Annotated in this window: 217 protein-coding genes, 1 tRNA gene and 1 riboswitch; of the genes, 101 read left to right on the plus strand and 117 right to left on the minus strand. The window is 60.9% G+C overall.

Features of this window, described 5'->3' with window-relative positions:
- Positions 1–311: 311 nt before the first annotated feature.
- On the minus strand, positions 312–722 hold the full coding sequence (locus tag WNY80_RS16305; protein WP_342888466.1) for a DUF6220 domain-containing protein: 411 nt from the start codon (positions 720–722) through the stop codon (positions 312–314).
- Positions 719–1771 carry an NAD-dependent epimerase/dehydratase family protein gene (locus WNY80_RS16310; protein WP_342888467.1) on the minus strand — a complete coding sequence of 351 codons (1053 nt, stop codon included), beginning with the start codon at positions 1769–1771 and terminating at the stop codon, positions 719–721. Before WNY80_RS16310 ends, WNY80_RS16305 begins: the two co-directional genes overlap by 4 nt.
- A 92-nt stretch (positions 1772–1863) precedes the next feature.
- Here WNY80_RS16310 and WNY80_RS16315 point away from each other — a divergent pair, with 92 nt between their 5' ends.
- From WNY80_RS16315 to WNY80_RS16325, 3 genes are all read left to right on the plus strand, one after another.
- Positions 1864–2769: a LysR family transcriptional regulator gene (locus WNY80_RS16315; RefSeq protein WP_342888468.1), complete on the plus strand. Its 906-nt coding sequence runs from the start codon at positions 1864–1866 to the stop codon at positions 2767–2769.
- Between the two features lie 148 nt (positions 2770–2917).
- Positions 2918–3868, plus strand: a complete 951-nt coding sequence (locus WNY80_RS16320; protein ID WP_342888469.1) for a diacylglycerol kinase family protein — start codon at positions 2918–2920, stop codon at positions 3866–3868.
- Positions 3869–3964: 96 nt separating this feature from the next.
- Positions 3965–4369 (plus strand): DUF2177 family protein, encoded by a 405-nt coding sequence (locus WNY80_RS16325; protein ID WP_342888470.1) that lies wholly within the window; start codon positions 3965–3967, stop codon positions 4367–4369.
- Positions 4370–4452: 83 nt separating this feature from the next.
- Here the strand turns inward: WNY80_RS16325 and WNY80_RS16330 are convergent, their stop codons facing one another.
- The gene (locus WNY80_RS16330; protein WP_342888471.1) at positions 4453–5655 is read right to left on the minus strand and encodes a pyridoxal phosphate-dependent aminotransferase; all 1203 of its coding nucleotides are present in this window, start codon (positions 5653–5655) and stop codon (positions 4453–4455) included.
- A gap of 186 nt (positions 5656–5841) precedes the next feature.
- On the opposite strand from WNY80_RS16330, the gene WNY80_RS16335 reads away from it, so the two are divergent.
- Positions 5842–6786, plus strand: a complete 945-nt coding sequence (locus tag WNY80_RS16335; protein ID WP_342888472.1) for an EAL domain-containing protein — start codon at positions 5842–5844, stop codon at positions 6784–6786.
- Between the two features lie 113 nt (positions 6787–6899).
- Positions 6900–7154, plus strand: a complete 255-nt coding sequence (locus WNY80_RS16340; RefSeq protein ID WP_342888473.1) for a hypothetical protein — start codon at positions 6900–6902, stop codon at positions 7152–7154.
- On the opposite strand, the gene WNY80_RS16345 is transcribed toward WNY80_RS16340, so the two are convergent.
- Positions 7129–7659, minus strand: coding sequence for a hypothetical protein (locus WNY80_RS16345; protein WP_342888474.1), 531 nt, complete (start codon positions 7657–7659; stop codon positions 7129–7131). The two genes, WNY80_RS16340 and WNY80_RS16345, sit on opposite strands and share 26 nt — an antisense overlap.
- Positions 7660–7822: 163 nt before the next feature.
- Between WNY80_RS16345 and WNY80_RS16350 the strand changes: the two genes are divergently transcribed.
- Positions 7823–8977, plus strand: coding sequence for a PQQ-dependent sugar dehydrogenase (locus WNY80_RS16350; RefSeq protein WP_342888475.1), 1155 nt, complete (start codon positions 7823–7825; stop codon positions 8975–8977).
- A gap of 79 nt (positions 8978–9056) precedes the next feature.
- The gene (locus tag WNY80_RS16355) at positions 9057–9548 is read left to right on the plus strand and encodes a DUF1499 domain-containing protein (RefSeq protein ID WP_342888476.1); all 492 of its coding nucleotides are present in this window, start codon (positions 9057–9059) and stop codon (positions 9546–9548) included.
- 126 nt (positions 9549–9674) lie between these two features.
- Here the strand turns inward: WNY80_RS16355 and WNY80_RS16360 are convergent, their stop codons facing one another.
- Positions 9675–10079, minus strand: coding sequence for a thioesterase family protein (locus WNY80_RS16360; protein WP_342888477.1), 405 nt, complete (start codon positions 10077–10079; stop codon positions 9675–9677).
- A 320-nt stretch (positions 10080–10399) separates the two neighbouring features.
- On the opposite strand from WNY80_RS16360, the gene WNY80_RS16365 reads away from it, so the two are divergent.
- From WNY80_RS16365 to WNY80_RS16395, 7 genes are all read left to right on the plus strand, one after another.
- Positions 10400–11284 (plus strand): DMT family transporter, encoded by an 885-nt coding sequence (locus WNY80_RS16365; RefSeq protein ID WP_342888478.1) that lies wholly within the window; start codon positions 10400–10402, stop codon positions 11282–11284.
- A gap of 302 nt (positions 11285–11586) precedes the next feature.
- Positions 11587–11829 (plus strand): DUF1344 domain-containing protein, encoded by a 243-nt coding sequence (locus WNY80_RS16370; RefSeq protein ID WP_342888479.1) that lies wholly within the window; start codon positions 11587–11589, stop codon positions 11827–11829.
- The gene (locus tag WNY80_RS16375; RefSeq protein ID WP_342888480.1) at positions 11826–12092 is read left to right on the plus strand and encodes a hypothetical protein; all 267 of its coding nucleotides are present in this window, start codon (positions 11826–11828) and stop codon (positions 12090–12092) included. The genes WNY80_RS16370 and WNY80_RS16375 overlap by 4 nt, the downstream gene beginning before the upstream one ends.
- Positions 12089–12331 (plus strand): DUF1344 domain-containing protein, encoded by a 243-nt coding sequence (locus WNY80_RS16380; RefSeq protein ID WP_342888481.1) that lies wholly within the window; start codon positions 12089–12091, stop codon positions 12329–12331. The genes WNY80_RS16375 and WNY80_RS16380 overlap by 4 nt, the downstream gene beginning before the upstream one ends.
- Before the next feature lie 366 nt (positions 12332–12697).
- Positions 12698–12910 carry a cold-shock protein gene (locus tag WNY80_RS16385; protein WP_269388942.1) on the plus strand — a complete coding sequence of 71 codons (213 nt, stop codon included), beginning with the start codon at positions 12698–12700 and terminating at the stop codon, positions 12908–12910.
- 207 nt (positions 12911–13117) lie between these two features.
- Positions 13118–13567, plus strand: a complete 450-nt coding sequence (locus WNY80_RS16390) for a BA14K family protein (protein ID WP_342888482.1) — start codon at positions 13118–13120, stop codon at positions 13565–13567.
- Between the two features lie 416 nt (positions 13568–13983).
- Complete coding sequence (locus WNY80_RS16395) at positions 13984–15822, plus strand: methyl-accepting chemotaxis protein (RefSeq protein WP_342888483.1); 1839 nt, start codon at positions 13984–13986, stop codon at positions 15820–15822.
- Positions 15823–15912: 90 nt separating this feature from the next.
- Here the strand turns inward: WNY80_RS16395 and WNY80_RS16400 are convergent, their stop codons facing one another.
- The 3 genes from WNY80_RS16400 to WNY80_RS16410 form a co-directional block, all read right to left on the minus strand.
- Positions 15913–16560: an MBL fold metallo-hydrolase gene (locus WNY80_RS16400; protein WP_342888484.1), complete on the minus strand. Its 648-nt coding sequence runs from the start codon at positions 16558–16560 to the stop codon at positions 15913–15915.
- Positions 16561–16679: 119 nt separating this feature from the next.
- Positions 16680–17558 carry a mechanosensitive ion channel domain-containing protein gene (locus tag WNY80_RS16405; RefSeq protein ID WP_342888485.1) on the minus strand — a complete coding sequence of 293 codons (879 nt, stop codon included), beginning with the start codon at positions 17556–17558 and terminating at the stop codon, positions 16680–16682.
- Between the two features lie 158 nt (positions 17559–17716).
- Positions 17717–18175: an Lrp/AsnC family transcriptional regulator gene (locus WNY80_RS16410; RefSeq protein WP_342888486.1), complete on the minus strand. Its 459-nt coding sequence runs from the start codon at positions 18173–18175 to the stop codon at positions 17717–17719.
- A gap of 315 nt (positions 18176–18490) precedes the next feature.
- On the opposite strand from WNY80_RS16410, the gene WNY80_RS16415 reads away from it, so the two are divergent.
- A complete protein-coding gene (locus tag WNY80_RS16415; RefSeq protein WP_342888487.1) occupies positions 18491–18763 on the plus strand; it encodes a hypothetical protein in 273 nt (90 codons plus the stop codon).
- A 73-nt stretch (positions 18764–18836) separates the two neighbouring features.
- Here the strand turns inward: WNY80_RS16415 and WNY80_RS16420 are convergent, their stop codons facing one another.
- Entirely contained in the window at positions 18837–19727 is an 891-nt protein-coding gene (locus tag WNY80_RS16420; protein WP_342888488.1) for a branched-chain amino acid aminotransferase, read from the minus strand.
- A 261-nt stretch (positions 19728–19988) separates the two neighbouring features.
- Between WNY80_RS16420 and WNY80_RS16425 the strand changes: the two genes are divergently transcribed.
- From WNY80_RS16425 to WNY80_RS16445, 5 genes are all read left to right on the plus strand, one after another.
- Positions 19989–20468, plus strand: coding sequence for a MarR family transcriptional regulator (locus WNY80_RS16425; RefSeq protein WP_342888669.1), 480 nt, complete (start codon positions 19989–19991; stop codon positions 20466–20468).
- Positions 20465–21172, plus strand: coding sequence for a response regulator transcription factor (locus tag WNY80_RS16430; protein WP_342888489.1), 708 nt, complete (start codon positions 20465–20467; stop codon positions 21170–21172). The genes WNY80_RS16425 and WNY80_RS16430 overlap by 4 nt, the downstream gene beginning before the upstream one ends.
- A gap of 241 nt (positions 21173–21413) precedes the next feature.
- Positions 21414–23267: a methyl-accepting chemotaxis protein gene (locus WNY80_RS16435; RefSeq protein WP_342888490.1), complete on the plus strand. Its 1854-nt coding sequence runs from the start codon at positions 21414–21416 to the stop codon at positions 23265–23267.
- Between the two features lie 225 nt (positions 23268–23492).
- A complete protein-coding gene (locus WNY80_RS16440) occupies positions 23493–24875 on the plus strand; it encodes an ATP-binding protein (RefSeq protein ID WP_342888491.1) in 1383 nt (460 codons plus the stop codon).
- 99 nt (positions 24876–24974) lie between these two features.
- Positions 24975–25613 (plus strand): pentapeptide repeat-containing protein, encoded by a 639-nt coding sequence (locus WNY80_RS16445; RefSeq protein WP_342888492.1) that lies wholly within the window; start codon positions 24975–24977, stop codon positions 25611–25613.
- Between the two features lie 15 nt (positions 25614–25628).
- Here the strand turns inward: WNY80_RS16445 and WNY80_RS16450 are convergent, their stop codons facing one another.
- The 4 genes from WNY80_RS16450 to WNY80_RS16465 form a co-directional block, all read right to left on the minus strand.
- Positions 25629–25970 carry a tRNA-binding protein gene (locus WNY80_RS16450; protein ID WP_342888493.1) on the minus strand — a complete coding sequence of 114 codons (342 nt, stop codon included), beginning with the start codon at positions 25968–25970 and terminating at the stop codon, positions 25629–25631.
- 24 nt (positions 25971–25994) lie between these two features.
- Positions 25995–26807 (minus strand): pyrroline-5-carboxylate reductase, encoded by an 813-nt coding sequence (gene proC / locus WNY80_RS16455; RefSeq protein WP_342888494.1) that lies wholly within the window; start codon positions 26805–26807, stop codon positions 25995–25997.
- Position 26808: 1 nt separating this feature from the next.
- A complete protein-coding gene (locus WNY80_RS16460) occupies positions 26809–27309 on the minus strand; it encodes a YbjN domain-containing protein (RefSeq protein ID WP_342888495.1) in 501 nt (166 codons plus the stop codon).
- 335 nt (positions 27310–27644) lie between these two features.
- A complete protein-coding gene (locus WNY80_RS16465) occupies positions 27645–27953 on the minus strand; it encodes an accessory factor UbiK family protein (RefSeq protein ID WP_342888670.1) in 309 nt (102 codons plus the stop codon).
- 240 nt (positions 27954–28193) lie between these two features.
- On the opposite strand from WNY80_RS16465, the gene lgt reads away from it, so the two are divergent.
- From lgt to WNY80_RS16495, 6 genes are all read left to right on the plus strand, one after another.
- Positions 28194–29027, plus strand: coding sequence for a prolipoprotein diacylglyceryl transferase (gene lgt, locus WNY80_RS16470; RefSeq protein ID WP_342888496.1), 834 nt, complete (start codon positions 28194–28196; stop codon positions 29025–29027).
- A gap of 23 nt (positions 29028–29050) precedes the next feature.
- Complete coding sequence (locus WNY80_RS16475) at positions 29051–30151, plus strand: class I SAM-dependent methyltransferase (protein ID WP_342888497.1); 1101 nt, start codon at positions 29051–29053, stop codon at positions 30149–30151.
- Between the two features lie 106 nt (positions 30152–30257).
- Positions 30258–31073, plus strand: coding sequence for a peptidoglycan editing factor PgeF (gene pgeF / locus WNY80_RS16480; protein WP_342888671.1), 816 nt, complete (start codon positions 30258–30260; stop codon positions 31071–31073).
- Positions 31057–32211, plus strand: coding sequence for a Xaa-Pro peptidase family protein (locus WNY80_RS16485; RefSeq protein ID WP_342888498.1), 1155 nt, complete (start codon positions 31057–31059; stop codon positions 32209–32211). The genes pgeF and WNY80_RS16485 overlap by 17 nt, the downstream gene beginning before the upstream one ends.
- A 122-nt stretch (positions 32212–32333) precedes the next feature.
- Positions 32334–32960 (plus strand): hypothetical protein, encoded by a 627-nt coding sequence (locus WNY80_RS16490; protein ID WP_342888499.1) that lies wholly within the window; start codon positions 32334–32336, stop codon positions 32958–32960.
- Between the two features lie 196 nt (positions 32961–33156).
- The gene (locus WNY80_RS16495; RefSeq protein WP_342888500.1) at positions 33157–34089 is read left to right on the plus strand and encodes a ribose-phosphate pyrophosphokinase; all 933 of its coding nucleotides are present in this window, start codon (positions 33157–33159) and stop codon (positions 34087–34089) included.
- 6 nt (positions 34090–34095) lie between these two features.
- Here the strand turns inward: WNY80_RS16495 and chrA are convergent, their stop codons facing one another.
- Positions 34096–35400, minus strand: coding sequence for a chromate efflux transporter (gene chrA, locus WNY80_RS16500; RefSeq protein WP_342888501.1), 1305 nt, complete (start codon positions 35398–35400; stop codon positions 34096–34098).
- Complete coding sequence (locus tag WNY80_RS16505; protein WP_342888502.1) at positions 35397–35612, minus strand: hypothetical protein; 216 nt, start codon at positions 35610–35612, stop codon at positions 35397–35399. Before WNY80_RS16505 ends, chrA begins: the two co-directional genes overlap by 4 nt.
- 154 nt (positions 35613–35766) lie before the next feature.
- On the opposite strand from WNY80_RS16505, the gene WNY80_RS16510 reads away from it, so the two are divergent.
- Together WNY80_RS16510 and pth are read left to right on the plus strand one after the other, a co-directional pair.
- A complete protein-coding gene (locus WNY80_RS16510; protein WP_342888503.1) occupies positions 35767–36408 on the plus strand; it encodes a 50S ribosomal protein L25/general stress protein Ctc in 642 nt (213 codons plus the stop codon).
- Positions 36409–36441: 33 nt separating this feature from the next.
- Entirely contained in the window at positions 36442–37179 is a 738-nt protein-coding gene (gene pth / locus WNY80_RS16515; protein ID WP_342888504.1) for an aminoacyl-tRNA hydrolase, read from the plus strand.
- A gap of 18 nt (positions 37180–37197) precedes the next feature.
- Here pth and WNY80_RS16520 read toward each other — a convergent pair whose 3' ends face one another.
- Together WNY80_RS16520 and WNY80_RS16525 are read right to left on the minus strand one after the other, a co-directional pair.
- On the minus strand, positions 37198–37572 hold the full coding sequence (locus tag WNY80_RS16520; RefSeq protein ID WP_342888505.1) for a hypothetical protein: 375 nt from the start codon (positions 37570–37572) through the stop codon (positions 37198–37200).
- A gap of 131 nt (positions 37573–37703) precedes the next feature.
- The gene (locus WNY80_RS16525; RefSeq protein WP_342888506.1) at positions 37704–38462 is read right to left on the minus strand and encodes an SDR family oxidoreductase; all 759 of its coding nucleotides are present in this window, start codon (positions 38460–38462) and stop codon (positions 37704–37706) included.
- A gap of 158 nt (positions 38463–38620) precedes the next feature.
- Between WNY80_RS16525 and WNY80_RS16530 the strand changes: the two genes are divergently transcribed.
- Both WNY80_RS16530 and ychF read left to right on the plus strand, forming a co-directional pair.
- Positions 38621–39541 carry an AraC family transcriptional regulator gene (locus tag WNY80_RS16530; RefSeq protein WP_342888507.1) on the plus strand — a complete coding sequence of 307 codons (921 nt, stop codon included), beginning with the start codon at positions 38621–38623 and terminating at the stop codon, positions 39539–39541.
- 95 nt (positions 39542–39636) lie between these two features.
- Positions 39637–40740 (plus strand): redox-regulated ATPase YchF, encoded by a 1104-nt coding sequence (gene ychF / locus WNY80_RS16535; RefSeq protein ID WP_342888508.1) that lies wholly within the window; start codon positions 39637–39639, stop codon positions 40738–40740.
- A gap of 109 nt (positions 40741–40849) precedes the next feature.
- Here ychF and WNY80_RS16540 read toward each other — a convergent pair whose 3' ends face one another.
- Entirely contained in the window at positions 40850–41056 is a 207-nt protein-coding gene (locus tag WNY80_RS16540; RefSeq protein ID WP_342888509.1) for a DUF2892 domain-containing protein, read from the minus strand.
- Between the two features lie 235 nt (positions 41057–41291).
- On the opposite strand from WNY80_RS16540, the gene WNY80_RS16545 reads away from it, so the two are divergent.
- Positions 41292–41765: a MaoC family dehydratase gene (locus tag WNY80_RS16545; RefSeq protein WP_342888510.1), complete on the plus strand. Its 474-nt coding sequence runs from the start codon at positions 41292–41294 to the stop codon at positions 41763–41765.
- Entirely contained in the window at positions 41762–42253 is a 492-nt protein-coding gene (locus WNY80_RS16550) for a MaoC family dehydratase (RefSeq protein WP_342888511.1), read from the plus strand. The genes WNY80_RS16545 and WNY80_RS16550 overlap by 4 nt, the downstream gene beginning before the upstream one ends.
- Positions 42254–42319: 66 nt before the next feature.
- Here the strand turns inward: WNY80_RS16550 and WNY80_RS16555 are convergent, their stop codons facing one another.
- The 7 genes from WNY80_RS16555 to WNY80_RS16585 form a co-directional block, all read right to left on the minus strand.
- A complete protein-coding gene (locus WNY80_RS16555; RefSeq protein WP_342888512.1) occupies positions 42320–42862 on the minus strand; it encodes an adenine phosphoribosyltransferase in 543 nt (180 codons plus the stop codon).
- Between the two features lie 241 nt (positions 42863–43103).
- Complete coding sequence (locus tag WNY80_RS16560) at positions 43104–43955, minus strand: cytochrome c1 (RefSeq protein WP_342888513.1); 852 nt, start codon at positions 43953–43955, stop codon at positions 43104–43106.
- A gap of 26 nt (positions 43956–43981) precedes the next feature.
- Positions 43982–45283, minus strand: coding sequence for a cytochrome b N-terminal domain-containing protein (locus tag WNY80_RS16565; protein ID WP_342888514.1), 1302 nt, complete (start codon positions 45281–45283; stop codon positions 43982–43984).
- 14 nt (positions 45284–45297) lie between these two features.
- Positions 45298–45876, minus strand: a complete 579-nt coding sequence (petA, locus tag WNY80_RS16570) for a ubiquinol-cytochrome c reductase iron-sulfur subunit (RefSeq protein WP_342888515.1) — start codon at positions 45874–45876, stop codon at positions 45298–45300.
- A gap of 207 nt (positions 45877–46083) precedes the next feature.
- On the minus strand, positions 46084–47952 hold the full coding sequence (locus WNY80_RS16575) for an ABC transporter ATP-binding protein (protein WP_342888516.1): 1869 nt from the start codon (positions 47950–47952) through the stop codon (positions 46084–46086).
- 48 nt (positions 47953–48000) lie between these two features.
- Entirely contained in the window at positions 48001–49851 is a 1851-nt protein-coding gene (locus tag WNY80_RS16580) for an ABC transporter ATP-binding protein (RefSeq protein ID WP_342888517.1), read from the minus strand.
- 165 nt (positions 49852–50016) lie between these two features.
- The gene (locus WNY80_RS16585; RefSeq protein WP_342888518.1) at positions 50017–50208 is read right to left on the minus strand and encodes a hypothetical protein; all 192 of its coding nucleotides are present in this window, start codon (positions 50206–50208) and stop codon (positions 50017–50019) included.
- Between WNY80_RS16585 and WNY80_RS16590 the strand changes: the two genes are divergently transcribed.
- The gene (locus WNY80_RS16590; RefSeq protein ID WP_342888519.1) at positions 50207–50674 is read left to right on the plus strand and encodes a tRNA (cytidine(34)-2'-O)-methyltransferase; all 468 of its coding nucleotides are present in this window, start codon (positions 50207–50209) and stop codon (positions 50672–50674) included. The genes WNY80_RS16585 and WNY80_RS16590 overlap by 2 nt on opposite strands.
- Positions 50675–50686: 12 nt before the next feature.
- Here WNY80_RS16590 and WNY80_RS16595 read toward each other — a convergent pair whose 3' ends face one another.
- Positions 50687–51070, minus strand: a complete 384-nt coding sequence (locus tag WNY80_RS16595) for a VOC family protein (RefSeq protein ID WP_342888520.1) — start codon at positions 51068–51070, stop codon at positions 50687–50689.
- Between the two features lie 83 nt (positions 51071–51153).
- On the opposite strand from WNY80_RS16595, the gene soxR reads away from it, so the two are divergent.
- Positions 51154–51618, plus strand: coding sequence for a redox-sensitive transcriptional activator SoxR (gene soxR / locus WNY80_RS16600; RefSeq protein ID WP_342888521.1), 465 nt, complete (start codon positions 51154–51156; stop codon positions 51616–51618).
- 25 nt (positions 51619–51643) lie between these two features.
- On the opposite strand, the gene WNY80_RS16605 is transcribed toward soxR, so the two are convergent.
- Positions 51644–51913 carry a hypothetical protein gene (locus WNY80_RS16605; RefSeq protein ID WP_342888522.1) on the minus strand — a complete coding sequence of 90 codons (270 nt, stop codon included), beginning with the start codon at positions 51911–51913 and terminating at the stop codon, positions 51644–51646.
- 155 nt (positions 51914–52068) lie between these two features.
- On the opposite strand from WNY80_RS16605, the gene hemF reads away from it, so the two are divergent.
- Entirely contained in the window at positions 52069–52980 is a 912-nt protein-coding gene (gene hemF, locus WNY80_RS16610) for an oxygen-dependent coproporphyrinogen oxidase (protein ID WP_342888523.1), read from the plus strand.
- A 55-nt stretch (positions 52981–53035) separates the two neighbouring features.
- Here the strand turns inward: hemF and WNY80_RS16615 are convergent, their stop codons facing one another.
- Positions 53036–53428, minus strand: coding sequence for a hypothetical protein (locus WNY80_RS16615; protein WP_342888524.1), 393 nt, complete (start codon positions 53426–53428; stop codon positions 53036–53038).
- 493 nt (positions 53429–53921) lie between these two features.
- Between WNY80_RS16615 and WNY80_RS16620 the strand changes: the two genes are divergently transcribed.
- A complete protein-coding gene (locus tag WNY80_RS16620; RefSeq protein WP_342888525.1) occupies positions 53922–54107 on the plus strand; it encodes a DUF1059 domain-containing protein in 186 nt (61 codons plus the stop codon).
- 33 nt (positions 54108–54140) lie between these two features.
- Here WNY80_RS16620 and WNY80_RS16625 read toward each other — a convergent pair whose 3' ends face one another.
- Genes WNY80_RS16625 through WNY80_RS16635 form a run of 3 tightly spaced genes read right to left on the minus strand, consistent with a single transcriptional unit; the run spans position 54141 to position 56664 of the window.
- Positions 54141–55391: a CCA tRNA nucleotidyltransferase gene (locus tag WNY80_RS16625; RefSeq protein WP_342888526.1), complete on the minus strand. Its 1251-nt coding sequence runs from the start codon at positions 55389–55391 to the stop codon at positions 54141–54143.
- Positions 55388–56047, minus strand: a complete 660-nt coding sequence (locus WNY80_RS16630) for a CoA pyrophosphatase (protein WP_342888527.1) — start codon at positions 56045–56047, stop codon at positions 55388–55390. Before WNY80_RS16630 ends, WNY80_RS16625 begins: the two co-directional genes overlap by 4 nt.
- Positions 56044–56664, minus strand: a complete 621-nt coding sequence (locus WNY80_RS16635; RefSeq protein WP_342888528.1) for a DUF1285 domain-containing protein — start codon at positions 56662–56664, stop codon at positions 56044–56046. Before WNY80_RS16635 ends, WNY80_RS16630 begins: the two co-directional genes overlap by 4 nt.
- Before the next feature lie 220 nt (positions 56665–56884).
- Between WNY80_RS16635 and WNY80_RS16640 the strand changes: the two genes are divergently transcribed.
- Genes WNY80_RS16640 through WNY80_RS16655 form a run of 4 tightly spaced genes read left to right on the plus strand, consistent with a single transcriptional unit; the run spans position 56885 to position 63686 of the window.
- Entirely contained in the window at positions 56885–57898 is a 1014-nt protein-coding gene (locus WNY80_RS16640) for a MoxR family ATPase (protein WP_342888529.1), read from the plus strand.
- A gap of 4 nt (positions 57899–57902) precedes the next feature.
- The gene (locus WNY80_RS16645; RefSeq protein WP_342888530.1) at positions 57903–58820 is read left to right on the plus strand and encodes a DUF58 domain-containing protein; all 918 of its coding nucleotides are present in this window, start codon (positions 57903–57905) and stop codon (positions 58818–58820) included.
- Entirely contained in the window at positions 58817–61624 is a 2808-nt protein-coding gene (locus WNY80_RS16650; RefSeq protein WP_342888531.1) for a DUF4159 domain-containing protein, read from the plus strand. The genes WNY80_RS16645 and WNY80_RS16650 overlap by 4 nt, the downstream gene beginning before the upstream one ends.
- A 1-nt stretch (position 61625) precedes the next feature.
- Positions 61626–63686, plus strand: a complete 2061-nt coding sequence (locus tag WNY80_RS16655; protein WP_342888532.1) for a hypothetical protein — start codon at positions 61626–61628, stop codon at positions 63684–63686.
- Between the two features lie 38 nt (positions 63687–63724).
- Here WNY80_RS16655 and ggpS read toward each other — a convergent pair whose 3' ends face one another.
- From ggpS to WNY80_RS16675, 4 genes are all read right to left on the minus strand, one after another.
- Positions 63725–65218 (minus strand): glucosylglycerol-phosphate synthase, encoded by a 1494-nt coding sequence (gene ggpS / locus WNY80_RS16660; RefSeq protein ID WP_342888533.1) that lies wholly within the window; start codon positions 65216–65218, stop codon positions 63725–63727.
- Positions 65219–65222: 4 nt separating this feature from the next.
- Complete coding sequence (locus WNY80_RS16665) at positions 65223–66008, minus strand: HAD family hydrolase (RefSeq protein ID WP_342888534.1); 786 nt, start codon at positions 66006–66008, stop codon at positions 65223–65225.
- The gene (locus WNY80_RS16670; RefSeq protein WP_342888535.1) at positions 66005–67132 is read right to left on the minus strand and encodes an NAD(P)H-dependent glycerol-3-phosphate dehydrogenase; all 1128 of its coding nucleotides are present in this window, start codon (positions 67130–67132) and stop codon (positions 66005–66007) included. Before WNY80_RS16670 ends, WNY80_RS16665 begins: the two co-directional genes overlap by 4 nt.
- Before the next feature lie 187 nt (positions 67133–67319).
- Entirely contained in the window at positions 67320–67826 is a 507-nt protein-coding gene (locus tag WNY80_RS16675) for an N-acetyltransferase (RefSeq protein WP_342888536.1), read from the minus strand.
- Between the two features lie 232 nt (positions 67827–68058).
- Here WNY80_RS16675 and WNY80_RS16680 point away from each other — a divergent pair, with 232 nt between their 5' ends.
- Both WNY80_RS16680 and WNY80_RS16685 read left to right on the plus strand, forming a co-directional pair.
- Positions 68059–69048 (plus strand): glutathione S-transferase family protein, encoded by a 990-nt coding sequence (locus WNY80_RS16680; RefSeq protein WP_342888537.1) that lies wholly within the window; start codon positions 68059–68061, stop codon positions 69046–69048.
- 101 nt (positions 69049–69149) lie between these two features.
- Positions 69150–69539, plus strand: coding sequence for a DUF302 domain-containing protein (locus tag WNY80_RS16685; RefSeq protein ID WP_342888538.1), 390 nt, complete (start codon positions 69150–69152; stop codon positions 69537–69539).
- A gap of 48 nt (positions 69540–69587) precedes the next feature.
- Here the strand turns inward: WNY80_RS16685 and WNY80_RS16690 are convergent, their stop codons facing one another.
- The 3 genes from WNY80_RS16690 to WNY80_RS16700 form a co-directional block, all read right to left on the minus strand.
- A complete protein-coding gene (locus WNY80_RS16690) occupies positions 69588–70349 on the minus strand; it encodes an ABC transporter permease (RefSeq protein ID WP_342888539.1) in 762 nt (253 codons plus the stop codon).
- The gene (locus WNY80_RS16695; RefSeq protein WP_342888540.1) at positions 70346–71272 is read right to left on the minus strand and encodes an ABC transporter ATP-binding protein; all 927 of its coding nucleotides are present in this window, start codon (positions 71270–71272) and stop codon (positions 70346–70348) included. Before WNY80_RS16695 ends, WNY80_RS16690 begins: the two co-directional genes overlap by 4 nt.
- Positions 71273–71488: 216 nt before the next feature.
- Positions 71489–71953: an NUDIX domain-containing protein gene (locus tag WNY80_RS16700; RefSeq protein ID WP_342888672.1), complete on the minus strand. Its 465-nt coding sequence runs from the start codon at positions 71951–71953 to the stop codon at positions 71489–71491.
- A 69-nt stretch (positions 71954–72022) separates the two neighbouring features.
- On the opposite strand from WNY80_RS16700, the gene WNY80_RS16705 reads away from it, so the two are divergent.
- Entirely contained in the window at positions 72023–72934 is a 912-nt protein-coding gene (locus WNY80_RS16705; protein WP_342888541.1) for a metallophosphoesterase, read from the plus strand.
- Between the two features lie 20 nt (positions 72935–72954).
- Here WNY80_RS16705 and WNY80_RS16710 read toward each other — a convergent pair whose 3' ends face one another.
- From WNY80_RS16710 to leuA, 3 genes are all read right to left on the minus strand, one after another.
- Complete coding sequence (locus WNY80_RS16710) at positions 72955–73686, minus strand: hypothetical protein (RefSeq protein ID WP_342888542.1); 732 nt, start codon at positions 73684–73686, stop codon at positions 72955–72957.
- A gap of 145 nt (positions 73687–73831) precedes the next feature.
- Positions 73832–74608, minus strand: a complete 777-nt coding sequence (locus tag WNY80_RS16715; RefSeq protein ID WP_342888543.1) for an alpha/beta fold hydrolase — start codon at positions 74606–74608, stop codon at positions 73832–73834.
- Positions 74609–74678: 70 nt separating this feature from the next.
- The gene (gene leuA / locus WNY80_RS16720; RefSeq protein ID WP_342888544.1) at positions 74679–76388 is read right to left on the minus strand and encodes a 2-isopropylmalate synthase; all 1710 of its coding nucleotides are present in this window, start codon (positions 76386–76388) and stop codon (positions 74679–74681) included.
- Positions 76389–76816: 428 nt separating this feature from the next.
- On the opposite strand from leuA, the gene WNY80_RS16725 reads away from it, so the two are divergent.
- From WNY80_RS16725 to WNY80_RS16740, 4 genes are all read left to right on the plus strand, one after another.
- Positions 76817–77089 (plus strand): type II toxin-antitoxin system ParD family antitoxin, encoded by a 273-nt coding sequence (locus WNY80_RS16725; protein ID WP_342888545.1) that lies wholly within the window; start codon positions 76817–76819, stop codon positions 77087–77089.
- The gene (locus WNY80_RS16730) at positions 77086–77385 is read left to right on the plus strand and encodes a type II toxin-antitoxin system RelE/ParE family toxin (RefSeq protein ID WP_342888546.1); all 300 of its coding nucleotides are present in this window, start codon (positions 77086–77088) and stop codon (positions 77383–77385) included. Before WNY80_RS16725 ends, WNY80_RS16730 begins: the two co-directional genes overlap by 4 nt.
- Before the next feature lie 219 nt (positions 77386–77604).
- Positions 77605–78702: a carboxynorspermidine decarboxylase gene (locus WNY80_RS16735; RefSeq protein WP_342888547.1), complete on the plus strand. Its 1098-nt coding sequence runs from the start codon at positions 77605–77607 to the stop codon at positions 78700–78702.
- A 38-nt stretch (positions 78703–78740) separates the two neighbouring features.
- On the plus strand, positions 78741–79982 hold the full coding sequence (locus tag WNY80_RS16740; RefSeq protein WP_342888548.1) for a saccharopine dehydrogenase family protein: 1242 nt from the start codon (positions 78741–78743) through the stop codon (positions 79980–79982).
- 87 nt (positions 79983–80069) lie between these two features.
- On the opposite strand, the gene WNY80_RS16745 is transcribed toward WNY80_RS16740, so the two are convergent.
- Entirely contained in the window at positions 80070–80564 is a 495-nt protein-coding gene (locus tag WNY80_RS16745) for a GNAT family N-acetyltransferase (RefSeq protein WP_342888549.1), read from the minus strand.
- Positions 80565–80752: 188 nt separating this feature from the next.
- On the opposite strand from WNY80_RS16745, the gene rsgA reads away from it, so the two are divergent.
- Positions 80753–81826, plus strand: coding sequence for a ribosome small subunit-dependent GTPase A (rsgA, locus tag WNY80_RS16750; protein WP_342888550.1), 1074 nt, complete (start codon positions 80753–80755; stop codon positions 81824–81826).
- 65 nt (positions 81827–81891) lie between these two features.
- Here the strand turns inward: rsgA and WNY80_RS16755 are convergent, their stop codons facing one another.
- The 3 genes from WNY80_RS16755 to WNY80_RS16765 all read right to left on the minus strand — a co-directional run bounded on the left by WNY80_RS16755 (position 81892) and on the right by WNY80_RS16765 (position 85353).
- Positions 81892–82470 carry an ATP-dependent Clp protease proteolytic subunit gene (locus tag WNY80_RS16755; RefSeq protein WP_342888551.1) on the minus strand — a complete coding sequence of 193 codons (579 nt, stop codon included), beginning with the start codon at positions 82468–82470 and terminating at the stop codon, positions 81892–81894.
- Between the two features lie 183 nt (positions 82471–82653).
- A complete protein-coding gene (locus WNY80_RS16760; protein ID WP_342888552.1) occupies positions 82654–84081 on the minus strand; it encodes a DEAD/DEAH box helicase in 1428 nt (475 codons plus the stop codon).
- 309 nt (positions 84082–84390) lie between these two features.
- Entirely contained in the window at positions 84391–85353 is a 963-nt protein-coding gene (locus tag WNY80_RS16765; protein ID WP_342888553.1) for a DMT family transporter, read from the minus strand.
- A 104-nt stretch (positions 85354–85457) separates the two neighbouring features.
- Positions 85458–85668, plus strand: a riboswitch (cobalamin riboswitch).
- A 54-nt stretch (positions 85669–85722) separates the two neighbouring features.
- On the opposite strand from WNY80_RS16765, the gene WNY80_RS16770 reads away from it, so the two are divergent.
- Positions 85723–86406 carry an energy-coupling factor ABC transporter permease gene (locus tag WNY80_RS16770; RefSeq protein ID WP_342888554.1) on the plus strand — a complete coding sequence of 228 codons (684 nt, stop codon included), beginning with the start codon at positions 85723–85725 and terminating at the stop codon, positions 86404–86406.
- 173 nt (positions 86407–86579) lie between these two features.
- Positions 86580–87554 carry a threonine/serine dehydratase gene (locus WNY80_RS16775; RefSeq protein WP_342888555.1) on the plus strand — a complete coding sequence of 325 codons (975 nt, stop codon included), beginning with the start codon at positions 86580–86582 and terminating at the stop codon, positions 87552–87554.
- 53 nt (positions 87555–87607) lie between these two features.
- On the opposite strand, the gene WNY80_RS16780 is transcribed toward WNY80_RS16775, so the two are convergent.
- From WNY80_RS16780 to WNY80_RS16790, 3 genes are read right to left on the minus strand one after another with little or no spacing between them, the layout of a single operon-like run.
- Complete coding sequence (locus WNY80_RS16780) at positions 87608–88507, minus strand: cation diffusion facilitator family transporter (protein WP_342888556.1); 900 nt, start codon at positions 88505–88507, stop codon at positions 87608–87610.
- 5 nt (positions 88508–88512) lie between these two features.
- Complete coding sequence (locus tag WNY80_RS16785; RefSeq protein ID WP_342888557.1) at positions 88513–88872, minus strand: cytochrome c; 360 nt, start codon at positions 88870–88872, stop codon at positions 88513–88515.
- Entirely contained in the window at positions 88869–91058 is a 2190-nt protein-coding gene (locus WNY80_RS16790; RefSeq protein WP_342888558.1) for an anthranilate synthase, read from the minus strand. The genes WNY80_RS16785 and WNY80_RS16790 overlap by 4 nt, the downstream gene beginning before the upstream one ends.
- Positions 91059–91686: 628 nt before the next feature.
- Here WNY80_RS16790 and rnk point away from each other — a divergent pair.
- Positions 91687–92103, plus strand: a complete 417-nt coding sequence (gene rnk, locus WNY80_RS16795) for a nucleoside diphosphate kinase regulator (protein WP_342888559.1) — start codon at positions 91687–91689, stop codon at positions 92101–92103.
- Positions 92104–92256: 153 nt separating this feature from the next.
- The gene (locus tag WNY80_RS16800; protein ID WP_342888560.1) at positions 92257–92727 is read left to right on the plus strand and encodes a nucleoside-diphosphate kinase; all 471 of its coding nucleotides are present in this window, start codon (positions 92257–92259) and stop codon (positions 92725–92727) included.
- A 90-nt stretch (positions 92728–92817) separates the two neighbouring features.
- On the opposite strand, the gene WNY80_RS16805 is transcribed toward WNY80_RS16800, so the two are convergent.
- The 3 genes from WNY80_RS16805 to WNY80_RS16815 form a co-directional block, all read right to left on the minus strand.
- A complete protein-coding gene (locus WNY80_RS16805; protein ID WP_342888561.1) occupies positions 92818–93630 on the minus strand; it encodes a DUF1206 domain-containing protein in 813 nt (270 codons plus the stop codon).
- Positions 93603–94358 carry a phosphatase PAP2 family protein gene (locus tag WNY80_RS16810; RefSeq protein ID WP_342888562.1) on the minus strand — a complete coding sequence of 252 codons (756 nt, stop codon included), beginning with the start codon at positions 94356–94358 and terminating at the stop codon, positions 93603–93605. The genes WNY80_RS16805 and WNY80_RS16810 overlap by 28 nt, the downstream gene beginning before the upstream one ends.
- A gap of 76 nt (positions 94359–94434) precedes the next feature.
- The gene (locus WNY80_RS16815) at positions 94435–94833 is read right to left on the minus strand and encodes a hypothetical protein (protein WP_342888563.1); all 399 of its coding nucleotides are present in this window, start codon (positions 94831–94833) and stop codon (positions 94435–94437) included.
- Positions 94834–94938: 105 nt separating this feature from the next.
- Between WNY80_RS16815 and WNY80_RS16820 the strand changes: the two genes are divergently transcribed.
- A complete protein-coding gene (locus WNY80_RS16820; protein ID WP_342888564.1) occupies positions 94939–95145 on the plus strand; it encodes a hypothetical protein in 207 nt (68 codons plus the stop codon).
- Positions 95146–95149: 4 nt separating this feature from the next.
- Positions 95150–95884, plus strand: a complete 735-nt coding sequence (locus WNY80_RS16825; RefSeq protein ID WP_342888565.1) for an extensin family protein — start codon at positions 95150–95152, stop codon at positions 95882–95884.
- Between the two features lie 38 nt (positions 95885–95922).
- Here WNY80_RS16825 and WNY80_RS16830 read toward each other — a convergent pair whose 3' ends face one another.
- From WNY80_RS16830 to putA, 3 genes are all read right to left on the minus strand, one after another.
- Positions 95923–97602: a formate--tetrahydrofolate ligase gene (locus WNY80_RS16830; RefSeq protein WP_342888566.1), complete on the minus strand. Its 1680-nt coding sequence runs from the start codon at positions 97600–97602 to the stop codon at positions 95923–95925.
- Positions 97603–97770: 168 nt separating this feature from the next.
- Positions 97771–98784, minus strand: a complete 1014-nt coding sequence (locus tag WNY80_RS16835; protein ID WP_342888567.1) for a hypothetical protein — start codon at positions 98782–98784, stop codon at positions 97771–97773.
- A gap of 69 nt (positions 98785–98853) precedes the next feature.
- Positions 98854–101970 carry a bifunctional proline dehydrogenase/L-glutamate gamma-semialdehyde dehydrogenase PutA gene (putA, locus tag WNY80_RS16840; protein ID WP_342888568.1) on the minus strand — a complete coding sequence of 1039 codons (3117 nt, stop codon included), beginning with the start codon at positions 101968–101970 and terminating at the stop codon, positions 98854–98856.
- 113 nt (positions 101971–102083) lie between these two features.
- Between putA and WNY80_RS16845 the strand changes: the two genes are divergently transcribed.
- Together WNY80_RS16845 and WNY80_RS16850 are read left to right on the plus strand one after the other, a co-directional pair.
- Positions 102084–102545: an Lrp/AsnC ligand binding domain-containing protein gene (locus WNY80_RS16845; RefSeq protein WP_342888569.1), complete on the plus strand. Its 462-nt coding sequence runs from the start codon at positions 102084–102086 to the stop codon at positions 102543–102545.
- A 143-nt stretch (positions 102546–102688) separates the two neighbouring features.
- A complete protein-coding gene (locus tag WNY80_RS16850; protein ID WP_342888570.1) occupies positions 102689–103402 on the plus strand; it encodes a LuxR C-terminal-related transcriptional regulator in 714 nt (237 codons plus the stop codon).
- A gap of 66 nt (positions 103403–103468) precedes the next feature.
- Here WNY80_RS16850 and WNY80_RS16855 read toward each other — a convergent pair whose 3' ends face one another.
- The 7 genes from WNY80_RS16855 to WNY80_RS16885 form a co-directional block, all read right to left on the minus strand.
- Positions 103469–104563: a DUF2333 family protein gene (locus WNY80_RS16855; RefSeq protein WP_342888571.1), complete on the minus strand. Its 1095-nt coding sequence runs from the start codon at positions 104561–104563 to the stop codon at positions 103469–103471.
- On the minus strand, positions 104556–105857 hold the full coding sequence (locus tag WNY80_RS16860) for a DUF6638 family protein (protein WP_342888572.1): 1302 nt from the start codon (positions 105855–105857) through the stop codon (positions 104556–104558). Before WNY80_RS16860 ends, WNY80_RS16855 begins: the two co-directional genes overlap by 8 nt.
- Positions 105854–107770: an AAA family ATPase gene (locus WNY80_RS16865; RefSeq protein WP_342888573.1), complete on the minus strand. Its 1917-nt coding sequence runs from the start codon at positions 107768–107770 to the stop codon at positions 105854–105856. Before WNY80_RS16865 ends, WNY80_RS16860 begins: the two co-directional genes overlap by 4 nt.
- A gap of 4 nt (positions 107771–107774) precedes the next feature.
- Positions 107775–108920: a hypothetical protein gene (locus tag WNY80_RS16870; protein ID WP_342888574.1), complete on the minus strand. Its 1146-nt coding sequence runs from the start codon at positions 108918–108920 to the stop codon at positions 107775–107777.
- Between the two features lie 29 nt (positions 108921–108949).
- On the minus strand, positions 108950–110038 hold the full coding sequence (locus tag WNY80_RS16875; RefSeq protein WP_342888575.1) for a hypothetical protein: 1089 nt from the start codon (positions 110036–110038) through the stop codon (positions 108950–108952).
- A gap of 190 nt (positions 110039–110228) precedes the next feature.
- Positions 110229–110627 carry a cytochrome c family protein gene (locus WNY80_RS16880; RefSeq protein ID WP_342888576.1) on the minus strand — a complete coding sequence of 133 codons (399 nt, stop codon included), beginning with the start codon at positions 110625–110627 and terminating at the stop codon, positions 110229–110231.
- A gap of 137 nt (positions 110628–110764) precedes the next feature.
- Positions 110765–111355: a thymidine kinase gene (locus WNY80_RS16885; protein ID WP_342888577.1), complete on the minus strand. Its 591-nt coding sequence runs from the start codon at positions 111353–111355 to the stop codon at positions 110765–110767.
- Between the two features lie 241 nt (positions 111356–111596).
- Between WNY80_RS16885 and choX the strand changes: the two genes are divergently transcribed.
- From choX to WNY80_RS16925, 8 genes are all read left to right on the plus strand, one after another.
- Positions 111597–112526, plus strand: coding sequence for a choline ABC transporter substrate-binding protein (gene choX / locus WNY80_RS16890; RefSeq protein WP_342888578.1), 930 nt, complete (start codon positions 111597–111599; stop codon positions 112524–112526).
- 74 nt (positions 112527–112600) lie between these two features.
- Positions 112601–113455, plus strand: a complete 855-nt coding sequence (gene choW / locus WNY80_RS16895) for a choline ABC transporter permease subunit (RefSeq protein ID WP_342888579.1) — start codon at positions 112601–112603, stop codon at positions 113453–113455.
- Complete coding sequence (choV, locus tag WNY80_RS16900) at positions 113452–114522, plus strand: choline ABC transporter ATP-binding protein (RefSeq protein WP_342888580.1); 1071 nt, start codon at positions 113452–113454, stop codon at positions 114520–114522. The genes choW and choV overlap by 4 nt, the downstream gene beginning before the upstream one ends.
- A gap of 41 nt (positions 114523–114563) precedes the next feature.
- Complete coding sequence (locus WNY80_RS16905; protein ID WP_342888581.1) at positions 114564–115325, plus strand: SDR family NAD(P)-dependent oxidoreductase; 762 nt, start codon at positions 114564–114566, stop codon at positions 115323–115325.
- Between the two features lie 16 nt (positions 115326–115341).
- A complete protein-coding gene (locus tag WNY80_RS16910) occupies positions 115342–116109 on the plus strand; it encodes a DUF2470 domain-containing protein (protein ID WP_342888582.1) in 768 nt (255 codons plus the stop codon).
- A gap of 97 nt (positions 116110–116206) precedes the next feature.
- Positions 116207–116503 carry a metalloregulator ArsR/SmtB family transcription factor gene (locus WNY80_RS16915; protein ID WP_342888583.1) on the plus strand — a complete coding sequence of 99 codons (297 nt, stop codon included), beginning with the start codon at positions 116207–116209 and terminating at the stop codon, positions 116501–116503.
- Positions 116504–116604: 101 nt separating this feature from the next.
- Positions 116605–116817 (plus strand): heavy metal-associated domain-containing protein, encoded by a 213-nt coding sequence (locus tag WNY80_RS16920; protein ID WP_342888584.1) that lies wholly within the window; start codon positions 116605–116607, stop codon positions 116815–116817.
- Positions 116818–116827: 10 nt separating this feature from the next.
- Complete coding sequence (locus tag WNY80_RS16925; RefSeq protein ID WP_342888585.1) at positions 116828–119068, plus strand: heavy metal translocating P-type ATPase; 2241 nt, start codon at positions 116828–116830, stop codon at positions 119066–119068.
- Between the two features lie 99 nt (positions 119069–119167).
- Here the strand turns inward: WNY80_RS16925 and WNY80_RS16930 are convergent, their stop codons facing one another.
- Both WNY80_RS16930 and WNY80_RS16935 read right to left on the minus strand, forming a co-directional pair.
- On the minus strand, positions 119168–121102 hold the full coding sequence (locus WNY80_RS16930; protein ID WP_342888586.1) for a methyl-accepting chemotaxis protein: 1935 nt from the start codon (positions 121100–121102) through the stop codon (positions 119168–119170).
- Positions 121103–121180: 78 nt separating this feature from the next.
- The gene (locus tag WNY80_RS16935) at positions 121181–121789 is read right to left on the minus strand and encodes a hypothetical protein (RefSeq protein WP_342888587.1); all 609 of its coding nucleotides are present in this window, start codon (positions 121787–121789) and stop codon (positions 121181–121183) included.
- A 367-nt stretch (positions 121790–122156) separates the two neighbouring features.
- Between WNY80_RS16935 and WNY80_RS16940 the strand changes: the two genes are divergently transcribed.
- The 3 genes from WNY80_RS16940 to WNY80_RS16950 all read left to right on the plus strand — a co-directional run bounded on the left by WNY80_RS16940 (position 122157) and on the right by WNY80_RS16950 (position 125003).
- The gene (locus tag WNY80_RS16940) at positions 122157–123110 is read left to right on the plus strand and encodes a nucleoside hydrolase (protein ID WP_342888588.1); all 954 of its coding nucleotides are present in this window, start codon (positions 122157–122159) and stop codon (positions 123108–123110) included.
- A gap of 36 nt (positions 123111–123146) precedes the next feature.
- Positions 123147–123851: an SDR family NAD(P)-dependent oxidoreductase gene (locus WNY80_RS16945; RefSeq protein WP_342888589.1), complete on the plus strand. Its 705-nt coding sequence runs from the start codon at positions 123147–123149 to the stop codon at positions 123849–123851.
- Between the two features lie 93 nt (positions 123852–123944).
- On the plus strand, positions 123945–125003 hold the full coding sequence (locus WNY80_RS16950) for a Gfo/Idh/MocA family oxidoreductase (RefSeq protein ID WP_342888590.1): 1059 nt from the start codon (positions 123945–123947) through the stop codon (positions 125001–125003).
- A 28-nt stretch (positions 125004–125031) separates the two neighbouring features.
- Here the strand turns inward: WNY80_RS16950 and WNY80_RS16955 are convergent, their stop codons facing one another.
- The 3 genes from WNY80_RS16955 to WNY80_RS16965 form a co-directional block, all read right to left on the minus strand.
- Positions 125032–126171, minus strand: coding sequence for a Gfo/Idh/MocA family oxidoreductase (locus WNY80_RS16955; RefSeq protein WP_342888591.1), 1140 nt, complete (start codon positions 126169–126171; stop codon positions 125032–125034).
- An 87-nt stretch (positions 126172–126258) separates the two neighbouring features.
- Positions 126259–128529, minus strand: a complete 2271-nt coding sequence (locus tag WNY80_RS16960) for a glycoside hydrolase family 9 protein (protein ID WP_342888592.1) — start codon at positions 128527–128529, stop codon at positions 126259–126261.
- A 133-nt stretch (positions 128530–128662) separates the two neighbouring features.
- Positions 128663–129499: an alpha/beta hydrolase gene (locus WNY80_RS16965; RefSeq protein ID WP_342888593.1), complete on the minus strand. Its 837-nt coding sequence runs from the start codon at positions 129497–129499 to the stop codon at positions 128663–128665.
- Between the two features lie 204 nt (positions 129500–129703).
- On the opposite strand from WNY80_RS16965, the gene WNY80_RS16970 reads away from it, so the two are divergent.
- The 4 genes from WNY80_RS16970 to WNY80_RS16985 all read left to right on the plus strand — a co-directional run bounded on the left by WNY80_RS16970 (position 129704) and on the right by WNY80_RS16985 (position 134203).
- Positions 129704–131050, plus strand: coding sequence for an NAD(P)-dependent oxidoreductase (locus WNY80_RS16970; RefSeq protein ID WP_342888594.1), 1347 nt, complete (start codon positions 129704–129706; stop codon positions 131048–131050).
- Positions 131051–131066: 16 nt separating this feature from the next.
- The gene (preA, locus tag WNY80_RS16975; RefSeq protein WP_342888595.1) at positions 131067–132377 is read left to right on the plus strand and encodes an NAD-dependent dihydropyrimidine dehydrogenase subunit PreA; all 1311 of its coding nucleotides are present in this window, start codon (positions 131067–131069) and stop codon (positions 132375–132377) included.
- Between the two features lie 195 nt (positions 132378–132572).
- Positions 132573–133175: a DUF2799 domain-containing protein gene (locus WNY80_RS16980; protein ID WP_342888596.1), complete on the plus strand. Its 603-nt coding sequence runs from the start codon at positions 132573–132575 to the stop codon at positions 133173–133175.
- 320 nt (positions 133176–133495) lie between these two features.
- Positions 133496–134203: a YiiX/YebB-like N1pC/P60 family cysteine hydrolase gene (locus WNY80_RS16985; RefSeq protein WP_342888597.1), complete on the plus strand. Its 708-nt coding sequence runs from the start codon at positions 133496–133498 to the stop codon at positions 134201–134203.
- Here WNY80_RS16985 and WNY80_RS16990 read toward each other — a convergent pair.
- The gene (locus WNY80_RS16990) at positions 134200–134961 is read right to left on the minus strand and encodes an AraC family transcriptional regulator (RefSeq protein WP_342888598.1); all 762 of its coding nucleotides are present in this window, start codon (positions 134959–134961) and stop codon (positions 134200–134202) included. The two genes, WNY80_RS16985 and WNY80_RS16990, sit on opposite strands and share 4 nt — an antisense overlap.
- A 95-nt stretch (positions 134962–135056) precedes the next feature.
- Between WNY80_RS16990 and WNY80_RS16995 the strand changes: the two genes are divergently transcribed.
- The gene (locus WNY80_RS16995; RefSeq protein WP_342888599.1) at positions 135057–135593 is read left to right on the plus strand and encodes a peroxiredoxin-like family protein; all 537 of its coding nucleotides are present in this window, start codon (positions 135057–135059) and stop codon (positions 135591–135593) included.
- A gap of 18 nt (positions 135594–135611) precedes the next feature.
- On the opposite strand, the gene arsH is transcribed toward WNY80_RS16995, so the two are convergent.
- Together arsH and arsC are read right to left on the minus strand one after the other, a co-directional pair.
- The gene (gene arsH / locus WNY80_RS17000; RefSeq protein ID WP_342888600.1) at positions 135612–136328 is read right to left on the minus strand and encodes an arsenical resistance protein ArsH; all 717 of its coding nucleotides are present in this window, start codon (positions 136326–136328) and stop codon (positions 135612–135614) included.
- Entirely contained in the window at positions 136325–136729 is a 405-nt protein-coding gene (gene arsC, locus WNY80_RS17005; RefSeq protein ID WP_342888601.1) for an arsenate reductase (glutaredoxin), read from the minus strand. Before arsC ends, arsH begins: the two co-directional genes overlap by 4 nt.
- Before the next feature lie 247 nt (positions 136730–136976).
- Between arsC and WNY80_RS17010 the strand changes: the two genes are divergently transcribed.
- Positions 136977–137735, plus strand: a complete 759-nt coding sequence (locus WNY80_RS17010; RefSeq protein WP_342888602.1) for an SDR family oxidoreductase — start codon at positions 136977–136979, stop codon at positions 137733–137735.
- 28 nt (positions 137736–137763) lie between these two features.
- Here WNY80_RS17010 and WNY80_RS17015 read toward each other — a convergent pair whose 3' ends face one another.
- Positions 137764–138375 (minus strand): TetR family transcriptional regulator C-terminal domain-containing protein, encoded by a 612-nt coding sequence (locus WNY80_RS17015; protein ID WP_342888603.1) that lies wholly within the window; start codon positions 138373–138375, stop codon positions 137764–137766.
- 261 nt (positions 138376–138636) lie between these two features.
- Between WNY80_RS17015 and WNY80_RS17020 the strand changes: the two genes are divergently transcribed.
- The 12 genes from WNY80_RS17020 to ade all read left to right on the plus strand — a co-directional run bounded on the left by WNY80_RS17020 (position 138637) and on the right by ade (position 151545).
- Positions 138637–139965 carry an aspartate aminotransferase family protein gene (locus tag WNY80_RS17020; RefSeq protein WP_342888604.1) on the plus strand — a complete coding sequence of 443 codons (1329 nt, stop codon included), beginning with the start codon at positions 138637–138639 and terminating at the stop codon, positions 139963–139965.
- 2 nt (positions 139966–139967) lie between these two features.
- Entirely contained in the window at positions 139968–141458 is a 1491-nt protein-coding gene (locus WNY80_RS17025; RefSeq protein WP_342888605.1) for a CoA-acylating methylmalonate-semialdehyde dehydrogenase, read from the plus strand.
- An 84-nt stretch (positions 141459–141542) separates the two neighbouring features.
- Positions 141543–142793, plus strand: coding sequence for a Zn-dependent hydrolase (locus WNY80_RS17030; protein ID WP_342888606.1), 1251 nt, complete (start codon positions 141543–141545; stop codon positions 142791–142793).
- A 3-nt stretch (positions 142794–142796) separates the two neighbouring features.
- Complete coding sequence (locus WNY80_RS17035) at positions 142797–143558, plus strand: class II aldolase/adducin family protein (protein ID WP_342888607.1); 762 nt, start codon at positions 142797–142799, stop codon at positions 143556–143558.
- 77 nt (positions 143559–143635) lie between these two features.
- A complete protein-coding gene (gene hydA, locus WNY80_RS17040; protein ID WP_342888608.1) occupies positions 143636–145093 on the plus strand; it encodes a dihydropyrimidinase in 1458 nt (485 codons plus the stop codon).
- Positions 145094–145187: 94 nt separating this feature from the next.
- Complete coding sequence (locus WNY80_RS17045; RefSeq protein WP_342888609.1) at positions 145188–145970, plus strand: ABC transporter ATP-binding protein; 783 nt, start codon at positions 145188–145190, stop codon at positions 145968–145970.
- Positions 145960–146445, plus strand: a complete 486-nt coding sequence (locus tag WNY80_RS17050) for a GNAT family N-acetyltransferase (protein ID WP_342888610.1) — start codon at positions 145960–145962, stop codon at positions 146443–146445. The genes WNY80_RS17045 and WNY80_RS17050 overlap by 11 nt, the downstream gene beginning before the upstream one ends.
- Complete coding sequence (locus WNY80_RS17055; protein WP_342888611.1) at positions 146442–146777, plus strand: hypothetical protein; 336 nt, start codon at positions 146442–146444, stop codon at positions 146775–146777. Before WNY80_RS17050 ends, WNY80_RS17055 begins: the two co-directional genes overlap by 4 nt.
- The gene (locus tag WNY80_RS17060; RefSeq protein ID WP_342888612.1) at positions 146774–147661 is read left to right on the plus strand and encodes an ABC transporter permease; all 888 of its coding nucleotides are present in this window, start codon (positions 146774–146776) and stop codon (positions 147659–147661) included. The genes WNY80_RS17055 and WNY80_RS17060 overlap by 4 nt, the downstream gene beginning before the upstream one ends.
- Positions 147658–148764: an ABC transporter permease gene (locus WNY80_RS17065; RefSeq protein ID WP_342888613.1), complete on the plus strand. Its 1107-nt coding sequence runs from the start codon at positions 147658–147660 to the stop codon at positions 148762–148764. The genes WNY80_RS17060 and WNY80_RS17065 overlap by 4 nt, the downstream gene beginning before the upstream one ends.
- 32 nt (positions 148765–148796) lie before the next feature.
- On the plus strand, positions 148797–149762 hold the full coding sequence (locus tag WNY80_RS17070) for an ABC transporter substrate-binding protein (RefSeq protein WP_342888614.1): 966 nt from the start codon (positions 148797–148799) through the stop codon (positions 149760–149762).
- Positions 149763–149832: 70 nt separating this feature from the next.
- Positions 149833–151545, plus strand: a complete 1713-nt coding sequence (ade, locus tag WNY80_RS17075; RefSeq protein ID WP_342888673.1) for an adenine deaminase — start codon at positions 149833–149835, stop codon at positions 151543–151545.
- A 22-nt stretch (positions 151546–151567) separates the two neighbouring features.
- On the opposite strand, the gene WNY80_RS17080 is transcribed toward ade, so the two are convergent.
- Both WNY80_RS17080 and rirA read right to left on the minus strand, forming a co-directional pair.
- Positions 151568–153241, minus strand: coding sequence for an alpha-amylase family glycosyl hydrolase (locus tag WNY80_RS17080; protein ID WP_342888615.1), 1674 nt, complete (start codon positions 153239–153241; stop codon positions 151568–151570).
- A gap of 134 nt (positions 153242–153375) precedes the next feature.
- A complete protein-coding gene (gene rirA, locus WNY80_RS17085) occupies positions 153376–153834 on the minus strand; it encodes an iron-responsive transcriptional regulator RirA (protein ID WP_342888616.1) in 459 nt (152 codons plus the stop codon).
- 132 nt (positions 153835–153966) lie between these two features.
- Between rirA and WNY80_RS17090 the strand changes: the two genes are divergently transcribed.
- Complete coding sequence (locus tag WNY80_RS17090) at positions 153967–155148, plus strand: serine hydrolase (RefSeq protein WP_342888617.1); 1182 nt, start codon at positions 153967–153969, stop codon at positions 155146–155148.
- 6 nt (positions 155149–155154) lie between these two features.
- On the opposite strand, the gene WNY80_RS17095 is transcribed toward WNY80_RS17090, so the two are convergent.
- From WNY80_RS17095 to WNY80_RS17115, 5 genes are all read right to left on the minus strand, one after another.
- Positions 155155–156309, minus strand: a complete 1155-nt coding sequence (locus WNY80_RS17095; RefSeq protein WP_342888618.1) for an Mrp/NBP35 family ATP-binding protein — start codon at positions 156307–156309, stop codon at positions 155155–155157.
- Between the two features lie 95 nt (positions 156310–156404).
- Positions 156405–157514, minus strand: a complete 1110-nt coding sequence (locus WNY80_RS17100; RefSeq protein WP_342888619.1) for an AbrB family transcriptional regulator — start codon at positions 157512–157514, stop codon at positions 156405–156407.
- Positions 157515–157614: 100 nt separating this feature from the next.
- Positions 157615–159186 (minus strand): EAL domain-containing protein, encoded by a 1572-nt coding sequence (locus tag WNY80_RS17105; RefSeq protein WP_342888620.1) that lies wholly within the window; start codon positions 159184–159186, stop codon positions 157615–157617.
- 287 nt (positions 159187–159473) lie between these two features.
- Complete coding sequence (locus WNY80_RS17110) at positions 159474–160484, minus strand: glycosyltransferase family 1 protein (protein ID WP_342888621.1); 1011 nt, start codon at positions 160482–160484, stop codon at positions 159474–159476.
- An 89-nt stretch (positions 160485–160573) separates the two neighbouring features.
- On the minus strand, positions 160574–162913 hold the full coding sequence (locus WNY80_RS17115; RefSeq protein WP_342888622.1) for a cytochrome P450/oxidoreductase: 2340 nt from the start codon (positions 162911–162913) through the stop codon (positions 160574–160576).
- Positions 162914–163008: 95 nt separating this feature from the next.
- On the opposite strand from WNY80_RS17115, the gene WNY80_RS17120 reads away from it, so the two are divergent.
- Positions 163009–163683: a helix-turn-helix domain-containing protein gene (locus WNY80_RS17120; protein WP_342888623.1), complete on the plus strand. Its 675-nt coding sequence runs from the start codon at positions 163009–163011 to the stop codon at positions 163681–163683.
- Between the two features lie 29 nt (positions 163684–163712).
- On the opposite strand, the gene WNY80_RS17125 is transcribed toward WNY80_RS17120, so the two are convergent.
- From WNY80_RS17125 to WNY80_RS17180, 12 genes are all read right to left on the minus strand, one after another.
- Entirely contained in the window at positions 163713–164984 is a 1272-nt protein-coding gene (locus tag WNY80_RS17125; protein ID WP_342888624.1) for an ABC transporter permease, read from the minus strand.
- Between the two features lie 5 nt (positions 164985–164989).
- Entirely contained in the window at positions 164990–166126 is a 1137-nt protein-coding gene (locus WNY80_RS17130; protein ID WP_342888625.1) for an ABC transporter permease, read from the minus strand.
- The gene (locus WNY80_RS17135) at positions 166123–167634 is read right to left on the minus strand and encodes an ABC transporter ATP-binding protein (RefSeq protein WP_342888626.1); all 1512 of its coding nucleotides are present in this window, start codon (positions 167632–167634) and stop codon (positions 166123–166125) included. The genes WNY80_RS17130 and WNY80_RS17135 overlap by 4 nt, the downstream gene beginning before the upstream one ends.
- Before the next feature lie 66 nt (positions 167635–167700).
- The gene (locus tag WNY80_RS17140) at positions 167701–168732 is read right to left on the minus strand and encodes a BMP family ABC transporter substrate-binding protein (protein WP_342888627.1); all 1032 of its coding nucleotides are present in this window, start codon (positions 168730–168732) and stop codon (positions 167701–167703) included.
- Positions 168733–168896: 164 nt separating this feature from the next.
- Positions 168897–169580: a DUF374 domain-containing protein gene (locus tag WNY80_RS17145; RefSeq protein ID WP_342888628.1), complete on the minus strand. Its 684-nt coding sequence runs from the start codon at positions 169578–169580 to the stop codon at positions 168897–168899.
- Positions 169573–170868, minus strand: a complete 1296-nt coding sequence (locus WNY80_RS17150; protein WP_342888629.1) for a glycosyltransferase — start codon at positions 170866–170868, stop codon at positions 169573–169575. Before WNY80_RS17150 ends, WNY80_RS17145 begins: the two co-directional genes overlap by 8 nt.
- Before the next feature lie 113 nt (positions 170869–170981).
- A complete protein-coding gene (locus WNY80_RS17155) occupies positions 170982–172127 on the minus strand; it encodes a site-2 protease family protein (protein WP_342888630.1) in 1146 nt (381 codons plus the stop codon).
- Between the two features lie 114 nt (positions 172128–172241).
- Complete coding sequence (locus tag WNY80_RS17160) at positions 172242–173153, minus strand: NAD(P)-dependent oxidoreductase (protein ID WP_342888674.1); 912 nt, start codon at positions 173151–173153, stop codon at positions 172242–172244.
- A gap of 36 nt (positions 173154–173189) precedes the next feature.
- Complete coding sequence (locus tag WNY80_RS17165; protein ID WP_342888631.1) at positions 173190–174626, minus strand: aldehyde dehydrogenase family protein; 1437 nt, start codon at positions 174624–174626, stop codon at positions 173190–173192.
- A 10-nt stretch (positions 174627–174636) separates the two neighbouring features.
- Positions 174637–176211 (minus strand): trimethylamine methyltransferase family protein, encoded by a 1575-nt coding sequence (locus WNY80_RS17170; protein ID WP_342888632.1) that lies wholly within the window; start codon positions 176209–176211, stop codon positions 174637–174639.
- Positions 176212–176244: 33 nt separating this feature from the next.
- Positions 176245–178692 carry an FAD-dependent oxidoreductase gene (locus WNY80_RS17175; RefSeq protein ID WP_342888633.1) on the minus strand — a complete coding sequence of 816 codons (2448 nt, stop codon included), beginning with the start codon at positions 178690–178692 and terminating at the stop codon, positions 176245–176247.
- Complete coding sequence (locus WNY80_RS17180; protein WP_342888634.1) at positions 178689–181136, minus strand: FAD-dependent oxidoreductase; 2448 nt, start codon at positions 181134–181136, stop codon at positions 178689–178691. The genes WNY80_RS17175 and WNY80_RS17180 overlap by 4 nt, the downstream gene beginning before the upstream one ends.
- A gap of 134 nt (positions 181137–181270) precedes the next feature.
- On the opposite strand from WNY80_RS17180, the gene WNY80_RS17185 reads away from it, so the two are divergent.
- On the plus strand, positions 181271–182122 hold the full coding sequence (locus tag WNY80_RS17185) for a LysR family transcriptional regulator (protein WP_342888635.1): 852 nt from the start codon (positions 181271–181273) through the stop codon (positions 182120–182122).
- A gap of 139 nt (positions 182123–182261) precedes the next feature.
- On the opposite strand, the gene WNY80_RS17190 is transcribed toward WNY80_RS17185, so the two are convergent.
- Together WNY80_RS17190 and WNY80_RS17195 are read right to left on the minus strand one after the other, a co-directional pair.
- Positions 182262–183794, minus strand: a complete 1533-nt coding sequence (locus tag WNY80_RS17190; protein WP_342888675.1) for an alanine/glycine:cation symporter family protein — start codon at positions 183792–183794, stop codon at positions 182262–182264.
- Positions 183795–183825: 31 nt separating this feature from the next.
- Positions 183826–184263: a universal stress protein gene (locus WNY80_RS17195; RefSeq protein ID WP_342888636.1), complete on the minus strand. Its 438-nt coding sequence runs from the start codon at positions 184261–184263 to the stop codon at positions 183826–183828.
- A gap of 219 nt (positions 184264–184482) precedes the next feature.
- Here WNY80_RS17195 and WNY80_RS17200 point away from each other — a divergent pair, with 219 nt between their 5' ends.
- Entirely contained in the window at positions 184483–184953 is a 471-nt protein-coding gene (locus tag WNY80_RS17200) for an Lrp/AsnC ligand binding domain-containing protein (RefSeq protein ID WP_342888637.1), read from the plus strand.
- Positions 184954–185013: 60 nt separating this feature from the next.
- Here WNY80_RS17200 and uxuA read toward each other — a convergent pair whose 3' ends face one another.
- The 9 genes from uxuA to uxaC form a co-directional block, all read right to left on the minus strand.
- Positions 185014–186201: a mannonate dehydratase gene (gene uxuA, locus WNY80_RS17205; protein WP_342888638.1), complete on the minus strand. Its 1188-nt coding sequence runs from the start codon at positions 186199–186201 to the stop codon at positions 185014–185016.
- On the minus strand, positions 186198–187664 hold the full coding sequence (locus WNY80_RS17210) for a mannitol dehydrogenase family protein (RefSeq protein WP_342888639.1): 1467 nt from the start codon (positions 187662–187664) through the stop codon (positions 186198–186200). Before WNY80_RS17210 ends, uxuA begins: the two co-directional genes overlap by 4 nt.
- Positions 187636–188364 (minus strand): 2-dehydro-3-deoxy-D-gluconate 5-dehydrogenase KduD, encoded by a 729-nt coding sequence (gene kduD / locus WNY80_RS17215; RefSeq protein ID WP_342888640.1) that lies wholly within the window; start codon positions 188362–188364, stop codon positions 187636–187638. The genes WNY80_RS17210 and kduD overlap by 29 nt, the downstream gene beginning before the upstream one ends.
- On the minus strand, positions 188361–189185 hold the full coding sequence (kduI, locus tag WNY80_RS17220) for a 5-dehydro-4-deoxy-D-glucuronate isomerase (RefSeq protein ID WP_342888641.1): 825 nt from the start codon (positions 189183–189185) through the stop codon (positions 188361–188363). The genes kduD and kduI overlap by 4 nt, the downstream gene beginning before the upstream one ends.
- Positions 189186–189198: 13 nt before the next feature.
- Positions 189199–189525, minus strand: a complete 327-nt coding sequence (locus tag WNY80_RS17225; protein WP_342888642.1) for a cupin domain-containing protein — start codon at positions 189523–189525, stop codon at positions 189199–189201.
- 7 nt (positions 189526–189532) lie between these two features.
- Positions 189533–190813, minus strand: a complete 1281-nt coding sequence (locus WNY80_RS17230) for a TRAP transporter large permease (protein ID WP_342888643.1) — start codon at positions 190811–190813, stop codon at positions 189533–189535.
- Between the two features lie 4 nt (positions 190814–190817).
- Complete coding sequence (locus WNY80_RS17235) at positions 190818–191327, minus strand: TRAP transporter small permease (RefSeq protein WP_342888676.1); 510 nt, start codon at positions 191325–191327, stop codon at positions 190818–190820.
- Between the two features lie 70 nt (positions 191328–191397).
- Positions 191398–192378, minus strand: a complete 981-nt coding sequence (locus tag WNY80_RS17240; protein WP_342888644.1) for a TRAP transporter substrate-binding protein — start codon at positions 192376–192378, stop codon at positions 191398–191400.
- Positions 192379–192404: 26 nt separating this feature from the next.
- Positions 192405–193811, minus strand: a complete 1407-nt coding sequence (gene uxaC / locus WNY80_RS17245) for a glucuronate isomerase (RefSeq protein ID WP_342888645.1) — start codon at positions 193809–193811, stop codon at positions 192405–192407.
- A gap of 95 nt (positions 193812–193906) precedes the next feature.
- Here uxaC and WNY80_RS17250 point away from each other — a divergent pair, with 95 nt between their 5' ends.
- The gene (locus tag WNY80_RS17250) at positions 193907–194611 is read left to right on the plus strand and encodes a GntR family transcriptional regulator (protein WP_342888646.1); all 705 of its coding nucleotides are present in this window, start codon (positions 193907–193909) and stop codon (positions 194609–194611) included.
- Positions 194608–195513 carry a sugar kinase gene (locus WNY80_RS17255; RefSeq protein WP_342888647.1) on the plus strand — a complete coding sequence of 302 codons (906 nt, stop codon included), beginning with the start codon at positions 194608–194610 and terminating at the stop codon, positions 195511–195513. The genes WNY80_RS17250 and WNY80_RS17255 overlap by 4 nt, the downstream gene beginning before the upstream one ends.
- 57 nt (positions 195514–195570) lie before the next feature.
- Here WNY80_RS17255 and WNY80_RS17260 read toward each other — a convergent pair whose 3' ends face one another.
- Genes WNY80_RS17260 through WNY80_RS17270 form a run of 3 tightly spaced genes read right to left on the minus strand, consistent with a single transcriptional unit; the run spans position 195571 to position 198438 of the window.
- Positions 195571–196848, minus strand: a complete 1278-nt coding sequence (locus WNY80_RS17260) for a TRAP transporter large permease (RefSeq protein WP_342888648.1) — start codon at positions 196846–196848, stop codon at positions 195571–195573.
- 12 nt (positions 196849–196860) lie between these two features.
- Complete coding sequence (locus WNY80_RS17265) at positions 196861–197433, minus strand: TRAP transporter small permease (protein ID WP_342888649.1); 573 nt, start codon at positions 197431–197433, stop codon at positions 196861–196863.
- A 27-nt stretch (positions 197434–197460) separates the two neighbouring features.
- Entirely contained in the window at positions 197461–198438 is a 978-nt protein-coding gene (locus WNY80_RS17270; protein ID WP_342888650.1) for a sialic acid TRAP transporter substrate-binding protein SiaP, read from the minus strand.
- A gap of 230 nt (positions 198439–198668) precedes the next feature.
- On the opposite strand from WNY80_RS17270, the gene WNY80_RS17275 reads away from it, so the two are divergent.
- Positions 198669–199463, plus strand: a complete 795-nt coding sequence (locus WNY80_RS17275) for a GntR family transcriptional regulator (RefSeq protein WP_342888651.1) — start codon at positions 198669–198671, stop codon at positions 199461–199463.
- Positions 199464–199509: 46 nt separating this feature from the next.
- Here the strand turns inward: WNY80_RS17275 and WNY80_RS17280 are convergent, their stop codons facing one another.
- From WNY80_RS17280 to WNY80_RS17305, 6 genes are all read right to left on the minus strand, one after another.
- Positions 199510–200229, minus strand: a complete 720-nt coding sequence (locus tag WNY80_RS17280) for a FadR/GntR family transcriptional regulator (protein WP_342888652.1) — start codon at positions 200227–200229, stop codon at positions 199510–199512.
- 19 nt (positions 200230–200248) lie between these two features.
- Entirely contained in the window at positions 200249–201220 is a 972-nt protein-coding gene (gene yjfF / locus WNY80_RS17285; RefSeq protein WP_342888653.1) for a galactofuranose ABC transporter, permease protein YjfF, read from the minus strand.
- Positions 201217–202200 carry an ABC transporter permease gene (locus WNY80_RS17290; protein ID WP_342888677.1) on the minus strand — a complete coding sequence of 328 codons (984 nt, stop codon included), beginning with the start codon at positions 202198–202200 and terminating at the stop codon, positions 201217–201219. The genes yjfF and WNY80_RS17290 overlap by 4 nt, the downstream gene beginning before the upstream one ends.
- A gap of 41 nt (positions 202201–202241) precedes the next feature.
- A complete protein-coding gene (ytfR, locus tag WNY80_RS17295) occupies positions 202242–203768 on the minus strand; it encodes a galactofuranose ABC transporter, ATP-binding protein YtfR (RefSeq protein ID WP_342888654.1) in 1527 nt (508 codons plus the stop codon).
- A 113-nt stretch (positions 203769–203881) separates the two neighbouring features.
- Positions 203882–204844, minus strand: a complete 963-nt coding sequence (ytfQ, locus tag WNY80_RS17300; RefSeq protein WP_342888655.1) for a galactofuranose ABC transporter, galactofuranose-binding protein YtfQ — start codon at positions 204842–204844, stop codon at positions 203882–203884.
- A 369-nt stretch (positions 204845–205213) separates the two neighbouring features.
- Positions 205214–205290: transfer RNA gene (locus tag WNY80_RS17305), tRNA-Met, on the minus strand.
- A 514-nt stretch (positions 205291–205804) separates the two neighbouring features.
- Between WNY80_RS17305 and WNY80_RS17310 the strand changes: the two genes are divergently transcribed.
- Positions 205805–206770, plus strand: coding sequence for a Gfo/Idh/MocA family oxidoreductase (locus tag WNY80_RS17310; protein ID WP_342888656.1), 966 nt, complete (start codon positions 205805–205807; stop codon positions 206768–206770).
- Positions 206771–206810: 40 nt separating this feature from the next.
- Here the strand turns inward: WNY80_RS17310 and mnmA are convergent, their stop codons facing one another.
- Entirely contained in the window at positions 206811–208004 is a 1194-nt protein-coding gene (gene mnmA, locus WNY80_RS17315) for a tRNA 2-thiouridine(34) synthase MnmA (RefSeq protein WP_342888657.1), read from the minus strand.
- 252 nt (positions 208005–208256) lie between these two features.
- Between mnmA and WNY80_RS17320 the strand changes: the two genes are divergently transcribed.
- Positions 208257–208532 carry a DUF1153 domain-containing protein gene (locus WNY80_RS17320; protein WP_269389244.1) on the plus strand — a complete coding sequence of 92 codons (276 nt, stop codon included), beginning with the start codon at positions 208257–208259 and terminating at the stop codon, positions 208530–208532.
- 201 nt (positions 208533–208733) lie between these two features.
- Here the strand turns inward: WNY80_RS17320 and WNY80_RS17325 are convergent, their stop codons facing one another.
- The gene (locus WNY80_RS17325; protein ID WP_342888658.1) at positions 208734–209192 is read right to left on the minus strand and encodes a paraquat-inducible protein A; all 459 of its coding nucleotides are present in this window, start codon (positions 209190–209192) and stop codon (positions 208734–208736) included.
- Positions 209193–209328: 136 nt separating this feature from the next.
- On the opposite strand from WNY80_RS17325, the gene WNY80_RS17330 reads away from it, so the two are divergent.
- Positions 209329–209607 carry a GNAT family N-acetyltransferase gene (locus tag WNY80_RS17330; protein ID WP_342888659.1) on the plus strand — a complete coding sequence of 93 codons (279 nt, stop codon included), beginning with the start codon at positions 209329–209331 and terminating at the stop codon, positions 209605–209607.
- A gap of 171 nt (positions 209608–209778) precedes the next feature.
- Here the strand turns inward: WNY80_RS17330 and WNY80_RS17335 are convergent, their stop codons facing one another.
- Positions 209779–210135 (minus strand): flagellar export protein FliJ, encoded by a 357-nt coding sequence (locus WNY80_RS17335; RefSeq protein ID WP_342888660.1) that lies wholly within the window; start codon positions 210133–210135, stop codon positions 209779–209781.
- Positions 210136–210573: 438 nt separating this feature from the next.
- Between WNY80_RS17335 and ctrA the strand changes: the two genes are divergently transcribed.
- Positions 210574–211275, plus strand: coding sequence for a cell cycle two-component system response regulator CtrA (gene ctrA / locus WNY80_RS17340; protein WP_007198768.1), 702 nt, complete (start codon positions 210574–210576; stop codon positions 211273–211275).
- A 132-nt stretch (positions 211276–211407) separates the two neighbouring features.
- On the opposite strand, the gene WNY80_RS17345 is transcribed toward ctrA, so the two are convergent.
- Complete coding sequence (locus WNY80_RS17345; protein ID WP_342888661.1) at positions 211408–211770, minus strand: response regulator; 363 nt, start codon at positions 211768–211770, stop codon at positions 211408–211410.
- A gap of 137 nt (positions 211771–211907) precedes the next feature.
- Entirely contained in the window at positions 211908–212558 is a 651-nt protein-coding gene (locus WNY80_RS17350; RefSeq protein ID WP_342888662.1) for a histidine phosphotransferase family protein, read from the minus strand.
- A gap of 289 nt (positions 212559–212847) precedes the next feature.
- On the opposite strand from WNY80_RS17350, the gene WNY80_RS17355 reads away from it, so the two are divergent.
- Together WNY80_RS17355 and WNY80_RS17360 are read left to right on the plus strand one after the other, a co-directional pair.
- A complete protein-coding gene (locus WNY80_RS17355) occupies positions 212848–213384 on the plus strand; it encodes an EipA family protein (protein WP_342888678.1) in 537 nt (178 codons plus the stop codon).
- A 193-nt stretch (positions 213385–213577) separates the two neighbouring features.
- The gene (locus WNY80_RS17360; RefSeq protein WP_342888663.1) at positions 213578–214948 is read left to right on the plus strand and encodes a hypothetical protein; all 1371 of its coding nucleotides are present in this window, start codon (positions 213578–213580) and stop codon (positions 214946–214948) included.
- A 52-nt stretch (positions 214949–215000) separates the two neighbouring features.
- Here WNY80_RS17360 and WNY80_RS17365 read toward each other — a convergent pair whose 3' ends face one another.
- Both WNY80_RS17365 and WNY80_RS17370 read right to left on the minus strand, forming a co-directional pair.
- Positions 215001–215846 carry an RNA methyltransferase gene (locus WNY80_RS17365; RefSeq protein ID WP_342888664.1) on the minus strand — a complete coding sequence of 282 codons (846 nt, stop codon included), beginning with the start codon at positions 215844–215846 and terminating at the stop codon, positions 215001–215003.
- Between the two features lie 2 nt (positions 215847–215848).
- Entirely contained in the window at positions 215849–216244 is a 396-nt protein-coding gene (locus WNY80_RS17370; RefSeq protein WP_342888665.1) for a hypothetical protein, read from the minus strand.
- A 113-nt stretch (positions 216245–216357) separates the two neighbouring features.
- Between WNY80_RS17370 and WNY80_RS17375 the strand changes: the two genes are divergently transcribed.
- Both WNY80_RS17375 and rpoH read left to right on the plus strand, forming a co-directional pair.
- A complete protein-coding gene (locus WNY80_RS17375; protein ID WP_342888679.1) occupies positions 216358–217341 on the plus strand; it encodes an RluA family pseudouridine synthase in 984 nt (327 codons plus the stop codon).
- Between the two features lie 164 nt (positions 217342–217505).
- Positions 217506–218408 (plus strand): RNA polymerase sigma factor RpoH, encoded by a 903-nt coding sequence (rpoH, locus tag WNY80_RS17380; RefSeq protein ID WP_342888666.1) that lies wholly within the window; start codon positions 217506–217508, stop codon positions 218406–218408.
- A gap of 1091 nt (positions 218409–219499) precedes the next feature.
- Here the strand turns inward: rpoH and WNY80_RS17385 are convergent.
- Entirely contained in the window at positions 219500–219919 is a 420-nt protein-coding gene (locus WNY80_RS17385) for a DUF4112 domain-containing protein (RefSeq protein WP_342888667.1), read from the minus strand.
- Between the two features lie 795 nt (positions 219920–220714).
- Here WNY80_RS17385 and WNY80_RS17390 point away from each other — a divergent pair.
- Positions 220715–222430, plus strand: coding sequence for a 2-keto-3-deoxygluconate permease (locus WNY80_RS17390; protein WP_342888668.1), 1716 nt, complete (start codon positions 220715–220717; stop codon positions 222428–222430).
- Positions 222431–222443: the final 13 nt, after the last annotated feature.

The following is a 222443-nucleotide window of genomic DNA, read 5'->3' on the forward strand; positions in this document are numbered from 1 at the left end:
CATGAGCTGTTCCCCTCTGGAGGTTTTTGACCTTCATACCTATTGGGCCCGAGAGCAATCTCGAGGCCCATTTTTTTGTCCGGATTCCGGGCTGCGGCTGCCTGGTTTTCAGGCCATGCAATCTTCGCATGGCTGACATGCGCATCATTCCCTTGCACAGTGCTCAATTAAGCACCATATCGGCTGCAGCTGATGCAGTTATGGCGGCCCACTCCTCCCAGTGCCGCCGCATGAGCTGTTCCCCTCTGGAGGTTTTTGACCTTCATACCTATTGGGCCCGAGAGCAATCTCGAGGCCCATTTTTTTTGGCTTCAACCGGCTTGCGGCGACACTGTCCTGCTTGACTGGGCGCGAGGGGCCCTGCGCACAACGTCCAGCGCGGTAATCAGCATAACCAGGGCATTGGCCGGGTGAAACGCGGCGATCCACCCCATTCCTGTTTCCATGCCAATGCCGACCAGCACAAGCTGCAGCAGGTAAAGCAGCAACAATAGCGATGCCGGACGGCGGTAGACCTTGCCGTCAGCCCCGAACCAGCCGTAGCAGGCGAGTGCAATGACCGGGATGGCGAGCGAGCCGCCAAACATGCCGTGCACTGCCCAGCCATCCGGCGAGCCGAACACGGCCAGTCCCGCCAGGTAGACCTGCATGACCAGGCCGCCTGCAATGAGAACTCCCATTGCAGGCGCCGGGCGCATCCAGTTGATCTGGCCGGTCTTCACGCGGAAAGCCCTTCGCCAGCGGAAACGGCAAAGTCCTTCTCCGCACCGGCCATGGCCCGCGCATCCAGGCAACCGAGACTGCCCAGGGTTTCCCGCACGGCCTGGTCGATGGGCGTGTGAGGCTCGGCGCCAAGGAAAGCCACCAGTCTGTCATTCCGCATATGCAACTCTTTCTGCCATAGATAGCGCATTTCCAGGATCTCACGGAATACGGGAACGAAGGGTTTTGCCAGGCGCAGCATCCACCAGGGGAACCGCTTGATCGGCAACTCGCTCCTTCCGGTGACACGGCGGATGGCTTTGCCCAGCTGCCGGCCGTCATGGTCCCAGAACCCCTCCATGTGGAAGCGTGCGAAGGACGGCAGCTCATCCGCCCGGGCCAGCAGCCGCACCATTGTCTCGGCGACATCAGGCAGATAGGCCCATTGGTGGCCGACGCCCGGATCGGACGGATTGACAACGGCCTTCACCGGCTTGCCGGGCTTGATCACCGCCTGGGCGAACCAGTTGTTGCCTGCGCCGGGACCGAAGAAATCCCCTGCCCTGACAAGGATCACCTGGGTGCCGCGTGCGGCCGCAGCCTCGAGCCGTTCTTCAAGCATGACGCGGATCTTGCCCTTGACCGTTTCCGGCTGCTGCGGGCTGTCCTCGGTGATGTTGCCGAACGTGTCCGGGCCGAAATTGTAGACCGTGCCGGGCATCAGGATACGGGCGCCGACGGCCTCTGCCGCAGCAATCGTGTTTTCGATCATCGGCAACACCAGCGTCCCCCAGTTACGGTATCCGGCAGGGTTGACCGCGTGAACGATCACATCTGCACCGGAAGCCGCGCGGATGACATCTTCGCGGTTCATCGCGTCACCATTGACCCAGTCATATTCCGGCGCCTTGACGGCATGTGCCGCCGCATTCCGGTGCATCGTCCGCACCGCGTAGCCATTGGCCAGCAGCTTCCTGGCAACCGCGTTGCCAATCCCGCCGGTGATTCCGAGGATCAGCGCCAGCGGCTTGTGTTCAACCTTTTCTGCATTCTGCTTCATGTCAGTCATCTTTCTCTCCATCAGTTTCGATGAAGACACTATGACGAAGTAGCCACTTAAACGGAATTGCGGTATTTTCTGGATCTGCTATACATTTTTGTATGACCAAGTTTACTCTCGATTGGGACCACTACCGGACCTTTCTCGCGATCCTTGAGGAGGGATCGCAGTCGGGCGCCGCCCGTGCACTGGGGCTGACCCAACCCACCGTCGGACGGCATCTGGACGCATTGGAACTCGCAGCCGGCAAGCCGCTTTTCCTGCGCTCCCATCAAGGCCTGCTGCCCACCGAGACGGCGCTGAGCATGCGCACCTATGCCGAAACCATGGCAGCCAGTGCCGCGGCCCTGGCACGGACAGCATCCGCCGACACCGGAAGCCCCGAAGGCACCGTGCGCATCAGCGTCAGCGAGGTCATCGGGCTGGAAGTGCTGCCGCCGATCCTGACCGAACTGCAGGAGCGCTATCCGCGGCTGGCAATCGAGCTCTCGCTCTCCGATTCCGTCGAGGATCTTCTCAAGCAACAGGCCGACATCGCCGTCCGCATGGTCGAACCGACCCAGGCAGCCCTGGTAAGCCGCAGGATCGGTGGCATTCCGGTCGGCGTTTTCGCCCATCGCAGCTATCTCGAGCGGCATGGCACGCCGGCAACCATCGAAGACCTCTCCGAGCACCGGCTGATCGGCTTCGACCGCCAGTTCGCCTATGTCCGCGAGATGCTCAAGGCTTACCCGGCCATGGCGGAAGTGCGCTTCCATTTCCGCACCGACAGCAATGTCGCACAACTGGCCATGATCCGGGCCGGAGGTGGCATCGGCATGTGCCAGGTCGGGCTCGGGGCCCGCGACCCGGATCTGGTGCAACTGTTTGCCGGACAGATCGACCTGCAACTGAAAACCTTCCTGGTCATGCACGAAAACCTCCGGCGGGTTCCGCGCTGCCGCGTTGCCTTCGATGCGCTGGCCGAAGGGCTTCTGGCCTATCGCGGATCAACGACGGCAGCCTGACCGGAACGCCATGGCATTTGCCCCGCCCGGCTGCTGAAGTGATCCACCCGCGCCCTGCCCCCGTACACTTTGCAAGTTGGCAGGTGCGATGGAACTTTGGCGCTGCAGGTTTGTTGTCCTGTGTCGTTGCACGCTCACGGGGTTTGAAATGCGCATCACCATGATACTCAACCAGGACGGCGGCACCATTCGCGGAATGGACGCGCGGGAATTCGGCGACACGGCGTGCTCCATCCTGTCTGCACGTGGGCCCGAGTGTGTCCTGCGCCTTGTCTCGGGCAAGGACCTTGTAAAAACCCTCGACGAGGTCGCCGCTGACACGGGCACAGGCACCATCGTGGCAGGCGGCGGAGATGGCACGATTTCCGCAGCCGCCGGCGCCTGTTTCCGCTCAGGAAAGACCCTCGGCGTCATTCCGCTTGGAACCATGAACCTGTTCGCCCGCAGCCTCGGCCTTCCCCTCGACCCGGCGGAAGCGCTTGAAGCGCTTGTGGCGGCGGAGGAACGCCCGCTCGATATCGCCACCGCCAACGGCCGTCCCTATGTCCACCAGTTCTCCGTCGGCCTGCATGCCCGCCTTGTACAGCAGCGCTCGAAGCTCGACACCTCGACGCGGCTGCGCAAGATCGCCTCGACAGTGCAAACGCTCGGCCGGGTTATTCTCGACCCGCCCCGTTTCGGCGTCGAGATCGATACCGGCTCCGGCCGCACGCGCCAGGTCGTTTCCGCCGTCTCGGTTTCCAACAACCTGTTTGGGGAAACCCCGTTGTCCTATGCCAGCGTGCTCGACGAGGGCGTGCTGGGGGTCTACCGCTCCCGCGCGCTCGAATCGGGCAAGGTGCTCCGCATGACCTTGCATGCAGCCTTCGGCAAATTGCAGCAGGATCCGGACATGAGCGTCGAGGCGGCAAACAGGGTCACATTGAATTTCCCCAACGCGCGCGGCGGATCGAAAGCCGCCATCGACGGCGAAATCATTCCACTCGAGCGCGAGATTGAATGCATCTGCCATCCCGGCGCATTGCGAACGCTTGTTCCCCAATCCTATGCAGCCAATGCCAGAGCTGCTGCTTCGTCGCAGAAGCTCGCATCGGCATAGGCACGGACATCATCCAGAAAGGTTTCCCATGATCCGTCACGCCCCGAATCTGCCTGTCCCCACCGGCGACACCCGCCACGCAATAGAGGCGCGGCCATGATCCCGGCGGGCTTTGTAAAGGCCTGGGCGGGAACCGCGGTCTTCATCCTGATCATCGATGCTGTCTGGCTCGGCCTCGTCGCCAAGGGGTTCTATGCCCGCCAGCTCGGTGACCTGATGCTCGACTCGCCGAAACTGTCGATCGCGGCGGTGTTCTACGTGATGTATTCGGGTGTCGTCGTGCTGCTTGCCTCTGCGCCGGCTTTCCGCTCGGGCTCGTTGCAGGACGCTCTCCTTCTTGGCGCCATCCTCGGTTTCGCCGCCTACGGCACCTATGACATCACCAACATGGCCACGCTGAAGAACTGGCCACTGGTGATGAGCCTGGTTGACATGGCGTGGGGAACCGCGCTGACGGCGGCAGCCTCGGCAGCGGGCTACTGGCTGTTGCGCTGGGTCTGAAACGAAAACGACCGCCCCGGAGAGGGCGGTCGAAACAATCTGGGCCGGGCATTCGATGGCCCGGCAATGCAAATGCCGTAAGATCAGCGCAGGGCTGCGCAGAACCGCTGGATCCGGTTGCAGGCTTCTTCCAGCAGTGCTTCCGAGGTGGCGTAGGAAATGCGGAAGTTGGGGCCCTGGCCAAAGGCCGAACCGTGCACCACCGCGACGCCTTCGGTTTCGAGCAGCTCGGTGACGAAATCCTCATCGGACTCGATCACCTTGCCCGACGGCGCCGTCTTGCCGATCAGCTCGGCACAGGAGGGATAGACGTAGAACGCGCCTTCGGGAACCGGGCACTGGATGCCCTTGGCCTGGTTGAGCATCGAAACAACCAGGTCGCGGCGGCCGCGGAAAATTTCCTGGTTCTTCGGAATGAAGTCCTGCGTGCCATTGAGCGCTTCGACAGCAGCCCACTGCGCGATCGAGCAGGCGCCGGACGTCTGCTGGCCCTGGATCATGTCCATCGCCTTGATCAGTTCCATCGGACCGGCCGCATAGCCGATGCGCCAGCCGGTCATCGCATAGGCCTTCGACACGCCGTTCATGGTCAGCGTGCGCTCTTTCAGAGCCGGCTCAACCTGGGCAGGCGTGGTGAAAACGAATTCGCCATAGGTCAGGTGCTCGTACATGTCGTCGGACAGGATCCAGACATGCGGATGGCGCATCAGCACCTCCGTCAGCGCCTTGAGTTCGGCTTCGGTGTAGGCCGCACCCGAGGGGTTGGAGGGCGAGTTGAACATCAGCCACTTGGTCTTCGGCGTGATTGCGGCTTCCAGGTCGGCGGCAGCCAGCTTGAAGCCGTTCTCGATCGTGGTCGGAACAAACACCGAGGTGCCGCCGCAGATCGCCACCATTTCCGGATAGCTGACCCAGTAGGGCGCAGGAATGACAACTTCGTCGCCGGGGTTCAGCGTCGCCATGAAGGCATTGAACAGGATCTGCTTGCCGCCGGTGCCGACGATGGTCTGCTGCCAGTCATAGTCGAGATTGTTCTCGCGCTTGAACTTGGCCGCAATCGCCTTGCGCAGTTCGGGAATGCCCGAAACCGGGGTGTATTTTGTCTCGCCGCGATTGATCGCGTCGATCGCAGCCGCCTTGATGTTGTCGGGAGTATCGAAATCCGGCTCGCCGGCGCCAAGCCCGATGACATCGCGGCCCTTGGCTTTGAGCTCCCGCGCTTTCTGGCTAACGGCAATGGTTGCGGACGGTTTGACCCGGGAAAGGGCGTTGGCGAGAAAGGCCATGGAATGCGCTCCGGTGCTGGGACGTGATGCTAGGGGACGCGGCGCCCGCGCCCGTTGCCTTCTATGTCGTAACCGGCCCTGCGATGCAAGCCGCCAGGTAAGCTTGTAACGGTTGATTTAACCTTGGCGAAAGATTTGGCGTCTAGTGTCTAAGATCGACACTAAACGGAAATCGGAGTCCAGGACATGATGGCCGGACGTCACGAACCGCATTTTCTGCAAGACGACCGGGGGTTCTACACGACCTCCTACGGCCCCTTTGTCTTGCGCTCGGCCTTCCAGCCGATCTTCAGCCAGAATGATCAGGGTCACCTGACAATCGAGGCGTTTGAAGCGCTCATCCGCGCCCAGCAGGATGGCAAGCCGGTCTCCCCCGGCCATTTCTTTTCGATGGTTGAAAAAGCCGACGCGGTCACGGTCGATACGCTGTGCCGGGAATTGCACATTCTCAACATGGGCAAACTCGGCCGCCGCAAGGCGAAGCTGTTCATCAACTTCAATCCCGGCCTGTTCGACGCCATCGTCAACATCGATGTCGAAGTCGACCGCATGGTCGACGTGACCTTGCGCGCCGGCCTGAGGCCGGGCCGGATTGTCTGCGAGATCACCGAACAGGGCAGCGGCAACGAAGAGGTTCTCAATCGGCTAGTCGGCGGATTGCGCTCGCGGCTGTTCAAGATCGCCGTCGATGATTTCGGTGCCGACGATTCCGATTCCCAGCGGGTAAACGATCTCAGGCCCGACGTACTCAAGTTCGACGCAGCCTGGGTGCGCCGGTTCACCGAGACCTCCGCCGGCATGGGCCTGCTCAAGCTGATGGTCGAACAGTTCATCGAACGCGGAATCACCGTCCTGTTCGAGGGGCTGGAGGAGGATCACCAGGTCGACTTCTGCCAGCAAATCGGCGTTCAACTGATGCAGGGATACTCGCTGGCGCGGCCGGAAACCGTGCCCAGGACATTTGACGACCGCTTCCCCGAGCCTGAGCTCTCCCAGGTCGGCGACCTTGTCCACCCGGCCTACAATTCAGCCACGCGCAACGATGTCGCCGCGGCAACTCCAGCCAGTGAATTCACCCCGCGAGCGGTCGCTCCGCGGCGCGCTGCAGCCTTCGGCAAACGCACGCGTTAACCCGAAACACAATCTTGACACCACAAAACTCCGGCACGGCCACAATCCGGTCCGAATGGCGACGCGATCCGCCCGTTAGATGATCCCCGAACTGCAAAGAACGGGGAAAGACCATGATTCCGGAAGATGACTTCCTGCTTATCAAGCCCGCCCGCCGGGAATCTGTCACGGCGTTAAGAATAGCGCTGATGGCGGCAATGGGCTGCCTGCTGCTTTTGTCGGCGCTCGTGATCCAGGCCCGGGCCGAACCCGATGCCATGCTGAACCGGCAAATCAACGCCGGTCACCAGATCAAACAGCAGCAGACCTCCGTCAACAAGCCCGCCGGTCAAACCATCTGCTCTAGACCGCAACATCCTGCTTGTTGAAGGCTTCGCACCGCGCCGAAAGATCGGCCAGCGCCGCATCCGGACTGGTCAGCCCTGAAACAACGACCGGCACGCCATGCTCCCGTTCGATCACCAGCGACCCGGCACCGGTGATCCAGCCGGAAAGACCGTGGCGCAACGATAGCCCGGTCACCGCAGGATAGCTGACAATCACCGGGTCACGCGCGGGAAAACCGGGATGAACCTCCAGATGCGCCCCACGCAGCGTAAGCCGCGTCGTCGACAACCGCAGCCCGGCATAGGCAAACAGCAACGGAACGATGATCACCACCACCATCAGGCAGACCCGGGCCAAGGCGCCCTCTCCCCGGTCATTGAGGTAGAGCGAGATCCACAATGCGCCGTACCCCGCGGCCACCACCAGCCCGGGAAGAAACAGCGCCAGGGCGCTGGCCCCCCACACCGCACGGCGCCGGGGTTCAGCGGAAGCAGGATGGCCCGAGGCAGGGTGCAAGGGCTTGATGTGCGAATCAGCGCTGTCCATGACCGGCGAGTTTAACCGGAATTCCGCCACCGTCACCGGCACGGTTTCAGCTTGCAGGGGTTTTCCTGCGCCTTTGAAGCACCATATCTCCTTAACTGTGCAAACATTGACCGCAAACGAGGCAACAATGGCTGACAACCGGATCCCGACACGGCATCGAGCTGTGAAAACACTTCTTGGCCTGTCGGCAGCGCTTTGGCTGGCCTCGGCCGGAAGCCTGCCTGCGGGCGAAATCATCCCGACGAACGAAGTCAGCATCGAAGTCGATGTACTGGCCACCGGACTTGATCATCCATGGGGTGTCGAGCCGCTGCCCGACGGCACACTTCTTGTCACCGAACGCAGCGGCGCCCTGCGCCTGGTGCGCGACGGTGCGGTCTCGGCGCCGATTGCCGGCCTGCCGCAAATTGCAGCCGTCGGCCAGGGCGGGCTCCTCGATGTTGCGCTCGCTGCCGATTTTGAAGAAAGCCGGATCATATTCCTCAGCTACTCCACCCGCAGCACCGACGGGCTGGGAACAGCCATTGCCAGGGCCCGCCTGCCGGAAGACGCGACCGCACTCACCGACGTAACCGAGATCTTCCGCATGAACAGGTTTACAGGCGTTGGAAGACACTTCGGATCGCGCATTGCCGTTGCACCGGACGGAACGCTGTTTTTCACCATCGGGGACCGTGGCGAAAGCGAGCGGGCCCAGGATTTCAGCGATCATGCCGGTGCCGTGCTGCGAATTAACGCCGATGGCACGATCCCGTCCGACAATCCGTTTGCGCCCGGAAACCCCGATGCCGGCAGCGGCAAGGCCGCAGAACTCTGGTCCAAGGGCCACCGCAACCCGCAAGGCCTCGACATCGATCCCAGGACCGGCGTGCTCTATTCGGTCGAGCATGGCGCCCGCGGTGGCGATGAAGTCAACCGACCGCAACCGGGGCTCAATTATGGCTGGCCCGAGATCTCCTACGGGCGCCATTACTCGGGGGCGGAGATCGGCGTGGGAACCAACGCCGAAGGGTTCGAGCAGCCGCTGCATTACTGGGATCCATCCATCGCCCCGGGCGGCATGGCCGTGTACCGCGGAGACATGTTTCCCGAATGGGATGGCGATTTGCTGGTCGCGGCGCTGAAGTTCCAGTTGCTGGTCCGGCTTGACCTCGACGACGAAACCGGCGAAGTGCTGTCCGAAGAACGATTGCTCAAAGGCACCTACGGACGCATTCGCGATGTCCGCGTTGCCCCCGATGGCGCGGTGCTGATGGTAACCGACGAAGACAACGGCTCGATCCTGCGATTGTCGCGCGCACCTGAAACCGGCGATTAGAGTTGTGAGCTGACAGGCCTGCGCATGGCCCTGCCCCTGATGCCGAAATGGCCGTCACGTAAAAGAATCGAGTGAGACGATGCTGAAGACAATCATACTGGGCCTGATCATACTCGTTGGTGCAGGGATCGCGGCGTTCATCCTGATCGGCCGGGAGCGCAGCTGGGAACTGGTCGCCGGTCCACCCGATCGCGGCCAGCGCGATTTCAGCCTCAATAAGCGCAGCACCACACCGAACGATGCGCTCGCCTGCAGCCCCGGTCTCTGCGAAAAGCCTGATTTCGAGATTCCACCCGTCGATGATGCACCGGCCATCGCCATCGAGCGGTTGTCGCAACGGCTCTTCACCTCCGACCCGCTGGCCCGCAGGATCGATGACCGCAAGGATCCGGCCAAGGCGCGCTTTGTCACCTACTCGCCGCTGATGCGGTTTCCCGACGTGATCCATCTCGAAGCCCGGCCGATGCCTGATGGCCGCACCGGAATCATGGCCTATGCCGCAGCGCAAATTGGAAAAAGCGATCTCGGCAAGAACCGTGCCCGGCTCGAGGCTCTGCTGAACATCCGCTGAAACCGGGCTGGGACCTGCATCGGCATTGTCTCAATCGTCCGAAAACAGGCCTTCGTCGCATTTCCGTGGAGAAGTGTTCGATCAGTCGAATTCCGTGCCATCAATGACGGAACCGACGAAACAATTTCAGCTTGGCAGAAACCGCCGGGCGATGTCGTGAGTGATCCTGCGCGGCCGTCGGGTAACCGCGTCGATGCAACACCATGAACTCCGCACTTCGGTGGCAATATCTTCACCACGCCTGAAGTTTGTTGAAAACGACGCCCGGGAGCCACGCGTTCCCGTCGCCGTGACCAGGGCATCAACTTTGTCATCCAGAAATAGCGGCACGCGATAGGTGATCTCATGCTTGAGAGCCACCCAGAGGAGCTCTTCCTGTGCGTCAACCGGCGAGATGTGTTGCCAGTAATCGACGACCGTTTCCTGCACCCAGCGAAGATACACCGCATTGTTGACATGCCCCATGTCGTCAATATCGCTTGGTGTGATCGATATTGGATGCTCGAATGTTGGTGCCGCTGATGTGATCATGCTTCTGAAATGGGGCCGCTGACAGCACGATGCAATGCGCAGTCGTATCGCTGGAGCAATCGCCTGACAAAACCGGTGTCTGAAATGGAGCGACGCACTAACTGGCAATCAGGCCAGATTCGAGGCTGCGGGTTCAAAATGCTGTTCGAGATGCAAAATCGACCACGAACGGCGAGCAAGCAAAGCCGGAAAACGCTCATGTCTACCATTTCCCGACGGCAGATGAATGAACCTGCCCTCGCCCCGGTCCGCAGCCCCCTTGCTCCGGAGAAACGCACCTGCTAGCCGTCCGGGATCGTTCATCCTGTCCGGACAGTGCCATGCCGCGTCATCTCGCCAATCTGCTGCTGCTTTCAGCCGGTGCCATCTGGGGCGCGGGCTTTGTCGCGCAATCGACCGCGATGGACAATATCGGCCCCTTCCTGTTCATCGGCCTGCGTTTTCTCGTTGCTTCGATCGTTCTGGCACCTTTTGCCTGGATCGAAGCCCGCAAGGCCGATCATCCGGTGTCACCCGTCCATCTGCGCGGCTTCGCTCTCGTCGGGCTGGTATTGTTCCTTGGCATGGCGCTGCAGCAGGTGGGGCTGACCATCACCACCGTTACCAATTCGGGCTTTCTCACCGGCCTCTACGTGGTGTTTGTTCCCTTCATTACATTGCTGGTGCTGCGTCAGCCGCCACATCCGGTGATCTGGCCAGCCGTCATGATGACATTTGTCGGCATCTGGATGCTGGCAGGCGGCAGCCTGAGCGATCTCAACACCGGTGACCTGCTGACCATCGCCTGCGCCGTGATGTGGGCCTTGCAGGTCATTCTGGTTGGCCGCTTTGTCGGGCCAAGCGGACGCCCGCTGACCCTGTCCTTCATCCAGTTCTCGCTGGCTGGCCTGCTCGGCCTCGGCATCGGGCTTGTAACGGAAGGTTTCGACATGGCCGCGGTGATCGCCACCCTGCCCGAGATCCTGTTTGCCGGTGTCGTTGCAACCGGGCTTGCCTTCACGCTGCAGGTCATCGGCCAGCGCTACACCACGGCCCCGCAAGCCGCGATCTTCCTGTCGACGGAATCGCTTTTCGCGGCCCTGTTTGGCGCAATTATCCTCGGAGAACAGATCCCGGCGCTCGGCTATGCCGGCGGCATTCTGCTCTTTCTGGCCATCCTTCTGGCCGAACTTGGCCCGATGCTCAGACCCAGAGCGGCTTCCTGACCGCTTTTGCACCCTCGATGAACCACGGTTCGTGATCGCACCACCGTACGACCGGTCGCCAGCCCGCCATAATCCTGACCGAAACAAGGCACCGCAAATGCCTTGAGCGCGCGCTGCTGTGAAGCAATGCGGCCCATAACTCGCCAAATTTCCGCCGCTGCAGACGCGCAATATGGCGAGATTATGTCATTGTTTTTGTTGATTTTATTTACGCCAAGTGATTTGCATATTGGCGCCGTCGCCCTCAATTTCCGTCCTGCAGGCATCAATACCGGTGCAGGCAAAACAAGGGAGACATCACCATGAAGAAGATCCTTATCACCGCTGTTTCAGTGCTCGGTCTGGCCGGAGCCGCCCACGCGGCTGAAATTGAAGGCGTGGTCACCAACTATGACCCTGCCACCAAGATGATCGTCCTGGAAAGCGGTGAGGCGTTCCACCTCGCCGATGGTGTCCAGCTCGACAATCTGCAGCCCGGCGGCAAGGTGGTCATCACCTACGATGACGGCACCACCGATGCCACCGCGGTCAGCGTGGTGGAATGAATTTCCCCAAGCCCTGGCCAGACACAAACTGGCTGGCCAGGGTGACCGGATTCAGGGCCGGAAAGTGGACAAAAAGCCAAATCGATCTGATCGGATCATGGCAAAATTATGCCGCTTTCGGCCTTGAAAAATATATCTTTTTGCCGCTTGCGCGGCGCAATCTTCCGGCGCATATCAGCGCCGCCCCGCTGCAACCGACACCAGTCTGGCACATCTGCCAGCCGGTTGCGGATCGGGTAACAACCTATGGAAAACACCAATGAAAAAGATCGTTGCAATCGCTTTCGCATCCGCAGCCATGCTCTCGACCGCCTTCGCCGGCGAAATCGAGGGTGTCGTCAAGACATTCGACCAGACCGCAAGCACCGTGGAACTGGAATCCGGTGAAGTCTACACCATTGCCGAAGGTGTCGAGGTCGAAGGTATCGAAGCCGGCAAGACCGTGATGATCATGTTCGACGACGGCACCACCGAAGCCAACGAAATCGCGATCGTCGAGTAATCGCGCCTGTCTGGCCGGACCGCACCCGATGGTCCGGCCAGATACAGCAACCTGGGCTGGCAAGTGTCACCAAAGTTTTGCTTGCCAATTTCCAACAAAACAATCATCTTTGTTGCGTTCGGGCAATTTGCGAACACGGGAAGACCAGAAACATGCGCGCCGAAGCCGCACAAAAAACTTCGGACGACTTCAACAAGAGCCCACACGCCATAGCGCGTGAAGGGGAGAAGTCGTTAAAACCAGGACCTTTCCAAACACTTCAAGAACTGCCTGCCATAACCCTCGCGCAAATGCGGGATATGACATGATGCTCGCCAACCGGAAAAACCGAGTGGAGACCGGAAGGCAACCAAAGGACCTGACAGCATGGGCGAAACTGGTACCGTAAAATTTTTCAACGTCGACAAGGGCTTCGGCTTCATCAAGCCTGACAATGGCGGTGCGGACATCTTTGTTCACATCTCCGCAGTGCAGGCTTCGGGAATGACCGGCCTCGAGGAAAACCAGAAAGTATCCTTCGACACCGAGCCCGATCGCCGCGGCAAGGGACCGAAGGCCGTTAATCTGCGCCTCGCCTGATTGACATCGACACCACAGCGATACGAAAGCCCGGTGCCGCAATCACCGGGCTTTTTTGTTACAAAGCAATCGACGCTTTTAAGAGTTTGGCCGGACTGTAAAGTTTAAGATTTCGTTCAGCTGCCGTTCAGCTTGCTCTGGATAGGGTTCATTCAAGCCGGAACAACCGGTCACCGCAAAGAGACGCCAACCGGGAAGGATTTTCTGATGAACATGTTTGCCAAGAAATTCGGCATCGCCCTGCTCACTGCCGCGACGGCCTTCACACCGCTCACAACCGGCATAGCCAACGCCGGCGAAGCAGAGTTCCGGGATCCGAACCAGCCGCATCTGTACCGGCCCCACGCACAACGCTGGGACAGGTCAAACCGGGGTCACCGCAGCCACCGCCGCAATCATGACAACAATGATGCGATTGCACTTGGCATCCTCGGTCTCGGCGCTGCCGCCATCATTGGCGGGGCCATCGCCAACAGCAACAATCCGCGCGTGATCTATCGCCAGCCGACAAATCCGCGCGCTGTCAGCGGCGGCGACTACGAGCCCTGGAGCCGCTCCTGGTACCGCTACTGCGCCAACAAGTACCGCTCCTTCAATGCCTCGACAGGCACCTATCGCGGATATGACGGGCGCGACCATTTCTGCGTAGTCAGGTAATCCGGCCCGCAACCAGACACTTATGCAAGGAAGGCCGGCGCCGCCCAGCGAGCGCCGGCTTTTTGTTGATGGGACAAAGCGCCTGCAGCCTGCCAGACCAAGTTGCTGCCTAGCTTGTTAGGGTGCCCCTCGGTCCTGGGCTCAGGAATCAGCAGCAAGCCCGCTCCCAGGGCCGCCAGCCCCCATGCCATCCCCGTCCAACCAGCCCCGGCATGCCGCGAACAACATCAGGCAGGGCCCCATGCTGCAACTGCGAAAAAGTTGCGTATATTAGAATTTGTTGAGTTGCTTGATTCACAAGAGATTAAGTATTTTCATGGATATCTGGCGAAAGCGGGAAATACCGCAGCGCAACATGAGCAGTTGCAGGCACCCGCCAAACCAGCTTCCTCCTTTCGTTCCCAAGAGTAGCGCCTATGAAAAACCTCAGGATATCACACCAACTGTTCCTTCTGATCGGCGCCCTCATGGTGGCGTTCTCGGTAGCGACCTATTTCCAGATCAAGTCAGCTTCCCAATCCATCTACGCCGAGCGGCATGACATGCTGCGTACCCAGGTTGAAGCAGCGATTTCAACCATCAAGGCAATTGATGCCCGGGTCGCATCCGGAGAACTCACCACCGAAGCCGCGCAGGCCGAAGCCTTCGCGATACTCACCAATGTCTCCTATGAGCCGAACGGTTACCTGTTTGGCATCAACTATGACATCACCACGGTGTTTCACCCCTCCGCCAAGCAGGTCGGCAAGAACAGCGCTGGCAAACCTGACAAACGGGGCAACATGTTCCGGGAGGAGATGCTGGAAAAAGCCAGGAATGGTGGCGGCATCACCCACTATTTCTGGGACAAGCCAGGCACCAACGATGGCATCGTATACGAGAAGGCAGCCTACAGCCTGGCATACGAGCCATGGAACATGTACGTCGCAACCGGCGTCTATATCGATGACCTGCAGGCCAAGATCAACGCGATGATCTGGGAAGCCACCCTGATCGGCGTGCTCGTCGCTGCCGCCGGCCTGGCGGCCGCCTTTGCGGTCATCCGCGGCATTACCAAGCCGCTGAACTCCATTCATGACGCATTGCGCGCTGTCGCCGACGAAAATGTCTCGATCGAGATTCCCCATACCGATTTGGGCAATGAAGTTGGCATGATGGCCAAGGCCACCAAGGAATTGCAGGAAAAGGTGCGCGATCGCCAGACAATGGCAAAGCGTCAGGAAGAACAGCAGCAGCTGCTGGATGCCGAGCGTCAGCAGAACGCCGAACTGCAACACAACGAAACCGAACAGCAGGCACATGTCGTCTTGACCATCGGCGCAGCTCTCGAGCATCTCGCTGAGGGTGACCTGACAGTTCGCTGCGGTGATCTTGGCAGCAAGTACACCGCCCTTCGCGACAATTTCAATGAAGCCCTGTCGCACCTTGAGGCAGCCATGGCCAAGGTCAACGCCAAGGGGTCGGACATCAGCGTTTCGAAAGAAGAAATCCGCCGTGCTTCCAATGAATTGTCCCAGCGCACCGAGCGTCAGGCTTCAAACCTTGAAGAGACTTCCGCAGCCCTTGACGAGTTGACGGTTGCAGTTCGTCAGACTGCGGAAGGCGCCCATGAAGCCGCCAAGCGTGTCACCTCCATCGCCGGTGAAGCGACCAAGTCGGACACAATCGTGGCGGAAGCGATTGGCGCAATGAGCGGCATTGAGCAGTCCTCAGCCGAAATCAGCAAGATCATCGGCGTGATCGACGAAATCGCCTTCCAGACCAACCTGCTGGCGCTCAATGCCGGTGTCGAGGCGGCACGCGCCGGAGAGGCCGGAAAGGGCTTTGCAGTCGTCGCCCAGGAAGTCCGCGAACTTGCTCAACGCTCGGCCGCGGCTGCCAAGGAAATCAAGGGCCAGATCTCCAATTCTTCCGGGCAGGTCCAGAACGGCGTGCAACTGGTCGGTGAGGCGGGCGAGGCGCTGAAACGGATCTCGGATCAGATCAAGGCCGCAAACAAGATTGTCACGGACATCGCCCATTCCGCCACGGAACAGGACACGACCTTGCGTGGCATCTCATCGTCCATGAACCAGCTGGATCAGGTGACACAGCAGAATGCCGCCATGGCCGAAGAGACAACGGCTTCGGCCGAGGTGCTGGCCAATGACACCGAAGATCTGCTGGAACTGATCCGCAGCTTCAAGGTCTCAAACGCCGCCTCATCCAGCCACGACCTCAACCGGATGGCCCAGACCATGCGCCGCGCCAGCTGATCTGCCGCCTCCAAACACACAAAGGCCGCTGCGAGAGATCGCGGCGGCCTTTTGCGTTGTGCGTCCGGCGATTATGACGGCAAGGACCGCTTACAGCCCCTTGAGAAACGGGTTGGTGCGGCGTTCGTCGCCAATCTTGCCGCCGGGACCATGGCCGCAGATAAAGCCGGTCTCGTCACCCAGCGGAAACACCTTGTCGCGGATCGAGTTCAGCAATGTCTGGTGATCGCCGCCCGGCAGGTCGGTGCGCCCGATCGAACCGGCAAACAGCACATCGCCCAGATGCGCAAAACCCTCTGCCCGGTTGTAATAGATCACATGCCCCGGAGCATGGCCGGGCGTGTGAAACACCTCGAATTCATGCGGACCGAACGACACCTTGTCGCCGTCATTCAGCCACTGGTCGGGCGTCACATTGCGCACCTCCATGTCGAGGCCGAACATCCTGGCCTGATCCTCCAGCCCCGACAGCAACGGCAGGTCTGCCTTGTGCGGGCCGATGATCTTGACGCCAAGCTTCTCGCGCAATTCGTCGGCACCGCCGGCATGGTCGATATGCCCGTGCGTCAGCCAGATCGCTTCGATGGTCAGGCCGTTCTCGGTGATCGTCTGAAGGATCACATCGACGTCGCCGCCCGGATCAACCACAACACCCGACTTGGTATCTTGGTCGAACAGCACCGTGCAATTCTGCTGGAAGGGAGTGACGGGGATGATCCCCGCTTGCAAATTGCCCATTGTCAACGTTCCTGTTGTTCGACTCACTGGTCGCAAAATGAACGCACAGGCAGCGGATGTCACCCACCAATGCCTGCGCTTTGGTTACTCGTCCCCGCCAGAGACTTGAGAGGTGCCCCTCAGGCGCTTTCGCCTTCACGGTCCAGCGACAGCGAACCGGAATAGGTCACCTGCGGGTACGGGATCGAAATACCGTTCTTGTCAAAAGCCAGCTTGGCGGCCTTGGTCATCTCGCGGCTGGTGGTCCACCAGTCTTCCGATTTGGTCCAGTAGCGCAAGGTTACGGCAACCGCGCTGTCGCCAAGTTCCGACACATAGGCCCAGGGTTCGGGATCTGACAGAACCCGGTCATCCGCCTTTGCCAGTTCCAGCATCACCGATTGCGCCTTGTCGATATCGTCCTCGTAGCCGATGCCGATGACAAGGTCATGCCGCCGCTCCGGCAGACGCGAATAATTGGTCACCGGGACATTCCACAATTGCGAATTCGGCGCCATCCGGTAGAGGCCGTCCAGTGTCTTCAATTCGGTTGCGAAAAGACCGATCTGCTGGATCGTGCCGGAGATACCGTCAGCATCGATATATTCGCCGACCCGGAACGGCCGCAGCACCAGCAGCATGATGCCCGCGGCGATGTTTTGCAGCGTGCCCTGCAACGCCAGGCCAATGGCCAGACCTGCAGCACCCAGCGCGGTGATGATCGAGGCGGTCTGCACCCCGAACTGGCCGAGCACCATGATGACGACAACCACCAGAACCGCATAGCGGACAAAGACGGAAAAGAACCCGACCACGGTCGGATCGACCCGGTGGGTTCGGGTCAACAGAGTGCGTACCCAGCGTCCCATCAGCCTGGAAATGGTCCAGCCGATAACGAGAATGAGGATCGCGCCGATCACCGAGAAAGCGTAGGTGACAATGAGAACCTGGAGACCGTCGAACGCCTCGCCCCAACTACCCAGAAGTTTTCCCAACTCGGATTCGGATGCACTTGCCATCAGTTCTTCCATTCTGCTTAAAACACCTTTGTACATATAAATTGCGCGCATCAGGCCGATGCCGGAGTCATCGTAACGCTTTCACCAGCCCTGGGGTTCCATCCGGCAGCGAAAAAATGCGCGCGGGGATGAAATCCACGCCATCAGGCTCGCCGCATTCAAACCGGAAGCCCTCCGCCCTCTTTCAACGTGTCGAGCACGATCGCTGTTTTGACATGCTGGACAGATTCATGCGGCAGCAGCACATCGCTGACGAAAGCTGAAAGGCTGCGCAGGTCCGGCGTCACGACCTTGATGATGTAGTCCATCTCTCCGGTCAGCGAATAGGCTTCCAGAACTTCCGGAAGCCCTCCGATCAGGCGCGCGAACCGTTGCGCATTGTCCCGGTTGTGCGTCGCCAGCGTCACCGTGATCAGATTGACGATGCCGATGCCAAGCTTCTCGCCATCGAGATCCGCCCGGTAGCCGCGGATATAGCCCTCCTGCTCAAGCCGGGTACGCCGCCGTGAACATTGCGAGGCAGACAGGTTGATCTCCTGCGACAGCTCATTGTTGGTCAGCCGCCCATCTTCCTGCAACAGCCGCAGCAGCTTGCGGTCGAATTCATCCAGATGCACGACACTCACCCATTTCCATCATCTTGCGCACGAGCTGTGCGGACAACTTCCCTATACCGCGCTTGATCCATACGTCTTGCGACGAATATGCAGCATCGTCAGTGACAGTCAACCAGCGCAGACGCTTACAATCTGTGTGAACAAACGAGAAGAAACAGGATGGCCTGTCCCGCCAGGCGCTGTCGTGTCACCAGCGGCGCGGCACAACAATCGCCAGATCTATCAACAGGCTGCAATTGACTTTGGATCTATTCCACCGTCAATCTTGAGTTGCTGTTTTGGAAAGACAGCAATCAACAAGAGGGATTGTGTCAAATGGAAGCTCTTCTTCCCATTATTATACAACTTGTCGGCGGTGCAATCGGCGGCAATGCTGTCGGCGCTGCATTGAAACAGGCAGCGCTGAGCCCTGTTGGCCGCTCCATAATCGGCGCCATCGGCGGCGTCGGTGGCGGTGTTCTGCTCCGCGTTCTTGGCGGTGACATGGGCGCCCTGTCAGGTGTGCTCGGAGATGCAGTCGGCGGCGTGGCCGGTGGCGGCGTGCTGGCCGGCATTGTCGGCATGGTGATGAGCAGCATGAAGAAGTAGCCCTTGAATTTCACAAACGGCAAAAGGCGGCCTTCCCTCGGGAACGCCGCCTTTTTTGTCCGTCAGAAGCTGCTTACTCGGCAGCGGCCTTCTTCGGCTGAACTTCGGCCATGTAATCATTGACCAGGTTCTGCGCGATCTCGCCGACTGAAAAGCTGTACGGCCCGATCTCGGAGACCGGGGTCACCTCGGCCGCGGTGCCGGTCAGGAAGCATTGCTCGAAACCTTCGAGTTCGTCGGGCATGATCGCCCGTTCGATCACCTCGTAACCACGCCTTTTTGCAAGATCGATGACGGTGCGGCGGGTGATGCCGTCGAGGAAGCAATCCGGTGTCGGCGTGTGGATCTTGCCGTCCTTGACGAAGAACACGTTTGCGCCGGTGGCTTCCGCCACCTGATCGCGCCAGTCGAGCATCAGCGCATCCGCATAGCCGCGCTCCTCGGCCCGGTGCTTGGACAGCGTGCAGATCATGTAAAGGCCCGCAGCCTTGGAACGGGACGGCGCAGTGCGCGGATCCGGCCGGCGGTATTCGGCGATGTCGAGGCGGATGCCCTTCATCCGCTCTTCCGGCTTGAAGTAGCTCGGCCATTGCCAGATGGCGATCGCCAGGTTGATCTTGTTGGCCTGGGCGGAAACGCCCATCATTTCCGATCCGCGCCAGGCAATCGGCCGGACATAGGCGTCCTCGAACCCCTGCCGTGCCAGCAGCTCGACACAGGCCTGATCGATCTCGGCAACGCTGTAGGGGATCTTGAAGCCGAGGATCTCGCCGGATGTGTGCAGCCGCTCGGTGTGTTCTGTCAGCTTGAAGATCTCGCCGCCATAGGCGCGTTCGCCTTCGAACACGGCACTGGCATAATGCAGCCCGTGGGTCAGGACATGAACTTTCGCATCTTTCCACGGCACGAACTCGCCGTTGAACCAGATTTCGCCTTCGAGCTGGTCAAAAGGTACGGACGCCATCAGGTTTCCTCCAGGCGATATGCCGCCGTGATAATGGTTTGTCTGAAGCCGGTGTCGGTGACCGTGGCGCAAGCGCCTGATCGGGGCGCAGGAAACGGGCATTGGCAAGCCGGCGGGCAAGGCCAGTTTGCCTCGCGCGCAAATCGACGCTAGCAATTGCGCCAATTTATGTCAACATAGCTGACATATTCGAAAGGAAAAGTCGCCATGAGCCGTGACGACGCAATCAAGCCCGAATCCGACCATATCCTCGACCGTCCGATGGGAGAAACCGACGGTATTGATTTCGAGATCATAGAACTGTTGTTCTTCGCCTATCGCGATTTCATTTCCGACCCCGACGCGATCCTCGACAAGTCGGGCTTCGGCCGGGCGCATCACCGTGTCGTCCACTTCGTCAACCGCGAACCGGGCCTGACCGTTGCCGCATTGCTCGACACGTTGAAAATCACCAAGCAATCGCTGGCCCGGGTGCTCAAGCAATTGATCGATTCCGGCTATATTGCCCAGGTTGCAGGCCCCGAGGACCGCAGGCAACGCCGCCTCTTCCCCACCGAGCGGGGACGCGAACTTGCCCTGGCGCTGGCAAGGCCACAGTCTTGCCGTATCGACCATGCAATGGAAGGCTTGGGGGAAAGCGGACGTGCGGCGGTCAAGACGTTCCTTTCCGGCATGATCAACCCGGTCACCCGTGGAGCGGCGGATGATCAGGACGACACCATTGAGGGAAAAGAGCGATGACAAACCCGTTGCCCGATGATGACGCGGCCCATTTGCTGGTCGTTGATGACGACACCCGCATCCGTGATCTGCTCTCGCGCTATCTCACCGAGCAGGGGTTTCGGGTCACCACGGCCGCCGACGCCGGCGAAGCCCGCCGCAAGCTCGAAGGCATCGATTTCGACCTTCTCATCATCGACGTGATGATGCCCGGTGAAAGCGGCCTGTCGCTGACCCGCTCGCTGCGCGAGATCAAGACCGTGCCGATCCTGATGCTGACCGCACTTGCCGAAGGCGAAGCCCGCATCGACGGACTCGAGGCCGGCGCCGACGATTACCTGGCAAAGCCCTTCAACCCGCGCGAGCTGGTGCTCAGGATCAACAACATCCTCAAGCGCGGCGGCCAGCCGGCAACACCCAAGGTCGAACAGGTGGTATTCGGCCCCTACACCTTCGTCATTGCCCGCCGCGAGCTGAAGAAGTCCGGCGAACCGGTCCGCCTCACCGACCGGGAACGCGAGATCATGGTCACCTTCGCCGAGAATGCCGGCGACACCGTTCCCCGCCATGAACTGGTGGGCGCTGATATCGAAGTCGGTGAACGCACCATCGACGTGCAGATCAACCGTCTGCGCCGCAAGATCGAGGACGATCCTGCCAATCCGGTCTGGCTGCAGACCGTGCGCGGGATTGGCTATCGGCTAAGCGTCGAGACCAAGGTGTAAGGTTCTGTTGGCTGCACCTGCAACGTGCGGCAGGCTCACCAAGCAACGGATTCGGATACAGAAATATTGAAGCCGCATTGCTTGCAGAAAAGCCCTTCATTTCTCTTGCGCTGGTCAAGATCAATTCCGGCGAGCGCGACCGAATACACAAATAGTAAATATGCTATGTATATAGCTGTGCCAATGTGGGAATTTCTTAACCATTCCCGGGTGACTATCCCCCAAATTTATGGGGAACAACATGTCAATATTTTCACGTTTCGGAGTGGTCAAAACCGTTACGGTTATGACCGTTACTATTCTTCTCATTGCACTCGGTGTGGTCGAACTGGCGGTCTCCGCCAATATCAGCGGCCGCATCCAGGCCCAGGCGATCGACAGCCAGAACGCCAGCCTCCGCACTGCCGCGACCATCGTGGCACGCGACCTTCCCGGCACCACCATAACCTGGGCCAAGGACGGCAACGTCCAGCGCATCGAAATGGAATCGATCCCGACCGGCTTTGAAAGCCATGAGATGATCGACACCATCGGCCGCATGACCGGCCAGACGGTGACGATCTTTGCCTGGGATGCCGAGACCAAGGATTTCTGGCGCAAGACCACCAACATCATCAAGCCTGACGGCAAGCGTGCGGTTGGTACGCAGCTTGGCCAGAAAGGTGCGGTTTATCCGGTTCTGACCAGCGGCAAGACGTTTCGCGGCGAAGCTGTGATCCTGGGAACGCCCTATTACACCATCTATGAACCGATCTATTCGCCCGCCGGCGATACAATCGGCATCCTCTACGCCGGTGTCCGCTCGGCCGAGATCGATGCGATGGCCAGCGAACTGGCATGGACCATCGGCATTGTCGCCATCCTGGTACTGCTGGCTGCGACCGCCATCGCAACCTTTGTCACCAGGCAGGTTCTCGGCGGCATCCCGCGGCTGACCTCCGTCGCCCACGCACTGGCCGAGGGCAAACTCGATATCGAAGTGCCCGGCCAGGAGCAGCGCAATGAAATCGGCTCTCTCGCCCGGTCACTGACCGTTCTGCGCGATGGCGCAGTCGAAAAACTGGCGCTGGAATCGGATTCCGTGCGCAGCCGCGAACAGACCGAAGCCGAACGCCAGCGCCGCGAGGACGAGAAAGCCGCCCGCGACCAGCAAACCGAAGCTGCGGTCAGGGAACTCGGCTCGGGCTTGAGCGAACTCAGCAACGGCAACCTGCAGGTCCGCCTCGACCATCCGTTCTCGGGTGAATTCGAAAAACTGCGCACCGATTTCAACCACGCAGCCGACCGGTTGAGCCAGACTATGGCGGAACTGCGCGGCGAGACCCACGAGATCAACGCCGGCGCATCGGAAATGCAGGCAGCGACCGACGACCTGTCACGCCGCACCGAGCAGCAGGCCGCCTCGCTCGAGGAAACATCGGCTGCCCTTGACGAAATCACTGCAACCGTCCGCAGCGCCGCCACCCGCGCCGAGGAAGCCAGGGACATGGCGGAGAAGGCCCAGAGCAGCACTGTCAATTCCCGCGGCGTCGTCTCCAATGCGGTTGATGCCATGTCGCGCATTGAATCGGCATCGGGCGAGATCTCCAAGATCATCAGCGTGATCGACGAGATTGCTTTCCAGACCAACCTGCTGGCGCTCAACGCCGGCGTCGAAGCCGCCCGTGCAGGCGAAGCCGGAAAGGGCTTTGCCGTGGTCGCCCAGGAAGTCCGCGAACTGGCACAGCGCTCGGCAAGTGCAGCCAAGGACATCAAGGGGCTGATCACCAAATCCGGCGAGGAAGTCGCAAGCGGTGTGCATCTGGTCAATGAAACCGGCGAAGCGCTCGGCACCATCTCCGAGCAGGTTGCCGCGATCAACGAGCATATTGCCTCCATCGCCACCGCCGCCCGCGAACAGACCACCGGTCTCGGCGAGATCAACAGTGCGGTCAATCAGATGGACCAGGTCACGCAGCAGAACGCCGCCATGGTCGAGGAAGCCACCGCTGTCATGCACAAGCTCGCCGGCAGCGCCCAGAAGCTGACCAGCATGGTCGATCAGTTCGATATTGGAACCGGCCAGGCAGCACCGCGGACCGCCCGCGCCGCCTGACAAAAACACCGATGCGGCACTTCACCTGCCGCATCACGATATGAGGCCCCGCAACTCCGCTTGCGGGGCCTTTTCTTGTTCCGTCGCAGCCAGACCGGAAATTGCCCGGAACCATGGCATCAATTTCGCCGACCCCTGTAGCTCTTTGCCCATCCACTTGGCTATAAAGGCTCAAGGCGCGCGCCGTGACAGGCACCGCCCGACGAGGCAACCGGGCAGACCGACATGACCAGCATGGATTCCATCCGCAGGGAATATGAGCGCTATCCGCCAAACGGCCTGCGCCGCTTCACGCGCTGGTTCACCAAGCGCATCCCGACCCGGCTGTATGCCCGGGCCCTGCTGATCATCATAATCCCGATGGTCTTGCTGCAATCGGTCATCGCCTTCGTGTTCATGGAGCGCCACTGGCAGACGGTGACCCAGCGGCTGTCCATGGCCGTTACCCGTGACATTGCCGCCATCATCGATGTGCTCGCCACCTTCCCGCAGGACGCAAGCTATGACCAGATCACCCGCATCGCCCGCGAACGGCTGGAACTGAACATTGCCATCGAGCCATTAGGCGATCTGCCTGCCCCGCGGCCAAAACCGTTTTTCTCGATCCTCGACCAGATCCTGTCGGAAGAGATCACCCGCCAGATCCGGTTGCCGTTCTGGATCGACACCGTCGGCAATTCCAACATCGTCGAGATCCGCATCAAGCTCGAGGACAAGATCCTCAGGGTCTTTGCCAAGCGCAGCCAGGCCTATGCCTCCAACACCCACATCTTCCTGTTGTGGATGGTCGGAACCTCGCTGGTGCTGCTGGTCATCGCCATCCTGTTCCTGCGCGGCCAGATCCGGCCGATCCTGAAACTCACCCAGGCGGCGGAGAGTTTCGGCAAGGGCCAGCGCATGCCCGATGATTTTCGTCCCCGTGGCGCCGACGAGGTGCGCCGCGCCGGTATTGCCTTCATCAAGATGCGCGAACGCATCGAACGCCAGCTCGAGCAGCGCACCGCCATGCTCTCGGGCGTCAGCCATGACCTGCGCACCATCCTCACCCGGTTCCGCCTGCAACTGGCGCTGGTTGGAGACGGTCCGGAGCTTGACGGCCTGAACAAGGACATCGACGACATGCAGTCGATGCTCGACAGCTACCTGTCCTTCGCACGCGGCGAAGCCGAGGAGGACGTCGGCACGGTCAGTCTCAACACCGTGATCGAAAAGGTTGCCGCTGATGGACGCCTGCGTGGGGCCACGGTGAAGGTGTCGGTGCAGGGCGACGATGAAATCAATGTCCGGCCGAACGCCTTTGACCGGCTGCTGACCAACCTGGTTTCCAACGCCTGCCGCCATGCCGATGAGGTCTCGATCGAAGCGGTAAACCGCGGCAAATGGCTGACCATCGCCATCGACGATGACGGCCCCGGAATTCCCGTCGATGCGCGCGAGGATGTGTTCAGGCCGTTCTACCGTCTTGACGCGGCACGCAATCAGGATGAAACCGGCACCGGCCTCGGGCTTGCCATCGTGCGCGATATCGCCCGCAGCCACGGCGGCGATGTCATGCTGTCGGACAGCGCCATGGGAGGCTTGCGCGCCACCGTGCGTCTGCCCGCTTGACGGGACCCGCCCAGCCAGGACGATATCAATTCCACGTTGTTTGCGGCCATGCGCGGCCGCGACCGACAAGACGCTTCAATCTGAAAGGTTCATTTCCGCTTGACCGATACGTGTGTTGAACTTGCCGCAGATCCGGCTGTGCTTGCCACCAGGGATGACATCGAGGCCGCCCTGCGGTTCCATGGCGAACCAGTTCGTTTTGTCGGCTGGAACCTCGCCGAAGCCATGCTGAAGGGGATCGACTTCAACAGTTGCGAGTTTGTTCGCTGCCGCGCTGCACGCGCGGATTTCTCCTCCTGCGATCTCACCGACGCCCGGTTCGTCTCCTGCGATCTCAACAATACGGACTGGACCCGGGCGATCCTGTCGGCCGCGCTGTTTCAGGATTGCAGGCTGACCGGCATGCAGCTCATTGCCGCGCGCACGCTTGGCCTCAGCTTCGAGCGCTGCCTGCTGGTCAGCGCCCAGCTTCGCGGAGTGTCGTTCCGCCGGGCCGAACTGGAAGAGCTAGATTTCGAAGGCGCTGACCTGACCGAGGCGGACTTCCGCGAAGCAATCCTTACACGCTGCAGCCTGCGCGATGCGAACGTGATCCACGCCCGCTTCGAAGGTGCCGATCTGCGCAGTTGCGATCTCGGCAACCTCAGCCTTGCCGATGCCGCCCGGTTCAAGGGCGCCATCATTTCAAAGCACCAGGCCGCCGGGTTGCTTTCGGGTCTCGGTCTCAAGGTTATCTAGAGGGCCGGCAAAGGCTCACATCAGCCGCGAACCGTTGGCGACGGTCTTGTCGACCGATGCCAGCACCACAGCGCCCTCATCATCAAGGAATCCAAGCGTCAGCACTTCCGACATGAACGGGCCGATCTGGCGTGGCGGAAAATTCACCACCGCCATCACCTGCCGCCCGATCAGATCATCGGGGGTGTAGTGCTCGGTGATCTGTGCCGAGGATTTCTTCTCGCCAATCTCGGGACCGAAATCGATCCGCATCTTGATTGCCGGTTTGCGCGCTTCGGGAAAAGGCTCGGCGGCAATGATTGTTCCGGTACGAATATCGACCTTCTCGAAATCGTTCCAGCTGATCGTCTCTGTCATGGGAAATCTCTTCGTCAGCTTTGCTCAGCCAGCCAGCTCGCGCGACCTGTCGGCCGCAGCCTTGAGCGCTTTGTCAAACACCGGCTGGATCCCGTCTTCCGCCATCAGCACCGCCAGCGCCGCAGCGGTGGTGCCATTGGGCGAGGTGACGTTCTGTCTCAGCGTAGCTGCGCCGTCAGGGGACCGGTGCATCAGTTCACCGGCCCCCGTGACGGTCGCACGCGCGAGCCGCATGGCGAGGTCCGCCGGCAGGCCGCATTTGCGTCCCGCCTCCGCCATGCACTCGACGAGATAGAAAACATAGGCCGGGCCACTGCCCGAGACCGCCGTGATGGCGTCGATCAGGGCTTCGTCCTCGACCCATTCGACCGGACCGCAAACCGACAGCAACCGGTCGATTTCGTCCCTGGCTTCGGCACTGACCGCCGCATTGGCAACCGCACCGGTAATGCCGCGGCCGACCATGGCCGGCGTGTTCGGGATAGAGCGGACAATTGCACCGCCGAGACGTTCCTCGAAATAGGCAATGGTCTTGCCCGCGGCGATCGACAGGCTCACGGTCCGCGGACCGACCAGCCCGGTCAATCCTTCGAGTACGGCGTCCATGATCTGCGGCTTCACCGCCAGCATCAGGATGCCTGCCGTCAGGCCTTCGGGTACGGAGCTTTCGCACCGGACCCCGGCGGCTGTGAGCCGGGCCGCCATCGCCTCTGACGGCTTCGGATCGATCACCACGATCGAAGCGGGATCAGTTCCCGCATCCAGCCAGCCATTGAGCATCGCGCCGCCCATGTTCCCGGCGCCGACAAGAACCAGAGGATTGGCGGAAGAAATCATTTCAAGCCTCGCCGCGGGTTTCGAACATCACCGCCGTGATCGCCGACTTGGCGTCCATCCCCGACCAGACGACAAACTGGAACGCCTGGAAATAGGCTTCGCAGGAATCGAGCGCATTCGACAGCAGCACCTCGACCTGGCGGTTGGTCGGCTCGGCCCCGCCGGCCAGCAGCAGCGACTGGCGGAAGATGATCACATGCTCCTGCTGCCACAGGTCGAAATGCCCCATCAGCACCTGGCCGTTGACATGCGACAGAAGCCGCATCACCTCGGTGACGCGAACGTCGGGAACCTTGATGTCGAAGGCGCTGGCGATGTGCAGCGCCTCGCAGTCTTCCATCCAGGAAAACGACACGTGATAATCCGTCCAGTGCCCCTCGACCGTCATGGCGATTTCGTGCTCGCCGGACCGCTCGAACGTCCAGTCGTTAGACGCCGCCACGAACTCGATCATGTCTACCGGATTGGAGTGCCGTTCGAATTCGATATTACTGAGATTCATGCCCCACCTAGCTTTATTTCAAGCGCCTGGAGAACCGCTCTCACGGCAACCAGACAACCACCTCATCCACGCATGATTCACCCACGTCCCGGGGCGTCCGCACTTGCGACTCCTGCCGGGGCTTTTTGCCGCCCGTTCCGAATCATCATTTAGAATCAGTGTATAAATGCAGAGTCCGAGCGCCAGTCCCCCAGCAGCATTTTGTCAGCTGCAGCCTGTGGACCAACCTGCCAAACTGATTCCGCCGTGACTCATAACTGACTCACGCAAAAGGCTTTTTGAGCCTCACGGTCCAGTGGATAACCTGTGCAAAAAAAATTGGGTACAATCGCCGTTCAGGCGTCCTTGGACCGGGCCTTCTTGGCTGCGGACGATTTTCCGGCTTCCGCACCGTCCGTCGCAGGCTTTTTCTCGAGCGCATCGAGCCGTGCCGAAAGCGCATCATTCTCTTCGCGCGCCTTGATCGCCATGTCGCGAACCGCTTCGAATTCCTCGCGCTTGACCAGGTCCATCGAATTGAGAAGCCGTTCGAGCTGACTGCGCATCGCGGTTTCCATTTCCCGCCGGACTCCCTGCGCCGCACCCGCCGCATCGGTCATCAGCTTGGCAAGTTCGTCGAGAAGTCTGTTCGATCCGCTGTTCATCATCGTCATCCCTGTTTCGGGTTCATCCGGGCGGTTGGGCCTTGGCAGTCAACAGGTCTGAGGTAAGCATTCCGGCGGCGACTTGCAAGCCAAACCATGCGGCGCAAGGCTTGCACAAAGCCTGCATGGCATGCCACAGGATCAATTATGTACGGAAAACGGGTAGAATAACTGCCCTGTAACCATGGCGACGCTGATCGGAAAGCATATATACCCCGGCCAGACAGGAAGGAAATCGCATTGGAGCATACCGCAACGCTGTTGTCGCTGATGGCCTTCCCGGACATTGATCCGGTGATTTTTGCCATCGGTCCCGTGCAGGTGCGCTGGTATGGGCTTGCCTACGTGATGGGCATCCTGCTGGGCTGGCGCTACGCCCGCCAGCTTGTCGAGAACACCAGGCTGTGGCCGGCCGACGGGCCGCGCATGACAGCGCTCGACATCGATGATTTCCTGCTCTGGGCAACGGTCGGCATCGTTGCCGGCGGACGCATCGGCTATATACTCTTCTACGATTTCGCCGCTGTTTCGGCCAATCCCGTCCGCGCCCTGGAAATCTGGAATGGCGGGATGTCGTTCCATGGCGGCCTGCTCGGAACCCTGGTCGCCATGATCCTGTTTGCCCGCAAACGCAGCATCCCGATCTTCAACCTGTTCGATGTGGTCTGTGCGGTTGTGCCCGTGGGCCTGTTCTTCGGCCGGCTGGCCAACTTCATCAACTCCGAGCTCTGGGGCAAGCTGACCGACATGCCCTGGGCCTTCGTCTTCCCCACCGGCGGCCCCTTCCCGCGTCACCCTACACAACTCTATGAAGCAGGGCTCGAAGGCCTGCTGCTGCTGGCCATGCTGGCCTGGCTGATCTATCGCCGCCAGGCCCTGAAACGGCCCGGCACGGTCGCCGGCTTTTTCGTCATTGGTTATGCCCTGTCGCGGATATTTGTCGAGTTCTTCAGGGAGCCGGACGTTCAGATCGGTTATCTCGCCGGCGGCTGGCTGACCATGGGCATGGTGCTGTCCCTGCCGATGCTCGCCATTGGCATCTGGGCCGTCGCCACCGCCAGATCGCGCGCTTGAGCCAGCCCGGAAAGGTTCCCGCCATGACGCCGCTCGCCAGGAAAATTGCCAATCTGATCCAGCAGACAGGTCCGCTCAAGATATCGGATTACTTCTCCCTTTGCCTGGCCGATCCGGATCATGGCTATTACCAGAGCCGTGATCCCTTCGGCCAGTCCGGTGACTTCATCACCGCCCCGGAAATCTCGCAGCTGTTCGGCGAGATGGTCGGCGTTTTTCTGGTGCAGGCATGGCGTGCGCAAGGGGCTCCGGAAAAGGTCCGGATCGTCGAAATCGGCCCAGGCCGCGGAACCCTGATGTCGGATGCCTTGCGGGTTATCGCCCGCCTTGCGCCCGAACTCTATGAAGGCGCCACCATCCACATGGTCGAGACCAGCGAGCGGTTGCGCAACGTGCAGCGCCAGACCCTGGTCCGGATCAAGAAGCGGATAAGCTGGCACGATGCCTTTGAGGAGATCCCGGCCGGTTTCACCCTGATGGTCGCCAATGAATTGTTTGACGCCATTCCCATTCGCCAGTTCGTCAAGACCCCGCAAGGCTTTTGCGAACGCATGGTCGGGCTCGACGACAACGGAAAACTGGCATTCGGCCTCGGCCCCGGCGGGCTCGACACAACACTGCTGCCAATCGCAGAGGCTGCGGTGCCCGAAGGCGCGATATTCGAAATCTCGCCGGCCAGATCAGCCGTCATGCAGTCCGTGGCGGCAAAGATCGTGCGCGATGGCGGCACCGCGCTCACCATCGATTACGGCCACACGATCACCGGTTTCGGCGACACCTTGCAAGCCGTTCACCGGCATGAGTTCGATCCGCCGCTGGCGCGCCCGGGCGAGGCTGACCTGACAAGCCATGTCGATTTCCAGGTACTGGCCGAGGCCGCCATGGCAGTTGGCGCCCATGTGCACCGGACCATGAACCAGGGCGATTTTCTCCTCGGTCTGGGGATCGTCGAACGTGCCGGCGCGCTCGGGTCGGGGCGTGACAGCTTGACCCAGGCCACCATCAGCGACGCCGTCAACCGGCTCGCCGGAGAGGGCGAAGGCCGCATGGGGGCGCTGTTCAAGGTGCTCGCCATCAGTGGCAGTCCGGTCAGGCTCGCCCCCTTTGATCCCCAGACCGCTTGAGCTGATGAATTGACAGGAGCAGCCCGGATGGCCACCATCTGCACGCAGTCGAGCAAAGTCTGCGGATTCGGCTCGCCCTCTGGGCCAACGGGAGGAGCAAATCATGATGGTTGACCGCAGCTCCCCGCGCCCCGTGCGGAGCGCACTTCTCGATGACATATCCACAGATGGCCGGATTTCCCACGGTTTCTTCAACCGCACTGGCGGTGTTTCCAAGGGACTCTACCGCGGATTGAACGTCGGACTGGGCTCACGCGATGACCGGGGCGACGTGCTCGAGAACCGGAATCGGGTCAGCCGCTGGTTCGACCTTGATAGCGACCGGCTGGTCACGGTGCATCAGGTCCATTCGCCGCGCGTCCAGATCGCGACGCCGGAAAACCGCAACGAACGCCCCGAGGCCGATGCACTGGTGACAAACACGCCCGGCCTGGTGCTTGGCGTGCTCACCGCCGATTGCGGCCCGGTGCTGTTTGCCGATGCGCAAGCCGGCGTTATCGGCGCGGCCCACGCCGGCTGGCGCGGCGCTTTTGACGGCGTGCTCGAAAGCACGATTGAAGCCATGCTGGGCCTCGGCGCCGACACCGGGCGCATCGTTGCCGTTCTTGGCCCTTCCATCAGCCAGGAAAACTACGAGGTCGGGCCCGAGTTCGTTGATCGTTTCCTGCAACAGGGTGCCCGCAACGATACTTATTTCAAGGCTTCGGCCAAACCGGGGCACGCCCTGTTCGACCTGAAACAATATACCGTCGACCGGCTGCGCAAGGCCGGGCTGACAGCCGACATGCTTTCTGACTGCACCTATGCCGATGAGGAGGCCTGGTATTCCTACCGGCGGTCCACCCATCGAAACGAACCGGATTACGGACGACAAATCTCCGCCATCGCCATCAAGGAGGACGCCCATGGCCCTGCATTTTGAACGCGAGGAATACGCCGCCCGTCTGGAGAAACTGACGGCCAGCATGCGTCAGGAGAAACTCGACGCCATGCTGCTGTTCGCCCAGGAGAGCATGTACTGGCTCACCGGCTACGACACCTTCGGCTTCTGCTTCTTCCAGTGCCTGGTGGTCAAGGCCGACGGATCTATGACCCTGCTGACCCGTTCGGCGGACCTTCGCCAGGCCCGCCAGACCTCGAACATCGAGCAGATTGTCGTCTGGACCGACCGGACCAATGCCGATCCGGCGCTGGATCTGAAGAACCTGCTGTCCGACCTCGATCTGCTTGGCGAGCGCATTGGCGTCGAATACGACACCCACGGACTGACCGGCGCCAATTGCCGCAAGCTTGACAACCAGCTGCAGAGCTTCGCCGAACTGGTTGACGCCTCCTATCTCGTCAGCCGCTTGCGGCTGTTCAAGAGCCCCCAGGAAATCGCCTACGCCAGGCGCGCCGCCGAATTGTCCGACGCTGCCCTTGATGCCGCCCTGCCGCTGGTCAGGCCTGGAGCCAGTGAAGCCGACATTCTGGCCGCCATGCAGGGCGCGGTGTTTTCCGGTGGCGGCGACTACCCGGCCAATGAATTCATCATCGGTTCCGGCGAAGACGCGCTTTTGTGCCGCTACAAGGCAGGCCGCCGGCAACTGACGGCGACAGACCAGCTGACACTCGAGTGGGCCGGTGTTTTCGCCCACTACCATGCGCCAATGATGCGCACCGTCATCATCGGCGAACCCACACCCCGCCATGTCGAGCTTTACGAGGCCTGCAGGCTGTCACTGGACGCCATCACCGCGATCCTCAGACCCGGCACCACGTTTGGCGAGGTCTTCGATGCCCATGCCGACGTGATGGACGAGCGCGGGCTGACCCGGCACCGGCTCAACGCCTGCGGCTATTCGGTGGGCGCGCGATTTACCCCGAGCTGGATGGAGCACCAGATGTTCCACACCGGAAACCCGCTCGAGATTGCCCCGGACATGACGCTTTTCGTCCACATGATCATCATGGATTCCGAATCCGGCACCGCCATGACACTGGGACAGACCTATCTGACCACGGAAGATGCACCGGAGTCCCTGTCGGCGAAATCTCTTGATCTGATCATCGCCTCCTAGGGTCCTCCACCTCGGCAGTGACTTGTCTCTTGACCAGTCGCCACATGCGCCGGACCCGTCAACGATTGACAGGTCTGCCTCCGGGATTTCATAACAAGCACGGGAAACGGGCGGGAAACATGATGCAACGCATCAAAATTGTCGGCATTGCAGGGGCGTTGGCCGTCATGATCGCGGGCTGCAACAGCACCGAGACGCTTCAGCCGATTCCCGGCGATCAGCAGCCAGCGACAGACACGATGACGCCTGGTGAGGTTGACCCGTTTGCGGGCAACGCCAATCCGGCGGCGCCCGGTACCCAGCTGCCCGGCACCCAGGCACCGGGAGCCCAGGCTCCGGGAACTCAGCCCAATGCCAGCCAGACACAGGCGGCCCTGCCCGCAGGCCAGGTGCGGGGCCAGATTCGCTTCATGCCGGTCATCGGCGCTCCGGTGAACGCCGTCACGCCATTGTCGCGCCGGTTGGCGGTGGAAGCGCGCAATCGCGGACTGGCGATCTTGAGCGCCTCCGATCCGGGTGGCGATCATGTGCTCAAGGGCTATTTCTCCGCCGACAATTTCGATGGCCAGACAACCGTGTTCTACGTCTGGGACATACTGGACCCGGCCGGCAACAGATTGAGCCGGATTCAGGGACAGGAAATCTTCCCCGGCGGCAGCGGCGATCCGTGGGCATCCGTGCCCGCAGATGTGATGGAGCGAATCGCCAGCCGCACATTGGCCGACTATGCGGCATGGCGCGGTCTCTGACGGTCGCCAAGCCGGCTTAGCTGTGCTTTGACGGCGTCACTTTTCAAGAAGTTTAACAAAAAAATTACGCCGCGCGGCGATGCACGCTTGCAATCATCGAAACGCCCGCTAAAACGCGGGCCAACGGGTTGGCGCCCCGTCCCCTTGCGTGATCCTGCGCATGGAGCGACGCGGCCGAAAAAACAGGCGGTCCCAAATGAAGGTTTTCGCAGGAAACTCGAACCGGCGTTTGGCGGAGTCCATTTGCAATTATCTCAACGTGCCCCTGGGCAAGGCAAGCGTCCGCCGCTTCGCCGACCAGGAGATATTCGTCGAGATCCAGGAGAATGTGCGCGGCGAGGATGTCTTCATCCTTCAGTCCACCTCCTATCCGACAAATGACCACCTGATGGAACTTCTGATCATGATCGACGCCTTCCGTCGCTCATCTGCCAGACGCATCACCGCGGTCCTTCCCTATTTCGGTTACGCCCGGCAGGATCGCCGCGCATCCGGACGGACACCGATCTCGGCAAAGCTGGTGGCCAACCTGATCACCGAGGCAGGCGCCGACCGCGTTCTCACGCTCGACCTGCATGCCGGCCAGATCCAGGGTTTCTTTGATATTCCGACCGACAACCTGTTCGCCATCCCGGTGATCGCCCGCGACATCAAGGCCAAGTATCAGCTGGAAAATGTCATGGTTGTCTCGCCCGATGTCGGCGGCGTGGTTCGCGCCCGCGCACTGGGCAAACGCCTTGGCTCGCTGCTCGCCATCGTCGACAAGCGCCGCGACCGCCCCGGCGAATCCGAAGTCATGAACATCATCGGTGAAGTTGACGGCAAGGACTGCATCCTGATCGACGATATCGTCGATTCCGGCGGCACCCTGTGCAACGCCGCCGAGGCGCTGCTCAACAACGGCGCAAATTCGGTAACCGCCTACATCACCCACGGCGTGCTCTCGGGCGGTGCGGTGGCACGCGTTTCGTCTTCCAAGCTCAAAGAACTTGTGATCACCGACTCGATCCAGCCGACGCAGGAAATCCAGTCGGCACCCAACATCCGCGTGATCTCAACGGATGCCCTGATCGGCGAGGCCATCAACCGCACCGCCGCCGAACAATCCGTCTCCAGCCTGTTCGACTGATACCGCTCAGGCCAGCAATGTGACCGCGACGCCTGCCAGTGTCGCGGCCCCGAGAACCACAAACAGATTGATGTGCAGCCGCAGCAGCGCCACGCCCGCACCCAGTGCGATGGCGAGCGCGGCAATGTCCAGGCTCGCAAGATCGGGCACCGGCAGGGTAAAGGGCCAGAACTGCGCCTCCCCCACACGGCCGAACAGCACGTGCAGCGCAAACCATACCGCCAGATTTGAGATCACCCCGACCACGGCCGCGGTGATCGCCGACAATCCCGCCGTCAGCCATTTGACCGAGCGCAGCCGCTCGATATGCGGCGCACCGGCAAAAATCCACAGGAAGCACGGCGCAAAGGTGAAGAACAGCGCCAGCGTGCCGCCCAACAGCCCTCCCGTGAACGGATCCAGCCCCGCTTCGCGCGCCCCGCCGAGAAAACCGACGAGCACCAGCACCAGGATCAGCGGTCCCGGTGTGGTCTCCGCCAGACCGAGGCCGGCCAGCATGTCGCCCGGCATCAGCCAGCCGTACACTTCCACCGCCTGCTGGCCGACATAGGCCAGCACCGCATAGGCGCCGCCGAAGGTGACAATAGCCGCCTTGGAAAAGAACACCGCCATGGCCGCAAAAGTATCGGGAACACCGGGCAGCAGGAGCAGCATGGCCAGCGGCACAAGCCAGATCATGCCCCAGACCAGCACGGTCTTGAGTGTCGTCCCGGTCAATCCGGGCAAGTCGGCGGCAGGTTCCTCCGTTTGGGCAACATCGGCAGAAACCTCGGCTCGAGAAGCAAGAATGCCGATCACCCCTGCCCCCAGCACGATCAGCGGAAACGGCAGCTTCAGGAAGGCGATGGCGACAAACGCCGCAATCGCCAGCACCCAGGCAAGCCGGGACTTGAGCGCCCGTTTGGAAACCTTGATCAGCGCCTCCAGCACGATCGCCAGCACTGCGGCCTTCAATCCGAACAAAACCCCGGCCACCAGCGGCAGATCGCCATAATGGAAATAGGTCGCTGACAACCCCATGATGATCGCAAAACCCGGCAGGATAAACAGCAGTCCGGCCAGCAGCCCTCCGGCAACGCCACGCAATAGCCAGCCTGCATAGGCGGCCAATTGCATCGCCTCGGGACCGGGCAGCAGCATGCAGAAATTCAGCGCATGCAGAAACCGTGGCTCATCCAGCCATTCGCGCTCGTCGACCAGCTCCCGGTGCATCAGCGCAATCTGGCCCGCAGGACCGCCGAAGGACAACAACCCGATGCGCCCGAAGACGCGCAACATCTCGGACCATGAGGGAAACGATATGGAACTCATGATGCAATTTCCCCCGGCGTCCAGGTGTGAGTCTCGTGGCTGGCATCGCGGCACCCGGCAAACAGTGCGTTGAAAATCATCAGGCCGTTTCCCAGCAATGCCAGATCATCATCTTCCATTGATGACAATTCCGCAGAAAAGCCCAGCCGTTGGGGCGAAAACCGGTGTCCGCCAAGCCCGGCATGCGCACACAGCCGCCCGATCTCTTGCATTCGGCCGGTTGCTCCGCTATAGCACGCCCGTCCGTGCAGACACCCTTGGAGGCAACGCGGATGAGGCGCCGGAAACGGCGCTTGATGTTTTTTGGGACCGGTGCAAGCCGGCGACCGGAAAGCAGCCCCATATAGAACCTCGAAAGGTTATGCCATGAGCAATGCTGCATATGAGCTGAAGGCCGAGGCGCGCGCACAGGTTGGTAAGGGGTCCGCCCGTGAACTTCGCCGCAACGGTTTGATTCCTGCTGTCATCTACGGTGACAACAAAGACCCTGTTTCCATCGCGCTCTCGCGCAAGGATGTGACCAAGAAGATTCACGATGGCGGTTTCCTGACCACCCTCGTCACCATTGATGTCGACGGCAAGAAGCACTCCGTGCTGCCCAAGGACTATCAGCTGGATCCGGTCCGTGACTTCCTGATGCATGTCGATTTCCTGCGCGTGTCGAAGAACACCCAGGTGACCGTGGAAGTTCCGGTTCACTTCGAAAACGAAGAGAAGTCCCCCGGCCTCAAGCGCGGCGGCGTTCTCAACGTCGTGCGTCACACGGTCGAGTGCAACTGCCCGGCCAACGCCATTCCGGATTCGATCACGGTCGACCTTACCGGTCTGGAAATCGGCGACGGCATCCACATCTCGCACGTCAATCTGCCTGAGGGCGTTGAGCCGACGATCACCGATCGCGACTTCACCATCGCCACCATCGCAGCACCTGCCGGCCTGAAGAGCGACGACAACGCCGCTGGCGCTGACGATGCCGAAGAGGCTGCAGAAGGCGAAACCGAAGAATAAGCCATCTTGGCAGGGTTTTGAGGGTCAGGCTCCATGTTGCTCATCGCAGGACTTGGAAATCCCGGCCCTCAATACGCCAGGAATCGGCACAATGTCGGCTTTATGGCGGCGGACGCAATTGCCCGCCGCCATTCGTTTTCCGGATTTTCGAAAAAATTCCGCAGTGAAATCGCCGAAGGCACGCTTGCCGGCGAAAAAGTCCTGCTCATCAAGCCCATGACCTTCATGAACCTGTCAGGTGACAGCGTCGGCGAAGCCATGCGGTTCTACAAGCTCAAGCCTGCCGACATCATCGTCATTCACGACGAACTCGACCTTGCCCCCGGCAAGATCAAGCTCAAGGTCGGCGGCGGCAATGGTGGCCACAACGGCCTCAAGTCGATCGACGCACATTGCGGCAAGGACTACAAGCGCTTGCGGATCGGCATCGGTCATCCCGGCCACAAGGACCGGGTCAACCCGCACGTGCTGGGCGACTTTGCCAAGGCGGATCAGGAGTGGCTCGAGCCATTGCTTGATGCCATTGCGGACAATGCGGAGTTGATCGCAAAAGGCGACGACGCAGGCTTTCTCAACAAAATCGCACTCGCCACCGGCACGGCAGCGCCAAAGCCAGCCAAGCCCGAGAAAACACCTGCTGCCGGCGGAAAAACGGCGCCGGCAGGAAAATCCCATATCCGTCAGGCCCGCAATTCGGCCCAGCCCAAAACGCTGCCGACATCCGGCCCGATGGCCGACATGCTCAAGAAGCTCTTTGGCAACAAGGACTGAGCTGCCGAACGGCCCCGCTTAAAGTTCCGCGATGCGCTGCCAGAACAGGTCGACAAAGCCGCCGATACCGGCTTCGATCAGGGTAGCAATGCCAAGCCCGGCGCCATCGATCAGCACCATCGCGGCAAGACCACCGAAGACCGAGAATGTCACCGACAGCCTGAGATTCTTCAGACTGTCGAGACGGTAATAGCCGGCATCGTCATATTCGGTGCCCCAGAGATAATCGGCCCAGCCATAACCGCCCGACACCAGTATGTTGACCGCGGGCGTGTCCGACAGCTTGTCCGGAAACACGTTGAACACCGCCCGTATGACATGGAAAATCACGCCGAAAAGCGCAAAGAAGATCCCCGCAACGACGAAATGCCAAGTGGCGAGCTCGGTCTCCATATTGGTCTCTCCCGGGTCGGACAGCCTGCAGGATTGCACAAATGTCTTTCCATCAGGTTGACCGGACCTGATGCTGACGGGGCTGATGCCTGGCACCACCCCCGCCACACCTCTGGTTCCGGCGGTCACGCCTAGAGATACATGCCGCCAGACACTTCGATCCGCTGCGCGGTCATCCACTGGTTGTCGCCAAGCAGGATGCTGGCGATCGCACCGCCGATGTCGTCGGGCAGTCCGGCCCGCCCCATCGCGGTCACACTGGCCACGAAGGCATTCGCATCCGGATTGTCCCGCACCGCGCCTCCACCGAAATCGGTCTCGATTGCACCCGGGGCAATGACATTGACCGAAATGCCACGCGATCCCAGTTCCTTGGCCTGGTACCGGGTCAGGACCTCGATCGCTCCCTTCATGGTGGCGTAGGCGGCGTATCCCGGCAAGCTGAACCGGGCGAGGCCGGAAGACACATTGAGGATGCGCCCGCCATCGGCAATCAGCGGCAACAGGTGCTGGGTGAGAAAGAACACGCCCTTGACGTGAACATTCATCAACCGGTCGAACTGTTCCTCCGTGGTGTCGGCAAAGGCCACGTTGATGCCCATGCCGGCATTGTTGACCAGAAAGTCGAATGTGCGTCGGCCCCAGAGGCTCTGTAGCGTGTCCGGCAGCTGACCGGCAAATGCCGCAAATTGCGCCGTACTTCCGGTATCGAGTTGCAGCGCCGCCGCCGTGCCGCCCAACGCCTCTATTTCCGCGACGACGGCTGCGGCTTCCTCCGCCCGCGACAGGTAGGTGATGATGACGCCGGTGTCCTGACGCGCGAGATGCAGCGCGGCGTTGCGGCCCAGGCCGCGGCTGCCACCGGTGATGAGTGCGATTGATTGGCTCATGAAATGCTCCATGGTTTGAGGTGACCCCAATCTAGCCGCCACATCGCCATCCAGCCTGCCGGATTCTCCGCAACTTCTGCCCGATCCTCCAGAATTTCGATTCAGAGCGTGACGTATTTATCCCAAAGGCGTATCCCTGTCTGGCGAAAGGAAGCCTCATGACACTGCAGGACTTGGCCAGGAGCGTGGATGAGTTCATCGGCGATGATGCCGGTAGCGTTAAAGGTCGCGAGACCGCGCTCGAGGGCCTGTTTGTCCACCGGCAGACGAAACCGAGTGCTTTCGAGGCAACGGTCTACCACCCGGTGATCTGCCTGAACCTGCAAGGCCGCAAGCAAGTGAGCATCGGCGACAGGTCGGTTGTCTTTGGTGCGGGGCAGTCGCTGATCGTCAGTCACGACGTTCCGGTCATGGCGCGCGTCACCGAGGCCAGCCCTCAATCGCCGTATCTGGCAATCATCGTCGCGTTGGACATCGCAATCATCCGCAGCCTTTGCGATGAAGTCGGAAAGCCGGCGCTGGACGACCGGAAGCCAAGCACGCTGACCGCCAACGTCACCGACAGCAGGCTTGTCGATGCACTTGCGCGGTATCTTGCCCTCACCCGTGATCCTGTCGAGGCAAAGGTGATGGGTCCGCTGATCCTCAGGGAAATCCATTTCCGCCTGCTGACCGCCAGCCACGGCGGCATGCTTCGCCAGCTGATGCAGCGTGACAGCCATGCCAGCCGGATATCCCGCGCTATTGGCCGCATCAGGACCGATTTCCGCGTGCCCCTGGCCGTCGCCAGCCTGGCCGAAGAAGCAAGCATGAGCCCCTCCTCCTTTCATGAGCATTTCAGGCAGCTCACTGGAACCACCCCGCTGCAATTCCAGAAGGATCTGCGGCTGATGGAGGCGCGTAGGCTTCTGACCGCCGATGGCGCATCGGTCTCTTCCGCCGCCTACGAGGTGGGCTACGAGAGCGCCACGCAATTCAGCCGCGAGTATTCGCGAAAATTCGGCACGCCTCCCCGCAATGATGTCCGCCGTCCGGACATCGCCTCGGGGCAGCGTTCTGACCGCGTTGCAACGCTTTAAGGCTGGTGTTCGCCGTTTACGCCTGTCAGCCCCTTGACGCGGCACGTCACATCCATACAAAGCCCGCAAGTATCTACTTGAAGGACACCAATTCCATGGGTTTCAAATGCGGCATCGTCGGGCTGCCCAATGTCGGCAAGTCCACACTGTTCAACGCACTGACGCGGACCGCCGCCGCGCAGGCTGCCAACTATCCGTTCTGCACCATTGAGCCCAACACCGGTGAAGTCGCCGTGCCCGATCCGCGCATGCAGAAGCTTGCGTCGGTTGCCGGCTCCAAGGAAATCATCCCGACCCGGATCTCGTTCGTCGATATCGCGGGCCTGGTGCGCGGCGCCTCCAAGGGCGAAGGCCTCGGAAACAAGTTCTTGGCCAATATCCGCGAAGTTGACGCCATCGTTCACGTGCTGCGTTGTTTTGAAGACGACGACATCACCCATGTCGAGGGTCGCATCAACCCGGTTGGCGACGCGGAGACCATCGAGACCGAACTGATGATCGCCGACCTCGAAAGCCTCGAGCGCCGCACCGACCAGACCCGCAAGCGCGCCGCCGCCAAGGACAAGGAGTCCATGACGGTTCTGCCGATGATGGAAGCCGCACTGAAGCTGCTGCAGGACGGCAAGCCTGTGCGCACCATGCTCAAGTCGCTGTCTGCCGAGGATCTCGCAATCCTCAAGGGCCTCAACCTGCTGACCTCGCACCCCGTACTCTATGTCTGCAACGTCTCCGAGGAAGATGCCGCAACCGGCAACGCCCACACCGAGGCTGTTGCCAGGATGGCAGCCGAACAGGGGGCCGAAAGCATCGTCGTCTCCGCGGCCATCGAATCCGAAGTCGCGCAATTGCCTGACGATGAAGCCAAGGAGTTTCTCTCGGCCCTCGGCCTTGACGAGGCAGGCCTCGACCAGCTGATCCGCGCCGGCTACCAGCTTCTCGACCTGATCACCTATTTCACCGTCGGCCCCAAGGAAACCCGCGCCTGGACGATCGAGCGCGGCACCAAGGCACCTGCCGCCGCCGGCGTCATCCACACCGATTTCGAACGCGGCTTCATCCGCGCCTTCACCATCGCCTACGACGACTATGTCACCCTTGGCGGCGAAGTCCCTGCCAAGGAGGCAGGCAAGGCGCGTGACGAAGGCAAGGAATACGTGGTCCAGGATGGCGACGTGATCCACTTCCGCTTCAACACCTAGAGCGCCTGTCAACGCAGCAAGTACCGGACAGTCAAAACCAGTCCCGCGGGCACCAACCCGCGGAACTGGTTTCAAGGCTGTATCCGGCTGCTCGATGAAAGCAGGCTTGTCAGCTTTTCTTGTGCGGGCAGGTCGACATCCCGAAAATCGAGTAGATCGGGCAGGTGCCGAACAGACCGGTAAACAGCGGAATGATGCCGATCAGCGTGAAGTAGCGCCACGAGGCGTCCGGGTAGATGAAAAACAGCCCCAGCAACACCAGACCGGCGATAACGCGAAGCGTGCGATCAACAGCGCCTACATTGTTCTTGAACATTTCCGTAACTCCAGTTCCGTGACCGGACGCGATGCCGGAATACATATTGATTATCAAATAAATCGCCGCGTGCTTTGACAAGGATCAATCACCGCGATTTGCGTCATGCCGGAAGCGTTCATCCCCTCTTCCGCAGGCAGCGGCAATTTGACCGCCAAGCCACTGAAAACCTTTCACACCTAAATGAAATCGACTAGGTTGCGCGGCATCCAACATTGAAGAAGCGGTCCATTCCATGCCAGACGATAACCTTCTCCATTTTGAGGACATGCCGCCGGGAACCGTGTTTCCGCTCGGACCCAAGCATGTCACGGCAGACGAAATCATCGCATTCGCCATGGAATATGATGCCCAGCCGATGCATCTGGATGCCGAGGCCGGAAGGCAATCCATCCTGGGTGGCCTGGCCGCGTCCGGCTGGCACAGCTGCGCCATGATGATGCGGATGATGACGGACTCCTACCTGCTGCGCTCCGCCGCGGAAGGCGCGCCCGGGATCGACTATGTCAAATGGAAGAAGCCGGTGCTCGCCGGTGATGTCCTGTCGGGTGAAACCCGCGTGCTCGACAGCCGGCAATCGCAGTCCCGGCCCGGAATTGGCATTGTCAGCCTCAGGCACGAACTGCGAAACCAGAAGGGCGACACCGTGCTGGAATCGGAGAACCCGGTGATGATCCGCCTGCGCAATCCGGAGAGCCCCAGCTCATGACAAACGATCCCTATTTCGTACCCGGCGACCGCCAGGAACTGGGCAGCTATGTCTTCACCGAGGAATCCATCATTGCCTTTGCCCGGCAATTCGATCCGCAGCGCTTTCACGTTGATGCGGAAGCCGCAAAGCACAGCGTGTTCGGCAGCCTGTGCGCATCGGGCTGGCAAACCGCAGCAACCTGGATGAAGCTCAACATCGCCGCAGGCGCCCGCGAGGCACAAAAGGCCAAGGCAGAAGGCCGTGTGCTGCCTGAATTCGGCCCCTCGCCCGGCATCCGCAATCTCAGATGGTTCAAACCTGTCTATGCCGGCGATGAAATCTTCTATTCACGTACGGTCAGGGGCACGCGCCCGCTCAATTCGAGGCCGGGCTGGTCAGTCCTCGAACTGACCTCCGAAGCCCGAAACGAATCCGGCGAGCTGGTGATGAGTTTCGATTCAGCCGCATTGGTCCGACTTCCCGAGGCTGAACAGGCCGATATCTAGCCCTTTGATACGGGTTAATTGCTTGGCGCTACACACTGCGGGCGCCAAGCATAGGCGTAGACGCTCTCAGTGGCCTTCGTAGGACACCAGAGTACGCACCTGTACGCCAAGATCCTCGAGTTTCTTGCGCCCGCCCAGATCCGGCAGGTCGATCACGAAACAGGCGGCGACGATGTTGGCGCCCATCTGGCGCAACAACTTGACGGCACCTTCAGCAGTTCCGCCCGTGGCGATCAGGTCATCAACCAGGATGACGCTTTCACCCTCTGCAACCGCATCGGTATGCATCTCCATCTCGTCGACACCATACTCCAGGCTGTAGGCCACCCGAACGGTGTCATGCGGCAGCTTGCCCTTCTTGCGGATCGGAACGAAACCGGCTGACAACTGGTGCGCCATCGCTCCGCCAAGGATGAAACCGCGCGCCTCGATGCCGGCGATCTTCGACACCCTCAGTCCCGCATAGGGATGCACCAGCTCATCGACCGCCCGCCGGAAGGAGCGCGGTGCACCAAGCAACGTGGTGATGTCGCGAAACAGGATACCCGGTTTCGGATAGTCCTTGATGGTGCGGATGGAGGCGCGAAGTTCGTTTTCAAGTTCAGACATGTTGGCTCCCGGATGGATGTCTCAATGTGCGTCGGGCCCGGCCCCTGTGCAAGCCGCTATTGTGCAGGCCGCTTTCATGCCGCCCCGGCATTGCCGGCAAGGCCAACCGGCCTCACAGCAACACTTTGTGTGAGCGCACAGGGCCTCCCCCGGACTGCCCATGTCACGGGAAGCAAGCACTGGACATGAAAACGCCGCCCGCAGGCGGCGCATTCGAACTTGGCCCGGACAAGGGCGGCTATCAGTGTTCCTTGTTGGAGAACACGGCCTTCTTGGTCAGGTACATCAGCGACGAGAAGATCGCCAGGAACAGGATGACCATGAAGCCGGTGCGCTTGCGGTCTTCCATGTGCGGCTCTGCCGCCCACATCATGAACGCAGCCACGTCCTGTGCATACTGGTCCAGCGTCTCGGGTGCGCCATCATCATAGGTGACGGCACCGTCATCGATCGGCTTAGCCATCGCCAGCGATGCTGCACTGATGAAGTACGGGTTGTAATGCGTTCCCTCGGCGATATCGACGCCTGCAGGTGCCTCTTCGTAACCGGTCAGCAGCGAATAGATATAATTCGGACCGCTTTCATTGTAGCCGGTGAAGATATCGAAGATGAACTGCGGGAAGCCGCGCTCGACATAGCGGGCCTTGGCCAGCAGCGAGAAGTCAGGCGGAACCGCACCATTGTTGGCGTAGGCCGCTGCCTGCTCGTTGGGGAACGGCGACGGGAAATAGTCTGCCGGGATAGCCGCCCGGGTAAACATTTCACCTTCGTCGTTCGGACCATCTTCAACTTCGTAGTTGGCCGCAAAGGATTTGATCTGGTCTTCGGAATATCCCAGATGCTCGAGCGTCCGGAAGGCAACCAGGTTCATCGAGTGACAGGCTGCACAAACCTCGGTGTAAACCTTGAGGCCGCGCTGCAGCTGTCCCTTGTCATAGGTGCCGAACGGACCCGCGAAAGACCAGGACAGCTCTTTCAGGTGATGAATCGGGTAGTGGGGTGTCCCACCTTCCTCTTCCGAGGCGACTGCCGGGCTCATGCCAATGATGGCGACCAGAGCGAACGGAACGATGCTTGCAAGAAGCTTTTTCATATCTCAGATCCTTTCCGTCTCGCCGCTCAGCCGCGGGTTTCTGGTGAAGCAGCCGCAGATGCCGCAGCCCCGCCATTGCCGCCCTTTTTGGCGAGCACGGCTTCGGTGATGGAGTTTGGCAGACGCTTGGGCGTTTCAATCAGTCCCAGCACCGGCAGGATGACCAGGAAGAACGCGAAGTAGTAGAGCGTCGAAATCTGGGCCATTGTCGTGTAGGCGCCTTCCGCCGGCTTGGCGCCAAGCCAGCCGAGGAAAATCGCGTTGGCGACGAAAATCCAGAAGAACAGCTTGTACCACGGACGGTAGACCGCCGAGCGGACCTTCGAGGTATCGAGCCAGGGCAGAACGAACAGCACTGCGATGGAACCGAACATGGCAAGCACGCCGCCAAGCTTCGAATCGATCGGCCCGATGTTGAAGGTGATGGCGCGAAGGATCGCGTAGAATGGCAGGAAGTACCATTCCGGAACGATGTGCGCCGGTGTCTTCAGCGGGTTTGCCGGGATGTAGTTGTCTGCATGACCGAGGAAGTTCGGCATGAAGAAGATGAAGTAGGCGAACACCATCAGGAAGATGCTCATCGCCAGTCCGTCCTTGACGGTCGCATAAGGCGTGAACGGCACGGTGTCCGTCTTCGACTTAACTTCAACGCCGGTCGGGTTGGTCTGACCGGTTACGTGCAGTGCCCAGACGTGCAGGATCACAACACCGGCGATCATGAACGGCAACAGGTAATGCAGCGAAAAGAAGCGGTTGAGCGTCGGGTTGTCGACCGCGAAGCCGCCGAGCAGCAACTGCTGGATCGGCTCGCCGATCCCCGGGAACGCCGTGAAGAAGCCGGTGATCACCGTTGCCCCCCAGAACGACATCTGACCCCAGGGCAGAACATAGCCCATGAACGCGGTTGCCATCATCAGAAGCAGGATAACGACACCAAGGATCCACAGCACTTCGCGCGGCGCCTTGTAGGAGCCGTAATACATACCGCGGGCAATATGGATGTAGACGGCGACGAAGAAGAACGAGGCGCCGTTGGCGTGCATGTAACGCAACAGCCAGCCTGAATTCACGTCGCGCATGATTTTTTCGACCGACTGGAAGGCGATCCCGGTGTCAGCCGCGTAGTGCATGGCCAGCACGATGCCGGTCAGAAGCTGCACCACCAGCATCACCATCAGGATGCCGCCGAAGGTGTAGGCGTAATTGAGGTTCCGCGGCACCGGGTAGGAGACGAAACTGTCGTGCACCAGCCGCATCAGCGGAAGGCGTGAGTCCATCCACTTTCCGAATCCGGTAGCGGGCTGATAAGTCGAATGATCGCTGCTCATGGTCTAAAGCCCCCTTAACCGATTTTGATAACGCTGTCAGACACGAAGGAAAACACCGGTACCGGCAGGTTTTCCGGTGCCGGACCTTTGCGGATGCGGCCTGCAGTGTCGTAATGCGAACCATGGCAAGGGCAGAACCAGCCGCCGAAATCGCCGGCCTGGCCAAGCGGGATGCAGCCCAGATGGGTGCAGACGCCGATCATCACCAGCCAGTTTTCCTTGCCTTCGCCAGCCGAGCGGTCGATGTCGGTTGCCGCGGCCGTACCGGGAATGTTTGCGTTGCGCGCGACCGGATCCTTGAGATCGGCAAGCGCGACAGCCCTTGCTTCCTCGATTTCGGCTTCGGTGCGGTTGCGGATGAAGACCGGCTTGCCGCGCCATTTGACTGTCAGCGACATCCCGGGCTCAAGGCTCTCGACGTTGACCTCGACGGAGGACACCGCAAGTGTCGAAGCATCCGGGCGCATCTGGTCGATAAACGGCCAGGCGAAACTGCCTGCGCCGACCACGCCAGCCATCCCGGTGGCGATGTAAAGAAAATCGCGGCGGGTTGGTTCGCCCGCGCCTTCGCTTTGTGTCATTGGCTCACTCACGGCTCAACGTCCTCTTCAAGCTGCGTCTGGATCAGCATTCCGCTCCACTGTCCCAGCCGAATATGGGTTATCCGCTATAAGCAGATTCGGCCAGTTCCGACAATGCGGCGGAATTCTGTCAATCGCGCGGTTTCTATGCGGGATGGAAACTAAAGTCCAGTCCGGACGAAGGTAGAAGGGCACAATGTCGCGGAGAATTTCGGCCAGCTATTCCGCAGCTTCCTCGACACCGATGAATCCACCCGACTGCCGCGCCCACAAATCGGCGTAAAGCCCTCCGCGCGCAATCAATTCGGCATGCGTCCCGGTTTCGAGAATACGGCCGTTGTCCATCACCACAAGCCGGTCCATCCGGGCAATGGTGGAAAGCCTGTGAGCAATGGCGATCACGGTTTTTCCTTCCATCAGCTCATCCAGATTCTCCTGGATCGCCGCTTCGACTTCGGAATCGAGCGCCGAAGTTGCCTCGTCGAGCACCAGGATAGGCGCATTTTTCAGCATCACCCGGGCAATGGCGATTCGCTGGCGCTGGCCGCCCGACAGCTTGACCCCGCGGTCGCCGACATGAGCATCGAGCCCCTTGCGGCCACGCTGGTCATAAAGATCCTTGATGAAATCCAGCGCCTCGGCCCGGCGCGCGGCCTCCAGAATCTCCGCATCATCCGCGTCGGGACGCCCGAACACGATGTTCTCGCGAATCGACCGGTGCAGCAGCGACGTGTCCTGCGTCACCATGCCGATCGAATGGCGCAGCGATTCCTGTTTCACACCGGCGATATCCTGACCATCGATCTCGATGCGCCCGGAATTCAGATCGTAAAACCTGAGCAGCAGATTGACGAAGGTCGACTTGCCCGCACCGGACCGGCCGACAAGCCCTAGTTTTTCGCCCGGCTCGATGGTCAGCGACAGATCGTCGATCACCGGCCGGTCGGAATTGTAGCCGAAGCTCGCCCGCTCAAACCGGATGCCCGCCTTGTCGACGACAAGTTCGCTGGCATCCTCCCGGTCTGGCAGGCCGATCGGCCGTGCCACCATCTCAGCCGAGTTCTGCAGGGTGCCGAGATTGCGCATCAGCCCGTTGAGCTGGGTCATCATCCGGCCCAGCAGCATGTTGAGCCTGAGCACCAGCGACAGCGTGAACGCCACGGCACCCACCGAGATCGCGCCTGCGAGCCACAGATCGATTGCGAAAGCGGCGATCGCGGCAATCATCACCCCGGAAAGCGCTGCCAGCGACGCACGAACCCCGGTCAGATGCCGGGTAAACGGCAGGATCGTGGCGATGAACTGGTCGAACCCCTCGCGGATGTAGCGGTCATTGTCCGCATCCCGCGCATAGAGTTTCAGCGTCTGGATATTGGAATAGCTGTCGGTGATGCGTCCGGTCAGCAGCGCGGAGGCTTCCGCGCTTGCCCTCGCATGGCGGCGGATCCGCGGCACGAAGAACCGCGCCAGCAAGCCGAAGACCACGACCCAGACCAGCACCAGTGCCGACAACCGCCAGTCAAGCTGGGCTACCAGCGCCATCGTGGTGACGGTGTAGATCATGATGAACCAGACCACCTGCAACAGCGACACCATGAAATCGCCGGTGGCCTGCCCCGCCGACCAGACCTTGGTCACGATGCGGCCGGCAAAATCATTCTGGAAGAAGGCCAGGTTCTGCCGCGACACATGCGAATAGGCCTGCCAGCGCACCAGGTTGAAGAACCCCGGCACCACCGCCTGCTCCTCGACCAGCGCCGCCACGGTCACCACGGCAAACCGCGCCACCACCACCACGAACAGCATGAAGGCCAGCTCCGGGCCATGCGCCGCGATCAGCCCGTCCCAGCCAGCAGCGGGCTCGGAAGCATCGAGAACATCGACAAGCTGGCCGACGAAATAGAACAGCGCCGCCTCCAGCAGCGCCACCAGGCCCCCAAGCGCCAGCATCGCCGCAAACGCACCTTTCGCCTGACCGACATAGTGCCACAGGAATTTGCGTGTCGAACTTGGCGGCCGGTAGCTCGAACGCCGGACAAACGGATCAATCCAGCCTTCGAAGAGGTCAAGCAGGGGTCTGAAAATCATGGCCGACAGAATAGAGCGGGAGGTTGGTTTGGCAATATGACCATGCCGCTATTCCGCCGCCGTCGTGCCGGCATCCACATCGATGAACCCGCCCGACTGCCGTGACCACAGATCGGCATAGATGCCGCCGGACTTGATCAGCTCGTCATGCGTGCCGGTTTCGACGATCTCGCCATGGTCGAGAACCACCAGCCGGTCCATCTCGGCAATGGTCGACAGACGGTGCGCGATGGCAATCACCGTCTTGTTTTCCATCAGCGCGAACAGATTCTCCTGGATCGCAGCCTCGACTTCGGAATCAAGCGCGGAGGTGGCCTCATCCAGCACCAGGATCGGCGCATCCTTGAGAAACACACGTGCAATGGCGATCCGCTGGCGCTGGCCACCGGAGAGCTTAACGCCGCGTTCGCCGACATGGGCGTCGAGCCCGGTGCGGCCGGCAAGATCTTCCAGCCCGTCAATGAACTCCAGTGCATTGGCCTTGCGCACCGCCTCGAGGATATCGGCTTCAGTCGCATGGGGCTTTCCATAGGCGATGTTGTCACGCACCGAGCGGTGCAGCAGCGATGTATCCTGGCTGACCATGCCCACCTGCCCGCGCAAACTGTCCTGGCTGACCTGCGAGATGTCATGGCCATCGATCAGCACCCGCCCGGATTCCAGATTGTAAAACCTGAGCAGCAGGTTGACGAGCGTCGTTTTGCCCGCACCCGAGCGGCCGACAAGCCCGATCTTTTCACCCGGCTCGATCTTCAGCGACAGATCCTCGATCACGCCGCTCTGCTTGCCATAGTGGAAGCGGACATTTTCAAACTCGATGCCGCCTTTCCTGGCCACGATCTCGCTCGCGCCCGGCCGGTCCACCACCTCGTGCGGCTTGATCATCATGCCCATGCCGTCCTGAACCACGCCGATGTTTTCGAAGAACCCGGAAACTTCCCACATGATCCACTGCGACATGCCGTTGATCCTGAGAGAAAGCCCGATGACGATGGCAATCGAGCCGACCGAGACAATGCCGGTCAGCCAGAAGCCGATCGCCATCGCCGAGACGACGAACACCAGGACCGAGTTGTTGAAATAGATCAGCGACTGGAACAGCGTCACCTGGCGCATCTGCCGGTGAACGGTCTGCAGGAACATGTCCATGCTTTCCTGCGCGTAGGCCTCCTCGCGGCCTGCGTGGGAAAACAGCTTGACGGTGGAGATATTGGTGTAGCTGTCGACCACCCGGCCGGTCATGGCCGAGCGCGCGTCAGCCTGATCGGCGGAGATCCTTTTCAGCTTCGGCACGAAATGCGCAATCAGCCCGATATAGATGGCAAGCCACACCAGCATCGGCAGCACCAGCCGCCACTCGGCCGCCGCCACCATGCCGATCATGGCAATGAAATAGACAGAGACATAGACGAACACGTCCAGCAGCTTCATCACCGATTCGCGGATCGCCAGCGATGTCTGCATCACCTTGGTGGCAACCCGGCCGGCGAACTCGTTGGAAAAGAAGTTCAGGCTCTGGCGCAGCAGGTAACGGTGCATCTGCCAGCGCGCGATCATCGGATAATTGCCCAGAAGCGTCTGGTGGATGATCAGCGAATGCAGCAGCACGGTGACCGGCAGGCCGATCAGCACGATCGCGCCCATCAGCATCAGCCGGCCGGACTCGCGCTCGAGAAAGCCCTGCGGATCGGAAGTGGCGAGCCAGTCGACAATCGAGCCCAAGAATCCGAACAGCATCACCTCGCCGATCGAGATCAGCGCCGTCAGGATTGCCATGGCGAACAGCCACGGCGCCGCATCGCGCGAGTAGTGCCAGCAAAACGCCACCAGCCCTTCAGGCGGCGCGGAAGGCTGTGCTTCCGGATAGGGGTTCAATCGACGTTCGAACCATCCAAACATGGAGGTCTCCTTGAATAGCGCCGCAAGCAGCGCGTGTGCAAAGCACCTACAAACCGAGATCCGGCAAAACCGGAATGAAGGCCAGGATCACGCGCTAACGCAGTTGTCCGTCAGACTGGACACAAAAGCTGAAAATGAAACTGGAACCGCGAGAAACCTGTCTGGTCAGTGGCCCATGGCCGCCGACAGAAAGCTGCGATAGATGATGTGCATGACAGCCTCCGTCAGGTTCGCGTTGAAGATGGCCTGTTCTAGGCCAGATTCGGCTGTTGCGCCAGATTGCCGCAACCGGTTTGTCGGCCATGAACCCGTCCCCGCTTGAAATTGTGATAAAATGACCACAGAAACCATCGCCATGACCAAGCCTCTTATCGCACTCTACCAACCCGACATTCCCGGCAACACCGGCTCCATCCTGCGGCTCGGGGCCTGCCTTGGCCTCGGCATCCACATCATAGGGCCCGCCGGCTTCGACATGACCGACCGCTCGCTCAAGCGCGCCGGTATGGACTACATCGAAATGGCCAACCTCACGCGCCACGATGGCTGGGAAGAATTTGAAATCTGGCGGCAGGCCGAAAACCGGCGGCTGGTGCTGATGACCACCCAGTCCGCTACGCCCTATATCGACGGCGGTGACCAGACCATCACCCCCCAGGACGTGGTGTTGTTCGGGCGTGAAAGCGCCGGCGTTCCGCCCAAGGTCCATGACGCGGCCGCCGCACGACTGACCATCCCGATGGTGGATGGCCGCCGCAGCCTGAACCTCGCCATGAGCGTCGCCATCATCGCAGGCGAGATCAACCGCCGGTTTGGGCTGTAGCCCAGCACCAGATCAGTCATAGCTGACCACTTCGAACTCGATGCCGTTCTCGTCATCGAAATAGAACCGCCGTCCCGGTTCATAATCTGCGTGGCTGTGGGTCGCATAGCCCAGCACCTTGACCCTGGCTTCCACAGCATCGAGATCGTCAACCACGATGCCGACATGGTTGAGGCTGCCAACCCGGCCTTTCTCGATCTCGTGGCGCGGGCGAGCCACCTTGGGCGTATAGATCGCCAGGTACGCGTCATCGTTTCCCACGTGAATGGACAGACCGTCATTGAGTGTCGGGCCCTGCCAGCGGATCTTCCAGCCGAAGACATCGCACAGCCATCTGGCTGTGCCCGGCGCATCGGCAACGGTGAAATTGACATGTTCGAGTTTGGCCTTGGTCATGGGACCCCCTGATGTTGATTGCCTGAGTGTCAGACCATGCTACTTTCTCAAGCTCACTTGAGATCAAGAGGTTTTTTCACGCAATGCCTGTTTCACCCAGCAAGGGCCTGCTTTCTATCGGCGAAGTCGCAAGCCGCACCGGCCTCGCCGTCTCCGCGATCCGCTATTACGATGATGAGGGCCTGGTCTCGGCCCGGCGCACGCCCGGCGGCAGGCGGATGTTCATCCGCTCCGACATCAGGCGGCTGTCCTTCATCCTGATCGCGCAGCAAATGGGGTTTTCGCTCGAGGAGATCCGCAACCAGCTCAGGCAATTGCCGCTGGAACGAACGCCCAACAAGCGTGACTGGGAAAAGATCAGCCGCGGCTTCCGTGCCCGGCTCGATGCCCGCATCGGCATGCTGGAACGGCTGCGCGACCGGCTCGACGGCTGCATCGGCTGCGGCTGCCTGTCGCTCGACGCCTGCAAGCTCTACAATCCGGATGACAAGGCAAGCCGAACCGGCACCGGGCCGCGTCTTGTGATGGAAAAATCCATCGACCCTTGACCGGGCGGCGTTGAGACCGGGACACTCAGTCAGCGGTTGGCAGCCGGCGCATGGTGAACTCGATCGTGTCGCCATCGCCTGGTAGCGCCCGCCAGCTTTCGACTTCGGTCCAGTAGGCGGCTTTGGGCCAGGCCGAGAACCATTCCCGCGCCTTCTCGCGCGCCTGTCCGCGGCTCAGGCGATAGGTTTCGCGCACGAAACTGCCCGATGACTGACCATTGGATTTTTCCTTGCGCGCACGGGCGATCTCGCGGCGCAGCCCCTCAAGCGGCGGGCGTTGCTGATACCGTTTCATGGTCCTTCCTTTGCCCTCATGGCTTTTCAACATTAGCCCAAAACCGTCTGTTCGGCGAGTCCGGCAAGACCTGCTGCAATCGGGATATAATGCCACGGTTACAACCGGCCGGATCTGCTGCTATGACGGACCCCAAGCCAGATCAAGGAGCCCAAATGCAACGCCCAAGCCTGCCAGTCGGCCTGCCCGATGACATCGAGGAAAAGAAGACCAAAGCGCGTGAGTGGTTCGAGCAGCTGCGCGACCAGATCTGCCTGAGCTTCGAGGCGCTTGAGGACGAAGTCGACAACCCGCAAACGGCCGGCGAGCCCGGACGCTTCGAGCGCACGCCATGGCAGCGCAACGAAGGTGCCGGCGGCGGCGGAACCATGTCGATCATGAAGGGCCGGCTGTTTGAAAAGGTCGGCGTCCACACGTCGACCGTTTACGGCGAATTTTCACCCGAGTTCCGCGCCCAGATCCCCGGCGCAGAGGAAGATCCGCGGTTCTGGGCCTCCGGCATCTCGCTGATCGCCCACCCCACCAACCCGCATGTTCCGACCGTGCACATGAACACCCGTATGGTTGTCACCACCAGCCGCTGGTTTGGCGGTGGCGCCGACCTCACGCCGGTGCTCGACAACCGTCGCACCCAGACCGATCCGGACGCGCAGCTGTTCCACCGCGCCATGGAAATCGCCTGCAACCGTCACGCCGTCGCCGACTATCCCAGATACAAGGCATGGTGCGACGAGTACTTCTTCCTGCCGCACCGCAATGAAGCCCGTGGCATCGGCGGCATTTTCTATGACTGGCTGCACAGCGATGAAGAAAACGGCGGCTGGGACGCGGATTTCGCCTTCACCCAGGATGTGGGTCGTGCCTTCAACGTGGTCTACCCGAAGATCGTCCGCTCCAATTTTTCAAAGCCCTGGAGCGATGCGGAACGCACCGAACAGCTGATCCGCCGTGGCCGCTACGTCGAGTTCAACCTGCTCTATGACCGCGGCACCATCTTCGGCCTGAAGACCGGCGGCAATGTCGCCTCGATCCTGTCTTCGCTGCCGCCCGTGGTGATGTATCCGTAAGGAGAGCCGGGAATCGAAAACAACTGAACGCGTCCCGGTATTTCCGGAGCGCGGTTCAGTGCCGTTGTAGCCTGATCTTCCGCAGCGCGTCGTCGACCAGATGGTTGGCGAGCATCATCCGTGTCGTGGCCGCATCCCGCCATTCCGCCGGCGCGCGGTCGGGGTGGTTTATGCGCGCAAAGTTCCGCCGCTTCCTTTGCAGCTCGGCGCGTGTGTCCGAAACCAGCAGATTGATGTCCTTTGCAATCTCTTCCCGGCTGAGCCGCTTGAACATCGAAACGTCAATCGTTGCAGGCTCTGGCGGCGGCGCGGGCTTTGGTGGGAGAGCTGCAGGCTTTTCTGGCGGAGCAACAACATCGCTGATGTAGTCGTAATAGGCCGCATGCAGCTGTTCGCCGTCCAGCCGCTGTTCCGGTTTGGAATTTGTCCCAACGAAGCCGGCGTTCAAACCGCGTATCCGGGTCCAGAATGCAGAACCGGGCAAGGGCTCATCCGCACGCTCGTGCCCCACACGCTCCAGAACATCTTCAAACGTACCCCGACCCGGATTCATCGGCCAACCCTGTTTTACTCAGCGGCACAGGTCCGGATGTTTGTGCCAAGTCACAAAAACGGGAAATGCAAGAACTCAACAGGACAGAGCGTCCCTTCGCGCACCCGAATGGATGGGCGCTCCAGACACGCACCCACGTCCATAGCGGTAACAAGACAAGGTTAACAATTTTCTTGGCAGTGCCCTCCGGCGCAGGCCGCGCACTGTCGCCATACGGCCCACGCGTCAGGTCAAGGATGGCACAAAGACCGATCGCGTTGATCTGCGTCAGTGCGCACTGATCGCAGTGCTGCAAAAAATGTCAGAACATGCTATCATTCTGCTCCGCCGGCCGGTGCGCCGGCTCAGGCGGACTCTTGGTTTTCGACATCGAAAAGAGGAGACAACCATGAAAACCTTCCACTGCGGATCACTTGTTCCCGGGTGCGAATGGCACACGCGGGCCGATAGCGAAGCGGAGATCGTATCCCGCGCCATCGACCATCTGCGCGAGACCCACGGCGAGACAATCATCCGTCCGTCGATCGTCGAACAGATCAAGGAACGCATGCTCGACGAGACCGACGCAGCCTGACCAGGGCCGGCTGCCGCGCCTTGGCGACGTGGGTCAATCGCTGCCGTCGAGCAGCGCCGCCTTGTCGAGGGTAAAATTGCTCTCGATCCATCGCTCTTCGAGCGCGGCGAGCTGTGCCCCCATCTCCGGACCGGGATTTACCCCCCGGGCGATAAGGTCTGCTCCGGCAACCGGAAATACAGGCCGCTCCCACTCAAGCGCCCGCGCCAGATGACGGCTGTGGCCCGCCGCTTCGGTGAGCGCGGATGCATCGGTTTCGGTGCGGCTGCGCGCCGAAACCAGTGACAGCCTGATCCGGTCAACCAGCGGAACCGCGCCATGGCGGTACAGCAACCGGTCAAGCGCCGTGATCGCAAGTGTCGGCGCAATCACCGGCGCCGCGGCCCAGTTGGCAAGCCGGTCAGCCTCGGCCCGCGACATCTTCAGCCGTGAGGAGAGCCCGCGCATTCGCTCCGAATCCGGAGGCACCATCGCCATCAGCCGCAGCATCGGATCCGGCTCCCAGTCAAGCACGGCTTCGGTGGCGATCAGCGCTCCGATGCTGTCTATGCCCCATTTTTCGCTCTCCGGCAGCACCGCCGACAACACACCGGACTGGCGCATCCACAACAGCGCCCGCCCCGGATCCCGTGCCTTGAGCAAGGTCTTGAGTTCCTTCCAGACCCGCTCCGAGGACAGCTTTCCGAGCTTGTCGCGGGCCCTGGCGCAGGCTTTCAGCGCGGCAGCATCAGGCCGGCCGGTGCCGTAATGGGCAAAGAAGCGGAAATAGCGCAGCACCCGCAGATAATCCTCGGCAATGCGGGCATCGGCATCGCCGATAAACCGCACCGTGCGGGTATCTATGTCTTCAAGCCCACCGACAAGATCGATGATCGCACCGGCCTGGTCGGCATAAAGCGCATTGATGGTGAAATCCCGCCGTTCGGCGTCGGTCTGCCAGTCGCGGCCGAAGGTCACCTTGGCCCGCCGTCCGTCAGTCTCCGCATCATGGCGCAACGTGGTGATCTCGAAACCGCGGCCCTCGATGACCAGTGTCACCGTGCCATGCTCGATGCCCGTCGGCACCGCGCGAATGCCGGCATCTTTTGCCCGCGCCACCACCTGTTCGGGCATCCAGGTCGTGGCCAGGTCCGTATCGGTGACCGGCAGGCCCATCAGCGAATTGCGCACCGCACCGCCGACCACCCTGACCTCTTCGCCATCCTGATTCAGCAACGCAAAAATCCGGCCGAGCGCCGCATCCTGAAACCAGCCTTCGTCGGCAACACTCGCCGCAGTGCTCATGCATAGAGCCTTTCATACATTGTCCGGATGATCCCGGCGGTGACGCCCCAGATGTGGTGTTCGCCATAGGGCATCACGTAATAGTGCCGTTCGATGCCCTCCCAGACCCGGCTTTCGCGCCGGTGATTGGCCGGGTTCATCAGGAATGACAGCGGTGTTGCGAACACTTCGTCAACCTCGTCCGGGTTGGCTATCAGGTTGTAGCCCGGCTTGACCACGGCAAGCACCGGCGTGATCCGGAACCCGGTGCTGGTCATGTAGACCGGCAGACGGCCGACCGGCTCGACAAACCGGCGGTCGAGACCGATTTCCTCTTCCGCCTCCCGCATGGCGGCAGTTTCCTCGCTGTCGTCTTCGGGATCGACCGAGCCGCCCGGAAATGCCACCTGGCCGGAATGCTTGCGCATGGCGGTCGCCCGGCGCGTCAGGATGACATGCGCGTCCGGCCCGTCATCTGTCACCGGCACCAGCACGGCCGCTTCCCGCAGCTTGGCATCAGCCAGCCCCGAAACCAGGTCCGGATTGAGAACATGATCGCCATGCCCAAGATGCGCGGGCTCTGGCCCGAACGCATGCTCGGGATCGTGGCGTTGCGCCCGCAGGCGAAAGCTCTGGGCATCAAAACCCGGCGGCATCTGGAAAACCGTATCAGTCAAACGCTGGCCTCCAGCCTGGCCATCGGCATCACCGGAAACACCGAACCACCAGAGCGGATCGCATATATCGGTTCGCCATCGATTTCGATTTCCTCGCCCAGCGCCAGGAGATCATAGGTCACCGCACGGTTGACCAGCGCTTCCAGCCGGCCGCGCACCATCAGATAGGGCTTGAGCTGATCGGTCTCGCCGGTGACGACGAATCGCAGCGGATTGTCCGGTCCCGCGCGCACCACATCACCGACATTGGTGCGGAAAGTCAGCACCTGTTCGCCCTCATCTTCGCTCACGGTCATCTCGACAGCAAGGAATGGCGCGTCGGCGACACGGATGCCGATCTTTTCCACAGGTGTGACGAGATAGGTCTTTCCGTCCTCGTCCTGGCGCAAAACGGTGGAGAAAAGCCGCACCAGCGCCGGGCGCCCGATAGGTGTTCCCATGTAGAACCAGGTGCCGTCTGCGCGGATTTCCATGTCGATATCGCCGCAATAGGGCGGATTCCAGCGCTCGACCGGCGGTAAACCATCCTTGCCGGCATTACGGTCGGCCTGGGCGCGCGAAATCAGCGCGGCCAGATCTGCCGCATCTGTTTTCGTTTCGGTCCTTGTTTTTGCCATTGTCCTGTCCAGCTATGATTACAGGTAACCAGATAGTCATCTGAACTGCTCTTGTCAGCCTTTCAGCGTAGAATAAGCTGTTTGCGAGCCTGATGCATGTCGCGTTCAAATGGTTTGATTTGAACGATAACGCACATGCATCATTTCAAAGTGCTACAGCGACCTTTGCGCATCCCATTGGATGCGCGGCGCTGTAGAACCAGAACGCGCGGAGACACCCATGGGACGCATCGACACTGGCGCAACACCGATTGACGAAAAGGCAGTCATCGCTGCTGCGGAACAGGCCCTGGCCGATATATCCGCCATTAAGCAGGCCGTCTCGGACGTCATTTTCGGACAGGAAAGCGTGGTCGAGCAGACCCTGCTCGCAGTCCTGTCCGGCGGGCACGCGCTGCTTGTCGGTGTGCCCGGCCTTGCCAAGACCAAGCTGGTCACCACGCTCGGCACAGTTCTTGGCCTCAATTCCAACCGCATCCAGTTCACGCCGGACCTGATGCCGTCCGATATTCTCGGCTCGGAAGTCATGGACCAGGACGAAAGCGGGCGCCGCTCGTTCCGTTTCGTCCCCGGCCCGGTGTTCACGCAATTGCTGATGGCCGACGAAATCAACCGCGCCTCGCCACGCACCCAATCGGCGCTGCTGCAGGCGATGCAGGAATACCACGTCACCGTGGCCGGTGCGCCGCACGACCTGCCGCGTCCTTTCCACGTTCTGGCGACACAGAACCCGCTTGAGCAGGAAGGCACCTATCCGCTTCCCGAAGCCCAGCTCGACCGCTTCCTGATGCAGGTTGACGTGCCCTACCCGGAAATGGCGGCGGAACGCCGGATCCTGCTCGAAACCACCGGCGCGCAGGAGGCAACCGCACGGCCCGCGATCACGGTGGAGCGGCTGATCGCCATTCAGGCGTTGATCCGGCAGATGCCGGTGCCCGAATCGGTTGTCGACGCCATTCTCGAACTGGTCCGCGCTGCCCGCCCCGGCCATGGCAACGCAAAGGTCGACGAAACCGTGTCCTGGGGCCCCGGACCGCGCGCCGGCCAGGCCATGATGCTTTGTGCCCGCGCCCGCGCGCTCTATGACGGCAGGCTCGCCCCCTCGATCGACGATGTGCGTGCCCTGGCCGAACCGATCCTGCAGCACCGCATGGCGCTGACCTTCTCGGCCCGCGCCGAAGGCATCGGCATCCGTGATGTCATCGCAGGCCTCGTCACCCCGAAAGCCGGGTGAGCCCATGGCCCCGATCGGCCAGCTGACCCAACCGACAGCACGGATTGATGCGCTCGCCCGCGCGCGCCAGCGTGCAGCGCTGCTGCCCGATTGCCTGGCCGAGGCCCGGCGCGTTGCCAACACCGTGATTGCCGGCTGGCACGGCCGCCGCAAGCGCGGCATCGGCGAGACCTTTTGGCAGTTCCGGCCCTATGTGGATGGTGAATCCCTGTCCAGCATTGATTGGCGGCGATCCGCACGCGACGACAATCTTTATGTGCGTGACCGGGAATGGGAAGCGGCTCACACGATCTGGCTATGGGCCGATCAGTCGCCATCCATGCTCTACAAGTCCGATGTCGCCCATGTGAGCAAGGAAAGCCGGGCGCTGGTGCTGATGCTGGCTCTGGCCGAGATCCTGTCGCGCTCCGGTGAACGCGTCGGCTGCCCCGGCATCATGGAACCGGTCGCTTCGAGAAACGCCGCCGAACGGCTGGCGCTGGCCCTGGCGCACGCACCGGACCAGACCACCCTGCCCGATCTCGGCAGGATCGGCCGCATGAGCGATATCGTGATGATCGGCGATTTCCTCGACGCGGACGAAACCCTCGACAACTGCATCGGGCCCGCTGCCCGGCGCGGTGTTCGCGGCCATGTCATCGAGGTTGCAGATCCCGCCGAAGAGACGTTTCCCTACTCCGGACGGACTGAATTCCGCGATCCGGAAACCGGCGAGAAACTGGTCGCCGGACGCGCCGAGACAATTGCCGCCGATTACCGGCAGGCCTGGCTCGCCCGCCGCGAGGCCCTGGCGCAGGGCGTGCGGCGCATGGGCTGGAGCTTTCTCGCCCATCGCACCGACCGGCTCGCCTCCGAGGCGCTTGCCGCAGCCCATGGCCACCTGTCCGGCATTCCCGCAGCCAGGAAGGCGGCATTGGCATGATTGCTGGCCTGCCCTTCGCCTTCGGTGCACCGGCGATCCTGTTCGGGTTGCTGGCCTTGCCGGTGATCTGGTGGCTGCTGCGGCTGACGCCGCCGCGCCCGCAGGCTGAACCCTTTGCGCCGCTGGCCATTCTTGCCCGGGTTCTCAAGCGCGAGGAAACCCCGGCCCGCAGCCCCTGGTGGCTGACGGCGCTGCGCTTGCTGATTGCAGCGCTGGTGATCCTGGCTCTGGCTGAACCCGTCCTCAATCCCCGCGACCGGGCCTTGTCCTCAGGCGGTCCGCTGGCGCTGATCATCGACAATGGCTGGGCCAGCGCTCCCGATTGGCAAGCACGGACCCTGGCGGCTGAAACACTGATTGAAGAAGCCGGCAACCTGGATATTCCTGTGTCGGTCGTTTTCACCGCAAACCGCCGTCATGAAGCAACGCCGACCACCTTCGAGCGCGCCCGGGACCAACTGCATGCTGCCAAACCGCAACCGCTGCGGCCCGAGCGCAGCGCGGCTGTCACCGCATTGACCGCGACGCTTGGCCAGACCCGTCCCGGAACCGTCGCCTATATCACCGATGGCATCGAAACAGCCGACGCAGCCGATGCGCTCAACCGCCTGTCGGCGCTCGAAGCCGCCGCCATCAGGATCATTGGTGCCGACGAGGCCAATGCGCTTGCCCTGACCGGTGCCGACAACGGCACGGAAGCACTCAGCCTCACTGCAAGCCGGCTGGATACCGCGGCGGCACAAAATTTCGGGCTAACCGCAAGCGACAGCAAGGGCCGCGAAATCGCCGCCGGAGAAATCCGCTTCGAAGCCGGTGAACCCGAAGCCACGGGAACAATCTCGGCTCCCTTCGAAATCCGCAACGATATCGCCCGCCTCGATGTCACCGGGGTCGATACCGCGGCATCGGTGCGGTTGCTCGACGAAAGTTTCCGCCGCCGCAGGGTGGCGCTGATATCGGGTGAAGCCGCGGATATTGCCCAGCCGCTGCTCTCGCCGCTCTACTATATCAAGCGCGCGCTTTCTCCCTATGCCGACCTGATCGAAGCCGGCAATGAAGAAATGTCGGCATCGATCCCGAAACTGCTGGCCCAGTCCCCTGCCGTGATCGTGATGTCCGATATCGGCACCCTGCCTGAGGATATCAGCAAGTCGCTTGATGAGTGGATTGACCGCGGCGGAACGCTGGTCCGCTTCGCCGGCCCCCGGCTGGCGGCGGCTCCATCCGGCAGCCAGCTCTTGCCCGTGCTGCTGCGCAAGGGCGAGCGCGAACTCGGCGGCGCCCTGTCGTGGATCGAACCCCAACCGCTGGCCGATTACCCGGCGACCGGCCCGTTTGCCGGTCTGCCGACACCGCGCGACATCACCGTGCGCCGTCAGGTTCTGGCGGAACCCTCGTCCGATCTTGCCGCGCGCACCTGGGCCAGCCTGGCCGACGGCACCCCGCTGGTCACCGCAACCGACCGCGGCGCCGGCCGGATCGTGCTGTTCCATGTCACTGCCGAGGCAAGCTGGTCCAATCTGCCCATCTCCGGCCATTTCGTCGACATGCTGCGCCGCGTGGTGCAGCTCTCCCGCGCTGTCGCAGGCGGTGGCGAAGCCGGATCAGGCATCCTGCCGCCCTGGCGCCTGCTTGATGCCGACGGCGCGCTGTTGCCGGCAAGCGGTGACGCCCGGCCACTCGATCTGACCGCAGGCAAAGCGGTTCAGGCAGGCCCCGACAATCCGCCGGGTCTTTATGGCGGTGAAGACGGCTTCGTTGCTCTCAATCTCTTCAGCCCCGGCGAAGCCCTGACACCGATCAACATTCCGGAGTTCGAAGTGCCCGTCACCCGTTCCGCCATCACCGGCGACAATGCGATCGATTTCAGGCCCTGGCTGTTTGCTGCCGCCTTGGTCGCCTTGCTGGCGGACACGCTGATCGTGCTGATCCTCAACGGGGCTTTCCGCCGCCGCGGCCTGAAACCTGCATCCGCCGCCGCGATGGTGATCATCGCCGGGTTTTCGCTTTCCGTGTTTGCCGCGCCGGGAACGGGCTATGCCCAGGATGCCCGGCCCGGCGATATCGATCTGCTCGAAAGCCTTGATCGCACCCGGCTGGCCTATGTCATCACCGGCGATGATGACACCGACACGATCAGCAAGCTCGGGCTCGACAGCCTGTCGCGTTATCTCTCCAGCCGGACCGCGCTAGAGCCCGGCCCGTCGATTGGCGTCGACATCGAGACCGCCCCGCTGGCGCTCTATCCGCTGATCTACTGGCCGATGAGCGAGGACGCCGACATTCCCTCTCCCGGCGCCATCAGCCGGATTGACGCCTACATGAAAAGCGGCGGCACGGTCTTGTTCGACACCCGCGACCGGATCGTCGATCTGGGCAGCGGATCGAGCGCATTGACGATGAGATTGCAGCAGATCCTGGCCAATCTCGACATACCGCCGCTTGAGCCGGTGCCCGCCGACCACGTCCTGACCAAGTCGTTCTTCCTGCTCGACACATTCCCGGGCCGGTATTCCGACGGTCCGCTCTGGGTGGAAGCCCTGCCCGACACGGACAACCCGGCAGAACGCCCGGCGCGCACCGGTGACGGCGTTTCCTCGATCCTGATCACCGGCAACGACATGGCCGCCGCCTGGGCCGTTGACGACCAGGGCTTTCCGATGTTCGCCACCATTCCGGCCGATCCCTGGCAGCGCGAATATGCGTTCCGCGCCGGGGTCAACATCGTCATGTACATGCTGACCGGCAACTACAAGGCTGACCAGGTGCATATCCCGGCGCTGCTCGAACGGTTGGGGCAATAAGATGAGCCTGGCTTTTGATCCCTTCCTGCCGCTGCCGCTCATTCTGGCAATCGCCCTTGTAGCCCTGCTTCTGGTCGGCTGGGCCATCGCCAAGCGGATGCGCGGCGCGGCGCTCCGTGCTCTCGCCTTGGCCGCTCTCGTGCTGGCGCTGGCCAACCCGGTCGCCAATTTCGAGGATCGCGAGCCGGTCACCAGCGTCGTCGCCATCGTTGTCGACCGCAGCCCGAGCCAGATGAGCGCGGATCGCACCGCCCGCACCGATGCAGCCCTGAAGGCGCTGACCGAACGTCTTGCCCGCTATCCCGCCTTTGAAGCCCGGGTGATCGAGGCCGTGACTGACCCCGACGCACAATCCCCGTCCACCAGGCTGTTCGAAGCCCTGGCCTCCGGCATTCGCGATGTCCCGAGTTCACGGCTGGCAGGCGCGGTGATGATCACCGACGGACAGATCCATGACGTGCCGGGCTCGCTCTCGGCACTCGGACTGGACGCGCCGCTGCATGGATTGATTGTCGGGGACGAGAACGAGATCGACCGCCGGGTCGACGTCGTGCGCAGCCCGCGCTTCGGCATTGTCGGCGAAGACCAGGAAATCGTCTACCGGGTCAACGAGGATGGCGCAGCCGCTTCCGGCCCCGTGGACGTGACCGTGCGGATCAATGGCGAGAGAACCCTGACCGAAACCGTGACAACCGGCGAGGAAGCCTCGTTCTATCTCAAGCTGCCGCGCGGCGGCGAGAACATCATCGAGTTCTCCGTCGGCGAACTTGATGGTGAAGTCACCACCGCCAACAACCACACCGTCACGCTGATCGAGGGTATCCGCGAGAACCTGCGCGTGCTGCTGGTGTCCGGTGCCCCGCATGCAGGCGAACGCGCCTGGCGCAACCTGCTCAAGTCCGATGCATCGGTGGATCTGGTGCATTTCACCATCCTGCGTCCACCGGAAAAGCAGGACGGAACACCGATATCCGAACTCTCCCTGATCGCCTTCCCGACGCGGGAACTGTTTGTCGAGAAAGTCGACGAGTTCGACCTGATCATTTTCGACCGCTACCAGAACCGCGGCGTGCTGCCGGTGCTCTATTACGATTACATCGCCCGTTATGTTGAAGACGGCGGCGCGTTGCTGGTTGCCGCAGGTCCCGAGTTTTCGGGCATCCAGTCGCTTGCCGAAACCCCCTTGGCGCCGGCGCTTCCCGCAGCCCCGACCGGTGCGGTAACCGATGCAGGCTACTATCCGCGATTGTCCGACAATGGCAGGCGTCACCCCGTCACCCGGTCATTGCCCGGCGGATCAAGTGAACCGCCCGAATGGGGCCGCTGGTTCCGCACTGTCGGCGTCGGAAACACCACCGGTGACGTGGTCATGCGGGGCGCCGATGAGCAGCCGCTGCTGATCCTCAACCGTTATGGCGAGGGCCGGGTGGCGATGCTCTTGTCCGATCACGGCTGGCTCTGGGCGCGCGGCTTTGAAGGCGGCGGACCGCATGTGGCGCTCTACCGCCGCATTGCCCACTGGCTGATGAAGGAACCGTCACTGGAGGAAGAGGCGCTGCGCGCAACCGCCAACGGCAGAACGCTGGTGGTCGAGCGGCAGACCATGAGCGATACCACAGACCCAGTCAGCGTCACGCTGCCTTCGGGCGAAACCCGCGAGATCACCCTGTCACCGGCCGGCGAAGGATTGTTCCGGTCCGAGCTCGTGCTTGATCAGCCCGGCCTGGTGGAAGTTACCTCCGGTGATCTGCGCGCGCTCGCCCATGTTGGCGCCGTCGACGCGCCCGAATTCCGCGCAACCGTCTCCACCACCGACGTGATCAACCCGATCTCCACAGAGAGTGGCGGTCTGACGGTCCGGGTCAATGCAGACGCCAGCAACCTGCCGCAGATCCTGCCGACCCGCTCGGCGCGCATTGACGCGGGCGAGCGCATAGGACTGCGCGCCAGCAATGAGAGTGTTCTCAAGGGTGTCCGGTCAGTGCCGCTGTTCGGCGGCTTCCTCGGGCTCGCACTGATGATCCTGGCGCTCGGCGCCACCTGGTTCCGCGAGGGACGTTGACCCTCGCGGCAATTGATCAATCAGACGATACTCCAAGATCAGCTTGCCCTGGAAAGGGCTTCCACGCCGGCAAAATAGCTCATCTGGTCTTCTGCCCAGGCCTTGATGCCGTAGCGCTTCACGGTGTTGCGCAACATCGACATACGCTTGCGGCGCTCCTCCTCCGGCATCGCAAGCGCCTGCTCGATAGCCGTGTCCATTGACCGGTGCGAAAACGGATTGGTGATCACAGCCGAAGACAGCTCGACCGAAGCGCCGGCGAACTCGGACAGCACCAGCACTCCGTCACCATCGACGCGCGCCGCCGCATATTCCTTGCAGACCAGATTCATGCCATCGGCCAGCGGCGTGATCCAGCAGACATCGGCCAGCTGGTAATAGGCGATCAGGTCCTTGAACGGGATTGCCGTCGAGATCAGCGCCACCGGCTGCCATTCGAACGATCCGAACGTGCCGTTGATCCGGCCCGCCACCTGTTCGATCTCGCCCTGGATTTCCTCGTATGCCGCCATGCTGCGGTTGGCGCCGACAGACACGTGCATCAACCGCACATTGCCGTGCAGTTCCGGATGCGCCTGCAGCAGCCGCTCATAGCTTTCAAGCTGCTGGACTCCGCCCTTGGTGTAGTCGGTACGGCCGACCGACAGGATCAGCTTGCAATCGCCCAGTTCAGACCGGATCGCAACGGCAGCCTCGCGGGTTTCCTCGCAGACGGCGCGTTCCTGGATATAGTCCCAGTCGATGCCCACAGGCGCGCTCGAAATCCTGATCGTGCGTCCCTGGTACTGCACCGATTCCGGCACCCGCCGGTCGGACAGCGCCGTGCCTTCCCAGATGAAATCCGGGTTCACATCCTTGCGGACAACCGAGCCGACTTCCAGCAGGCTCTGCGCCACATGGACAAAGTTCACCGCGTAGCGCGGAACGTGGAAGCCGACGACATCACAGGCCAGAAGGCTGTCGACGATTTCCCGCCGCCAAGGCAGCACGTTGAACATGTCGGCAGCAGGGAACGGCGTGTGATGGAAGAACGAGATCTTCACATCCGGGCGCAGCTTGCGCAAATACCCCGGAACCAGCCACAAATTGTAGTCGTGCACCCAGACCACGGCGCCGGGGGCAGCTTCAGCGGCTGCAGCCTCGGCAAAGGCCCAGTTCACTTCCCGGAATGTCGGCCAGTCGACCGGGTCGTAATTGTAGCGTTCCTTGAACGAATGCAGGATCGGCCAGAACGCTTCCTTCGAGGTGATGTGATAGAAACTCGACACCTGGTCAGGCGTCAGCGGCAGTCGTGTGACCGAGTACTTTCCGTAGCTGTCCTCGATCTCGATGACCCGTTCGAAGTCCGGATTGGCGGCGTCGTCAGCCAGCTTCCAGGCAATCCAGGCGCCCTTGTCGACTCGCCCGAAAAACCCTTTCAGGGTCGGCACGATTCCGTTCGGGCTCTTGTTTTCCTTGAAAACGATCTTCCCGTTTTCTTCGACTTCCTCGTAGGGCTGACGGTGATAAACGATGACAAGATCGCTGGCCATATATTCAATATCCTTTAGGTAGATCGTGCATGTCGAATGCACGAATAGCCTCCAGTATGCCCGCCGCGCCATGCGCCTGCGCCATATGAAGGTGCTCAAGATGAGCAACGCGCTCAACCAGAGAAGGTTCCGAATTCCCCACCGCGACCGCGGGCAGCCCGCATTCGAGCATGGAGAGATCATTCAGCGTGTCGCCAGCGCACAGGACCCGGCCCGGCTCGATCGACAGGTATTCGACCAGCCTGCGCAGCGACGGCCCCTTGCTCACCCCATCGGGCAACACATCGAAAAAGCGGTTGTCGGAGATCAGCCACTGATGCCCCATCTCCTCGACGATCGAACAGGCGGATGCATCGAAGGTCTCGTGGTCGAGATCGTAGCTGACGCGGTAGCGGAAATCGGTCGGCTGCAGTGACAGGCCCGGGTGGCCGTCCAGCCTGGCGCGGACCGTTTCACCGGCATCGCCCCAACGTGCGGCAATTTCCTCTTCCAGATGAACAATCGGCGCAACCCCGGTCTCGGGCGACACCGTGGCAATGGTCGTTCCCACATCGCCAACTGCATAGTCCGGCCAGGGCACCCCGTTTTCGGAGCAGAGGTCGCCGATGAATTTCGGATCGCGGCCTGTCACGAAGATCAGGCCGACGGTTTCGCGGTTGGCCTCGATGAAGTCATACAGACGCTTGCGGTCTTCTTCGCTGCCGCCAAGAAAGGTTCCGTCGAGATCCGTGGCCAGTATGAACTTCCGGGTGTTCAGTGCGCTGCTGGTGGTGGTGCGTGTCGAAGTCATTCGGCTGCCTCCGCTGCCATGGCAATTGGATGGTCGATGGAGATGGAAAGGCCCCGGCGTTCGCCTTCGATCGGGCGTGACCAGAGCTCCGTGAACGTGTCGCGCACATCGGCGCCCTGATGCAGGATCCGGTAGACGCTTTCACAGATCGGCATGCGAATGTTCATTCGGCGCGCGAGGTCCATGACCGAGACCGAGTTGACCTCGCCCTCCACCACGACCGGCTTGCCGTCAAAGCATTGCTGCCGCGGAATGCCCTTGCCGAGCTGAACCCCGAGCGACATGTTGCGCGATGTCTGCGATGAGCAGGTCAGCGTCAGGTCGCCCGCGCCGGCAAGGCCGCTGACCGTTTCACGGCGCCCACCGAACACGTCGGCCAGCGTTTTCATTTCGTCCATGCCGCGCACGATCAGCGCCGCGCGGGTGTTCTCGGCATAACCGGCGCCGGTCATCATCCCGCAGGCAATGGCAATGACGTTCTTGACCGCCCCACTTACTTCGACCCCGACCAGATCGTCGGAAATGTAGGGCCGGAAAAAGTCAGACCCCAGCGACAGCGCCAGCCGCGCCGCCGGGCTGGAACCGGTATCGAGCCGGTCGGCATAGGAAAACCGGAATGCAATCGTTGCCGCCGTCAGATGGCCCAGAGCGGTCTCGGTCGCGAAGGTCGGTCCCGACAGGGCCCCGATCTGGTGCCCGGGCAGCATCTCCGACGCCACTTCGCTGAGCAGGTACCCGGTCCCCGCCTCGATCCCCTTGGCACAAAGGGCAATCGGTACCCCCTGCCCCAGATGCGGACGCATCAGTGTACAGATATCGCGCAAGGTCCGTGACGGAGTGACCAGCAGAACGGCTTCAGCACCTTCAAGCGCCTCACCCATGTTGGTGGTCGCAACTATCCCCTCCGGCAAATCGATACCGGGAAGGTACCGGGGATTTTCATTGCGGTCGTTGATTGCCTCGACTGTAGTCCGGTCTCTTCCCCATATGGCCGTTTCACGGCCGGCGCGGCGCGCCACGGAGGCCAGTGCGGTCCCCCAGGCTCCTGCACCGATAACGCAGATTTTCGCGTAGGGAAGTGCGGGAGAAGACAGGTCGTCGGCTTTTTCGCCTAGATAAGTCATATGCCCCTACTTAGGGCGGTTCGTGCTGCAGCGCAACCTTCAGGCTACCGCAATGCAGCGTACACCGGCCCGAAACCGGTTGCCAAACCGCTTGAAATCAGGCCCCCAGGCAGGGTTTTCAGGCCTTGCCGCCCGGCAGAAAGCCGCTTCGAACATGCTGTGGTAAACTGCCAGTCCTGGTCGCCGGTCAGTCCCGGTTGAGGTGGCGGATTTCGCCTTCCAGCGCCATGGCATCGACATCGCCATAGCAGACCGCCAGCAACCGGCGAGGATCGAACGGACCGGGCATGTCAAGCGCACCGGGCTTCGTCGGCCTGAATCCGAGCGGCGCGTAATAGGGCGGATCTCCAACCAGCAACACCGCATGGCTGCCGGTCTTCTCGGCTGCCGCAAGCGCGATGCGCACCAGTTCACGGCCGATGCCGAGGCTCTTGTGCGAGGGCCGGACCGCAAGCGGCCCAAGCAGGTGGCCGTTCACGTTGCCCGCAAGGATCGGCGTCATCCGCACCGAGGCGATGATCTCGCCCTGGTCGCTGCCGACAAAGGAAAGCCGCCGGTCATGCGGACCCTGCTCGCGCACCCGTTCGGCAGCGCGCACGAACCGGCCGGGACCGAAGGCTTCTTCGTTGATCAGATCGATGGCCGCGTCATGGGACGCGTCCTCAGTGAGAAAGACAATATTCTGGATGGGCATTATGATGGTCCGGAAAGTAACGACAAGACGTGATGAACCGCCCGCTTCGTGCGTGCGGGGGAAGTCTGTTCAGCGTCGTCGCAAGGCCGTGGCAGGCATCCGGTTTTCCTCGTTGCCTTTCGCCCATAGCAAAGCAAATCGTTGTCGTCCAATGCAAAACGCACCGTTCACCCCTCGAGGCTTCGCTTTTATATGCCGGCAGCCTATGTCTGGGGTCAAAGGAGAACAAGATATGGGTATGCTGGTAGATGGCGTCTGGAAAGACGTGTGGTACGACACGAAAGCAACGGGCGGTCATTTCAAGCGCTCGGAATCGGCGTTTCGAAACTGGGTCACTGCCGATGGTTCGCCCGGTCCCTCGGGTGTTGGTGGCTTTGCCGCCGAAGCCGGCCGCTACCATCTCTATGTCTCGCTGGCCTGCCCCTGGGCGCACCGGACGCTGATTTTCCGCAAGCTCAAGGGACTGGAAGACGCGATCTCCGTATCGATCGTCGACCCCTACATGGGCAAGAACGGCTGGGAATTTCATGACCGCGACGGCGGCACCCGCGATCACCTCGGCGGCGCGGATTTTCTCTGGCAGGTCTATGTCGCCGCCAAGCCGGATTACTCAGGCCGGGTAACGGTGCCGGTGTTGTGGGACAAGAAAAACGGCACCATCGTCTCCAATGAATCCGCCGAGATCATCCGGATGCTCAACTCCGCCTTCGATGCCATCGCCAGACCTTCACCGGACTACTACCCCGAAGCGCTGCGCGCCCGGATCGATGAGATCAACGAGACCGTCTATCACAAGGTCAACAATGGCGTTTACAAGGCCGGCTTCGCCACCACCCAAGCCGCCTATCAGGAGCATGTCACCGAATTGTTTGACACGCTCGACATGCTCGACGAGCGGCTTCAGCGCAACCGTTACCTGGCCGGCGAGACGCTGACCGAGGCCGATTGGCGGCTTTTCACGACGCTTGTGCGGTTTGACCCGGTCTATGTCGGTCACTTCAAGTGCAACATCCGCCGCATCGCCGATTATCCGGCGCTGTCGGGTTACCTGCGCGAGCTCTACCAGATGCCCGGCATCGCTTCGACCGTGAACATGGATCACATCAAGAACCATTACTACGGCAGTCATGCGACCATCAATCCGACCGGCATCGTGCCCGTCGGCCCGGCGCTTGACCTCGACAAGCCGCACGGCCGAGAGGCAGTAGCAAAGGCGGCCTGACCCGCTCCTGTTGCCGTCCGTCAGGGGTGAACGTTGATATCTCGCATATGAATTCCCATATGTATTGAAACCCTGACGGCAGGCATCACAGGAGAAGCATCATGGCCTACACAATCGACCGGACATTCAGCGCCACCTCGTTCGAAGACGTCACCGAGCGGACCCGAAAGGCTCTTGCCGATCATGGTTTCGGCGTTCTGACGGAAATCGATGTCGCCGCAACGATGAAGAAAAAGCTCGACAAGGACATGCCCGCCTACCTCATCCTGGGTGCCTGCAATCCGTCGATGGCCTATCAGGCCATCGGCATCGAGCCGTGCATCGGCGCCATGCTGCCGTGCAACGTCATCATCCGCGACACCGGCAAAAGTGAAGTGACCGTCAGCGCGGTTGATCCGGTGGCTTCCATGCAGGCGGTCGGCAATGACAAGCTGACAGCCGTCGCAGGCGAAGTGCGCACCATGCTCGAGAACACCGTCCGCGACATCTGATCCGCTCCGGGTACTTGTCCCGGCGGCTCTACGTGTCCCGCCGGGGCTTCAGGTCTTGATCTTGTAGCCGGTCTTGAAGGTCCAGCCGATGATGGCGAGACAGATGAGCATGAACACCGCGATCATCATCAGGCTGATCCCGATATTGATATCGGCTGTGCCGTAGAAGGCCCAGCGGAAGCCCGAGATCAGGTAGACCACCGGGTTGAACAGCGTCACCGTCTGCCAGAATGGCGGCAGCATCGAAATCGAGTAGAAGCTGCCGCCCAGAAACACCAGTGGCGTGATCACCAAAAGCGGCACCATCTGCAGCTGTTCGAAATTCCGCGACCAGATGCCGATGATGAAGCCGAACAGGCTGAACGAGATGCAGGTCAGCGCCAGGAACGCCAGCATCGCACCCCAGTGCAGGATCTCGAAATCGACGAAGAATTCAGCCGTCGCCAGGATGACCAGCCCGATCAGCGCCGATTTGCTGGCCGCAGCACCGACATAACCCAGCACAATCTCGATGAACGAGACCGGTGCGGTGTGCAGCTCATAGATCGAGCCGGTAAATTTCGGAAAATAGATCCCGAATGACGCGTTGGAAATGCTCTGCGTCAACACCGACAGCATGATCAGCCCCGGCACGATGAAGGCGCCGTAACTGACCCCGTCGATCTCCTGGATGCGCGAACCGATGGCCGCGCCGAAGACGATGAAATACAGCGACGTCGACAGCACCGGCGAAATCAGGCTCTGCGACAGGGTGCGGAAAAACCGTGCCATTTCGAACGAATAGATCGATCTGACGGCCTGGAAATTCATGACTTGTCCTCCACCAGACCGACGAAAATATCTTCGAGCGAGCTTTGCCTTGTTTCGACATCACGCAAAATCAGCCCGGCCTTGCTGAGATCCGCAAACAGCGATGCGATGCCGGTGCGCTCGCCATTGGCCTCGTAGCTGTAGACCAGTGTCTGGGTCTCGGCGTCATAATCGAGGTCGTAACGGCTGAGCGCCTCAGGGATAGCGTCCAGCGGCTGCATCAGCTCGACCCGCATCTGCCGCTTGCCCATGCGCTGCATCAGCGTCGCCTTCTTTTCCACCAGCAGCAATTCGCCCTTGCTGATGACCCCGACGCGGTCGGCAATCGCTTCGGCTTCCTCAATGTAGTGCGTGGTCAATATGATGGTGACACCATCGGCCTTGAGCTGTCGCACGACGTCCCACATCTCCTTGCGCAACTCGACATCCACGCCAGCCGTGGGCTCATCGAGAAACAGCACCCGCGGCTCGTGGCACAGCGCCTTGGCAATCAGCACCCGGCGCTTCATGCCGCCCGACAGTTCCATCGTCTTGGCGTCTTTCTTGTCCCACAGCGACAGCTTTTCCAGAATCGACTGAAGCAACGCCGGATCATTGCGCTTGCCGAACAGGCCGCGGGTAAAGCGCAGCGCATCGATCACCGTCTGGAACGGCTCCAGCGCAATTTCCTGCGGCACAAGCCCGATCAGCGACCGCGCCTGCCGGTAGTCGCCGACAACATCGAAACCACCCACTTTGGCAGTTCCTGAACTGGCATTGACCAGCCCGCAGATGATCGAGATCAGCGTCGTCTTGCCCGCCCCGTTGGGTCCGAGCAAGGCAAGAATCTCGCCCTCGTCAATCTCGAGATCGACATTCTTCAGCGCCTGAAAGCCGCCGTCATACTGTTTGGAAAGGTTCTGCACCGAAAGAATGGCTGCCATGATCTTCTTTTCAAAAATGCGAGGAAACAACAGGCCACAGCGGAACAGGCCGCATTGGCGAAACCAGTATACGAAAGTCGCAGTGGCACAGAGTTAAGCGCTAACAGCCCGCGTTCAAGTACATAGGGCAAAAACCGCGTCAGTTCCTGTCAGCAGCTTTTCCCACGCAAGCACATCTCCGGACAGTGATCAGGGGCTGCCCGTCAGCAGCCCGTTTCACCAGGTCTCGCTGACCGCCCGGCGCCCTGCCAGTTCCTCGAGCCGCCGCCGTGTCGCAGCCGTTACCCCTTCGGGCAGCGCATCGGGAGCGAAGAAACCGCTTTCGACAATTTCCCGGTCCGCCCGCTTCGGCGCGGTTTGGGTGACCGTGCAGTGATAGAGAGCAACATGATCGCGGCGGCTGGTGCCGCTGTTGAAGTAGACCGCGAACAATTCGGCCTGCCCGGAAATCTCGAGATTGCCCTCCTCGCGCAATTCCTTGATCAGCGCCTGGTGGAAGGTTTCGCCGCGCTCGACGCCGCCACCCGGCATGTGCCAGCCGGGCACATAGGAATGCCGCACCAGGAACACCTGGCCATCGGCATCAAACGCCGCGGCACGCACGCCCAGCGTCATGCCGCGCGAGAGCGCAAACCATGTGTGCAGCACCCGCGTGACCAGCCTCTCCCGCCAGTTGCGCATTTCCGGCGGACGCGCTTCCGCATCAGCCACGGCTTGCGGCGCTCTGGCAGGATGGGTATTGCTCACATCATGTTCCGGCTTGCTCATATTTCCGATATCCATCTCGGCCCGTTGCCAAGGGTGACACTGGCCGAACTCGCGTCCAAGCGGATCACCGGTTATGTGAACTGGCATCGCAATCGCCGCAAGCATCTTTTTGGCAACACGCTGGAGAATGTGCTGGCCGGAATGCGCGAGGCAGCGCCCGACCATGTCGCGATCACCGGCGATCTGGTCAACTTGGCGACACGTACCGAGATCGAGGTCGCCCGCCTCTGGCTGGAGACCCATTTCGATCCGCTCAAGACCACCCTGGTGCCCGGCAATCATGATGCCTATGTGCCCGGCGCACTGGCGCGGGCAAAGGCCGAATGGCGGCCATGGCTGTTGTCCGACGCGGCTGCCGCGGACCAGCCGCTGTTTCCGAGCTACCGCCGCCGTGGCCCGGTTGCGCTGATCGGACTGTCGACCGCCAACGCCACGCTGCCTTTCATGGCAACTGGCGATTTCGGCCGCAAGCAGGCCCGCGCGGCGGGTCAATTGCTCGAGCAGGCACGCCAGGACGGGCTCTACCGGGTCGTGCTGATCCATCATCCGCCGGTTCGCGGTGCGGCTCCGCTGCACAAGCGGATGCGCGGCATTGGCCGCTTTGCCAGGATGCTCAAACAGCACGGTGCCGAACTGGTGCTGCACGGCCATACCCATCTCGACACGCTGCATTATCTCAAGGGCCGCGACGGTGAGGTTCCGGTGGTGGGCATTGCCTCGGCAAGCCAGGGGCCGGGCGGCCGCAAACCGCTCGCCGGCTTCAACCTGTTCGAGATCGACGGCGGGCCGGGCGATTGGCAAACCATCCATCGCCGCATGCAACTGGGCGCAGAAGGTCCAGGCATGGTGGAAAATCAGGCAGGCGTGATCGCCCTGGAAGAGCGTCTTGGCTGATCAAGCGCGGCTGACCGGCTCTAGCCGATCATAGCCGACAGCCGGTCCCAGAAGGCCAGCACCAGCGCCGCGGCACCGGCCACGCAGCCAAGAATGAACCACGACGTGCCAAGCACCAGTCCCGCACCGCCGGTCCGCGCCGGCGCGGAGGCCTCGGCAGTCTGCACCTCGGCCGCATTGGCCGTTTGCCCCACCGGCTCGCTGGTCTGCGCTTCCGGTTTGGTCTCGGCTGCAACCGCGAGCGCATCTTCCGTCCGCGGCATGGAAGGCTGTTTTGTGCCGGCTTCATCCGCCACCGGTGCCACCGGCTTTGCCGCTGCGCTGGCCTTCAGCACTTCGAAATCACCGGCCATGATCCGTTCCCGCTCGATCACCCGTTCGGCGATGTAGCGGCTGACCGCATCGGCGGTCGCGGTCATGTCGCTGGTATCGGACAGGATTTCCCGGCCAAGCCGCGTGTCCCGGACAAAGCGAAACACCCTGCGGTCATGGCCCATGTGCACATGCGCCACCGCATCGATCCACAGCCGTGGCTGCAGCCCCTTGGAAAGACCGAAGTCGAAGCGGTCGTCCGCCGGATCAATATCGGCAAGCACCGGCCGGATTTCCTCGGCCAGAAGCTCCAGCCGGGCACGGTCGGCGTCGCGCATGTCGACCACCACATCGGTCCTGTCAGCGGCAGCAATCTTGACGTCGCGCACGATGTCCGACAGGCGGCGGTCATTGGCAGGCGTCTTGGGTCGGTCGGTCATGGTATTGTTCCAGCAAGGATTTGGTTAACAACTCCTTACCACAGACCGTCATTGATGGCGACAATGCGGCAGCAGCCGATTGCCGACGTGGTAAAGAGCCAAAATCCGCCTGATCTGCTGCTCTGACGCGGGTTTGAACCCAGGCTCAGGCGTCAGACCCGACCGCTTCAACCAGCACGCGGACAACCGCATCCGGCGCTTCCTCCGGCAGCATGTGGCCAAGCCCGGGCAACACGTTGAAAACGAAGGAAGCCGGCAGGGCGGGAGGTTTCGGGCACGGCAGCACCGTGTCATCCGTTCCCCAGATCACCGCCACCGGCATTTTGAGCGCCGCCAGCGCATCGGCCGGCAGGACACCCTGCCCTTCTTCCGGCCCGTTCGGGAACATCGCCCGGTAGGTCTCGTCAAGCGCCACGATCTGGCCGGGCCGGGCGCGGGCTGCGACAAAATGCTCGACCACCGCTTGCGGCGTATCGAAACTTGCCGCCGACATCTCGTTGAGACATTTCCGGATCTCGGCCTCCGATGTCGCCTTGGCATAGCGCTGCAACAGATCCGCATTGATTGCGCTGGCCATGCCGCCCGGCGCCACCAGTGTGAGCGACTTGACCCGGTCCGGTGCGCGCATGGCAATCAGCGCCGACACCGCGCCCCCCATCGAGTGCCCGGCCAGGTGAAACGCCGTCACCCCGGCGGCATCGAGCCCTGTCAGGATGGCTTTCGCCATCCGCCCAGCGCCTCCGCGTCCGTCAGCATCGAGCGAACCGCCATGGCCGGGCAGATCAACCGTGATCACCCGCAGGCTTTTGGGCAGCTCCACCCTGACCGCGTCCCAGGCCGAACCGTCACCACCAAACCCGTGCAGCAACACCAGCGGCGTGCCGTCGGCAGCGCCTGAAAAATCCATATGAAGTCCGCTCACGGCGCTCTCCTCCCCCGCATCTCAATAGCAAACCGCCGCGCTGGTGGCGCGGCGGTCAATTCATCTGATCTCAGTCTTTCGACACTGCCAGCACCCGGTTGGCCGCCGACACCACCGCTTCAAGCGATGCCGCCACGATGTTGGTGTTGACGCCCGCGCCATAGAGTTTGCCCACCGGCGTTTCCATCTGCATGTAGCAGATCGCAGCCGCGTTGGAGCCGTGCTGCATCGAGTGCTCGGAATAGTTCGCCACCGTCAGCTCGATGCCGAGATAGCTGCAAAGCGCGTTGACAAACCCGTCGATCGGCCCGGTGCCGCGGCCCTCGATATGCTTGGTCTCGCCATTGTCGGTGATCTCGGCCGAAACGATGCGGATGCCCTTGTTGTCGGGATCGGTATGGGTGTGGTGATCGACAAACCCCAGCCGTGCACCGGGCTGGTTGACGTAGAGCTGCATGAAGCTCTCGTAGATCCGCTTCGGCGGCAGCTCCACGCCCTCTTCATCGGTAATGCGCTGGATTTCCTCGCGGAATTCCACCTGCAGGTTGCGCGGCAGGTCGAGCCCGTAATCCTCCTTCAGGATATAGGCGATGCCGCCCTTGCCCGATTGCGAGTTGATCCGGATGATCGCCTCGTAGGAACGCCCCACATCGGCCGGATCGATCGGCAGGTAAGGCACTTCCCATTCCGGCTTGTTGGCCTTGCGGATCGCCTTGATGCCCTTGTTGATCGCATCCTGGTGCGAGCCGGAAAACGCCGTGTAGACCAGTTCGCCGACGTAAGGATGCCTTTCGGGGATCTTCATCTCGTTGGAATATTCGAACACCGCCTTGATCCGCTCGATGTCCGAGCAATCGAGCTCGGGGTCGACCCCTTGGGTGAACATGTTCAGCGCCAGCGCCACCACATCGACATTGCCGGTGCGCTCGCCATTGCCGAACAGCGTGCCCTCGACCCGGTCGGCGCCCGCCATCAGCCCCAGTTCGGTGGCGGCAATGCCGGTGCCGCGGTCATTGTGCGGATGCAGCGACACCAGCACGTTCTCGCGGTTGTCGATGTTCCGGCACATCCACTCGATCTGGTCAGCATAGATGTTCGGCGTCGCCATTTCCACGGTCGACGGCAGGTTGAGGATCAGCTTGTTGTCGGGCGTCGGCGCGATGATGTCGATCACCGCATTGGAGATTTCCAGCGCCACTTCCAGCTCGGTGCCGGTAAAGCTTTCCGGCGAATACTCGAAGCGGAACCCGCCGCCGGCCTTCTCCGCCATCTCCTTGATCATCTTCGCCGCATCGACGGCAATCTGCTTGATTCCGGCCACATCCTTGTCAAACACCACCCGGCGCTGCAGCTCGGATGTCGAATTGTAAAAATGGATGATCGGCCGATTGGCGCCCTTGAGCGCCTCGAACGTGCGGGTGATCAGCTCCGGCCGGCACTGCACCAGCACCTGCAGCGACACATCATCGGGCACGCCGCCCTCTTCCACGCACCAGCGGGCAAAATCGAAGTCGGTCTGCGAGGCCGAGGGAAACCCGATCTCGATTTCCTTGAACCCCATGTCGAGCAGCAACTGGAACATCCGCGCCTTGCGGTCATGTCCCATCGGGTTGATCAGCGACTGGTTGCCGTCGCGCAAATCCACCGAGCACCAGATCGGCGCTTTCTCGATACGCTTGGACGGCCAGGTCCGGTCAGCAAGATCGATCAACGGATAGGGGTGATATTTCTGCGATGCCGTCGGCATGCCCTTGTGTCCGGATGAAGCGTGTGCGGTCATGATTGTCTCTCGTCTCCTGGCCCTGTCGCCCGGCGTCGCGTCAATTGCGGCGTCAACAGGCGCTATAGGCCGTCATGTTGCATTCAGGAAAAAATGTAAAGTCGCGAGAGGAGCGAGGGTCGCGTCAGCGGCATATCGACCGCCGGACGCTCCTCAACGAGCCCGACGGTCGCCGCTAAGTGCGAGAAGTAGGCCACCAAGACGCGCACACGAAACCGCCGCCGCTGCAAAGCGGGCGAAAAAGGTCTCGGAGGGGCGTGTGGTCGAGGTCATGAGGAAAAGATAGCGAGAGCAGGGTGGGATGGCAAGGGGGGATAATGTTGACACAGTCTCACGCACTGGGGTTGCTGTTTGTACATTCAACAACTTTTTAGAATCTGGTATGAATTAGTCATACTTTGCCATACCCTAGTGAAAAAGGATCAATCATGGACAAGCGAACCGTCAGCCTTCCCGATGAGCATGCGAACTATATCGATCAAAAAGTCAGCTCCGGAGATTACGCTTCGGCAAGTGAAGTCATTCGGGCCGGGCTTCGCGCCCTGCAGGAGCGAGACCGCGCCGTGGAAGACTGGCTGCGCAACCAGGTTGCGCCAACCTATGATGCAATGCTTGCCGACCCCTCGCGCGGGATTCCGGCAAGTTCCGTCTTTGATGATATTCGCGCGCTGCACGCTCAAAAGACAAATGGCTCCGCGTGAAACCGCGCGACATCATCTTCGCGCCGGAAGCGCGTGCGGATGTGTTGGCGCTCTATGAATGGATCAGCGCCAAAGCCAGTCCCGAAGTCGCGATGGCCTATATCTCCCGAATCGAACGCTATTGCAGCGGCTTCGATCTGGCGTCACAGCGCGGTCATTCCCGTGATGATATTCGAACAGGCCTGCGCGTCATCGGCTTTGAAAGGCGCGTCACCATCGCATTCGTGGTCTCAGATCAAGCCGTCACCATTCTCCGCCTGTTTTACGGCGGACAGAATTGGGAAGATAATTTGTGATGTAGCGCTTTAGAAAATGGTGTGAGGCTTCAACCGGTATCGGCGAAGGTCTCCCCTTTTTCACCCGAATCCCGCATCAGCCCTTGCCTATGACAGCCGATTTCCCTAATTCCCCCTGACGCATGATCCCCGGCAGCGCCGGGCCGGCGCCTTGACCCCTTGTCCGAACCCGTTGCCTCGTGTGCACCCCCTCCCCCCATGACCAGGATGGATGAGACCGTGATCCAGACTCCCTATTATCTGATCGACAAGTCAAAGCTCTTGATCAACATGGAAAAGATCGCGCATCTGCGCGAGGCATCCGGCGCCAAGGCGCTCTTGGCGCTCAAGTGCTTTGCCACCTGGGGCGTGTTTGATTTCATGGCCGACTACATGGACGGCACCACCTCGTCCTCGCTCAACGAGGTGCGGCTTGGCCGCGAGCGCTTCGGCAAGGAAACCCACGCCTACTCAGTCGCCTATGCCGATCACGAGATCGACGAAGTCGTCTCCCACGCCGACAAGATCATCTTCAATTCCATCGGCCAGCTCACCCGCTTTGCAGGCCATGCCGACGGCATCACCCGCGGGCTGCGGCTCAATCCCGGCGTCTCGTCCTCGTCGTTCGATCTGGCCGATCCGGCGCGGCCCTATTCGCGGCTGGGGGAATGGGATCTCAAGCAGGTCGAGCCGGTGATGGAGATGATCTCCGGCTTCATGATTCACAACAATTGCGAAAACGGCGATTTCGCGCTGTTTGACCAGATGCTCGGCAATATCGAGCAGAAATTCGGCCCGCTGTTGAAGAAGGCCGAATGGGTCAGCCTCGGCGGCGGCATCCATTTCACCGGCGAGGACTATCCGCTCGACACTTTCGCCGAACGGCTCAAGCGCTTTTCCGGCGAGTACGGCGTGCAGGTCTATCTCGAACCCGGCGAAGCCTCGATTACCAAATCGACAACGCTGGAAGTCACCGTGCTCGACACGCTGTTCAACGGCAAGAACCTCGCCATTGTCGACAGCTCCATCGAGGCCCATATGCTGGATCTCTTGATCTACCGCGAAAACGCCAAGATCGAACCCAATAGCGGCGATCATCGTTACATGATCTGCGGCAAGTCCTGCCTCGCCGGCGATATCTTCGGCGAGTTCAATTTCCCGGCCAAACTGGCGATCGGCGACCGGATTTCGGTCCAGGACGCCGCCGGCTATACAATGGTCAAGAAAAACTGGTTTAACGGCGTGCAAATGCCGTCAATCGCCATCCGCGAGCTGGATGGCAGCATCAGAACGGTCCGTGAGTTTGATTACGCGGATTTCGAGCACAGCCTTTCGTAAGGCCTCTGACGATTGGACATAGGAGTTAGTCCCCCATCATGAAGAAGAACGTTCTCATCATCGGCGCCGGCGGCGTCGCCCAGGTCGTCGCCCACAAATGCGCCCAGAACAATGACGTGCTCGGCGACATCAACATCGCCTCGCGCACCAAGGCCAAGTGCGACGCCATCATCGCCTCCATCGGCGAGAAGAACGCCATGAAGCAGCCCGGCGTTCTTGCCGGCCATGCGCTCGACGCCATGGACGTCGAGGCCACCAAGGCGCTGATCAAGGCGACCAACTCGCAGATCGTCATCAATGTCGGAACCGCCTTCCTCAACATGTCGGTGATGCGCGCCTGCATCGACACCGGTGCCGCCTATATCGACACCGCCATCCATGAGGAGCCGGGCAAGATCTGCGAAACCCCGCCCTGGTACGGCAACTACGAATGGAAGCGCGCCGACGAGTGCGCTGAGAAGGGCGTCACCGTCATCCTCGGCGCCGGCTTCGATCCGGGCGTCGTCAACGCCTATGCGGCGCTTGCAAAGAACGACTATTTCGACAAAGTCACCGATGTCGACATCGTCGACATCAATGCCGGCAGCCACGGCAAGTACTTCGCCACCAATTTCGACCCGGAAATCAACTTCCGCGAATTCACCGGCGTGGTCTATTCCTGGCAGGGCGGCGAGTGGAAGACCAACGAGATGTTCGAGATCGGCAAGACCTACGACCTGCCCGTCGTAGGTCCCTCGAAGGCCTATCTCTGCGGCCATGACGAGGTCCATTCGCTGGCCAAGAACATGGATGGCGCCGACGTCCGCTTCTGGATGGGCTTTGGCGATCACTACATCAATGTCTTCACCGTGCTCAAGAACATCGGCCTGCTGTCCGAACAGCCGGTCAAGCTCGCCGACGGCACCGAAGTCGTGCCGCTCAAGGTGGTCAAGGCCTGCCTGCCCGACCCGGCATCGCTGGCGCCCGAATACACCGGCAAGACCTGCATCGGCGATTTCGTCAAGGGTCAGAAGGACGGCAAGGAACGCGAGGTCTTCATCTACAACGTTGCCGACCACAAGGACGCCTACAACGAAGTCGGCAGCCAGGGCATTTCCTACACCGCGGGCGTTCCCCCGGTCGCAGCCGCCATGCTGGTCGCCACCGGCGAGTGGGATGTCAAGAGAATGGCCAATGTCGAGGAACTCGACCCGAAACCGTTCCTCAACATCCTCAACCACAACGGCCTGCCGACCCGCATCAAGGACGAGAACGGCGACCGCGCACTGGACTTTTCCTGATCCGGCAAACACCGTGAACCGGTAACGCAAGACGTGAAAAAGCCCCCGCAGGTTGAGACCGGCGGGGGCTTTTTCGTGAGGCGCGCTTCAGGCCTTGTGCCGGTAGACCAGAACCTCCGGCCCCGGACGGTCCGGATCGAGTTCCAGTTCGGCGCCCAGCCGCTCGGCCAGTTTGCGCGAGCGGTGGTTTTCCGGATCGATGTGACTGACCAGTGTCTTGAGCCCGCGTTCGCCGTAAGCCCAGTCGCGCAGGGCGCTGGCCGCCTCGAAGGCATAGCCCTTGCCCTCGGCGCCGGGATAGACCATCCAGCCGAGTTCATGCTCGGGAAACAGCGGCCCGTGATTGATGCCGACCTGTCCCAGGCACTCGCCGGTTTCGCGGTCATCGAACATCAGTCCACCGCATCCCAGCAGCGGCCATTGTGCCAGATCGTGGCAGAACAAGCCCCAGGCTTCCGCCATCGTATGCGGACCTTCCATGAAAGCGGCCCGTTCGGACATCATCAGCCGCGCATAGGCCGGCCAGTCATCCATGGTCTGCATTCTCAGCCGCAGCCGTTCGGTCTCTAGTGTCGGTATCAAGGGATACGCCTCGCTGTTGGCTCCGGTTTTCCCGGCATTTCGGAATCATTTCCGCATCGTTAGCATGGAATGCTACAGTGAAAGCCTGTAGTGAGCGCCGAATGCCATATTACAGGGCAGTTGAAGCTCTACAGATGATGATATCCGCATGTCAGTTTCGGGACCCATGAGCATGAAAGCCATTCTTGATGACGCGTGACTATTCTGCGTTTGCACCTGCCGCCGAGGGCGGCGGCCCGAAGCCGCAGGTCACGCGTCTTGAAAGCCTCGGCTGGCAGAATTTCTTTGCCCGGCAGATCAGCGTTGACGAATTGACCGGCACCCCGCCGGTGCGGGTCACCGAAGTTCATCGCAGCGGATTGCGCGTGCTCGGGGACGGCATCGACATGATGGTCCCTCCCCGCGCCGATGCCACCGTCGGCGACTGGCTGTTGCTCAACCACGAACTGCCAAGCGCCAGCCGGTTGCTCGAGCGCAAGAGCCTGATCAAGCGCCGCGCCGCCGGCCATGACCGCTCCGTCCAGCTGATCGCCGCCAACATCGACACCGCCTTCATCGTCACTTCCTGCAATCTCGATTTCAACGTCGCAAGGCTGGAGCGCTACGTCGCACTCGCCTTCGATGCCGGCGTGACGCCGGTGATCCTGCTGACCAAGCCGGACCTGTGCGATGATCCGGCCCCCTATGTCGCCGACGCAGAGGCAATCTCCGCCGATGTCGCGGTGCTGACGCTCAATGCCAAGAGCGACGAACCGGCATCGAAACTGGCACCCTGGTGCAAACCCGGCCAGACCATCGCCTTTCTCGGCTCCTCCGGCGTAGGTAAGTCAACGCTGACCAATGCGCTTTCGGTCAGCGAAGTCGCCGCCACGCAGGAGATCCGCGAGGATGACGCCAAGGGCCGCCACACCACATCGCACCGCCAGCTTCACATCCTGCCCAATGGCTGCGCCGTGCTCGACACGCCGGGCGTGCGCGAGCTGCAGCTGACCGACGCGGAAGAAGGTGTGGCGGAAGTGTTCTCCGATCTCGACGCATTGTCGCTGGAATGCCGCTTCAACGATTGCAAGCACACCGGCGAGCCCGGCTGCGCAGTGCAGGCTGCGCTCAAGCGTGGTGACATTGACGAGGCCCGGCTGTCGCGCTGGCGCAAGCTTGTCGCCGAAGACCAGCACAACACCGCAAGCCTTGCCCAGCGCCGGTCCAAGGACAAGGCTTTCGGCAAGATGGTCAAGCAGGCCAAGAAGCACAAATCGAAGTAACCCAAACGAAAAACCCCGCCGGTTTGCACCAGCGGGGTCATAGTCAGTCCAAACCTGAATCCGGTTCAGATTTCGCTTTCGCTGGTGATGATCTTGCCGACCAGGCCATAGTCCTTGGCTTCTTCAGCCGAGAGCCAGTAGTCACGATCCGTATCGGCAGCGATCTTTTCCACCTTCTGGCCGGTGGCCTTGGCGAAAATGGCGTTGAGCCGCTCGTTCATCTTGATGATCTCGCGCGCCTGGATCTCGATATCGGAGACCATGCCGCGGGTGCCGCCCGACGGCTGATGCAGCAGGAAGCGGGTGTTGGGCAGGCAAAGACGCTGCTCTTTCGGCACCGAGACGTAAATCAATGCGCCGGCGGAAGCCACCCAGCCGGTTCCGATGATCCAGACCTTGGGCTTGATGAAGCCGATCATGTCATGGATCGAATCGCCCGATTCGACATGGCCGCCCGGTGAATTGACGAAGATACGGATATCGTCATCGCTGGCCGCGGCAAGCGCTGCGAGCTGAGCGCAGACCTTGTGCGCCAATTCCTGGGTAATGCCGCCATAAATGAAGATCGAACGCGATTTGAACAGGTTTGCTTCCGCTTCCTTGCCCAGCGGCAGTTCTGTCGTCTTTTCGTCTTCGTCGCTCATAAGCCAGTCTCCGTGTGTTTGCATGTCACGCAGATAGTACGATCCGGCCCGCGAAACAATGGTGCTGAGGCGAATGGGTTTCCAACATGCAAACGGCGCAACGAAAAATCGCTGCGCCGTCTGCTTGTCAATTGGTGCGTCCGGACCTGAAATCAGGCCTGGCAGCGATCACGCCAGTGCGTGTCAGCCGCGGGCGGCAGCCTTGTCGCCGGCCTGCTCAGGCCGCGGACGGCGGTCGCTGCGGCGGCGGCGCGACTTCGCAGCCGGCTGGTCGCCATTCTGGTTGGCGGCGGCTGCCGGTTGATGCCGGTTGCCGCCGGGCTTGCCTGCCTGCTGGCCATTGGCGGGCTTGCGGCCCTGGCCTTGCGGCTTTCCACCCTGGCCCGGCTTGCGGCCCTGGCCCTGCGGCTTGGCACCCTGGCGCGGACGCGAATTGCGGTTGAGCGGAGCGAAATCACCATCCGGATCAGCCAGTGCGTCGACATAGGTGCCTTCAGGCGCCTTTTCGACCGGGATCTCTGTCTTCAGCATCTTTTCGATGTCGCGAAGCAGCGAGCGTTCGTCCGGAGCGCAGAACGTCACGGCAGTGCCCTCGGCGCCGGCACGCGCGGTGCGGCCGATACGGTGGACGTAGACTTCCGGGACATTCGGCAGTTCATAATTGACCACCAGGCTGACGCCCGGCACGTCGATGCCGCGGGCGGCAATATCGGTGGCGATCAGCACAGGCACGGTGCCTGCACGGAAGCCCGCCAATGCGCGTTCGCGCTGGCCCTGTGACTTGTTGCCGTGAATGGCGGCGGCGTTGATGCCGTCGGTTTCAAGCCGCTTGACGGCCTTGTCGGCACCGCGCTTGGTACGGGTAAAGACGATGACGCGCTCACCCTTGCGTTCACGGATGAGGCCGGCCAGCGCGCCCATCTTGGCAGGCGTCTGCATGTGCATGACCGAATGCTCAACGCGGTCGGCAGTCTTCTTGGCAGGAATCACCGACACTTCGATCGGGTCCTTGAGATGACGATCGGACAGCTGGCGGATTTCCTTCGGCATGGTCGCCGAGAACAGCAGTGTCTGGCGATTTTGCGGTGTCATGGCCAGCAGGCGCTTGATTGCCGGCATGAAGCCGATGTCGAGCATCTGGTCGGCCTCGTCGAGCACGACCACTTCGATCTCGTTGAGCGAGACGGCGCGTTGTTCGATCAGGTCCATCAGACGGCCCGGGGTGGCGATGAGAATATCAATGCCGCCGGCCAGCGCCTTGATCTGCGGACGGATCGACACGCCGCCAACCACGACGGTCGAGGTCAGGTGCAGCCTGCGGCCGTAATCCTTGACGCTGCGGGCGATCTGGGCGGAAAGTTCGCGGGTCGGCGACAGAATCAATGCGCGCACCTTCTTCGGTGCGGCTTTCTTGCCGGGCGCCAGGCGATGCAGGATCGGCAGCGAGAAGGCTGCGGTCTTGCCGGTGCCGGTCTGGGCCAGGCCGATCACGTCACGGCCTTCAAGCACGGGCGGAATCGCCTGAACCTGGATCGGTGTCGGTGTCGTCAAGTTCAGGCCGTCAAGCGTGTCGAGAAGGGCCTTGGACAGACCGAGTTCTGAAAAATTCATGGAATAGCTTTCGAAGTTTTGGGCATACGTCGGGGCGTACGCTTCAGCGTCGCCAGTCGCGGACCATGCCCGATCACAAAGGGTCCACCGGCTACGGTAAAACCGCAATCGGAGGAGTTCGGGTTGGGCGCATCGCCGCTGGCCGACGCGAAAATTCAAGGGTGGACGTAAGGGGAAGTCAGAACACGCTAGTCAACGAAGATGCGTGCAGCGGCCGATAGGCCCCTATCCAGTTGCCCTCTTAGGCCTGACAAATGCGGCCATGTCAAGGCGCGACGGTCAGATTTCGCTGCATTGCAGCAAACACGCTTAACGTCTTGAGCGCTTCCCGCCTTGCATTGCAAGGTTGGCAGCAACACTGTGAACCGGCTTGCCGGGTGTTAAAGCTATCGCGGAAATCACGATGGCACAGGCAGCCCATTGAGCCGCCCCGACTGGTTCGGCAAAGGCAAACCAGCCCACCAGGAACATCGTCGGCAGTTCAAAGCTTCCGGCAATCGCTGTCCGGGCGGTTCCGATTACAGGAGCAGCCACCGTATAGAGCAATTGCGGAACCAGTGCCGAGCCGAAGGCAATGCCTGCCACCAGCCACCAGCCCGAAGCCGTCACCGGAAACAGAGCCGCCAGCTCCGTCGTCGCCATCAGTGGCAACAGCCCAAGCACGGAACCGAGACTGGCGCAGGCAATCCGCAGCACCGGGCTGAGAACATGGAGTTTGTGGACCAGCACATTGATGCCGAAGGCAAAGCCCAACGGCGCCGCCAGCGACAGCACCAGCGCCGGTACCTGCTCCGCGGAAATCACATCCGGCGATGTCGCAAGCATCGCTGCCGCGACAATCATCAGTGATGCCAGGATGGCACGTCGCCGCGGAACATCGCCGAACATCAGCCAGGCGATCACCAGGGTAAAAACCGGATAGGTCATGTAGAGAACGCCTGCGGTGGAGACCGGCGCAACTTCAACCGCGCGGACATAACCGACCCAGCCAACCCCCATGGCTATCCCCGCGGCAAAGCCCCAGGACAACGGAACCCATTGAGCACGGGCCCGCCAGACAAATGGCAACAGCACGATCGCGGCGAAGGCATAGCGGTAGAATGCAATGGCGTGCGGCGCCATGCCCTCGGCAGTCAGCGTGCGTGCGAAATAGGGGACAAGACCAAAGTCCACAGAAGCGGCAACAACGGCCAGCGTTGCCAGCCCGGTGCCAAGGAAATGTTGATTATCAGTGCTTTCGCCGCTCATGGCCGTTGAGTAACAGGCAGCCATGCGATGGGCAATCCGGCGCAGCAACGAGTCCTGCGGAATGAGGCCAGCAACTTGGGTACGTCGCAAAACGTCGTATTTCAGATTGCCATCTGACAGGTCCCGAAATATCCTTTGCCTGTTCGGGTTCCATGAAGGCCAAGCCTTCGGGATTAAAGGGGAACACGGTAGGGACGACCCGCAAAGGGGCCCGATCCGTGGCTGCCCTCGCAACTGTGAGCGTGAGCCGCATCCACGATGCCACTGGGAGATCCCGGGAAGGCGGATGCCGGCAATGAAGCGCGAGCCAGGAGACCTGCCCGGATTTCGGGGAAGCCGTCAAACGCTTCCGAATTCAACCTCTCGCACGAAGGGTGCGGAAAGGATTACAACATGCATATTGAACCTGGCGTCGTCGACGGCGCAAAACTTGCCCTGAGTTACGCAACCGCAGCCGCGGCCGGCGGCCTGCTGTTGAAAATGTCGTGGGACACGATTCGCAACGATGGCGGCCTCGCAGCCCTCGGCATGCGCTCGGTGGTCACCACGCTGCTGGTGTTTTCATTCTTCGAAGTCTTCCCGCACCACGCAATCGGCGTTTCGGAAGTTCACTTCATTCTTGGATCGACGCTCTACCTGATGTTCGGCGCCGGACCCGCGGCCATCGGCCTGGCGCTGGGCCTGCTGGTGCAGGGCGTCTTCTTTGCTCCGTTCGACCTGCCGCAATACGGCATGAACGTCACCACCCTGCTGGTCCCGCTCTACGCCATGTCGCTGATTGCCAAGCGTATCATTCCGGCTGGCACCGCCTACAAGGGCGTGTCCTACAAGCAGGCCCTGGCACTCTCGACCAGCTATCAGGGCGGCATCGTCATGTGGGTCGGTTTCTGGGCGCTGTATGGCCACGGCTTCGGCGCTGAAAACCTCTCGCAGATCGCAGCCTTCGGAGCGGCCTACATGCTGGTCATCATCATCGAGCCGATTGCCGATCTCGGCGTTCTGGCACTTGCCAAGACGCTCGATGGCCTCAAGGGCAATCCGATGTTCAACAGCCGCCTGTACAGCCACGCGGCATAGAGCTTCACCTGTTTCTCACTGACAAACGCCGCGTGGCCCGGGTCACGCGGCGGTTTCCGTTTGGCGGCAGATATTGATTGCCAAACCGGAGCATGCCAAAGCCGCAAAGGGCTTGGTAAGCCGGCCACGGTGCGGATAGCATCCCGACAGACAATTCACTTGAGGACTTCCGGATGAACATAGAGATGATCCGCGCCGCGCAAGCCCGGCTTGATGGCCATGTCCGGCGCACGCCCTTGCTCGGTTCTCCGTTTCTTGACGAGATCGCCGGCCGGCGGGTCTGGGTCAAGCCGGAGTGCCTGCAACACACCGGCAGCTTCAAGTTCCGCGGCGGCTGGTCAGCGGTATCGGGACTGGACCCCGACGCCAGATCGCGCGGCGTCATTGCTTTTTCCAGCGGCAATCACGCGCAAGGCGTGGCGATGGCAGCGAGCCGGCATGGCGTGCGTTCGATCATCGTCATGCCATCCGATGCGCCCCAGACGAAAATCGACAACACCCGCGCTCTGGGCGCTGAAGTGGTTCTTTTTGACCGCGCGAAAGACGACAGAAATGCGATTTGCGCCAAACTGTCCGAAGAGCACGGCCTGACGCTGATCGTGCCCTATGACAACGCCCTGGTGATTGCAGGCCAGGGAACCTGCGGACTGGAAATCGCCGAACAGGCCGCAGCGGAGGGAATCACGCATGCCGATGTGCTGGTGTGCTGCGGCGGCGGTGGTTTTACCTCAGGAATGGCGCTGGCGTTCGAGGCTGATGCACTGGGCCTGCGGGCACGGCCGGTCGAGCCCGAGGGCTTTGACGACATGGCCCGCAGCCTGGTGACAGGCCACATCGAGCGAAACAGCCGCCTGTCCGGCTCGCTCTGCGATGCCATCATCACGCCCCAACCCGGAAACATGACCTTTCCAATCGTGGCGCGGCTTGCGGGCCCGGGGCTGGTGGTTAGCGAGGACGAAGCGCTTCACGCCATGGCGATTGCCTTTTCCCGGCTCAAGCTTGTCGCCGAACCCGGCGGGGCCGTCGCATTGGCGGCAGCCCTGTTTCATCCGGACGAGATTGAGGGCGAGGACGTGATCGTCACGATTTCCGGCGGCAATGTCGATGCGGACGTGTTTCGCATGGCGCTCGACAGGTTTGGTGGCTGACGGGCTTCATTGCCGCTGGCTTCAAACTACAAGCTGAGCATGGAACCGGAGTTTCAGGTCAGCCGGACCCCCTCGTCCTTGGCCTTGTGTCCGGGCTCGACATGGATGATCACCTGCACGCCTTCCACGGCCTGCTTGAGCGCGGTCTCGAGCCGGTCGCATATACTGTGCGATTGCTCCACGCTCATGTTACCATCAACCACCAGGTGGAATTCGACAAAGGACACACGTCCTGCCATCCGGGTCCGGATGTCATGCGCCTCGATGGCACCATCGGCTTCAGCCTTGATGATCTGCTGGATGCGCAATTCGTCGGCCGGATCGATCGCCCGGTCCATCAACCCGCCGACCGAGGACGCAATCACCTTCCAGCCCTGCCAAAGCACGTTGAAGGCAACAATCAGCGCCAGCAACGGATCCAGCCGCGGCTGGTCAAAGGCAAGCGCCAGAGCCAACCCGGCAATCACCCCAACCGATGTGACGACATCCGAGAGGATATGATGGCCGTCTGCCTGAAGTGCGGGCGACCGGTGCCGGCGGCCAATCCGCAGCAACACCGCAGCCCAGATCCCGTTGATCACGGCAGCGCTCGCATTGACCGCCAGACCAAGGGCCGGCGCCTCGATGCGTTTGGGTGCCATCAGCCCGCCAACGGCCTCGTTCACGATTAGAAGCGCCGCAACGACGATCAGAACGCCTTCGAGAACGGCAGAGAAATACTCCGCCTTGTGATGGCCGTAGGGATGCCCGGTGTCGGCAGGTTTCTGCGCGTAGCCAATGGCGATGAAAGCCGCCAGGGCGGCAATCACGTTGACGATGGATTCAAGCGCATCGGAATATAGCGCGATCGATCCGGTCAGGTACCAGGCAACGAACTTGAGGCCCATTACCGCGAACGCCAGCGGAATCGACCAGAAAGCCAGCCGGCGAATGGTTTTCGAGGCCTGGGGCACGCCGGCTAGCCTTGCAGCGATGCAATATAGGCGATGATGGCATCCACCTGTTCGGGCGTCGCGATGAACTCCGGCATGTCCGGATGGCCCGAGTAGATCCGCCCGTCGGAGAATGCTTCCTCCAGCGCATCCATCGGGAAGCTGTCAGACAGTTTGCGGAATGCCGGCGCATCGTGGTGCGGGCTGGCATCGGCCTCGCCCACCGCATGGCACTTGCCGCAATTGATCTGCACCAGGTCGCGGCCCTGCTCGATCTCGTCACCGGACTGCGCCCTGGCAGGAGTGGCTCCCGCCAACAGGCAAAGCGCCGAAACGCCAAACGCCATCGCCACCACCAGCGAAGTTACACCAGATTTTCTGATCATGCCGCCTCAACCTTCTTCCGCCGCGCCAGATGCGCAACCACATTCTCGATGATCCGCATGCCGGCGTCCTGCCCCAATGTCATGATCGATTCAGGGTGAAACTGCACGGCTGCGATCGGCAGGCTCTCATGCTCGATCGCCATGATCACCCCGTCATCGGTTTCTGCCGTAACACGGAATTCCTTTGGCAATGTGGCATAATCGGCAAAAATCGAATGATAGCGGCCGACCGTCACTTCCTTTGCGAGGCCTGAAAAAACAATCCCGCCCGAAGGAACCCGTATCCTTGATGGCTTGCCATGAACCGGGATGGCGAGTTCCCGCAAGCTCCCGCCAAAGCTCTCGACCAGCGCCTGCAACCCCAGGCACACGCCGAACACCGGCAGCCCACGTGCGCGGATCTGCTCGATGGTGGCGGCGCAATCGAAGTCCTTTGGGCTGCCAGGTCCCGGCGACAGAACCACCAGATCGGGCGCGACCCGGTCAAACATTTCCTCGGCAACCGGCGCACGCACGGTGGTCACCTTCGCTCCCGTCTGCCGGAAATAATTGGCCAGCGTATGAACGAACGAATCCTCATGGTCGACCAGCAGGATCGAGGTGCCCTCGCCCACCTTGGCTGTCTCCCGGCCCGCGGTGCCGGCATTGCCGAGCCGGGCGTCACGGATCGCCGACAGCATCGCCGAGGCTTTCAGTTCGGTCTCGGCTTCTTCTTCCTCGGGATTGGAATCAAACAGCAGCGTCGCCCCGGCCCGCACCTCGGCAATGCCGTCCTTGATCCGGATGGTTCTCAGCGTCAGGCCGGTGTTCATGTCGCCGTTGAAGCTGACCATGCCGACAGCACCGCCATACCAGGCGCGCGGGCTTTTCTCGTTGTTTTCGAGAAACCGCATCGCCCACAGTTTCGGCGCGCCTGTCACCGTCACCGCCCAGGCGTGGCTCAGGAAGCCGTCAAACGCATCCATGCCGTCCCGCAACCGGCCTTCGATGTGATCGACCGTATGGATAAGCCGCGAATACATCTCGATCTGGCGCCGGCCGATGACCTTCACCGATCCCGGCTCGCACACCCGGCTCTTGTCGTTGCGGTCGACATCCGAACACATGGTAAGTTCGGACTCGTCCTTCTTCGAATTGAGCAGCTTGAGGATCTGTTCGGAATCCGAGATCGCGTCCTCGCCGCGCTTGATCGTGCCGGAAATCGGGCAGGTCTCGATCCGCCGGCCGTTGACCCGCACGAACATCTCCGGAGATGCACCGACCAGGTATTCCTGGTTGCCCAGGTTGATGAAGAACGAATAGGGCGACGGGTTGATCGCCTTCAGCCGCCGGCTGATTTCCGACGGACGGGCTTCGCAACGCTCGAAAAAGGTCTGGCCGGGAACGACCTCGAACAGGTCGCCGCGCCGGAACTTGTCCTTGGCGCGCTTGACCAGCTCCGCATATTCGCCCGGCGTATGGTCCCCGCGCGGCGGAACCCGGTCGGAAGCCTTGAACGGCTCGGCTGCGATCTCCGCATCGCGGCCTTCGGTGGTCACACCGTCGAGGCTGAAATCATAGCGGTCGATCCAGGCCTTGGCCGCATGGTGGTCGACCACCAGAATTTCATCCGGCAGGAACAACAGCAAATCCCGCTGGTCCTCGGGCCGGATCAGTTTCGCCGGAACCGGATCGAACTGAAACGCCAGATCATAACCGAACGCACCGTAAAACCCGATATTGCCGTCTTCCGCCGAATGGAACAGGTCGACAATTACCCGCAGCACCGAAAACACCGTCGGCGCGCGCGAGCGTTCTTCCTCCGAGAACACCCGGTCGGGCTGCGCAATCTCGATCTCGATCTTCCGTGCCTCTTTGCCGGAGATGGCAAATTCCGCATGGCCGGCGAGCCGGTCGCCAAGGATCGAAACCAGCGCTTCGCCACGGCCGTTGTAAGCCTCGATTGTCAGCTTGCGCTCTCTCGAGGAGATGCCGAGCGGTGGATCGACAATCGCCGTGTCCCACCGGGTATACCGGCCCGGATATTCGTAGTTCGAGGAAAACACCGCACCACGCCGGCTGTCGAGCGCATCGATATATCCCGAGATCGCATCGGCATAAGGGGTTTCGCGGCGCCTGCGCGTCACCATGACCCCGCCGCGCGTCACATATTGCGCCGCGCCGTCTGAAAGTACCGTCGTGCCCATATTCAAACTCCGTTTGAACCCGTCCGGTGATCCAGATCCGGAGGCCCAAACAAAAAAGCCGCCGGACCTTGAGGTCCCGGGCGGCTTGTTGATCTCTAACGCACACGCGTGGTCAAGGCCGCCTAAAAGCGAACCCACCACCAATTGTTCTGTGCCACGTGCATCGTCATGCCCTAGCTCTTAGCGCAGCCCGGGAGTTGCTTCAAGTGGGGAACAGGCTTCAAGCATCTTTGCAGATCAGGCGCAGACTGCGGCCAAACACTCCCTTGCAGCTACCCGGAGCCGATTGCGCCTTGTTCACGCTGCGAAATTTCCGGAAATGCCAATTTCCCGTCCCGTTTTCAGGCGACCGCGGCCTCCTTGACATCGCAGCAGGCTTATCCCACATTTGATCCATGAAATTGCACCGCACCCACATTACTCGTTTTTTCAGGGCCTTTCCTATCGCAGGAATCTGACCCCCGGTTCGGTGACCAGCGCCCCCGAACCGCGGGGTCGCAAAGCGGATATCCGCTCCTGTCTTTGACAGTTCGAATATTCCGCACACAACGGCGCAAGAACAAAATCTCCAGATCAACATGCTCCCGCGTCGCAGGCGACCGGGGCAACCGAATGCTTGGACAAGTCAATGCAGCAGTCCCCCCGGCGCAAGCCAAGAATCACGATTTGCCAGAGTGATTATGATCGGCTCAGCAATCTGGTCGCCGCCTATGAGCAGCGAAACCCGGAGATCGCGGAAAACCTTGCTGCGGAAATCGATCGCGCACGCATCGTCAGCGACAAGGCCATCGCCGCTTCCGTCGTGCGCATGGGATCGACCGTGACCTACATGGTCGACGGCGCACAGAGCAAAACCGTCGCCCTGGTCTATCCCGCCGACGCCAACATCGAAGAAGGACGGGTATCGATCACCACGCCGGTCGGAACAGCCCTGATTGGCCTGAAGGCCGGCCAATCGATCAGCTATGCAACACGCAGCGGCCAAATCCACGATCTGACCGTGATGGAGGTCAGTCAGAGCAGAGAGGACGCGCTGGCTGAATGAGTATGGTGCAGATTGGCTTCTCGAATCCACTCGGGGTTTTTCTACTGACCGGATCAAATCCCCTGTACCGGACCCGGTCCGGTGCAGGGGAGACGATAGTCCCTGACCTGTCATTCGCGCCAGCACAAGACCCGGCGCGACCGGAGCTTCGCCATGTGGAAAAATCAGACATGTACCCTGACCAGTAAAGACATCACCATTCTGCAGACCATGTATGACCGCCGCCATACGCTGGCGGATCCTGTCCGGGACATACTCAAGCACAAGCTTGACAATGCGATCGTGGTGTTCAGTGAGGACATCGACACCGACATCGTGACACTGAACACGAGGGTTCGCTACCGCATCGGTGACAGGCAACCGCAAACAGCCATCATCACCCAGGGCCAGATGGACGGTATGGTCGGCCAGTGCCTTTCCCTGGGCACGGTGCGCGGGCTGGCTTTGCTGGGACTGGCTGAGGCAACGGAGTTTTCACTGCCCCGACAGGGCAACACCACGCCCGACCGCCTGGTCGTCGAAGCTGTGCTGTTCCAGCCCGAAGCTGCCCGGCGGGAACGCCTGAAGCAGGAACTCACCACCCACTCGCTCCGACTGGTGCATGATGCTTCGCTCAACACGTGACGGCTGCGCAACGCGGTCTCGAAGAGTTGCAGTTCTCGGACCTCAATTCCCCCTAAACCGTCCTGAACCATGAGGTTCGGGGCGGAGCGCTCAGGCGTCTTCGACATTGATGCGCCGCCAGACAGCTTCGGCAAGGGAATAGAGGGCAAACAGAAAGAACCCCGCTCCGGTCGCTCCCAGCAGCCAGACACCGAACGGCAGCCCGGCAATGAAGTCCAGCGCATCGGCAAGCCCCGTTCGCCCCTCTTCGCCGCTCAGGCCGTGCTGGAACAGCAGGAAGGCAATCACCAGGAAGATCACACCACGTGCGCACAACCCGCCAATGGCTGCCGGATCGATCCACCGGCTGACCATCGGGGAGGCCTTGATATGATCGCGGTATTTCCGGCTGGCGGCCTTCCAGATATGGGCGCCGCCAACGATGGCGAAGATCAGGCTCAGGCCAAGCGAAACCGGCCCGGCTCCAATGAAACCGGCAGCCGTGCGGGCAAAGCCGTCTCCGGAACCGCTTCCGGATGAAATGGTACCGCCCCACCAGAGCGAGAAAGTGTAAAGCATCAAAAAGCCATAGGATGCGGCAGACCCGAGCAACCCGGCCCGCACCGCCAGCCCCGCCGGATCGATGCCGTGATCATCGGTATCGAACACCGCCTGCACGACGCGCCAGAGGCAGTAACCGGCCAGGCTGACGATCAGCAGTGGCGTCAGAACCGCGCTTGCGGTCGATTGCGTGATGAAGCGGACGGCATCCTTTGCATCGCCACCACTTCCCGTGGTCAGCGCGGCGCTGACAATGAAGAAGGCCAGCACCAGGTAAACCACTCCTCGCGCGCCATAGCCCAGTCGCGCAAATGGCTTGAACCAGTCATGCCAGCTCAATTCTGCGGGGATTGATCCAGCCATCGGGCGGGCCTCCCGTTGTGCCTTTGCAGCATGTGGACAACCAGCCACGAGAAGCTCGCCCAGGCGGCACCCAGCGCCCAACCCGCCGCGACATCGCTCGGCCAGTGAACACCCAAGTAAACCCGGCTGACGCCAACCATCACCGCAACGAGCACCGCCACGGTGATCACATACGCCCGCGCCCTCCTGGTTTCGAGATAGCTGATCACGATGGCTGCAAGCGTCAGATATGCCACCGTCGTCACCATCGCGTGGCCACTGGGAAAACTGGCGGTGTGAACCGTATCGAGATGATCCACCAGGTCCGGCCTTGGCCGCGCATAAAACTTCTTGAGCGTATAGCTCAGCAGCGCACCGGAGCCGACCGAAAGCACCACATAAAGGGCCGCGCCATAGCGCTTCGTCACGATGAAAAAGCCCGAAACCGCCGCAAGCGTCAGCATGATCAGCGGATAGCCTCCGACCGCGGTCACTTCAAGCGCCGTTTCCTGCAGCCACTCCGGCCCGATGGACCGCGACGGGTCTCCCGGCACCCTCATCATCAGAAACAGGGTTTCATCAAGATTGCGGATTTCACCTTCGGCCATCTCGTCGGCAATCTGGATGAAGGCATAGACACCAAGCGTGATGATGCCGAGCAGCAGCACCGGCATCCTGTTGGCGTTTCCGTTTTTGAGCCCCAGAACGAGCCACTCGCGTATTCTCTGTGAAACCGGCTTTTCAGTCACGCTGTCCCTGCCCCAAATTCTTCGTCTCCGTCCTCGATAATCCGCAGGACGCCGTTTCGTTCCACAAAATGCGCCGTCAGGCTTCCTGATCCTGCCGAGGCGGATATTTTCGGCCATCGAGCGGAAGCTCTACGGCGCCATTTTCGGCAGGCCCGGATTGATAAGGCCCACAAAAAACGGGCACATAATGGCCCGAACATGATTCTATCTTGTTATCACCACCGTCACCATTGCCGGAATTGCCGCAAGCGCTCTCACTGCACACTTCAGGTACGGCCACGATCTCGATTGCCAGAAATTGCAACAAGGCCGGCATGATTTCCATCGGTCGAGCCAGCAACGATTTCGGCAGGCCCCAAACCCGAACGGCAATTCCCGATTGCTTCATCGTCGTCAAAACGCAGACCGGACTCAAGGTATGGTTCAATAACGGCAGAAACGGCAAAGGCGCGTCGAAGAGGTGAAACATTTTCAAGGCCTCTGCTTGCCCGATGCATCTTTCTGGCGTCTGCTGCGTTGTCTCCCTGTTGGGCGCATTTGTCGATCGCGCCGATACAGCCGTAACCGGGAACACCACACGATGGACACCATCCAGATCACTCTCGCAATCGCTGCCGCTACATTTGCCGCCGCAGTGACATTCGCCAAGGCCAATGCCGACGTCGTGGATCAAGGCTCCACCAACCCCGCACGCCTTGCAGCCGAAGCATCACCGCAGGGCAGCTCCCTCTTCTCAGATCGTTCAATCGTCGCCGGCCGGGGCGTCTCGATCATCTTTGCGGACTGAACCGGTGCACCGCCTGCTGGCTCTTCCGTTGCTGATCGCCGTCTCCATGGGAGCAAAACTTCCAGAAGACGTTCCCATACCCAAGGAAGCCCCGCGCCATACGCAAACGCTCGGGGACAACATACCGGCATCGGGCACCAGGCCGGCCCCGGCATTACCCGGCATCACCGCTTCGAAAGCCAACGAAACGGCTCTCGCCCATTGCGAAGCGGAGCTGCGAAAGCTTGGCAGCGTCTTCGAGCGGGAGGATCCGGTGCGTGGGGAGGACGGTTGCGGTATCGACGCCCCCTACAGGGTCGATCAGATCGTTCCTGGCGTTTCCCTGTTTCCCGCCTCGCAACTGCGTTGCGCGACAGCGCTGGCGCTGGCCCGCTGGACCGGCACTGTCGTGGTTCCGCTCGCCGAGGCGTTGCCGGGTGATGTCACCCTGACACGGATCAATCACGGCTCGACCTACATCTGCCGCCGCCGCAACAATGCAGCGTCCGGCAAGATGTCAGAGCACGCAATCGGCAATGCAATCGACATAACCGACTTCGAGTTCAGCGGGCGCGATCCGATTGCGGTTTCGCCGCGCTCAGGCGACGGCACCGTCGAGGAAGCTTTCCAGCGCGCCGTGCGGGGCGCGGCGTGTCTGCATTTCACCACCGTGATCGGCCCCGGCACCAATGCCAGCCACGCCAACCACCTTCATCTCGACATCATCAAGCGCAAACGCGATTACCGGCTGTGTGAGTGAGTGTCACCGCCCGGCAGTGCGCTTGGCTCTTCACCGGATCAGAACAGGCCTTCGATCTGGCCCTTGTCGTTGAGGCAGATTTTCTCCGATGACGGCGTTCTGGGCAGGCCCGGCATGGTCATGATCTCGCCGGTAATGACGACAATGAAGCCAGCACCGGCCGACAGCCGTACCTCGCGTATAGGCACGGTATGGTCGGTCGGCGCCCCGCGCAGGTTCGGATCGGTCGAGAAGGAATACTGCGTCTTGGCCATGCAGATCGGCAGTTTGCCATAGCCCTGCGCTTCCCATTGCCTGAGCTGCTCGCGCACCGACTTTTCGGCAATCACCTCGCCTGCATGATAGATCGACTTGGCAATCGTCTCGATCTTGTCGAACAGCGGCATATCGTCGGCATAAAGCGGTGCGAACTGCGCCTGGCCGGATTCGGCAAGCTCGACCACCTTGTTGGCAAGATCCTCGATACCGGCCGATCCCTTTGCCCAGTGCTTGCACAGGATCGCCTCGGCTCCGAGCGTCGCCACATAATCCTTCACCGCCTGCACCTCGGCGTCCGTATCGGTCACAAAATGGTTGATCGCCACCACCACCGGCACCCCGAACTTTTTCACGTTCTGGACATGGCGGCCAAGGTTGGCGCAGCCGTTCTCGACAGCTGCGACATTCTCCGACCCGAGATCGTCCTTCTTCACGCCACCATTCATCTTCATGGCGCGAACGGTAGCGACGATCACGGCTGCGTCAGGCTTGAGCCCGGCCTTGCGGCACTTGATGTCGAAGAATTTCTCCGCCCCCAGATCCGCCCCGAACCCGGCTTCGGTGACCACGTAATCAGCCAGTTTCAGCGCCGTCGTGGTGGCCACCACCGAGTTGCAGCCATGCGCGATATTGGCGAACGGACCGCCATGCACGAAGGCCGGATTGTTTTCCAGCGTCTGCACCAGGTTGGGCTGCATCGCGTCCTTGAGCAGCACCGTCATCGCGCCATCGGCCTTGATGTCGCGGCAATAGATCGGCGTCTTGTCGCGGCGATAGGCGACAACAATCGACCCGAGCCGCTCTTGCAGATCCTTGAGATCCTTGGCCAGGCACAGGATTGCCATCACTTCCGAGGCCACCGTGATATCGAACCCGGTCTGGCGCGGGAAACCATTGGCGACGCCGCCAAGATTGACCACGATGTCGCGCAACGCCCGGTCATTCATGTCCATCACCCGGCGCCAGACAACCCGGCGCGCATCGATCTCCAGCTCGTTGCCCCAGTAGATGTGGTTGTCGATCATTGCCGAGAGCAGATTGTGGGCGCTGGTGATGGCGTGGAAATCGCCTGTGAAATGCAGGTTCATTTCCTCCATCGGCACCACTTGCGCCATGCCGCCACCGGCAGCGCCTCCCTTCATGCCGAAATTCGGCCCCAGCGAGGCTTCGCGGATGCAGATCATCGCCTTCTTGCCGATGCGGTTGAGCCCGTCGCCCAGCCCTACCGTCGTGGTGGTCTTGCCCTCGCCCGCCGGTGTCGGGTTGATCGCGGTGACCAGGATCAGCTTGCCGTCTTTCTTGTCTTTCTGCCGGGCAATGAAATCGGCGGACACCTTGGCCTTGTCGTGGCCGTAGGGAACCAGATCCTCAAGCGGTATGCCAAGCTTTTCGCCGATCTGCTGGATCGGTTTCTTGTTCGCCGCACGGGCGATCTCGATATCGGATTTGTACTCAGCCATGGTGTCGTATCCCTCTTCCCGACAGGGCCGCATCTCCCGTGCGGCCTTTGCCGTTGAATAGAAACCGAAAGCACGGCCAATGCTTGCATGAAACGGGACGCCCAATGCGCCAATTGCGACACCACGTCGAATGGCATCAACCGCCTAGACTACAGTTCATCTCGCTTGCTATCGACGCACGGTGCAATTGTCCGGCCGCTTTCGGCCTTTGCAAATCAGATATCCGACGAGCCCCTCGATCTCGCTGATCTCGGTCACCACGCCAAAGCTCTTCAACTCCTCCATGCTCAGATATCTGATATCCTCCGGGGGAGTGGACACCATGAAATCGACCAGCTCGGGATTCACATCCATGCTGAGAAGATAATCCGTCAATTCCCGGCGCATTGAATTTGAGAGGTCTGCAGATTTCACTGTTTCAACAAGTTCGCGCTCCACAAACTTCTTTTCCGTAACGACTTTTCCATCACTCAGGATTTTGCTGAGGATCTTGTACCTGTCCCTGTATTTGTACCGGGTCGTAACAATCTGATGCACGCCGATGCGGGAAAACGGGCCGGCAATCCGGCGCACACCGCTGGCCAGCAACAAGGGGCAGGCCGAATTGCAGACGCCGAAGGTCAAGTTGGCATAACCGTAATAGGTGCCATCCTTGAAGTCAGGCCTGCAATCCGCATCCCACGGTTTGCAGCGCAGATAGTCCGTCCGCGCGACTTCGACGGTCATTCCGCGTTCGCGGATCAACCGTCCCATCGCCATGGCAACATCGACCCTGCCGCCAAAGGAATTGATCAGCAACGGGAGATTCCGGTCTCCGGCCTTATCGAGAATGGCCTTGAATGCCTTTGCGGTCTTGTCGGCGATATATCCGTCAGCCGCGATCCACTCCGGACATTCCGGCTCACAGACGGGATTGTTCGTACGGACAATGGAAAATGTCATGTCCCGGGACGGCTTTTTCTCTGCTGCTCCGGCTGAAAAGGCCGGTAAAAGCAAGGCGATCCCGAATCCGGCAATGGCAATGGCAATGGCAATGGCAATGGCAATGGCGCGACCGCAGGTCACGAGAGTTTGTGATGCACGGGAAAAATCAGCGCTCGCCCCTGTTGCCATGCTCACGGATTCCGTGGCTGAAACGCGATTGTCTGGCATGGGATTCGGTTCATGCAGCCAGGCTACCAACCAGGAACAGCCGTTACAAGGCAGCTCACATAGCCGCCCGGCACTCCCGCATTGCTGCGATTGCCGACCTCACCCGTCCCCCATCGCGATCAGCCCGGCATTGCCGCCCGCAGCCGCGGTGTTGACCGAGACGGCCTGCTCGACCGCGAACCGCATCAGGTAGTGCGGACCGCCGGCCTTGAAGCCGGTGCCCGACAGGCCCGAGCCGCCGAACGGCTGGGTGCCGACCACGGCACCGATCATGTTGCGGTTGATGTAGACATTGCCGGTATCAAGCCGGTCGATCACCTTGCGCACAGTGGCTTCGATGCGCGAATGCACGCCCAGGGTCAGGCCGAAGCCCGTGGCATCGATGGCGTCGAGAACCGCATCGAGCTTCTTCGCCTTGTAGCGCACCACATGCAGCACCGGCCCGAAGATTTCGCGATCAAGCGCACCGGCATCCTTCAGCTCGACAATATGCGGGGCAAAGAACAGCCCCTGATCCGGAACATCGCCCGCATAGACAAGCTTCTGGGTCTTGGAGATGGTCGCGATATGCGCTGCCAGCATCTGGCGCTGCGCTTCATCGATCACCGGACCGACATCCGTCGACGGTTTTGACGGATTGCCCAGTTTCAGCTCACGCGCGGCCCCCTCGATCATCTCGAGCATCTGGTCGGCGACATCCTCCTGCACGAACAGCAGCCGGAGGGCGGAGCAGCGTTGTCCAGCCGAGCGGAACGCCGACATCACCACATCGTCGGCCACCTGTTCGGCAAGTGCCGTGGCGTCGACGATCATGGCGTTGAGCCCGCCGGTTTCGGCGATGAACGGCACGATCGGCCCGTCCTTGGCCGCCAGCGTCCGGTTGATGGCGCGCGCCGTCTCGGTCGAACCGGTAAAGGCCACACCGCCAATCTTCGGATGCGAGGTCAGCGCAGCACCGACATCCCCTTCGCCCGGCAGGCACAGCAGCACATCTTTCGGCACCCCGGCCTCATGCAAAAGCCGGATCGCTTCATGCGCAACCAGCGGCGTCTGTTCTGCCGGCTTGGCGATCACCGCGTTGCCTGCAGCCAGGCCCGCAGAAACCTGGCCGAGGAAAATGGCCAACGGAAAGTTCCACGGCGAAATGCAGACGAACACACCGCGACTGCGCCAGCCAAGCCGGTTTTCCTCACCGGTCGGCCCTGGCATTGGCTTCATTTCCGAGAACATGTCGCGCGAACGCGCCGCGTAATAGCGCAGGAAATCCACCGCTTCGCGGATCTCGGCAATCCCGTCGTCCAGGGTCTTGCCCGCTTCCGCCGACAGCAGCGCCATGAAACGGTCGCGGCGCTCCTCGATCAGGTCCGCCGCCCGGTCAAGCGCCGCCGCGCGGATACCGGGATCGGTCCGCGACCAGCTCTTGAACCCCTGCATGGCGGCAGACACGGCTTTGTCGACATCCTTGGGATCGGTAAACCGCACCGTGCCGACGACATTGGAAAGATCGGAAGGCGATCTGATTTCGCGTGCCGGCCCGCCCGCTGCAAGCCCCGGTGCCAGCGGCCCCGCCTCGACCATTTCCGTCGAGCGCGCCATGCCTTCCACCAGCGAAGCCAGTTGGAACCGGTCGCCGAATTCCACGCCGCGGGAATTGGGTCGGTCCGGGTAGATCGCCAATGGCAGCGGGATCTGGCTGTTGCGGGCCGATTGCCCCCGGGCAAGCCCCAGCTTTGCGTCAGGCCGTTCAAGCAGCGAAGCCACCGGAATGGTCTTGTCTCCCGCCACCGCCACAAACGACGAGTTGGCACCGTTCTCCAGAAGCCGGCGCACCAGATAGGCCAGCAGATCGCGGTAACCGCCAACCGGGGCATAGATCCGGCAGGGAACGCGGTCATTGCTCTTTGCCAGACTGTCGTAAACGACCTCGCCCATGCCGTGCAGGCGCTGGAACTCGAAGCCGCTGCGATCTTCCGCCATCTCGACAATGGTCGCCACGGTCAGCGCATTGTGGGTGGCAAATTGCGGATAGATGACATCGCGCAACTCAAGCAACTGCCGTGAGCAGGCGAGATAGGACAGGTCTGTCGCAGCCTTGCGGGTGTAGACAGCATAGCCTTCCAGTCCGCGCTCCTGCGCCCGCTTGATTTCGGTGTCCCAGTAGGCGCCCTTGACCAGCCGCACCATCATCCGGCGATCATGCTTGCGGCACAGCCCGGCAATGTGGTCGATGACCTGGGGCGCGCGCTTCTGGTAGGCCTGAATGGCAAGGCCGAAGCCATCCCAGCCTGCAAGCGACGGATCGGCGAAAGCCCGGTCAATCACATCAAGCGACAATTCCAGCCGGTCGACCTCTTCGGCATCGACGGTGAAATTGAGATCATGTGCCTTGGCCATTTGCGCGAGCTTGACCAGGTCCGGCACCAGCTCCTCAAGCACCTGTTCGCGGTGGGTGGGGATATACCGCGGATGCAGCGCCGAAAGCTTGACCGAAATGCCGGGACGGTCCGGCAGCTTGCGCCCGGCCGACACCTTGTTGGCAGACTTCCCGATGGCCGCGATGGCATCCGCATAGGACTTGAAATAGCGCTTTGCATCGGCGCGGGTGCGGGCGCCTTCGCCCAGCATGTCATAGGAATGGCGATAGCCACGCGCCTCGTTCTTGGCGGCGCGGCCAAGCGCGTCCTCGATGGTTTCGCCGAGCACGAAATGATGGCCGAGAAACCGCATCGCCTGCCGTGTTGCGGTTCTCACCGTCGGCATGCCCATCCGCTTGACCAGCCCGCGCATTACGCCTTCCGGCGTTTCGCCCGGCTTGATCACCCGCGCCGACATACCAAGCGCCCAGGCCGAAGCCGAGACAAACCAGGTGTCGCCATGGCTTTCGTGATCGCTCCAGCCACCTTCCTTGAGCTTGTCTTCGATCAGGCGGTCCTGGGTCAGCGCATCAGGCACCCGGAGCAGTGCCTCTGCCAGCACCATCAATGCCAGGCCTTCCCGCGTCGACAGTCCATATTCACGCAGGAAATCCTCGACCCCGCCCATCTGCCCGGAATCGGAACGGATCGCCTGGATGAGCTTGGTGGCACGCACATCGATTGCCCGCTCCTGGGCACTCGTGAACGCGAGCCGTTCGCTGAAATCCCGGATCAGACGGTCATCGTCCGGCGCATGTGAGGCATGAAAGGCAGTCAGAACTGGTGCGGTTGTAGCGGTCATGGCAAATCCCCCGTGAATGCTGCAGCATAGCTCTTGATGCGTAGAGATTCTCGCTATATTTTGACTTCGGAATTAGACAATTCTCTAGCAAAATAAGAAATATGGGGGAAAATATGAAGGAAATTGACCGCATCGATCGAAAGATCCTTCGCGCCGTCCAGGACAATGGCCGTTTGACCAATCTCGAACTGGCCGACAAGATCAGCCTGTCCCCCACAGCAACCGCTGAACGCCTCAAACGCCTCAACCGTGACGGCTACATCCAGGGCTATACCGCCAAGCTGTCTCCCGAGAAGCTCGACCGGGGAATGCTCGTCTTTGTCGAGGTCAAGCTCGATCGAACCACACCGGATGTATTTGACGCATTTTCCCAGGCCGTTCGCAAGTCGGATGACGTGATGGAATGCCACATGGTTGCCGGTGGCTTTGATTATCTCGTCAAGGCCCGCGTCAAGGGCATGGAAGCTTACCGCGCCTTTCTGTCAGACATCATCCTGTCCTTGCCCGGAGTCCGCGAAACCCACACATATCCGGTCATGGAGGAAGTGAAAAATACTGGGAAACTGCCGGTTTAACTGATTGATTACTTCGTAAGACATCGTATTATCCGAATGGCTGCATCCACATTACACATGCCGCCAAGGACCGGAAATCTCGGCAAAAAGGAGCACCGCATCACCGATGGCTCGAAACAGATTCCCGCGAAGGGGCGCCGCTGATGTCAGATCAGAGCGGCCTGTTTTGTGCGCTTCAGGCGATACGGACGGAATTCGATCTGGTCGATTTTTTGCGGAAGCTTTCCAGGCATTTCGATTTCTCCGGCTTCCTTCTCTTCAGCATTCCGGCGCAGACCGATGACAGGCTGCAGCCAAGGGTCGAGTTGTCGGATTTGCCTGCCGGCATGATCGAACGCTACGACGAACTTGGCCTGTTGAAGAATTCTCAACTCTTTGAAACGTTGCGCCGCTCGACCGTCCCGATCACGATGGAGACCCTTGCCTGGCACGACACGCGCCCGTCCGAAGAGGGGCAGGCAGCCATCCGTTTCTTTACAAGTTACAACATGACGACGGCGGCGTTTTTCCCCGTCCATGGGTCCGGAGGCGGTCGTGCCGTGTTCGGATTCCTCGGCGACCGCGATCAGCTGACCCATGCCGAAACCGGCGAGATGGGCGTCCTCACCGCACATGCATACAGTGTCTATTCCAACCTGAAGAACGCGTCCCGGGACGATGGCTGCGGACTGACACCGCGCGAAATCGAAGCAGTGCACTGGGTGGCAAACGGCAAGACATCCAGCGAAATCGCATCAATCCTTTCGCTGTCCGAGCACACCGTCAACACCTATATCAACAATGCGGTTCGCAAGCTCGATTGCGTCAACAGGACACAGCTTGTCGCCAAGGCGCTCCGGCTGCACCTGATCTGCTAGAACACGCCTGAACGATTTGCGCCGCGGCCGGCCAGAACGGAGACAGTCCGTCTGGCCGCTGCCATGTCAGCGGTCGAGAGTTCCGCGGATTTCCACCAGGTTCGACCGGAACCTGAGGACATAAAAGCCCATGGTTGCCAGGTGGGTCGGCATGATCCAACCGCTCTCATTGCCATTGGAAATGATCAAGGGCTGGATCTTCAGCGCTGCGGACAATTGCGCGTCCATGTCATCCCAAAGCTGAGCCAGGTTGCGCTGGGCGATCACATCGCGGAAGTCCTCGCGGGTGGCCTTCAGGATGCCGTAATAGCCGTAGAGCTGGCCATAGGAAAACCAGAAGCGGTCATCCGCACGGGTGTCGAACCAGCCGCCATTGTAGTTTTCCGAGCGGTCCCGGAGGATGGCCGAGGTCGACCCGACGTCCGAAGCAATCCGGTCGAGAAACTGGACCAGGTTGTCGGTGCGCGCGTCATAAATTGCCTCACACCTGCCGAGACGGTCATTGAACGACTGAAGATCATCGATCGCCGTGCGATAGAAGGACGGCGTCGGCGTTTTCGGCAGGAACGGCCAGCTCAGATACCAGGTGTACTCATCAAACTGCATGGCGCCACGCGCATCCTGCAGGTCACCGTCAACCTGGCTGGTGCCGCGCACGCGGCCAAGCGTATCGACAAACTCGACCGTCGTGCGGCGGATCGCCTGGTTCACGCCCCGCTGGAACGCCGCCTTGTTGTCAAAGAACGGCGTATGGCTCCAGTCCACGCCGAACAGGCCGGCCTTGTAGAGCAGCATCGAGGAGATCCAGGCATTCTCGTTGACGTTGAAATCGATCAGGTCTGCCGTCATCGCCACCATCGCCGAGGGTGCGCAGGTGCCATCGGCACCCTTGGTTCCAGGCGTCGAGGCGATGGCTTCATACTTGCTCGGATAATCGGGATCAAAACCGGTCCAGACCTGGGTCTGCCAGAAAAAATATCCATACAGCCCGACAAAGACGAACACGATACCGCCGACGATGACCTTGAGCATGAATCCGCGCTGCCGGTACCAGGCTGCCACGGTCACGAAGGGCCACAGAATGAGCGAAATCAGCATGCCGACACCACGGCCGATGGCGTGGAAGATCCGTTCAAAAAACTCAATCACCGGGTCAAGCATCCTCTTGGTGTCCTTCCAGTCCGAAAAGCCGCGACCTGAGCGCCGCCTTGTTGTTCAGATAGGTTGTTCCGAGCACATCCACAACATGGGTGCGGTAGCTTTCGGAATAACCTTCATAAGCGGTGTAAAAGCCCTGCTTGTCAAAGATGAAGCGGCTGACGAAGTCAAACGGCGCCAAACGCGCCAGCAGCCGGTTGACCAGCCACTGGTCCGGATGCGCCGGCGCCGCCCGGCACAGCATGAGCCGCCGGTCGGTCCGCACTTCGCGCATCTTCACCTGTCCGGTGGACGCCACCTCGCGGATAGCTTCCTGCAGGAACGGATAGATCCCCTCCTCGGCGATCAGCGCGGAGTTCCTGTGCATCCAGGTCTGCAGCCAGATCCGGTCGGTCCCGGCAAGATCGACAGCCGGGTCGGCCCGGCGGATGAGGTCGTACACCGCCATTTCCGCCCTGTGGGCGAAGAAACCCGACGGTTCGACCCAGGAAGCACGCGGCAATTGCAGCCTTTCGGATTTCGACAGATACTCGAAAACCCGCGCATGGTCGGCAATATCGATATAGCTGACTTCCCACGGACGCGACCGCCGGAACCCCGGCGCATGGCTGTCACAGATCACCGTGGTGGTCCGGCCATCGCGGAAGATGAATACACCACCGAAATGATTGGCCCAGTATGACGTGTGGGGAAACACGAGCTTGTCCGGTACGAGCGCGTTCTGGCGGATGTCTCCGGTTTCCCGCGCCAGCTCGACCATCCGGTTGAGCATGGCGTCATCCCGCCAGCCGTCCTTGGAGGACTTGAGCCGGTCGACCAGTGCGCGCAGTTCGGTCGCCTTGCCCAGCATATTTTCGGCCGACATCACCCGGAACCGGACCTCCTCGATCGACAGCAGGTCCTCGACCCCCGTGACCTCGTCGACCGGTTCCTCGATCTCGCCGAACAGGGCATCCTTGATCGTCACCGCATGAACGGCACGGCGATTGCCGTCAAAGAACTCGTGCATCAGCCCGGCGGTGTTGGAAAACTGGGTGTGGACCACCGGCAGGTTCTCCTGCTCCGGCGTGAGCACGACAAACCTGCGATTGACGCCGTTGGGATCGAGATACTGCACGTCACCGAGTTCTTCGGCGATTTCCGGCGAGAAACCGGTCATGTCGATCCGGAACCGGCTCAGCTTTGTCTCCGGCAGCCCGAAAGCCCTGAGTGCCTTGTTGTAGCGCTCGACGAGATGTGGTTCCTCGACGGGAAGCAGCCGACCATAGATCAGTTCGTTTTCAACCAGCAGCTTCATTGTTGCCAGCGCCCGTCCCGTTTCATCGCTTCGATCTCCCGGATCGCCCGTTCGCGCTGACGTTCGCGCCGGATGATGTCATCAACGGCAGTCGCATCGGAACGGTCGGTGTAGCGGAACTCGGAATCGGCGTAACGGTTGATTTCCTGCAGCACCATCTCGATCGTGAACGGCTTGCGCAGCTCCGAGATCATCGCGATCTTGTCGTCGTAAGCCTTGTGCATGAAGGCTTCGGGTGTCTCGAACCACTCGTCGGGAAGATCGATGTCCATCGCCCGCATCTTGATCGCATCGGTGATGTTCTTGATCGCCCGGCCGGTGAAACGCGGCTCGGCCAGCTTGATCTGGTGGAGGTAGGCGCCGATGTCGGCGATGGTTTTGACCTTGCCGTGCTCTTTCTCGAACCGCTCCCAGACAGAAAGCAGCCCCTCTTCCTGCGGCCGGTCGTGACCATCATAGGATCGTGCGACCGCCTGCTTGATTTCCTGGCTGACGAACAGCTCATGAGAGCCAAGCGGGATCGAATGGTTCTTGCCCGCCAGCAGCGCGAAAATATCGATGTAATCATCAAGTGATTGCGGTCCATCGACCAGCCAGCGCGCGCCGGCCCGCTGCCTCAGTGCATCGTCGACATTCTCGGGATAGTTGGAGAACATGCCAAAGCTGCAATTGCCGCGCACCACGGTTGAGGCGCCTGCGAAGGCCTCCATCAGAACGGCGGTGACTTCTTGCTGGCCAGCGGATGCCCGGTCATCCGAGCGTTTGGCCGCGACCTGGTCGATATCGTCGATGGTGCCGAAACCGATCGCCCGCGGGTCGAGCACATTGTCGACAAAGGCCTTGCAGTTCTGTCCCGACTTGCCCTGGTAGGACGAAATCTGGTCGACCCCAAAATTCTCGTAGTGGAACGGATAGCCGGCGACCTCGCAGTAGTCATTGATCAGGCCTGCCAGCATCTGGATCAGGATGGTTTTGCCGGTGCCCGGCGCACCGTCGCCGATGAAGGTGAACAGGAAACCGCCGAGCTCCACGAACGGATTGAGCTGACGGTCGAAATCATAGGCCATGACCATCCGCGCCAGCCGCATCGCCTGGTGCTTGGCGAGATGATTGCCGATGATTTCGTTGGGCTTCTTGAAGTTCATCACCAGCGGCTTGCGGCGTTGCCCCGGCGCCACGTCGAAACCATCGAGCGTGAAGTTGTCGCTCTCCAGCCGCAGGTGCGATTGCGCGAAATTGCCCAGCGCATCAAACCGGGCACGGCGGCTGATCAGGCCTTCAATGGCAACCCGCGCCAGCGCGCGGGCTCTGGATGTCATGGCGATCTCGTCCGGTGCCCCGGAGATCGCGGCATCCAGTGCCGCGACAATCGATTTCAGCGCATCCTGCGGAGTATCGAACTGGAAATCTGGCTCTTCGGTGTCGTTGGCCGGTTCGCTCTCGCCATCGACGGTCTGCAGGATGTAGGCCGCAAGCGTGAACGCAGCCACGTAGGCCGAAGCCGACAGCAACCGCTTGAAACGCTCCGCTTCCTCGCCCTGCAAGGGGGCACCGGCATTGCGTGACTGCAGGCTTTCGAGATCTGTCTGCTGGGAGAACAGCTCCGCCACGGCAAGCGCCACGGCAATTCCCCGGCGGGTACGGAACAAGAGCGTGTGTTGCTTGATCGACAGCATCGGATCATTGGCACGGATGGCCTGAATGGTCTTGCCGAATTCGATTTCCCGGGTCCGCCGCAGGCCGCGGGTCGACACGGTTGAGACAAACCGCCTGTTGGTGCCCGCCAGCGGTGTCGAAGACCCGCCATCCTGCGCAACCATCACCACGACGCGGGTCACCATCGACTGCGCCACCAATTGATGACGGGCGATATCTTCCTCGGAAATCGTGGTCAGCCCTGCTGTCTGGCTCATGGCCTCATACCTCGCTTATGACCTGGTTGCCCGACACCACATGCACGGTAAAGCCGGAAAAAATGCTCTCGGCTTCACCCGAGGCATAAAGCGCCTGGTAGGCTTCATGCGGAACCAGTGCGTGCTTCTGGTAGGCGCTCACCCCCTGCCGCGTCGCTTCCAGATCATCGGTTTCGATGTGGTAGACATCCTGCGCCGGCGCCGAACTCCACAGCCCGCGCTTGGCCGGACGTTCGGCCTTGGAAAACACTTCCTGCATGGTCCATGTCAGAAGCCAGGCGTTCTCGTCCTTGCGCACTTTCGACAGGATGGTCGAGATCCGGTCGCTGTTCTCGGTCACGCCCGCCGAATAGAACGGCCCGAGCACGAAACGCCGCAACTGCTTGGGATGCAGATGCTCGAAATCGGCATCGAGGTTTTGCGTGATCGTTACCGGTGACAGCGAATAGGCCCCGTTCTTTTCCGCCGAGGCATCAAAGGCGCGGGCAAACTCCGGATTGAGCAACCCGCCAACGGGAAGCGGAATATCGACATCCGGATTGAGCTTGCCATCCTTGGTTACAAGCGTCCTGGCAATCGTCTCACTCGAGTCCTCGATGGTCGCCATGTAGACCATCGGCAGGGTCTGGCTGCCGTCGAACACACCCCAGTGAACCACATAATAGGGCCGTCCGTTTTTCGGATTGACCGAAACCCGGATCGTCTCGGGCAGGATGAACGGCGCGAACACCGCGTCCTTGCCGATTTCTTCCAGATAGAGCCGCTCGGCGATCTGCTCCTGCAGCGCGCCGGGAAATTCCTTGTGACGAAGGATGAAGTCGGCCATCTCCGTCTTCAGGGTATCGACGTCAGGGATCGTCGCCAACCGCTCATCGGCCGTCGCGCGGTCATTCTCCAGCGTCAGCACGTTCTGGAACACCGGGAAGCCGCTGTCGGCCCGGCTGATGCGGAAACGCTCGATAAAGCCGACCCGGTTTTCCCAGGCCGAGAACGTAGCCTCCAGCCGGTCGACATAGGGGATGATCACCTGGCCGACCAAGCCATGCGCATAGAGCGGCGAATTGTCGTCGGCAAGATAGACCCGCAGACCCTTCAATGCCGCACGCATCGATCTGAAATAGGCTCCGGCTGCGCCGGTGTCAGCACGCATGGCCGGCCTCCGGTTTCATCACGGCGCGCTTAGGACTTCACGTAATTGGCTGAATTGTGCTTTTCCAGAACCTCGGAAAAGCGCCGGGCGAACGCATCGTCGGCGAGCTTCTTGCGCCGCTGGATATCCTGGGTCGACAGCATGTTCTTCTCATGCATTTCCAGAAGATCGCCGATATGCGCCTGCGCGGCGGCGCCAATCCCCGCCATGGTCTCTTCCGCGGCGGTATCGACCCGGCTGCCAAGCGTGTTGATCTTGTGCGCCACATCCTGCTGCGCCGCTGTCTTCAAGGAATCCTCCAGCGCCTTGTAAAGCACGATGCGCTGTTCGGTATCGATGGTCAGCTTGTTGATCAGCGTGTTCTGCGCCGCGATCTGGTTGTTGAGCGAATCGACGAAGGTCTGGAACATCGAGGTGTAGCGTTCCAGCGTCTGGCTTTCCGCCAGCAGCTCCTGCTCCTTGGCCTGCCGCTCGTTGTACTCGGTGGCGAGTTTCGACCGCTCGCTTTCAAGATCCGTGCGGGTTTTCTGATCCGTCGATGCAGCGATCCTGTTTTCGATGTCCATCAGCAGCGGGTTGAGCTCCTCGATCCGCTGCTGCGTGGTCTCGAGATTGGCCATTGTCACCTTGCGGCGCTCGATCACCTTGATCAGGCTCGCTTCGGATGTCTTGTAGCGGCTGTCGAGAATGTCCTTCTGGTCCTTCAGGATGCCGGTGATGGTGTCCGATTTTTTCAGAAGCTCCTGCAGATTGCCCGACAGCGACATGTTGCGCACCCGGTCCGAGCGCATCCGCTGCGCCCGCGACTTGGAGAAGATCGCCACGAAACTTTCCAGGCCGGAAAAGCCCTTCATGCTTTCGAATTCGGCACCGAACACATTGGTGGCGTCTTCAAGTCCGATAATCAGGTCGGCGATGTTGGTTTCCATCATCCGCTGCTGGCGCAGGACATCCTGGATGCGGGCATTCTCGATATCGAACTGCGGATCGCCCAGCTCTGCATCGGCTTCAGAAAGCTTCTCCAGCACTACGCCCGACGCCTCGATCTTCGAGCGCATGTCATTGACGACGGAGCGTGTCTTTTCGATTTCTGCATCAAGCGCCTTGATATCGGCCATGTCCAATTCCCCTGTTTTTCCTGCATCACCTGAAAATGACACGCATACAACCCGGTCCAGAAGCGCCGGACACCAAAATCCTACCTAGCACTGGTTCAGTGCTGCGGAAAGCAAACGTAGGTACGAACAAGGCGAAAAAAAAGACCGCTCCCGAAGGAACGGCCTCTGGTCTCGGTGTTGCCGAACCGTTTTACTTGGCTGCGGCAGGATCTTTCAGATAGGCGATAATATCTTCGATATCCTTGTCCTTCTTCAGACCGGCAAAGGCCATCTTGGTGCCCTTCACCACGGCCTTCGGCTTGTGCAGGTACGCGCCCAGCGCCTCGACGGTCCACGTCGGAACCTCGGTTGCATGTTCGGTCATGGCCGGAGAATACTTGTAGTCTTCAACCGAAGCGATCGGACGATCGATGATGTCGACCAGGTGCGGCCCGACCTTGTTCTTCGCTTCAGTCGCCGTGTGGCAGGCGGCGCACTTTTTGAAAATCTTGGCGCCCTTGGCAGCGTCACCATCGGCAAAGGCTGCGGTCGGAACCGAAACAGCAGCCGCGATGACGGCACCGAACAACATGGAATAGGAAATGCGCATAAACTGACTCCGTTCGCTTCTTCAGAGCGCCATCATATAGCCCAGACACCGGCAAGAGCAATGAGCACTTGGTACGCCTGCAGATCTCGGGCTTGGCGAAAACCGATTGGTTGCGGCAGTGAAGTCCGGCGAAATCGCTATTTTGCCGCGTCCGGGTTCATCAAGTCGTCCCAGTGACGGCGACAATACGACACATATTTCTCATTGCCCCCGACCTCGATTTGGGCCCCTTCGCGGATCACCCTGCCCTGATCGTCCATTCGCACGACCATGGTCGCCTTGCGTCCGCATTCACAGATCGTGCGCACTTCCCTCAATTCATCGGCAAGCGCCAGCAGGGCCTCCGAGCCAGGAAACAGCTGGCCGCGGAAATCGGTGCGCAACCCGTAGGTCATCACCGGGATCGACAGCCGGTCAGCCACGCGTGCGAGTTGCCACACCTGCTCCTCGGTGAGGAACTGCGCCTCATCGACAAAAGCGCAGGCAATCGGGCCTTCGGCCTTCAGCGCCTTGAGCGCTTCATACAGATCGTCTTCCGGGCGGAAGGGAATGGCATCGCAGTCAAGCCCGATGCGCGAGGCAATGCGTCCAACGCCGGCACGGTCATCGAAGGCGGCGATGAAGAGCACGGTCCGCATGCCGCGTTCGCGGTAATTGTAGGAGGCTTGCAACAGAAGCGTCGACTTGCCCGCATTCATTGTCGAGTAGCTGAAATAGAGCTTGGCCAAGGCGGATCCCTGCGTTTCACCCGGTTTGCATGATTGTCCGGCCGCGGACCCCGGAACTGCAGCGGCATGATCCCGCTCGCGACGGGATATCTAATGCCTCTGCGCTCCATCGAATTCCACCCCTCTGCCACCGCTTTCAACAGCCGTTTTCGCTTTCCCGGCACTTTTCGGCGGCTTTCCGGGTTGAGTTTGGGCCTCAGAGGTGGTTGTTTCTGCGCTCGGAACACGGGAGATACCGACCATGACAAAAAAACTGACAATTGCCTTCGCAGCCCTCATGCTCGCAGGCGCAGCCACCGCGCAGGCGGCTGATCCGGAAACCTGCAAAACAGTTCGCTTCGCCGATGTCGGCTGGACCGACATCCAGGCCACCACAGCCGTCGCCGGCGTTGTTCTCGACGCGCTCGGCTATGAGCAGGACGTTCAGGTGCTGAGCGTGCCGGTGACCTACCAGTCGCTCAAGAACAAGGACATGGATGTTTTCCTCGGCAACTGGATGCCCTCCATGGCCGCAGACGTTCAGCCATTCCTCGACGATGGTTCGGTTGAAACCATTGCCAAGAACCTCGACGGCGCCGGCTACGGCCTCGTTGTCCCGACCTATGCAGCCGAAGCCGGCGTCAAGAGCCTGACCGATATCGGCAAGTTCAAGGACAAGTTCGACGGCAAGATCTACGGCATCGAGCCGGGCAATGACGGCAACCGCATCGTGCTGGAAATGATCGAAGATCCGGCCAATGGCCTTGACGGTTTCGAACTGGTCGAAAGCTCGGAAGCCGGCATGCTCTCGCAGGCCGAAAAGGCACTCCGGAACGAAGAATGGATCGCATTCCTCGGCTGGACCCCGCATCCGATCATGGGTGAAATGCCGATTGCCTATCTCGACGGCATGGGCGATTCCGGCTTTGGCGCCGCCACCGTGCACACCAATGTGCGCGCCGGTTACACCACCGAATGCCCGAACGTCGGAAAGCTGGTCAAGAACCTGTCGTTCTCGCTGTCGATGGAAAACAAGATCATGGATGACATCCTCAAGGGTGAAGATGCCAATGATGCCGGTCTTGCATGGCTGAAGGCGAACCCGGACGCGGTCACACCCTGGCTTGAAGGCGTGACAACCTTCGACGGTGGCGATGCCGTTGCCGCTGTCAAAGCCAAGCTCGGCATGTAATACTTGTTGACTGAAATCGGATCCGGGGCTGCATAATGCGGCCCCGGATCATGACGTATGCCGGGGGACAAGACATGGATGGAATGGCGGATTTTATCACCGCGTGGAAAATTCCGGTCGGAAAATGGGGCAAGAGCTTCTTCAATTTCCTGACCGACAATTTCGAGTTCGTCTTTGACGCCATCGCAGACACCCTCAAGTTCCTGCTCGACTCTATGATCGACGGGTTGTTGTGGCTGCCGCCCCTGCTCCTGGTTCTTGCCATTGCACTGATCGGCTGGCGCATCCAGAAATCCTGGAAGCTGGCGCTCGGCATCGTTCTCGGCCTGGTCTTCATCATCAACCAGGGCCTCTGGAAGGAAACCGTCGAGACCCTCGTCCTGGTGATTTCCGCGGCCTTCATGTCCATGCTCATCGGCGTGCCGATCGGCATCTGGCTGGCGCACAGGCCAAGGCTTTACACCTATTTGCAGCCGGTCCTCGATCTGATGCAGACGATGCCGACCTTCGTCTACCTGATCCCGGTGCTCATCCTTTTCGGCCTCGGCCTCGCGCCCGGCCTGCTGGTCACCATCATCTTTGCATCCCCTGCCCCGATCCGGCTCACCTATCTCGGCATCACCTCGGTACCCAAACCGATGGTCGAAGCCGGCATGGCATTTGGCGCCTCGCCGCAGCAGTTGCTGAGAAAAGTCGAGCTGCCCGCAGCCCTGCCGACCATCATGGCGGGCCTCACCCAGTGCATCATGCTGTCGCTGTCGATGGTGGTGATCGCGGCACTGATCGGCGCCAACGGCCTCGGCAAGCCCGTGGTTCGCGCGCTCAACACCGTCAACATCCCGCTCGGGCTTGAAGCCGGTATCGCCATCGTCATTCTCGCCATCATTCTCGACCGCATCTGCCGGGTACGCATTGGAGCCACGTCATGAGCCTGGGTGCTGATCGCGGCTCGGTCCGCATTGACAACGTCTCCATCATCTTCGGAGACAACACCGAAGAGAGCCTGGCGCTGGCCGATGCGCGCAAGTCCCGCACCGAGATCCAGGAGATCACCGGCGACGTTCTCGGCGTGCACGATTGCACCGTCGACATCAACGAGGGTGAAATTCTCGTCCTTATGGGACTGTCGGGCTCCGGCAAATCCACGCTTCTGCGCGCCATCAACCGGCTCAATCCGATCAGCCGCGGCACGCTGATCGTCGAATGCGGCGACGAGACATTCGATGTAGGCGCTTGCGACGACAAGCTGCTCAAGCAGTTACGCATGGACACCGTCTCGATGGTGTTTCAGCAATTCGGCTTGCTGCCCTGGCGGTCGGTTGCCGACAATGTCGGCTTCGGCCTGGAAATTTCCGGCGTGCCCAAGAAGGAACGCGATCAGCGCGTCGCCGAACAGCTCGAACTCGTCGGCCTTTCCGACTGGTCCGAGCGGATGGTGGCGGAACTCTCCGGCGGCATGCAGCAGCGTGTCGGCCTCGCCCGCGCCTTCGCCACCGGTGCGCCGATCCTGCTGATGGACGAGCCGTTTTCCGCGCTCGATCCGCTGATCCGGACAAGGCTGCAGGATGAACTGCTCGAGCTTCAATCACGGCTCGGCAAGACCATCGTCTTCGTCAGCCATGACCTCGACGAGGCCATGAAACTCGGCAACCGCATCGCCATCATGGAAGGCGGGCGCATCATCCAGTGCGGCACCCCGCGCGAAATCGTCAATTCGCCGACAAATGAATACGTCGCCGATTTCGTCGCCAACATGAACCCGATTGCCATGCTCACCGCGCGCGACGTGATGAGCCCGGGCAAGCCGGATGCGTCGCGCGGCCAATCGCCGCTGTCGGCCTCTGTCAAACCCGATACGCCGCTCGAAGAGGTCATGGAGGCCCTTGCCCGCCGCAACGGGACAATCGGCGTTATTGACAAAGGCGCGGTGACAGGTTCCATCACAGCCGACGATATCATTCGTGGTCTGACGCGGCACCGCCGCACAGATGTATGAGTTAGAGACAAACATATTAGTGCATTCAGGGAGATCGGAATATGGACGTTAAGGGCAAAGCCGCCATTGTGACAGGTGGAGGCTCAGGCCTCGGTGCGGCGACCGCACGGGCATTGGCAAAGGCCGGCGCGAAGGTTTCGCTGCTTGATGTAAACTTGGAGCAGGCCCAGAAAGTGGCTGCCGAAATCGGCGGCAAGGCCATTGCCTGCGACGTCTCCAATGCGGCAGCCGCCGAGGCCGCGCTGGCTGAAGCCGCCGAAGCCAATGGCGAAGCCCGGATCCTGATCAACTGCGCCGGCATTGCACCCGCCGTCCGCGTTGTCGGCCGCGAAGGCCCGCATGATCTCGAGGTCTTCCGCAAGGTCATCGAGGTCAACCTGATCGGCAGCTTCAACATGCTGCGGCTTTTTGCCGACCGCGCTTCCAAGCTCGAGCCGCTGGCTGACGGCGAACGCGGCGTGGTGATCTCGACCGCCTCCGTTGCAGCCTTTGACGGCCAGATCGGCCAGGCCGCCTATTCCGCCTCCAAGGGCGGTGTCCACGCCATGGCACTGCCGATTGCCCGTGAAATCGCACGCTTCGGCATCCGGGTGATGACCATCGCGCCGGGCATCTTCGCAACACCGATGCTGCTCGGCATGCCGCAGGAAGTCCAGGACAGCCTTGGCGCCTCGGTGCCGTTCCCGTCCCGCTTGGGGCAGCCGGAAGAATACGCAAGCCTGGCCATGCACATCATCGACAATGTGATGCTCAACGGCGAGACGATCCGCCTCGATGGCGCAATCCGGATGGCTCCGAAGTAAGGAGCGGCCGATTTCGATGAAGGAACCGGTCAAGACCATTCGTGACACGGATGAGGAGGCGCGGCGTCTTGCGCGCCGCCTTGTCCGTGGCGCACGTTTTGGTGCCATCGCCGTGCTTGAACCTGGCACAGGCTTTCCTTTTGCCAGCCGGGTTCTGACCGGAACAGATATCGATGGCACGCCCTTGATCCTGGTCTCGGCTCTCTCCGTTCACACCGGCGCGCTGACCGCTGATCCGCGGGCATCACTGCTGTTCGGAGAACCGGCCAAGGGCGACCCGCTTGCCCATCCGCGGATTACGGTGCGCACCCGGGCGGAACGCGTTGCGCGCGACGACCCGGCCCATGCCCGCCTGCGTACCCGCTTCATAGCCCGGCATCCCAAAGCCGCGCTTTATGCTGACTTTCCAGATTTTGCGTTTTTCCGCATGGTCCCCGAATCAGCAAGCCTGAATGGCGGTTTCGGCAAGGCCTTCGTGCTCGACGCGTCTGATCTGCTGATCCAGTCGCCAGCCATCGCCGAAGTCGCGGAAATCGAGCCCGGCGCCATTGAGCATATGAACGCCGATCACCCCGATTCCGTCGATAGCTACGCCAGAATTCACGGAAAATCGAAGCGAACGGGTTGGAAAGTCTGCGGAATTGACTGCGCGGGCCTCGACCTGGCCAATGGCGATGAAATCCTGCGCATCGAATTCGACACCCCGTTGCAACAGGCGTCGGGGCTGCGTGCAAAGTTTTCCGAACTCTCGCGTACGCTATTAGAAAATAGGGGTGTACATTGACCGTTTTATAGTTGAAATATGTGGGGAGACATTTTTTTGAGTATTTGGATTAATTTATTGAAGACCGCCATGGGCGGGGGGGCTATGGAAGATAACAATGATTGACACGCACCGTCTGGAAACACACTCCGAGGAAGCCGCAGACCTTTTGGCAGCCATGGGCAATCAGAAGCGGATGATGATTCTCTGCAACCTTGCCAACGGAGAAATGCAGGTTGGTACACTCGCGGAGAAGGTTGATTTGAGCCAGTCCGCCCTGTCCCAGCACTTGGCCAAACTGAGAACGCGGCAACTGGTCAAGACCCGCCGCGAGGCACAGGCGGTGTACTATTCGATCAACTCGGATTCCGTTCTGCAGATGCTGCGGACTTTGACCAGCATCTATTCCAACTAAAGCCTCATAGCTGATCCGGAAATCGGGGTGCCAAACATCAGGTGCGGCGCTTGACGATGCCACTGGCCCGTCCCCATATGGGGGCGGAAAGGATCATGCTCATGACTATTTCAATACAGATTGACGGCATGCATTGCGATGGATGCGTGCGCTCCGTCGAGAAGGCCGCAAGCTCGGTCGAAGGCGTTTCAAACCTCTCGGTCAACCTCGAGAACGGCAAGCTGACTGCCGACATCGCCAGGCCGGAACTCATCGATAAGCTCAAGGGTGTTATCGAGGATTGCGGTTTCGACGTGACCGGCGTCACGGCCTGATGCTGATCAAATGACCGCCAAACCTGACCATGTGACTTTTGATATTTCGGGCATGACCTGCGCCAGCTGTTCGGCACGCGTGGAGAAGGTGCTTTCACGTCAACCGGGCGTGGCCCAGGCACACGTCAATCTGGCGCTCGAGCGCGCGGACATCGAGGGCGACGGTCTCGATCCGTCCGAACTGGCCGAGGCCATCGGGCGTGCCGGTTTCGGCGCCGTATTGCGCCGCGACGATTTTGCAGCCCACCGCGACGCCGATGAAGCCCAGGCGGCAACCCGGCGCGCCGACGAGCGGCAGACATTGCTGCGCCTGGTGATCTCAGCCCTGCTGACCCTGCCTATCGTCATCGGCATGTTGCCAATGATGACCGGGCTTGGCGAAGCGTGGATTTCACCGGTCTGGCAGGCGCTGCTGGCCACCGGTGTGATGGCCGTCTCGGGCAGCCGCTTCTGGCGTGAGGCCTTCGGCGCCCTGCGCGGCGGATCGGCCAACATGGCCGTGCTGGTCAGCCTTGGCACCGGGGTCGCCTACTTCTGGTCCCTGTGGGTCATGATCCGCGGCTGGGGCGACCCCCACGCCGGTCACGGACAGTCGATGGCCTCGCATCTCCACTTTGAAGCCGCTGCCGTTGTGCTGACGCTGATCATGCTGGGCAAATATCTTGAAGCCCGCGCCAAATCCGGTGCCGCCGGCGCATTGCGCGCCCTCGGCCGGCTGCAGCCCGACACGGCCGAGCTGAAGACATTGAGCGGATCGGTCCGCACTGTCCCGGTCGAACGCCTCGCGGTCGGCGACGTCATCATCATCCGGCCGGGCATGCGGGTTGCCGCCGACGGCGTGATCCTGACCGGAAGCTCCTCGCTCGACGAAGCCATGGTCACCGGCGAAAGCATGCCGGTTTCGCGCGGACCTGGCGATCCGGTCATCACCGGCACCACCAACACGGACGGCGTGCTGGAAGTCGAGGTGACCGCCGCAGGCGCTGACACCAGGCTTGCCCGCATGACCCGGCTGGTCGAGGAGGCCCAGACAGGCCATGCGCCGGTGCAGAAGCTCGTCGACCGAATTTCCGCGGTCTTCGTTCCCCTTATCCTGGTCATTGCCGTGGTGACGTTTGCAGGCTGGATGCTGACAGGCGCCGACTTTGAAACCGCCATGGTCGCCGCCGTCGCCGTTCTGGTCATCGCCTGCCCCTGCGCCCTCGGCCTTGCCACTCCGACCGCCCTCGTCGCCGGGACGGGTGCCGCCGCAAAGGCAGGCATTCTGATCCGCGATATCGAGACGCTCGAACGCGCCACCGACATAAGGCTCGTGGCCTTCGACAAGACCGGGACCCTGACCATGGGAACGCCGGAAGTTGCCGGCCTCTATCCTGTCGCAGGCACAAGCCCGAACGAACTGCTCCGTCTTGCCGGCTCGGTCGAAACCGGAAGCGAACACCCGCTTGGCCGCGCCATCCTTGCCCATGCCGATGAGGCAGGCATCCCGATTACACCTGCATCCGGCATCCGCGCCGTCCCCGGCCGCGGGCTGGAAGGAATGAATGGCGCACTCAAGATACGGGTCGGGTCCGAGCGTTTTCTCATGGAAGCCGGCATCGATACCAGCGCTGCAGATGCAACCGGCGTCCGCGATGAAACCGGAACATTGGCTTGGGTTGCGGAAGCCGACCGGCTGATCGGCGTCATCCGCCTGGCCGACAAGCTCCGCCCGCAAACCCGCCAGGCGCTTGCCGATCTGGCTGCCAGGGGTCTGACCACTGTGATGCTGACCGGCGACAACGAGGCCACGGCCAGGTCGATTGCCGCCGAAGCCGGCGTGTCCGATGTCCGCGCCGGATTGCTGCCCGGCGAAAAGCTCGACGTCATCCGTGAACTGGCAAAAAGCACCGGCGGTCATGTCGCCTTTGTCGGCGACGGCCTGAATGATGCGCCAGCGCTCGCCGCAGCCAATCTCGGCATTGCAATGGCCGGCGGAGCCGACGCAGCCCGTGAAGCGGCCGCCATCACGCTGATGCGGCCCGATCTTCGGCTGGTGTCTGCGGCTCTGGATGTCGCAGCGAAAACCCGGCGAACCATACGGCAAAACCTTGGTTGGGCCTTCATCTACAATCTGATCGGCATTCCGCTGGCCGCTTTCGGCATCCTGCCACCTGTCTTTGCAGGTGCCGCGATGGCGTTTTCCTCGGTCAGCGTCGTGACCAATTCCGCCCTGATGGCACGATGGAAACCACGCTTTTCAAAGGGCTGATCCGTGTTTTCGTTGATGTTTGAAAAGAAAAAGCCCGCCTCCTGAGAGACGGGCTTTTCTGGTTTTACCTGATCCAGTGATCCGGTCGCGTTGGTCCGCTCAGAACTCTTCCCAGCTGTCCTGCGCCACAGCCGCATTTCCCTGGCTGCGCATTTGTGGCCGGGCGGCAGGCTGACGGCTCTCGGACTGGACCGCCTTCGCCATCGTCCGGGCTGTCTGCTGCAGCACAGCCGATTGCGCGGTGGCCGAGCCGTCGATGGTGAACTGCGAGATCAGCTCACGCAATTTGCCCGCTTCAGCGGCCAGTTCGGCGGAGGCCGCGTTGGATTGTTCCACCATCGCTGCGTTCTGCTGGGTGGTCTGGTCCATCGAGTTGACCGCCTGGTTGACTTCGGACAGGCCGGTGGACTGTTCCTTGGCCGAAACCGCGATCGCATCCATGTGGGTGTTGATGTCGGTGATGAAGCCACCGATGGTACGAAGCGCCTCGCTTGCCCTGCGGACGAGATCCACGCCGCTGGAAACTTCCGTCGAGGAGTTCTCGATGAGCTCCTTGATTTCCTTGGCCGCATTGGCCGAACGCTGGGCCAGCTCACGCACTTCCTGGGCGACAACCGCAAATCCCTTGCCGGCTTCACCGGCGCGCGCGGCCTCGACGCCTGCATTCAGCGCCAGCAGGTTTGTCTGGAAGGCAATCTCGTCGATCACGCCAATGATGTTCGAGATCTGCTTCGAGCTTTCTTCAATCCGCCGCATCGCCTCTTCGGCCTGGCCGACGACTTCGGAAGACTGGCTGGCCGACGAATTGGCCTGCGAGGCCACGCCGCGCGCTTCTTCCGTGCGCTGGGTGGAATTGACCACGTTGGAGGTAATCTCCTCGACGGCGGCTGCCGTTTCTTCCAGTGCAGCAGCCTGGCGCTCCGTGCGCTTTGCCAGGTCATCCGTGCCGTTGGCGATTTCACGGGTCCCGGTTTCCATCATCGAGACACTTTCGGTGATCGCACCCATCGTCGAGCTCAACTGCCGGACCGACTGGTTGAAGTCATGCCGCAAGGCTTCGAAGTCAGGCGCAAAGGGCTCATCGAGCTGGAAGGAAAGGTCGCCGGCAGCAAGTCTCTGCAGGCCTGCGGCGAGACCGGACGTGGCGACTTTCAGGCGGGCTGCGGCATCTGCCTCTGCCTTTTCCTGCGCCGCAATACGGTCCGCTTCGGCCTGTTTCCTGTTTTCTTCTGCTTCGGCCTGCAGTCGCTGGTTGGCAATGCCTGCTTCGCGGAACACCTGCATGGCTTCAGCCATCTTGCCGATCTCGTCCTTGCCGCCCTTGTCGATGCTCACATCGAGTTCGCCATTGGCGAGACGTGTGGTCACATCGGCCAGGCGGCCGAGCGGACGGGAGACAAGCTGGAAGTTCAACAGGCCCATCCCGGCAGCCACCAGCGCAACAATGATCGATGCAGCCATGGCGATGAATTCAACAGTGGAAAGTGCATCCATCTGATCCGAAGACGCAGCCTGGGACTCAGCCCGGATATCGTCCGTTACGGTTCCGATTTTCGCATCAAAATCACTCAGCAGCTTTGCGCCTTCGCCGGTCAGTTCCAGCACCCGTGCCAGTTCCACGGTCATCGGGTCACGCATGAGCGTGATTTGCCGTTCGACCACAGATGTGCGCCAGTCGCCGATGATGGCCGCGGCTTCTGTCAGCTTCGGGACATTGTTGGCGGAATGGTCGGAATAGACCGTGCCGAGGTCAGCAACAAGCGTGTCGATATCCGCGCTGATCGACTTGTATTTCGTCACGAAATCCCGGTTGCCTGTCAGCAGGAAGTTTTTCAGGGCAAGATTGGCCTGATTGACATTGTCAGTCAGTTTGGAGGTCTGGTTCAGCAGCTCGCCCATTGTGTGGCTATGCTCGACAAGATGGGTTGCGGTAACCACCCGGGAATAGATGAAGCCGGAGGCCGAAATCGCGATCAGGGCCAGGATAGCGAACGCTGCAAACCCCTTTGTGCTGACAGATATGTTCTTGAGCATTTTAAACGTCCTGTTGTGTCTTGGGTGTCGTTGCCTGGGATTCGCAGGGTTTCACGACGCGGTTGTCACCGGGAATTGTTATGCGCCTGCGGCTACGCGGCGCTCGAGTTCCGTCAGATTGACTTCCATGGTGACGGCACCGATGGATTTTCCGGAATCGGTCAATGTGAAACTGACCTGGCCGCGCCAGATCTTGTTTTCATCATCCCATTCAGGCTCGTCGATGAACAACGCATCACCGGACACATCGTAGGTTTTCTGGAACTTGGCTTCGTCACCCTGCCAGAAATCGCCGGTGATGGAGCTCTGGCCGACATTGAGACCATTGTGGTCCATCACGAAGATCTCGGCATAAAGACCAAGCGACTTGCCCTGCAGCCGGGTCAGATAGACCGAAAGAGGGTTGGACAGCGTCGCCGCAATCAACGGCTTGTCATCGCTTTCGCGTTCTGCGCGCCACTGAGTGTCCAGCGCGTCGATCTGGTCCTGGGGAAGCTTCTGGAGACGTTCATTCTGCGCGCCGACCGAGATTCGCACGATATCCGTATCGATCCAGTGACGCATTTCCTCCACCACTGACGGGGTGATAAGGCTTTGAATGTCGGGTTTGGCTGGTTCCGCCCATGCAGGCGAAATCATCACGCTGCTGACAGCTGCGACGGTGAGTATGCTTCGTATAGTGGCCATTGTTGTCTCCTCCTAAGCAACAATTGGACCTACTTTTTTAAAAGATGGTTAAATATAAATTCTTTTCTATTAGCGTTGAATAAAAAACGCATGTGCAATCACGACAACCTGGCTGCCAGGACAGCAATTATCCTGCAGAGCTTCAAAGGGACAATCGGGGCAAACATCGTGAGGCAATCAAGGCAGACGGGCGTCATCCGGCGAAGACAACGCCCGTCAAGCGACGGCAGGGGATCCCCCTGCCTTGCCGCCGGTCGATGGCGAAAATGACCACCTAATCTTGCACCGGCCTTGCGTCACAAAACCGCTCCCTTGTGGCAGCGTCCCTGTCGTGCCATTGGAAGGCGAAAACGAGAAGGAGCAGGCCATGAAGCACAAGATCATTATCGACACCGATCCCGGCATCGACGACGCCATGGCCATTGCCTATGCCGTCGCCCATCCCGACATCGAGCTTTTGGCCCTGACCACCATTTTCGGCAATGTCCAGACCCATGAGGCAACCCGCAACGCTTTGGCCCTGCTCGAGCACTGGGGTGTTGCGGCCGACGTGGCAGAAGGCGAGTCCGCGCCGTTGTCCATGCCGGCCAATGAACCAAGCTACCTGGTTCACGGCAGCAACGGCTTCGGCGAAGTCGATATTCCTGCTTCCACCCGCACCAAGCACGCTCTCGATGCGGCCGACTACATCATTGAGGCCAGCAAACGCTATCCCGGCGAGATCACTGTTTGCGCGGTCGGACCGTTGACCAATCTCGCCAGATTGCTTGAGCGCGATCCGGACGTGGTCTCGCGCCTCAAAGCCGTCATCGTCATGGGTGGTGCCGTGCATCGCAAGGGCAATGTCACCCCGGTCGCCGAGGCCAATTTCTGGAATGACCCTGACGCCGCTGATGCCGTCCTGGCGGCCAGGTGGCCACTGGTGCTCGCACCGCTTGATTGCACCATGCCGGTGGTGTTCACGCCTGACTTCATGCAGTCGGTGGCAAAGGAAAACCCGGCCTTGGGAACGCCACTGGCGGCCATGGCCGAATTCTATGCCCGGTTTTACCGGTCGCATCTGGGCATCGGAGGCTGCGTGCCGCATGACGTGATGCCCCTGTCCTGGCTGACGGTTCCGGGCGCCTTCCGCCTGCAAAAGGGTGCGCTGGCCGTTGTCACCGACGGCCCGGCAATAGGCCAGACCCTGTTTCAGCCCGGCGGCACCCAGAGCCGCGCCCGTTGCTTTGACGGAAGACCGGACCATATGGTGATGGTCGACACGGATCCCGACATGTTCCTGGCCGACTACATGATGGTCATGACGCGCCACGCCGGGTGAACCATCTCCCTGTTGGCCCGGTCAACGGAGGAGTGCATGGACAGTTTGAAAAAGGGCGGCCTGGCAGTCGTCATCGGCGGCACCGGCGGGATAGGCGCGGCGATGCTCGAGGCGCTGAACCAGTCAGGTGCATTTTCGGAAACGATTGGGCATTCCCGCACCTCCGAACCGGCGATTGACCTGCTTGATGAGCAGTCCATCATCCGCGCCGCAGACGCCATCAGCAGCAGGCAAGCACAACTTCGCCTGGTGTTTGACGCGACCGGCTTTCTGCATGGAGGCGGCTTCAATCCGGAAAAATCGCTCAATGCCGTCACGCCCGCGCATATGGCCCATGCCTTTGCGGTCAATGCGATGGGACCGGCGTTGTTGATGAAACATTTCCTGCCGCTGCTGGCCCCTGACGGGAAATCCGTCTTTGCCACCCTGTCCGCCAAGGTAGGCTCGATCGCCGATAACCAGCTTGGCGGCTGGTACAGCTATCGCGCGTCCAAGGCAGCGCTCAACCAGTTCGTCCATACCGCGGCGATAGAGCTGGCCCGCCGGAAGCCTGAAGCCGTCTGCGTGGCGTTGCACCCGGGCACCGTTGACACGGGGCTGTCGTCAGCTTTCGCCAAGACCGGCCTCAAGGTGCGCCAACCGGCAGAAGCAGCCGCCTTGCTGATCGCGGCGATGGACCGGCTCGCGCCAGCCCAATCCGGTGGTTTCTTTGATTATCACGGCAAACGGCTGCCCTGGTGACCCAGCCGGTCTTGACTTGCAAAGGCCGGCAATTGCGCCAACAGCAAACCGCCCTTTACCCGGTTTTCATCAGCCCTCCCCTATAAGCGTGTCATGACACAGACCAGAACCATCCGCTGGGGCATTGCCGGCACCGGGGGCATCGCCCGGCGCTTTGCTTCCGACATCGACTTCGCAAAAGGCGCAACCCTGTCGGCGGTCTGCTCCCGCGATTTGTCGAGGGCGCAGGAATTTGCCGCCCGCCATTCAGGCGTCGCCGCCTTTGGCTCGCTGACATCCATGATCGGTTCAGAAGCCGTCGATGCAGTCTACATCGCCACGCCGAACATGGTCCATTACGCGCAAACACTCGAATGCATTGAAGCAGACATCCCGGTACTCATCGAAAAACCGATGACCTCCAGTCTGGATGAAGCTCTGGCAATTCAGCAGGCGGCCGGTGACAAATCCAGCTTCGTCATGGAGGCAATGTGGAGCCGATACCTTCCGGCCATACAGGCTCTGCGTACCGCGCTTCTCGGCGGCTTGATCGGCACTGTCCGCAAGCTCGAGGCGGACATCGCCTGGAAGCGCAATTTCGATCCCAACAGCCGCTTTTTCGATCAGGCCCAGGGCGGCGGCGTGCTTTTGGACCTCGGCATCTACCCGGTTTCCCTGGCGCGCCAGTTTCTCGGTGATCCGGTCAGCGTCGATGGCTCATGGCGCGCAGCACCATCGGGGGTCGATATGGCGGCAACCCTGCACATGCGGTTTCCCGATGCGCAGGCCGAGATCCATTGCGGCTTTGATCGCGAGGGATCAAACCGGTTGGTCATTGAAGGCGACAACGGCGTCGTGGTGATCGCCCCGCCCTTCATAAACGCGGCAGGCTTCTCGGTTTACCCGTCCCGCCGTCTTGCCGATCTGGCTGAGCCGGGTGGCAATACGGTCTCCGCGAGACTCCGCCGCAAACTGTTCGCCCGCCTGCCCTTGCCCGGCAGAAAGCGGCACGACTGCAGTTTTGAGGGCACCGGATTGCAATTCGAGATCGAGGCCGCATCCAACGCCATCCGCCAGGGCCTGACGCAAGAACCTGGCAACACCCTCGATGACACGATTGCCGCCTTGCGCATCATTGAAGCCGTGCGCGAGAAACCACCCGTCACCCGGTAAACCCGGCCTTGGTTCTGGATATCCGGTTCTAGAATCCGGAGCGCGGCTTGAACGGCCCGACACCCTGGCTCATCGCCAGTGCCAGTTCCGTGAGATGCAGCGCTCGCTTGCCGGAAAAGAACGGCGTCTGCCCAGCCGCCAAAGCTTCCGCCATCACGGCAATTCCGCGAGCGAAATCGATCTGCGACGGGAACGCGGGGAGCTTTCCGGCTTTTGCCGGCGCCGGATAGGCGACCGGCCTGCCATGCAGCAGCCTTAGCGGCAGCACCTGCCCGCGACTGCGTTCAAACCGCCCCGCCAGGCGCTGCAACAAAGGCCGCTTGCCATCGAACCGGCTCAGATGCACAGGCGAACGGTCATCCCAGAGATCCCGCACCACGATTGTACCCTCGTCTCCCACAATCGTCAGCGACCGGTCGCGCGGCGCGGCAAGGCCGCAGGTCAGACGCGCGGTCACGCCGGAGCGGAAGGACAGGCACCCGACAGCGAAATCCGGCGCCATGTCAATGCCGGCAGTCCCTGCCCCCTTGTCGGGAAAGGTCAATGCAGAGAATGCCTGGCCTTCTTCGACAGCGCCAAACAGCGACACCAGCCAAGACAGGCCGTAGCCTGCATGCTCCAGCGTGCAGCCGACTTCAAACTCGTGCAGACCCGGCCATTTCGCCCCCGAACGCGAAGCCCATTCCGCCCAGTTGTCCTTGAACACCGGCCCGTCTTCCATCTCGGCATAGGCAAGCCGCGGCTTGCCGATCCGCCCATCCGCGATCAGGCCGGCAACCAGTTTCTGCGCATCCGAAAGACCGTTGGCCGGCGCGCCGCACACCGTCAGCCCCTTGGCCTCGGCCAGCTCGACGACCTCGCGCGCCTCCTCGAACGTCATCCCGAGCGGCTTTTCGCAATAGACGTGCTTGCTCGCATTCAGGGCTGCACAATTGAGCTCGAAATGGCTTTCCGGCGTGGTCAGGTTGACGATGATTGCCGTTTCCGCCTCGCCCAGGCACTCCTCGAGCGATCCATAGGCCGGGACATTGTGAAAGCGGCAGAACTGCGCGAGGCGGTGCGCATCGTGATCCCATACCCCGGCAACCGTGAGCCCGGGATAGTTGGCAAGCGTGGTCATGTAGTAGTCGGCAACGAAACCGGTGCCGACGAATGCGATCTTGGTCATGGGTCTTGGATCCCGGCCTGCTGTCGACTTCAGGCTAGCAGTGCGGTGTTAAGATGGGGTTGCCTTTGGATTCCGCCGGGCCCGGCCTCAAGGCGCGTCGGCCAGGAACGACGCGATCCAGGTCAGCGGCGCATTCCAGTTGATGGCAATTTCGTTGGTTGAGTAGGACCGCGCATCGTCGACGTAGCATGCCTGCGGCGCGCAGCCCTTCAGCTTGCGGATGGCGTAGTCGTCGGCGAGTCCGCTGTTCGGTCCGCCCGCAAGCGCGCCTTTCGGCACCGCCGGATAGGATGGATCGGTCGAGGCCGCGAACATGTTGGAATATTGCCGCTGTGCATAGGTCGTGCCGTAGCCCGTGACATAGGAAATCCCCAGGGCATTGCGCCCGAGAATGTAATCCATGCTTTCGCGCACCGCCTGCAGATAGCGCTTGTCGCCGGTTATGTCATAGGCAGTCGCGACGACGATCATGTTCTGGATCAGCGACTGGTTCGATCCCCAGCCGAATTTTTCGGGACGGTACATGAAGCCAAATGCTTCTTTCCGCTGGTCCTTCAGGTAGCTTTCAGCCGCATCCCTGACCGACACCTGCACCGCCTTCAGATCGCGCTTTGGCAGTTTGGATGGAACCGAGGCGAGCTGCAGCCGGCCGAGCGCGGCAACCGAACGCCAGCTGAAACCGTCTCGCTGAAACACCGGACCGGACCAGTGCGGAGAGGCCTTTGCACGCTCAAGCCAAGCCACGTCGCCGGTACTGAGATACAGTTCGGCCGCCGCCCAGTAGAATTCGTCGCTGACATCGTCGTCCTGATAGTCACCGCCGCCGAAACTTCCATCGGTGTAAGGCGCATAAAGCGCCGGATTGGCCTCTGCCGCCTGGTAGGCGCGGACCGCGGCCGCAAGCAGTTTCTCGGAATAGGGTTTGTCATAACGGGCAAACAGCCGCGCTCCCTGTGCCGCCGCCGCCGCCAGGTTGAGTGTCGCCGCAGTTGAAGGCCGGTGCAGAACCCTGAGTTCACGGTCGCGGTGCGGCAGGATTGGTCCCACGGTCCAGCGGTTGCCGTGCACCTTGTGGTGCGCCATGCCGGCATGGGGTTCGCCGTCGGGCACCGTCATCGACATCAGGAAATCGAGCTCCCAGCGCGCCTCGTCGAGAATGTCCGGAATGCCGTTCCCGGCTTCGGGAATACGAACCAGCCCGTCGGCAAACGCCGGTGACGCGCCTCCGCTGTAGTGAAGCGCCCGTTCGTAAACGCCAAGCAACTGGGCTGCCGCGATACCGCCATTGACGACATATTTGCCGAAATCGCCAGCATCGTACCAGCCGCCCGCGACATTGAGCCGGTAGCCACAGCTCCAGGCTTCGCCGTAAACCTTGCGCGCGGTACGGGTGTCGACGCAGCCGACCGAGGTATCGCCCCGGTTGGGCGCCTTGCCCAGATGCCCTGCCGGCCGGCCATAGCCCTTTCCGGCCAAATCTTCCCGGATCTCGATACCGCTGCGAACCTTGTAGAAATAGCCAAGCGCATCGGCACGCAAGGCGTCATAGGCCGTCGCCGAAATCGAGAACGGCGGACTTGTGTCGTCTCCGACAACAAGCCGGTAGCCCTCGCCCGGTTTCCGGACCCCGCTGAAATCGATGATGTGGACGTCAAGTCCCGAGGATGCATTGCGTCCTTGCGACTTGCTCCACCCGGATGCAACCTGGGCGCTAGAGGCCGAGAGCAGTCGCCACTCGACCCGTCCCTTGTCCTTGCGCACCAGGGTGGCGTGCTTGGGCCCCTTGGGAAAATAGGCATACTGATTGACCCGGATCGCCGATGGCGCATCCGAGGCGGTCTCCGCCGCGGGCTCCTGGCCCGTCTGCAGGGAGGCCGAATGCAGGCAGAAACGCCAGGGGGCGTCCGCGCCGCCAAGCTGGAAGACCAGTTGGGCTTTGGCGTGGGTTTCAGCCGCGGTAAAATCCTCGTTCAGTGTCTGCTTGCCCGCACTCACGGCGCGCGCAATCTCGCCTTCCGCGGTCCATGGCTCCGCCGCCTTCTGCGCCAGCGCGCGCATGGGCCCGCCCGGATCACCCGAAACCGTGACCGACAGCCGGTAACGCTCGCCCTTTTTCAGCACAAGCCCGTTGAACCCGAGGATCGCATCCCATGGCTGGGCCGTGCCACCGGCCACCATGCCGCAAAGCGCGCCGGGCTTATACTCGAACTTGATGTTGGGTGTCGCCCACCATTCACCGGCAAGCGTCGGCTGGCCAAAGCCCGGATCCGGCAACATTTCACTGAATGCGGCGCTCGAGGACATGGCGCTGGCCGCCAGCAAAGCAAGGAGGCCCGTCATGGCCCTGAGGTGCGTCATGGCTGTTTCCGGATTCTGTGATCGGGAAGTGTGACGGCCCTGATGGCCGCAATGCATAAGCTGTTGCAACAAAATTAGGGCGTCGCCATGAACAAAGGCTTAATTGCTCCGGCCTCCATGCCTGTGCCCGGCCTCAGCCCTCCAACCCGACAAACGCCCGGCAAAGCGGGTGATCAGAGTCCGAAAGCCCGTCAATCACATCGAAATGGTGCTTGCCGGCATCTTCATGCATTTTCATCGGGGTCGCAAATCCCCGCCACATCTCGTAGAGCGCCCGGTTCTGGCGCACGAATTCCGGCCGCTCGCTGGCGCCGACCCAGGCCGTGACAGGGATTGGCGCAAGCGGCGTCAGCAGGACCGGGCTTTCAGATTGCGCCTCGGCCGCATCAATCTCCAATGCGTCATTCATCTCCGTTTGCATCAGTGGCCTGAGATCATGAACACCGGAGATGGAAACAACGCCTGCGACACGGCCCAGAACTTCGTCAGACAACAACGGCGCACCGCTGATCAGGCGGGTGACCAGCTGGCCGCCTGCAGAATGACCGGTGAGCCGGATCGGGCCGGGAACCTCCTTCCCCACGAAACTGACAGCCGCGGCAATTTCCCGGGCGATCCCGGTAATGCTGCTGTCCGGACAGAGTGTGTAACTCGGCATTGCAACGGCATATCCGTGCGCCAGCGGACCGGCTGCCAGGTGCGACCAGGTCGACTTGTCGAATGCCTTCCAATAACCGCCATGAACAAAAACCGCGAGGCCCTTGGCCGTGCCTTCCGGCACGAACAGGTCGAGGCGGTTGCGCGGTTCCGGCCCGTAAGCCAGGTCGACACGCGCTCTCCCCGCCTTGTTCAATTGTTCGCGAAAGGCCTCCGCCCTTGCCGCCCAACGCGGCGGAAAATCGGCAGCTCCGGCAATATGGGCGCCGTTCGCATAGGCATCGTCGTAATCGGTGATCGGATAATCTGTCACTGCAAGCTCCTTGGTTGGCGGCATATTTACCGGCCTTTCGCCGAAGCGCAATGTTGAGGCAAAAAGTCAATTTTTGATCATTTGATAAAAAATTTGACCTTTTGATAAAACCGTTTCATTCTTTCCCCACTGCGGCAACGGAGGCGCTGAGGAGTTGCCCCGAAAAAGACCGCAGACGAGGTTCTCGCAACGAGAGGGGTTCTGATGACTGTGTCCGAGACGAGCGATGTGAAGGCAAACCGTCTTTCCAGCGCCGAATATGTCGATAATTTTTCCGACATCCACCCGCCACTGACGCCGCATGAAGCGCTGGTTGAAGCGGACCGCTGCTATTTCTGCTACGACGCGCCGTGCATGACTGCATGCCCGACGTCGATCGATATTCCGATGTTCATCCGCAAGATCCAGGCGGCGAACCCGGTCGGTTCGGCCAAGACCATCTTCGAGCAGAACATCATGGGCGGCATGTGCGCCCGGGTCTGCCCGACAGAAACGCTCTGCGAAGAAGTCTGCGTGCGCGAAACCGCCGAAGGCAAACCGGTCAAGATCGGACTGCTGCAGCGCTATGCGACCGACACCTTCATGGAACGCGAACAGCCCCATCCCTTTACCCGTGCGGCCCCCACCGGCAAGAAGATCGCAGTCATCGGCGCCGGCCCCGCAGGCCTCTCCTGCGCCCACCGGCTTGCCACCCATGGCCACGACGTCACCGTCTACGAAGCCCGTGAAAAGGCCGGCGGCCTCAACGAGTACGGCATTGCCTCCTACAAGACGACCAATGATTTCGCCCAGGATGAGGTCGAATTCATCCTTCAGGTCGGCGGCATCACCATCGAGAACAACAAGGCACTGGGCCGCGATGTCACGCTGGAGCAGCTGACCGCCGATTTCGACGCCGTTTTCCTCGGCCTCGGACTGCCCGGCGTCAATGCGCTGGGTCTCGAGGGAGAGGATGCAGCAGGCGTCATCGACGCTGTCGACTTCATCGGCGTGCTGCGGCAGGCCGGCGATCCGTCACAGATCGAGATTGGCCGCCGTATTGTCGTTATCGGCGGCGGCATGACGGCAATCGATGCCGCCATGCAGTCGAAGCTCTTGGGTGCCGAGGAAGTCACCATCGCCTATCGCCGCGGCCAGGAGCACATGAACGCCTCGCTCTACGAGCAGGAACTGGCCCAGACCCACGGCATTACCATTCGTCATTGGGTGATGCCCAACAGCCTCCATGTCGAAAATGGCGCGGTCACAGCGATCACCCTGGAAAAGACCGCACTGGACGCCGGCGGCAAACTTGCCGGCACCGGGGAGATGGTGACCATCGAAGCCGACCAAGTGTTCAAGGCCATCGGCCAGACACCGGATGCCGCACCGCTGGCCGGTTCGGTCGAACTGGAAAAGGGCCGCATTCGCGTCGATGACCAGCGCCGCACCTCGCACAGCAAGATCTGGGCGGGCGGCGACTGCATTGCCGGTGGCGAAGACCTTACCGTGGTCTCCGTCGAAGACGGCAAGATCGCCGCTGAAAGCATTCACAAAGCCCTGATGGCTTGACGGAGGAGGAAACATAATGGCTGACCTATCCACCAATTTCCTCGGCATCAAATCGCCCAATCCCTTCTGGCTCGCCTCGGCGCCGCCAACGGACAAGGCCTACAATGTCGAACGCGCATTCGAAGCCGGCTGGGGCGGCGTTGTCTGGAAGACCCTTGGCGAAGCCGGTCCTCCGGTCGTCAACGTCAACGGCCCGCGCTACGGCGCGATCTGGGGTCCCGACCGCAGGCTGCTGGGGCTCAACAATATCGAGCTGATCACCGACCGCGATCTCGAGGTCAATCTCAAGGAAATGACCGAGGTCAAGAAGCGCTGGCCGGACCGGGCACTGATCGCCTCGATCATGGTGCCTTGCGAGGAGCAGAGCTGGAAGGCGATCCTGCCGCGTGTCGAGGACACCGGTGCCGACGGCATCGAGCTCAATTTCGGCTGCCCGCACGGCATGAGCGAACGCGGCATGGGCGCAGCCGTTGGCCAGGTGCCAGAATACATCCAGATGGTCGCTGAATGGTGCAAGCAATATTCGAATATGCCTGTCATCGTGAAGCTGACGCCGAACATCACCGACATCCGCTATCCGGCGCGCGCGGCCAAGGCCGGCGGGGCGGACGCCGTGTCGCTGATCAACACCATCTCGTCGATCGTCTCGGTCGATCTCGACAACTTCGCACCGATGCCGACGATTGACGGCAAGGGCTCGCATGGCGGTTATTGCGGCCCGGCGGTCAAGCCGATTGCACTCAACATGGTGGCCGAGATCGCCCGCGATCCGGAAACCCGCGGACTTCCGATCTCCGGAATCGGCGGCGTGCAGACCTGGCGCGATGCAGCCGAATTCATCGCCCTTGGCTGCGGCACGGTGCAGGTCTGCACCGCGGCCATGACCTACGGCTTCAAGATCGTCGAGGAAATGGCGCAGGGCCTGTCCGACTGGATGGACGAGAAGGGTTACGAAACCATCGCTGACTTCCAGGGCCGTGCGGTCCCCAATGTCACCGACTGGCAGTACCTCAACCTCAACTACATCACCAAGGCCAAGATCGATCAGGATCTCTGCATCAAGTGCGGCCGCTGCCACATTGCCTGCGAGGATACCTCGCACCAGGCCATCACATCGATGGTCGACGGCGTGCGGCATTTCGAAGTGATGGATGACGAGTGCGTCGGCTGCAATCTCTGCGTCAATGTCTGCCCGGTCGATGATTGCATCACCATGGTCGAGATGACCGAGGGATCCGACCCGCGCACCGGCCGGCCGATTGATCCGGACTATGCCAACTGGACGACGCATCCAAACAATCCGATGGCCAAACAGGCTGCCGAATAAGCTTTCGCTGTTCGTCTTCCCCATCAGACCGGCCGTGAACAACGGCCGGTCTTTTTGCGTCTATACTGCAAGCTTCTTGCCTCTACAGCTGCTCTCCAACAGCAATGCCCTGTCGAATTAATCTCCGGATTGGTTGTCTCCGGGCTTTCCGGTTGCTATCAAAGTTGCGGGAATGACTGCGCCCGGGGGGAAATCATGAAACTGTATTCTGCACTGGTTCTTCTTGCCTGCCTTGTACTGACGTCCTGTCAGACCTTGTCCAAGGAGGAGTGCGCCGTTGCTGACTGGCGCGTCATTGGTGAACAGGACGGCGCTGCCGGCTATAATCCGCAAGACCGTTTCGCACGGCACGTCAAGGCCTGCACCAAGGCAGGCGTCGCCGCCGACCAGACCGCCTGGTACCAGGGCTATCAGCAGGGCCTGCCCCGCTACTGCACGCCACTCAACGGTCTCAGCGTCGGAAGCCAGGGCAAGAACTACGCCAATGTTTGCCCCGTCAACCTGGAAACCGGATTCCGCGAAGGCTACGATCTGGGCCGGACCCACTACCACAAGAAGCGTGAGATCAATGCTCTGGAAACGCGCGTTCGCAGTCTTGAACAGTCCATCCGCGATGATGAAAGGCTGCTGACGACCGGCGCGGATGACCCGCGCGGTGTGCAACGGAGGATTGACGACAACCGCCGCAACATCCGCGACATGGATCGTGATATCGGTCGGCTCGAATCCGAACTGCGCCGGATCGAAGATGACATGGAAGACTTCCGGTATCGCGCGGTGCCGCAATCGCAGGGCTAGCACCAGCGGCGATTCCGCCGTTATCCGCGACAGACATGGCTTTCGCCTTGACCCGACACCCCCGCCGGGCCAATGAAACCCGACAATTGCTGGCACGTCGTCCCGACACCGCCAGAAACATCGGGTCGTAAGTTCTGCAGATGATTTTTGCTGTTTTGTTATCTACTCGCCGGCTGGGCCTGGTCCTTCTTCTCGCCCTCACGGCGCTGGTTCACGGCTGCAGCCAATTCGGCGGCATTGAGGCGAACATCAAGCCGGCCCAGGCAAGCCTTCACGCCTGTTGTACCAACATCGAGGAATATCCACTCTGGTATGTGGACATGGCACGTACGTTTGCCCCGACGCTGGGCACGGTCCTGAGCCATGTGTCCTGGCGCAGCGGTCATCTCAAGTCAAAGCAGGCTGCACAGGACGCCATCATGGATGGTCTGCAGCCGCTCGACATCGTTCTGGTCAGTTCCAAGGGACGGCGATCGGGCCATATCATCCCCGGCCTGTTCGGCCATGCCGCGGTCTATCTGGGCACGGAGCAGGAGCTGAAACAGCTGGGAATCTGGCAGGCATCCCAGGTGCAACAACGCACCAGGAGAATTCGAAACCGGCACGTCTTCATCGAAGCCGACGCCGCGGGCGTACATCTCTCGAAGCCCGCCAGGGTGCTCAACACCGATGCGGTGGCAATTCTGCGGCCACGATTCTCCGGCACGAAGCAACGGCGCAAGACCGCGCTCGGTTTCTTCGACGCTCTGGGCATGAAGTTCGATTTCCTGTTCGATGTGGATTCGACCGATTGCACATTCTGCACCGAACTGATCCACCGGGTCATGCCGCACCTCGATCTGCCAATCATGGAAATCTACGGCGTGCGGACGATCATGCCAGACAGCGTTGCCGTGTCTGCTATCCGCAAGGAAGGCGGTCTGGCCCTTGTCGGTTACATCAAGGCTGATCGCAAGGGCTGGCGGCAGGCCTCGATGAGCGACCTGGTAACCGACATCGGTCACAACTGGGCCAGGCGTCAGCGTTAGACCGGGACGCTTGCGCCGACCGCCCCTGTTCGCCGGGTGCCACGCATGGCCAGCGGTTTCTGTCCGTAATGCTGCCGGAACGCTCTCGCGAAACCTTCCGGCGACTGGTAGCCATAACGCCGCGCCACGGCCTCGACCCGGTCCCCTTTCTGCAGATCCTGACGCGCCAGCAAAAGCCGCCACCGGCGCAGGTAGGCCGCCGGTGTTTCGCCGACGACAGCGACAAACGTCTCCGCAAAGCGGCTCAGGGAAAGCCCGGCAATCCCCGCGAGGTCGTCATTGCGCCAGTTGCGGCCCGGATTGCCATGAATGGCGACAATCGCCCGGTTGAGCCTCGCATCAGAAAGTCCCGCTAACAGCCCCGGCTCGGTCGAGCCCGCTTCGATTTGCGCCCGCAGCAGGCGCACGACCATCACTTCGCCAAGCCGGTTGATCACCGACGCCGATCCGCAGCGTGCGGCAGCGAGTTCCGAGAGCATCAGGTTGACCAGGCTTGCCGCCTCCTGGTCCCGGGACAGGTCAAAACAGATCCGGTCAGGCAAGGCAGCCAGCAGCGGATTGGAACTCCCGCCCCAATCGACTTCGGCTGAAAAACGCACGGTTTCAGCCGGCAAGTCCGACCCGACACCGGGCCGCCCGAACCAGACATGGCCCGATCCGCCATCCTTGCCCGTTGTCACCACCAGGGTGGCAGTCCTCAACGTCGCGGGCTTCACCTCCAGGGTGAACCGCTCCATCAGCGTTGTCAGTCTGTCCATATGGCTCATATCGGTGTTTTCGTCGGTTAAATCGGATTTTCCAAACTGTAATTCCGATATTATGTTTTCACAATCCCCTCTTGAAAGGCTTTTCCATGCTCCTGCCCCGTCAGAAAACTCCCGACCTGAAACTGCCGACACTTGACCACGGCATGTTTGATCTCACCACCGATGCCTCGGAGCGCGGAACCGTCATCTGTTTCTACCGCGGCCTGCATTGCCCGATCTGCGCAAATTACCTCACCGAACTTCAAAAGCGCGTCGCCGATTTCGCCGAACGCGGCGTGGCAACCATTGCCATCAGCTCGGACGGAGAAGAGCGCACCCGCCAGATGGCCGAGAAGATCGGCGCTGACAGCCTGCGTTTCGGTTATGATTTGCCGCTGGCCAAGGCGCGCGAATGGGGCCTCTACATCTCCACATCGCGCGGCAAGACCTCGATCGGCATCGAAGAGCCTGCACTGTTCTCCGAGCCCGGCCTGTTCATGGTGACCCCGCAGCAGACGCTCTATTACGGTTCGGTCCAGACCATGCCGTTCGTCCGCCCGCATTTCTCCGAACTGGTCAGCGCACTCGATTTCGCAATCAAGAACGACTATCCGGCGCGCGGCGAATACACCGGCGCTGTGTAATCCGGAACCGCGACAGCGCTAGATCGAACGCTGATTGACCCGCAAGGAAAGCGCTTCGGCGCTTTCCACCCGCTCGGAGTAGCGATCAACCAGATACTCTGCCCGCCCGCGGGTCAGCAGCGTGAACTTCATCAGCTCTTCCATCACATCGACCATGCGGTTGTAATAGGGAGACGGCCGCATCCGGCCCTCATCGTCAAACTCCGCAAAGGCCTTGGGAACCGATGACTGGTTGGGGATGGTGATCATCCGCATCCAGCGGCCCAGGACGCGCATCTGGTTGAGCGTGTTGAAGCTCTGCGATCCGCCACTGACCTGCATCAGCGCCAGGGTCCGCCCCTGGGTTGGCCGCACGCCACCGATCGGCGCCAGCGGCAACCAGTCGATCTGTGTTTTCATCACCCCCGTCATGGCGCCATGGCGCTCCGGCGAGCACCAGACTTGGGCTTCCGACCAGAGCGACAATTCCCGCAATTCCTGAACCTTCGGATGCTCTTCCGCTTCATCCGAGACCAGAGGCAGTCCTGCTGGGTCATAGATCCTGACCTCGGCGCCAAGCGCTTCCAGCACCCGCCTTGCCTCGTGGGTGAGAAACCGCGAATAGGACCGCGCCCGCAGCGATCCATAGAGCATCAAAACCTTGGGCGGATGGTCTGGCTCGCCTGGCAGGCAGAGCGTATCGTTCTCGGGACGATGGAAGCTGTCCGCCTCGATATTTGGCAGGTCCTTGGTCATGGTGCGGTGATCACCTCACCGTCTTCCTTGGTGTAGGTAGCGCCCGGAGCAACATCCAGAAGCGCAAAAACCGCCTCCGACGGACGGCACAGCGCCACGCCTTTTGCGGTGCAGACAATCGGCCGGTTGACCAGAACCGGATGCTCAAGCATCGCGTCCAGTATGGCGTCGTCACTGACGCCGGGATCTGTGAGGCCCAGCTCCTCGGCGGGAGACTTGGAAACCCTCAATGCCTCGCGGGGCGTCAGCCCGGCAGCCGCGAACAGCGCCTGCAACTGCCCGCGGGTCCAGCCTGTTTTCAGATATTCGACAATGACAGGTTCGCCGGCAAAGGCCCTGATGATTTCAAGAACATTGCGGGAGGTTCCGCAACCGGGATTGTGATGAATGACAATGCTCATGATCGTCTCCTCGACCTTTGGCTTCGATAGAAGCCCCGATTAACCCAAGCCGACGCGCAACGCCAGAAATATATCAAGATTTCTTGATTGATTAAGTCGACACCTGCCCGAAAGACGGAACTCGGGCCCCGGCACGGGCTACCCCGCCGCTCTCGGGCACGCGAAAATTGTTTACCCCATTCACCCCTGCCATCTTGATTGCACGCTCTATCGGTTCCAAAAGGTTATCAGCACAAAGGAGCCGAGTATGAGCATTGATCTGACCAGCAAGACTGCATTGATCACCGGCGCCAGCCGCGGCATCGGCGAGGCAGCAGCCCGCATTCTCGCCGGATACGGTGCAAATGTCGTCCTTGCAGCGCGATCGGCGACCGACATCGAACGCATTGCAGCCGAAATCGGCGACAAGGCGCTGGCTGTCACCTGCGATGTGGCGCAATACAGCGACGTCGAAAACGCGGTCAAAAAAGCAGTCGATCACTTCGGCAGCCTCGACATTCTGGTCAACAATGCCGGCATGATCGATCCCATCGCCCGGCTTGAGGATTCCGACCCCGAAGCCTGGGGCCAGGTCGTCGATATCAATCTCAAGGGCGTCTATTACGGCCTGCGCACCGCCATCCCCATCATGAAACGGCAGGGCGGCGGCGTGATCATCAACATATCTTCGGGTGCAGCCGTCGCCGCACTGGAGGGCTGGAGCCACTATTGCGCCACCAAGGCTGCGGTACTGTCGTTGACCCGCCTGGTTCACAGGGAGAGCATTGACGACAATATCCGCGTTGTCGGTCTTTCGCCCGGGACCGTGGCAACCGACATGCAGCGCTCGATCAAGGATTCCGGCATCAACCCGGTCAGCCAGCTCAACTGGGCAAATCATATTTCAGCCGATTGGGTGGGAGAGGCCGTTGCCTGGCTGGCCACCGATGCCGGCAGACCCCATGACGGCGGCGATTTTTCTCTCAAGACCGAGGAAGCCCGACGGGCTGTCGGGCTGATCGCCTGATAGCCGCTGAAAATCACTGATCCCGCGTCTATGCCTGTTCTTCCGCATTGCCCTGCGGCCGCAATCCGTCGAGAAACAGCGTTTCGAGATATCGCGCCGCATCCTCGAAACGGCCGGCCGCACCGCTATCGGGGCCGAGTATGACCTGAACCTGGACATCGAAGTCGGCATAGTGCTGCGTGGTCGACCAGATCGAGAAAATCAGGTGCCGGGGATCGACCGGATTGATCTTCCCCTGCTTCATCCAGCCGCGCAGGACTTCGGCTTTTTCCTCGACCAGCGGCTTGAGTTCACTTTCGAGCAGCCGTTTGATCCGCGGCGCACCCTGCAGTATCTCGTTGGCAAACAGCCGGCTTTCGCGCGGAAAGTCCCGCGCCATCTCGAGTTTGCGGCGAATGTAGGATTGCAGTTCCGGCAGCGGATCACCAACGGCATCAAGCTCTTGCAGCGGCTCTAGCCACTTGTCGAGCAGGCGCGCGATCAACGCTTCGTAGATATCCTGCTTGCGCCGGAAATAGTAAAGCAGGTTGGGCTTGGACATGCCGGCATGCTCGGCGATCCGGTCGATTGTAGCCCCGCGAAACCCGTGCACTGAAAACTCTTCGAGAGCAGCATCAAGGATGCGTTCCTCATTCTCCATCTGAATGCGAGTCTTGCGTTGGGTTTCTGTGGCCCTTGCCTTCAAGTCATGCGCTCCATTTCATTCCCACGACTGGCAACAAACCATAACACCCAAGCTCTTGCGCACAACGCGGAATTTGCCTTGACCGGGTGATTGACCCTGATAGAGTTTTATCAAACAGTCAATATTTCGCAACACAGTCTGTCAGCGGATACAAGTCACTCAAGTGACGCTTGACGGAAAGATCGGGAACTCAATGCGTCAGGAGGCGCGCCAGCCATGTCAAACCGGCTCAACACATCACCCAACGACCTACGTGCCTTCTGGATGCCGTTTACCGCCAACCGGCAGTTCAAGCAGAACCCGCGCATGCTGGTTGCTGCAAAGGACATGCACTTCACCGCGTCCGATGGCCGCCAGATTCTCGACGGCACCGCAGGCCTGTGGTGCGTCAACGCCGGTCATTGCCGCCCGAAGATTACCGAGGCGATCGCACAGCAGGCCGGTGAGCTGGATTATGCACCGGCCTTCCAGATGGGCCATCCGAAGGCCTTTGAACTTGCCAATCGCCTGGTCGATATTGCACCCGATGGCATGAGCCATGTGCTGTTCACCAACTCCGGTTCCGAGTCGGTCGAGACCGCGCTGAAGGTGGCGCTGGCCTATCACCGGGTTAAGGGCGACGGCTCCCGCACCCGCCTCATCGGCCGCGAGCGCGGCTATCACGGCGTCAACTTCGGCGGCATTTCCGTCGGCGGCATTGTCTCCAACCGCAAGATGTTCGGCACGTTGCTGACCGGCGTCGACCATATGCCGCACACTCATTTGCCCGCGCAGAATGCCTTTACCAAGGGCCAGCCAGAGCATGGTGGCGACCTTGCCAGCGAACTCGAGCGCATCGTCACCCTGCATGATGCCTCCACCATCGCCGCTGTCATCGTCGAACCTGTTGCCGGCTCCACCGGCGTGCTGATCCCGCCGAAGGGCTACCTCAAGAAACTGCGCGAGATCTGCACCAAGCACGGCATCCTGCTTATTTTCGATGAAGTCATTACCGGCTTCGGCCGCCTCGGCTCGCCTTTTGCCGCCCAGCACTACGATGTCATGCCCGACATGATCACATCCGCCAAGGGCCTGACCAACGGCGTCATCCCGATGGGCGCGGTGTTTGTCACCTCCGAGATCCATGACGCCTTCATGCAGGGCCCCGAGCACATGATCGAGTTCTTCCACGGCTACACCTATTCAGGCAACCCGATTGCCTCGGCCGCGGCACTCGCAACCCTCGACACCTACAAGGAAGAGGGCCTGCTCACCCGCGCCGCCGAACTGTCCCCGTACTGGGAAGAACAGCTGCATTCGCTGAAGGATTGCCCGCATGTCATCGACATCCGCAACACCGGCCTGATCGGCGCCATCGAGCTCGATCCGATTGCCGGCGAGCCGACAAAGCGCGCCTTCTCAGCCTTCCTCAAGGCCTATGACGACGGGCTGCTGATCCGCACCACCGGCGACATCATTGCGCTCTCCCCGCCGCTGATCATCTCCAAGGACCAGATCGACGAATTGTTTGAAAAACTGCGCATAGTGCTCAAAGGAATAGCGTAACCATGCAGATCATTGAAAACGCCATTGGCGGCAAGCTGACGATTTCCGGCTCCGATCGCCGGTCCAAGGTCTTCAATCCGGCTACCGGCGAGCAGATTGCGGAATTGCCCCTGTCGACTGTCGAGGAAATCAACGCCGCCGTGGCAAACGCCAAGGCTGCCCAGCCGGCCTGGGGCGCCATGCCGCCGCTCAAGCGCGCCCGCTACATGTTCAAGTTCAAGGAACTGCTCGACCGTCACGCCGCCGACATCGCCCGCGAAATCTCGCGCGAGCACGGCAAGACCCATGACGATGCGCTGGGCGAAGTCACCCGCGGCATCGAGGTCGTGGAATTCGCCTGCGGCATCCCCAACCTGCTCAAGGGTGATTTCTCCCGCAATGTCGGCCCCGGGATCGATTCAATCGCCGACCGCCAGCCATTGGGCGTTGTTGCCGGCATCACCCCGTTCAACTTCCCGGCCATGGTGCCGATGTGGATGTACCCGATCGCAATCGCCTGCGGAAACACCTTCGTGCTCAAGCCATCCGAGCGCGATCCGTCAGCGCCAATGCTGGCCTGGAAGCTGTTCCAGGAAGCCGGGTTCCCGGACGGCGTTCTCAACATCGTTCATGGCGACAAGCTTGCAGTCGATACGCTGCTTGATCACCCCGACGTCAAGGCTGTGAGCTTTGTCGGCTCCACCCCGATCGCCGAATATGTCTATTCGCGCGGCACCGCCAACGGCAAGCGCGTGCAGGCTTTGGGCGGCGCCAAGAACCACATGGTGATCATGCCCGACGCCGACATGGACCAGGCAGCCGACGCGCTGATGGGCGCAGGCTACGGCTCCGCCGGCGAACGCTGCATGGCTATCTCGGTCGCCGTGCCGGTGGGCGAGAAAACCGCCGACGCGCTTGTGGCCAAGCTCAAGCCGCGGGTCGAGGCCCTGAAGATCGGCCCGGCCACAGACGACACGGCCGAAATGGGCCCGGTGGTCACAAAGCAGCATCAGGAAAAGGTGCTCGGCTACATCGACCAGGGCGTCAAGGAAGGCGCTGAACTGGTGGTCGACGGCCGTGGTTTCTCGCTGCAGGGCTACGAGAACGGCTACTTTGTCGGCGGCACGCTGTTTGACCGCGTCACCACCGACATGAGCATCTACAAGGAAGAAATCTTCGGCCCCGTGCTCTCCGTGGTCCGCGCCGGTACCTTCGATGATGCCGTGCAGATGATCAACGACCATGAATACGGCAATGGCACCGCGATCTTCACCCGCGACGGTGATGCCGCCCGCGCCTTCTCCGATTCCATCGAGGTCGGCATGGTCGGCGTCAACGTACCGATCCCGGTGCCGGTCGCCTATCACTCCTTCGGTGGATGGAAGCGCTCGCTGTTCGGCGATCACTCGATCTACGGTCCGGAAGGCGTCCGCTTCTACACCCGTCTGAAAACCATCACCACGCGCTGGCCCAACGGCATCAAGTCAGGCGCAGTCTTTACCTTCCCGAGCTGAGCGGGAGTTGCAGATCACCGTCCCGGATCTGTTCCGGGACGGCTTTACAAGAAGATAAAACCGACCAGACCAGAGGAACCGATCATGTCCGCACCCGCAGCAAATCTTCGTATCAACGCCGACCGGCTTTGGGATTCGCTCATGGAAATGGCCAAGATCGGGCCTGGCGTCGCCGGCGGCAACAACCGCCAGACCCTGACCGACGAGGACGGCGAAGGCCGCAAGCTGTTCCAGCGCTGGTGTGAGGACGCCGGCATGACAATGGGCGTCGACACCATGGGCAACATGTTCATGACCCGGCCCGGAACCGATCCAGACGCCCTGCCGGTCTATGTCGGCAGCCACCTCGACACCCAGCCCACCGGCGGCAAATATGACGGCGTTCTTGGCGTCCTTGCAGGGCTTGAACTGGTCCGCACGCTCAATGATCTCGACATCAAGACAAAGCACCCCATCGTGGTGGTCAACTGGACCAACGAGGAAGGCACCCGCTTCGCCCCGGCAATGCTGGCTTCCGGCGTCTTCGCCGGCATTCACGAGCAGGACTGGGCCTATGACCGGGTCGATGCCAAGGGCAAGCGCTTTGGCGACGAGCTGGTCCGCATCGGCTGGAAGGGTGACGAAGAAGTCGGCGCCCGCAAGATGCATGCGCTGTTTGAGCTGCACATCGAGCAGGGCCCTATCCTCGAAGCCGAGGCCAAGGACATCGGTGTCGTCACCCACGGCCAGGGTCTGCGCTGGATCCAGTGCACCGTCACCGGCAAGGAAAGCCACACCGGCTCGACCCCGATGCCGATGCGCAAGAATGCCGGCCGTGGTCTGGCCCAGATCACCGAACTGGTGCACACAATAGCCATGGACAATGCCCCCAACGCGGTGGGCGCCATCGGCCATATCGACGTTTACCCGAATTCGCGCAACATCATCCCCGGCAAGGTGGTCTTCACCATCGACTTCCGCAGCCATGAGCTCGACCGGATGAACGGAATGGTAGACCGGTTGATGGCCGAGGCGCCGAAACTCTGCGAAGCGCTGGGTGTCAGCTTCGAGGCCGAAATCGTCGGCCAGTTCGACCCGCCGGAATTCGACCACGGCTGCGTCAAGGCCGTCCGCGATGCCGCCGAACGGCTGGGCTACTCGCACATGGACATCATCTCCGGCGCCGGTCACGATGCCTGCTGGATCAACCGCGTGGCGCCGACCGCCATGGTCATGTGCCCCTGCGTCGACGGACTGTCGCACAACGAGGCGGAAGAAATTTCCAAGGAATGGGCCACCGCAGGCGCCGACGTGCTGATGCATGCAGTGGTCGAAACTGCAGGAGTTGTGGAGTAAGATATGATCTCATCAGCCAAAGTCCTGCCGCTTGAGGCAAGTGACGAGAGCCAACTTCGCATAGACCTTGCAGCCGCATTGCGATTGGCGGCCTATTACGACTGGCACGAGGGCGTCGCCAATCACTTCTCTGCCGCCGTCTCGCCCGACGGCAGGAAATTCCTGATCAATCCGCGCTGGAAGCATTTTTCCCGCGCCAAGGCCAGTGAACTGCTTCTCATCGACGCCGATGATCCCGACACGATGAACCGCCCAGATGCGCCCGACCCCTCGGCCTGGTCGATCCACGGCGCCATCCACCGCCGCGTCCCGCATGCCCGCGTGGCGCTGCATCTTCACCCGCCCCACGCCACGGCACTCGCAGGCCTGAAGGATCCGTCGATCAAGCCGATCGACCAGACCACGGCACGGTTCTTCAACCGCCTGGCGATGGACATGGATTTCGGCGGCATCGCCAATGACGAGGCCGAGGGCGAGCGCATCGCGGCCTCCATCGGCAACTATTCCAACGTCATGATGGCCAACCACGGCGTCACCACGGTGGCCCGCACGGTGGCTGAAGCCTTCGACGCCATGTACCATCTCGAGCGCGCTGCGCGGACCATGGTGCTGGCCTATTCGACCGGCCAGCCGCTCAACGTGATGAACGACGAGCTGGCTGAATCCGTGGCGCGCGAATGGGACGTCTACAAGGACGCGGAATTCTCGCACTTCGAGGAAATGAAACAGGTGCTTGACCGGGAAAACCCCGGCTACGCCGACTAGACCAGCAGTATCTTTGAAAAGGCCGCACCAAGACGGCTGATCAGAACAAGATTTGGAACAGCAAGAGGATGTGCATCATGAGCACCACCGTCATCAAGAACGGAACCATCGTCACCGCCGACCTGACCTACAAGGCGGACGTGCTGATCGAGGGCGGCGTTATCACCGCCATTGGCCCCAACCTGGTCGGCGAAAAGTCGCTCGACGCCACCGGCTGTTACGTCATGCCAGGCGGCATTGATCCGCACACCCATCTCGAAATGCCGTTCATGGGCACCTATTCGACAGACGATTTCGAAAGCGGCACCCGCGCGGCACTGGCCGGCGGAACCACCATGGTGATCGACTTCGCCCTGCCCTCGCCGGGTCAGTCACTGCTCGAAGCAATCACCATGTGGGACAACAAGTCGACCCGCGCCCATTGCGACTACTCGTTCCATATGGCGATCACCTGGTGGGGCGAGCAGGTGTTCAACGAGATGGAAACGGTCGTCAAGGACAAGGGCATCACCACCTTCAAGCACTTCATGGCCTACAAGGGCGCCTTGATGGTTGATGATGACGAGATGTATTCCTCGTTCTCCCGTGTCGGCGAACTCGGCGGCATCGCCATGGTCCACGCCGAAAACGGCGATGTGGTGGCGCAACTGCAGCAGAAGCTGCTGGCCGAGGGCAACAATGGTCCCGAAGCCCACGCCTATTCCCGTCCGGCCGAAGTCGAAGGCGAAGCCACCAACCGCGCCATCATGATCGCCGACATGGCAGGCACGCCGCTCTATGTGGTGCACACATCTTGCGAGCAGAGCCACGAGGCCATCCGCCGCGCCCGCCAGAAAGGCATGCGCGTCTGGGGTGAGCCGCTGATCCAGCATCTGACATTGGACGAGAGCGAATACGCCAATCCCGATTGGGACCATGCCGCACGCCGGGTGATGAGCCCGCCATTCCGCAACAAGATGCATCAGGATTCGCTCTGGGCAGGCCTGTCGGCAGGCTCGCTGCAGGTGGTCGCAACCGACCATTGCGCCTTCTCCACCGAACAGAAGCGTTTCGGTGTCGGCGATTTCACCAAGATCCCGAACGGCACCGGCGGCCTCGAAGACCGCATGCCGATGCTCTGGACCTATGGCGTCGCCACCGGCCGTCTGACCATGAACGAGTTCGTCGCCGTCACCTCGACCAACATTGCCAAGATCCTCAACTGCTATCCGAAGAAGGGTGCGGTGCTGGTTGGCGCCGATGCCGACCTGGTGGTCTGGGATCCGGAAAAGTCCAAGACCATTTCCGCCAAGTCGCAGCAGTCGGCGATCGATTACAACGTCTTCGAAGGCAAGCAGGTCAAGGGTCTGCCGCGCTACACGCTGACCCGCGGCCGGGTTGCCATCGACGACGGCGAGGTCAAGCCGCAGGAAGGCCACGGCCAGTTCGTTGCACGCGAACCGGTCACGCCGACCAACAAGGCGCTGTCGACCTGGAAGGAAGTCTCTTCTCCGCGCAAGGTTGAGCGCACAGGCATTCCCGCAACCGGGGTATAATGGCATGGTACTTGCCAGTACCAGTTCGGGTACTGGCAAGGGCTGACAAAACGGAATTCCCGGGGGAACACAATGAAACAAAAAGCAGCAACTCATGCCTGAAATTGTCATCTCTGCCCAAAATCTGGACCTCACCTTCGAGACCAATGACGGCCCGGTTCATGCGCTGAAAGACATCACGCTTGATATTGCCGAGGGCGAATTCGTTTCGCTGATCGGCCCATCCGGCTGCGGCAAGACCACTCTTCTTCGGGTGATCGCCGACCTTGAAAAACCCACCGGCGGCACAGTGTCGATCAACGGCATGACACCGGAGCAGGCACGCCTCGCCCGCGCCTATGGCTACGTGTTCCAGCAGGCAGCACTGCTGCCCTGGCGTACCATCGAGGACAACATCTCCCTGCCGCTCGAGGTCATGGGGCTCGACAAGGCGACGCGTACGGGCCGGATCAAGAGCAATCTGGAGCTGGTCAATCTGGCCGGTTTCGAGAAGAAGTTCCCCTGGCAGCTTTCCGGCGGCATGCAGCAGCGTGCCTCCATCGCCCGGGCGCTCGCGGTCGAGCCGGCAATGCTGCTGATGGACGAGCCGTTCGGTGCGCTTGACGAGATTGTCCGCGACCACTTGAACGAGCAGCTTCTCAAGCTCTGGGCCAAGACCAAAAAGACTGTGGTCTTCGTCACCCACTCGATCCCGGAGGCGGTGTTCCTGTCGACCAAGATCGTGGTGATGAGCCCGCGTCCCGGCCGCATTCACGAAATCATCGATTGTGACCTGGGATCCGACCGGCCGCTCGACATCCGCGAAACGCCGGAATTCCTCAAGATCGCCCATCAGGTCCGTGAAGGCCTGAAAGCCGGACACAGCTATGATGAATAGCGCGCTCCGCACACAAGACAGCGCGCCGGCGCTGCGCTTTGCCACCGCATCTGATCTGCCCGTGTGCGCGGCGATCATCAATGAATACATCGACGCCACGGAATGGCTACCGCGGACCATCGACCGCGAAGCTGTTGACGCGCTGTTCGTCCCGTCGCTGCTCGAAAGCCGCACCATGTTTGTGGTCGAGGAGCACGGCGAAATCCTCGGCTACCTGTCGATGTGTGACGACGGCTTTGTTCCCGCGCTCTATCTGCGGCCCGCCGCGCGCGGCAAGGGCGTCGGAAAGATGCTGCTCGACGCGGCCAAGGCAGCCCACCCCGACGGTCTTGAACTCACCGTGTTCGAACGCAACGTCGACGCCCTGCGCTTTTACGAGCGCGAGGGCTTTCAGGAAGACCCTGGCCGTCGCGACACCACCACCGATGAGGGCATCCCGACACTGTGGATGTGCTGGCAGGGAGGCGCCCGATGAGCCCTTCGCTGATGCTCTGGCTGGCCGGAATCATGGCAATCTTCATGGCCGCCGCAAGCAGCCTCCGGGTTTACGTCGACCGGCCGTCTGTCTGGCTGCTGGTGTTCGCCATCACGCTTTACACTGCGGGCAATCTGATGATGGTCCGGGTGATGCGCGAAAGCGGGCTGGCCGTCGCCATGTCATTGTCCGCCGTGCTGCAACTGGTGCTGATCAACATGATCGGATTGCTGATTTTCGGCGAGCGCCCGTCAACCATGCAGATCGGCGGCATTGTCCTCGGGATCGTCGCCGTCAGCATGATCATCTGGCCTCAAGGGAGGCAGGGATGAACGAGAAAAGCTTCATAAAGGATCGCCTGATCCCCGTCGGCTCGATCCTCCTGGTGATCATCATCGCCTGGTACTTCGCAGCCTTTACGATGAATGCACCGTTCCAGCGTGATTTCGACCGCCGTGCAGGCGAGACCCGCACCGCCACCGAATTCCTGATGAAGACCATGAGCCAGCCGAAGCCGACCATGCCGGCGCCGCATCAGGTTGCCGCCAACCTGTGGAAGAACACGTTTACGGTCAAGCCCTGGTCAAAGCGCAGCCTGGTCTATCATTCCTGGGTCACACTTTCGGCAACATTGCTCGGTTTTGCCATGGGCACCGCGCTCGGCGTGGTCATCGCCATCGGCATCGTCCATATCCCGGCCCTCGACCGCTCGTTCCTGCCCTGGATCATCGCCTCGCAGACAATCCCCATCCTTGCGATTGCGCCGATGATCATCGTGCTGCTGTCGGCCATCGGCATTACCGGGCTGCTGCCCAAGGCGCTGATTTCGACCTACCTATCGTTCTTCCCGGTCGCCGTCGGCATGGTCAAGGGTCTGCGTTCGCCCGACGTGCTGCATCTCGACCTGATGCGGACCTACTCGGCCAACAAGCTGCAGACGCTGTGGAAGCTGCGCATCCCGGCTTCGGTCCCCTTCTTCTTCACCTCGATGAAGGTGGCGATCGCCGCAAGCCTGATCGGCGCCATTGTCGGTGAATTGCCGACTGGTGCCGTTGCCGGCATCGGCTCGAAACTGCTGGCCGGTTCCTACTACAGCCAGACTGTCGACATTTTCGCCGCCCTCATCGCCGGCTCGGTTGTCGCCATCCTGCTTGTCACCGCCGTTGATGTGGTCGGGCGGTTCGTCAACACCCGCATGGGAGCCAAGGCACAATGAGCGTGTTCCGTCCCAACTGGCAGGCGCTTCTGGCGCTGCTTGCAACCCTCTACAGCCTCACCGGGCTGCCATTCACCTCAAGCATGAGCCAGGCCTCGTCGCTGATGGTGGTGGCAATTCTGGTTGCTGGCGCCCTGCTGTCGATGCTGCGCCTTGGCTACGCCATTCAAACCATGGTTCTTGCGCTGTCGAGCTTCGGCGCAGCAGCAATGCTGATTGCCGGTCTCGCGGATGCCTTCGGCAACGCAACGCAGGGCTATTTCGCTGCACTGGCCACGGCCTGGCTTCTGGGCTGGCGTCTGGTCACCGTGCTCTCGGGTGACGGCAGCCGCGGCAGCGAAGGTGGCGGCTCCGCCATCATCGTCCCGGCCCTGTTCGGCATCTGGGTGCTGATCCTGTGGGAGTGCATTATCCGCGGTGCCGGCGTTCCTTTCGTGCTGTTGCCACCGCCCTCCGCCATCGGGCTGAGGATCACCACCTCGACCTCGATCCTGCTGGCCGACTTCAAGCAGACCGTGCTCAAGGCGGTGCTGTTCGGCTACGTTGTCGGTTCTCTGACCGGCTTTCTGGTTGCCATTCTTGCCGACCGCTTCCGTTTCTTCGCCAACGGCCTGCTGCCGATCGGCAACATGGTCTCGGCGCTGCCGATGATCGGGATCGCACCGGTGATGGTGATCTGGTTCGGTTTCGACTGGCAGTCGAAGGCAGCCGTGGTCATCGTCATGACCTTCTTCCCGATGCTGGTGAACACGCTTGCAGGCCTTGCTGCCACCGGCGACATGGAACGCGACCTGATGCGCACCTATGGCGCAACCCACTGGCAGGTGCTTTTGAAGCTCAGGCTGCAGGCAGCAATGCCTTTCATCTTCAATGCCCTCAAGATCAACTCCACCCTGGCGCTGATCGGCGCCATCGTTGCGGAGTTCTTCGGCACGCCGATCGTCGGCATGGGCTTCCGCATTTCGACCGAAGTGGGTCGGATGAATCTCGACATGGTCTGGGCGGAAATCGCCATGGCAGCTATTGTCGGGTCACTGTTTTACGGGGCGCTTGCACTTCTTGAGCGCACCGTCACTTTTTGGCATCCGAGCTATCGCCGATGATAGACCGGGGCCTTAACCAGAGGAGAACGTCAATGAAAAAAACAATTGGAATGACACTGGCACTCACGATGACTTTGATGGCAGGCGCCGCAAGCGCTGCCGACAAGGTCACCTTGCAGCTCAAGTGGGTCGCCCAGGCCCAGTTTGCAGGCTACTTCGTCGCCAAGGACAAGGGCTTTTATGAAGAAGCCGGTCTCGACGTCGAAATCAAGCCGGGCGGTCCCGACATCGCTCCGGAACAGGTGATCGCCGGCGGTGGCGCTGACGTCATCGTCGACTGGATGGGCGGCGCACTCGCAGCCCGCGAAAAGGGCGTTGGCCTGGTCAACATCGCCCAGCCTTACAAGAAGGCCGGCATGCAGCTGGTCTGCCCGGCTGACGGCCCGGTCCAGACCGTCGAGGATTTCAAGGGTCACACCCTTGGCGTCTGGTTCTACGGCAACGAATACCCGTTCTTCGCCTGGATGAACAAGCTTGGCCTGTCCACAGAAGGCGGACCTGATGGCGTTACCGTGCTCAAGCAGAGCTTTGACGTTCAGCCGCTGATCCAGAAGCAGGCAGACTGCATCTCGGTCATGACCTACAACGAGTACTGGCAGCTGATGGACGCAGGCTACAAGCCGGAAGACCTGATCGTCTTCAACTACTCGGCCATGGGCAACGACCTGCTCGAGGACGGCCTGTATACGCTTGAGGAAAAGCTCAAGGATCCGGCCTATGTCGAGAAAATGGTCAAGTTCGTCCAGGCTTCGATGAAGGGCTGGGAATATGCCATTGCCAATCCGGAAGAAGCAGCCGGCATCGTCATGGACAATGGTGGCCAGGACGAAAACCACCAGGTCCGGATGATGGGCGAAGTCGCCAAGCTGATCGACAAGCCGGATGCCAAGCTGATCGAAGCAGCTTACGAGCGTACCGCCAAGGCGCTGCTCGATCAGGGCATCATCACCAAGCAGCCGGAAGGCGCATGGACATCGGTCGTCACCGACAAGATGTAATCATCCTTTTGGGTTAAACTTGACCGGCCGGCTGAAAAGCCGGCCGGTTTTCGATTCGAATAGACAACAGCTGGGGCCAGCCATGACAAACAGACTTGGTGAGATGATCGATCAGGGCGCGGGCAAACAGCCTGCCGACATTGTCCTGAAGGGCGGCAAGCTGTTTGACCTGACCACGGGCGAATTGCGCGAGGGCGACATCGCCATTTGCGGCGACCGCATAGTCGGCACTCAGGAAACCTATCAGGGCGTCGAGACCATCGACATCTCCGGCAGGATCGTCGTTCCCGGTTTCATCGACACCCATCTGCACATTGAAAGCTCGCTGGTCACACCGCACGAGTTCGACCGCTGCGTCCTGCCGCGCGGCATCACCACCGCGATCTGCGATCCGCATGAAATCGCCAATGTCATCGGCGCCACCGGCATCCGCTATTTCCTCGATTGCGCGGAACAGACCATCATGGACATTCGCGTGCAGCTGTCGAGCTGCGTGCCCGCCACCCATCTCGAAACCGCCGGCGCCCGTCTCGATATCGAGGACCTGCTGCCGTTCCGCGATCATCCCCAGGTCATCGGACTGGCCGAGTTCATGAACTTCCCCGGCGTTCTGGCCAGGGATCCCGCCTGCATGGCCAAGCTGGAAGCATTTCAGGGCGGCCATATCGACGGCCACGCCCCCTTGCTGCGCGGACTCGACCTAAACGGCTACCTCGCCGCCGGCATCCGCACCGAGCACGAATCCACCACCGCCGATGAAGCGCTGGAGAAAATGTCGAAAGGCATGCATGTGCTGGTGCGCGAGGGCTCCGTGTCGCGTGACCTCGATGCGCTGATCCCGATCATCACCGAACGCAATTCGCCGTTCCTCGCACTGTGCACCGACGACCGCAATCCGCTCGACATCGCCGAGCACGGCCATCTCGACTACATGATCCGCCACGCCATTGCCAATGGTGTCGAGCCGCTGGCAATCTACCGTGCCGCCTCGATTTCGGCCGCCCGCGCCTTCGGGCTGAAAGATCGCGGACTGGTCGCACCGGGCTGGCGCGCCGACCTGGTGGTGCTCGACAGCCTCGAAGACTGCAACGCCCAGATGGTGTTCTCCGCCGGCCGCCGCGTCACCGACGAGCTGTTTGCATCCCGCGGCAGGACCGAACTCGTCGGCACCGACAGTGTCCGTGCGCCGAAGGTCGAGGCCGCATCTTTCACCGTGCGCAAGAACCGCAGCCAGACCCCGGTGATCGGCATTGTTCCGGGCAAGATCATCACCGAACGCCGCGACCTCGATCTCGCCATCGACAATGGCGAGAAGCAGATCGATCTGGGCCGCGACATTCTCAAGATCGCGGTGATCGAACGGCACGGCAAGAATGGCAACATCGCCACCGGCTTTGTCCAGGGCTTCGGTCTCAAGCGCGGGGCCATTGCCTCGACCGTCGGTCATGACAGCCACAACATCTGCGTCGTTGGTGCCTCGGAGACGGACATGGCTGTGGCGGCCAACCGGCTGAGCGAGATTCGCGGTGGTTTCGTTGTCGCCGAAGATGGCAAGGTTGTCGCCGAAATCGCATTACCGGTAGCGGGCCTGATGAGCGACCAGCCCTACGAGTATGTGCGCGAAACGCTGATCCCGCTGCGCAAGGCCGCAAAGGCGCTCGGCGGCACGCTCGACGAACCGTTCCTGCAACTGGCCTTTCTGCCGCTGCCGGTGATCCCGCATCTCAAGATCTCGGATCGAGGCATGATCGACGTCGATGCCTTCGAGATCATCGATCCGTAATCAGCACTGGGCTCAGCCCTGGTTAGGCCAGCCGGGCGCAGAAGGCATCCAGTCCTGTCAGCATGACCGTGTTGCCCTCGTGGCCCGGCGCGAAGCCGGGCAGCCTCACCGCCTCGGCAATCACAAGGTCCGACGGTGGCGTCCATTGGGTCGGCTCTCGGTCGAGGTTGAAAACGAACAGGAACCGGTCCCTCCCCTCGCCCCGGATGAAGGCAAGCAGATCGCCATTGGTATCGAGGAACGTCATCGGCCCATCGACGAGGCTGGCATGAGACTTCCGGAAAGCCAGCGTCTGCCTGTAATGGTTGAGCAGCGAGCCGCTGAGATGATCTTGCTGGTCCACCGCATGACGCAGATGGCTCTCAGGAACCGGAAGCCAGGTATGTGGCGCATCCGAGAACCCGGCATGGATGGTGTCCTTCTCCCAGACCATAGGTGTCCGGCAGCCGTCCCGTCCCTTGTAGGCGGGCCAGAAACGGATGCCGTAGGGATCAACCAGATCCTCGAACGCAATCTCGGCCTCTTCCAGCCCCAGCTCCTCGCCCTGGTACAGGCAGATCGAGCCGCGGAACGATGCCAGCATGGTGATCGCAAAACGCGCCAGATGCTCGGGATCATCCCCCTCCTGCATCCAGCGCGAGACATGGCGCTCGACATCATGGTTGGAGAAGGCCCAGCAGACCCATCCGTCCTTCACCTCGGACTGGAAACTGGCAATGCTGCGGCGGAAATGCCCGGTTGAAAACTCTGCGCTGAGCATGTCGAAGGTGTAGCACATATGCAGCTTGTCGCCGCCATTGGTGTAGGCAGCGACTGTCTTCAGTGACCGGCGCCCGTCGCCCACCTCGCCGACGGTGGTGCGTCCATCATACTCGTTGAGCAAAGCCCGCAACCGCTGCAGGAACACGATATTCTCTGGCTGTGACTTGTCGTAGAGGTGGTCCTGAAACCCGTACGGATTGGTATCGGGCGCATCAACACCCATGAAATTTTCACCCTCCGCCGATAGAGACATCGGCGGGTTGTCGCGCAGTTCCTTGTCGTGAACGTAGAAGTTGACCGTATCCAGCCGGAACCCGTCAACGCCGCGATCAAGCCAGAACCGGACCGTGTCCAGAATGGCTTTTTGCACATCGGGATTATGGAAGTTCAGATCCGGTTGCGAAGCCAGGAAATTGTGCATGTAGTACTGGCGGCGCGTGCTGTCCCATTCCCACGCCGGCCCGCCGAAGATCGACAGCCAGTTGTTGGGCGCGGTGCCATCGGGCTTGGGGTCGGCCCAGACATACCAGTCCGCTTTCGGGTTATCCCGGCTCGACCGGCTTTCCTTGAACCAGTGATGCTGGTCCGACGAATGCGAGATCACCTGGTCGATGATGATCTTCAGCCCCTTGGCATGGGCCAGTTCCACCAGTTCATCGAAATCCGACAACGTGCCGAACATCGGATCGACATCGCAGTAATCAGACACGTCATAGCCGAAATCGGCCATCGGCGATTTGAAGAAGGGCGACAGCCAGATCGCATCGACACCCAGCGAAGCGATATGGTCGAGCCGCCTGATGATGCCGCGAATGTCGCCGACGCCGTCGCCGGAGGTATCCTGATAGGACCGCGGATAGACCTGGTAGATCACGCAACCGCGCCACCAGTCCGGTGATGTTGTCTCACTCACGGCTTGCTCCACTTCCGACATGAGGCTCACCCTGCAGATGATCGCTCTTCTAATCGTTTAGATCAGGCTGTTTGAGCTTACAAGCCAGCGAAAAGCAGATATCCGGACGCAACAGCATCGCCTTGAGCATACAGGCTGGATTGGGAGAGAGCGTCTTAGGCGGCCGGCGCTGCCGACTGCTCTTCGAGGCCGAGCAGGAAATTGATCGACGGCCGCGACTTGACCAGATCCTCGATCGAATAACCGGCCAGCACCTCGAAAAAGGCGCCCAGCGCCTTTCTCAGCGCGGTATTCAATCCGCAGGAATCAACCAGCGGGCATTCGCTCGCATCATTCTCGAAACACTCGGCCATGGCGAAATTGTCTTCCGTCACCTTGACCACATCAAGCAGTGAAATCTTGTCGGCCGTACGCCCGAGCCGGATACCGCCATTGCGTCCGCGCACGGATTCGACCAGACCCGATTTGGTCAACGGCTGCAGGATCTTGAACAGGAACAGCTCGGAAACCGAATAGGCCTTAGCAATATCGCCGATACGGCTCAGCGGCGCATCATTGGCTGCGCAGTACATCAGTATCCGCACCGCGTAGTTGGTTTGGCGTGTCAGACGCATTTTCCGGCTCCAGTCTTCAGGCTCGTCTTCCAATCGGAAGAGTTACCAGTTTAGAATGCTTCCAGAAAAAGGAAACCCTTTCATTCAAGTTTTTATCCCAGACTGATAAATCCGGCTAAATCGAGGAAAAACATGGCGAACGCCTCAAAATTCGAAACATTGAACGGTTTCCCGCGTGAAGCGATCACCCTGGCCAACTGGCGCACGCGTCCCTACAGCTTCTGGTCCTTTCGAAATGTGGCGGAAATGGTTCGCTCCGCCCGCATCAAGACCGCCAGCTCGGCATCTCTGCCACAGGCGGCGGAAAACCCCGAACTGCTCGCGCGCCCGGCCGCTCCAGGCGAAAGCCGCTCGATTTCCGATCTGCTGAGCCAGAGCGAAGCCGACAGCTTCATCCTCTCCAGGAACGGCAAGCTGGTTTGCGAATGGCACGCGGAAGGCGTTGATCGCAGCGATCCGCATCTGGTTTTCTCGATTTCCAAATCCATCACCGCGCTGGTGGCAGGAATCCTTCAGGACCGGGGCGTTCTCGATCCGGCCACGCTTGTTGGCGATCTGGTTCCCGAGGCCAAAAACAGCGCCTACGCCGATGCAACCGTGCAGCATTTGCTGGACATGCGGGTCAGCCTGGATTTCGATGAATCCTACCTGTCCCAGGAAGCCTATGCGCGTTACCGGCGCGCCATGTCCTGGAACCCGCCCTCGGAAACGGGAAACGACGAGGCCGTGCTGTCTTTCCTGTGCAGCCTGCAAAAGGCCAACGGTCCGCATGGCACCGACCATGACTATCTCTCGCCGAATTCCGACATGCTCGGCATCGTGCTTGAACGGGCATCGGGCGAACGCTTTCCGGACCTGTGCGCCCGGCTTCTCTGGCAGCCGCTCGGGGCTTCGGCCGATGCCTTCATTACCGTTGACCCCGAAGGCGCGCCGCGCACCGCGGGCGGTGTCTCCTGCCGACCGCATGACCTGCTGGCGCTCGGACAGATGCTGATCAATGGCGGCGCAGCAAAGGGCAAGCAGATCGTCTCCCCGCGCTGGATCGAGGACATGCAGAAAAACGGTGACGAGGGCGTCTGGGCGCGTGGTTCCCAGGCAAGCTTTCTCAAGACCGGCCGGTACCGCAACAACTGGTACCAGGTTGGCGGGAAATCCAACGCATTCCTGGCCGCAGGCATCCACGGCCAGTTTCTTTATTGCGATCCGGACACCGGCACGGTCATCGCCTGCACCTCGTCCCAGAGCGAGCCGCAGAACGACGCTCTCGATCAGGCGATGCTCGCGCTGTTTGCAAGGTTGAGCACCGAAGCCTGATCCGGCCTATTCGAACACGATATCCGGCATTGCCCGTCCGCCGTCGCCCGCAAGCTCTTCCAGGCGGGCGCGGACCTTGCCCGCGATCTCCAGATAGACCTTGGCGTGAGGTCCGTCAGCGGCTGTCGCCACCACCGGGCGGCCCGCATCGGATGTCTCCCGGATCGGCATCGCCAGCGGCACTTCACCAAGGAACGGCACGCCGATCCGGCTGGCTTCGTCGCGTGCGCCGCCATGACCAAAGATGTCGTGCCGGCCGCCGCAATCGGGGCAGATGAAATAGCTCATGTTCTCGACAATGCCCAACACCGGTACATTGACCTTGTTGAACATGTTCATCCCCTTGCGGGCGTCGATCAATGCCAGATCCTGCGGCGTCGAAACGATCACCGCTCCGGCCAGCGGCACGTTCTGCGCCATTGTCAGCTGTGCATCGCCGGTGCCTGGCGGCATGTCGACAACCAGCACGTCGAGCTCTCCCCAGGCGACTTCGCGCAGCATTTGGTTCAGCGCCGAGATGACCATCGGGCCACGCCAGATCATCGGCGTGTCTTCTTCCACCAGGAAGCCCATCGACATGACCTTCAGGCCATAATTCTCCATCGGCTTCAGCAGCCGGCCTTCAAGCTGTTCGGGACGGCCGGATATGCCCAGCAGCCGCGGCATCGAAGGGCCGTAGATATCGGCGTCCAGCACGCCAACCTTGAGGCCCGTCGCCTGAAGGCCGAGCGCCAGGTTGACCGCGGTGGTCGACTTGCCGACGCCGCCCTTGCCCGAGGCAACGGCGATGATCGTTGCGATTCCCGGGACATCGGCCTTGGGCTTGCCCTGCGGCTGGCCCGGTTGTGCCGGAGCATGCGCGTGCGCCGGGCGCTTGGGCGCCGGAGGTGGCGTCGCCGGGCCGGAACCGGGCTCGCGGCTGGCGGTTAGCGCCACCATCGCGCCCTTGACGCCTGGAACGGTCTTGGTGGCGCGCTCTGCGGCTTCCCGCAACGGTTCGAGCTCCTGGGCGCGCGCAGCCGGAACGGTGAGCGAGAAATAGACCTTTTCATCTGCGATGAAAATCTCCGACACCAGCCCGAGATCCACAATATTGCCCTCAAGATCCGGCCCTTTGACCGATCTCAGCTTCGCCAGAACCTCTTCTTTGGTCACGCTCACGTTGCACCCCACGGTTTGCCGTTAAAGACCATCTCCACATAATGCAGCTGGCCCCGCAATAAAATGGCACGGAGGCGAAAAAGCAGGATTGAACCCTAGTTCCGCCGTCCGCGCAGCACAAAGAAGGGGACAATTGCCGTCAGCATCAGCAATCGCGCCACATGATGGCTGGCCACGAAGGTCGGATCGATCCCCAGGATCACCGACATAGCCGCCATGGTTTCAAGCCCGCCCGGCGCGAAGGCAATCAGGATGGCGATCAGCTCCATGCCTGTAATCCAGTGGGTGATGACCGCGAAGACCGCCGCGAGAGCCACACTCAGCACCGTGACCAGAACACCGGCACCCAGCGCCCTGCGCAACTGTGGCCAGGTCACGCCCGAAAACCGGGAGCCGATCAGGCCGCCCAAAGAAACAAAGGCCACCGCCGCCAACCAATAGGACATCACTCCGCTGACCAGTCCCGTCACATGCGCAACCACCGACACCAGCATGCCACCGATCAGGTAGGCCGCAGGCAGCCGGAGCCGTGCCAGCAGGTAACCTGCACATGCGGCGGCGACAATCATGACCGCAAGCGGTACCGGTGCGGTTTCGGCCGGAATCTCCAGCACCTGCTGCGGCACCTGCCCGGTCAGGGTAACAGCCACCGGAACCAGCAGGGTCAGGGCCAGAACCCGGATCGATTGAACGATGCTGACCGTCCTGAGATCCGCCTTGACGCCTTCGCTCAGCCCCAGAACGTAACTCAAATGCCCCGGCGACGACGACAGGAAAGCCGTGGTGGCATCCATCGACCAGAACCGGACCAGAATGGCCGGGGTGATCCAGATGATGGCAAAAAGGCTGGCCGCCAGCGCCGCAAGGGTCACCGGCCAGGTTCGCATCGCCTCAAACACCTCGGGCGTGACGCCCTGCCCGATGGTCAACCCGAGAATGATGAACACCGCGTCGCGGGCCCGTTGGGGCGGCGCGGCAGTCTTTACCCCGGCAAGGCCCGCAAGCGTGACGGCGATGGCCGGACCGGTGAGGAACGGCGCCGGGAACGACAGCGCGAAGGTCAGCACCGCCCCCAATGCCGCAATCGCGAAGGTGATCAGTGGGCCCCGCCAGGTTTCCGTCGCCATCCAGTTCCACTCCTGTCCTGTCTGCAAGGACGCAATGGCCCCGTCATAACCGGCAACAATGCCAGCGTCATCAATCACGCACCGTGTCCACCGCTCCGCCCTTCGGCAAGCGGTTACTCCCCCGTGGTCCCGATCAGGATCTGTTCCGGCTCAAGGAAAGCCCAAAGTTCCGAACCGCTCAGCCAACGCCATGGATCGCAGCCTGCTCAACAGGCTCGCAGCTGTAATCCAGGCGGTCACCGGCGATTTCCTCGAGGAACACCGGCTTGCCGAAATAGTAGCCTTGAAAACGATCGCAGCCGGCAGCGCTGGCACGCAACAAGTCGTCCTCGGTTTCAATGCCTTCGGCAACAACATACTTTCCGCACCGCCGGGCGATATCCACCACCGCACTCACGAAAACATCGGTCACATGGTCGCTGCCAAGAGCGCAGATGTAGCTCTTGTCGATCTTGATCACATCATAGGGAAGCGCGCGCAACTGGTTGAACTCGGAATAGCCCATGCCGAAATCATCAAGCGCGATCCGGAAGCCGACATCCTGCAGCGCCGAGATCTGGCCGGCAATGCACTCGTTGACAGCCAGCGATGCGCTTTCAGTGATCTCAAGCACGATCCGCCGCGGATCTGTCGCCGTTTCCGCCAGGATATCAAGCATGTTTTCCTTCAGGTCGGGCATCGCGATCTGGGTGGCCGAGAGGTTGACGTTGACACTCACCTCCGGCAGGTCCGCAATATCTTCACCGACCTGGCGAAGCACGTAATAGCCGATTTCTCCGATCATCAACGCCCGTTCCGCCACCGGGATGAACACGTCCGGCGGAATGACTCCCCTGAGCGGATGCCGCCAGCGCAACAATGCCTCGAACGCGATCAACTGCCCGTCGGCGTCGACAATCGGCTGATATGCCACCCGCAAATGCCTGAGCAGCATCGCCGCCCGCAACTCACGCACCAGCGCCTTCTCGTTGCGGATGTCGGTCAGCATGTCTTCCTGAAACAGCGTCGAGCAGGCCCGGCCATTTTTCTTCGAGGCATACAGCGCCATGTCGGCATTGATCACCAGCGAACTCCAGGTCTTGCCATGATCCGGCGCAAGTGCGATCCCGACCGATGCTGAAACCGCCAGCCGTTGTGCGCCGATATTGACCTTGCCGGCCAGGCCGGCTGCGAATTCGGCGCACAGTTCGTTCGCCCATTTGCCCGTCATCGGATCGGAGTGTTCGATCAGCACCGCAAACTCGTCGCCGCCCAGACGGCCCACGCGCGCATCGGGAAAATGCGCCTGCAGCTTCTCGGCGACGAAAACCAGGACCCGGTCTCCCGCCGGATGACCGTGCGTGTCATTGACCTGTTTGAAGTGGTCAACATCAATCAGGAAGAGTGCGAAAAACCTGTTCTTTGCACGCGCCTCAAGCGCCTGCTTCGCCTGGGAAACGAATGTCTCGCGATTAAGTACGCCGGTGAGAACATCGCGCTCCGACTGGGCGAGAAGATTGTTGTAGCTCTTGCCAAGGGCGCGGAGCTTTCCCTTCAGGTCCACATGCGCAATGGCAAAATACAGCAGGGCAACACAAAGTGCGCCGATGATTGCCGTATCGGCAAAATTGACCATCAAACCGGTCGTGTAGCCTGCATTCCAGAATAAGTAGTCCAACGCCAGAACGAGCACGACAAGCCCGAACAGAATTGCAGAAAAACTGAACTCCGCACTCCAGTCAAAGACCTTTTTTTGTAATCGTTTGGACATATATACAGCTCCGCTGCCGAATAAACGCCGGACGAAAAATGTCCAGCAGCCTGAAATCAATTAACCGGGAACCTTGGCGCGAAAATTCGGGCGGCAGATACGCACCGAATTTCTCAACGGAAGGACTTACCCCCAAATCCATAGGTCGCATCATGCGCAGCGCCAGATTAGCCGCAGCATGTTAACGGTGAACAAACAAACACTTGCATTTGTTGGAAAATTTTAAATTTGGCGCTTCGGAACAAAGGCCCGGTTTTCCCGGCTGGCAGAAGCTTTGCAGCCCCGCCCTAACGCATGAGACCGTAGCTTTCATAGGTGGCATCAAGAAATTGCCTGGCGCAGGCCCGCCAGGAAAACTTGAGCGCACGCGCCCGGGCATTGTCGGAAGAAAGATCAAGGCAGGCGATTGCGGCCTTGCACAGATCGGTATCGACCACCCCCGCACCGCTGTCGCCGATAATGTCTTTCGGGCCGGTCACCGGGTAGGCGGCAACCGGCACGCCTGATGCCAGCGCTTCAAGCACCACCAGGCCAAACGTGTCGGTCAGCGATGGAAACACGAAAACGTCTCCCATCGCGTAAAGCGCTGCCAGTTCCGCCCCGGATTTCGCACCGGTGAAGGTGACCCCGGGATAACGCGTCCTGAAATCCTCAAGCATCGGACCGTCTCCCACCACCAGCTTGCTGCCGGGAAGCTCCATGGCAAGAAACGCCTCGACGTTCTTTTCAACCGCCATCCGCCCGACATGCACGAACACCGGACCGGGCAAATCCAGCGGCGCCGGATAACCGGGGTGGAACAGATCGGTGTCCACTCCACGCGACCAGATATGAAGGTTGGTAAATCCCTTGGCCTGAAGTTCCTCGCGCAAGCTTGGCGTCGCGACCATGCAGCCGCGCCCGGCGTTGTGAAACCAGCGCATGAAAGCATAGAGCCAGCTTTCCGGGATAGGATACCGGGCCGAGACGTATTCGGGAAAGCGGGTGTGGTAGCTCGAGGTGAAGCCGTTGCGTTTCAGCGCTGCTCGCCGGGCCATGAGACCCAGCGGACCTTCGGTTGCGATCTGGATGAAATCCGGATCGGAATCGGCAATCCGGCGTGACACCCGCCCGGGCGTGGTCAGTGCAAGCCGTATCTCGGGATAGCCCGGCAGGGGAGCCGTGGCAAACTCCGCCGGCGACAGGATATCGACCTCGATGTCAAACTGCTCGAGTTCCCGCACCAGGTTCTCGATCGACCGCACCACTCCGTTGATCTGCGGGCGCCAGGCGTCGGTGACAATCAGCAGTTTGGGCATCACCGTTTTCCGCCAGAGCGAGTGGACATTATGAAGCGTTCATCTCCTGATAGGCCTGCCGCACCCGGCGAGCAACATCGCCGCAAAAATCAGAGTGCCAGCCGCAGCTTTTTGCCAGAAGCGCGCGAACAGCAGGCCATCATCCGGCTTCCCTCGGAGCGTTCGGAAGCGGACAACACCCGGTCCCGGTGATCCACACCGCCTTCAAGCACCCGCACCTCGCAACTGCCGCACAGCCCTTCTTCGCAGTCACTCGGCACATCGATCCCTGCTGCGCGGACCACCTCGAGCAAGGTCTGTCCCGCTGGCACGGTCAGGTTCAGGTCCGAATCCTCGAGCTCGATCTCGAACGCCACATCCCCGTCCTGCATCGCTCCGGACGCATCGGTGACAAACAATTCACTCCGCAGCGTGCCCTCGGGCAGATCAGCGCACAGCCCGGTCAGGGCATCGAGCAGTCGGGCCGGGCCACAGGCGTGAATGCGCGCGCCAGTCCCGGCGCAGTCAGCCACAATCGAAGCGAGATCGGCCCGGCTTCCCTCGTCCGACACATGCAACACCGCCCGGTCGCCATGCTCCTTGAGCAACCTTTCCGCAAAAGCCATCGCACCCCGCGACCGGCCACAATAGTGGACCCTATAGTCGCGCCCGAGTTGCTTGAGCCGGTCAGCCATGGCGATGATCGGCGTAATGCCGATGCCGCCCGCGATCAGCACGTGGTTTTCTGCATCTTCCTCAAGCCGGAAATAATTCTTCGGGCCGCGTAGCCGCAGCGTCATGCCCTTTGTCACCTGATCATGGATGAAACGCGACCCGCCTCGCCCGTTGTCCTCCCGCAGTACCGCGACCGTATAGTCGGGATCAGACGGGTTGCCACAAAGCGAATACTTGCGGGAAAAATCCCCCGCGACCAGGTCGACATGCGCCCCCGGGCTCCAGGCCGGCAAGGCAAGTCCGTCCGGATCTTCCAGATGCAGGATCCTTACCCCCTCCGCCGCCATCGTGATATCGGCCACGCGAACGGTGCGTGCAATTTCCTTGCTCGATGGCGCACCGATCGGAAACGAAACGCGGCGACCGAGGACTGCCGGATCGGTCCGCTCAGGATTGAGTGCCGGATCCCATTCGACAACAAGTTTTTGCGGCCCCCGGAACGCAAGATTGGGCAGGTAGGTGAACTGCTGGTCCTCCACGAGCCGCATATGCGGCAGCCGGCGGGTTAGTTCCTCGATGAAGATCCGCATTTCCAGCCGGGCGAAATTCTTGCCCATGCATTGGTGGCTGCCATAGCCAAAGGTCAGATGCTCCACGGCGCTGTCACGGTAGATATCGAGAAAGTCCCCGTTCTCGAAATGCCGCGGATCGTGGTTGGCCGAGGCGCTGACAATCAGCAGTTTGGCTTCCGCCGGAATGGCGACACCGGCAATCTCTGTATCCCGCGTCGCCCGCCGGCGCCAGGCAACCACCGAGCCCTCGAGCCTGAGACATTCCTCGATCGCATTGGGGATAAGCTCGGGATCCTTGCAGATCCGCTCCCAGACAAGCCGGTCGGACAGCAACAGCTTGAGCGCGTTCGCGCTCGCCAGCGATGTCGTTTCATGCCCCGCCACGATGATCGCCATCATCATCGAATGCAGGTAGGAGTCGGTCACCACTTCCGGAATTTCTCCGTTCATGCGGATGGCGTGATGCATCCAGCCGGTGCCGTCGGGTTCCTTGCGCATCTTGTCGAGCACCTGACCGGCATATTGCCAGAACCGCCCGACCGCATCGGCCACCTTCAACTGCTGTTCCGGTGTCGGCTTGCCCCAGGTGTTGACGGTGTGCGCGACCGAAAACTCCTTGAGCGCATCCATGTCTTCCTTCGGCACGCCGAGAAAATGCAGCGCCACCGTCAGCGGGATCTCCCACAGCATCGCCTCGACAAGGTCGACCCGGCCGCTGTCGACGAACGCATCGACTTTCTCCCGGGTCAGCCGGCGGATCATCTCTTCCTTGGCAGCAAGATTTTCCGGCAGGAAATGGTCCATCAGCGCCCGGCGGCGCTCCATGTGTGCCGGCTCGTCCTCGTTCACCAGCGTCCGGTTCATCTGGTAATTGTAACGCTTGAGCGTCGCCATCGCCTCTTCGCTCGGCGGCACCACCCGTTCCAGCGCAATCGAGGGCGAGAAGGTGATGTTGTCGCGAAACACCGCCTTGACGTCCTCATAGCGGCTGACCACCCAGTAGCCCAGTTGCGGACTGTAGAACACCGGTTCCTGGTCACGTGACCATTTCAGCGCCTCGGCCGGATTGGCCAGATATTCGGGTGCGAACGGATCGAAGGCCTGCGCCTGAGCCGAAACCGGGCACTGGCCTTGCGCTGCATGAACCGGACAGCCGGCCGTGGGGTTCGGGCTACTCTCTGTTCCAGCCTGCCGGTCCGTCATGTTTCGCTCCATTTACTAATAGTGCACATTATGTTCTATATTTGTAACGCGCCAATGGCCCCGTGGTCAATAAAGCCGCAGCTGACGGAGATCGAATGAGCACGTTGCAAACCCTGTCTCGCGGAATCCAGGTTCTGGAAATCGTCTCCCGCTCGACGTCGGGCCTGTCGATTGCCGAGATCGCGGATACGCTTGGCGTGCACCGAGCAATCGCCTATCGCCTGGTCGCGACCCTCGAGGAACACCTGCTGGTGGTCCGCGATGCCGAGGGCCGCATCGGCATCGGCGGCGGTGTTGTTGCGCTCGGTGAACGCTATCAGCCGCAACTGCGCGCAGCCGCACAGCCGGTCCTGCGCGCGCTGGCCGAAGAAAGCGGTGCAACGGCCTTTCTCTGCATCGCCCAGGGCGACGAATGTGTCGCCATCGAGGTTGCCGAACCGCAAACGCCCCTGCTGAAAGTCTCCTACCGGGTCGGCAGCAGGCATCCGGTCACCAGGGGCGCGGCGGGGCTGGCGATAGCCATGCAGAGGCCGCCGCGGCACGATGATCCGAAAGAGCTTCAGGCTGTGCGCGAGAATGGCTTCGCCCTGACCCGCGGAGAGTTGCAGCAAGGCGCCATCGGCGTGGCGGCTCCACTGGCCCGCGCCGGGCGCTCCGGCCTGAGCGCGGAAGCCTGCATCGGCGTTGTCGCCATGCACTCGCTTGACACGGACCCGGCGACCACCGCCGTTCTAAGACACCGGGACAGGCTCCTCGCCGCTATCGGCTGAGTGCCATTTCCCGGCAGTTGGCTTGCTGGCTATTCCTTGATGTAGGGCTGTCCATCCGCTGCCGGCGCCCGCGCCCGTCCGACAAAGCCTGCAACGACGATGATTGTCGCGATATAGGGTGACATCGCGAGAAACTCCGACGGGATTGGCGTTTGCAGCAAGGCCAGTTTCTGCTGCATGGAGTCGGCAAACCCGAACACCAGTGCAGCCATCAGCGCACCCACCGGGTGCCAGCGGCCGAAGATCATCGCCGCAAGCCCGATATAGCCACGACCACCGGTCATGTTCTCGTCAAACCGGCCAACCGAACCGAGCGTGAACCAGGCCCCACCAAAGCCAGCCACCATGCCGCCGAGCGTGACATGGATGAACCGGGTCCTGTAGACATCGATGCCCAGCGTATCGGCGGCGCGCGGGTGTTCACCTACCGCACGAGCCCTCAGCCCGCTGCGGGTGTAGAACAGGTAATAAGTTGCCACCGCAACCATGACCAGCGCCCCGTAGACGAAGATGTTCTGGTAAAACAGCATCGGACCGATAACCGGGATATCGCCGAGAAGCGGGATCTTGATCGCCCGGAATACCGGCGCATTGTTGAGAGACCGGTATTCCTGGAACACCTGGCTGCTGACATAGGATGTCAATCCAAGCACAAACAGGTTGATCACGACCCCGGCAATGATCTGGTCCATCCGGTAGGTCACCACCAACGCCGCGAGAATGAAACCGAACAATCCGCCAACCACGACGGCTGCCGCCACCCCGGCGATCCCGCCGAAGATCGATCCCAGCAGCGCGCCCGTGAACGCGCCGGCCAGCAGCATGCCCTCGATCGCGATATTGACCACCGCAACCCGTTCGCACAGCACGCCGGCAAGCCCCCCGAGCGCAATCGGCACCGCCCGCACCATCGTCGCCTGCAGCATGCCGGTGAGCGAGAACGCCTTGCCAGACGTCGCCCAGACCAGGAAAGTCACGACGACCAGCGCCAGACCGATGCCGAGCGACAGCGACGACCAGCGCACGCCACCACGAAGGAACTGGCGCGCACCCAGGAACGCCAGCAGACCGGCAATGATGTAGTTGAACTGCATCGCCGGCACGCTCAGATCGGGAAGCACAAGCGCATCGGTTGGCCGTGACAGCCGGAACACCGCGTCGCCGTCGCTGCCCGCGCCGAACACCAGCGCCACCAGCACAGCCAGTGCAATCAGCACGGTGCCGACAAGTCTGGCATGTTTCTGCTTGCCGATGTCGAGAGCAGACGGAGAGGTGGAAGCCGTTTCAGTGGTCATCGCCATGAGTGTTATTTACCCTGTTCCGTTGCGGGCTTTCGAAAGCCCCAGGGGAATATTGCGCGCACCAGCATGGGCGCTGCGATGAAGACAATGATCAGCGCCTGGATGATGCTGATCAGATCAATGCTGACCCCGGCGTCGACCTGCATTTGCCGACCGCCGGCCTCGAGCCCGCCAAACAGCAGACCCGCAAGAAGCACGCCGAAGGGATGCGACCGGCCCAGCAGCGCGACCGCGATGGCATTGAAACCGATACCCGCCGAAAATCCCGGAGTTACCCGGTCAAGCAAACCAAGCACCTGCACCGAACCGGCAAGCCCCGCCAATGCGCCCGCCGATGCCATCGCCAGAACGATGATCAGCCCCGATCGCATGCCGGCGAAACGGGCTGCATCCGGGCTCGCGCCGCTTGCGCGGAATTCAAAGCCGGTCTTGGTTCTGAACAGCAGCCAGTAGACAAAATACACCGCCGCAAGCGCCAGGAAGATCCCGGCATGGACCCGAAGGTTGGGGTCGATCCATTCCAGCAATCTCGGCAGCTCCGCGTGGTCGGGAACAGACTTGGAAATGGGATCATTGCGTCCTGAACGCTGCACGAACGGCAGCCGCAGCATGTAGTCGATCAAGCGGTAGGCAATCAGGTTGAGCATGATCGTGGAAATGACCTCATGAGCACCGGTGGCGGCGCGAAGCCAGCCCGCGATCCCCGCGTAAAACGCTCCCGCCAATGCTCCGCTTAGCAGGCAAAGCGGCAGAAGCACGTAAACCGGAAGTCCGGGAAAGCTGAACCCGGTGACCACTGCCGCCATTCCTCCCATCAGGATCTGGCCTTCCGCACCGATATTGAACAGCCCTGCACGAAACCCGAGCGCCAGACCGAGCCCGGCAAGGATCAGCGGCGTTGCCGCGGTCAGCGTTTCCGATATCGCGTTGATCGATCCAACCGAGCCTTGCAACAACGCCAGATAGGACCTGGCGATTGTCGCCGGTTCCACACCGGTCGCCAGCATGGTCAAGGCGCCAAGCACCAGCGCCGCAATGATTGCAAACAGCGGCACGATCACCAGATCTTCAAATTCGTGCCGTCCGGGCGCAGCCCGTTTCAACAGGGTCTGGATGGCAATGTCGGTTTTGCTGTCGCTCATGCCGTTGCTCCCGCCATCGCCAATCCGACGGCATTCTTGTCAACATCGCCCTTGCTCGCGTCAAACTCGGCAACCACCTTGCCCTTGAACATCACCAGAATGCGGTCCGACAAGGCCAGGATCTCGTCCAGCTCGGACGAAACGATCAACACACCGTCCCCCTCGTCCCGGGCATCGATCAGCCGCTGGTGGATATACTCGATCGATCCGACATCGAGGCCGCGGGTCGGCTGTGCAGCGATCATGAACTTTGTATCGCGTGACATCTCCCGGGCAACGACAAGCTTTTGCTGATTGCCGCCCGATAGGTTGCCGGCTTCGGCGAACACGGATGGTGTCCGGACATCGAAATCCACTGAATTCCGGGCGGCATTCTCCTCGACCTTGTCCCAGAGGATCTGCATGCCGGAAGAAAACCTCTCGTCATAATACGTGTCGAGCACCATGTTCTCGGCGACCGTGAAGCTCGGAATGATCCCGGTCCGCTGGCGGTCTTCCGGAATGTGGGCAATGCCCATCTTGTGGCGCGCCCGCGGCGAAGCATGGGTAATGTCCTCGCCGGCAAACCGGATCGAACCGCCAACAACGTCCCTTACACCAGCAAGAGCCTCGATCAGCGCGGTCTGGCCGTTGCCCTGCACCCCGGCAATGCCGACGACCTCACCGCTTCTGACCGAAAAATCCAAATGATCGACAGAGATCGAGCCATTCTCGTTGAGCACCACCAGGTCATCGACCTCCATCAGCACCGGACCCGGCTGAAAAGGCTGCTTGACCACGTCGAAGCTGACGGGACGGCCGACCATCATCTCGGCCAGATCGGTGGTTGTCGCCGTCGCCGGGTCACCCTCGCCAACGATCTCGCCGCCGCGCAGCACACTGATCCGGTCGGCAATATCGAGAATTTCATTGAGCTTGTGGGTGATGAACACCAGTGCCTTGCCTGCATCGCGCAGGGATTTGACGATTTCGAAGAATTCCTCGACTTCCTGCGGCGTCAGCACCGCCGTCGGCTCGTCGAGGATCAGCACCTCTGCCGACCGGAACAGCACCTTGATGATTTCCACCCGCTGCTGAACACCGACCGGCAGGTTTTCAATCAGGGCATCGGGGTCAACGGCGAGGCCGTATTTCTCGCGGATGTCAAGCACTTGCGCACGCGCCTTGTCGAGATCCAGATAGTCGAGCCTGCCGGTAGGCTCAACGCCCAGCACCACGTTTTCAGCCACCGTGAAAACCGGCACCAGCATGAAATGCTGATGCACCATTCCGATGCCTGCCGCGATTGCTTCGCCGGGCCCGTCGAAATTCACCGGCTTGCCGTCGATCAGGATCTCGCCCTCGTCGGGACGGTAAAGACCGCACAGCACGTTCATGAGTGTCGATTTACCAGCGCCGTTCTCACCCAGGAGCCCGAGCACTTCACCGCTGCGGATTGTCAGGTTGACGCCTGAATTGGCCACCACCGGCCCGAAGCGCTTGGTGATCCCGCGTAGTTCAACATCCATGTCCCACTCCCTGGCACCATGCGATGCAGGGACGTGCCCTGCACCTCGGTCTTCAAGCGAAGCAGATTACTCCGCACCGACCTTGATCGAGCCGTCGATAATGCCGGCGCGAATGGTCTCCAGTTCCTGCTTCAACTCCGCAGGCACAGCCTCTTCCATGTCGTGGAACGGCGCCAGGTCGACACCGCCATTTTCAAGCGACCCGAGCAGGATGCCACCTTCGAACTTGCCGTCCATGGTCTGCTTGATCACGTCGAACACGGTTGCGTCCATCCGCTTGGTGATCGATGTAAGGTAGACTTCCTTGTGCTCCGGGTCGGTGTAATAGAGATCGGCATCGACGCCGATGATCTTGAGCCTGTCCGGACCAAGTTCCGATGCCAGCGTGGCAGAGCCAAGTCCCACCGGGCCTGCGACGGGAACAATGATGTCAGCGCCCTCATCATAAAGGTTCTGGGCAAAGGCCCGGCCATCGTCGAGCGAATCGAAATTGTTGGTGAACAACCCTTCACGGGTTTTCGGATCCCAACCGAGAACGCTGACCGAAGTTCCCTTCTGTTCATTGTAATAGGCAGCCCCGGCATGGAAGCCATCCATGAAAATTGTCACTGGCGGAATGTTGATGCCGCCAAAGACTCCCAGCACGCCGGTCTTGCTCATGCCTGCGGCAAGATAACCGGCAAGAAACGCAGCCTCGTCCGTGGCATATACCTGACCCAGAACATTGGGAATCGGCGGATCATAGGAAAAATCGACGATCGAGAACGGCTGTTCCGGATTGGCTTCCGCCGCCGTCTTGGTTGCATCGCCAAGCAGGAACCCGACAGTGATGATCAGGTCGCAGTCACCGCCGAGCAGTGAATTGATGTTGGCCTCGTAATCCGTCTCGGCCTGGGACTCGAGAAAACGTCCCTCGATACCCAGCTGCTCCTTGGCGTCCTCCACGCCCTTCCATGCCGTCTGGTTGAAGCTGTTGTCGTCAATGCCGCCAGTATCGGTGACCTGACACGCGGTGAATGCCGATGCCGCCGTGGCCGAGGCGAGGAAAAACGCCAGTGCGGCAGCGATCCGTCCCGACTTTGTCCGAACAATGCTCATGATGACCTCCATGTTTGGTTGACTTGGTAAAGGCATGACCGGCCGATTGAATAAACATCTGGCCGGCAGGCATTTTTGCAGACGTCGAGAGATCAGATTAGCGACCAGTTTCCCAGTCCCATTGACATACATCAATTGGTCACGAAATTTCCGCGATCAGGGCGTCACTGTTTCATTCCGCCGAGGATAATGCTGGCCTCGCGCTCGACCGCCTCCATTCCTCGGCGGACAATATTTTCCAAGTGCGCGGTTCCACCCTCGGCCCCGGTCTGCGAAAGATCGATCATGTCCCCGACAGCGACGACAACACGCGAAAACGGTAACGGCGCTTCCTGCTTGTCCCAACGCGACCCCATCACGATCTTGTGCGAGCTTGCCACGCCAATGGGCGCCAGCACCACGCCATGCAACGCACTGAGCTTGAGCGCGCCCGATCGGATGCGGTGATAAGGGCCGGTGGGGCCGTCCAGAGCCAGCGCGATCAGGCTGGCCTTCTGCTTGACCTGCCTTACCAGTTCGGGAAACCCGTGCGCGTGCGCCTCGGTTGGAAGCAGCACCGGCCGGTAGCCGAAACGTTTGCAGATTTCTGCGATCACCCTGCCGCGAAACGAGTTCACGGTAATGACAATCGCGTTCCTGCCTTTCGCCAACGGAAACAGCGGCACATATTTCCCGTGCCAGAAGACCGCCAGCACTTGATGCCCCTCGGCGACGTAGCTGTCCAGCTTGTCGAGCTGGTCTGTATTCTTGCGGAGAGAGGCGCTCCACAGCCGCAGAATGGCGACAAAAGCGCCGGCAACAAGACCGACACCAATCGAGGTGGCTGCCTTCCGGATCAGCTCAACCATCCCTGTCCGGCTTTCCACCGTCATCCGGCAAAATGGCATCGGCTGCGGCATAGGCAAAATTCCCGAGAATTTCCATTTCCCGCGCAAGCGACCGCCGGGCCCGCACCCACAACCCGTTGGTTTCCGCGCCCTGGCTTCGGTCGCCCGAGAGCATCCGCTGATAATAGTCCCGGGTCCGCGCAACGGTCTTGTCGATCGCATAATCGGCCGCGGTCTCCAGCGCGGCACGGCGCATTGCCTGTCGGGAACCTTCCCCGGCCGTGGCAAGCTCTTCAAGGACCGCGGCAAAGCCTCCCGCATCCGTACCGGCATCAAGCAGGCGGCCATTGAGTTGATCCGTCACCACATCGCGCGCGCCAGGCGCATCGAGTGCAACCACGGGGCTTCCGGCCGTCATCGCCTCCACCAGCACCAGCCCCTGGGTTTCGGAGAATGAGGAAAATGCAAAAGCATCCATGGCCGCATAGGCATCTGCTAGTGCAGCCCCTCTGAGCACCCCGGCAAAATGCGCCCGATTGCCCATGCCTTCTCTTTCAAGCGTCTGTTGCATCATCAGCCGCGATGGCCCGTCTCCGACGACAAGCACATGTGCGTCCGGGTTCTGCTTCAGAAACAGCGAGAACGCCTCGGTCAGAAAGCCGAGATTTTTCTCCGGCGCCAGCCGTCCCACATGCCCGACCAGAAACACGTCCTCGGGAATAGACAGGGCGGACCGGCCACGCGCGCCCACACCACCTGCAAAGCAGGACACATCAACCCCTGTCGGCACCACGGTGACCGGTGTGCGCACACCGTGATCAGCGAGAAAATCCGCGATGCTCCGGCTCGGTGCGATCACCCCGTCGCAAAGGTCGCAATAGCCGAGCGACAGGCTCAACGCGAGACGCTTCAGCAACTCTGAATCCTGCGCCACATAATGCCCGTACAACTCGTAGCGGGTGTGGTGGGTGAAGACGACAGGAACGTCGAGGAAACTGGCGGTCCGCAACGCCGTATCACCCAGCAGGAACGGATGATGGCTGTGTATGATGTCGGGATCGAAGGCTTCCGTCGCATCGGCAAGACCGGGTGAAAGCGGCAACGGCACGGAAAAATCGCTCCCGGCGAAATTCTGCACCGCCGATATCCGGTGGACCCCGGCTTCCTCGGTCGTCATGTTTGCAAACTCGGGTGCCACCACCAGCACCTCGTCCCCCGCTCGCCGCAAGCCTGCCGCCAGTTCGCTGACACTGCGCGCCACGCCACCGACATGCGGCGTATAGGTATTGGTAAACATCAGTATCTTCATCAATTACCCTGCTTTGAGCTTCTATGAGGCCAGCACGCCTTTTACCGGTCAGGATAGTGGCTTCCCCGTGGTCAGGATCAGGCCTCATTCCCTAAGCCGCCCGACAGGGCACTTCAGCCGTCGGCCCGCAGCTTCGTGCCGATCTCCTGTTGCAATGCCAGATGATGCATCAGATCCGAAAGCGAGATCACGCCAACAAGACGCCTGCCCTCGACAACCATCAGCTTGCGCCGCGAGTTTTCGGCCATGCGCTTGAACACTTCGTTGAGCGGAGTATCCGTTGCAACCGTGTTGCTGGCTTCCACCGGCACCATGATCGCCGACACAGGCAGGGAGGCCCAGTCTTCTCTCGCAACCGTACGCGCACCGGCCGTGTCGGCATATCCCATCAGCGTCTCGCCCGAGAGTACCGGCACGAAGCTGACGCCGTGGCGCAGCATCACATTGTCGACCAGTTCCAGGATGGATGCCGTACGATCGATCGTGTGAACCTGTTCACTCATCAGGCTTGCGGCTGTCTTTCCACGCAGCGCTGCCTTGACCAGCAGGTTCTGGTAACTGCCGTTCGAAGCGTTGAGGATGAAAAATCCGATCAGGATCTGCCAGAAACCGCCAATGCCGCCTCCGGCAAAGACGGCGAAGGCACCGGTCAGCATCAGGAAGACGCCAAAGGCGGTACCGATGCGGCTGGAAATCCGGGTGGCGCGCAGAAGGTCGTGGGTTACCCCCCAGATCACCGCGCGCAGCACCCGCCCGCCATCCAGCGGAAATGCAGGAACCAGATTGAAGAGCGCGAGAACGAGGTTGATCAGCGTCAGATAACCGAACAATGCCCCCGCAAGGCTGGCCTCGACCCCGCCGCCGGTCACGCTTGACGCAAGGGAAAACAGACCGGCCAGAAACAGGCTCATCAGTGGCCCGGCAATGGCAATCAGGAATTCCGATTTCGGGTCGTGCGGCTCTTCCTCGAGCTCGGCCACGCCGCCGAAGATGAACAGCGTGATGCCGCCGACCTTCAGACCGTAGGACCGCGCCACCAGCGAGTGCGACAACTCGTGCAGGATCAGCGATGCGAACATGCCGAGCATCGCAACAATCCCGAGCATTGTGTAGACCGTGGCTGTCAGGCCCGGCAGCGCATCGGGAAAATAGGATGTCGAGAGGCTCCAGACGATCAGCGCCGCGATCAGCAGCCAGCTCGGATCAACCCTGAGCTTGAAGCCGAATATCTCGAAAAGTTGGACAGCATTCTTGAACATGACATCTCCAGACGACTGAAACAGCTCCCGCATGATGCCCCACGTGACGACCAGCAGTATTGATCGACATCATATCGGCATCACGTCGCCAGAAGATGGGAACCGGGGCTTTGTCTATTCAAGCCGTGATGGAAAGCCCGGCGCGCGCAGGTCAGTCCCCAGCGCATCCTCCAGCAGCTTGACGATCTGCGTCGATTGCGCCTCCCCGCCATAGGCGGCCTTGCCGCGCACGAAGGTCTGGTTGGTCAGCCCGGCCAGGTCCATCGGCACCCCGAATTCACGGCCGAAATTCATCGCAAAGCCGAGGTCCTTGAGCGCCAGGTCCATGTTGAAGGCGACATCATAGCTGCCGTTGAGGATCAGCTGGCCTTCCGTCTCGTGCACGAAGCTCGAGCCGGAACTGGCGGCAATGGCTTCCCACGCGGTCTTCAGGTCCAGCCCACCGCGCTTGGCCAGCATCAGCGCCTCGCCATCAGCGACCAGATGGATAAAGGCCAGCATGTTGGTGATCACCTTGATGATCGAGGCGGAGCCGAGAGGTCCCATGTGGAAGATCTTGTCGCCCATGGCTTCAAACGCCTTGCGGTGCTTGTCGAACAGATGCGCCTCGCCGCCGGCAAGCACCGTGATCTTGCCCTGCGCCGCCAGATGCACCCCGCCGGTCACCGGAGCCTCCATCGTCTCCACGCCCTTGGCCGAGGCGACGGTGGCGAGCCTGAGAATGTCATCGCGGCCCAGCGTCGACATCTCGATCCAGGTGGTGCCCGGCTTCGCGGTGGCCAGCATTTCGCCGAGTACCTTTTCCGACACCGCAGGTGACGGCAGACAGGTGATGATCGCGTCACACTCCCGCGCCAGTTCCGCCGGCGTGTCGGCCCAGACGCAGCCCATGCCCATGTCGAGATGGCGTTTGCCAAGTGCCGGATCGATATCCGTGACCGTGACGTCAAAGCCTTCGCGCAGCAGGCTCGCGGCCATATGCCCGCCGAGATTGCCCAAGCCGATGAAACCATAGCGCATGGTGATGCTCCAAATTATGCAGGATGAGGTGTGAGCGCAGGCCTAGCCGTGGCCGATCAGCGCCTTTGTTTCGAGATAGTCGCGCATGCCCCAGTCGGCATATTCGCGGCCATTGCCGGACTGCTTGTAACCGCCAAACGGCGCGAACAGGTCCCAGTCGGGATAATTGATATGCACCTGCCCGGCGCGCATCTGCCGCGCGATCCTGCGGGCATGCTCCAGGTCACCGGACTGGACATAGGCCGCCAGCCCGTAGACCGTGTCATTGGCGATTTCGACAGCCTGTTCTTCGGTCTCGTAAGGCATGATTGCCAGCACCGGCCCGAAAATCTCTTCGCGCGCGATTCGCATGTCCCGCGTCACGCCGCCAAACACGGTCGGCTTGACGTAATAGCCACGGCTCAACCCTTCAGGCCTGTCGCGCCCGCCGGTCACCAGCGTTGCGCCATCCTGAATGCCCGACGCGATCAGGGCTTGGATCTTGTCATACTGGACCTGGCTGATCACAGGTCCGAGACTGGTATTCGGATCCCGCGGATCGCCCGTCACCAGTTTCTCCGCTGCCTGCCTGGCGATCGCCATGGCTTCCTCATGACGATCACGCGGAACCAGCATCCGCGTCGGTGCATCGCAGGACTGGCCGCTGTTGCCAAAACAGCCCTCGACACCGGTGGCCACCGCGGACGCCAGATCGGCATCCGCCAGGATGAGATTGGGCGATTTGCCGCCAAGTTCCTGCGCCACCCGCTTGACCGTATCGGCAGCAGATTTGGCCACCAGAATGCCCGCGCGGGTCGATCCCGTGAACGAGACGATATCCACATCCGGATGGCTGGAAAGTACCTGCCCGACGCCGGGACCGTCGCCATTGACCAAGTTGAACACCCCCTTGGGCACACCGGCCTCATGCAGGATCTCGGCAAACAGGATGCCGCTCAGGGGTGCGATCTCGCTCGGTTTGAGCACCACCGTGCATCCGGCAGCCAATGCCGGCGCTACCTTGCAGGCGATCTGGTTCATCGGCCAGTTCCACGGCGTGATCAGGCCGGCAACGCCGATGGCCTCATGCACGATCAGCGTCGAGCCACGCTTCTCCTCGAAGACAAAATCCTTGAGTGCTGTCATCGTTGCTTCGATGTGGCCCAGTCCCGACCATGCCTGATCGGATTTCGCCATGGCGACCGGAGCGCCCATTTCCGTGGAGATCGCATCCGCGATATCATCGAGCCGTGCTTCGTAGATGTCGCGAATTCGCGTCAGAAGCGCGAGCCTTTCCGAAGCACTCCACGCACTGAAGCTCGGGAATGCAGCCCGCGCGGCGGCGATGGCTTTCTTCGCATCCTCGCGCGTGCCCAAAGGCACCCTGGCGACACTTTCTTCCGTGGCCGGATTGATCACGTCAAGCTCAGACGCCCCGGCGGCAGGGGCGACCCATTCGCCATTGATGTAAAACCGCCCGAGATTGCCATAACCAGCCATCAACTCACCCTTACACATAGATATTGAAGGCCGCCCGTATCGCCGCATCGGTGGCAGGATCGAACAGGGGCCCGGTCGACTGCGAAAGAATGCGATTCTTCCGCTCGATGGCCTTTTGTACCAGATCCGGCTTGCCGATTTCAGCCCATTCCTTCGGGCTGGTCCGGTCGGCGACCGCCGGGTAGACATATTCGGTCTGCATCACGCTCAGTGTTTGCGAGTGCCCGAGATAGTGCCCGGGACCTTCAAGGCAGACCTCGCGCATCGCTTCGAGGCTGACACTGTCTTCGGTCACATCGATGCCGCGCACGCAGCGCAGCACCTGGCCGAGAAGATCGTCGCCGAGCACCAGAGATTCCATGCAGAAGCCCAGAAGCGAGGCATGCATGCCGACCGATTCATAGACCATGTTGAGGCCGCTGAGCCCCGCCATGGTGTTGGAGATCGCCTGCTCCCAACCGGCCTGCATGTCAGGCAGCTTGGAATCCGCGATCCCCGCCGCGGCCCCGCCGGGCAGACCGTAAAACCGGTGCATCTGCGCGCAGCCTGCCGTCAACAGCGCCTGTTCCCCGGACCCGCCCGACATCGCGCCCGAGCGCAGGTCGGAAACGAAGGGCCAGGTGCCGAACACCGCCGGATGGCCCGGTGCCATGGCATTGACATAGACCACCCCGGCCAGGCATTCGGCCACCGCCTGAACGATGGCTGTCGCCAGCGGCGCCGGGGCGGTGGCACCCGCCTGCCCGGCCGAGAGCAGCAGCACAGGCATGCCGGCGCGGATGCATTTCTCCATGGTGATGCAGCTCTCCTCCGCAAACTTCATCGGAGGCACCACGAAGCAGTTGGAGTTGGAAACGAACGGCCGCGCACGCCAGGCGGCTTCCCCGCCGGCGATCATGTGGAGGAGATCGAGACATCCCTCGAAATGCGACGGATCGGAAAAACTGGTGCCGACATGCTTGGTCGTTCCCGCGCAGCACGCATACAGCGTGTTGATGTCCATCTCGAAATTGTCGACCACGTCGCGGCAGACCATGGCGCGCTGGAAGAAATGCACATTGTCGAGCGCATTGGTCAGCCGGGCCGCGTCATAGAGATCCTGCGCGGTGGATTCGCGGTAATTGCGGCCTTCGACATCGACCACATGGACGGCCGCGCCAGCTGTGCCGAAATGCACCCGGGTTCCCGACAGATCGAGATCATGCTTGGGATCGCGGCCAAACAGGACGAGATCCTTGTTTGCCAGCGCCAGCATGTCCTCGACCAGCGCGCGCGGAAACCGGATCCGGCCATCATCCCCGAGGATGGCCCCGGCGCCGGTGAGAATCTCGACGCCCGATGGCGGCGCCTGCGACAGACCGATGGTTTCCAGCGCGTCCAGTGCCGCTTCGTGAATACGCAGCACATTGGCCTCGGACAACGGCGAATACTGTCCGCCGCTCATGCCTGCCCGGATCGGCCTCAGATTATCGGCCAGCGGTGCGGTCCGCACGGCCACACGACCGGCCCGTCCACCTGAACGGCGGCCCTGCCTTCCGGTGACTGGAGGTTCGATTGCGGTGTTGGTTTCAGCTGCGATTTCCATCCGAGTCTCCATAAATCCGAAGAAGATTTCAAGTCACATCCGGACGCGGAGCGAGCCGGGGTCGTAGAGCGGTTTGAGGGACGCAATCGCCTGATGGCGTTCCCCGGCAATCTCGATTTCATAAGTGGAAGCAAGCACGTCTTCAGCGCTTTCACCGGCGCAGGGCACATAGCCCAGACCGATGGCACCGCCGAGATGGTGGCCGTAATTGCCCGAGGTGATGATCGAAACGATCTCGCCGTCGCGCACGATTACCTCGTTGTGAAAGAGAAGCGGCTCGGGATCCTTGAGCTGGAACTGCACCAGCCGCCGGGACAGCCCCTCTTCACGTTTTGCAAGCACCGCATCGCGGCCGATGAAGTCGCCCTTCTTGGTTTTCACCGCGAAGCCGAGACCGGCTTCAAGCACATGATCCTCATCGGTGATGTCGTGGCCAAAGTGACGGAAACCCTTCTCGATCCGGCAGGAATCGAGCGTATGCAGTCCGCAAAGTTTCAGCCCGTGATCAGCGCCAGCCTCAACAAGCGCCTCGAACACATGCGCTGTCTGGTCGGAAGAGACATAGAGCTCCCAGCCCAGTTCGCCGACATAGGTGACACGGTGGGCACGGGCGAGACCCATGCCGATCTCGATTTCGCGGGCCATGCCGAACGGGTGCGCTTCGTTGGAAAAATCATTCGGACTGACGGCCTGCAGCAGCGACCGGGCATTCGGTCCCATGACGCACAGCACCGATTCACCCGCCGTCACATCTGTGATGACGACAAACTCGCCACCCAGATGCCGCTTGAGCCAGGCCAGGTCGCGTTGCAGCGTGAAACCCGGAACAATCAGCAGGAACGCCGTCTCCGAGAGTCGCGTCACGGTCAGATCGCACTCGATGCCACCCCGCGTGTTGAGCATCTGGGTGTAGACAATCCGCCCCGGCTCGACATTCATCTCATTGGCGCAGAGCCGTTGCATGAACGCCAATGCATCCCGCCCCTCGACCCGGATCTTGCCGAACGAGGTCATGTCGAACAGTCCGACCGCCTCGCGCACAGCCGTGTGCTCGCGGTGCTGGTTGCCAAACCAGTTCTGCCGCTTCCAGGAATACTTGTATTCGCGGGCCTCACCTTCATCGGCAAACCAGTTGGCCCGCTCCCAGCCGGCCATTTCGCCAAACACCGCGCCGCGCGCTTTGAGCTGTTCATGGATCGGCGAGCGGCGGATACCGCGCGCGGTTGCCATCTGCCGGTAGGGGAAGTGGTCAGCATAGAGCAGGCCCAGCGTTTCGGTCACCCGCTCGCGCAAATAATGCCGGTTCTTCTGGAACGGCTGCGCCCGGCGGATGTCGACTTCCCACAGATCGAAAGGCGGCTCGCCGTCGTTCATCCATTGCGCCAGCGCAAAACCTGCTCCGCCTGACGAGACGATGCCGATGGAATTGTAACCGGCGGCGACCCAGTAGCCTTTGATCTCCGGTGCTTCGCCGAGATAGTAGCGGTCGTCGGGGGTGAAACTCTCGGGGCCGTTGAAGAAGGTGTGAATGCCTGCCGTGGCAAGCAGCGGCAGCCGGTTGACCGCCTGTTCGAGGATCGGCTCGAAATGATCGAAATCCTCCGGCAACTGGTCAAAACAGAAATCCTCGGAAATGCCGCCCATGCCCCAGGGCTTGGCGACCGGCTCGAAGGCGCCAAGCAGCATCTTGCCGGCGTCTTCCTTGTAGTAGGCGCATTCATCAGGAACCCTGAGCACCGGCAGCCGTGGCAAGCCTTCGATCGCCTCGGTGACGATGTAGAAATGCTCGCAGGCATGCAGCGGCAGCGTCACGCCGGACTGGGCAGCGAGATCGCGGCCCCACATGCCGCCGCAATTGACCACCATGTCAGCGGCAATCGATCCGGTCTCCTCGCCCTGCTGCCAATCGACACCCGTTACGCACCCGTCGGCACTGGTGATCGCGGTCACCTTGACGCCCTCGATGATCCGCGCGCCGTTCATCCGCGCACCCTTGGCCAGCGCCATGGCAATGTTGGCCGGATCGCATTGACCGTCGAGCGGCAGGTGCACCGCCGCCTTGACGTCGGAAATGTTGAGATGCGGATACATCTTCAACACGTCGTCGGGCCCGACTTCCTGAACATCGATGTCGAATGCCCGCGCCAGCGACGCCTGCCGGTAGATTTCTTCCTTGCGCGCCTCGGTCAGCGCCACGGTGATCGACCCGCATTGCCGCATGCCGGTGGCGACACCGGTCTCTTCCTCGAGCTTGACGTAAAGATCGGCCGAATATTTGGCCAGCCGGGTCATGTTGAGCGAGGCCCGCAATTGCCCGATCAGGCCTGCGGCATGCCAGGTGGTGCCGCAGGTCAGTTGCTTGCGTTCCAGAAGCACGATGTCGCGCCAGCCGAGCTTGGCCAGGTGATAGGCCACAGAACAGCCGGACACACCGCCGCCAACGATGACCACGCGGGCCTTGTCGGGGACAGCCGTGCTCATGCCCGAAGTCTTTCGTTCTTGGGGTCCCACAGCGGTTCATCAGGCTCCACCGTGGCGGCAAACCGTTCGCCGAAGATCTCGACTTCGAGCACGGTGCCGGGCTCGGCCAGATCGGCGCGCAGCATACCGAGCGCAATGGATTTTCCGATCCGGTGCCCCCAGCCGCCGGAGGTGGTTTCGCCCACAACCTTGCCGTCATGCCAGAGTGTCGACATGTAGGGTGCATCGCAATCGCCGGCATCGACGGTGAGCGTCACGAAGCGCTTGCTCACGCCGCGCCGTTTCTCGGCTTCAATTGCCGCCTTGCCCAGGAAGTCGGGCTTGTCCCATTTGACGAAACGCCCCAGGCCGCCCTGCAGGATTGTGTAATCGGTCGAAAGATCGCCCTTCCAGGCCCGGTAGCCTTTCTCGAGCCGCAGCGAATTGAGCGCGAACATCCCGAACGGCTTGAGCCCGAGCGGCGCGCCGGCTTTCATCACCGCATCATATATCTGCGCGGTGTCCTCGATCTTCGAATGGATTTCCCAGCCCAGCTCTCCGGCGAAGGACACCCGAACCAGCTGGCACCATGTCCCCGCCACCTGTGCTGACTGGTGCGTTAGCCATGACTTACTCAAATCGGCATCGGTGATCCCGGACAGGATCTCGCGTGATTTGGGTCCGGTCAGGATCTGGCAGGAGAATGCTTCGGTGACATCCTCGATCGCAATCTTGGACCCCGCGGGCAGATACTTCATCAGCCATTCGAAATCATGCCATTGCGCGGTCGCGGCAGTGATCAGGAAGAAGAAATCCTCGTCCAGCGCCATCAGCGACATCTCGGTGACGATACGCCCCTTGGCGTCAGAGAAATAACCAAGCCCGATCCGACCCGGCTTCGGCGCCATGCCGGTGATCAGCGAGTTGAGCCAGTCGCGCGCACCCGGCCCCTGAACCTTGAACCGCGAAAAGCCCGGCAGATCGAGAATGCCGGCAGCATCGCGCACCGCCAGGCACTCTTCGCGCACCGCCCCGAACCAGGAGCCCTCGCGCGCCCAGGTCTGTGTTGCTTCCTCACTTGTGTCGTCACCGGGCCGGGCATACCAGTTGGCCCGCTCCCAGCCATTGTAGGCGCCGAATTGCGCACCAAGGGCAGCAACCCTGTCATGCACCGGCGAGAGTTTCTTGTTGCGTCCGGCCGGCCAGGCGTGATGCGGAAAGTGCATCGCATACTCATGGCCATAGACTTCCTTGCCCTTGGCCACACTGTAGTCCTGATCGCAAAACGCGGTGAAACGGCGCGGATCGCAGGACCACATGTCCCACTCGGTCTCGCCATGCATCACCCATTCGGCCAGCACCTTGCCGGCACCGCCGCCCTGGCAGATGCCGAAGGTGAACACGCAAGCCTCGAATGCGTTTGGCACGCCGGGCATCGGCCCGATCAGCGGGTTCCCGTCCGGTGTGTAGGGAATGGGACCGTTGATGGTCTTGGTCAGACCTGCAGTACCCAACAGTGGCACCCGCTCGACAGCATCATTGATGTACCATTCCAGCCGCTCGAGATCGTCCGGATAAAGCTGGAACGAGAAATCTTCGGGCATCGGATCATCGGGCGTGACCCAATGGGCCTTGCAGTTGCGCTCATAGGGGCCGAGATTGAAGCCGTTCTTTTCCTGACGCAGATAGTAGGAACTGTCGACATCGCGCACCAGCGGCAGCTTCTTGCCGTTCTCCTTGCTCCAGGCCTCGACCTCCGGCACTTCGTCAAACAGCATGTATTGGTGGCTCATCACCATCATCGGCATGTCGCGGCCGAACATCTTGCCGACTTCGCGGGCATAATAGCCTGCGGCGTTGACCACATATTCGCAGCGGATATCGCCCTTCTCCGTCGAGATCACCCACTCGTCATTGTCCCGGCGAACAGCGGTGGCGGGACAGAACCGGTAGATCTTTGCCCCGAGGTCGCGCGCGCCCTTGGCCAGCGCCTGGGTCAACTGCGCCGGATCGATGTCCCCGTCGTAAGGGTCATAAAGCGCCCCGGTCAGATCATGGGTCTCGGCAAACGGGTAGCGTGACTTGATCTCGTCCGGCGCCAGAATATCGAGATCCATGCCCTGGTAGCGGCCCATTCCGACAACGCGCTGGAACTCGCGCAACCGCTCTTTCGAGTGACCAAGCCGGATCGACCCGGTGACATGGTAGTTCATCGGATAATCGACTTCTTCGGCCAGCCCCCGGTAGAGCTCGGTCGAATAGCGCTGCATGTTCATGATTGACCAAGACGACGAAAATGTCGGCACATTGCCGGCAGCATGCCATGTTGAGCCCGCAGTCAGTTCGTTCTTCTCAAGAAGCACGCAATCGGTCCAGCCGGCCTTGGCCAGATGATAAAGCGCCGAGACGCCGACAACGCCGCCTCCGATTATGACAACTCGCGCATGCCCTGCAATCTCACCCACACCACTCTCCTGCAATCAGATGATTTCAGGGAGTATCTGACCGGTTCAGCCAATCCGCAATTCCGCCGAAATGGCTTTATTAATCGGAAAATCCGATTAGGGTGCAAAGCAGCAATTTTTCGCGGGGACCCGTTGTGCAGATCGAGCATCTTGAAACTTTCCTCGACCTGATGGAAACGAAAAGCTTCAACCGGACAGCGGAGCGCCTGAACCTGACCCAGTCCACGGTCTCGGGCCGGATAACCGCGCTTGAGGCAACACTTGGGCGCAAATTGTTCACCCGCAGCCGGGCCGGAACCGAACCGACACCGGCCGGCCACCGCCTGCTTGATCATGCGCGCACCCTGCGCCACCAATGGACCGAAGCCCGCCGCTCGGTGCAGAACACAGGCAATTTTTCGGAATCGATGCGCATCGGCATGCAGCACGATCTGGCATCCAGCCATATCGCCGACTGGGTTGCCGGTTTCCGCAAGGTCCTGCCTGACGCCGCATTCTATATCGAACTGGATTTTTCCAACCAGATGAGCATCGACCTGCTTGCCGGCGAGATCGACCTGTCGATCATGTTCACACCGAAGAACCTGCCCGATCTGCACCACGAGCTCATCGGCGAACTGGCCTACCGGATGATCAGCTCGAAGGTGAAGCGCATCACCGACATCGAGCCGCAAAGCTACATCTTCACCAACTACTCGCCTGCATTCGACAAGGTTCACCGGCAAGTGGTGGCCAGGCTCGCCGAAGCGCCATTGTCGAGCGGTCAGAACATCACCGTGTGCGGCCTGCTGTCCGCGCTTGGCGGCACGGCTTATGTGCTCGAGGATTCGGCCGAGGAAATGGTTGCCACCGGTCAGTTCGGCTACATCGAGGATGCCCCGAGCATTCCCCAGTCCGTGTATGTGGCAATGCACCTTCGCAACCGGCACTCCCACATTCACCGCCGCCTGCTCGACAGCGTCCGCAAGCAATTGTCGGGGAAGTAGCGGGACCATCTGTCTGCGGAGACCACAGCCGGCTCCACAATGCACACCGCCAGAATGAAAACGGCGCCAGACGCTTTCGCGCTGACGCCGCATTTCAGGTGGGCGCGCTAAGGCCGCCCACCCTGTTTTGCAATCAAGCCTAGTGCTTGAACTTGCGGATCTCGCCTGCCTTGAGCCGCGAACCATAGGAAATCAGCTCCTTCTTCACCAGTCCCATCAGGAAGTAGAGGCAGAAGATGTTGACCACGGCCATGGCAAAGATCGCGGCATCGGAGAAGTCGATGACCGGACCGAGGCTGGCCGCCGCACCGATGACGATGAACACGCAGAAGATGATCTTGAAAGTCAGCTCCGAGTTCTTGCCTTCACCGAACAGGTAGGTCCAGCTCTTCAGCCCGTAATAGGACCAGGAGATCATGGTCGAGAAGGCAAACAGCACCACCGCGATCGCCAGCACGTAGGGGAACCAGCCGATTGCCGATCCGAATGCTGCCGAGGTCAGGGCCACACCGCTGACATCACCGACAGTCGCAATAGACGAACCTGCTTCATTGAGCACGTAGAGCCCGGTTGCCGGGTCAACGATCAACTGCTGCGAAATGGTAATGACCAGGGCGGTCATCGTGCAGATCACGACAGTGTCGATGAGGGGTTCGAGCAGCGAGACAAAGCCTTCGGTGATCGGTTCCTTGGTTCTCACGGCCGAGTGGGCAATCGCCGCCGAGCCAACGCCGGCTTCGTTGGAAAACGCTGCCCGCTTGAAGCCCTGGATCAGGGCGCCGACAAAGCCGCCTGCAACACCGAGGCCGGTAAAGGCGCCGCCGAAGATCTGGCCAAAGGCCCAGCCGATCTTGTCGTAGTTGACCAGCAGGATGATCAGCGCCGCACCGACATAAAGAATGCCCATGAACGGAACGATCTTTTCAGTGACGTTGGCGATCGACTTGATGCCGCCGACGATGACCGAGAACACAACGGCTGCAAACACGATACCCGTGATCCAGCCCGGATAGTCACCGACAATGCCGGAAATCTGGGCATGGGCCTGGTTGGCCTGGAACATGTTGCCGCCGCCCAGAGCGCCAAGGATACAGAAGATCGAGAACATCACCGCGAGGAACTTGCCGCCGGGAAGACCCAACTCCTTGAACCCCTTGGAGATGTAGTACATCGGACCGCCCGAAACCGTGCCGTCCTCATACTCGTTCCGGTACTTCACCCCGAGCGTACACTCGGTGAATTTCGACGCCATGCCGAGCAAGCCGGCAAGGATCATCCAGAACGTCGCGCCCGGTCCGCCGATGCCGACGGCGACCGCAACACCCGCGATATTGCCGAGACCGACGGTACCCGACAGTGCGGTTGCCAATGCCTGGAAATGGCTGACTTCACCGGCATCATTGGGATCCGAATAATCCCCTTTCACCAGCCCGATGGCATGACCGAAAAACCGGAACTGCACGAAGCCGAAATAGATCGTGAAGATCGAGGCCGCGATTACCAGCCACATCACGATCCAGGGAAAGCTGGTGCCCGGAATCGGCGCGAAGATAAGGCTGACAAAAGGCCCGGTGACTGCGGCGAAGACCTCGTTGACCTTCTGGTCGAGCGTCATGGCTTCCTGCGCGCTTGCGGCACTGCTCAGCCCTGTCGTCGCAATTGCCGATAGCATCATAGTTCGAAACAAAGTCATGATAGTATCCTCAATTGACAACGGTGACGGGCACAGATGCGTGCATCACCAGGTTGGAGGTCGCACTGCCGAAGAAACGTTTGGCAAAACCGCCTTCCGAAGACCGGCTGACGATGATCTGCTCGGCCTTTTCTTCCTCCGCAACGGCCATCAGGATCGACGCGACATCGCCATGCCGCACCTTGCCCGTGGCCTTGAGCCCGGCTGCCTTTATCTTGGCGACGGCCGGATCCACGATCCGCTGCGTTGCTGTTGAGATTTCCTCTTCGCGGCGCTTGTGGCGCTGCGCGTTTTCTTCGGCCGTCTGGAAGGAATAGGGCGACCATTCCACCACGTAGACGATCATCAGCTCGCAATCCCCGATGAGCTTGGCCAGCCGCTCGGCATAGGCCAGGGCGCGTTCGCCCGATCCGTGGCCATCAAGGCCAACAACCAGTTTTGTTGTCATTTAAAGTCCCTCTCTTATTGTTTTCATAACCGCGCCCGTTACCGGAAATACAACTCGATACCGCCAATCAAAAAACTTGAAACCGACGCAGAAACACGAATGCAATACGGGCAACCCCGCCCAACAACTTTAGTCGAAAAGACTAGTCTATGTGCCTTTTATTGGTCTACATTCGAAACAATCGGCCAAATAACAGGAAATGCAAGGAAAAAAGACCACGTGAAAAGGAATTTAGACCCTATTGACCGCCGGATTCTCAATGAACTTCAGGCCCACGGCCGGATGTCGATCGTTGATCTTGCCGAGCGCGTGCACCTGACCAAGACCCCGTGTTCCGAACGGGTCAAACGGCTCGAACGTGACGGGGTCATTTCCGGCTACAGCGCCACACTTGACCCGGCCGAAGTGGAAATGGGCCATGTCATGATCGTGCATGTGAACCTGTCAAAGACCAGCGACAGCTCGCTCGAGGACTTCAACCGCGCCGTCCGCTTGATCCCGGAAGTTCAGAGTTGCCTGATGATTGCCGGCCCGTTTGACTACATGCTGAAAGTCCGCACCCGCGACATCACCCAGTTCAGGGAGTTGCTGGGCGAACGCATCAGCCAGCTGCCATCGGTAATGCAGACCCATTCCTTTGCGGTCATGGAATCGGTCAAGGAAACAAGCATGATCGAGTTGCGCAGCTGACAGCCCTCCTCCCGGGCGGTCTGCCCGGGCCGGGAGCGCCTTCTGCCCGCAAGCAGGATTTCAGTTGGCTGTCTTGCCGCTGTGGGACAGGCCGGCGATGACGCCGCGCAATTCCGCAAGCCCGCGCATCCGGCCGATCAGCGGATAGCCCGGATGCGTGTTCCTGCCGGCATCATCGAGAAGCTCGTGACCGTGATCAGGGCGGAACGGGATTTCCCATTCCGTCTCTCCGGCATCGCGGCGGCGCTGCTCTTCCACGAGAAGGGCCGCAACGAGATCGACCATATCGGTGTCGCCGGAGAGGTGCGCGGCTTCCTCGAACGATCCATCCGCGTCCTTGCGGACATTGCGCAAATGGGCGAAGTGGATCCGGCTGGCAAACCGTCGGGCGATCTCCGGCACATCGTTCTCCGGGTTGGCACCCAGTGACCCGGCGCACAGCGTCAGCCCGTTTGCAGGGCTGTCGACCGCGCCCAGCAACCAGTCGATATCTTCGGCATTGGAGACGATCCGGGGCAGCCCCAGAATGTCGCGCGGCGGATCGTCGGGATGCACGCAAAACCGCATGCCGAGTTCCTCCGCAGTCGGGATGATTTCCTCGAGGAAGCGCTTGTAATGGTTTTGCAGGACCGGACGGTCGATCCCTTCATAAAGCTTCAGCGCCGCCTTCAGACCCTCTGCATCATAGCGGTCATAAGCCCCCGGCAGCCCCGCCATCACTGCATGCATCAGTTCCGCACGATCATCATCGGAGGAGCTTTGAAACCATTTCTCCGCCTGCGCCACGGCCTCCGGCAGATAATCCTGCCGCGCCTCGCCACGACCGAGCATGAATATCTCGAGTGCCGCCATCTTCGGCGCCGAGAACCTCAGGCACCGCCCGCCCCGCTCGACCAGCGCAGCAAGGTCCGTGCGCGTCCAGTCCAGCAACGGCATGAAATTGTAGCAGATGGTGTGGATGCCTTCCGCCGCCAGGTTGGCCATCGACTGCCGGTAATTGGCAAACAGCGCCGACAGGTCTCCCTCGCCGCGCTTGATCCGTTCGTGGATCGGCAGGCTCTCCACCACCACCCACTCAAATCCGGCAGCCAACACATCGGCTTTCCGCCTGGCGATCGTTTCGCGATCCCATACTTCCCCGTAGGGAACCTCATGCAGAGCCGTGACGATGCCGCTTGCACCGGTTTGCGCAACTTCACTGAGCGATATCTTGTCGAGAGGGCCGTACCAGCGCCAGCTTTCCTTCACCGGATGTCTCCAACTGCCTTGCGCGCACCATGCGCAGCCAAAAGATCGTAGGCGCGGCTCACCGGCGAAGCCAGTTCGTCCGCCAGCCGGGAGCTGAAGATATCGCGCACCGAAAGCAGGGCAGCGACCTTCCGGTCCGTGGTATCCGCGGAATCCGACAGCTCGCGCAGCTGTGCCGCCAGCGGGTCCTTGACCTCGATCGGCTGGCCCTTCTCGTCAATTCCGCCGACGTAGCGCATCCAGCCGGCGACGGCCAGCATCAGCCCGGGGCATGCCCGCCCCGCATCGAGATTGTCGGTGATGGTTCCGAGAATGCGCTGCGGCAGCTTCTGGCTGCCGTCCATGGCGATCTGCCAGGTCCGGTGCCGGATCGATGGATTTGAGTAGCGCTCGAAGAGGGCGTCCGCATAGGCGTCCAGCTCAACCCCTTCCGGGGGCGTGAAGGAAGGCATGATCTCTTCGCGCCAGAGCCGTTTGACGAACCCGGCGAAAACCGGATCAGCCACGGTCTCGGCGATGGTTTCATGGCCCGCCAGATATCCCAGGTATGCAAGCGACGAATGCGTGCCATTGAGCATCCTGAGCTTCATGTTCTCGTAAGGCGTGACATCCGGCACCAGCTCGACGCCGGCTGCGGCAAGATCCGGGCGAACATCGGCGCCATGGGCCGGGACGAAATCATCCTCCACCACCCATTGCCGGAATGGTTCACACATCACCGGTGCCTCATCCCGGTAACCGACCTTCTGCGCCAGCCGTTCGATGTCCTCGGGCTTGGTCGCAGGCGTGATGCGGTCGACCATCGTCGAGGGGAACCGGCCCTCCGCCGAAATCCAGTCGGCGAGAGACGGATCGACCTTGCCGGCAAGATCCAGGACAGCGCGGCGAACCAGCTTGCCGTTCTCCGGAAGATTATCGCAGGTCAGCACGGTAAAGGGCGCGAGCCCCGCATCACGGCGCCGCTGCAACGCCCGGACCAGAAATCCCGGGGCTGATTTGGGAAGCGTATTTTCCAGGTCATGCACGATGTCGGGATGATCAAGGTTCAGCTGTCCCGTCGCCGGATCATGGCAATAGCCCTTTTCCGTCACCGTCAGCGTGACGATGCGGATCGCCGGGTCGGACATCCAGGCCAGCACCGCCTCCGGATTTTCAGGAGCAACGAGAACATCCTGAACAATCTCGACCTTGCGGAAGGTTTCGCCTCCATCGGCATTCTGGGTCACGACCGTGTAGACAAAATCCTGCGGCGCAAGCCTGTCCCGCGTTGCCGGGCTTTGCAGGCTGACGCCGATAATGCCCCAGTCGCCGCCCGAAACCCTGACCGCGTCGTCGACATAGATTGCGCCGAAAGCCCGGAAGAAGGCTCCCAGCCCGAGGTGAACGATCCCCGGTCCGGGTCTTGCGGCTCCCGATCGGCCAAGTCTTTTCTCGTCAGCGGGCAAGCCAGCCTCCATCGACATTGAGGACAGCTCCATGGATGTATTTTGCCGCCGGCGAAGCCAGGAAAACCGCCGCCTCGCCGATGTCTTCGGGTTCTCCCCACCGTTCGGCGGGAATGCGCTCCAGGATCGCCTTGTTGCGTGCTTCATCCTTGATAAGCGCCGCGGTGTTGTTGGTGGCAATGTAGCCCGGCGCGATGGCATTCACATTGATGCCCTTTGCCGCCCACTCGTTGGCCAGCAGCTTGGTGATGCCCGCAACACCGTGTTTCGACGCCGTGTAGGAGGCAACCCGTATCCCGCCCTGCAGCGCGAGCAGCGAGGCGACATTGACAATGCTGCCGGTCCCGTTGCGCTCAAACACGGCACGCCCGAACGCCTGGCAGGTAAAGAACACCGCCTTCAGGTTTACATCGAGCACATCGTCCCAGTCGCTTTCGCTGAAATCGACGGCATCATTGCGCCGGATGATTCCGGCATTGTTGACCAGGATATCAATCCGGTCCTTCGCAAACACATCGGCCGCAGCCATCGGATTGGCGAAATCCAGAAGCATCTCGCGGGCGTCAGCTATCTGGCTGACCGTTTCCGCGCAGGATTGCCGCCCGGCGCAAACGACGCTCGCCCCGGCACGGCCCATCGCCAGGGCTATGGCCTGACCGATGCCCGTGTTGGCACCGGTCACCAACGCTGTTTTACCAGCGAGCGAAAATGGGTTCACCGAAGATCTCCCATGGCAACCATATCCATGTCGGTGAAATCGACATTGTCACCGGCCATCGCCCAGCAGAACGTGTAGGCACCGGTGCCCGCGCCGCAATGGATCGACCAGGGCGGCGAGATGACCGCTTCCTCGTTTGCCATCACGATATGACGGGTTTCGTCGGGCTGGCCCATGATATGGAAAACGCGCTGTTCCGGCCCGAGTTCGAAATAGAGATAGGCTTCCATGCGCCGGTCATGCAGATGGGCCGGCATGGTGTTCCAGACAGAGCCCGGAGCAAACTGGGTGTAGCCCATCAGCAACTGGCAGCTGTCGGCGACCTCGGGATGCAGGAACTGAAGGATGACGCGTTCGTTGGAGGTTTCCGCGGAGCCCATCTCCACCCGCCGCGCATCCTCGATGCGGATCAGCTTGCTCGGGCACTTGCGGTGGGCCGGCGCAGACAGGATGTAGAACCGGCCTTTTCCGGAAAACGTCACCGGCCCCGATCCCATGCCGAGATAGAGCACATCCCCCTTGTTGACCGTGTAATCGGTGCCCCCGGCGGAAACAGTGCCGGTGTCGCCGATGTTCAAGATCCCCATCTCCCGCCGGTCGAGAATCGAGGCGGTGCCGCACTCCTTGACCTGGTCCAGGGTCAGCTTGCCTGCGCCCGGCACGGCGCCGCCCAGGATCAACCGGTCGTAGTGCGTGTAGACAAGCCTGATTTCGCCATCGGCGAAGATCCCGTCGGCATGGAAATGCGAACGCAGTCCCGCGGTATCGAGGCCTTTGGCTGTGGCCGGGTCAATTGCGTGCCGGGTTTCAACGGTCAGCATGGAAAGTCTCCCTTCAAGGGTTTGGCGTCAGAAAATCATCGCGCCGCGGCGCAAAGGTGTCGATCAGGGTTCCGGGCTCAAGGCACACGCAGCCATGCACCGCATTCGAGGGAATGACGAAACTCTCGCCGGCCGTGACTTCGAAGCTTTCGCCGTCCACGGTGAACGAGAACCGTCCGGATTCGACATAGGTCGATTGCACGTGCGGATGGCTGTGCAGCTTGCCTTCGGCGCCCTCGGCCTGAAACCGGAATGCAACAACCATCAGCTCGGGACTGTCGCTCAGGACCTGCCGTTTCACGCCGGCATCGGCCTGAACCTCGGGAAAATGTTTGATCATGACAACCTCAATGGAATTGGGCGGGGAGCCACAGGGAAAGCTGCGGGATGTAGGTCACCAGCATCAGCGTGGCGAAGGCTGCGCCATAGAATGGCCAGATGGTCCGCATCGCCTGCGAGATCGGGATCTTGCCCACCGCACAGCCGACAAACAGCACCGCACCGACAGGCGGCGTGCACAGTCCGATCCCCAGGTTGAGGATCAGGATGACGCCGAAATGAACCGGGTCCACCCCGAAAGCCACTGCCACCGGCAGGAAGATCGGTGTCGTGATCACGATCAATGGCGACATGTCCATGAAGGTACCGAGGACAAGCAGCACGACATTCATCAGCAGCAGGATGATGATCGGGTTGTCCGAGATCCCCTTGAGCAGCATCACCATCTGCGCCGGCACTCGTGTATAGGCCAGCAGCCAGCCAAAGGCGCCTGCGCAACCGATCACCATCAGCACCATGGCTGTCGTCCGAACCGCTGCGAAGGTTGCCGCAACGAAATCGTTCCAGCTCAGCGACCGGTAGACGAAGAAGGTCACGAACATCGCGTAGACAACGGCGATGTTGGAAGACTCCGATGCCGTGAAGATGCCGGAGCGGACACCGCCGAAAATGATGGCGACCAGAATGAGGCCGGGCATCGCATTGGCAAACAGATTGATCAGCGCCCTGACCCCGGGAAACGCCTCGGTGGGATATCCGCGGCTTCTCGCCACGAACCAGGCCGCCACCATCAGCGACACCGCCAGCAGGAAGCCGGGAACGATACCGGCGGTAAAAAGGTCGGCGATCGAGATCCGTCCGCCAGCCGAGATCGAATAGATGATCATGTTGTGCGAGGGCGGGATCATCAGCGCGATGATCGATCCGACCACCGTGATGTTGACCGCGTAATCAACATCGTAGCCGCGTTCTTTCATCTGCGGCACCATCAGGCCGCCGACCGCGCTGGCATCCGCCGCGGCCGAGCCCGACACGCCACCGAACATGATGGAAGCAAAGATGTTGACCTGCCCCAGCCCGCCACGCAGGTGACCGACCATGGCCCCGGCCAGCGCCACCAGCCTGCGGGCAATGTCGCCGCGAACCATCAGGTCACCGGCAAAGATGAAAAACGGGATCGCCATCAGCGCGAACACCGAAACGCCGGAGTTCATGCGCTGGAACACCACCACCGGCGGCAGTCCCATATAGGCGATTGTCGCGAAGCTCGACACGCCGAGGCAGAAAGCCACCGGTGTGCCGATCAGCAGGAGCACGACAAAGGAACCGAAAAGCACCCAAAGTTCCATTGCTCTAGTCCTCCAAAGCTGTTTCGCCGAAAAGCGCGGTCGGCAGTCCCGCCAGGCGTCGTGCGATCCGTTCAAGCGAGAACAGAACAATCAGCACACCGCCTGCGACAATCGGAAGAAAATCGAATGCCCCGGATATCCCGAGGCTCGGGAGCACGTTGGGAGCCGCGTTGACCGCCAGCTGCGTGCCATAGACCACCATGCCGCCGCCAAAGGCGATCACCACGAGGTCGGAAACTGTCTGCATTCCCCGCTTGGTCTGCTCGGAGACCAGGTGCTGCAGGATATCGAAGGACAGATGGTAGCCCTCGCGGATACCGACGGCGGCACCCAGAAAAATGAACCAGCCCATGATCATCACTGACGCGGGTTCGGTCCAGGAAATACTGTCATTGAGCACATAGCGCCAGAACACCTGGCAGGCGATCAGGGCCGTCATCAGCACCAATCCGGTGCCGGAAACCCAAAGCGCCGCCCGCGCCAGAACGCTGGTTCCCCGCGCCACACTCTTCATCCGACTTTGCACGTTGCCCACTCCATTGGAAAACGGCCCGCGGGAATGCTCCCGCGGGCCGGATTTAAGACTATTCGGTTGCCTGAATGCGGGCGACCATGTCCTTGAGCTTGTCGGACTTGACGTACTTCTCATAGACCGGCTTCATCGCTTCGATGAATGGGGCCTTGTCGATCTCGGTGATGATTTCACTGCCCGCGGCGCGGACCTTTTCTTCGGACTTCTTTTCCTGCGCGACCCAGAGATCACGCATCACCGGCACGGAAGCCTTGGCGGCGGCACGAACGGCAGCCTGGTCTTCCGCGCTGAGCTTGTCCCAGCTCTTCTTCGACATCACCAGCACTTCCGGCACGATCAGGTGCTGGTCGAGGGTGTAGTACTTTGCCACTTCGAAATGACCCGAAGTGTCATAGGACGGCCAGTTGTTTTCGGCACCGTCGATAACGCCGGTCTGGATCGACGAATAGACTTCGCCGTAAGGCAGCGGCGTGGCGTTGGCGCCCAGCGCGCTGACCATGTCGACAAACATGTCCGACTGCATGACGCGGAACTTCATGCCCTTCAGGTCTTCCATCGACTTGATCGGCTTTTCCTTGTTGTAGAAGCTGCGCGAGCCGCCATCGTAGAAGCCGAGACCGATCAGGTCATGGTCCGCAAATGCGTCCAGGATTTCCTGGCCGATCGGGCCGTCCATCACGGTGTGCATGTGCTCGACCGAACGGAAGATATACGGCAGCGACGGGATCTGGGTCTCTTCAATGATGTTGTTGAAGGGTCCGAGGCTCACGCGGTTCAGGTCGATGGCACCGAACTGGGTCTGCTCGATGGTGTCCTTTTCTTCGCCCAGCTGAGCCGAAGCATAGATTTCGATGCAAAGACGGCCATCGGTCGTCTCTTCAAGCATCTTGCCCATGGCCTTGACGGCTTCAACGGTCGGGTAGCCGTCCGGATGCGTGTCGGAAGACTTGAGCGTGGTTTCACACGCACTGGCAGTCATCGCCATCGCGGCGGTGGCCAGCAGCATGCCGGTCAGTGTTTTCATAAGTTTCATGTTCATTTTCCTCCCAGAAATGGCTCTCAGAGCCGATAAGCTTGCTTGGCAAGCCGATATGCGAGGTCATTGGCGACCTCATATGCATCCCCCTCGGAAAGCCGCCCGGTGGCGACCAACGTAGCGAGAAAGCCACAATCCACCCGCCGGGCCACATCGTGGCGCGCCGGGATGGAACAGAATGCGCGGGTGTCGTCGTTGAAGCCCACGGTGTTGTAGAATCCTGCGGTTTCCGTTGTCATTTCGCGGAAACGGCGCATGCCTTCGGGGCTGTCGTAGAACCACCAGGCCGGCCCCAGTTTCAGCGCCGGATAGGCGCCCGCAAGCGGCGCCAGTTCGCGCGCATAGCTGGTCTCGTCCAGCGTGAAGACGATGATCGTCAGATCCTTCTCCAGCCCGACCGCGTCGAGCAGCGGTTTGAGTGCACGCACGTAATCCGTCCGGGTCGGGATATCGAAGCCCTTGTCGCGCCCGAAGGCACCCATGATCGGATCGGAATGATTGCGGTAGCTGCCCGGATGAATTTGCAGCACCAGGCCATCTTCGAGGCTCATCCGCGCCATTTCAGTCAGCATATGCCCGCGGAAGGCATCGGCTTCGTCTGCCGTGCAGGTGCCCTTGATCGCCTTGGCAAACAGCGCCGCAGCATCCGGCGCCGGAAGGTTTTCCGTGCGGGCGGTGGGATGACCATGATCGGAAGACGTCGCCCCGAATTCCTTGAAATAGGTCCGCCGCACGCGGTGGGCCTGCAGGTAGCCCTCCCAGGTCGAGGTGTCTTCGCCGGTCAATGCACCAAGCTGCTCGACATTGGCGGCAAAACCCGCGAATTCCGGGTCGACAACCGCGTCGGGACGATAGGCCGTGACCACGCGCCCCTTCCAGCCGCTGTCGCGGATCATCCGGTGCCAGCGCAGATCGTCAATCGGGCTTTCGGTCGTGGCGATCGCCTCGATATTGAACCGTTCGAACAGCGCGCGCGGCAGGAATTCCGGTTTTGTCAGGCAATCGGCAATGTGATCATAGGTCTGGTCCGCAGTCGCTTTCGACACCGGGGTGGTCATGCCGAACACGTCTTCAAACGCCTGATCCAGCCACAGCCGCGATGGCGTGCCGCGAAACAGATAGTAGTTTTCGGCAAACAACCGCCAGATCTTGCGGCCATCGGTTTCGGTCGGACCGCCATCAACCCGCGGCACGCCGAGGCTTTCAAGGCTGATGCCCTGGGAAAACAGCATGCGGAAGACGTAGTGATCCGGGGTGATGAACAATTGCGCCGGGTCGGAAAACGGCTTGTTTTCGGCATACCAGCGCGGATCGGTATGACCGTGCGGGCTGATGATCGGCTTGCCGGCAACTGTCTGATAAAGTTCGCGAGCGATTCCGCGCGTCTGCGGATCCACCGGAAACAATCTGTCAGGGCCCAACAATGTCACCCTAATCCTCCCAACAGGCCACTTATCGACGGGCCTTTCAATCAATCTGGTAATGTAATATGCTAGTATGCACAGCGAGTCAACGGAGTGAACGCATGTCTGTATCTTCCACCTTGCGGAATCTGGAGCCGCTCAATCGTCCTTCGGTCGCCGATACCGTTTTCGACGAACTGCACAGCCAGATTCTGCTTCTGGAGTTGCCGCCGGGGACCAAGATGTCCGAAGTCGAGGTGGCCAAGGCGCTCGGCGTATCGCGCCAACCGGTCCGGGATGCATTCTACCGTCTTTCCAAGCTCGGCTTTCTCTCCATCCGGCCGCAGCGGGCAACGCTGGTCTCGCAGATCTCGTCTGCCGGCGTGCTGCAGGCCCGCTTCGTGCGCAACGCGCTGGAAGCCGAAACCGTGCGCACCGCCTGCAGGGTCCTGACCAGCGAGGATCACCAAGCGCTTGACGAGATCATCGAAAATCAGCGCAAGGCGGTGGACGCCAACGATCCGGTCAGCTTTCACGGCCTCGATGACCAGTTTCACAAGGAAATCTGCGAACGCTCCGGTCTTGCATTTGCCTGGGACATCATTCGCGAGAACAAGGCGCACATGGACCGCGTCCGGTTTCTCTCGCTGTCCTTCGCCTCTCAGGATGCGTTCGGCGACCACGTCGAAGTGATGGACGCCATCCGCGCCCGGGACGAGGAGCGCGCCATGCATCACATGCGCATCCACCTCTCGCGCATCAAGGAACAGATCGTCCGCATTAGGGCTGACCACAGCCGTTACTTTGACAACGAGACCGAGACATGAAGAAGACATTCCTGTCGATCGGCGAATGCATGGTCGAAATGGCGCCCACCGCATCGGGCGATTACCACCTCGGATTTGCGGGGGACACGTTCAACACAGCCTGGTATGCCCGCCAGCTCTTTGATCAGGACTGGGATATCGCCTATCTGACTGCAGTCGGCGAAGACCTGATATCCGATCAGATGGTCAGCTTCATCGGCAGTGCCGGCATCAACACCGGTTTTATCCAGCGCCAGCCTGGTTGTACTGTTGGCCTTTACCTGATCCAGCTCGACAACGGCGAACGCAGTTTTGCCTATTGGCGATCGGATTCCGCGGCACGCAGACTGGCCAACGACCCTGCCCGGCTGGAAGCGGCCTTCGCCTCTGCAGGCCTGATCTATTTTTCCGGCATCAGCCTTGCGATCCTGTCTCCGTGCAGCCGCTCGACGCTGTTCGATGCCATTGCAGCCGCGCGGCAAAACGGCGCCACCGTGGTGTTCGATCCCAACCTGCGACCTCGACTGTGGGACAGCCACAACACCATGCGGCAAACCATCATGACGGCAGCTGGGGTCAGCGACATCGTGCTTCCGTCTTACGAAGACGAGGCAACGTTTTTCGGTGACGAGTCGCCCGATGACACCGCACGGCGCTACGCCGGTGCCGGCGTTGAAACCGTTGTCGTCAAGAACGGCGCCGGAGAAATCGTCGCCCTGGACAAAGGCAGGATCACGCGCGTCACACCGAACCCGATCACCAGCATCGTTGACACCACGGCGGCAGGCGACAGCTTCAATGCAGCATTCCTGGCAAGCTATCTCAAGTCCGCCGATCTGATGCCGGCACTCGCTGCGGGCGCGGATCTGGCCGCAAAGGTCATCACCCAGCGCGGCGCACTGATCGACCTGGGAACCCCGTAACTGCCGCGAAATCTCTTCGTGGCAGCAGCGGTCTCCCCTGCCTCTCGATCACTGGTGTCACCGGTAGAGCAGCGTCGGCAACCACATCGACAATTCCGGAATGAAGGTAAGCATCATCAGCACCACAATGAGCGGCACCAGGAACGGCGCGGTCGCCATCACGCATCGCTCGAACGAGACATGCGCGACCTTTGACAACACGTAGAGCACCATTCCCACCGGCGGCGTCAGCAAACCGATCATCAAATTGAGGATCATGACGATGCCGAAATGCACCGGGTCCATCCCCAGCCCGACCGCCACCGGCAACAGCACCGGCGTGAGAATGGTGATCGCCGCGATTGTCTCCATGAACAGGCCGACCACCAGCACGATCAGGGTGATGATCAGCAGAAGTGCTACCTTGTTGTCGGTCACCGACAGCATCAGTTGCGAGAAATGCTCGGCCACCTGGTTGGCGGTCAGGATCCAGGCAAAAATGGTCGAGGACGCAACAATCAGCATCACCGCCGCCGTTGTCTCGACCGTATCCATCGAGATGCGCAGGATCTTCTTCCAGTCGAGCGTGCGGTAGACGAAAATGCCAAGCACCATCGAATAGGCCACCGCCGCAATCGCGGCTTCCGTCGGGGTGAAAATTCCGAACATGATGCCGCCGATAATGATGAAAGGCGTCATCAACGGTAGCAGCGCATGCACCAGCGTCGTGCCGAAACGGTTGATGGAGAACCGCTGGTCCCGCGGATAACCTCGCCGCCGGGCATACCAGGCCACCATCACCATCAGCGAAATCGCCATCAGGAGCCCGGGGACAATGCCCGCGGTAAACAGTTGTCCGATCGAGGTGTCGGCAATCACACCATAGATAACCAGCGGCAATGAGGGCGGGATGATGGGACCGATTGTCGAGGATGCTGCCGTTATGCCGACAGCGAAATCCGTGTCATATCCGGCATCGCGCATGGCCTTGATCTCGATGTTTCCAAGACCGCCGGCATCTGCCACCGCCGCACCTGACATCCCGGCGAATATCACGCTGGCGCCGACATTGACGTGGCCCAGCCCGCCATGCATCCAGCCGACGGTTGCCCGCGCGAAAGCAAAGATGCGGGTTGTGATGCCCGCAGAGTTCATCAGGCTGCCGGCCAGAATGAAGAACGGCACCGCGATCAGCGGAAACGAGTTGATGCCGTTGACCATGTTGGCGAGCACAATCATCGGCGGCATGCCATTGGTCGCGACAAAGGCCAGCGAAGCCAGCCCCAGGGCCACCGCCACCGGTACACCGATCAGCATCAGCGCGAACAGCATCAGGATCATAATCAGAATGGACATGGTATGGAGGCCTCAGTCAGTACCGAGTGACGTATCAAGCGATTGGACAATCTCTTCGGGCGTCTGTTGCCAGCGCCGCCACAACCAGATCGCCGAGTAGATGGTCATGATGCCAAGCGACAGGACGCAGATCGTGTAGATCCATGCCTTGGGTATCGGCAGCGACACCATTTGCTGTCGGGTTTTCTGGGTCAGGCCGATCCCGATCCAGGTCAGCGCACCAAAAAAGCCGAAGGTGATGAGCTGCGACACCACCGCCATTGCCTTGCCGAGCTTCGGCGGCGCTGTGCGGATGAAGAACTCGAGCGTGATGTGCGAACCTCGCCTGACCGCGCTGATCGACCCGACGAAGCAGGCCAGGATCAGCAGGTAACGCGCTGCCTCCTCGGTCCAGATCAGGGAATCGTTGAGCACATAGCGTGTGTAGAATTGCAAGAACACGACGATGGCCAGCACCCAGAAGACCAGGATCCCCGGCGCATCGATCCACTTGATGTCGGAGATGTCGGTCTCGGCTTCGTCGAATTCGATCGTATCGGGCGCGCCATCGGCGCGCCCCTGGTTTGAATTGCCCTGTTGGGTCATCGTGTCTTCCCCCGATGGCCTGTTGGGCTATTTGGCCAGTGCCTGCATGCGGTTGTACATGTCGATCGTGTAGGGGACTTTCGATTCATCCGTCACGATGGGCGCGACAGCGGCCTGGAACGCGGCCTTGTCGACCTCGTTGACCTGGATGCCCTTGTCGCGGAACCACTGCACCAGGTCCACTTCGGACTGGGCAATTTCATCTGACGACTGCGCAAGCGCATCCTTGATGACACTGTCGACAATCGCCGCATCGTCACCCAGCTGGTCCATCGCCGTGCTGGCCACCACGACGATCAGCGAATTGCCGATATGCCCGGTCAGGTTGATGTTGGACTGAACTTCGTAGAACTTCTTGAACTGGATGGTCGGTAGCGGATTTTCCTGCGCGTCCACCACGCCCTGCTGAAGTGCCAGATAGACTTCCGAAAACGCGATCGGGGTCGGGTTGGCGCCAACGGCGTTGGGGAACATCACCATCACCGGTGAATCCGGCACGCGGATCTTCAGCCCCTTCATGTCTTCCGGTTTTGTGATCGGAAAATTCGAGGTCACGTGGCGATAGCCGTACCAGGTGATGCCCATCACCGTGTGGCCGGTGGCATTCTTGTAGCCTTCCGACAAATCCTTGAACAGGTCGCTGTCGCGGTAGGCCTTCCAGTGATCGAAATCCTTGAGCATGAACGGGTAGTCGGAAATCGCGATCGGACCGTAGTCGCGCTCGGCAAAATTCGGACCGGTGTAGATCATGTCGACCGAACCGATGGTCAGGCCTTCATTGATTTCGGATTCCTTGCCCAGCGACGAGGCAGGGAACACGGTGATGTTCACCCGGCCGTCTGTCTTTTCCTTGATCTGCTCGGCGGCCCAGTTCGCCCACTTGTGGTAGGTCGAGCCCTCTTCATAAACATGCGCCCACTTGAGGTCCGCGGCGAATGCGCCGCCAACCAGAGTGCAGCTCATCGCGGCAGCCATCAAAGCTGACCTAAAGGTTTTGCCAATCATGTCTTCCTCCCTTGTGCCAACCGGAACGCATGACACGTGCCGACTGTCCTCCTCCAAATAACTAGTATACAAGATATATTTGTTATACTAGGAACGGGAACCTCGCAAGAGGCGAATGGCCGGCGCACCGGACCGGTGTCAGCCATCGGCGAAAAAACTGGGGAGAGAGCCGTTCCCGCTATCCGGAGGGATTCGGATGGGGCAAAAGAGGGCGAGCATCTGGAAGACACATGACCCAATCATCGACACCTGCCGCTTCGGCCAGGGAAAAGGCGCGCAAGCCCCGTGCCCACAACGCGCCTCCAGGCATCGACATCCATGCACGTGCGCCACAGCCCGCCAAGAATTCCGAAGTCGTCTATCGCGATTTGCGCCGTGCCATCATCGCCATGGAACTCGCGCCCGGAACACCAATTGTCGAGAAGGAAATCACCGACAAGTATCGCATCAGCCGTACCCCTGTGCGTGAGGCCGTGCTCAAACTGGCGGAAGACCGTCTTGTCGATGTTGTCCCCAAATCCGGCACCTTCGTTGCCCGCATTCCGCTCACCATCCTGCGCGAAGCCCTCGTCGCCCGCCGTGCGCTTGAGGAAGTCACGGTGCGCGCTGCCACCGCCCGCGCCAGCGAAAGCCAGATCATGCATCTGCGCGCCATCATCCAGCGTCAGCAGGAAATGGCCGACACCGGCGACGAGAAGGCGTTTCACCGCGCTGACGAGGATTTTCATGCCGAGATTGCAGCCGTCGGCCGGTTTCCCGGCATATGGGACATGATCCAGCAGATCCGCATTCAGATCGAACGCTACCGCCGCCTCACCCTGCCGCAAAAGGGCCGCATGCAACTGGTCGTCAATGAACACAAGGCGGTGCTTGAAGCCATCGCCGGCCGCGATGCCGACCAGGCAGCCTCGCGCATGCACGACCATCTCAACAAGTTGCAGCTCGATATCGCCGTTTTCCGCGACCTGTGGCCGGAATATTTCATCTACGACCCTGCCCTCGACGACGACCTGCTGATGGATTGACGCTCAGGCGGTCAACGCATGCAACACGGATACGTCCCGCCCGGCGTCAGAGAAGTTTCTTGGAAATGCGCGCAAGGCCGTCCTTGATGACCTGCTCCATCGCAACCGACGCCGCGTCACCATCCTTGCGCTCGATCGCCTCGACGATAAGCCGGTGCTTGTTGGCGGTTGCGACATGCCTGCCGGATTCGCCGTAGGGCGAGCTCATCTTGAAGCTCGTCACCAGCGCCGCTTCGATCAGGTTGCCGACCGAAAGCATGAACGGGTTGCCCGATGCGGCATGCAGCGCCAGGTGAAATTTCAGGTCGGCATGGGCAAAGCTCTCGTCGGAATCGGCCTTGCTCATCTCCTCCGCATGTTTGTAGAGAACCTCTATCTCGTCCTTGCCTGCACGTTGCGCGGCCAGCCGGGCCGCAAACGGCTCGATCGCATAGCGCATGTCGGTCAGGTGCTTGAGAAAGGTCACATCGACGCCGGTCTCGATATGCCAGACCAGAACATCCGCATCGAACAGGTTCCAGTTCGAGCGCTCGGTGATGCGGGTCCCGATCCGGGCCTTGGGCACGATCATGCCCTTCGCGGTCAGCGTTTTCATCGCCTCGCGAAGCACGGTCCGCGAAACGTCGAACTTTTCCACCAGGTCCGCATCGCCCGGCAGCAGGGTTCCGCTCGGATAGAGGCCGCTCACGATCTCCTTGCCGAGTTCGTTGACCACGAAGGAATGCTGGCTGCGATTTGCGCGTTCGGAAAAGCTGGTGTTGAGCAAATACTGTCTCCCTGGCCGATTATCCCTCGGCGGCCCGTCGCTTGCCTGTCGTCCAGACCAGTCCCTTCTGTAGCACGATGAACGCGAACAGAAGCATTCCGATCAGGATCTTGGTCCACCAGCTCGACAGCGTGCCGTCGAAAATGATGTAGGTTTGAATAAGCCCCATTATCAGAACGCCGATCAACGTTCCTGCGACAAATCCGCTGCCACCGGTCAGCAATGTGCCGCCTATCACCACAGCGGCTATCGCATCAAGCTCCACCCCCACTGTTGCCAGCGAATACCCTGCCGACGTGTAGATCGAAAACACGATCCCGGCCAGTCCCGCCAGAAAGCCCGAAAGCGCATAGATACCGATCGTCGTGCGCCCGATCGGAACGCCCATCAGTCCCGCGGCCTGGATACCACCGCCAACGGCATACACATTGGTGCCGAAGCGGGTCCGGTGCGCCAGCATTATCCCGGCGATGAACACCAAAAGCATCATGCCGCCGATCAGCGTAAGCCTGCCCTTGCCCGGCATCAGCCAGTAGCTTCGCTGCAGGAATTCATAGAAATCATGGGTGATCGGCACAGCGTCGATCGACAGCACATAGGCCATCCCCCGCGCCAGGAACATGCCCGCAAGCGTGACAATGAACGGCGGCATTTGCAGGAAATGGATGACCCCGCCCATCGCCGCGCCAAACAGCGTTGTGAGCAGCAGCAAAAGCCCAAACACCACAACCGGATGCAGGCCTGTATCGCGCAGCATCACCGCAATGAAAACACCTGAAAAGGCAATCACGGACCCGACCGAAAGATCGATGCCACCGGAGATAATGACAAACGTCATGCCCACGGCAACAATGCCCAGAAATGCATTGTCGGTCAGCAGGTTGCCGATGACCCGCGTCGACAGCATCGCCGGATACTGGGCGTAACAGATCGCATAGGCCACAAGAAAGATCACGAGCGTTGCCAGCAGTGGTAGAAAACGAGCGTTCATGAGCTTGCCGCCTGTTTTTCAGTGTCGGATGTGCTGGCCGGTTTCGTGGACAGGAAAATCAGAACGGTCCGCAGTCTCGGCGATTGCAGCACCAGGATGACCAGGATGATCACCGCCTTGATGATCAGGTTGAACTCTGGCGGGAACCCCGACAGCAGGATGCCGGTGTTGACCGCCTGGATGATCAGCGCGCCGATCAGCGACGCGATCAGCGAAAACCGCCCTCCCAACAGCGATGTGCCACCGATCACCACTGCCAGGATTGCATCAAGCTCAAGCCAGAGCCCGGCATTGTTGGCGTCCGCTCCTCGGATATCAGCCGCTGCAATGACACCGGCAAGCGCCGCGCAAAACCCCGATGCCATGTAGACGGCAATCAGCAGCACGCGGGTATTGACGCCGGACAGCGTGCTGGCCCGCAGATTGATGCCGATCGCCTCGATCAACATGCCAAGCGCAGAGCGGCGGACGATCAGCGTCACCAGCGCACCGGTCACTATCGCGATGATGATCGGCGTGGGGATCGTGAACAGGGACCCGGAACCGAAGAAAATCAGGCCTTCATGATTAAACGTCAGGATCGCGCCTTCGGTGATCAACTGCGCAATGCCGCGTCCCGCCACCATCAGGATCAGCGTCGCCACGATCGGCTGGATGCCGAGCACTGCCACCAGCACCCCGTTCCACAATCCGCAGGCAAGGCCCGCGGCCAGCGCCATCATCAACGTCAGGCCGAGACCATAGCCCTCGGTGATGCCCCATGCGGCCATCGCGCCGCAGATCGCCATCACCGCGCCGACGGAAAGATCGATCCCACCCGTGGCGATGACCAGCGTCATGCCGATTGCCAGCAAGGCCACCGGCGCACCGCGGTTGAGGATATCGATCGGGCTGCCATAGAGCCGCCCGTTGGCAATCGATATGTCGAAGAAACCCGGGAACATGATCGAGATCAGCCCGACGACCACCGCCAGCGTCATCAGCTGCGGCAGGATCCTGCGCGAAAACAGTTTGAGCCCGGTCAATTGACGGCCTCCCTTTCCGGCGCCGCGATGGCGCGAACCATGTTGTCTGTTGTGATCTCTTCACCAATCAGCTCGGCCACGTGCCGTCTGTCACGCACGACGACGACCCTGTGGCTGTAGGCCACGAGTTCATCGAGCTCGGATGAGATCACCAGCAGCGACATGCCCTCTGCGCACAGCTCTTCGATCAGCCGGATGATCTCGGCATGGGCGCCAACATCGATGCCGCGTGTCGGTTCATCGAGTATGAGAAACGACGGATTGGTCGCAAGCCAGCGCGCCAGCATGACCTTCTGCTGGTTGCCGCCCGACAGCAGACCCACCGGCTTCTCCGCGTCCGGCGTGCGGATATCCAGCTTGCGAATGTAGTCATTGGCCATCGCCTTCTGCTCGCGGTCGGGAATGCGCCGCATCCAGCCGATCCGCGCCTGCAGCGCCAGTGCGATATTCTCGCGCACGCTCAGGTCGGCGATCACCCCGTCGGTCTTGCGGTCTTCGGGACAAAAGCCAAACCCCGCCTTGATTGCCTGGCGCGGAGAGGTCAGCGAGACAATTTCCCCGTCTTTCCTCGCCTCGCCGCTGTCATGGTGAGCAACACCGAACAGCACTTCCGCGGTCTCGGTTCGCCCGGATCCCAGAAGCCCCGCGACACCGACCACCTCACCGGCATGGATCGACAGATCAAACGGCTCGATGCTGCCCTTGCGGCCAAAGCCGCTGAAGCTCACCCGCGGCTCACCGGCAGCCGCATGATGCTTGCCGTGCGAGCGCACCTCCTGCTCGAGTTCACGCCCCAGCATCATGTTGATCAACCGCACCCGGTCTATCTCGCCGGTCACTTCCGTGCCCACCAGCTGCCCGTTGCGCAACACGGTCAGCCGGTCGGAAATTTCAAATATCTGGTCGAGGAAATGCGAGATGAACACGATGCCAAGCCCGCGGTCCTTAAGCGAGCGCACCACGTCAAACAGCATCTTCACCTCGTGCGAATCGAGGCTTGCGGTCGGTTCGTCGAGAATGAGAACCTTGCCCGACAGCATCACCGCACGGGCGATCGCAATCACCTGCTGCACCGCGACCGAATAGCTGTCGAGGTTGCGCGTCACATCGATATCGAGACCATATTGCCCGAGCACTTCGCGGGCGCGGATGTTCATGCCGCGCACCGAGATCATGCCGAACCGCGTTGGCTGATGGCCCAGCGACAGGTTTTCCGCAACGCTCAGATTGGGCAGGAGATTGACTTCCTGGTAGACTGTGCCGATGCCGTAGGCCTGCGCGTCGAGCGTCCCCTTCGGGTCAATGCTCTTGCCCTCGAGCAGGATGTCGCCGCCGTCACGCCGGTAGGCCCCGGTCAGGCACTTGATCAGAGTTGATTTCCCAGCCCCGTTCTCGCCCAGCAGCGCGTGCACCTCGCCTGCCTCGAGCGAGAAATCCACCCCGTCAAGGGCAATCGTGCCCGGAAAAATCTTGCGCACACCCCGCGCGCGAAGAAGCGGTTGCCTGGCATCGCTCTGCGGCATCTGGGCCTCCCGAATTTCTTGACGTCCTCATCCCCTGTGCGCAGTCTATGCCACATCAGGTCCCCGGCCAAAAAGGCGGCCGGAGATTGTCCCCGGCCGCCATGAGGCAGGTCTCAGTATCCGAGATCTTTCTTCTGCTCGTAAACGGCCTGCGGATCGTCCGCCTTGGTGTAGAGCTTGGACTCGGTCTGGATGAACTTCGGCGGCATGGTGCCGTCCTTCATGTAGGCGGCCAGCGCATCAAACGCCGGGCCGGCCATGTTCGGGGTCAGTTCAACCGTTGCATTTGCTTCACCAGCCGCCATTGCCTGGAAGATGTCCGGCACGGCATCGATAGAGACCACGAGGATGTCTTCGCCCGGCTTCAGACCGGCTTCCTTGATCGCCTGGATCGCGCCGACGGCCATGTCGTCATTGTGGGCGTAGAGCGCGCAGATGTTCTTGCCGCTGTCCTCGGCCTTGAGGAAGCTTTCCATCACTTCCTTGCCCTTGGTGCGGGTGAAATCACCGGTCTGGCTGCGGATCAGCTTGATATTGGCATGGCCGCTGATCGCCTGCTCGAAGCCGTTCTTGCGGTCGATCGCAGGCGATGAACCGGTGGTGCCCTGCAACTCGACCACGTTGCAGTCCTTGCCTGCAAGTTCGTCAACCAGCCACTGGCCGGCAACGCTGCCTTCATGCACGAGGTCCGAACCGACGGCAGTCAGATACAGATCATCCGACGAATCCACCATGCGGTCGAGCAGGATCACCGGGATTTCGGCTTCCTTGGCTTCCTCGAGCACCGAATCCCAGCCGGTGGCGACCACCGGTGCGATCAGGATCGCATCAACGCCCTGCGCGATGAACGAGCGCAGCGCCTTGATCTGGTTTTCCTGCTTCTGCTGCGCATCGGCAAATTTCAGGTCAATGCCGCGTTCCTTGGCCTGCTGCAGCGTCAGCGTGGTTTCCGCCGCACGCCAGCCGGATTCAGATCCGATCTGCGAAAAGCCGACCGTCTGCGCCAGAGCGCTGGACGACATCATAAGCATGGACGCGAGTACACCCGCTCCAACGAGAGCTTTCTTCGAAATCATGTTTTCCTCCCAAAATCAGGGCTCCTGCCCGATCTCTAAAAAATCATACTATATTATTTTTGTAAACAGCGATTCTGGCAACCGAGCTGAATGCCCCTGTTGCAGCCACGTCCGGCTTCATCCAGGGCCAGATCATTGGGCTGGCTCCGGGATTGATGACAGCGGCGCGACACGGGCCAGATGATGAGAGGACAGTGACGAACCAACAATGCAGAGTGATGAACGGGCTCGCCAGCCGGGCCGAGACAATGAAGCTCACATCGCGGTCAGGTCAGGCTTGGAAAGCAGCCTTGAAACCCAAGATGACGCGACGCGCCAGTTGGCCCGCGGGATGCGAAACCTAACCACCTGCAATAATTTGGAGAATTTTGGTAGCGGGAGAGGGACTTGAACCCCCGACACGCGGATTATGATTCCGCTGCTCTAACCAGCTGAGCTACCCCGCCGCCAGCCGCCGATTGTTATCGGGCCAGACGGGCGGCATATAAGGTGCGGTCTGCTCTGGTGTCAAGCGCAGTTCGGGCTTTTCTTGCCGGTTCCAGCGTCTCTTGTGATGTGACGCTGCACCAGCCGCCCGCAACGCCGGTTTCCGCGGTCCCGGTCGCAGCATCAAACCCTCGTTTTGCCGCGGGGCAACGGTGGCTCGGGCTGCACCAGCTGCGAAACAACGCTCCGGCATTTTCCGCAAGAGCAGGGATTCGGCATCCGCATGAAGAGATTCGTGCATGGCAGCGGATGGCACCCGCATCCGGACTGTCGTGGCAGCCTGCAGGCTTCGTCCTGCACCGGGCCGCAATCGCGGCAGCGTGCTGCATTCCGGCGAGGGAAACGCAAACAAGACGCCATGCCGCACCCCTTGCTGGCCTCCCGTTCTCCGCCTTGCCTTGCCTTGACCTGTTATCGGGTCTAATCCCGTCAGCAAAACATCAGGACAACAAGAACACAGGACCACCACCTGCCATGCAAAGCGCCCTCCCCCCGAAAATCGTCGTCGTTGGATGTGGCTATTGGGGATCGAACCACGCCCGCACCTTTGCGGAGCTCAGCGCGCTCTACGCGGTGTCCGACCGCCATCAGGACCGTGCCGACCAGCTGGCCGCCATGCATGGCGTCAAGGCCATGACCATCGAGGAGGTTCTTGCCGATCCCGCGGTCGACGGTGTGGTTCTGGCGTTGCCGCCGCAATATCACGCCGACCAGGCAATCGCAGCGCTTGAAGCGGGCAAGCATGTGCTGGTGGAAAAGCCCATTGCCTTGTCCGTGGCCGATGCCCGGCGCGTGGTCGAGGCGGCCGAGAAAACCGGCCTTGTCGCCATGACCGGCCATGTGCTGCGCTTCCATCCCGCCTTCGAGGCGCTCGAGGCAATGATCGCAGCCGGCGACCTCGGCGCGGTGCGCTACATCCATTCCCACCGCGTCGGACTTGGCAAGTTCCACGCCGAGAACGATGCCCTGTGGGATATCGCGCCGCATGACCTGTCGCTGATCCTCGCGCTCACCGGGGAAAAACCCACCAGCGTCCGCGGCGTCGGGTCGGCCATGCTCAACCGGTTGTCGGATTTCGCCCATCTGCACCTGCAGTTCGCCAGCGGCGTGCGCAGCCACGTGTTTGCGTCCCGGCTCAACCCCTACCGCGAACGCCGCCTCACGGTCATCGGCTCGAAGGCCATGGCGGTGTTTGACGATGTTGCGCCCTGGGAGCAGAAGCTCGCCATCTACCATCACAAGCTGTGGGAAGATGACAATGGCTGGCAGTCCGAGATGGTCGATCCCGACTATATCGACATCCCCGACGGCATGCCGCTGACGCGCGAATGCGCCCATTTCCTTGACTGCATCCGCACCGGCACGCCTCCGCGCACGCCGGTGTCCGATGGCCTTGCGGTGATCGAGATCCTGTCGGAAGGCACCGTCCGGCACGATTAGCGCCGGATCGGTACTCCGCTCAAGCAGCTTGCAGCAGGCCTCAGGCGGCTGGCTGCAAAAGATTTGAAAGCATTGCCTCGGCAGCGGGCGAGCGCTCGGACCGGTCGATAAAACCACCGCCGAAAACACGCGCCTCGTCGCCTGGTGCCGAATAGAGCACACAGGCCTGTCCCGGCGCCACGCCGGCCTCACCCTCGACAAGCTCGACCGAGATCTCGCCATCTTCGGCGACGCGGACAATCGCAGGCCGCGGCGGCCGCGTCGAACGCACCTTGGCAAAGCACTCCAGTCCCTCCGGAGCAATATCCGAAAGTGGCATGTCGCCAAGCCAGTTCACATCGCGCAGGATCAGCCGCCTTGTATCAAGCGCTTCGCGCGGGCCCACGATCACCCGCCGAGACCGTGCGTCCAGATGCACCACATACAACGGATCTCCCGTCGCCACGCCGATGCCCCGGCGCTGGCCGATGGTGTAATGAACAATGCCCTGATGTTCGCCCAGCACCCGGCCATCGATATGGACAATGTCCCCGGCCAGTGCGGCGTTGGGCTTCAGTTTGGTGATGACATTGGCGTATTTGCCCTGCGGCACGAAGCAGATGTCCTGGCTGTCGGCCTTGTCGGCGACGCTCAGCCCCATTTCCTCGGCCAGCTCGCGCGTCCGGATCTTCGGCAGTTCGCCGAGCGGAAAGCGCACGTAATCGAGCTGCTCCTGTGTTGTCGCAAACAGGAAATAGCTCTGGTCACGGTCAGAATCGATCGGGCGGTAGAGCGCCCGCCGCCCCGGATTGCCAGGCGTCGGGTTGGCGCGCGAGCGGATATAGTGTCCGGTCGCCAGCGCGTCGGCGCCCAGGTCGCGCGCGGTCGCCAGCAGATCGGCGAACTTGACCGTCTGGTTGCAGGCCACGCACGGGATCGGCGTTTCACCGGCAACATAGCTTTCCATGAACGGGTTGATCACCGCCTCGCGAAACCGCTTCTCATAATCGAGAACGTAATGCGGAATGCCCAGCGTTTCGCACACGCGCCGGGCATCATCGATGTCCTGGCCGGCACAGCAGGAGCCGGCGCGGTGCACGGTCGCGCCATGGTCGTATAGCTGCAGCGTCACGCCCAGCACATCATAGCCCTCGCGTGCGAGAAGACCCGCAACGACCGAGCTGTCGACGCCGCCAGACATGGCGACCACCACCCGCGTATCGCGCGGGTCCTTATCAAAATCGAGACTGTTCACTGTCTTCCCCGGCATTCAACAGCGTTCAAGGCGCTGATCAAGCGGTTGCAAAAATGTCCTTGCGGACCCTGCCTTTATAGGGTGTGCAACGCCCTGCAACAAGATGCCTTGCAGTCCTGTGCTCCACTTCATCGCACCCCGGCAACCAACCCTGTGCCAAAACTTACCAATTCCTTGCCGGGCCCTTAGCCAATTTTTAAACCCCCGCCTGTAGTCTCTGCTCGATAGGTCTTGAGTGTGTAAGAGAGTACAATGACCGAAATGGTACGACCCCGCGTCAAATATGTCATCGGCCCCGATGGGAGTCCGCTGACAATTGCCGATCTGCCTCCCGCCAACACCCGTCGATGGGTGATCCGGCGAAAAGCTGAAGTGGTGGCCGCAGTTCGCGGTGGCCTTCTCAGCCTCGAGGAGGCTTGCGATCGTTATACACTGACAGTTGAGGAATTTCTCTCCTGGCAGTCCTCAATCAGCGACCATGGCCTTGCCGGGTTGCGCACAACGCGCATCCAGCAATACCGGCATTGATCCAGGGCCTGTGAAGCCGCCCGGGCTTCACCGCAAGGCCAACCTGCATCATCAGACAACAAGCAGCACCTGCGACGGCGGAAAACCCCGCCCCCGCCGGTGCTGCCGGTTTCTGACGGAACGCGTCGAAACTGTGCTGTCATGGCCCTGCCTGCCCTTGGGCATGCCTGGCCGGGCATTTGCTTAGTCATGGCGACCGGGTCAGGCGTCGCGGGATGCCCCGATACGGCCGGCAAGCCCATGCGCAACAGCTGCCGTCAGCGCGGAACCTGCATAAAACCAGAGGCCTGGCTGGGAAAACGCCTGGGCAATTCCGCCGGTCTTGGCCGCAACAATCACCAGCGCCACCAGGACCACGTCCATCAGTGACCAGCGGCTCAGATGCGGCAGCAGCCGCATTGCAAACCCCGAACCACGCACTGCACCGACGGCTTCGGCTGCAATCGCCACCAGCTTGACCACCGGAAATACCACCGAAACAAGCCCCACCACCAGCGCCAGCACCGGATCATCACCGGTCCACAATGTTGCAATCACGCCCAGAAGCGACGGTGACTGGTCGAAAAAATACAACGTTTCAAACCGCATCAGCGGCAACACGATGCCCAGTCCGAAAAACAGCGGCGCCAGCACCAGCGCCAGGGCGATCGTCAAACGCATAAGTCTGCTCCCAAATTCAAATCCGGCCGGCCCGGTCTCAAACCGGATTTTGTTTCACCACGACATAGGCTAGTTCTATCCTGCGCACGCGTCTGCATATCCGAGTGCGGCAGACATTGGCAATCAGGAGCCCATCATGCAGATCATCGAGGAAAACGGCCCGACCGGTGGGCGCTACATCGCAACCCTTGACGGCGCGGAAGCCGAGATGACCTTTTCGCGCACCTCGCCCCAGCTTGTCATCATCGATCACACCGGTGTCCCCGACAGCCTTCGCGGCAAGGGTGTTGGTCAGGCGCTGGCGCTACATGCGGTTGAAGCCGCACGCGCGGGCGGATGGAAAATCATCCCGCTTTGCCCCTTTTTCAAGGCGCAGGCGCAACGGCATCAGGACTGGCGGGATGTGGTTTCGTGATCCGCTGGCTGACCGGAGCCGGAACCGGGCCCAGGTTTCCAGATTGATGATTCGGGACTGCGAGGCGCAGTATGGCGCCTGAATTGCTCTCCACCACGCATTGAGGGCGCGGGCAACCACCCGCGCCTGGCCTCAAGGCCATTTTCAATGTGTCACAAGCCGGGCGTTAACTCAGACTGCCCGGCTTGACCTGTGTCCGGCATCCCGCACTTCGAGTGCAGCCGCCTTCTCGTATTCGGCTTGCGCCTCTTCCAGCGCCAACTCGGCCGCATCAAGCTGCACCTTCAATTCCTTGATCGAAGTCTGCAGGTTGTCCGACCGCTGGCGCGCGGCTTTTGCAAAGGTTGGATAGGCAAAATGGGAAGGATCGGTGATTCCGGCCTTCTTTTCCTCGGCAGTGATCTGGTACTCCAGCTCGGCTGCCATCTTTTCCATTTCTGCCATCATCAGCTGGATCTGCCCAAGCTGACGGGTTTTCTCGTTGACCTGAAACTGTTTCAGGCGAACATGGCTCTCACGCGACTTCATACGCAATACTCCCGTGATGCGAGATCCCGGTTAATGAAACTCGTTACACTGGCAAACGTGCCAGTCCCGTTGTGCAAATAATGACCACGACGTTAACTTTTTGCATGCCGTGGTAACCATTCATTTACGGGCATCGTTAATACTACCCCTCATGGTTTAAGGCGGGGTAAACGGAAAACATGATTTTTTCTCCCGTCATTCCGGAGTCCTTTGAATCACTTGGACCCTTTTCTTGATGTTCTGCTTCAAGAAAATCCAAGAGTTTTTTTGGAATGAAATCAGGAGTATGCCAGTGATAATTAACATTCCGATAGTGGTTGCGTAACCTGATCAGAATTTGTTAACCATTCCGTGGCAGCCTCCAAATCAGGCAACGACTGGATCCGTATCGCGTAAGTGGATCACAAAAACCTTACGACGGCGGAAAAGGGGATTAATATGCGGGTTCTACTGATCGAGGATGACAGCGCGACAGCTCAGAGCATCGAATTGATGCTGAAGTCTGAAAGCTTCAACGTGTACACCACGGATCTGGGTGAAGAGGGCGTCGATCTCGGCAAACTTTACGACTATGACATCATTCTGCTCGACCTCAATCTTCCGGACATGTCCGGTTACGAGGTTCTGCGCACTTTGAGGCTTTCCAAGGTCAAGACACCGATCCTGATCCTCTCCGGCATGGCCGGTATCGAGGACAAGGTTCGCGGTCTCGGGTTTGGTGCCGACGACTACATGACCAAGCCGTTCCACAAGGACGAGTTGGTGGCGCGCATTCACGCTATCGTGCGGCGCTCCAAGGGCCATGCCCAGTCGGTCATCACCACCGGCGACCTGGTCGTCAACCTGGATGCGAAGACTGTCGAAGTCGGATCACAGCGGGTTCACCTCACTGGCAAGGAGTACCAGATGCTGGAGCTGCTTTCGCTCCGCAAGGGCACGACCTTGACCAAGGAAATGTTCCTCAACCACCTCTATGGCGGGATGGATGAGCCGGAACTGAAGATCATCGACGTGTTCATCTGCAAGCTGCGCAAGAAACTTGCGACTTCGGCCGGCGGCAAGAATTACATCGAGACAGTCTGGGGCCGCGGCTATGTGCTGCGCGAACCCGACGAGAGCGAAATCCTCGAAAGCGCCTGATTTTTCTTACCCTTCCAAGGGGTTCAGGCCTGAAACAAAAAAACCCGCCGGTCCGGCGGGTTTTTTGCTGTCTATCGGGATATTTTCGCGCGTCTGTCTTTTGACTATCCCGGTTCCCGGCGTGTTCCGGAATCAGGCGGCGGCAGCGTAGGGCGCGAAGGCTTCCGTCAGGCTGCTGCGGTCAAACGGCTTGAGCAGGAAATCGTCCGCGCCGGCGCGCTTGCCGGCCATCATCTGCTTGAATTCCTTTTCGATCATCAGGTAGTAGATCCGCACCTCTTTGCCGCCATCCATCTGGCGAACCGAGGAGATCAGGTCCAGCGCACCTGTCATGCCCGCATCGACGCAAAGCACATCGGGGAGCTGCGCATCACACATGATCATCGCTTCACCGGCATTTGACGCCTCGATGACAAGATAATCCAGTCCGGTCAGGATGCGCTTGGCAACCTTGCAGATAACGGCAGAATCATCGGCGATCATAAAGCGGCGCATGGCGCTTCTCCTTTGGCTTCTTCCAGGCGCACCCTGGGCGGATGCGCCGTCATTGAGAGGAAGATTAGCCCAAGGGAGCGAATATTTCGTAATCAGACAGGCTTAACGGAGCGTTGCCGCCCGCTCGGCCGCTGTCCTCAGGCGGCAGCCCGGGGCTCGGCGGTAAACACCACTTCGTCGGCATTGGCCGAACAGGAAAGGGTAAGCCCGGCCTCGTCCGCCAGCAGCACCGTGTAATAGGGCTGAATGGAATGGGCATCGATCGCCTCCTCCACATCGCCGGAATAGATCTCGAGGAACTTCGGCGGCACCCGCACCATCCGGCCCTTGCAGACCAGACGGAACCGCGGATCCGTTTCCGGAGTCTCGACCGTCACATCGATCTCGCCACCGCGCGGAATTGCGCCATAGGCGACGAGAAACAGGTTGAGCAGCAATTTGACCTGGTTCTTCGGAATGATGGCGCGCGGTCCGTTCCACCGCACCTCGGTCTTCTTGTCGGCCGAGACATAGTCGAGCACAGCCTTCTCGGCCTCGCCGGTATCGATGGAGGCTCCGACCGACCCTGATGCACCAAAGGCAAGCCGGGCAAATTTGAGCCGTACCGAAGCATTCAGTGCGCTGGTGCGGATCAGGTCCATCGCATCCGCATCGGCGCCGCCTTCATCCAGCAACTCCAGTCCGTTGTTGATCGCGCCAACCGGCGAAATGATGTCGTGGCACACGCGGCTGCACAAAAGCGCAGCAAGATCCGGACCCGCCAGGGTCAAGTTATGGTTTTTCGACATCAAGAATCTCCTCTTTGTGCCCCGCACGTCGAATCGGCTGGGCAGCAAAATCGCATCAGGTGCTGTTTATCGCAAGCGCTTCGGGCCAGGGACCGGGTGATTGGCCCATTGCCGAAAACACTTCAAATATCCCGCCCTAAAGACACCACATTTGGTAAACTGCTTATTAAGATCGGCACGCCACAATGTGATCAATGTTTCCTGCGGTATCTACCGACCCATCAACGGAGTGGACTCTATGATCGCGTCCCGCTTTTGCCTTCGTGCATTTGCCACCTTTTTTCTGTCCATGCTGCTGGTTTCCGGAACTGTTCCGGGCGCCAATGCACAGGCGGCGAATTCATCGCAGTACAGCATGCAGGAGATCATCGACGCCGGTCATGGTTTTTTCGGCACCACCTCCGGCGGCCTGGCCAAGATTGTCGAAAAGGCATTCCAGTCCTACGGCCTGCCCAATGGCTACATCCTCGGGCAGGAAGCCTCCGGCGCCCTGATCGGCGGCCTCACCTACGGCGAAGGCCAGCTGTACACCAAGAATGCCGGCCAGCACGACTTGTTCTGGCAGGGCCCATCGATCGGCTGGGACTATGGTGGAGACGGCAACAGGACCATGATGCTGGTCTACAATCTTCCAAGTGTCGAAGCTGTCTATGGCCGGTTTGGCGGCGTATCGGGCTCGGCCTACGCAATCGCAGGTCTTGGCATGACCGTGCTCAAGCGCGATGGCATCCTGATGGTTCCCATTCGTACCGGCGTTGGCGCACGGTTGGGCATCAACATCGGTTACCTGAAGATGACACGGACACCGACCTGGAACCCGTTCTAGGCACTTCCGGGACATTCGAAGACTTAAAGCGGCCGTTTCAGGCCGCTTTTTTGTTGAAACAGCGCATCTCGTTTCTACTTTCCGCGAATCACTTTCACCTCTTGCGCTTGCCGATTCGGCCGGGCCATGCTTAATGCGTACGCAGGTTTGGCCGGGCACATCTTGAGCCCTGCACGTGACATGTGGATGCGTAGTGATCGAGTTTGTCCTGTTATTTGCGCTGGGTTTTCTGGCCGCCGCTCTGGTTGCGCTGATAGTTGCGCCGATCATCCAACGCCGTGTGGTGAGTTTGACCGAGCGCAGAATCCGCGCCAGCGTTCCCCTTTCAGCCGCAGAGATCCGCGCTGAAAAGGATATGGCGAGAGCTGCCTATGCCGCGGAAAATGCCCGCCTTTCAGTCGACCTCAAGCACAACCGCGACCAGCTCACCGAAAGCGTGGCGCGCAGCACGAGACTGAGCAACGAGCTGGTTGCCATCCGCGCCGAAAAACTCGACGCCGAAAAACGGGTCGAGGAGCAGGCTGCCGACATTCGCGATCTTCACTCCCAGATCAACGAGCGCGACGCCACCATCACCACACTGACCGGCAATTTCGGTGATGCGGCACGGCTGGCGGAAGCCCGCAAACATGAAATCGCCATACGCGACGACAAGATCAACCGCCTCGGCGTCGAGATCGAGGAGCTTCGCATTGATCTTGTCACGCTTGATACCGAGGCTGAGAACTTCAAGTCCCAGATCCGCGAACTCCGCACCGAGCGCAACGCCCTGCGCGATTCGCTCAAAGACGCGGAATCCCTCAATCGCGACCTGGAAAACAAGCTGAAAAGCAACGAGGAACGGCTGGCCCAGAGCGAGGAAAAACTTGCCAGGACCATTACCGCCCTCACCGACCGCGAGAATGCCCTCGAGCGCCGGATTGCCGAAGTCGACCGCTTCAAGAAGAAGAACCGGGAACTCTCCGACGAGCTGCGTGTCGCCAAGAACGCCGTCAAGGAGGCCAACAGCCTCGCGAGGAAAGCTGCCGTCAACGGCCGCAACAGTGCGACACGGCAGACACCGCCCGAGCCCGAGCCAGCGCCGTCCAGCAACGACATCAGCGATACCGCAGACATTGACGCTGTCGAAATGACGGCCTCAGACGAGCCGGAAGTCGCAACCGAAATCTCCAAACCGAGTGCTCAAGTGCATCAGATCGCCAAGCCGACGCCCGCAGCCGAACCCAAACCTGCGGTTCAGAATGCCGCCAAACGTGAAGCTGCCCCGGCAAAACCGCGGATCACGGAAGACCTTTCCGAAGACGAGAAGATCGACCGCCTTCGCGCCCGCCAGGCGGCGCTGATCGAGAGACTGCTGAAAGCCGACAAGAGCGGCAATGATGCAGCCCTGCGCCGCGAAATCGCGATTGTCGCCGCAATGATGGTGGAACTGACCGCCAGCCGGGACGGACAATCCTCGCCGATCTACACCATCCTCAAGGGCAGCGAAGACCCGGCCCGCCCCGGCAGCACCGAACCAAGCCTGGCTACCCGCGCCCGGGAAATGCTCGCCAGCAATCATTGAGGCTTGAAACAGCCGCCTGATCAAAAGCCAGGGCTTCTTCGCAGGGAGGGCTTCAGGCCCCTGCCCGGCCCATGCGCACGGCGGCATGCCACAGCGCGATGCCGCTGGCAGTGGCGACGTTCAGACTGTCCATCCCCGGTGCCTGTTCGATCCTGAGTGTCTTGATCCGCGCGATGATGTCCGCGGGCAACCCCTCGCCTTCGGTGCCGGCAAGCAGGGCCAGGCGCTTGCCCGGCTGATAGCCGCTCAGCGCCCCGGCTCCGCGCGGCGAAAGACCTGCAACCTCGAAACCATGCGCCGACAATGTTGTCACAAGCTGCTCGATCGAGCCGGCCCGGCAGAACGGAACCCTGAGCGCCGCCCCGACCGAAACCCGGATCGCCTTGCGGTAAAGCGGATCGCAGCAGGCATCATCAAGCACCACGCCATCCGCGCCAAACACCCCGGCATTGCGGAAGATGCCGCCGATATTGTCATGATTGGAAATCCCGCAGGCAGCCACCAGCAAGGCCCGCTCGGGCAGGCGCGACAGGAAATCCTCAAACGATGCTGAAGGCACGTGCCGTCCGACAGCCAGGATACCGCGATGCATGGCAAAGCCGACGGCGGCATCAAGCACGTCCCGCCCGGCGACATAGACCGGGCAGCCGGGATCGATGCGGTCGAGAAGCTCGCCCAGGCCATCAACCCGGTTTTCGAGGATCAGCGCCTTCTCGAGCACGAACCGCCGCGTACCGGCTTCGGCATCCAGAAGCGCCTGCAGCACAACCTTGCCCTCGGCAATGAAGCGGTCGCCGCGGCCGGCAAGGTCGCGGTCACGCATCGCGGTGAACTCGGCGATGCGCGGATCCGACGGATCCTCGACCCTGATCAGCCGCGATTGCGCGCCCGGCGCCATGATCAGCGCGTGATCACGACAACATCGCTGACGATACGCCCGACAGAGATATCATGCACGATCACCCGCATCGATCCGTCGGAGGCCCGGCCGAAAAAGCCGATCCGGTTGCCGTCGAGCGAGATGGTTTCAACCACGAAACCGGCCGGCAGCGCCGCCACGGCCTCGATCGGCGCATCGGAAGGGACACTGGCCGAAGAGCCTGCGACCTGCGTGGACGAGACCGAAGCATCGTCGTTGCTCGTGAATTTATAGACAATCGCGCCAAGCACGGTCATAAGACCGATGAACATGATGCCGATCGACACGGCCAGCAGCCGTACCATTTTGCGCCGGACTTTTTCCATTTCAGGATCAAGCGGCTTTTCGTCGAGATCGTCTTCATTCATTTTCGACATTTCCATTCCTTGCCGGGCGGACCCTGATAGTGAAGAACGCGACACCGTTTACCGAAGCTGAGACCGATAGGGAAGCCCAGGCCGCCCCCGGCGACGAGTCCGGAAAGCAGGCACTGGTCGCCGGCGATGATGCCGAGGGCCGGCTCGATGCCTGGCTGGCGGCAGAACTGGAGCCAGACCTGTCGCGCAGCCGAATAAAGGCGCTGATCGAGGCCGGTGCGGTGACCGTCAACGGCGTGACCGCCAAACAGGCCAAGCACAAGATCCATCCCGGCGATCAGGTCGTGCTCGACATGCCCGAGCCCGAGGACCCCGACCCCATCGGCGAGGATATCCCGCTCGAAATCCTCTACGAGGATGACGATCTCATCGTCATCAACAAGCAGGCAGGCCTGGTGGTGCATCCCGGTGCCGGCAACTGGACCGGAACGCTGGTCAACGCGCTGATCCACCATTGCGGCGACAGCCTCTCGGGCATCGGCGGCGTGCGCCGGCCCGGCATCGTTCACCGGCTTGACCGCGACACCACCGGCGTCATGGTCGTGGCCAAGAACGATCTGACCCATCGCCATCTCGCTGATCAGTTCGCCGACCACGGCCTGACCGGTCCGCTGGAGCGCGCCTACCAGGCCATCGTCTGGGGCAAGCCGCAGGGGCTCAAGGGCACCATCAATGCCAGCCTCGGCCGCGCCCGCGACCGCATCCGCCGAGCAGTCCGCACCGACCATGGCGACGATGTCCGCCACGCGGTCACCCATTACCTGGTCTGCGAGCGCTATGACGAGAAAGCCGACAGCACCTGCGCGGCGAGCCTTGTCGAATGCCGGCTTGAAACCGGCCGCACCCACCAGATCCGCGTTCACATGGCCCATATCGGCCATCCACTGATCGGCGATCTCGATTATGGCGGCGCCTACCGCACCAAGGCAAACCGGCTGCCCGAGGATATCCGCGACATCGTCAACGCCTTTCCACGCCAGGCACTGCACGCGTTCCTGCTGGTTTTCGAGCACCCGACAAGCGGCGAAACACTGCGCTTCGAGGCCCCGCTGCCCGCCGACATGGAGCAATTGCGCCTGGCGCTGGCGCGGCTCTAGCCGCAATTGCGGCGGCAATTCACGCGACCGTGATGGCACTCGCACCTTGATACCGGGTTTCGCCACAATTAAATGCCACTTCAGGAAAGCTCGGATGCGAAATTCGGTCCGGGCCTGCAGGCTTGCCGGAAGGAAGCCACGATCAGGGATAAGGGGGTGCTGTCATGGCCCAAGTCAAATTGCCGTCCATTTCTGCGGGCGAGAACGGTCTCAACCGCTATCTTGCCGAAATTCGCAAGTTCCCGATGCTGGAACCGCAGGAAGAATACATGCTGGCCAAGCGTTTCCTCGAGCATGAGGACACCAAGGCCGCCCACAAGCTCGTCACCAGCCATCTGCGCCTGGTCGCCAAGATCGCCATGGGCTATCGCGGCTACGGCCTGCCGATCGGCGAAGTCATTTCCGAAGGCAATGTCGGCCTGATGCAGGCGGTCAAGAAATTCGACCCCGAGCGCGGCTTCCGGCTGGCCACCTACGCCATGTGGTGGATCAAGGCCTCGATCCAGGAATACATCCTGCGCTCGTGGAGCCTGGTCAAGATGGGCACCACCGCCAACCAGAAGCGGCTGTTCTTCAACCTGCGCAAGGTCAAGAGCAAGATCCAGGCGGTCGAGGACGGCGATCTGCGCCCCGACCAGGTCGCCGAGATCGCCACCAAGCTCAATGTCTCCGAGGAAGAAGTCATCTCGATGAACCGTCGGCTTGCCGGCGACGCCTCGCTCAATGCGCCGATCCGGGCCAGCGAGGGCGAATCCGGCCAGTGGCAGGACTGGCTGGTCGATGATTCCGAAAGCCAGGAAGACATGCTGGTCGAGCAGGACCAACTCGAAACCCGCCGCGCCATGCTGCAAAGCGCGCTCGGCGTGCTCAACGAGCGCGAAAAGCGGATTTTCGAGGCGCGGCGCCTGCGCGACGATCCGATCACGCTGGAGGATCTCTCCACCGAGTTCAACATCTCCCGCGAGCGCGTCCGCCAGATCGAGGTCCGCGCCTTCGAGAAGGTCCAGGACGCCGTCCAGAAAGCCGCCGCCGCCCGCGACAAGGCGCTGGTGACAGTCGACGACTGAGACGCGCACCGATTGCGAAACAGTTTGAACCCCGGAAGCGGAGACGCTTTCGGGGTTTTGTTTGTGCGGGCATGCAGGGAGCGTTTTGAGCTCGCCCCTTGCGGGGGAGATGTCACGAAGTAACAGAGGGGATGGGGCTCCACGAACAATGGTCGATCGGGGTGCACCGATGGTTCACCCCCCTCTGCCCTGCCGGGCATCTCCCCCGCAAGGGGGGAGATCAGCAAGCGGCACGATCCAGTCCGGCTCCCCTGCCAATCTCGCGAGGGGGCGCACCAAAGGCCTGGCCGGCCTTTCCCCTCCCCCGCTCCCTTCGCACAGCAAAACCCCGCGCGCGACAATGTCGCCGTCGGTATGAGGCAGTGCATCGTCCGGCAACAATCCGGACTTGTGGGGCGCGGGCGACAGGCCCGTGGTGGTTAAGAGATGTGGCTTGGCGCAGTCACCCGCGCCCCACCGGTGAGGGACCGATGCGCCTTCCGGGCGCACATGGGGCTTCCTTCCAGCAAAGCTTGACGCGAGCCCTGGGCGGTTTCGTCGCGTTCGGTCCTTCGGGGACCGAACCCGCCTTCTCCCACCCGCGCCCGACAGATGGATCCGTCAGGCGCGGCAGGGACTTCCCGGGCCGGCATTTGTGGTGACGCCGCAAGGCCGGAGGGGCAGCCCGCCCCGACCGGACATGCGGATCAAACGCCGCCGGTTTCAGCCCCGGCAGCGGCCTTTCCCATCCACAGGGATGAGCGTCGCCACAGGGGCCTGCAACCGGTTCCGGCCATTCGCGCGAAAAACCCTTGCCGCGATCCACCTCGATCCGGCAGGCACCCCGCGCTGGCCGGGGGGTCACTTCGCTAAGCTTCCGGCCTGCAGGTACGGTGCCCGCGCGCCAGAACTCACCGCCTCCCGCCGGCCAAAGCTCCGTCAGCCCCGGCCATCCGCTTGGAACGGAAGGTCGGGGTAGTGTGGCACGGGGGCAAAGGGTGTGGAAAAAATGGTGGGATTTTTTGGTGGAGAGGAATTTGCACGGCGCATGAATTGGCATGTTCGGGCGGAAGCCCGTCCGCCCAAACATACCAGTTCCAGCGTCAGGTGGATCAGGCCGCTGCGCTTGTTTCGGTTTGCGCAGAGCTGTGCGCCTGTTTCCGGGCGCCGAGTTGCTCGCGCAGGATCGCGACATTGCGCAGATTGGCCTTGAAGCCGACGTCGAACAGATCGCCGATCACCGGGACCAGGCCGATCACATAGTCGGCGGCCGAATTGGCAAGCATCCGGGCAATATGCCGTCTGCCGATCCCCATCCGGTGGCCCCGCCAGATGATCCAGGCCGAAGGTGCCGCCACCAAAGTGTCGCCGATGCCCGGAATCAGGCCGACAATGGTGTCCAGTCCGAACCGGATCGAGGTACCCGGCAGGCGGAAGCGGCTGTCGAGCGTCCTGGCCAGCCGGTTCAAATGATCCAGCTCCCGCTCGATCACGATCATTTCCCGGTCAAATCTGTGCGCGCTGTCTATCATGCTAGACAAACTGTCTCGGCGGTTTTTTGTTCCACGTGGCGGGCATGGGGCGCGAGCGGTGGGTCGCATCGACAGCAAGGGCAGAGCTGTGGGCGGGGCGCCCGCGCACATTCGTCCGCATCGCTTGGGATTTTTGGGCAAACATGACGCCGGTGCTGGCGCGGACCAGCAGGTCTCCGGTTCCGGCAATTTTTCTGCCGGGGTGTTCCCGATCGCCGAGTTTCTGGCCCGCAGGTACGGTGCCCGCACGCCAGAACTCACCGCCTCCCGCCTGCCAAAGCTCCGTCAGCCCCGGCCATCCATTTGGTAAGGAAGGACGGGCCAGTGTGGCACGGGGGCAAAGGGTGTGGAAAAATGGGGGTGGAGCGGGGGATTGATTGGCCGGAAAACCAATGCCGCTCAATGTTGCGCGAGGCAATGGCAGCGAAGTCGAAACTTCGAGCCGCAGTCGACTAGACTTTGCACACCAGAAAAATTGATTTGGCCTGTTCATACGCACCATTGCTAACGCGTGCTCAGAAGCAAAAGTGGCGCTGCGTAATATCGCCTGCAACTTCCAGCAGCTGATCTTCCATGACGCGTCGAAGCCAGTCAGTGAATTGACCAGAGTCAATCATACAATCAAAAATCAGCTTAATCCTAGTTTTAAGATCAAATCGGCCTGAATAGCGTAAGTTGTTGCGCCTTAATTTTCGCGCCATTGATCAAAAGCCTGTCGAAACAACAATCGATGCGGACATTCATCTCAACAATCGACCTCACTTCGAGGAAGCAAGTTTAATTTTTGGAGAAAACATGACAGAAACAGACGAAAATAAAAGGTTTTCCGGAATAGGAATCTGGAAACTACTAAATGAAGTTCCAGCCGGAACGATGTTTGTACCACTTGTAATAAGTTCCATCATCGTAACAATTACTGTGCACAGTGGCCTTGGAATGTCATTGTGGGATTACCTTGGTGAGCCCATGAAAAGTATGTTTGGCCCTTCCGGACAAATGCTTGTCATTGGTCTTATGTTGTTCTGCACAGGAACGATGATCACTGGTCATGATTTCGTGGAAGTCGGGGAAAGAGGGATTTGGGTTATTTTCGCAAGACTTCTACCCGCATACGCAATTGGTGCGTTTGTATTTGTATATTATGGCCCGAATGGGTTTGCAGGTATTGATGCCATTACATTGGTTTGCTGCTTAACATCAGCAAATGCCGCATTGTATATGGGCATTATCAAACCCTATGCAGACGAGCCGGATCGGGGTGCATTTCCGATCATGCTGATCTTCTCCATGCCACTCCTGCCATTCATATTCCTATCATATTTTGGTAGTGGCAGCGGAGGGTTTACAAGTGAGATGATGCAGGTCCTCTCTCTCCTGCTTCCATTCTTTCTGGGTGTTTTGCTTGGAAACCTTGATCCAAAAATCAAACAGGTTTTCAAAGGCGGGAACACGATTCTTCTGCCATTCCTCGGATTTCAGTTCGGTTCAACAATCGATTTAGTCAAGGCATTCCAGGGAGAAATCATTCTTGTTGCGGTCTTGCTCACTGCCATCTATTGGGCGGTGACCATCATTATCCCATTCATTGTTGATCGTTACGTCCTCAAGAGACCGGGCTATGCCGCTATGGGCTCTACAGCATTGGCGGGTGTTTCACTTGTACTCCCATCTATGGTTTCGTCGTTCTCGTTCGATGGCCAGCTTGGGTCGGTGTTTACTTCAAACTCTGTCTCTATTCTTGCATTTGTCTTGCTAATTACAAATGTTTTATCCCCATTCTTCACAAAATGGACAATGAACGCCTATTTCAAACACCACAAAGCCGATGCAGAAAGAGTCTTTTCGGACACACATCCGGAACTGCTCGCTGCGGTTTATGATGAAAATGGCAACTATAGAAACCACCACCATAATCATGAAATATTCAGCAGGATATTTCGCTCCAGATCGCATGACGAAGATGGAACATTGATCCAGGTTTCGACATTGAATGCGCTGATGGAAGGTGACTACAGAGGAAGCAAGACCGTAAAGGAAGTATTGAAAGACACGGATACTGGCGTTGGAACATACAATGGACTTGATGGCGAAGCGATAATTTACAAAGGCCACGCCTACGTTGGCAGGGCTGATGGCAACGTAAGTGAAATGGGGCCAGATGAAACTTTCGCATTCTCGATCACAACGCGATTTAACGACAATGTTGATGAGGACGAGATCTCATTCGGGTCAATCGAGGATCTGAAAACGAAACTGGAAAAATATCTGGATTCGCACAACTATTTCTTCATGATCAAGATGGAAGGAATATTCAACGTTAGAGTAAGAAGCAATTTCAAGCAAAAACAACCTTATGAACCACTCTACAAGGTAGCCGGCGATCAAAGAGAGTTCGAATATCAAGACATCGAAGGCTCCGTTATTGGCATATTTTCACCAAACTATGTGAGAGGTGGCTCGGGAAAACTGCACAGCAGGGATAAGTGGAATTTCTGCCTGAGTTTGGCTTAGATGCCGGAAACAG

Source organism: Hoeflea sp. AS16, assembly GCF_038900095.1.
Classification (GTDB): Bacteria; Pseudomonadota; Alphaproteobacteria; order Rhizobiales; family Rhizobiaceae; genus Hoeflea.

What these genes read in the sequence shown, in the direction of transcription:
- WNY80_RS16710 (WP_342888542.1), bottom strand. Translation starts at nt 73,686, where the DNA reads ATGACCGACCGACCCAAGACGCCTGCCAATGACCGCCGCCTGTCGGAC.
- WNY80_RS16705 (WP_342888541.1), top strand. Translation starts at nt 72,023, where the DNA reads ATGTTCCGGCTTGCTCATATTTCCGATATCCATCTCGGCCCGTTGCCA.
- WNY80_RS16805 (WP_342888561.1), bottom strand. Translation starts at nt 93,630, where the DNA reads ATGGCTGGATCAATCCCCGCAGAATTGAGCTGGCATGACTGGTTCAAG.
- choW (WP_342888579.1), top strand. Translation starts at nt 112,601, where the DNA reads ATGGATGGAATGGCGGATTTTATCACCGCGTGGAAAATTCCGGTCGGA.
- WNY80_RS16405 (WP_342888485.1), bottom strand. Translation starts at nt 17,558, where the DNA reads ATGGCAAGTGCATCCGAATCCGAGTTGGGAAAACTTCTGGGTAGTTGG.
- WNY80_RS17015 (WP_342888603.1), bottom strand. Translation starts at nt 138,375, where the DNA reads ATGGAGAATGAGGAACGCATCCTTGATGCTGCTCTCGAAGAGTTTTCA.
- WNY80_RS16340 (WP_342888473.1), top strand. Translation starts at nt 6,900, where the DNA reads ATGATTCCGGAAGATGACTTCCTGCTTATCAAGCCCGCCCGCCGGGAA.
- kduI (WP_342888641.1), bottom strand. Translation starts at nt 189,185, where the DNA reads ATGCTGACCGTTGAAACCCGGCACGCAATTGACCCGGCCACAGCCAAA.
- WNY80_RS17115 (WP_342888622.1), bottom strand. Translation starts at nt 162,913, where the DNA reads ATGACGGACCGGCAGGCTGGAACAGAGAGTAGCCCGAACCCCACGGCC.
- WNY80_RS16490 (WP_342888499.1), top strand. Translation starts at nt 32,334, where the DNA reads ATGCAACGCATCAAAATTGTCGGCATTGCAGGGGCGTTGGCCGTCATG.
- WNY80_RS17350 (WP_342888662.1), bottom strand. Translation starts at nt 212,558, where the DNA reads ATGTCGAAAAACCATAACTTGACCCTGGCGGGTCCGGATCTTGCTGCG.
- WNY80_RS16950 (WP_342888590.1), top strand. Translation starts at nt 123,945, where the DNA reads ATGACACAGACCAGAACCATCCGCTGGGGCATTGCCGGCACCGGGGGC.
- WNY80_RS16695 (WP_342888540.1), bottom strand. Translation starts at nt 71,272, where the DNA reads ATGGCAGCCATTCTTTCGGTGCAGAACCTTTCCAAACAGTATGACGGC.
- WNY80_RS17385 (WP_342888667.1), bottom strand. Translation starts at nt 219,919, where the DNA reads ATGATAGACAGCGCGCACAGATTTGACCGGGAAATGATCGTGATCGAG.
- hydA (WP_342888608.1), top strand. Translation starts at nt 143,636, where the DNA reads ATGAGCACCACCGTCATCAAGAACGGAACCATCGTCACCGCCGACCTG.
- ytfR (WP_342888654.1), bottom strand. Translation starts at nt 203,768, where the DNA reads ATGCCGCAGAGCGATGCCAGGCAACCGCTTCTTCGCGCGCGGGGTGTG.
- WNY80_RS16355 (WP_342888476.1), top strand. Translation starts at nt 9,057, where the DNA reads ATGCTGAAGACAATCATACTGGGCCTGATCATACTCGTTGGTGCAGGG.
- WNY80_RS17225 (WP_342888642.1), bottom strand. Translation starts at nt 189,525, where the DNA reads ATGATCAAACATTTTCCCGAGGTTCAGGCCGATGCCGGCGTGAAACGG.
- WNY80_RS17235 (WP_342888676.1), bottom strand. Translation starts at nt 191,327, where the DNA reads ATGAAGAGTGTGGCGCGGGGAACCAGCGTTCTGGCGCGGGCGGCGCTT.
- WNY80_RS16425 (WP_342888669.1), top strand. Translation starts at nt 19,989, where the DNA reads ATGGGAGAAACCGACGGTATTGATTTCGAGATCATAGAACTGTTGTTC.
- WNY80_RS17320 (WP_269389244.1), top strand. Translation starts at nt 208,257, where the DNA reads ATGACCGAAATGGTACGACCCCGCGTCAAATATGTCATCGGCCCCGAT.
- WNY80_RS16635 (WP_342888528.1), bottom strand. Translation starts at nt 56,664, where the DNA reads ATGGCAAAAACAAGGACCGAAACGAAAACAGATGCGGCAGATCTGGCC.
- chrA (WP_342888501.1), bottom strand. Translation starts at nt 35,400, where the DNA reads ATGAGTTCCATATCGTTTCCCTCATGGTCCGAGATGTTGCGCGTCTTC.
- WNY80_RS16325 (WP_342888470.1), top strand. Translation starts at nt 3,965, where the DNA reads ATGATCCCGGCGGGCTTTGTAAAGGCCTGGGCGGGAACCGCGGTCTTC.
- WNY80_RS16335 (WP_342888472.1), top strand. Translation starts at nt 5,842, where the DNA reads ATGATGGCCGGACGTCACGAACCGCATTTTCTGCAAGACGACCGGGGG.
- WNY80_RS16790 (WP_342888558.1), bottom strand. Translation starts at nt 91,058, where the DNA reads ATGGGCACGACGGTACTTTCAGACGGCGCGGCGCAATATGTGACGCGC.
- hemF (WP_342888523.1), top strand. Translation starts at nt 52,069, where the DNA reads ATGCAACGCCCAAGCCTGCCAGTCGGCCTGCCCGATGACATCGAGGAA.
- WNY80_RS16940 (WP_342888588.1), top strand. Translation starts at nt 122,157, where the DNA reads ATGAAGCACAAGATCATTATCGACACCGATCCCGGCATCGACGACGCC.
- WNY80_RS17105 (WP_342888620.1), bottom strand. Translation starts at nt 159,186, where the DNA reads ATGTCCAAACGATTACAAAAAAAGGTCTTTGACTGGAGTGCGGAGTTC.
- WNY80_RS17165 (WP_342888631.1), bottom strand. Translation starts at nt 174,626, where the DNA reads ATGGCTGGTTATGGCAATCTCGGGCGGTTTTACATCAATGGCGAATGG.
- WNY80_RS16690 (WP_342888539.1), bottom strand. Translation starts at nt 70,349, where the DNA reads ATGAATTTCCAGGCCGTCAGATCGATCTATTCGTTCGAAATGGCACGG.
- yjfF (WP_342888653.1), bottom strand. Translation starts at nt 201,220, where the DNA reads ATGAACGCTCGTTTTCTACCACTGCTGGCAACGCTCGTGATCTTTCTT.
- ytfQ (WP_342888655.1), bottom strand. Translation starts at nt 204,844, where the DNA reads ATGATTTCGAAGAAAGCTCTCGTTGGAGCGGGTGTACTCGCGTCCATG.
- WNY80_RS16990 (WP_342888598.1), bottom strand. Translation starts at nt 134,961, where the DNA reads ATGGACAGACTGACAACGCTGATGGAGCGGTTCACCCTGGAGGTGAAG.
- WNY80_RS16620 (WP_342888525.1), top strand. Translation starts at nt 53,922, where the DNA reads ATGAAAACCTTCCACTGCGGATCACTTGTTCCCGGGTGCGAATGGCAC.
- WNY80_RS17250 (WP_342888646.1), top strand. Translation starts at nt 193,907, where the DNA reads ATGTCTGTATCTTCCACCTTGCGGAATCTGGAGCCGCTCAATCGTCCT.
- WNY80_RS16555 (WP_342888512.1), bottom strand. Translation starts at nt 42,862, where the DNA reads ATGTCTGAACTTGAAAACGAACTTCGCGCCTCCATCCGCACCATCAAG.
- WNY80_RS16930 (WP_342888586.1), bottom strand. Translation starts at nt 121,102, where the DNA reads ATGCTCAAGAACATATCTGTCAGCACAAAGGGGTTTGCAGCGTTCGCT.
- WNY80_RS16765 (WP_342888553.1), bottom strand. Translation starts at nt 85,353, where the DNA reads ATGGCTGCCTGTTACTCAACGGCCATGAGCGGCGAAAGCACTGATAAT.
- WNY80_RS17330 (WP_342888659.1), top strand. Translation starts at nt 209,329, where the DNA reads ATGCAGATCATCGAGGAAAACGGCCCGACCGGTGGGCGCTACATCGCA.
- WNY80_RS17080 (WP_342888615.1), bottom strand. Translation starts at nt 153,241, where the DNA reads ATGTCGGAAGTGGAGCAAGCCGTGAGTGAGACAACATCACCGGACTGG.
- WNY80_RS16360 (WP_342888477.1), bottom strand. Translation starts at nt 10,079, where the DNA reads ATGATCACATCAGCGGCACCAACATTCGAGCATCCAATATCGATCACA.
- WNY80_RS16855 (WP_342888571.1), bottom strand. Translation starts at nt 104,563, where the DNA reads ATGCTTGACCCGGTGATTGAGTTTTTTGAACGGATCTTCCACGCCATC.
- WNY80_RS17230 (WP_342888643.1), bottom strand. Translation starts at nt 190,813, where the DNA reads ATGGAACTTTGGGTGCTTTTCGGTTCCTTTGTCGTGCTCCTGCTGATC.
- WNY80_RS16370 (WP_342888479.1), top strand. Translation starts at nt 11,587, where the DNA reads ATGAAGAAGATCCTTATCACCGCTGTTTCAGTGCTCGGTCTGGCCGGA.
- WNY80_RS16860 (WP_342888572.1), bottom strand. Translation starts at nt 105,857, where the DNA reads ATGAAGCTGCTGGTTGAAAACGAACTGATCTATGGTCGGCTGCTTCCC.
- WNY80_RS16910 (WP_342888582.1), top strand. Translation starts at nt 115,342, where the DNA reads ATGAAGGAACCGGTCAAGACCATTCGTGACACGGATGAGGAGGCGCGG.
- WNY80_RS16640 (WP_342888529.1), top strand. Translation starts at nt 56,885, where the DNA reads ATGGGACGCATCGACACTGGCGCAACACCGATTGACGAAAAGGCAGTC.
- WNY80_RS16760 (WP_342888552.1), bottom strand. Translation starts at nt 84,081, where the DNA reads ATGAATTTTTCAGAACTCGGTCTGTCCAAGGCCCTTCTCGACACGCTT.
- WNY80_RS16430 (WP_342888489.1), top strand. Translation starts at nt 20,465, where the DNA reads ATGACAAACCCGTTGCCCGATGATGACGCGGCCCATTTGCTGGTCGTT.
- WNY80_RS16345 (WP_342888474.1), bottom strand. Translation starts at nt 7,659, where the DNA reads ATGGACAGCGCTGATTCGCACATCAAGCCCTTGCACCCTGCCTCGGGC.
- WNY80_RS16985 (WP_342888597.1), top strand. Translation starts at nt 133,496, where the DNA reads ATGGCACGTACGTTTGCCCCGACGCTGGGCACGGTCCTGAGCCATGTG.
- WNY80_RS17270 (WP_342888650.1), bottom strand. Translation starts at nt 198,438, where the DNA reads ATGATTGGCAAAACCTTTAGGTCAGCTTTGATGGCTGCCGCGATGAGC.
- WNY80_RS16915 (WP_342888583.1), top strand. Translation starts at nt 116,207, where the DNA reads ATGATTGACACGCACCGTCTGGAAACACACTCCGAGGAAGCCGCAGAC.
- WNY80_RS17070 (WP_342888614.1), top strand. Translation starts at nt 148,797, where the DNA reads ATGAAAAAAACAATTGGAATGACACTGGCACTCACGATGACTTTGATG.
- arsC (WP_342888601.1), bottom strand. Translation starts at nt 136,729, where the DNA reads ATGAGCATTGTCATTCATCACAATCCCGGTTGCGGAACCTCCCGCAAT.
- WNY80_RS17140 (WP_342888627.1), bottom strand. Translation starts at nt 168,732, where the DNA reads ATGAGCATTGTTCGGACAAAGTCGGGACGGATCGCTGCCGCACTGGCG.
- WNY80_RS16465 (WP_342888670.1), bottom strand. Translation starts at nt 27,953, where the DNA reads ATGAACAGCGGATCGAACAGACTTCTCGACGAACTTGCCAAGCTGATG.
- WNY80_RS17355 (WP_342888678.1), top strand. Translation starts at nt 212,848, where the DNA reads ATGCTGCTGGTTTCCGGAACTGTTCCGGGCGCCAATGCACAGGCGGCG.
- WNY80_RS17050 (WP_342888610.1), top strand. Translation starts at nt 145,960, where the DNA reads ATGATGAATAGCGCGCTCCGCACACAAGACAGCGCGCCGGCGCTGCGC.
- WNY80_RS16935 (WP_342888587.1), bottom strand. Translation starts at nt 121,789, where the DNA reads ATGGCCACTATACGAAGCATACTCACCGTCGCAGCTGTCAGCAGCGTG.
- WNY80_RS16820 (WP_342888564.1), top strand. Translation starts at nt 94,939, where the DNA reads ATGGACACCATCCAGATCACTCTCGCAATCGCTGCCGCTACATTTGCC.
- WNY80_RS17195 (WP_342888636.1), bottom strand. Translation starts at nt 184,263, where the DNA reads ATGACAACAAAACTGGTTGTTGGCCTTGATGGCCACGGATCGGGCGAA.
- WNY80_RS17130 (WP_342888625.1), bottom strand. Translation starts at nt 166,126, where the DNA reads ATGAGCGACAGCAAAACCGACATTGCCATCCAGACCCTGTTGAAACGG.
- WNY80_RS16545 (WP_342888510.1), top strand. Translation starts at nt 41,292, where the DNA reads ATGCCAGACGATAACCTTCTCCATTTTGAGGACATGCCGCCGGGAACC.
- WNY80_RS16575 (WP_342888516.1), bottom strand. Translation starts at nt 47,952, where the DNA reads ATGATTTTCAGACCCCTGCTTGACCTCTTCGAAGGCTGGATTGATCCG.
- WNY80_RS16540 (WP_342888509.1), bottom strand. Translation starts at nt 41,056, where the DNA reads ATGTTCAAGAACAATGTAGGCGCTGTTGATCGCACGCTTCGCGTTATC.
- WNY80_RS17060 (WP_342888612.1), top strand. Translation starts at nt 146,774, where the DNA reads ATGAACGAGAAAAGCTTCATAAAGGATCGCCTGATCCCCGTCGGCTCG.
- WNY80_RS17135 (WP_342888626.1), bottom strand. Translation starts at nt 167,634, where the DNA reads ATGGATGTTGAACTACGCGGGATCACCAAGCGCTTCGGGCCGGTGGTG.
- WNY80_RS16785 (WP_342888557.1), bottom strand. Translation starts at nt 88,872, where the DNA reads ATGATCAGAAAATCTGGTGTAACTTCGCTGGTGGTGGCGATGGCGTTT.
- WNY80_RS16590 (WP_342888519.1), top strand. Translation starts at nt 50,207, where the DNA reads ATGACCAAGCCTCTTATCGCACTCTACCAACCCGACATTCCCGGCAAC.
- rirA (WP_342888616.1), bottom strand. Translation starts at nt 153,834, where the DNA reads ATGCGTCTGACACGCCAAACCAACTACGCGGTGCGGATACTGATGTAC.
- pgeF (WP_342888671.1), top strand. Translation starts at nt 30,258, where the DNA reads ATGGTTGACCGCAGCTCCCCGCGCCCCGTGCGGAGCGCACTTCTCGAT.
- WNY80_RS16560 (WP_342888513.1), bottom strand. Translation starts at nt 43,955, where the DNA reads ATGAAAAAGCTTCTTGCAAGCATCGTTCCGTTCGCTCTGGTCGCCATC.
- WNY80_RS16605 (WP_342888522.1), bottom strand. Translation starts at nt 51,913, where the DNA reads ATGAAACGGTATCAGCAACGCCCGCCGCTTGAGGGGCTGCGCCGCGAG.
- WNY80_RS16415 (WP_342888487.1), top strand. Translation starts at nt 18,491, where the DNA reads ATGGAAGCTCTTCTTCCCATTATTATACAACTTGTCGGCGGTGCAATC.
- WNY80_RS16525 (WP_342888506.1), bottom strand. Translation starts at nt 38,462, where the DNA reads ATGAGCCAATCAATCGCACTCATCACCGGTGGCAGCCGCGGCCTGGGC.
- WNY80_RS16450 (WP_342888493.1), bottom strand. Translation starts at nt 25,970, where the DNA reads ATGACAGAGACGATCAGCTGGAACGATTTCGAGAAGGTCGATATTCGT.
- WNY80_RS16680 (WP_342888537.1), top strand. Translation starts at nt 68,059, where the DNA reads ATGGGTATGCTGGTAGATGGCGTCTGGAAAGACGTGTGGTACGACACG.
- WNY80_RS16865 (WP_342888573.1), bottom strand. Translation starts at nt 107,770, where the DNA reads ATGAGCCAGACAGCAGGGCTGACCACGATTTCCGAGGAAGATATCGCC.
- WNY80_RS17170 (WP_342888632.1), bottom strand. Translation starts at nt 176,211, where the DNA reads ATGGAAATCGCAGCTGAAACCAACACCGCAATCGAACCTCCAGTCACC.
- WNY80_RS17150 (WP_342888629.1), bottom strand. Translation starts at nt 170,868, where the DNA reads ATGAAGATACTGATGTTTACCAATACCTATACGCCGCATGTCGGTGGC.
- WNY80_RS16920 (WP_342888584.1), top strand. Translation starts at nt 116,605, where the DNA reads ATGACTATTTCAATACAGATTGACGGCATGCATTGCGATGGATGCGTG.
- ggpS (WP_342888533.1), bottom strand. Translation starts at nt 65,218, where the DNA reads ATGGCCAGCGATCTTGTCATCGTTTATCACCGTCAGCCCTACGAGGAA.
- WNY80_RS16550 (WP_342888511.1), top strand. Translation starts at nt 41,762, where the DNA reads ATGACAAACGATCCCTATTTCGTACCCGGCGACCGCCAGGAACTGGGC.
- WNY80_RS17275 (WP_342888651.1), top strand. Translation starts at nt 198,669, where the DNA reads ATGACCCAATCATCGACACCTGCCGCTTCGGCCAGGGAAAAGGCGCGC.
- WNY80_RS16905 (WP_342888581.1), top strand. Translation starts at nt 114,564, where the DNA reads ATGGACGTTAAGGGCAAAGCCGCCATTGTGACAGGTGGAGGCTCAGGC.
- WNY80_RS16655 (WP_342888532.1), top strand. Translation starts at nt 61,626, where the DNA reads ATGAGCCTGGCTTTTGATCCCTTCCTGCCGCTGCCGCTCATTCTGGCA.
- WNY80_RS16645 (WP_342888530.1), top strand. Translation starts at nt 57,903, where the DNA reads ATGGCCCCGATCGGCCAGCTGACCCAACCGACAGCACGGATTGATGCG.
- WNY80_RS16775 (WP_342888555.1), top strand. Translation starts at nt 86,580, where the DNA reads ATGAACATAGAGATGATCCGCGCCGCGCAAGCCCGGCTTGATGGCCAT.
- WNY80_RS16585 (WP_342888518.1), bottom strand. Translation starts at nt 50,208, where the DNA reads ATGGCGATGGTTTCTGTGGTCATTTTATCACAATTTCAAGCGGGGACG.
- WNY80_RS17260 (WP_342888648.1), bottom strand. Translation starts at nt 196,848, where the DNA reads ATGTCCATTCTGATTATGATCCTGATGCTGTTCGCGCTGATGCTGATC.
- WNY80_RS17345 (WP_342888661.1), bottom strand. Translation starts at nt 211,770, where the DNA reads ATGCGCCGCTTTATGATCGCCGATGATTCTGCCGTTATCTGCAAGGTT.
- WNY80_RS17155 (WP_342888630.1), bottom strand. Translation starts at nt 172,127, where the DNA reads ATGTTCAAGAATGCTGTCCAACTTTTCGAGATATTCGGCTTCAAGCTC.
- WNY80_RS16400 (WP_342888484.1), bottom strand. Translation starts at nt 16,560, where the DNA reads ATGGGCAATTTGCAAGCGGGGATCATCCCCGTCACTCCCTTCCAGCAG.
- WNY80_RS17325 (WP_342888658.1), bottom strand. Translation starts at nt 209,192, where the DNA reads ATGCGTTTGACGATCGCCCTGGCGCTGGTGCTGGCGCCGCTGTTTTTC.
- WNY80_RS16420 (WP_342888488.1), bottom strand. Translation starts at nt 19,727, where the DNA reads ATGGCGTCCGTACCTTTTGACCAGCTCGAAGGCGAAATCTGGTTCAAC.
- WNY80_RS16440 (WP_342888491.1), top strand. Translation starts at nt 23,493, where the DNA reads ATGACCAGCATGGATTCCATCCGCAGGGAATATGAGCGCTATCCGCCA.
- choV (WP_342888580.1), top strand. Translation starts at nt 113,452, where the DNA reads ATGAGCCTGGGTGCTGATCGCGGCTCGGTCCGCATTGACAACGTCTCC.
- WNY80_RS17335 (WP_342888660.1), bottom strand. Translation starts at nt 210,135, where the DNA reads ATGAAGTCGCGTGAGAGCCATGTTCGCCTGAAACAGTTTCAGGTCAAC.
- ychF (WP_342888508.1), top strand. Translation starts at nt 39,637, where the DNA reads ATGGGTTTCAAATGCGGCATCGTCGGGCTGCCCAATGTCGGCAAGTCC.
- WNY80_RS17310 (WP_342888656.1), top strand. Translation starts at nt 205,805, where the DNA reads ATGCAAAGCGCCCTCCCCCCGAAAATCGTCGTCGTTGGATGTGGCTAT.
- WNY80_RS16665 (WP_342888534.1), bottom strand. Translation starts at nt 66,008, where the DNA reads ATGACTTCGACACGCACCACCACCAGCAGCGCACTGAACACCCGGAAG.
- rsgA (WP_342888550.1), top strand. Translation starts at nt 80,753, where the DNA reads ATGACGCGTGACTATTCTGCGTTTGCACCTGCCGCCGAGGGCGGCGGC.
- WNY80_RS17125 (WP_342888624.1), bottom strand. Translation starts at nt 164,984, where the DNA reads ATGGCGATGACCACTGAAACGGCTTCCACCTCTCCGTCTGCTCTCGAC.
- WNY80_RS16725 (WP_342888545.1), top strand. Translation starts at nt 76,817, where the DNA reads ATGGACAAGCGAACCGTCAGCCTTCCCGATGAGCATGCGAACTATATC.
- WNY80_RS17255 (WP_342888647.1), top strand. Translation starts at nt 194,608, where the DNA reads ATGAAGAAGACATTCCTGTCGATCGGCGAATGCATGGTCGAAATGGCG.
- WNY80_RS17055 (WP_342888611.1), top strand. Translation starts at nt 146,442, where the DNA reads ATGAGCCCTTCGCTGATGCTCTGGCTGGCCGGAATCATGGCAATCTTC.
- WNY80_RS16380 (WP_342888481.1), top strand. Translation starts at nt 12,089, where the DNA reads ATGAAAAAGATCGTTGCAATCGCTTTCGCATCCGCAGCCATGCTCTCG.
- WNY80_RS16800 (WP_342888560.1), top strand. Translation starts at nt 92,257, where the DNA reads ATGTGGAAAAATCAGACATGTACCCTGACCAGTAAAGACATCACCATT.
- WNY80_RS16650 (WP_342888531.1), top strand. Translation starts at nt 58,817, where the DNA reads ATGATTGCTGGCCTGCCCTTCGCCTTCGGTGCACCGGCGATCCTGTTC.
- WNY80_RS16880 (WP_342888576.1), bottom strand. Translation starts at nt 110,627, where the DNA reads ATGCGCATTTCCTATTCCATGTTGTTCGGTGCCGTCATCGCGGCTGCT.
- WNY80_RS17035 (WP_342888607.1), top strand. Translation starts at nt 142,797, where the DNA reads ATGATCTCATCAGCCAAAGTCCTGCCGCTTGAGGCAAGTGACGAGAGC.
- WNY80_RS16395 (WP_342888483.1), top strand. Translation starts at nt 13,984, where the DNA reads ATGAAAAACCTCAGGATATCACACCAACTGTTCCTTCTGATCGGCGCC.
- WNY80_RS16530 (WP_342888507.1), top strand. Translation starts at nt 38,621, where the DNA reads ATGACACTGCAGGACTTGGCCAGGAGCGTGGATGAGTTCATCGGCGAT.
- WNY80_RS16495 (WP_342888500.1), top strand. Translation starts at nt 33,157, where the DNA reads ATGAAGGTTTTCGCAGGAAACTCGAACCGGCGTTTGGCGGAGTCCATT.
- WNY80_RS16675 (WP_342888536.1), bottom strand. Translation starts at nt 67,826, where the DNA reads ATGCCCATCCAGAATATTGTCTTTCTCACTGAGGACGCGTCCCATGAC.
- WNY80_RS16700 (WP_342888672.1), bottom strand. Translation starts at nt 71,953, where the DNA reads ATGCGCAACTGGCGGGAGAGGCTGGTCACGCGGGTGCTGCACACATGG.
- putA (WP_342888568.1), bottom strand. Translation starts at nt 101,970, where the DNA reads ATGACCGCTACAACCGCACCAGTTCTGACTGCCTTTCATGCCTCACAT.
- WNY80_RS16980 (WP_342888596.1), top strand. Translation starts at nt 132,573, where the DNA reads ATGAAACTGTATTCTGCACTGGTTCTTCTTGCCTGCCTTGTACTGACG.
- WNY80_RS17045 (WP_342888609.1), top strand. Translation starts at nt 145,188, where the DNA reads ATGCCTGAAATTGTCATCTCTGCCCAAAATCTGGACCTCACCTTCGAG.
- WNY80_RS17175 (WP_342888633.1), bottom strand. Translation starts at nt 178,692, where the DNA reads ATGAGCACGGCTGTCCCCGACAAGGCCCGCGTGGTCATCGTTGGCGGC.
- arsH (WP_342888600.1), bottom strand. Translation starts at nt 136,328, where the DNA reads ATGACCAAGGACCTGCCAAATATCGAGGCGGACAGCTTCCATCGTCCC.
- WNY80_RS16995 (WP_342888599.1), top strand. Translation starts at nt 135,057, where the DNA reads ATGCTCCTGCCCCGTCAGAAAACTCCCGACCTGAAACTGCCGACACTT.
- WNY80_RS17020 (WP_342888604.1), top strand. Translation starts at nt 138,637, where the DNA reads ATGTCAAACCGGCTCAACACATCACCCAACGACCTACGTGCCTTCTGG.
- WNY80_RS17190 (WP_342888675.1), bottom strand. Translation starts at nt 183,794, where the DNA reads ATGCTATCGGCAATTGCGACGACAGGGCTGAGCAGTGCCGCAAGCGCG.
- leuA (WP_342888544.1), bottom strand. Translation starts at nt 76,388, where the DNA reads ATGACCGCACACGCTTCATCCGGACACAAGGGCATGCCGACGGCATCG.
- WNY80_RS17110 (WP_342888621.1), bottom strand. Translation starts at nt 160,484, where the DNA reads ATGCCCAAACTGCTGATTGTCACCGACGCCTGGCGCCCGCAGATCAAC.
- WNY80_RS16460 (WP_342888495.1), bottom strand. Translation starts at nt 27,309, where the DNA reads ATGAATCTCAGTAATATCGAATTCGAACGGCACTCCAATCCGGTAGAC.
- WNY80_RS16475 (WP_342888497.1), top strand. Translation starts at nt 29,051, where the DNA reads ATGACGCCGCTCGCCAGGAAAATTGCCAATCTGATCCAGCAGACAGGT.
- WNY80_RS17065 (WP_342888613.1), top strand. Translation starts at nt 147,658, where the DNA reads ATGAGCGTGTTCCGTCCCAACTGGCAGGCGCTTCTGGCGCTGCTTGCA.
- WNY80_RS16830 (WP_342888566.1), bottom strand. Translation starts at nt 97,602, where the DNA reads ATGGCTGAGTACAAATCCGATATCGAGATCGCCCGTGCGGCGAACAAG.
- rnk (WP_342888559.1), top strand. Translation starts at nt 91,687, where the DNA reads ATGCAGCAGTCCCCCCGGCGCAAGCCAAGAATCACGATTTGCCAGAGT.
- WNY80_RS16320 (WP_342888469.1), top strand. Translation starts at nt 2,918, where the DNA reads ATGCGCATCACCATGATACTCAACCAGGACGGCGGCACCATTCGCGGA.
- WNY80_RS16960 (WP_342888592.1), bottom strand. Translation starts at nt 128,529, where the DNA reads ATGACGCACCTCAGGGCCATGACGGGCCTCCTTGCTTTGCTGGCGGCC.
- WNY80_RS16755 (WP_342888551.1), bottom strand. Translation starts at nt 82,470, where the DNA reads ATGAGCGACGAAGACGAAAAGACGACAGAACTGCCGCTGGGCAAGGAA.
- WNY80_RS16435 (WP_342888490.1), top strand. Translation starts at nt 21,414, where the DNA reads ATGTCAATATTTTCACGTTTCGGAGTGGTCAAAACCGTTACGGTTATG.
- WNY80_RS16365 (WP_342888478.1), top strand. Translation starts at nt 10,400, where the DNA reads ATGCCGCGTCATCTCGCCAATCTGCTGCTGCTTTCAGCCGGTGCCATC.
- WNY80_RS16770 (WP_342888554.1), top strand. Translation starts at nt 85,723, where the DNA reads ATGCATATTGAACCTGGCGTCGTCGACGGCGCAAAACTTGCCCTGAGT.
- WNY80_RS16385 (WP_269388942.1), top strand. Translation starts at nt 12,698, where the DNA reads ATGGGCGAAACTGGTACCGTAAAATTTTTCAACGTCGACAAGGGCTTC.
- WNY80_RS16505 (WP_342888502.1), bottom strand. Translation starts at nt 35,612, where the DNA reads ATGCAAGAGATCGGGCGGCTGTGTGCGCATGCCGGGCTTGGCGGACAC.
- soxR (WP_342888521.1), top strand. Translation starts at nt 51,154, where the DNA reads ATGCCTGTTTCACCCAGCAAGGGCCTGCTTTCTATCGGCGAAGTCGCA.
- WNY80_RS16875 (WP_342888575.1), bottom strand. Translation starts at nt 110,038, where the DNA reads ATGGCCGATATCAAGGCGCTTGATGCAGAAATCGAAAAGACACGCTCC.
- WNY80_RS16375 (WP_342888480.1), top strand. Translation starts at nt 11,826, where the DNA reads ATGAATTTCCCCAAGCCCTGGCCAGACACAAACTGGCTGGCCAGGGTG.
- WNY80_RS16870 (WP_342888574.1), bottom strand. Translation starts at nt 108,920, where the DNA reads ATGCGTGCTGACACCGGCGCAGCCGGAGCCTATTTCAGATCGATGCGT.
- proC (WP_342888494.1), bottom strand. Translation starts at nt 26,807, where the DNA reads ATGATTTCTTCCGCCAATCCTCTGGTTCTTGTCGGCGCCGGGAACATG.
- WNY80_RS16925 (WP_342888585.1), top strand. Translation starts at nt 116,828, where the DNA reads ATGACCGCCAAACCTGACCATGTGACTTTTGATATTTCGGGCATGACC.
- WNY80_RS16310 (WP_342888467.1), bottom strand. Translation starts at nt 1,771, where the DNA reads ATGACTGACATGAAGCAGAATGCAGAAAAGGTTGAACACAAGCCGCTG.
- WNY80_RS17030 (WP_342888606.1), top strand. Translation starts at nt 141,543, where the DNA reads ATGTCCGCACCCGCAGCAAATCTTCGTATCAACGCCGACCGGCTTTGG.
- WNY80_RS16845 (WP_342888569.1), top strand. Translation starts at nt 102,084, where the DNA reads ATGAAGGAAATTGACCGCATCGATCGAAAGATCCTTCGCGCCGTCCAG.
- WNY80_RS16945 (WP_342888589.1), top strand. Translation starts at nt 123,147, where the DNA reads ATGGACAGTTTGAAAAAGGGCGGCCTGGCAGTCGTCATCGGCGGCACC.
- WNY80_RS16740 (WP_342888548.1), top strand. Translation starts at nt 78,741, where the DNA reads ATGAAGAAGAACGTTCTCATCATCGGCGCCGGCGGCGTCGCCCAGGTC.
- WNY80_RS17090 (WP_342888617.1), top strand. Translation starts at nt 153,967, where the DNA reads ATGGCGAACGCCTCAAAATTCGAAACATTGAACGGTTTCCCGCGTGAA.
- WNY80_RS16520 (WP_342888505.1), bottom strand. Translation starts at nt 37,572, where the DNA reads ATGGAGACCGAGCTCGCCACTTGGCATTTCGTCGTTGCGGGGATCTTC.
- WNY80_RS17370 (WP_342888665.1), bottom strand. Translation starts at nt 216,244, where the DNA reads ATGTCGAAAATGAATGAAGACGATCTCGACGAAAAGCCGCTTGATCCT.
- ctrA (WP_007198768.1), top strand. Translation starts at nt 210,574, where the DNA reads ATGCGGGTTCTACTGATCGAGGATGACAGCGCGACAGCTCAGAGCATC.
- WNY80_RS16955 (WP_342888591.1), bottom strand. Translation starts at nt 126,171, where the DNA reads ATGACCAAGATCGCATTCGTCGGCACCGGTTTCGTTGCCGACTACTAC.
- WNY80_RS17120 (WP_342888623.1), top strand. Translation starts at nt 163,009, where the DNA reads ATGAGCACGTTGCAAACCCTGTCTCGCGGAATCCAGGTTCTGGAAATC.
- WNY80_RS16850 (WP_342888570.1), top strand. Translation starts at nt 102,689, where the DNA reads ATGTCAGATCAGAGCGGCCTGTTTTGTGCGCTTCAGGCGATACGGACG.
- WNY80_RS17025 (WP_342888605.1), top strand. Translation starts at nt 139,968, where the DNA reads ATGCAGATCATTGAAAACGCCATTGGCGGCAAGCTGACGATTTCCGGC.
- WNY80_RS17010 (WP_342888602.1), top strand. Translation starts at nt 136,977, where the DNA reads ATGAGCATTGATCTGACCAGCAAGACTGCATTGATCACCGGCGCCAGC.
- WNY80_RS16485 (WP_342888498.1), top strand. Translation starts at nt 31,057, where the DNA reads ATGGCCCTGCATTTTGAACGCGAGGAATACGCCGCCCGTCTGGAGAAA.
- WNY80_RS16580 (WP_342888517.1), bottom strand. Translation starts at nt 49,851, where the DNA reads ATGTTTGGATGGTTCGAACGTCGATTGAACCCCTATCCGGAAGCACAG.
- rpoH (WP_342888666.1), top strand. Translation starts at nt 217,506, where the DNA reads ATGGCCCAAGTCAAATTGCCGTCCATTTCTGCGGGCGAGAACGGTCTC.
- WNY80_RS17290 (WP_342888677.1), bottom strand. Translation starts at nt 202,200, where the DNA reads ATGACGCTGGCGGTGGTCGTCGGGCTGATCTCGATCATGTTCCCGGGT.
- preA (WP_342888595.1), top strand. Translation starts at nt 131,067, where the DNA reads ATGGCTGACCTATCCACCAATTTCCTCGGCATCAAATCGCCCAATCCC.
- WNY80_RS17365 (WP_342888664.1), bottom strand. Translation starts at nt 215,846, where the DNA reads ATGGCGCCGGGCGCGCAATCGCGGCTGATCAGGGTCGAGGATCCGTCG.
- pth (WP_342888504.1), top strand. Translation starts at nt 36,442, where the DNA reads ATGTTGCTCATCGCAGGACTTGGAAATCCCGGCCCTCAATACGCCAGG.
- WNY80_RS17390 (WP_342888668.1), top strand. Translation starts at nt 220,715, where the DNA reads ATGACAGAAACAGACGAAAATAAAAGGTTTTCCGGAATAGGAATCTGG.
- WNY80_RS16330 (WP_342888471.1), bottom strand. Translation starts at nt 5,655, where the DNA reads ATGGCCTTTCTCGCCAACGCCCTTTCCCGGGTCAAACCGTCCGCAACC.
- WNY80_RS16390 (WP_342888482.1), top strand. Translation starts at nt 13,118, where the DNA reads ATGAACATGTTTGCCAAGAAATTCGGCATCGCCCTGCTCACTGCCGCG.
- WNY80_RS17240 (WP_342888644.1), bottom strand. Translation starts at nt 192,378, where the DNA reads ATGAAACTTATGAAAACACTGACCGGCATGCTGCTGGCCACCGCCGCG.
- WNY80_RS16595 (WP_342888520.1), bottom strand. Translation starts at nt 51,070, where the DNA reads ATGACCAAGGCCAAACTCGAACATGTCAATTTCACCGTTGCCGATGCG.
- WNY80_RS16315 (WP_342888468.1), top strand. Translation starts at nt 1,864, where the DNA reads ATGACCAAGTTTACTCTCGATTGGGACCACTACCGGACCTTTCTCGCG.
- WNY80_RS16685 (WP_342888538.1), top strand. Translation starts at nt 69,150, where the DNA reads ATGGCCTACACAATCGACCGGACATTCAGCGCCACCTCGTTCGAAGAC.
- WNY80_RS16625 (WP_342888526.1), bottom strand. Translation starts at nt 55,391, where the DNA reads ATGAGCACTGCGGCGAGTGTTGCCGACGAAGGCTGGTTTCAGGATGCG.
- WNY80_RS17265 (WP_342888649.1), bottom strand. Translation starts at nt 197,433, where the DNA reads ATGACCCAACAGGGCAATTCAAACCAGGGGCGCGCCGATGGCGCGCCC.
- WNY80_RS17145 (WP_342888628.1), bottom strand. Translation starts at nt 169,580, where the DNA reads ATGGTTGAGCTGATCCGGAAGGCAGCCACCTCGATTGGTGTCGGTCTT.
- choX (WP_342888578.1), top strand. Translation starts at nt 111,597, where the DNA reads ATGACAAAAAAACTGACAATTGCCTTCGCAGCCCTCATGCTCGCAGGC.
- WNY80_RS16510 (WP_342888503.1), top strand. Translation starts at nt 35,767, where the DNA reads ATGAGCAATGCTGCATATGAGCTGAAGGCCGAGGCGCGCGCACAGGTT.
- WNY80_RS16970 (WP_342888594.1), top strand. Translation starts at nt 129,704, where the DNA reads ATGACTGTGTCCGAGACGAGCGATGTGAAGGCAAACCGTCTTTCCAGC.
- WNY80_RS16565 (WP_342888514.1), bottom strand. Translation starts at nt 45,283, where the DNA reads ATGAGCAGCGATCATTCGACTTATCAGCCCGCTACCGGATTCGGAAAG.
- WNY80_RS17210 (WP_342888639.1), bottom strand. Translation starts at nt 187,664, where the DNA reads ATGTCGATGGAGGCTGGCTTGCCCGCTGACGAGAAAAGACTTGGCCGA.
- WNY80_RS16670 (WP_342888535.1), bottom strand. Translation starts at nt 67,132, where the DNA reads ATGACTTATCTAGGCGAAAAAGCCGACGACCTGTCTTCTCCCGCACTT.